General features: G+C 74.1%; 208 protein-coding genes, 2 pseudogenes and 2 riboswitches (1 of these 212 only partly in view). Of the genes and pseudogenes, 119 read left to right on the forward strand and 91 right to left on the reverse strand.

From position 1 onward, the window contains the following. The 6 genes from TNCT1_RS05355 to TNCT1_RS05380 all read left to right on the forward strand — a co-directional run. Window positions 1-590 carry the 3' portion of a glycosyltransferase family 2 protein gene (locus TNCT1_RS05355; protein ID WP_143628815.1) on the forward strand. The gene continues 259 nt to the left of window position 1, outside the view, so only the last 590 of its 849 coding nucleotides appear in the window; its start codon lies beyond the left edge, outside the window; it ends in the stop codon at window positions 588-590. Between the two features lie 26 nt (window positions 591-616). Next, window positions 617-2,086, forward strand: a complete 1,470-nt coding sequence (locus TNCT1_RS05360) for an MFS transporter (RefSeq protein ID WP_143628817.1) — start codon at window positions 617-619, stop codon at window positions 2,084-2,086. Between the two features lie 23 nt (window positions 2,087-2,109). Then, window positions 2,110-3,132: a TolB-like translocation protein gene (locus TNCT1_RS05365; RefSeq protein ID WP_143628819.1), complete on the forward strand. Its 1,023-nt coding sequence runs from the start codon at window positions 2,110-2,112 to the stop codon at window positions 3,130-3,132. A 134-nt stretch (window positions 3,133-3,266) separates the two neighbouring features. Then, complete coding sequence (locus TNCT1_RS05370; RefSeq protein ID WP_143628821.1) at window positions 3,267-3,776, forward strand: hypothetical protein; 510 nt, start codon at window positions 3,267-3,269, stop codon at window positions 3,774-3,776. A 106-nt stretch (window positions 3,777-3,882) separates the two neighbouring features. Next, window positions 3,883-5,418, forward strand: coding sequence for a flotillin family protein (locus TNCT1_RS05375; protein WP_143628823.1), 1,536 nt, complete (start codon window positions 3,883-3,885; stop codon window positions 5,416-5,418). Between the two features lie 248 nt (window positions 5,419-5,666). Further along, complete coding sequence (locus tag TNCT1_RS05380) at window positions 5,667-7,043, forward strand: MFS transporter (RefSeq protein WP_174266155.1); 1,377 nt, start codon at window positions 5,667-5,669, stop codon at window positions 7,041-7,043. 250 nt (window positions 7,044-7,293) lie between these two features. On the opposite strand, the gene TNCT1_RS05385 is transcribed toward TNCT1_RS05380, so the two are convergent. The 6 genes from TNCT1_RS05385 to TNCT1_RS05410 all read right to left on the reverse strand — a co-directional run bounded on the left by TNCT1_RS05385 (window position 7,294) and on the right by TNCT1_RS05410 (window position 14,002). Next, window positions 7,294-9,246: a helix-turn-helix domain-containing protein gene (locus TNCT1_RS05385; RefSeq protein ID WP_174266156.1), complete on the reverse strand. Its 1,953-nt coding sequence runs from the start codon at window positions 9,244-9,246 to the stop codon at window positions 7,294-7,296. A gap of 76 nt (window positions 9,247-9,322) precedes the next feature. Then, window positions 9,323-10,132, reverse strand: coding sequence for a 3-hydroxybutyrate dehydrogenase (locus tag TNCT1_RS05390; protein WP_143628827.1), 810 nt, complete (start codon window positions 10,130-10,132; stop codon window positions 9,323-9,325). A 54-nt stretch (window positions 10,133-10,186) separates the two neighbouring features. Then, a complete protein-coding gene (locus TNCT1_RS05395) occupies window positions 10,187-10,666 on the reverse strand; it encodes an NUDIX domain-containing protein (RefSeq protein ID WP_143628829.1) in 480 nt (159 codons plus the stop codon). Between the two features lie 66 nt (window positions 10,667-10,732). Next, the gene (lnt, locus tag TNCT1_RS05400) at window positions 10,733-12,346 is read right to left on the reverse strand and encodes an apolipoprotein N-acyltransferase (RefSeq protein ID WP_143628831.1); all 1,614 of its coding nucleotides are present in this window, start codon (window positions 12,344-12,346) and stop codon (window positions 10,733-10,735) included. A gap of 219 nt (window positions 12,347-12,565) precedes the next feature. Beyond that, entirely contained in the window at window positions 12,566-13,111 is a 546-nt protein-coding gene (locus TNCT1_RS05405) for a hypothetical protein (RefSeq protein ID WP_143628833.1), read from the reverse strand. A gap of 96 nt (window positions 13,112-13,207) precedes the next feature. Then, window positions 13,208-14,002, reverse strand: coding sequence for a glutamate racemase (locus TNCT1_RS05410; RefSeq protein WP_143628835.1), 795 nt, complete (start codon window positions 14,000-14,002; stop codon window positions 13,208-13,210). A gap of 57 nt (window positions 14,003-14,059) precedes the next feature. Between TNCT1_RS05410 and TNCT1_RS05415 the strand changes: the two genes are divergently transcribed. After that, on the forward strand, window positions 14,060-15,235 hold the full coding sequence (locus TNCT1_RS05415) for a glycosyltransferase (protein ID WP_143628837.1): 1,176 nt from the start codon (window positions 14,060-14,062) through the stop codon (window positions 15,233-15,235). A 6-nt stretch (window positions 15,236-15,241) separates the two neighbouring features. Here TNCT1_RS05415 and TNCT1_RS05420 read toward each other — a convergent pair whose 3' ends face one another. Continuing rightward, entirely contained in the window at window positions 15,242-16,624 is a 1,383-nt protein-coding gene (locus tag TNCT1_RS05420; protein WP_143629393.1) for a TerD family protein, read from the reverse strand. 306 nt (window positions 16,625-16,930) lie between these two features. Here TNCT1_RS05420 and TNCT1_RS05425 point away from each other — a divergent pair, with 306 nt between their 5' ends. The 4 genes from TNCT1_RS05425 (at window position 16,931) to TNCT1_RS05440 (ending at window position 21,549) form a co-directional block, all read left to right on the forward strand. After that, entirely contained in the window at window positions 16,931-17,368 is a 438-nt protein-coding gene (locus TNCT1_RS05425; RefSeq protein ID WP_174266157.1) for a DUF6643 family protein, read from the forward strand. Window positions 17,369-17,410: 42 nt separating this feature from the next. Continuing rightward, on the forward strand, window positions 17,411-18,235 hold the full coding sequence (locus TNCT1_RS05430) for an MOSC domain-containing protein (RefSeq protein WP_143628840.1): 825 nt from the start codon (window positions 17,411-17,413) through the stop codon (window positions 18,233-18,235). Window positions 18,236-18,390: 155 nt separating this feature from the next. Next, window positions 18,391-18,996 (forward strand): hypothetical protein, encoded by a 606-nt coding sequence (locus TNCT1_RS05435; RefSeq protein WP_143629396.1) that lies wholly within the window; start codon window positions 18,391-18,393, stop codon window positions 18,994-18,996. A 111-nt stretch (window positions 18,997-19,107) separates the two neighbouring features. Continuing rightward, on the forward strand, window positions 19,108-21,549 hold the full coding sequence (locus tag TNCT1_RS05440) for a right-handed parallel beta-helix repeat-containing protein (protein WP_174266158.1): 2,442 nt from the start codon (window positions 19,108-19,110) through the stop codon (window positions 21,547-21,549). 21 nt (window positions 21,550-21,570) lie between these two features. On the opposite strand, the gene TNCT1_RS05445 is transcribed toward TNCT1_RS05440, so the two are convergent. Continuing rightward, entirely contained in the window at window positions 21,571-23,892 is a 2,322-nt protein-coding gene (locus tag TNCT1_RS05445; RefSeq protein ID WP_174266159.1) for a hypothetical protein, read from the reverse strand. Window positions 23,893-24,198: 306 nt separating this feature from the next. On the opposite strand from TNCT1_RS05445, the gene TNCT1_RS05450 reads away from it, so the two are divergent. Beyond that, entirely contained in the window at window positions 24,199-25,029 is an 831-nt protein-coding gene (locus TNCT1_RS05450; RefSeq protein WP_143628844.1) for a DeoR/GlpR family DNA-binding transcription regulator, read from the forward strand. Between the two features lie 17 nt (window positions 25,030-25,046). On the opposite strand, the gene TNCT1_RS05455 is transcribed toward TNCT1_RS05450, so the two are convergent. Then, window positions 25,047-26,171 (reverse strand): PLP-dependent cysteine synthase family protein, encoded by a 1,125-nt coding sequence (locus tag TNCT1_RS05455; RefSeq protein WP_143628846.1) that lies wholly within the window; start codon window positions 26,169-26,171, stop codon window positions 25,047-25,049. A 375-nt stretch (window positions 26,172-26,546) separates the two neighbouring features. Here TNCT1_RS05455 and TNCT1_RS05460 point away from each other — a divergent pair, with 375 nt between their 5' ends. Together TNCT1_RS05460 and TNCT1_RS36130 are read left to right on the forward strand one after the other, a co-directional pair. After that, complete coding sequence (locus TNCT1_RS05460; protein WP_143628848.1) at window positions 26,547-26,870, forward strand: hypothetical protein; 324 nt, start codon at window positions 26,547-26,549, stop codon at window positions 26,868-26,870. A 205-nt stretch (window positions 26,871-27,075) separates the two neighbouring features. Further along, window positions 27,076-27,561 (forward strand): annotated as a pseudogene (locus tag TNCT1_RS36130) (ATP-binding protein); the annotation flags it as partial. A 360-nt stretch (window positions 27,562-27,921) separates the two neighbouring features. Here TNCT1_RS36130 and TNCT1_RS05470 read toward each other — a convergent pair. From TNCT1_RS05470 to TNCT1_RS05485, 4 genes are all read right to left on the reverse strand, one after another. Beyond that, window positions 27,922-28,203, reverse strand: coding sequence for an SHOCT domain-containing protein (locus TNCT1_RS05470; protein ID WP_143629400.1), 282 nt, complete (start codon window positions 28,201-28,203; stop codon window positions 27,922-27,924). Between the two features lie 282 nt (window positions 28,204-28,485). After that, window positions 28,486-29,226 carry an NUDIX hydrolase gene (locus tag TNCT1_RS05475; protein ID WP_235902359.1) on the reverse strand — a complete coding sequence of 247 codons (741 nt, stop codon included), beginning with the start codon at window positions 29,224-29,226 and terminating at the stop codon, window positions 28,486-28,488. Next, the gene (locus tag TNCT1_RS05480; protein WP_143628855.1) at window positions 29,223-30,458 is read right to left on the reverse strand and encodes an ROK family protein; all 1,236 of its coding nucleotides are present in this window, start codon (window positions 30,456-30,458) and stop codon (window positions 29,223-29,225) included. The genes TNCT1_RS05475 and TNCT1_RS05480 overlap by 4 nt, the downstream gene beginning before the upstream one ends. A gap of 48 nt (window positions 30,459-30,506) precedes the next feature. Beyond that, on the reverse strand, window positions 30,507-31,157 hold the full coding sequence (locus tag TNCT1_RS05485) for an alpha-ketoglutarate-dependent dioxygenase AlkB (RefSeq protein ID WP_143629404.1): 651 nt from the start codon (window positions 31,155-31,157) through the stop codon (window positions 30,507-30,509). Window positions 31,158-31,260: 103 nt separating this feature from the next. On the opposite strand from TNCT1_RS05485, the gene TNCT1_RS05490 reads away from it, so the two are divergent. Both TNCT1_RS05490 and TNCT1_RS05495 read left to right on the forward strand, forming a co-directional pair. Then, entirely contained in the window at window positions 31,261-32,397 is a 1,137-nt protein-coding gene (locus TNCT1_RS05490; RefSeq protein ID WP_143629406.1) for a methyltransferase, read from the forward strand. Window positions 32,398-32,531: 134 nt separating this feature from the next. Next, window positions 32,532-33,311, forward strand: a complete 780-nt coding sequence (locus TNCT1_RS05495) for a DeoR/GlpR family DNA-binding transcription regulator (RefSeq protein WP_143628857.1) — start codon at window positions 32,532-32,534, stop codon at window positions 33,309-33,311. Window positions 33,312-33,359: 48 nt separating this feature from the next. Here the strand turns inward: TNCT1_RS05495 and TNCT1_RS05500 are convergent, their stop codons facing one another. Next, a complete protein-coding gene (locus tag TNCT1_RS05500; protein ID WP_160160376.1) occupies window positions 33,360-33,755 on the reverse strand; it encodes a luciferase family protein in 396 nt (131 codons plus the stop codon). A 511-nt stretch (window positions 33,756-34,266) separates the two neighbouring features. Here TNCT1_RS05500 and TNCT1_RS05505 point away from each other — a divergent pair. Both TNCT1_RS05505 and TNCT1_RS05510 read left to right on the forward strand, forming a co-directional pair. Continuing rightward, window positions 34,267-35,433, forward strand: coding sequence for an MFS transporter (locus tag TNCT1_RS05505; RefSeq protein ID WP_143628859.1), 1,167 nt, complete (start codon window positions 34,267-34,269; stop codon window positions 35,431-35,433). A gap of 234 nt (window positions 35,434-35,667) precedes the next feature. Then, window positions 35,668-36,408 (forward strand): maleylpyruvate isomerase family mycothiol-dependent enzyme, encoded by a 741-nt coding sequence (locus TNCT1_RS05510; RefSeq protein WP_143628861.1) that lies wholly within the window; start codon window positions 35,668-35,670, stop codon window positions 36,406-36,408. Window positions 36,409-36,414: 6 nt separating this feature from the next. Here TNCT1_RS05510 and TNCT1_RS05515 read toward each other — a convergent pair whose 3' ends face one another. The 4 genes from TNCT1_RS05515 to TNCT1_RS05530 form a co-directional block, all read right to left on the reverse strand. Further along, the gene (locus TNCT1_RS05515; protein WP_143628863.1) at window positions 36,415-36,816 is read right to left on the reverse strand and encodes a MarR family winged helix-turn-helix transcriptional regulator; all 402 of its coding nucleotides are present in this window, start codon (window positions 36,814-36,816) and stop codon (window positions 36,415-36,417) included. A 65-nt stretch (window positions 36,817-36,881) separates the two neighbouring features. Then, window positions 36,882-37,547, reverse strand: coding sequence for a response regulator transcription factor (locus TNCT1_RS05520; RefSeq protein ID WP_143628865.1), 666 nt, complete (start codon window positions 37,545-37,547; stop codon window positions 36,882-36,884). Next, entirely contained in the window at window positions 37,544-38,764 is a 1,221-nt protein-coding gene (locus TNCT1_RS05525; protein ID WP_143628867.1) for a sensor histidine kinase, read from the reverse strand. Before TNCT1_RS05525 ends, TNCT1_RS05520 begins: the two co-directional genes overlap by 4 nt. Window positions 38,765-39,028: 264 nt before the next feature. Then, window positions 39,029-39,724: a TetR/AcrR family transcriptional regulator gene (locus tag TNCT1_RS05530; protein WP_143628869.1), complete on the reverse strand. Its 696-nt coding sequence runs from the start codon at window positions 39,722-39,724 to the stop codon at window positions 39,029-39,031. Window positions 39,725-39,870: 146 nt separating this feature from the next. On the opposite strand from TNCT1_RS05530, the gene TNCT1_RS05535 reads away from it, so the two are divergent. Next, a complete protein-coding gene (locus TNCT1_RS05535; protein WP_143628871.1) occupies window positions 39,871-40,329 on the forward strand; it encodes a nitroreductase/quinone reductase family protein in 459 nt (152 codons plus the stop codon). Here the strand turns inward: TNCT1_RS05535 and TNCT1_RS05540 are convergent. Further along, window positions 40,319-41,572, reverse strand: coding sequence for a geranylgeranyl reductase family protein (locus TNCT1_RS05540; RefSeq protein WP_143628872.1), 1,254 nt, complete (start codon window positions 41,570-41,572; stop codon window positions 40,319-40,321). The genes TNCT1_RS05535 and TNCT1_RS05540 overlap by 11 nt on opposite strands. A 131-nt stretch (window positions 41,573-41,703) precedes the next feature. Here TNCT1_RS05540 and TNCT1_RS05545 point away from each other — a divergent pair, with 131 nt between their 5' ends. Together TNCT1_RS05545 and TNCT1_RS05550 are read left to right on the forward strand one after the other, a co-directional pair. After that, the gene (locus TNCT1_RS05545; RefSeq protein ID WP_143628873.1) at window positions 41,704-43,059 is read left to right on the forward strand and encodes a dipeptidase; all 1,356 of its coding nucleotides are present in this window, start codon (window positions 41,704-41,706) and stop codon (window positions 43,057-43,059) included. Window positions 43,060-43,120: 61 nt separating this feature from the next. Beyond that, window positions 43,121-43,837, forward strand: a complete 717-nt coding sequence (locus tag TNCT1_RS05550) for an MBL fold metallo-hydrolase (RefSeq protein ID WP_143628874.1) — start codon at window positions 43,121-43,123, stop codon at window positions 43,835-43,837. A 29-nt stretch (window positions 43,838-43,866) separates the two neighbouring features. On the opposite strand, the gene TNCT1_RS05555 is transcribed toward TNCT1_RS05550, so the two are convergent. From TNCT1_RS05555 to TNCT1_RS05565, 3 genes are all read right to left on the reverse strand, one after another. Then, window positions 43,867-44,922 (reverse strand): NUDIX hydrolase, encoded by a 1,056-nt coding sequence (locus TNCT1_RS05555; protein ID WP_143628875.1) that lies wholly within the window; start codon window positions 44,920-44,922, stop codon window positions 43,867-43,869. 140 nt (window positions 44,923-45,062) lie between these two features. After that, entirely contained in the window at window positions 45,063-45,254 is a 192-nt protein-coding gene (locus TNCT1_RS05560; RefSeq protein WP_143628876.1) for a hypothetical protein, read from the reverse strand. Window positions 45,255-45,783: 529 nt separating this feature from the next. After that, window positions 45,784-46,740 carry an ROK family protein gene (locus tag TNCT1_RS05565; RefSeq protein ID WP_143628877.1) on the reverse strand — a complete coding sequence of 319 codons (957 nt, stop codon included), beginning with the start codon at window positions 46,738-46,740 and terminating at the stop codon, window positions 45,784-45,786. Between the two features lie 218 nt (window positions 46,741-46,958). Here TNCT1_RS05565 and TNCT1_RS05570 point away from each other — a divergent pair, with 218 nt between their 5' ends. After that, a complete protein-coding gene (locus tag TNCT1_RS05570; protein WP_143628881.1) occupies window positions 46,959-48,008 on the forward strand; it encodes a LacI family DNA-binding transcriptional regulator in 1,050 nt (349 codons plus the stop codon). A gap of 36 nt (window positions 48,009-48,044) precedes the next feature. Here the strand turns inward: TNCT1_RS05570 and TNCT1_RS05575 are convergent, their stop codons facing one another. From TNCT1_RS05575 to TNCT1_RS05595, 5 genes are all read right to left on the reverse strand, one after another. Beyond that, the gene (locus TNCT1_RS05575) at window positions 48,045-49,343 is read right to left on the reverse strand and encodes an aldolase/citrate lyase family protein (RefSeq protein WP_143628884.1); all 1,299 of its coding nucleotides are present in this window, start codon (window positions 49,341-49,343) and stop codon (window positions 48,045-48,047) included. Between the two features lie 180 nt (window positions 49,344-49,523). After that, window positions 49,524-50,486: an electron transfer flavoprotein subunit alpha/FixB family protein gene (locus TNCT1_RS05580; protein WP_143628887.1), complete on the reverse strand. Its 963-nt coding sequence runs from the start codon at window positions 50,484-50,486 to the stop codon at window positions 49,524-49,526. 53 nt (window positions 50,487-50,539) lie between these two features. After that, window positions 50,540-51,325 carry an electron transfer flavoprotein subunit beta/FixA family protein gene (locus TNCT1_RS05585; RefSeq protein WP_143628890.1) on the reverse strand — a complete coding sequence of 262 codons (786 nt, stop codon included), beginning with the start codon at window positions 51,323-51,325 and terminating at the stop codon, window positions 50,540-50,542. Between the two features lie 218 nt (window positions 51,326-51,543). Continuing rightward, window positions 51,544-52,053, reverse strand: a complete 510-nt coding sequence (locus TNCT1_RS05590) for a flavin reductase family protein (protein WP_143628892.1) — start codon at window positions 52,051-52,053, stop codon at window positions 51,544-51,546. Between the two features lie 208 nt (window positions 52,054-52,261). Then, a complete protein-coding gene (locus TNCT1_RS05595) occupies window positions 52,262-52,660 on the reverse strand; it encodes a thioredoxin family protein (RefSeq protein WP_143628894.1) in 399 nt (132 codons plus the stop codon). 279 nt (window positions 52,661-52,939) lie between these two features. Here TNCT1_RS05595 and TNCT1_RS05600 point away from each other — a divergent pair, with 279 nt between their 5' ends. Beyond that, window positions 52,940-53,668 (forward strand): lysophospholipid acyltransferase family protein, encoded by a 729-nt coding sequence (locus tag TNCT1_RS05600; protein WP_143628896.1) that lies wholly within the window; start codon window positions 52,940-52,942, stop codon window positions 53,666-53,668. Between the two features lie 67 nt (window positions 53,669-53,735). Here TNCT1_RS05600 and TNCT1_RS05605 read toward each other — a convergent pair whose 3' ends face one another. The 4 genes from TNCT1_RS05605 to TNCT1_RS05620 form a co-directional block, all read right to left on the reverse strand. Next, window positions 53,736-54,329: a transglutaminase domain-containing protein gene (locus TNCT1_RS05605; protein ID WP_143628898.1), complete on the reverse strand. Its 594-nt coding sequence runs from the start codon at window positions 54,327-54,329 to the stop codon at window positions 53,736-53,738. A 78-nt stretch (window positions 54,330-54,407) separates the two neighbouring features. Continuing rightward, the gene (locus TNCT1_RS05610) at window positions 54,408-55,478 is read right to left on the reverse strand and encodes a low specificity L-threonine aldolase (RefSeq protein ID WP_143628900.1); all 1,071 of its coding nucleotides are present in this window, start codon (window positions 55,476-55,478) and stop codon (window positions 54,408-54,410) included. Next, entirely contained in the window at window positions 55,475-56,224 is a 750-nt protein-coding gene (locus TNCT1_RS05615) for an SDR family oxidoreductase (protein ID WP_143629410.1), read from the reverse strand. Before TNCT1_RS05615 ends, TNCT1_RS05610 begins: the two co-directional genes overlap by 4 nt. Window positions 56,225-56,262: 38 nt before the next feature. Continuing rightward, a complete protein-coding gene (locus TNCT1_RS05620) occupies window positions 56,263-57,660 on the reverse strand; it encodes a DUF6421 family protein (RefSeq protein ID WP_143628902.1) in 1,398 nt (465 codons plus the stop codon). Between the two features lie 406 nt (window positions 57,661-58,066). On the opposite strand from TNCT1_RS05620, the gene TNCT1_RS05625 reads away from it, so the two are divergent. Then, on the forward strand, window positions 58,067-58,750 hold the full coding sequence (locus tag TNCT1_RS05625) for a glycerophosphodiester phosphodiesterase family protein (protein WP_143628904.1): 684 nt from the start codon (window positions 58,067-58,069) through the stop codon (window positions 58,748-58,750). Window positions 58,751-58,777: 27 nt separating this feature from the next. Here TNCT1_RS05625 and TNCT1_RS05630 read toward each other — a convergent pair whose 3' ends face one another. Further along, window positions 58,778-59,317, reverse strand: a complete 540-nt coding sequence (locus tag TNCT1_RS05630; protein ID WP_143628906.1) for a GNAT family N-acetyltransferase — start codon at window positions 59,315-59,317, stop codon at window positions 58,778-58,780. 69 nt (window positions 59,318-59,386) lie between these two features. Between TNCT1_RS05630 and TNCT1_RS05635 the strand changes: the two genes are divergently transcribed. Continuing rightward, on the forward strand, window positions 59,387-59,779 hold the full coding sequence (locus TNCT1_RS05635; RefSeq protein WP_143628908.1) for a VOC family protein: 393 nt from the start codon (window positions 59,387-59,389) through the stop codon (window positions 59,777-59,779). Between the two features lie 83 nt (window positions 59,780-59,862). Here TNCT1_RS05635 and TNCT1_RS05640 read toward each other — a convergent pair whose 3' ends face one another. From TNCT1_RS05640 to TNCT1_RS05650, 3 genes are all read right to left on the reverse strand, one after another. Beyond that, window positions 59,863-60,693 carry a bifunctional 2-polyprenyl-6-hydroxyphenol methylase/3-demethylubiquinol 3-O-methyltransferase UbiG gene (locus TNCT1_RS05640; protein ID WP_143628910.1) on the reverse strand — a complete coding sequence of 277 codons (831 nt, stop codon included), beginning with the start codon at window positions 60,691-60,693 and terminating at the stop codon, window positions 59,863-59,865. A gap of 113 nt (window positions 60,694-60,806) precedes the next feature. Further along, entirely contained in the window at window positions 60,807-61,481 is a 675-nt protein-coding gene (locus TNCT1_RS05645) for a MarR family winged helix-turn-helix transcriptional regulator (RefSeq protein ID WP_143628912.1), read from the reverse strand. Beyond that, window positions 61,478-63,142: an FUSC family protein gene (locus TNCT1_RS05650; protein WP_143628914.1), complete on the reverse strand. Its 1,665-nt coding sequence runs from the start codon at window positions 63,140-63,142 to the stop codon at window positions 61,478-61,480. Before TNCT1_RS05650 ends, TNCT1_RS05645 begins: the two co-directional genes overlap by 4 nt. A gap of 165 nt (window positions 63,143-63,307) precedes the next feature. Here TNCT1_RS05650 and TNCT1_RS05655 point away from each other — a divergent pair, with 165 nt between their 5' ends. The 8 genes from TNCT1_RS05655 to TNCT1_RS05690 all read left to right on the forward strand — a co-directional run bounded on the left by TNCT1_RS05655 (window position 63,308) and on the right by TNCT1_RS05690 (window position 71,058). Next, on the forward strand, window positions 63,308-63,859 hold the full coding sequence (locus tag TNCT1_RS05655) for a DUF5134 domain-containing protein (RefSeq protein ID WP_143628916.1): 552 nt from the start codon (window positions 63,308-63,310) through the stop codon (window positions 63,857-63,859). A gap of 267 nt (window positions 63,860-64,126) precedes the next feature. Continuing rightward, window positions 64,127-65,062, forward strand: a complete 936-nt coding sequence (locus TNCT1_RS05660; protein ID WP_143628919.1) for a M56 family metallopeptidase — start codon at window positions 64,127-64,129, stop codon at window positions 65,060-65,062. Window positions 65,063-65,118: 56 nt separating this feature from the next. Continuing rightward, window positions 65,119-65,814, forward strand: coding sequence for a phosphatase PAP2 family protein (locus TNCT1_RS05665; RefSeq protein ID WP_174266160.1), 696 nt, complete (start codon window positions 65,119-65,121; stop codon window positions 65,812-65,814). A 10-nt stretch (window positions 65,815-65,824) separates the two neighbouring features. Continuing rightward, the gene (locus TNCT1_RS05670) at window positions 65,825-66,514 is read left to right on the forward strand and encodes an HAD family hydrolase (protein ID WP_143628921.1); all 690 of its coding nucleotides are present in this window, start codon (window positions 65,825-65,827) and stop codon (window positions 66,512-66,514) included. Between the two features lie 284 nt (window positions 66,515-66,798). Continuing rightward, window positions 66,799-67,464: a TetR/AcrR family transcriptional regulator gene (locus tag TNCT1_RS05675; protein WP_143628924.1), complete on the forward strand. Its 666-nt coding sequence runs from the start codon at window positions 66,799-66,801 to the stop codon at window positions 67,462-67,464. 90 nt (window positions 67,465-67,554) lie between these two features. Further along, on the forward strand, window positions 67,555-68,901 hold the full coding sequence (locus TNCT1_RS05680) for an FAD-dependent oxidoreductase (RefSeq protein ID WP_143628926.1): 1,347 nt from the start codon (window positions 67,555-67,557) through the stop codon (window positions 68,899-68,901). Window positions 68,902-69,265: 364 nt separating this feature from the next. Then, complete coding sequence (locus TNCT1_RS05685; RefSeq protein ID WP_143628928.1) at window positions 69,266-70,222, forward strand: polysaccharide lyase family 1 protein; 957 nt, start codon at window positions 69,266-69,268, stop codon at window positions 70,220-70,222. A gap of 32 nt (window positions 70,223-70,254) precedes the next feature. Further along, on the forward strand, window positions 70,255-71,058 hold the full coding sequence (locus tag TNCT1_RS05690; protein WP_143628930.1) for a pectate lyase: 804 nt from the start codon (window positions 70,255-70,257) through the stop codon (window positions 71,056-71,058). Window positions 71,059-71,123: 65 nt separating this feature from the next. On the opposite strand, the gene TNCT1_RS05695 is transcribed toward TNCT1_RS05690, so the two are convergent. Beyond that, a complete protein-coding gene (locus TNCT1_RS05695) occupies window positions 71,124-71,882 on the reverse strand; it encodes a PaaX family transcriptional regulator C-terminal domain-containing protein (RefSeq protein ID WP_143628932.1) in 759 nt (252 codons plus the stop codon). Window positions 71,883-71,952: 70 nt separating this feature from the next. On the opposite strand from TNCT1_RS05695, the gene TNCT1_RS05700 reads away from it, so the two are divergent. Beyond that, entirely contained in the window at window positions 71,953-73,614 is a 1,662-nt protein-coding gene (locus tag TNCT1_RS05700) for a DNA alkylation response protein (RefSeq protein ID WP_143628935.1), read from the forward strand. Window positions 73,615-73,758: 144 nt separating this feature from the next. Continuing rightward, a complete protein-coding gene (locus TNCT1_RS05705; RefSeq protein WP_143628938.1) occupies window positions 73,759-75,735 on the forward strand; it encodes a HEAT repeat domain-containing protein in 1,977 nt (658 codons plus the stop codon). Window positions 75,736-76,333: 598 nt separating this feature from the next. Here the strand turns inward: TNCT1_RS05705 and TNCT1_RS05710 are convergent. Beyond that, window positions 76,334-76,921: a hypothetical protein gene (locus TNCT1_RS05710; RefSeq protein WP_174266162.1), complete on the reverse strand. Its 588-nt coding sequence runs from the start codon at window positions 76,919-76,921 to the stop codon at window positions 76,334-76,336. Window positions 76,922-77,194: 273 nt separating this feature from the next. Here TNCT1_RS05710 and TNCT1_RS05715 point away from each other — a divergent pair, with 273 nt between their 5' ends. The 4 genes from TNCT1_RS05715 (at window position 77,195) to TNCT1_RS05730 (ending at window position 81,123) form a co-directional block, all read left to right on the forward strand. Beyond that, window positions 77,195-78,280, forward strand: coding sequence for a sialidase family protein (locus TNCT1_RS05715; RefSeq protein ID WP_235902361.1), 1,086 nt, complete (start codon window positions 77,195-77,197; stop codon window positions 78,278-78,280). 128 nt (window positions 78,281-78,408) lie between these two features. Continuing rightward, complete coding sequence (locus tag TNCT1_RS05720; RefSeq protein ID WP_143628947.1) at window positions 78,409-79,086, forward strand: uracil-DNA glycosylase; 678 nt, start codon at window positions 78,409-78,411, stop codon at window positions 79,084-79,086. Then, window positions 79,083-80,048: an N-acetylglucosamine kinase gene (locus tag TNCT1_RS05725; protein ID WP_143628949.1), complete on the forward strand. Its 966-nt coding sequence runs from the start codon at window positions 79,083-79,085 to the stop codon at window positions 80,046-80,048. The genes TNCT1_RS05720 and TNCT1_RS05725 overlap by 4 nt, the downstream gene beginning before the upstream one ends. Before the next feature lie 151 nt (window positions 80,049-80,199). Further along, the gene (locus TNCT1_RS05730) at window positions 80,200-81,123 is read left to right on the forward strand and encodes a sirohydrochlorin chelatase (protein ID WP_143628951.1); all 924 of its coding nucleotides are present in this window, start codon (window positions 80,200-80,202) and stop codon (window positions 81,121-81,123) included. Between the two features lie 89 nt (window positions 81,124-81,212). On the opposite strand, the gene TNCT1_RS05735 is transcribed toward TNCT1_RS05730, so the two are convergent. Further along, the gene (locus tag TNCT1_RS05735) at window positions 81,213-82,244 is read right to left on the reverse strand and encodes a lactonase family protein (RefSeq protein ID WP_143628953.1); all 1,032 of its coding nucleotides are present in this window, start codon (window positions 82,242-82,244) and stop codon (window positions 81,213-81,215) included. A gap of 84 nt (window positions 82,245-82,328) precedes the next feature. Next, entirely contained in the window at window positions 82,329-83,819 is a 1,491-nt protein-coding gene (locus tag TNCT1_RS05740; RefSeq protein WP_143628955.1) for an FUSC family protein, read from the reverse strand. A gap of 268 nt (window positions 83,820-84,087) precedes the next feature. Between TNCT1_RS05740 and TNCT1_RS05745 the strand changes: the two genes are divergently transcribed. From TNCT1_RS05745 to TNCT1_RS05755, 3 genes are all read left to right on the forward strand, one after another. Further along, complete coding sequence (locus tag TNCT1_RS05745) at window positions 84,088-84,564, forward strand: Lrp/AsnC family transcriptional regulator (protein ID WP_143628957.1); 477 nt, start codon at window positions 84,088-84,090, stop codon at window positions 84,562-84,564. A 20-nt stretch (window positions 84,565-84,584) separates the two neighbouring features. After that, window positions 84,585-85,280 (forward strand): HAD family phosphatase, encoded by a 696-nt coding sequence (locus TNCT1_RS05750; RefSeq protein ID WP_143628959.1) that lies wholly within the window; start codon window positions 84,585-84,587, stop codon window positions 85,278-85,280. Between the two features lie 77 nt (window positions 85,281-85,357). Then, window positions 85,358-86,860 carry an MFS transporter gene (locus TNCT1_RS05755; protein ID WP_143628961.1) on the forward strand — a complete coding sequence of 501 codons (1,503 nt, stop codon included), beginning with the start codon at window positions 85,358-85,360 and terminating at the stop codon, window positions 86,858-86,860. 233 nt (window positions 86,861-87,093) lie between these two features. On the opposite strand, the gene TNCT1_RS05760 is transcribed toward TNCT1_RS05755, so the two are convergent. After that, on the reverse strand, window positions 87,094-87,882 hold the full coding sequence (locus TNCT1_RS05760; RefSeq protein ID WP_174266163.1) for a LysR substrate-binding domain-containing protein: 789 nt from the start codon (window positions 87,880-87,882) through the stop codon (window positions 87,094-87,096). Between the two features lie 58 nt (window positions 87,883-87,940). Between TNCT1_RS05760 and TNCT1_RS05765 the strand changes: the two genes are divergently transcribed. The 6 genes from TNCT1_RS05765 (at window position 87,941) to TNCT1_RS05790 (ending at window position 100,808) form a co-directional block, all read left to right on the forward strand. Further along, window positions 87,941-88,333 (forward strand): DUF5997 family protein, encoded by a 393-nt coding sequence (locus TNCT1_RS05765; protein WP_143628963.1) that lies wholly within the window; start codon window positions 87,941-87,943, stop codon window positions 88,331-88,333. Window positions 88,334-88,423: 90 nt separating this feature from the next. Beyond that, the gene (locus tag TNCT1_RS05770) at window positions 88,424-89,278 is read left to right on the forward strand and encodes a DUF4132 domain-containing protein (protein ID WP_143628965.1); all 855 of its coding nucleotides are present in this window, start codon (window positions 88,424-88,426) and stop codon (window positions 89,276-89,278) included. Beyond that, window positions 89,275-94,278 (forward strand): hypothetical protein, encoded by a 5,004-nt coding sequence (locus tag TNCT1_RS05775; protein WP_235902363.1) that lies wholly within the window; start codon window positions 89,275-89,277, stop codon window positions 94,276-94,278. Before TNCT1_RS05770 ends, TNCT1_RS05775 begins: the two co-directional genes overlap by 4 nt. 46 nt (window positions 94,279-94,324) lie before the next feature. Continuing rightward, window positions 94,325-95,494, forward strand: coding sequence for an AAA family ATPase (locus tag TNCT1_RS05780; RefSeq protein ID WP_143628967.1), 1,170 nt, complete (start codon window positions 94,325-94,327; stop codon window positions 95,492-95,494). A gap of 5 nt (window positions 95,495-95,499) precedes the next feature. Further along, window positions 95,500-99,063 (forward strand): DUF5682 family protein, encoded by a 3,564-nt coding sequence (locus TNCT1_RS05785; protein WP_174266164.1) that lies wholly within the window; start codon window positions 95,500-95,502, stop codon window positions 99,061-99,063. Then, window positions 99,060-100,808 (forward strand): hypothetical protein, encoded by a 1,749-nt coding sequence (locus tag TNCT1_RS05790; RefSeq protein ID WP_143628971.1) that lies wholly within the window; start codon window positions 99,060-99,062, stop codon window positions 100,806-100,808. The genes TNCT1_RS05785 and TNCT1_RS05790 overlap by 4 nt, the downstream gene beginning before the upstream one ends. A 91-nt stretch (window positions 100,809-100,899) precedes the next feature. Here TNCT1_RS05790 and TNCT1_RS05795 read toward each other — a convergent pair whose 3' ends face one another. Beyond that, window positions 100,900-101,322 (reverse strand): secondary thiamine-phosphate synthase enzyme YjbQ, encoded by a 423-nt coding sequence (locus TNCT1_RS05795; RefSeq protein ID WP_143628973.1) that lies wholly within the window; start codon window positions 101,320-101,322, stop codon window positions 100,900-100,902. Between the two features lie 120 nt (window positions 101,323-101,442). On the opposite strand from TNCT1_RS05795, the gene TNCT1_RS05800 reads away from it, so the two are divergent. Continuing rightward, on the forward strand, window positions 101,443-102,522 hold the full coding sequence (locus TNCT1_RS05800) for an NAD(P)-binding domain-containing protein (protein ID WP_143629418.1): 1,080 nt from the start codon (window positions 101,443-101,445) through the stop codon (window positions 102,520-102,522). Window positions 102,523-102,534: 12 nt separating this feature from the next. Here the strand turns inward: TNCT1_RS05800 and mltG are convergent, their stop codons facing one another. Together mltG and TNCT1_RS05810 are read right to left on the reverse strand one after the other, a co-directional pair. Continuing rightward, entirely contained in the window at window positions 102,535-103,425 is an 891-nt protein-coding gene (gene mltG, locus TNCT1_RS05805) for an endolytic transglycosylase MltG (RefSeq protein ID WP_143628975.1), read from the reverse strand. Between the two features lie 70 nt (window positions 103,426-103,495). Beyond that, entirely contained in the window at window positions 103,496-105,298 is a 1,803-nt protein-coding gene (locus TNCT1_RS05810) for an ABC transporter ATP-binding protein (protein WP_143628977.1), read from the reverse strand. Window positions 105,299-105,410: 112 nt separating this feature from the next. On the opposite strand from TNCT1_RS05810, the gene TNCT1_RS05815 reads away from it, so the two are divergent. Further along, entirely contained in the window at window positions 105,411-105,860 is a 450-nt protein-coding gene (locus tag TNCT1_RS05815) for a MarR family winged helix-turn-helix transcriptional regulator (RefSeq protein WP_143628979.1), read from the forward strand. A gap of 55 nt (window positions 105,861-105,915) precedes the next feature. Here the strand turns inward: TNCT1_RS05815 and TNCT1_RS05820 are convergent, their stop codons facing one another. Next, a complete protein-coding gene (locus TNCT1_RS05820; protein ID WP_308789269.1) occupies window positions 105,916-107,538 on the reverse strand; it encodes a peptide-N4-asparagine amidase in 1,623 nt (540 codons plus the stop codon). Window positions 107,539-107,596: 58 nt separating this feature from the next. After that, window positions 107,597-108,325: a L,D-transpeptidase family protein gene (locus TNCT1_RS05825; RefSeq protein WP_373920456.1), complete on the reverse strand. Its 729-nt coding sequence runs from the start codon at window positions 108,323-108,325 to the stop codon at window positions 107,597-107,599. Between the two features lie 235 nt (window positions 108,326-108,560). On the opposite strand from TNCT1_RS05825, the gene TNCT1_RS05830 reads away from it, so the two are divergent. The 4 genes from TNCT1_RS05830 to TNCT1_RS05845 all read left to right on the forward strand — a co-directional run bounded on the left by TNCT1_RS05830 (window position 108,561) and on the right by TNCT1_RS05845 (window position 113,565). Beyond that, complete coding sequence (locus TNCT1_RS05830; protein WP_143628985.1) at window positions 108,561-110,384, forward strand: ABC transporter ATP-binding protein; 1,824 nt, start codon at window positions 108,561-108,563, stop codon at window positions 110,382-110,384. Continuing rightward, on the forward strand, window positions 110,381-112,162 hold the full coding sequence (locus tag TNCT1_RS05835; protein WP_143628987.1) for an ABC transporter ATP-binding protein: 1,782 nt from the start codon (window positions 110,381-110,383) through the stop codon (window positions 112,160-112,162). The genes TNCT1_RS05830 and TNCT1_RS05835 overlap by 4 nt, the downstream gene beginning before the upstream one ends. A gap of 614 nt (window positions 112,163-112,776) precedes the next feature. Further along, window positions 112,777-113,247: a DUF5709 domain-containing protein gene (locus TNCT1_RS05840; RefSeq protein ID WP_143628989.1), complete on the forward strand. Its 471-nt coding sequence runs from the start codon at window positions 112,777-112,779 to the stop codon at window positions 113,245-113,247. Between the two features lie 42 nt (window positions 113,248-113,289). Beyond that, window positions 113,290-113,565, forward strand: a complete 276-nt coding sequence (locus tag TNCT1_RS05845; RefSeq protein ID WP_143628991.1) for a type B 50S ribosomal protein L31 — start codon at window positions 113,290-113,292, stop codon at window positions 113,563-113,565. Window positions 113,566-113,579: 14 nt separating this feature from the next. Here the strand turns inward: TNCT1_RS05845 and TNCT1_RS05850 are convergent, their stop codons facing one another. Beyond that, a complete protein-coding gene (locus TNCT1_RS05850) occupies window positions 113,580-114,374 on the reverse strand; it encodes a metal-dependent hydrolase (RefSeq protein WP_143628993.1) in 795 nt (264 codons plus the stop codon). A 145-nt stretch (window positions 114,375-114,519) separates the two neighbouring features. On the opposite strand from TNCT1_RS05850, the gene TNCT1_RS05855 reads away from it, so the two are divergent. Further along, complete coding sequence (locus TNCT1_RS05855) at window positions 114,520-117,033, forward strand: RNA helicase (RefSeq protein WP_174266166.1); 2,514 nt, start codon at window positions 114,520-114,522, stop codon at window positions 117,031-117,033. A gap of 19 nt (window positions 117,034-117,052) precedes the next feature. Continuing rightward, entirely contained in the window at window positions 117,053-117,922 is an 870-nt protein-coding gene (locus TNCT1_RS05860) for an acyl-CoA thioesterase II (RefSeq protein WP_143628995.1), read from the forward strand. Here TNCT1_RS05860 and TNCT1_RS05865 read toward each other — a convergent pair. Continuing rightward, window positions 117,859-118,971: a DUF6397 family protein gene (locus TNCT1_RS05865; RefSeq protein WP_216856587.1), complete on the reverse strand. Its 1,113-nt coding sequence runs from the start codon at window positions 118,969-118,971 to the stop codon at window positions 117,859-117,861. The two genes, TNCT1_RS05860 and TNCT1_RS05865, sit on opposite strands and share 64 nt — an antisense overlap. A 125-nt stretch (window positions 118,972-119,096) precedes the next feature. Beyond that, window positions 119,097-119,507: a roadblock/LC7 domain-containing protein gene (locus tag TNCT1_RS05870; protein ID WP_143628997.1), complete on the reverse strand. Its 411-nt coding sequence runs from the start codon at window positions 119,505-119,507 to the stop codon at window positions 119,097-119,099. A 92-nt stretch (window positions 119,508-119,599) separates the two neighbouring features. On the opposite strand from TNCT1_RS05870, the gene TNCT1_RS05875 reads away from it, so the two are divergent. Continuing rightward, complete coding sequence (locus TNCT1_RS05875) at window positions 119,600-120,028, forward strand: PPOX class F420-dependent oxidoreductase (protein WP_143628999.1); 429 nt, start codon at window positions 119,600-119,602, stop codon at window positions 120,026-120,028. A gap of 9 nt (window positions 120,029-120,037) precedes the next feature. On the opposite strand, the gene TNCT1_RS05880 is transcribed toward TNCT1_RS05875, so the two are convergent. From TNCT1_RS05880 to TNCT1_RS05900, 5 genes are read right to left on the reverse strand one after another with little or no spacing between them, the layout of a single operon-like run. After that, the gene (locus TNCT1_RS05880) at window positions 120,038-120,640 is read right to left on the reverse strand and encodes an ATP/GTP-binding protein (RefSeq protein WP_143629001.1); all 603 of its coding nucleotides are present in this window, start codon (window positions 120,638-120,640) and stop codon (window positions 120,038-120,040) included. Window positions 120,641-120,684: 44 nt separating this feature from the next. Beyond that, window positions 120,685-121,098 carry a DUF742 domain-containing protein gene (locus TNCT1_RS05885; RefSeq protein WP_143629003.1) on the reverse strand — a complete coding sequence of 138 codons (414 nt, stop codon included), beginning with the start codon at window positions 121,096-121,098 and terminating at the stop codon, window positions 120,685-120,687. 18 nt (window positions 121,099-121,116) lie between these two features. Then, complete coding sequence (locus tag TNCT1_RS05890; protein WP_143629005.1) at window positions 121,117-121,554, reverse strand: roadblock/LC7 domain-containing protein; 438 nt, start codon at window positions 121,552-121,554, stop codon at window positions 121,117-121,119. Further along, window positions 121,551-124,175, reverse strand: coding sequence for an ATP-binding protein (locus TNCT1_RS05895; protein WP_143629007.1), 2,625 nt, complete (start codon window positions 124,173-124,175; stop codon window positions 121,551-121,553). The genes TNCT1_RS05890 and TNCT1_RS05895 overlap by 4 nt, the downstream gene beginning before the upstream one ends. 48 nt (window positions 124,176-124,223) lie before the next feature. After that, window positions 124,224-124,997 (reverse strand): MHYT domain-containing protein, encoded by a 774-nt coding sequence (locus TNCT1_RS05900; RefSeq protein WP_143629009.1) that lies wholly within the window; start codon window positions 124,995-124,997, stop codon window positions 124,224-124,226. A gap of 152 nt (window positions 124,998-125,149) precedes the next feature. Here TNCT1_RS05900 and TNCT1_RS05905 point away from each other — a divergent pair, with 152 nt between their 5' ends. Beyond that, a complete protein-coding gene (locus TNCT1_RS05905; protein ID WP_143629011.1) occupies window positions 125,150-125,749 on the forward strand; it encodes a class I SAM-dependent methyltransferase in 600 nt (199 codons plus the stop codon). A gap of 39 nt (window positions 125,750-125,788) precedes the next feature. Here the strand turns inward: TNCT1_RS05905 and TNCT1_RS36135 are convergent. Beyond that, window positions 125,789-125,913: pseudogene (locus TNCT1_RS36135) on the reverse strand (alpha/beta hydrolase); the annotation flags it as partial. 123 nt (window positions 125,914-126,036) lie between these two features. Continuing rightward, window positions 126,037-126,906, reverse strand: coding sequence for an oxygenase MpaB family protein (locus TNCT1_RS05915; protein ID WP_174266182.1), 870 nt, complete (start codon window positions 126,904-126,906; stop codon window positions 126,037-126,039). 131 nt (window positions 126,907-127,037) lie between these two features. Here TNCT1_RS05915 and TNCT1_RS05920 point away from each other — a divergent pair, with 131 nt between their 5' ends. Then, on the forward strand, window positions 127,038-127,334 hold the full coding sequence (locus TNCT1_RS05920) for a hypothetical protein (protein WP_143629422.1): 297 nt from the start codon (window positions 127,038-127,040) through the stop codon (window positions 127,332-127,334). Between the two features lie 158 nt (window positions 127,335-127,492). Further along, a complete protein-coding gene (locus tag TNCT1_RS05925; protein WP_143629015.1) occupies window positions 127,493-128,335 on the forward strand; it encodes a hypothetical protein in 843 nt (280 codons plus the stop codon). A 53-nt stretch (window positions 128,336-128,388) separates the two neighbouring features. Here the strand turns inward: TNCT1_RS05925 and TNCT1_RS05930 are convergent, their stop codons facing one another. Beyond that, a complete protein-coding gene (locus tag TNCT1_RS05930) occupies window positions 128,389-128,571 on the reverse strand; it encodes a hypothetical protein (protein ID WP_143629017.1) in 183 nt (60 codons plus the stop codon). Between the two features lie 396 nt (window positions 128,572-128,967). Here TNCT1_RS05930 and TNCT1_RS05935 point away from each other — a divergent pair, with 396 nt between their 5' ends. Further along, window positions 128,968-131,730 (forward strand): DEAD/DEAH box helicase, encoded by a 2,763-nt coding sequence (locus tag TNCT1_RS05935; RefSeq protein WP_143629424.1) that lies wholly within the window; start codon window positions 128,968-128,970, stop codon window positions 131,728-131,730. Then, entirely contained in the window at window positions 131,727-133,040 is a 1,314-nt protein-coding gene (locus TNCT1_RS05940; RefSeq protein WP_143629018.1) for an SWF or SNF family helicase, read from the forward strand. Before TNCT1_RS05935 ends, TNCT1_RS05940 begins: the two co-directional genes overlap by 4 nt. Window positions 133,041-133,221: 181 nt before the next feature. Here TNCT1_RS05940 and xylA read toward each other — a convergent pair whose 3' ends face one another. Further along, window positions 133,222-134,388 (reverse strand): xylose isomerase, encoded by a 1,167-nt coding sequence (xylA, locus tag TNCT1_RS05945; RefSeq protein ID WP_143629020.1) that lies wholly within the window; start codon window positions 134,386-134,388, stop codon window positions 133,222-133,224. 185 nt (window positions 134,389-134,573) lie between these two features. Between xylA and xylB the strand changes: the two genes are divergently transcribed. The 8 genes from xylB (at window position 134,574) to TNCT1_RS05990 (ending at window position 146,556) form a co-directional block, all read left to right on the forward strand. Next, on the forward strand, window positions 134,574-136,019 hold the full coding sequence (xylB, locus tag TNCT1_RS05950; protein ID WP_143629022.1) for a xylulokinase: 1,446 nt from the start codon (window positions 134,574-134,576) through the stop codon (window positions 136,017-136,019). A 64-nt stretch (window positions 136,020-136,083) separates the two neighbouring features. Further along, window positions 136,084-137,307 (forward strand): ROK family transcriptional regulator, encoded by a 1,224-nt coding sequence (locus TNCT1_RS05955; protein WP_143629024.1) that lies wholly within the window; start codon window positions 136,084-136,086, stop codon window positions 137,305-137,307. Window positions 137,308-137,959: 652 nt separating this feature from the next. Further along, the gene (locus TNCT1_RS05960; RefSeq protein WP_143629026.1) at window positions 137,960-138,562 is read left to right on the forward strand and encodes an N-acetylmuramoyl-L-alanine amidase; all 603 of its coding nucleotides are present in this window, start codon (window positions 137,960-137,962) and stop codon (window positions 138,560-138,562) included. A 78-nt stretch (window positions 138,563-138,640) separates the two neighbouring features. Further along, window positions 138,641-139,954, forward strand: a complete 1,314-nt coding sequence (locus TNCT1_RS05965) for a GAF domain-containing protein (RefSeq protein ID WP_143629028.1) — start codon at window positions 138,641-138,643, stop codon at window positions 139,952-139,954. Window positions 139,955-140,010: 56 nt separating this feature from the next. Then, entirely contained in the window at window positions 140,011-141,534 is a 1,524-nt protein-coding gene (gene adh, locus TNCT1_RS05970) for an aldehyde dehydrogenase (RefSeq protein WP_143629030.1), read from the forward strand. A 581-nt stretch (window positions 141,535-142,115) separates the two neighbouring features. Continuing rightward, window positions 142,116-143,801 (forward strand): ribonuclease J, encoded by a 1,686-nt coding sequence (locus TNCT1_RS05975; protein WP_143629031.1) that lies wholly within the window; start codon window positions 142,116-142,118, stop codon window positions 143,799-143,801. A 437-nt stretch (window positions 143,802-144,238) separates the two neighbouring features. After that, a complete protein-coding gene (locus TNCT1_RS05980; protein WP_143629426.1) occupies window positions 144,239-145,474 on the forward strand; it encodes a PP2C family protein-serine/threonine phosphatase in 1,236 nt (411 codons plus the stop codon). A 521-nt stretch (window positions 145,475-145,995) separates the two neighbouring features. Continuing rightward, window positions 145,996-146,556, forward strand: a complete 561-nt coding sequence (locus TNCT1_RS05990) for a hypothetical protein (RefSeq protein WP_174266167.1) — start codon at window positions 145,996-145,998, stop codon at window positions 146,554-146,556. 385 nt (window positions 146,557-146,941) lie between these two features. On the opposite strand, the gene TNCT1_RS05995 is transcribed toward TNCT1_RS05990, so the two are convergent. Further along, window positions 146,942-147,280, reverse strand: coding sequence for a MerR family transcriptional regulator (locus TNCT1_RS05995; RefSeq protein ID WP_143629033.1), 339 nt, complete (start codon window positions 147,278-147,280; stop codon window positions 146,942-146,944). 1,156 nt (window positions 147,281-148,436) lie between these two features. Between TNCT1_RS05995 and TNCT1_RS36885 the strand changes: the two genes are divergently transcribed. Together TNCT1_RS36885 and TNCT1_RS06005 are read left to right on the forward strand one after the other, a co-directional pair. Further along, on the forward strand, window positions 148,437-148,568 hold the full coding sequence (locus TNCT1_RS36885; RefSeq protein ID WP_373920457.1) for a hypothetical protein: 132 nt from the start codon (window positions 148,437-148,439) through the stop codon (window positions 148,566-148,568). Window positions 148,569-148,614: 46 nt separating this feature from the next. Next, on the forward strand, window positions 148,615-148,974 hold the full coding sequence (locus TNCT1_RS06005; RefSeq protein WP_143629035.1) for a hypothetical protein: 360 nt from the start codon (window positions 148,615-148,617) through the stop codon (window positions 148,972-148,974). 102 nt (window positions 148,975-149,076) lie between these two features. Here the strand turns inward: TNCT1_RS06005 and TNCT1_RS06010 are convergent, their stop codons facing one another. Both TNCT1_RS06010 and TNCT1_RS35485 read right to left on the reverse strand, forming a co-directional pair. Next, window positions 149,077-149,391 (reverse strand): SCO5918 family protein, encoded by a 315-nt coding sequence (locus TNCT1_RS06010; RefSeq protein ID WP_143629037.1) that lies wholly within the window; start codon window positions 149,389-149,391, stop codon window positions 149,077-149,079. A 695-nt stretch (window positions 149,392-150,086) separates the two neighbouring features. Further along, a complete protein-coding gene (locus tag TNCT1_RS35485; protein WP_160160377.1) occupies window positions 150,087-150,227 on the reverse strand; it encodes a hypothetical protein in 141 nt (46 codons plus the stop codon). Window positions 150,228-150,463: 236 nt separating this feature from the next. Between TNCT1_RS35485 and TNCT1_RS06025 the strand changes: the two genes are divergently transcribed. Next, window positions 150,464-150,871: an FKBP-type peptidyl-prolyl cis-trans isomerase gene (locus TNCT1_RS06025; protein WP_143629043.1), complete on the forward strand. Its 408-nt coding sequence runs from the start codon at window positions 150,464-150,466 to the stop codon at window positions 150,869-150,871. 563 nt (window positions 150,872-151,434) lie between these two features. Here TNCT1_RS06025 and TNCT1_RS06030 read toward each other — a convergent pair. Beyond that, the gene (locus TNCT1_RS06030; RefSeq protein ID WP_143629046.1) at window positions 151,435-152,226 is read right to left on the reverse strand and encodes a hypothetical protein; all 792 of its coding nucleotides are present in this window, start codon (window positions 152,224-152,226) and stop codon (window positions 151,435-151,437) included. Between the two features lie 415 nt (window positions 152,227-152,641). On the opposite strand from TNCT1_RS06030, the gene TNCT1_RS06035 reads away from it, so the two are divergent. Both TNCT1_RS06035 and TNCT1_RS06040 read left to right on the forward strand, forming a co-directional pair. Continuing rightward, window positions 152,642-153,049: an STAS domain-containing protein gene (locus TNCT1_RS06035; protein ID WP_143629048.1), complete on the forward strand. Its 408-nt coding sequence runs from the start codon at window positions 152,642-152,644 to the stop codon at window positions 153,047-153,049. Window positions 153,050-153,506: 457 nt separating this feature from the next. Beyond that, window positions 153,507-154,787 carry a hypothetical protein gene (locus TNCT1_RS06040; RefSeq protein ID WP_235902365.1) on the forward strand — a complete coding sequence of 427 codons (1,281 nt, stop codon included), beginning with the start codon at window positions 153,507-153,509 and terminating at the stop codon, window positions 154,785-154,787. Here the strand turns inward: TNCT1_RS06040 and TNCT1_RS06045 are convergent. The 3 genes from TNCT1_RS06045 to TNCT1_RS06055 form a co-directional block, all read right to left on the reverse strand. Continuing rightward, window positions 154,771-156,549, reverse strand: a complete 1,779-nt coding sequence (locus TNCT1_RS06045; protein WP_143629049.1) for an asparagine synthase-related protein — start codon at window positions 156,547-156,549, stop codon at window positions 154,771-154,773. The two genes, TNCT1_RS06040 and TNCT1_RS06045, sit on opposite strands and share 17 nt — an antisense overlap. A gap of 1 nt (window position 156,550) precedes the next feature. Then, window positions 156,551-157,174, reverse strand: a complete 624-nt coding sequence (locus TNCT1_RS06050; protein WP_235902367.1) for a lasso peptide biosynthesis B2 protein — start codon at window positions 157,172-157,174, stop codon at window positions 156,551-156,553. Between the two features lie 357 nt (window positions 157,175-157,531). Continuing rightward, a complete protein-coding gene (locus tag TNCT1_RS06055; protein WP_143629051.1) occupies window positions 157,532-158,167 on the reverse strand; it encodes an RNA polymerase sigma factor in 636 nt (211 codons plus the stop codon). A 237-nt stretch (window positions 158,168-158,404) separates the two neighbouring features. On the opposite strand from TNCT1_RS06055, the gene TNCT1_RS06060 reads away from it, so the two are divergent. Continuing rightward, window positions 158,405-159,475 (forward strand): MerR family transcriptional regulator, encoded by a 1,071-nt coding sequence (locus tag TNCT1_RS06060; RefSeq protein WP_143629053.1) that lies wholly within the window; start codon window positions 158,405-158,407, stop codon window positions 159,473-159,475. 551 nt (window positions 159,476-160,026) lie between these two features. Here TNCT1_RS06060 and TNCT1_RS06065 read toward each other — a convergent pair. The 4 genes from TNCT1_RS06065 to TNCT1_RS06080 form a co-directional block, all read right to left on the reverse strand. Further along, window positions 160,027-161,037, reverse strand: a complete 1,011-nt coding sequence (locus tag TNCT1_RS06065; RefSeq protein ID WP_143629055.1) for a DUF5914 domain-containing protein — start codon at window positions 161,035-161,037, stop codon at window positions 160,027-160,029. A gap of 181 nt (window positions 161,038-161,218) precedes the next feature. Next, window positions 161,219-162,238 carry a phytoene/squalene synthase family protein gene (locus tag TNCT1_RS06070; RefSeq protein WP_143629057.1) on the reverse strand — a complete coding sequence of 340 codons (1,020 nt, stop codon included), beginning with the start codon at window positions 162,236-162,238 and terminating at the stop codon, window positions 161,219-161,221. Beyond that, on the reverse strand, window positions 162,235-163,776 hold the full coding sequence (gene crtI / locus TNCT1_RS06075) for a phytoene desaturase family protein (protein ID WP_143629059.1): 1,542 nt from the start codon (window positions 163,774-163,776) through the stop codon (window positions 162,235-162,237). Before crtI ends, TNCT1_RS06070 begins: the two co-directional genes overlap by 4 nt. Continuing rightward, complete coding sequence (locus TNCT1_RS06080; protein WP_143629062.1) at window positions 163,773-165,041, reverse strand: polyprenyl synthetase family protein; 1,269 nt, start codon at window positions 165,039-165,041, stop codon at window positions 163,773-163,775. Before TNCT1_RS06080 ends, crtI begins: the two co-directional genes overlap by 4 nt. A 278-nt stretch (window positions 165,042-165,319) precedes the next feature. On the opposite strand from TNCT1_RS06080, the gene TNCT1_RS06085 reads away from it, so the two are divergent. The 4 genes from TNCT1_RS06085 to TNCT1_RS06100 all read left to right on the forward strand — a co-directional run bounded on the left by TNCT1_RS06085 (window position 165,320) and on the right by TNCT1_RS06100 (window position 169,344). After that, window positions 165,320-166,552, forward strand: a complete 1,233-nt coding sequence (locus tag TNCT1_RS06085; RefSeq protein ID WP_235902369.1) for a lycopene cyclase family protein — start codon at window positions 165,320-165,322, stop codon at window positions 166,550-166,552. A 118-nt stretch (window positions 166,553-166,670) separates the two neighbouring features. After that, on the forward strand, window positions 166,671-167,402 hold the full coding sequence (locus TNCT1_RS06090) for a methyltransferase domain-containing protein (RefSeq protein WP_143629066.1): 732 nt from the start codon (window positions 166,671-166,673) through the stop codon (window positions 167,400-167,402). After that, window positions 167,399-168,967: an FAD-dependent oxidoreductase gene (locus TNCT1_RS06095; RefSeq protein ID WP_143629068.1), complete on the forward strand. Its 1,569-nt coding sequence runs from the start codon at window positions 167,399-167,401 to the stop codon at window positions 168,965-168,967. The genes TNCT1_RS06090 and TNCT1_RS06095 overlap by 4 nt, the downstream gene beginning before the upstream one ends. A gap of 197 nt (window positions 168,968-169,164) precedes the next feature. After that, window positions 169,165-169,344 (forward strand): DUF6480 family protein, encoded by a 180-nt coding sequence (locus TNCT1_RS06100; RefSeq protein WP_143629070.1) that lies wholly within the window; start codon window positions 169,165-169,167, stop codon window positions 169,342-169,344. A 151-nt stretch (window positions 169,345-169,495) separates the two neighbouring features. On the opposite strand, the gene TNCT1_RS06105 is transcribed toward TNCT1_RS06100, so the two are convergent. Next, window positions 169,496-170,071 (reverse strand): DUF4383 domain-containing protein, encoded by a 576-nt coding sequence (locus TNCT1_RS06105; RefSeq protein ID WP_143629072.1) that lies wholly within the window; start codon window positions 170,069-170,071, stop codon window positions 169,496-169,498. 242 nt (window positions 170,072-170,313) lie between these two features. On the opposite strand from TNCT1_RS06105, the gene TNCT1_RS06110 reads away from it, so the two are divergent. The 3 genes from TNCT1_RS06110 (at window position 170,314) to TNCT1_RS06120 (ending at window position 172,547) form a co-directional block, all read left to right on the forward strand. After that, window positions 170,314-170,745 (forward strand): SsgA family sporulation/cell division regulator, encoded by a 432-nt coding sequence (locus TNCT1_RS06110; RefSeq protein WP_143629074.1) that lies wholly within the window; start codon window positions 170,314-170,316, stop codon window positions 170,743-170,745. Between the two features lie 38 nt (window positions 170,746-170,783). Continuing rightward, window positions 170,784-171,287, forward strand: a complete 504-nt coding sequence (locus TNCT1_RS06115) for a TspO/MBR family protein (protein ID WP_143629076.1) — start codon at window positions 170,784-170,786, stop codon at window positions 171,285-171,287. Between the two features lie 78 nt (window positions 171,288-171,365). Beyond that, window positions 171,366-172,547, forward strand: a complete 1,182-nt coding sequence (locus tag TNCT1_RS06120) for a spore photoproduct lyase family protein (RefSeq protein ID WP_143629078.1) — start codon at window positions 171,366-171,368, stop codon at window positions 172,545-172,547. An 82-nt stretch (window positions 172,548-172,629) separates the two neighbouring features. Here TNCT1_RS06120 and TNCT1_RS06125 read toward each other — a convergent pair whose 3' ends face one another. Together TNCT1_RS06125 and TNCT1_RS06130 are read right to left on the reverse strand one after the other, a co-directional pair. Further along, window positions 172,630-173,394: a CbtA family protein gene (locus tag TNCT1_RS06125; RefSeq protein ID WP_143629080.1), complete on the reverse strand. Its 765-nt coding sequence runs from the start codon at window positions 173,392-173,394 to the stop codon at window positions 172,630-172,632. A gap of 24 nt (window positions 173,395-173,418) precedes the next feature. After that, window positions 173,419-173,640, reverse strand: a complete 222-nt coding sequence (locus tag TNCT1_RS06130) for a CbtB-domain containing protein (protein WP_143629082.1) — start codon at window positions 173,638-173,640, stop codon at window positions 173,419-173,421. Between the two features lie 35 nt (window positions 173,641-173,675). After that, window positions 173,676-173,818, reverse strand: a riboswitch (cobalamin riboswitch). Window positions 173,819-173,924: 106 nt separating this feature from the next. On the opposite strand from TNCT1_RS06130, the gene TNCT1_RS06135 reads away from it, so the two are divergent. The 3 genes from TNCT1_RS06135 (at window position 173,925) to TNCT1_RS06145 (ending at window position 176,285) form a co-directional block, all read left to right on the forward strand. Then, entirely contained in the window at window positions 173,925-174,527 is a 603-nt protein-coding gene (locus TNCT1_RS06135) for a histidine phosphatase family protein (protein ID WP_143629084.1), read from the forward strand. A 78-nt stretch (window positions 174,528-174,605) separates the two neighbouring features. Next, window positions 174,606-174,965: a DUF779 domain-containing protein gene (locus tag TNCT1_RS06140; protein WP_143629086.1), complete on the forward strand. Its 360-nt coding sequence runs from the start codon at window positions 174,606-174,608 to the stop codon at window positions 174,963-174,965. A gap of 114 nt (window positions 174,966-175,079) precedes the next feature. Beyond that, a complete protein-coding gene (locus tag TNCT1_RS06145) occupies window positions 175,080-176,285 on the forward strand; it encodes a phosphodiester glycosidase family protein (protein WP_235902371.1) in 1,206 nt (401 codons plus the stop codon). A 72-nt stretch (window positions 176,286-176,357) separates the two neighbouring features. On the opposite strand, the gene TNCT1_RS06150 is transcribed toward TNCT1_RS06145, so the two are convergent. The 5 genes from TNCT1_RS06150 to TNCT1_RS06170 form a co-directional block, all read right to left on the reverse strand. Next, window positions 176,358-176,552, reverse strand: a complete 195-nt coding sequence (locus TNCT1_RS06150; protein WP_143629088.1) for a hypothetical protein — start codon at window positions 176,550-176,552, stop codon at window positions 176,358-176,360. A gap of 221 nt (window positions 176,553-176,773) precedes the next feature. Continuing rightward, entirely contained in the window at window positions 176,774-177,856 is a 1,083-nt protein-coding gene (locus TNCT1_RS06155; RefSeq protein WP_143629090.1) for an acyl-CoA dehydrogenase family protein, read from the reverse strand. After that, a complete protein-coding gene (locus TNCT1_RS06160) occupies window positions 177,853-179,034 on the reverse strand; it encodes an acyl-CoA dehydrogenase family protein (protein WP_143629092.1) in 1,182 nt (393 codons plus the stop codon). The genes TNCT1_RS06155 and TNCT1_RS06160 overlap by 4 nt, the downstream gene beginning before the upstream one ends. Further along, entirely contained in the window at window positions 179,031-180,002 is a 972-nt protein-coding gene (locus TNCT1_RS06165; protein WP_143629094.1) for an NADPH:quinone oxidoreductase family protein, read from the reverse strand. Before TNCT1_RS06165 ends, TNCT1_RS06160 begins: the two co-directional genes overlap by 4 nt. 87 nt (window positions 180,003-180,089) lie before the next feature. Continuing rightward, complete coding sequence (locus tag TNCT1_RS06170; protein WP_143629096.1) at window positions 180,090-180,707, reverse strand: helix-turn-helix domain-containing protein; 618 nt, start codon at window positions 180,705-180,707, stop codon at window positions 180,090-180,092. 77 nt (window positions 180,708-180,784) lie between these two features. Here TNCT1_RS06170 and TNCT1_RS06175 point away from each other — a divergent pair, with 77 nt between their 5' ends. From TNCT1_RS06175 to TNCT1_RS06210, 8 genes are all read left to right on the forward strand, one after another. Continuing rightward, window positions 180,785-181,729 (forward strand): NAD(P)/FAD-dependent oxidoreductase, encoded by a 945-nt coding sequence (locus TNCT1_RS06175; RefSeq protein WP_143629098.1) that lies wholly within the window; start codon window positions 180,785-180,787, stop codon window positions 181,727-181,729. Window positions 181,730-181,758: 29 nt separating this feature from the next. Then, window positions 181,759-183,297: an ATP-dependent DNA ligase gene (locus TNCT1_RS06180; protein ID WP_143629101.1), complete on the forward strand. Its 1,539-nt coding sequence runs from the start codon at window positions 181,759-181,761 to the stop codon at window positions 183,295-183,297. Then, entirely contained in the window at window positions 183,294-183,767 is a 474-nt protein-coding gene (locus TNCT1_RS06185) for an NUDIX domain-containing protein (protein ID WP_143629103.1), read from the forward strand. The genes TNCT1_RS06180 and TNCT1_RS06185 overlap by 4 nt, the downstream gene beginning before the upstream one ends. Window positions 183,768-183,842: 75 nt before the next feature. After that, window positions 183,843-185,228: an NADP-dependent succinic semialdehyde dehydrogenase gene (locus TNCT1_RS06190; RefSeq protein ID WP_143629105.1), complete on the forward strand. Its 1,386-nt coding sequence runs from the start codon at window positions 183,843-183,845 to the stop codon at window positions 185,226-185,228. A gap of 25 nt (window positions 185,229-185,253) precedes the next feature. Then, on the forward strand, window positions 185,254-185,484 hold the full coding sequence (locus TNCT1_RS06195) for a DUF6213 family protein (RefSeq protein WP_043477773.1): 231 nt from the start codon (window positions 185,254-185,256) through the stop codon (window positions 185,482-185,484). Window positions 185,485-185,642: 158 nt separating this feature from the next. Further along, window positions 185,643-186,707, forward strand: coding sequence for a type III polyketide synthase (locus TNCT1_RS06200; RefSeq protein ID WP_143629107.1), 1,065 nt, complete (start codon window positions 185,643-185,645; stop codon window positions 186,705-186,707). Beyond that, complete coding sequence (locus TNCT1_RS06205; RefSeq protein ID WP_143629109.1) at window positions 186,704-187,927, forward strand: cytochrome P450; 1,224 nt, start codon at window positions 186,704-186,706, stop codon at window positions 187,925-187,927. The genes TNCT1_RS06200 and TNCT1_RS06205 overlap by 4 nt, the downstream gene beginning before the upstream one ends. A gap of 7 nt (window positions 187,928-187,934) precedes the next feature. Then, entirely contained in the window at window positions 187,935-188,525 is a 591-nt protein-coding gene (locus tag TNCT1_RS06210; protein WP_373920458.1) for a cupin domain-containing protein, read from the forward strand. 97 nt (window positions 188,526-188,622) lie between these two features. Here the strand turns inward: TNCT1_RS06210 and TNCT1_RS06215 are convergent, their stop codons facing one another. Then, window positions 188,623-189,849, reverse strand: a complete 1,227-nt coding sequence (locus TNCT1_RS06215; protein WP_143629111.1) for an acyl-CoA dehydrogenase family protein — start codon at window positions 189,847-189,849, stop codon at window positions 188,623-188,625. 183 nt (window positions 189,850-190,032) lie between these two features. On the opposite strand from TNCT1_RS06215, the gene TNCT1_RS06220 reads away from it, so the two are divergent. After that, complete coding sequence (locus tag TNCT1_RS06220) at window positions 190,033-190,677, forward strand: TetR family transcriptional regulator (protein ID WP_143629113.1); 645 nt, start codon at window positions 190,033-190,035, stop codon at window positions 190,675-190,677. 82 nt (window positions 190,678-190,759) lie between these two features. On the opposite strand, the gene def is transcribed toward TNCT1_RS06220, so the two are convergent. Next, window positions 190,760-191,320, reverse strand: coding sequence for a peptide deformylase (gene def, locus TNCT1_RS06225; protein WP_174266170.1), 561 nt, complete (start codon window positions 191,318-191,320; stop codon window positions 190,760-190,762). A gap of 150 nt (window positions 191,321-191,470) precedes the next feature. Between def and TNCT1_RS06230 the strand changes: the two genes are divergently transcribed. The 8 genes from TNCT1_RS06230 to rocD all read left to right on the forward strand — a co-directional run bounded on the left by TNCT1_RS06230 (window position 191,471) and on the right by rocD (window position 198,692). Continuing rightward, window positions 191,471-192,709: a MurT ligase domain-containing protein gene (locus tag TNCT1_RS06230; protein ID WP_143629115.1), complete on the forward strand. Its 1,239-nt coding sequence runs from the start codon at window positions 191,471-191,473 to the stop codon at window positions 192,707-192,709. A gap of 21 nt (window positions 192,710-192,730) precedes the next feature. Beyond that, complete coding sequence (locus TNCT1_RS06235; RefSeq protein ID WP_143629117.1) at window positions 192,731-193,459, forward strand: type 1 glutamine amidotransferase; 729 nt, start codon at window positions 192,731-192,733, stop codon at window positions 193,457-193,459. A 201-nt stretch (window positions 193,460-193,660) separates the two neighbouring features. After that, window positions 193,661-194,686 carry a 6-phosphofructokinase gene (locus TNCT1_RS06240; protein ID WP_143629119.1) on the forward strand — a complete coding sequence of 342 codons (1,026 nt, stop codon included), beginning with the start codon at window positions 193,661-193,663 and terminating at the stop codon, window positions 194,684-194,686. 104 nt (window positions 194,687-194,790) lie between these two features. Next, entirely contained in the window at window positions 194,791-195,741 is a 951-nt protein-coding gene (locus tag TNCT1_RS06245; RefSeq protein WP_143629121.1) for a cytochrome c oxidase assembly protein, read from the forward strand. Between the two features lie 71 nt (window positions 195,742-195,812). Then, complete coding sequence (locus TNCT1_RS06250) at window positions 195,813-195,980, forward strand: hypothetical protein (RefSeq protein WP_143629123.1); 168 nt, start codon at window positions 195,813-195,815, stop codon at window positions 195,978-195,980. Between the two features lie 35 nt (window positions 195,981-196,015). Further along, window positions 196,016-196,501, forward strand: coding sequence for an Lrp/AsnC family transcriptional regulator (locus tag TNCT1_RS06255; RefSeq protein WP_143629125.1), 486 nt, complete (start codon window positions 196,016-196,018; stop codon window positions 196,499-196,501). Window positions 196,502-196,665: 164 nt separating this feature from the next. After that, on the forward strand, window positions 196,666-197,475 hold the full coding sequence (ddaH, locus tag TNCT1_RS06260) for a dimethylargininase (RefSeq protein ID WP_143629127.1): 810 nt from the start codon (window positions 196,666-196,668) through the stop codon (window positions 197,473-197,475). Next, entirely contained in the window at window positions 197,475-198,692 is a 1,218-nt protein-coding gene (rocD, locus tag TNCT1_RS06265) for an ornithine--oxo-acid transaminase (RefSeq protein ID WP_143629129.1), read from the forward strand. Before ddaH ends, rocD begins: the two co-directional genes overlap by 1 nt. Before the next feature lie 41 nt (window positions 198,693-198,733). On the opposite strand, the gene TNCT1_RS06270 is transcribed toward rocD, so the two are convergent. The 3 genes from TNCT1_RS06270 to TNCT1_RS06280 form a co-directional block, all read right to left on the reverse strand. Further along, on the reverse strand, window positions 198,734-199,369 hold the full coding sequence (locus TNCT1_RS06270; RefSeq protein WP_143629131.1) for a DUF305 domain-containing protein: 636 nt from the start codon (window positions 199,367-199,369) through the stop codon (window positions 198,734-198,736). Between the two features lie 78 nt (window positions 199,370-199,447). Then, entirely contained in the window at window positions 199,448-199,846 is a 399-nt protein-coding gene (locus TNCT1_RS06275; RefSeq protein ID WP_174266171.1) for a DUF6153 family protein, read from the reverse strand. A gap of 77 nt (window positions 199,847-199,923) precedes the next feature. Beyond that, on the reverse strand, window positions 199,924-200,646 hold the full coding sequence (locus TNCT1_RS06280) for a histidine phosphatase family protein (protein WP_143629133.1): 723 nt from the start codon (window positions 200,644-200,646) through the stop codon (window positions 199,924-199,926). Between the two features lie 314 nt (window positions 200,647-200,960). Between TNCT1_RS06280 and TNCT1_RS06285 the strand changes: the two genes are divergently transcribed. From TNCT1_RS06285 to TNCT1_RS06300, 4 genes are all read left to right on the forward strand, one after another. Continuing rightward, window positions 200,961-201,614: a response regulator transcription factor gene (locus tag TNCT1_RS06285; protein WP_143629135.1), complete on the forward strand. Its 654-nt coding sequence runs from the start codon at window positions 200,961-200,963 to the stop codon at window positions 201,612-201,614. Then, a complete protein-coding gene (locus TNCT1_RS06290) occupies window positions 201,611-202,714 on the forward strand; it encodes a sensor histidine kinase (protein WP_143629137.1) in 1,104 nt (367 codons plus the stop codon). The genes TNCT1_RS06285 and TNCT1_RS06290 overlap by 4 nt, the downstream gene beginning before the upstream one ends. A 259-nt stretch (window positions 202,715-202,973) precedes the next feature. After that, window positions 202,974-203,693, forward strand: a complete 720-nt coding sequence (locus TNCT1_RS06295) for a 1-acyl-sn-glycerol-3-phosphate acyltransferase (protein WP_143629139.1) — start codon at window positions 202,974-202,976, stop codon at window positions 203,691-203,693. A gap of 58 nt (window positions 203,694-203,751) precedes the next feature. Further along, entirely contained in the window at window positions 203,752-204,777 is a 1,026-nt protein-coding gene (locus TNCT1_RS06300) for an NAD(P)-dependent oxidoreductase (RefSeq protein ID WP_235902374.1), read from the forward strand. A gap of 75 nt (window positions 204,778-204,852) precedes the next feature. On the opposite strand, the gene TNCT1_RS06305 is transcribed toward TNCT1_RS06300, so the two are convergent. From TNCT1_RS06305 to TNCT1_RS06340, 8 genes are all read right to left on the reverse strand, one after another. After that, entirely contained in the window at window positions 204,853-206,460 is a 1,608-nt protein-coding gene (locus TNCT1_RS06305) for an alpha/beta hydrolase (protein WP_143629141.1), read from the reverse strand. A gap of 121 nt (window positions 206,461-206,581) precedes the next feature. Further along, entirely contained in the window at window positions 206,582-207,340 is a 759-nt protein-coding gene (locus TNCT1_RS06310; RefSeq protein WP_143629449.1) for an urease accessory protein UreD, read from the reverse strand. Beyond that, window positions 207,337-208,014, reverse strand: coding sequence for an urease accessory protein UreG (ureG, locus tag TNCT1_RS06315; RefSeq protein ID WP_143629143.1), 678 nt, complete (start codon window positions 208,012-208,014; stop codon window positions 207,337-207,339). Before ureG ends, TNCT1_RS06310 begins: the two co-directional genes overlap by 4 nt. A gap of 209 nt (window positions 208,015-208,223) precedes the next feature. Continuing rightward, window positions 208,224-208,898, reverse strand: coding sequence for an urease accessory protein UreF (locus tag TNCT1_RS06320; RefSeq protein ID WP_143629145.1), 675 nt, complete (start codon window positions 208,896-208,898; stop codon window positions 208,224-208,226). After that, the gene (locus tag TNCT1_RS06325) at window positions 208,898-210,619 is read right to left on the reverse strand and encodes an urease subunit alpha (RefSeq protein ID WP_143629146.1); all 1,722 of its coding nucleotides are present in this window, start codon (window positions 210,617-210,619) and stop codon (window positions 208,898-208,900) included. Before TNCT1_RS06325 ends, TNCT1_RS06320 begins: the two co-directional genes overlap by 1 nt. Further along, entirely contained in the window at window positions 210,612-210,923 is a 312-nt protein-coding gene (locus tag TNCT1_RS06330; RefSeq protein WP_143629148.1) for an urease subunit beta, read from the reverse strand. The genes TNCT1_RS06325 and TNCT1_RS06330 overlap by 8 nt, the downstream gene beginning before the upstream one ends. Window positions 210,924-210,934: 11 nt before the next feature. Continuing rightward, complete coding sequence (locus tag TNCT1_RS06335) at window positions 210,935-211,237, reverse strand: urease subunit gamma (protein ID WP_143629150.1); 303 nt, start codon at window positions 211,235-211,237, stop codon at window positions 210,935-210,937. A gap of 256 nt (window positions 211,238-211,493) precedes the next feature. Beyond that, complete coding sequence (locus TNCT1_RS06340) at window positions 211,494-211,775, reverse strand: type II toxin-antitoxin system Phd/YefM family antitoxin (protein ID WP_143629152.1); 282 nt, start codon at window positions 211,773-211,775, stop codon at window positions 211,494-211,496. 87 nt (window positions 211,776-211,862) lie between these two features. On the opposite strand from TNCT1_RS06340, the gene TNCT1_RS06345 reads away from it, so the two are divergent. From TNCT1_RS06345 to TNCT1_RS06355, 3 genes are all read left to right on the forward strand, one after another. Beyond that, entirely contained in the window at window positions 211,863-212,501 is a 639-nt protein-coding gene (locus TNCT1_RS06345) for an ATP-dependent Clp protease proteolytic subunit (RefSeq protein WP_143629154.1), read from the forward strand. Window positions 212,502-212,508: 7 nt separating this feature from the next. Continuing rightward, window positions 212,509-212,817: a hypothetical protein gene (locus TNCT1_RS06350; protein WP_143629156.1), complete on the forward strand. Its 309-nt coding sequence runs from the start codon at window positions 212,509-212,511 to the stop codon at window positions 212,815-212,817. A gap of 434 nt (window positions 212,818-213,251) precedes the next feature. Next, window positions 213,252-213,382, forward strand: a riboswitch (cyclic di-AMP (ydaO/yuaA leader). A gap of 2 nt (window positions 213,383-213,384) precedes the next feature. Next, window positions 213,385-213,858, forward strand: coding sequence for a C40 family peptidase (locus tag TNCT1_RS06355; protein ID WP_143629158.1), 474 nt, complete (start codon window positions 213,385-213,387; stop codon window positions 213,856-213,858). Window positions 213,859-214,083: 225 nt separating this feature from the next. Here TNCT1_RS06355 and TNCT1_RS06360 read toward each other — a convergent pair whose 3' ends face one another. After that, window positions 214,084-214,542 carry an ATP-binding protein gene (locus TNCT1_RS06360; protein WP_143629160.1) on the reverse strand — a complete coding sequence of 153 codons (459 nt, stop codon included), beginning with the start codon at window positions 214,540-214,542 and terminating at the stop codon, window positions 214,084-214,086. Window positions 214,543-214,753: 211 nt separating this feature from the next. Here TNCT1_RS06360 and TNCT1_RS06365 point away from each other — a divergent pair, with 211 nt between their 5' ends. Continuing rightward, entirely contained in the window at window positions 214,754-215,614 is an 861-nt protein-coding gene (locus TNCT1_RS06365; RefSeq protein ID WP_143629162.1) for a helix-turn-helix transcriptional regulator, read from the forward strand. Between the two features lie 9 nt (window positions 215,615-215,623). Then, window positions 215,624-215,848 carry a DUF397 domain-containing protein gene (locus tag TNCT1_RS06370; RefSeq protein WP_143629164.1) on the forward strand — a complete coding sequence of 75 codons (225 nt, stop codon included), beginning with the start codon at window positions 215,624-215,626 and terminating at the stop codon, window positions 215,846-215,848. Window positions 215,849-215,944: 96 nt separating this feature from the next. On the opposite strand, the gene TNCT1_RS06375 is transcribed toward TNCT1_RS06370, so the two are convergent. Then, window positions 215,945-217,072 (reverse strand): 8-amino-7-oxononanoate synthase, encoded by a 1,128-nt coding sequence (locus tag TNCT1_RS06375; protein WP_143629166.1) that lies wholly within the window; start codon window positions 217,070-217,072, stop codon window positions 215,945-215,947. Between the two features lie 146 nt (window positions 217,073-217,218). Between TNCT1_RS06375 and bioB the strand changes: the two genes are divergently transcribed. The 7 genes from bioB to TNCT1_RS06410 all read left to right on the forward strand — a co-directional run bounded on the left by bioB (window position 217,219) and on the right by TNCT1_RS06410 (window position 224,054). After that, window positions 217,219-218,466, forward strand: a complete 1,248-nt coding sequence (bioB, locus tag TNCT1_RS06380; protein WP_143629168.1) for a biotin synthase BioB — start codon at window positions 217,219-217,221, stop codon at window positions 218,464-218,466. Then, window positions 218,459-219,748: an adenosylmethionine--8-amino-7-oxononanoate transaminase gene (locus TNCT1_RS06385; RefSeq protein ID WP_143629170.1), complete on the forward strand. Its 1,290-nt coding sequence runs from the start codon at window positions 218,459-218,461 to the stop codon at window positions 219,746-219,748. Before bioB ends, TNCT1_RS06385 begins: the two co-directional genes overlap by 8 nt. 1 nt (window position 219,749) lies before the next feature. Then, window positions 219,750-220,466 carry a dethiobiotin synthase gene (gene bioD, locus TNCT1_RS06390; RefSeq protein WP_143629172.1) on the forward strand — a complete coding sequence of 239 codons (717 nt, stop codon included), beginning with the start codon at window positions 219,750-219,752 and terminating at the stop codon, window positions 220,464-220,466. Between the two features lie 106 nt (window positions 220,467-220,572). Then, the gene (locus TNCT1_RS06395) at window positions 220,573-221,265 is read left to right on the forward strand and encodes a class I SAM-dependent methyltransferase (RefSeq protein WP_143629174.1); all 693 of its coding nucleotides are present in this window, start codon (window positions 220,573-220,575) and stop codon (window positions 221,263-221,265) included. 219 nt (window positions 221,266-221,484) lie between these two features. Continuing rightward, complete coding sequence (locus TNCT1_RS06400) at window positions 221,485-222,294, forward strand: ABC transporter ATP-binding protein (RefSeq protein WP_143629176.1); 810 nt, start codon at window positions 221,485-221,487, stop codon at window positions 222,292-222,294. Window positions 222,295-222,696: 402 nt separating this feature from the next. Then, complete coding sequence (locus tag TNCT1_RS06405) at window positions 222,697-223,584, forward strand: LLM class F420-dependent oxidoreductase (protein WP_143629178.1); 888 nt, start codon at window positions 222,697-222,699, stop codon at window positions 223,582-223,584. 44 nt (window positions 223,585-223,628) lie between these two features. After that, window positions 223,629-224,054: a GNAT family N-acetyltransferase gene (locus TNCT1_RS06410; protein ID WP_143629180.1), complete on the forward strand. Its 426-nt coding sequence runs from the start codon at window positions 223,629-223,631 to the stop codon at window positions 224,052-224,054. Window positions 224,055-224,168 lie beyond the last annotated feature (114 nt).

A 224,168-nucleotide genomic window follows, 5' to 3' on the forward strand; every position in this document is an offset into this window, starting at 1 on the left:
ACGTCGTGATCACGGGCGCCGACGTGCGGGCGCTGACCGGGCCGCTGGACGACGACGCCTCCGGCGTCCTCGCCACCGCCCCCGAACGGCAGCTCCCGCTGGCCGCCTGCGCCTGGCCGGTGCGGGCCTACTACGGCGTGTGGCAGCGGCTCCCGGCGGTGCGCGAGGGGCTGTTCGGCCGGGGCGTCATCGCGGTCTCCAAGGCCGGGCACGCCCGGATCGCCGCCCTGCCGCCGCTGATGGCGGACGACCTGGCCGCGTCGTTGGCGTTCGCCCCCGGTGAGCGGCTCGTGGTCGGTGCGGCCCGGGTCGTGGTCCATCCGCCGCGCACCTGGTCGGACCTGCTCAGGCGACGGATCCGGGCCGCGGTGTCCACCGCCCAGGTCGAGCGGCACCAGGACCCGGCGCAGGCGTCGGCGCGCACCGGCAAGGCGGATCTGCTGGCCGTGGTCCGTGCGGAGCCGAGGCTCCTCGCGGGTGCCGTGGTCTTCGTCGCCGCGGCGGTCGTCGCCCGGTGGCGGGCCCGAAAGGCCATCAGGGAACGGGACTTCGGCACCTGGCTGCGGGACGAGAGCAGCCGGCAGAACTGACCGCACCGCACCTGGAGTCCCCGACCATGTACCTCACCGACCGTTCCGCACCCGCCAGGGCGGACACCGTCCGGGACCGGAGAAGCGGTCCCGGACGCCGGGTCGCCCCGGTCGTGCTCGTGCTCGGCACGGTCAGCCTGATCACCGACGTCTCCTCGGAGATGGTCACCGCCGTCCTGCCGCTCTACCTGGTCAGCCGGCTCGGTTTCAGCCCTCTGGGCTTCGGCACCCTCGACGGCGTCTACAACGGGGTCAGCGCCCTGGTCCAGCTCACCGGGGGCCACCTCGCCGACCGGGTGCGCAACCACAAGCTGATGGCCGGGCTCGGCTACGGCCTGTCCGCGCTGTGCAAGCCGCTGCTGCTGCTCGCCGGCAGCATCGGCACGCTCGGCACGGTCCTCGCCCTGGAACGCACCGGCAAGGGCCTGCGCACCGCCCCGCGCGACGCGATGATCTCCCTGTCCACGCCGGCCCGGGACCAGGGCCGCGCCTTCGGTGTGCACCGGGCGATGGACACCACCGGCGCGATGCTCGGCCCGCTCGCGGCCTTCCTCATCCTGCGCGCGGCGGCCGACGGCTACGACGCCGTGTTCGGGGTGAGCGCCTGCGTCGCCGTGCTCGGCGTGCTCGTGCTGGTGCTGTTCGTACCCGGCAGGCGGCAGGCGGCACGGACGGACGGAACGGACGGCCTTGGCGGAACGGGTGAGCCCGGCGGGCCGGAGGGGGCAGGTGAGCCTGCGGGAATCGGCGGACTCGGCTGGCCTGGCGGAACGGGCAGGCCTGGCGGGCCGGACGGAACTGGCGGGCCCGGCGGGCAGGACGGAACCGGTGAGCCTGGCAGAACGGGCGGGCCCGGCGGAACCGGCGGGCCGGACGGGCCTGATGCGTCGGACGGCAGGCCGCCGGTGCGGGTGCGCGAGGCGCTGGCGCTGCTGCGCGTGCCGCGCCTGCGGGCGCTCGCCGGCTGCGCCGCGCTGCTCGGCCTCACCACCGTCAGCGACGCCTTCGTCTATCTGCTCCTGCAACGCCGCGCGGGCATCGGCGAGCAGTGGTTCACGCTGCTGCCGCTGGGCACCGCCGTGGTGTTCCTGTCGCTCGCCGTGCCCGTCGGCGCGCTCGCGGACCGGATCGGGCGGCGCACCGTGTTCCTCGCCGGGCACGTGGGCCTGCTCACCGCCTACGCCCTGCTGCTGTGGGCGCCGGCCACGCCGGTCCTGGCCCCGGCCGTGCTCGCCCTGCACGGCGCGTTCTACGCGGCCACCGACGGCGTGCTCCCGGCCGCCCTCGCCGGCCTCGTGCCCGAGGAACTGCGCGCCAGCGGCCTCGCCATCGTCGGCACCAGCCAGGCGCTGGCCCGTTTCTGCTGCTCGCTCGCCTTCGGTGCCGCCTGGACGGTGTGGGGCGACGGCCCTGCGCTGGCCGGGTCGGCGGTCGGCCTGCTGTGCTGCGCGGCCGTCGCGGGCCTGGTCCTGCGGCCGGCCGGCGGGACCCGATGACCACCTCAGCCCCAAGGACCCGCATGACAACGCTCCACCGCCGCCTGCTCATACTCGTCGCGGCGATCCTGCTGCTCGCGGGCGTGGGCGCCGGCGTCGTCCTGCACGCCGCCGACCGCGCCGACCGCGCCGACCGGCCGCGGGCGGGCGGCCCCGCCGTCGGCGAGGGCAGGCTGACGCTCGCCCAGAAGCACCGACTGGCGTTCGTCAACGCGGCCGCCGGCCCCCACCGCGCCTCGGTCGCCTCGGTGCCGTCGGCCGACCCCGGCGGCCGGCGGGTCGCCTCGGACCTGAAGTGCGCGCGCTTCTACGCGGCGGCAGGCACCGGCGTCTGCCTCCGGTCCGAGCCGGGCGTGCTGAAGCAGAGCAACCGCGCCCTGCTCCTGGACGCGAACCTGCGCACCCGGCGCGGTTTCCCGCTCGCCGGCACCCCCAGCCGGGCCCGGGTCTCGCCCAGCGGCCGCTTCGCCGCCTGGACCGTCTTCGTCTCCGGCGAGTCCTACTCCTCGGCCTTCTTCTCCACCCGGACCTCGATCCTGGACACCCGCACCATGCGTCTGATCCCCAGCCTGGAGAAGTTCTCCGTCGTCAAGGACGGCAAGCCGTACCACGCCTCGGACGTCAACTTCTGGGGCGTCACCTTCGCCGCCGACGACGACACCTTCTACGCCACCCTCAACACGGCCGACAAGACGTACCTGGTCCGGGGGTCGGTCTCCCGGCGTACGGTCACCACCCTGGTCGAGAACGTGGAGTGCCCCTCGCTCTCCCCCGACGGCACCCGGGTCGCGTTCAAGAAGCGGGTCCTGTCCGGCGCCACGCTCTGGCACGAGTACGTCCTCGACCTGCGCACCCTGCGCCAGACGCCGCTGGCCGAACGCCACAGCGTCGACGACCAGGCCACCTGGCTGGACGACCGCACCCTCGCCTACGCCCTGCCCGCCGACGGCGAGGTGGGCGGCACCGACCTGTGGACGGTGCCCGCCGACGGCACGGGCGCCCCCCGTCTGCTGATCCCGGGCGCTTCGTCGCCGGCGCCGCTGTAGCCGGACGCGTGCGCCGCACCACGGCATAAAAGACAGGTAAAGACTGCCGGAAGCAGGCAATGAAACCACGCGCTCCCGAGTGTCAGGATGCCGACGAGCCGGAGGTCGGCGGCGGGTGAGAGGGGGCGGCGCGCATGGCCTGGTTTCTCGGACTCGGCATCACGGGGGTCGTGCTGCTCGCCTTGTCGCTGATCTTCGACGGGCTGCTGGACGGCGCGCTCGACGGCGCGCTGGGCGGCGGCCTCGACGGGTGGCTGTCGCTGCCGGTCCTCGCCGGCTTCGTGTCGATGACCGGCTTCGGCGCCGTCATCGCCCAGGCGGCCACCGGGGTCGGCCCGGCGGGCGCCACCGCCGCCGGCGCGCTGGCGGGGGCGGCCACGGCCTGGCTGATCTGCCGCCTGAGCCGCGCGCTGATGCGTGACCGCACGGCCGTGGCACCCACCGGTGCCGACCTGATCGGCACCTCGGGCAACGTGGTGACGGCCATCCCGGCCGGCGGTTTCGGCGAGGTGCTGCTGCGACTGGGCGGCCAGCCGGTGAAGCTCGCCGCACGGAGCAGCGCGCCGGTGCCGCGGGGCGCCGAGGTCTGGGTCGAGGCGGCGCCGTCGGCGACCTCCGTCCTGGTGCGTGCGGTGGACCGCTGACCCGGCGTCACCCCGGCTCCGCCACTCGCCCGTCTTCGTCCACTCACCGCCCGCGCGGGCGGTGCCGCTCATCCCTCCGGGATGCCACGTGTCTGGGGGCACTGTCATGAGTCCTGTCGTCGTCGCCGTGATCGGGGTCGTCGCACTCCTCGTCCTGTCCGGCCTCGTCGTGATCAGCCGCTACAAGGTGGCGGGTCCGAGCGAGGCGTTCATCGTCACCGGCCGCAGAGGAAAGAAGTCCACCGATCCCGAGACCGGGAGGGTGTTCACCGACAACAGCGGCCAGAAGGTCGTCGTCGGTGGCGGCGTGTTCGTCGTGCCGTTCGTGCAGCAGAGGTTCACGCTCGACCTGTCCTCGCGGCACATCCCGGTCGCGGTGCGCGGCGCGGTGACCCTGCGGGGGGTGAAGGCCAACCTCGACGGCGTGGCGATCGTCAAGGTCGGCGGCACCGAGGACTCCATCCGCGCCGCGGCCCAGCGGTTCCTGATGCAGCAGGACGGCATCGTCGGCTTCACCCAGGAGGTGCTCTCGGGCGCGCTGCGGGCGATCGTCGGCAGGATGTCGGTGGAGGACGTCATCCGCGACCGCGCCGCCTTCGCCGGGCAGGTCGCGGAGGAGGCCGAGGCCAGTCTGTCCGGGCAGGGCCTGGTGCTGGACGCCTTCCAGATCCAGGACATCACCACCGAGGGCTCCTACCTGGAGGACCTCGGCCGTCCGGAGGCCGCTCGCGCCAGGCAGGAGGCCGACATCGCCGAGGCCGTCGCCCGGCGGGCGGCCGAGCAGGCCCGGCTGAAGGCCGAGGAGGAGATCGCCGTCGCCCAGCGGACCTTCGCGCTGAAGCAGGCGGAGATCAAGGCGGAGACCGACGAGGCCGCCGCTCGCGCGGCCGCCGCCGGTCCGCTCGCCGAGGCGGCCCGGCAGCAGGAGATCCTCACCCAGCAGGAGAAGGTCGCCGAGCGGCAGGCCGCGCTGACGGACCGGCAGCTCGACACCCAGGTGCGCAAGCCGGCCGACGCCCAGCGGTACGCCGCCGAGCAGGAGGCGGAGGCGCGGCGGGTGGCCCGGATCAAGCAGGCCGAGGCGGAGAAGGCGGCGGGCATCGCGGCGGCGCAGGCGGAGGCCGAGCGGGCGCGGCTGACCGGTGAGGGCGAGAAGCAGCGGCGCGGCGCGCTGGCCGAGGCGGGCGCCATCGAGGGCCTGAAGCAGGGTGAGGCCGAGCGGGCCAGGCGCGCGGCGGTCGCGGAGGCCGTCCGGCTGGAGGGCGAGGCCGAGGCTGCGGCCATCGCGGCCAGGGGCGGCGCGGAGGCCGAGGCGATGCGCAAGCGGGCGGAGGCGTACGGGCAGTACGGCGACGCCGCGATCCTGCAGATGGTGGTCGAGGTGCTGCCGCAGATCGTCGCCAAGGCGTCGGAGCCGCTGAGCGCGGTCGACAAGATGACGGTGATCTCCACCGACGGGGCCGGCCGGATCCCGCGCGCGGTGGCCGACAACGTGGCCCAGGGCATCGAACTGCTCGGCTCGACCACCGGCGTCGATCTGACCCGGTTGCTGAAGGGGGTCGCCGAGCGCACCACCACGGCGGCGGCCGGCCAGTCGCCGCACTCCGGCCGGCTCAACGGGAAGGTCGAGATCGCGGACTGAGCGGTGCACGAGTCACACGGACCCGCCGACCGGAGCGCCGGGAGGCGGGTCCCGCTGTGTGACCGGCCGTAAGGCGGGCTGCGTCCTGCCGGAGTAGCGGGGTGGCCGAGAGGCGCCGTCCTTCATGGTCGACGCACGCACTCCCACGCACAAAACTATGGTGCCCCGCCACATACGCCTACGACCGCTGCCTTCCTACGGTGTGGCGACACGCAAACGTCCCCCGTCACACGCAGGAAGTGGTGCCGATGTCGTCGCCAGCAAGCGCCCCACCCGCTCCTTCGAACCTCCCGCGCATCGTCGCCGCCAGCCTCATCGGCACCACCATCGAGTGGTACGACTTCTTCCTGTACGGTTCCGCCGCCGCACTGGTGTTCAACAAGCTGTTCTTCCCGGACTCCGACCCGCTCGTCGGAACGCTGCTGTCCTTCCTGACGTATGCCGTCGGCTTCGCGGCCCGCCCGCTGGGCGCCCTGGTGTTCGGGCACTACGGTGACCGGCTGGGGCGCAAGAAGCTGCTGGTGCTGAGTCTGCTGTTGATGGGCGGGGCGACCTTCGCCATCGGGCTGCTGCCCACGCACGCCACCGTCGGCTCCGCCGCGCCGGTGTTGCTGACCACGCTGCGCCTGGTGCAGGGATTCGCGCTGGGCGGTGAGTGGGGCGGCGCCGTGCTGCTGGTCTCCGAGCACGGCGACGCGCGGCGGCGCGGGTTCTGGGCGGCCTGGCCGCAGACCGGGGCGCCGGCCGGGCAGTTGCTGGCGACCGGTGTGCTGTCGCTGCTCACCGCCGTGCTCTCGGACGACGCCTTCGGCACCTGGGGATGGCGGATACCGTTCCTGCTCTCCGGTGTGCTGGTGATCGTCGGCCTGTGGATCCGTCTCTCCGTGGACGAGTCGCCCGTCTTCAAGGAGGCGCTGCAGCGGGCCGAGAGCCGGCGCGCGGAGAAGCCGGAGAAGCTGCCCCTCGTCTCCGTGCTGCGCCACCACTGGAAGGACGTGCTCGTCGCCATGGGCGCCCGTATGGCGGAGAACATCAGCTACTACGTCATCACCGCGTTCATCCTCGTCTACGCCACGACCTCGGCCGGCGTCTCGAAGCAGACGGCGCTGAACGCCGTGCTCGTCGCCTCCGCCGTGCACTTCGCGGTGATCCCGGCCTGGGGCGCGCTCTCCGACCGGGTCGGGCGGCGGCCCGTCTACCTGCTGGGCGCGGCCGGTGTCGGACTGTGGATGTTCCCGTTCTTCCGGCTCATCGACACCGGTTCCTTCGGGTACCTGCTGCTGGCCGTGACCGTCGGGCTGGTGCTGCACGGGGCCATGTACGCGCCCCAGGCGGCCTTCTTCGCCGAGATGTTCGCGACTCGGATGCGCTACTCCGGGGCCTCGATCGGCGCCCAGTTCGCCTCGGTGGCCGCCGGCGCGCCCGCGCCGCTGATCGCCACCGCGCTGCTGTCCGACTACGGCAGCTCCACCCCGATCGCCCTCTACGTGATCGCGGCCGCGGTGCTCACGCTGATCGCCGTGGGCGTGGCCAAGGAGACCCGGCACCGGGACCTCGCCGAGGTCGAGGCCGGGGACGACGACCACGCCGAGGCCAGCCCGGCGGCCAGGGCGGGCACCGTCTGACCGCCCCGCACGGCTCACCGCGCCGACCGGCTCCCTTCGCGGGGGGCCGGTCGGCGCCGTTTCGGGGGGCGGTCAGTACCACTCCGGGGAACGGTCAGTGCCGTTCCGGGGACCGGTCAGTGCCGTCCCGGGGGGCCGGTCGGCGACGTCCCGTGGGACCGGTCAGCACCACTCCGGGGACCGGCCAGTGCCCTCCCGGGGGCCGGTCAGCACCACGCCGGGGCCCGGCCAATGCCGTCCCGGGGACCGGTCAATGCCGTTCGGGGGTCGCCAGCCGGTGCAGCCGCAGGGCCAGTTGGATCTCCAGGGCGCGGGCCGGCGCCTGCCAGTCCTGGCCCAGCAGGCGGCCCACGCGCTCGAGCCGCTGGGCGACCGTGTTCACGTGCACGTGGAGGGCGTCCTTGGTGCGGGCGGGGCTCATCCCGCAGGCGAAGTAGGCGTCGAGGGTGTGCAGCAGTTCCGTGCCGCGGCGCTCGTCGTAGTCCACCACCGGGCCGATGGTGCGGCCGACGAAGCCGCCCACGTCCCGGTCGCCGGCGAGCAGCAGGCCCAGGAAGCCGAAGTCCTCGGCCGCCGCGCCGTCCCCGCCGCGGCCCAGCAGGAGCAGCGCGTCCAGGCAGCGGCGGCCCTCGGCGTAGGCGGCGGCCACGGTGTCGTGGTGGACGGTGAGGTCGGTGACGGGGGCGGAGGCGCCGACGGTGACCGGCTGGTGGACGGCCGTGCCGAGGTGGCGGGCGGTCCGGCGGGCCAGTTCCGTGGCGCTGTCGCCGGCGGTGAGCGGCAGCAGCAGGACCGTGCCGCCGTCGCGGGCGGCGGCCAGGCCGTGCCGGGTGGCGGCGAGGTGGGAGGCGGCGGACCACAGGCGGCGCCGGGCGGCGGCCTCCTCGTCGGCGTCGGCGGCCGGGCCGTCCAGCCGGGCGGCCAGGACGACATGGGTGGCGTCCAGGTCGGCGTGCAGGCGGGCGGCGCGTTCGCGCAGCAGGCGCGGATCGCGGTCGCGGGCGTCCAGGAGGTCGTCCAGCAGCTCGCCCCGCACCCGGTGTTCGGCCTCGGCGGCGGAACGGCGGGCCAGCAGGAGCAGCGAGGTGACCATCGCCGCGCGCTCCAGGGTGCGCTGGTCGACCGGGTCCAGGTCCGGGTGGCCGCGCAGCACGAGCGCGCCGAGGAGTTCGCCGCCGGCGGCGACCGCGGCGATCCAGTCGCCCTGGTGGCGCACCGCGTGTCCCTCGGTGCGGGAGGCCTTCAGCGCCGCGGCAGGCGCCGTGCCGGCCTCGGTGAACTCCACCGTGCCGTCCAGGACCTGGGAGACGGCCGCGGCCACGTCGTGCACCCCGCCGCCGCGCAGGACCAGTTCGGCGAGCCGGTCGTGCACCTCGGAGGCGCGCTCGATGACCGCGCTGCGGTCCCGGATGATCTCGTTGGCCCGCTCCAGGCCGGCGAGCGCCGAACGGGTCTCGGTGAGCAGGTTGGCGGTGTCGATGGCGGCGGCGGCGAGCGCGGCGAAGGAGCCGAGCAGGGCGATCTGCCCGCGTTCGAAGACGCGGGCGCGCCGGTCGGCGGCGAAGAGGACGCCGATGACGTTGGGGCCGAGCATCAGCGGTACGCCGAGGATGGCGACCAGGCCCTCGTCCTCGACGCCGGCGTCGATGGCGCGGGTGTGCTGGAAGCGCGCGTCCTTGAAGTAGTCGTCGGTGACGTAGGGCCGCGCCGTCTGGGCGACCAGGCCGCCGAGTCCCTCGCCCATGCCGAGGCGCAGTTGCTGGAAGCGGGCGGCCACGGAGCCCTCGGTCACGCGCATGTAGGTGTCGCCCCGTGCCGGGTCGTTGAGGCTGAGGTAGGCGACGTCCGTGCTCAGCAGGGACCGGGCGCGCTGCACGATGGCCTGCAGGACGGCGTCCAGGTCCCGGAGGCCGGCCAGGTCGTGGGCGGTCTCGAACAGCGCCGACAGCTCGGCCTCGCGCCGGCGGCGCCCCTCCAGTTCCGAGCGCACCCGCAGGGCGAGCAGCTTGGCCCGTTCCAGCGCGGCGACCCGGTGGGCCGGCTGCCCCTCGGCGCGGGCGAGCAGCACCGGCTGTTCGTAGGCCTCCACCGGGGCGTCGCGGGCCAGCAGCTCGAGGTACGGGGCCCCCGCGCCGTCGTCGGGCGCCCCCGTTGCGCCCTCGGTGGCGGGGGGTCCGGCCTGCTGCAGGTGATCACGAGACATGGTCACAGGATTCCGCATCGGCGGCCCGGCCCGTCAGGCCTGTGGAAAACTGCCGGGCCCGGCGGCGCCGTCCGGTTCAGTGGGCGGTCCACCCGCCGTCGAGGACGAGGGAGGTGCCGGTGACGAAGGAGGCCTGCGGGCCGCACAGGTACGCCACGGCGTCGGCCACCTCCTCGGGCTCGATGAGCCGCTGGACGGCGCTGTCCTTGAGCAGGATCTCGGACAGGACGCGTTCCTCGGGGATGCCGTGGGCCTGCGCCTGGTCGGCGATCTGCTTCTCCACCAGCGGGGTGCGCACGTAGGCGGGGTTCACGCAGTTGGAGGTGACCCCGTGCGGGGCGCCCTCCAGCGCGGCCGTCTTGGACAGGCCCTCCAGGCCGTGCTTGGCGGCCACGTAGGCGGACTTGAAGGCCGAGGCGCGCAGTCCGTGCACGGAGGACACGTTGACGATCCGCCCCCACCCCTGGGCGTACATGTGGGGCAGGGCGCCGCGGATGAGCCGGAAGGGCGCCTCCAGCATCACGGTCAGCACGGTGTGGAAGACCTCGGGCGGGAACTGCTCCAGGGGGCGGACGAGCTGCAGTCCGGCGTTGTTGACCAGGACGTCGGTGCCGGCCGCGACGCGCTCGGCGGCGTCGAGGTCGGTGAGGTCCAGGGGGTGGGGTACGACCGTGCCCGCGAGGTCGCCGGCCCGCCGGGCGAGCTCGGTCAGCTCGGCGAGGCCCGCCGCGTCCCGGTCGACGGCTCTCACCTCGGCGCCGGCGGCGGCGAGCCGCAGCGCGCAGGCGCGGCCGATGCCGCTGGCGGCGCCGGTGACGAGGGCGGTGCGGCCACCGAGGTCGAGGGACGGTTGCGGGGCGGCGAGCGGGGGGCTGGACGTGGTCATGAGCCGACGATAGGCGCGGCCCAACCCTCACCACATGTGGCCGCCACCCATACTTCAGCAAATAGTCGTAGGGTCAAACCATGTGGGTGCCTCGGACATGGCCTGCTTGATCCGCAAGCGCCCGAACTCGTGCAGGTCCGGCAGGGCGTCCACCGTGAACCAGCCCACCTCCAGCGACTCGTCGTCGTTCACCCGCGCCTCGCCGCCCACGGCCCGGCAGCGGAAGGTGATGTCCATGTACTGGCAGACGTCGCCGTTGGGGTAGGCGACCGGCTCCAGGGCCTGGACGAGGACGACCCGCTCGGGGACGCACCGCACCGCCGTCTCCTCGAACACCTCCCGCACCGCGCAGGCCGCGGGCTGCTCGCCCGGCTCCGGGATGCCGCCGATCACCGACCACCTGCGGGTGTCGGACCGCCGGCCCAGCAGGACCCTGCCGTCGTCGTCGAAGACGATCGCGGTGACCCCGGGCAGCCACAGCAGCTGCGTGCCGGCGCTGGCCCTGAGGGTGCGGATGAAGTCAGGAGTAGCCATGGACCGACCCTAACCGGCCGGTCCACGGCCGCCCCGCACGTCAGGGGGCGTACCGCCGTCGTACGGTCACGCGCCGCCGGCGCGCCGGGCGCGCAGGCCGGAGCCGATCGCCCAGCCGAGTCCGCCCGCGGCGACCAGCACCAGGGCGATCTCCGGCAGGATGCCGAGCCGGGTCGCGGGCGTCTCGGAGGTGCGCAGCGGCACCTTCTGCACGAGGTAGGCGGGCACGAACATACCGGTCCTCTGGGTGATCCGGCCGTCCGGCATGATGATCGCGCTGACGCCGCTGGTGACCGGCACGGTCACGGTCCGGCTGTGCTCGACGGCACGGACGCGGGACATGGCGAGCTGCTGGTAGGTCATCTCGCTGCGGTCGAAGGTGGCGTTGTTGCTGGGCACCGAGATCATCTGAGCACCGTGCGTGACGGTGTCCCGGACCGCCCAGTCGAAGGCGGCCTCGTAGCAGGTGGCGAGGCCGACCCTGGCGCCGCCGAAGTCGAAGACGCCCGGCTCGCTGCCGCGGCTGAAGTCCTGGCGGACCATGCCGGTCCAGTCCTTGTTGATGGCGCCGACCAGGCCGCGCAGGGGGAGGTACTCGCCGAACGGCTGCACCTGCCGCTTGTCGTAGGTCTGGGTCGGTCCCTTGGCCGGGTCCCAGAGGATCTGCTCGTTGAGCAGCCTGCCGTCCCTCTCCACGACCCCGCCGACCGAGATCGGCACCCCGACGGCCCTGGCCGCCTCGTTGATGACGGCCGCCGCGTCGGGGTTGGTGAAGGGGTCGATGTCGGAGGAGTTCTCCGGCCACAGCACGTAGTCCGGCTTCGCGGCCTTGCCCGCCCTGATGTCGGCGGCGAGCCTGAGGGTCTCCCGCGCGTGGTGGTCGAGCACGGCCCGGCGCTGGGCGCTGAACTCCAGACCGGCCCGGGGCACGTTGCCCTGGATGACCGCGACGGTCGCCGTGCCGGCCTGCGCCTTGTCGCTGACCAGCGGCCGGGCGGCGACCGCTCCCGCCACCGGGACGGCGACGCTCAGCAGGGCCGCGGCCGCGGCACCGCGCCGCAGGGTCCGGCCGCGGCGGCGCTCGGCGATCAGGCGCCCGGCCTCGTACAGGCCGAAGCCGCACAGGACGACGGCGAAACCGAGCACCGGTGTGCCGCCCACCGCGGCGAGCGGCAGGAAGACGCCGTCGGCCTGGCCGAAGGCGATCTTGCCCCACGGGAAACCGCGGAAGGGCACGCGCGCGCGTACCGCCTCACCGGCGATCCACAGGGCCGCCGCCCACACCGGCCAGGCCGGCAGCCGGGAGACCGCGGCCACGCCGACGCCGACCAAGGCCACGAAGACCGCCTCGATGGCGGCGAGGGCGAGCCAGGGTCCGGGGCCGACCTCCACGCCCGTCCACACCAGCAGCGGCAGCAGGAAGCCGAGCCCGAAGAGGTAGCCGAGGCCGAGGGCCGCCTTCCAGCCGCGGCCGCGCAGCACCCAGGCGAAGCCGGCGAAGGCGGGCAGCGCCAGCCACCACAGGGTGCGGGGCGGGAAGCTGACGTAGAGCAGCACACCGCACAGGGCGGAGGCGGCGGCCGGGACCAGACGCCGCAGGAGCCGGCGGCCGCGCGCCGTGGGCGCGGAGGGCGGCCTGAGCTGGTCGGTCTGGTCCACGGAAGTTGCGGTGACGGTCACCCGGGGAGTGTACGGCGGTCGCCCGCGATGCCGACAGCGCCGTCCAAGCCGTCCCGGCGGCCCCGGACGTCCCTGTCACCGTGCACGCTTTCACGCGCGGCACGTCCGCCGAGCGGCGTCGGCCGTCACGGTGCGCGCCCGGCCTCAGCGGTCCGGCCGGTCCGGCACACGGCCGGGGCCGCCGCGGGTCCGGGGAGCCGGTCGGGTGACCCGCGCGGGTCAGCTGGTTGGGCCCGGTGTGATCGCCCGCAGCCGGGCTCTGATCACGCGGACCGCGGACTCCGCGTTGTCCACGGTGACCGTGAAGGTGTGGCCGTCCCACAGCCTGAGCACGATGCCCTCGCCGCGGCGGACGACGACCGCGGTGCCCTTCTCGGGGCGCCAGCGGTAACCCCAGCCGCCCCAGTTGCAGGGGGTGACGAGTGCGGCGAAGTCGGCTCCGGCGACCTCGGAGAGCGGGATGCGGCGGCGCGGCACCCCGATATGGCCGCAGCGCACCTCGAGGCAGTCCTTGTCGAGTCTCAGGTCGACGTGCACGAAGGCCAGGGTCCCGAAGAGGACCAGCAGTCCGGCCGCGATGCAGCCGACGACGGACATGGCCAGCGCGGCGACGGAGGAGGTCCAGGCGGACTCCACGGCCAGCTCGATGCCGAGCGCCATGCAGGCGGCGCCCACCAGGGCCAGCAGCCACTGGACCCGGTTGGTGGCGCGTCCGGTCCAGACGTCGGGGTGCGAGGCGTCCTCGGAGTGGCGGTGCTCGCTCATGGTTATGAGATTACTCAGATTCCGGTGCGCGGGTACCCGCACGCGGAGGGTGACAACGCCGTGCGGCCCGGGATCCGGCCCGGGGCGCGCCCTGGATCAGAGCCGGTCGGCGAGCGGGCCGGCGGCCGGCAGCAGCCGCCCCTCGGGGTAGTGCAGCGCGGCCGCGGGCAGCGCGCCCTCGCGGCCGCTGAGCAGTACCGTCAGCGCGCCCTCGGCGGGGGCCTCGGGGGTGGGCGGTTCGCCGAGGCGGCGCAGGGCCTGGGCGGCCACGGCCCCTGCGGAGCCGTGCAGGACGAGCGGGGTGGCGCCCCCGTCGCTCACGGCGGCGCGGATGCGGTCCGCCACCAGTTCGTAGTGGGTGCAGCCCAGGACGACGGTCGTGACGTCGTCCGGGGTCAGCGCGGCCGCGGCGGCGACGGCCGCGTCGATGGCCGCCTCGTCCGCGTGCTCCACAGCCTCGGCGAGACCCCAGCAGGGCACCTCGGTGACCCGGACGCCGTCGGCGAACTCCTCGATGAGCCCGCGCTGGTAGGGGCTGCCGGTGGTGGCGGGCGTGGCCCAGATGGCGACCGGGCCGCCGCCGGCGGCGGCCGGCTTGATCGCCGGGACCGTGCCGATCACCGGGATGCCGGGCTCCAGCCGGGCCCGCAGGGCGGGCAGCGCGTGCACGGTGGCGGTGTTGCAGCCGATGATGAGGGCGTCCGGCCGGCGGGCCGCGGCGGCCTCGGCGACGGCCAGCGCACGCCTGGTGACGTCCTCGGTGGTGCGCGGCCCCCAGGGCATGCCGTCGGGGTCCAGGGAGAGGACGAGATCCGCGTCGGGCCGCAGGCGCCGTACCGCGGCGGTGGCCGCCAGCAGGCCGATTCCGGAGTCCATGAGCGCGATCTTCACCCGGCCACGATAGACGATGGGCCCCGTCCGGCCGGTCGGGTGGGGCAGACTGCGGCCGTGAGCGCCATCGTGTGGATCGCCGTCGCCTCCCTCGTCGCCTGGTGCTGGCTGCTGCTGTGCCAGGGCTTCTTCTGGCGCACGGACGTCCGGCTGCCACCGCGCCGCAGTCCCGGCGCCTGGCCCCCGGTGTGCGTCGTGGTCCCGGCCCGGGACGAGGCCGCCGTGCTGCCCGCGAGCCTGCCGTCGCTGCTCGCCCAGGACTATCCGGGGCGCGCCGAGATCGTGCTGGTGGACGACGGCAGCACGGACGGCACCGGGGAGCTGGCCCGCGAGCTGTCGCGCCGGCACGGCGGGCTGCCGCTGACCGTGGACTCCCCCGGCGAGCCGCCGGCGGGCTGGACGGGCAAGCTCTGGGCGGTGCGGCACGGCATCGGCCTGGCACGCGCGCGCGACCCCGAGTACCTGCTGCTGACGGACGCCGACATCGCGCACGCGCCGGACAGCCTGCGCGAGCTGGTGGCGGCGGCCCGCACCGGCGGCTTCGACGTGGTGTCGCAGATGGCGCGGCTGCGGGTGGAGAGCCTGTGGGAGCGGCTCGTGGTCCCGGCGTTCGTCTACTTCTTCGCGCAGCTCTACCCGTTCCGCCGGATCGGCCGGCGCGGATCGCGCACGGCCGCGGCGGCGGGCGGCTGCGTGCTGCTGCGGGCGGACACGGCCGTGCGGGCCGGGATCCCGGACGCCATCCGGCAAGCGGTCATCGACGACGTCGCCCTCGCGCGCGCGGTGCGGCGCGCCGGCGGTCACGTCTGGCTGGGGCTGGCCGAGCGGGTGGACAGCGTGCGCCCCTATCCCCGGCTGCACGACCTGTGGCGGATGGTCTCGCGCAGCGCCTACGCCCAGTTGCGGCACAGCCCACCGCTGCTGCTGGGCACGGTCGCCGGTCTCGCCCTGGTGTACCTGGTGCCGCCCGCGGCCGTGGTCACGGGGGCGGTCGCGGGCAGCACGGCCACCTGGGTGGCGGGCGCGCTGGCGTGGGCGGTGATGACGGGGACGTACCTGCCGATGCTCCGTTACTACCGGCAGCCGCCGTGGCTCGCGCCGCTGCTGCCGTTCACCGCGTTCCTCTATCTCCTGATGACGGTCGACTCGGCCGTGCAGCACTACCGGGGGCGGGGCGCGGCCTGGAAGGGCCGCACGTACGCGCGTCCCGACGTGCGGCCCGAGGAGGGCTGACCCCGTTCACTTGCGGCCGGGGGTCCAGTTCATGCCCCATCCGTAGGCGCGGTCTATGGTCCGCTGCGGGCTCACCCCCCGGTCGGGCACCAGGTACCGCGCCTCGCGCCGGACGACGAGGTCGCCGCCGGTGTTGGTGATCAGGGCGAGCGCGCAGACCGTGGACGGGACCGTGCACTCGTCCAGCGAGAAGTCGACGGGGGCGCCGTGCTGGGGCCGCAGAGTGACCGTGGCGTGCAGATCGGCGAAGGAGGCGGCGCCCTCGTAGATGGTCACGAAGACGAGGATGCGCCGGAACTCCCGCGTGTGGTCGAGGTTGACGGTGAGATTCTCGCCGCTCGCCACCGCACCGGTGCGGTCGTCGCCGTCCAGGTGGATGTACGGCGGGCGGTGCAGGGAGCCGAAGGCGTTGCCGAGGGCCTGTACGACGCCCTTGCGGCCGTCGGCGAGTTCGTACAGGGCGCACAGGTCGAGGTCGACGTCGCCCTGGCCGCCGCCCCATCGGCCGCGCCGGCCCGGGAACTGCTTGCGCACCTGCCAGTTCAGGTTGACCCGCATGGCCCCCGAGGTGCCGCCCTGCTTGGCCAGTGAGACGGAGGGCGCGGCCTTGGTGAGGGTGACCTTGGAGAGCCGGACCGGCTCGGCGGCCGCCGGGGGCGGCGGGAGCGGCGCGGTGGCCGGCGGCGGAGCGGTCACCGGCCGCGCGGCGGGCGCGGGCGGCATGGCGGGCGCGGGCGGCACGACCGGCTGGGAGGGCGGCGCCGGAGGCGGCGCGGCCGGCGAAGACGCGGGCGGCACGGGAACGGCCGGCGACGACGCGGGCGGGGAGAGCGGCGCGGGCGCGGGCGGCGCGGGCGGCGCGGCCTGGCTCGGCTGGTCGACGGTGATGCCGAAGTCCGTTGCCAGGCCCTCGAGTCCGCTGCTGTAGCCCTGGCCGACCGCGCGGAACTTCCAGCCGCCCTGGCGCCGGTAGAACTCGCCGAGCAGGAAGGCGGTCTCCAAGGTCGCGCCGGGGCTGTCGAAGCGGGCGACCACGGCTCCGCCGGCCTCCTCGGTCACCTCGACGTAGAGGCCGGGGACCTGTCCGAACGTCCCGCCGTCGGCCGAGGCCGCGAGGACGATCCGCTCGATCCCGCTCTCCACGCGCGTGAGGTCGACGAGGAGGGTGTCGGTGACCCGCTCGCCGGTGGTCCGCTTGCCCTCGTGACGGACCGCGCCGGAGGGGTGCGCGGGCTGGTTGTAGAAGACGAAGTCCCCGTCGGAGCGGACCTTCCCGGACGCGAGCAGCAGCGCCGAGGCGTCCGCGTCGGGCACCGAGGGTCCCGGGCGCCAGCCCAGTTCCACGCGCAGGGCCGTGGTCGGCACCGGCGCGTTCGATCCTTTCGGCATTGTCATGTCCGCCCCCAACGTGTCGGCGTGCGTCCCGGACGTGCCCGGGCGCCCCGGTTGATCGCTACCCGCCAACCTATTCCCGGGGGCGCCGCGGGCGCATGAGGGGCGCGGGAAGACCTGCGGAGATCGCCGGTCAACCGCCGGTAACCCGCCGGGAACTCGGCCTTTACACGATCCAAACCCCGATCGGCGTCCAATTTTGCCGACTTCGCTCGTATTGGGGATCCCACGTCACGGCCGACACGGAAAACAACCCTCTTATCGGTCTCCCCAACCAGCACATCGTGGGCTTAACTTATGGCCATGACCTCCCCCCGCTCCACTTATGGCGGCGGCTACTACTCCGCCTCCTTCCCGGACACCCCGATCTACGACTCGCTCGTGGCCGAGCGGGGCACCCCGCAGATCGCCCCGATCCGGGTCCCCGCCGCGTACGACACGGGCAGCAGCCTGCCTGCCCTGCCGTCGGCGCTGCCCGCGCTCCCGTCGGCCCCGTCCCCGCAGATGCCCGCCTACGGCTACCCGCAGGCGCCGCAGCCCGCCCCGCTGCAGCAGGCGCCCACGGCGTACATCCCGCAGCAGGCGAGCGCGCCGCGCGGCTACCCCGGCCCGCAGGCGCCGCAGCAGCAGCGCCCGATGGCCGGCGGCACCGGCTACGAGGCGATGCGCCCGGCCGCCCCGCGGCCCGCGCCGGCTCCGTACCAGGACCCGTACAACAACCAGCAGTACCGCGGCTACTGACCCGCTGCCCCGGCCACCGCTGCCACCTGGCACGATGGCCGCATGGGGAACGCACGACTGCGGTCGATCCACGTCCATCCGGTCAAGGCGTTCCGGGGCGTCTCGCCCCGGGAGGCCGTGGTGGAGCCCTGGGGGCCGGCCGGGGACCGGCGCTGGGCACTGATCGACGACGGGGGAAAGGTCGTCACCCAACGCGAGCAGCCGCGTCTCGCACTGGCCGCCGCCGAGCCCTTGCCCGGCGGCGGCGTTCGTCTGTCCGCGCCCGGACGTGAACCGCTGGAGGTCGCGGTCCCGGAGCCGGCCGACACGGTGCCGGCGAGCGTCTTCGGCACGAAGGTGCCCGCGGTGCCGGCGTCCGCCGCCGCCCACGCCTGGTGCTCCGGACTGGTGGGCGCCGCCGTGCGCTTGGTCCACATGGACGATCCCGCCGTCCGCCGCCCGCTGGACCCCGGGCACGCGCTGCCGGGCGAGACGGTGAGCTTCGCCGACGGCTTCCCGCTGCTCCTCACCACCGTCGCCTCCCTCGACGCCCTCAACGGGCTGATCGCGCGCGGCGACCACGCCGCCGAGGGCCCGCTGCCGATGAATCGCTTCCGGCCGAACATGGTCGTCGAGGGCACCGAGCCGTGGGCGGAGGACGACTGGTCCCGCGTCGCCGTCGGCGAGGTGGTCTTCCGGGTCGCCAAGGCCTGTGCGCGCTGTGTGGTGACCACGACCGACCAGGACGCCGCACGGCGCGGCCGTGAACCCCTGCACACCCTGGCCCGGCACCGCAGAACCGGCGGCAGGCTGCTGTTCGGCCAGAACCTGGTGCCGGTCGCGCCCGGCACCGTCCGGGTGGGCGACCCGGTTCGGGTGTTGTCCTGACCGCCCGGGAACCCCGGCGCGGGGCACGGTCGTTGGGACACCATGAGGATCGTGTGAACGGTCCGGTGCCGGGAGTGAGGTGACCTGCTCCCGGACCGGGCGAGGGGGAGGCGGCTTCGCGGGGGGCCGTCGAGGAGCGGAAGGGGGTGGGCGACGTGCGGGCCATCAGCGGCCTGTGGCGGTGGCGGCGCAATCCGCTGCGCCGCGCGACCGATCTGACCGAGGCCTGGGTGGCCCTGGTGGCACTGGTGCTGATCGCCGTGGCCGCGCCGGTGACCGGCGTCCTGGTGGGAGTGACGGCGCAGGACTCCCTGCAGCGCTCCGCGCGCGAGCAGCGGCACGAACGCCACCTTGTCACGGCGACCGTGGTCCGGGAACTCGACGGCGGCACGGTGGAGACCGATCCCGACACCAGCGCCGTGGGGGACGCCCACAGCCGCGTGCTCGCCGACTGGACGGCGCCGGACGGCGGTCACCGGCGCGGACCGGCCCTCGCCGGACTGAGATCCCCGCATCCGGGCGACCGCTTCGCGCTCTGGACGGACCGCCACGGCCGGGTGACGGCCCGTCCGCTGGACTCCCCCACGGCGACGACGCACGCCGTACTGGCCGGTGCGGGCGCCGGGTTGCTGACCGCGGGCCTGGTCGAGTGCGGCCGGCGCCTGGTCGTGTGGCGCATGGTCCGCCGCCGGTACGCGCGTTGGGACCGGGCCTGGGACCGGGCGGGTCCGGACTGGGGCAAGGCGGGCACCGGCAGCTGACGGCCTTGCGTCTCTGGTCGTTCCACCACCCGCGCGCACGCTACGGTGGAGCGGCCGACTCGCGTTCGGCATCGAAACCCGCGTACTACGAGGTGGGGGCACGGCAACGCCATGGCACAGGGCACGGTCCAGGTGACGCACACCGGTACTTCGCGGTGGCGTCGCCGCACGGGTGAGTACGCTTCGCTCGCCGCAGCCCTGGAGGCCGCCGCCGACGGCGACGTGCTCACCGTCGCGCCCGGCACCTACCGGGAGAACCTGGTCGTACGGCGGCCGGTGACCCTGCGGGGCCCCGAAGGCGCGCCGGGCTCGGTGCGGATCGCGCCGGCCGACGGCGTCCCGCTGACCGTCCGCGCCTCGGCGGTGGTGCAGGACCTGCTCGTGGAGGGCCAGGACGCCGCGGCGCCCGCCCTGCTGGTGGAGGAGGGCACGCCCGAGCTGCGGGACGTGCGGATCGTCACCCGGTCCGCGGCCGGCATCGAGGTGCGCGGCGGGGCGCGCCCGACCGTGCGCCGCTGCACCGTCGACAACCCGGCCGGCATCGGCATCGCCGTACTCGACGGCGCCGGCGGGGTGTTCGAGGAGTGCGAGGTGGTCGCCGCCGGTCAGGCCGGGGTGTCGGTCCACGGCGGCGCCCGTCCCCGGCTGGAGCGCTGCCGCGTGCACCACGCCGCCGGCAACGGGCTGACCGCGACCGGGGAGAACTCGGCGCTGGAGGCGGTCGGTTGCGAGGTGTACGAGGTCCGCGGCTCCGGGGTGCAGATCACCGGGCGGGCCACCGCCCACCTCACCGACTGCGACCTGCACCGCACCACGGCCGACGGTGTCACGCTGGACACGGACGCGGTGCTCACGCTCGCCGACTGCCGGATCCACGACGTCCCGGAGAACGCGATCGACCTGCGCTCCCGCTCGGTGCTCACGCTCACCCGGACGACGGTCCGCCAGTTCGGCCGCAACGGCCTGTCGGTGTGGGACCCGGGCACCCGCGTCGACGCCAACCAGTGCGAGATCTTCGACAGCACCGGTGACTACCCGGCGGTGTGGGTGAGCGACGGCGCGACCGCGGTGCTCGACGCCTGCCGGGTGCACGACGTGCCGGACGCGCTGTTCGTGCTGGACCGCGGCTCACGCGCGGACGTCGTGGACAGCGACCTGTTCCAGGTGCGCAACACGGCGGTGTCGGTGAGCGACGGCGCCACCGCGCAGCTCGACGACTGCCGGATCCGGGAGGCGGCCACCGGTGCCTGGTTCCGCGACCACGGCAGCGGCGGCACCCTGAGCAACTGCACCCTGGACGGCACCCAGACCGGCGTCATCGTCACCAAGGGCGCCGACCCCACCGTCGAGCGGTGCACGGTCGACTCCCCCGCCGAGGCGGGCTTCTACGTGTCCGCCGGCGGCCGGGGCAGCTTCGTGAACTGCCGGGTCACCGGCAGCGGCGGCTACGGCTTCCATGTGATCGACGGGTGCCGTACGACGCTACGCAAGTGCCGTACGGAGCGGTGCGCGCGCGGTGGTTACGAGTTCGCGGACGCCGGGCCGGACGCCGGCTCGGGGACGGGCCCGGTGGTGGAGGACTGCACCAGCGACGAGAGCGGCGGTCCGCGCCCGCCGGCGCCGCGCGAGACGGCGGAGCAGTCGGTTGCCCCCGCCTCCACCGGTCTGCTCGGTGCGATCCCGGGCCAGCGCGTCCTGGACACGGAACCGGCCGTCGCCGCGGCCGAGCCGGAGCAGCCGGCCCGGTCCTCGAAGGCCGTGCTCGGCGAACTGGACGCGCTGGTGGGCCTGGAGAGCGTCAAGCGGGAGGTCCGGGCGCTGACCGACATGATCGAGGTCGGGCGGCGCCGGCAGCAGGCGGGTCTGAAGGCGGCCTCGGTCAAGCGGCACCTGGTCTTCACCGGCTCCCCCGGCACCGGCAAGACGACGGTCGCCCGGCTGTACGGCGAGATCCTCGCCTCGCTCGGCGTGCTGGAGAAGGGCCACCTGGTCGAGGTTTCCAGGGTCGACCTGGTCGGCGAGCACATCGGTTCGACCGCGATCCGCACCCAGGAGGCCTTCCAGCGGGCGCGCGGCGGCGTGCTGTTCATCGACGAGGCGTACGCGCTGTCCCCGGAGGACGCCGGGCGCGACTTCGGCAAGGAGGCCATCGACACGCTGGTGAAGCTGATGGAGGACCACCGGGACGCGGTGGTGGTGATCGTCGCCGGCTACACGGCCGAGATGGAGCGCTTCCTGTCCGTCAACCCCGGCGTCGCCTCCCGCTTCTCACGCACCATCACCTTCGGCGACTACGGCCCCGACGAGCTGCTCAGGATCGTCGAGCAGCAGGCCGACGAGCACGAGTACCGGCTGGCGCCGGGTGCGTCGGAGGCGCTGCTGAAGTACTTCACGGCGATCCCCAAGGGCGCCGCGTTCGGCAACGGCCGTACCGCGCGCCAGACCTTCGAGGCGATGGTGGAACGGCACGCGAGCCGCGTCGCCCAGCTAGAGGAGCCCAGCACCGACGACCTGACCCTGCTGTACGGGGAGGACCTGCCGGAGCTGCCCTGACCGGACGCCCGGCGCGGGCCGTCACGGCTGCGGGCGCTGGGCGGGCAGGTCCGGGCGCAGCCGGGCCAGGAGGCGGGCCCGTTCGCGGGCGAAGGCCGGATCCGCCTGGTAGTCCGAGTGGCCGAGGATCGGGGCCGGGAGCGGGTGCTCGGGGGTGCGGCCGTAGGCGAGGGGGTCGCTCAGGGGTTCGTGGTCCACCTCGGGGCCGCATGCGCCGGGGAGCCGGACCGGGCCGCCGATGGGGTCGGTGGGGCGGTACAGGTTGCGCCAGCAGGCGACGTCCCGGTGCAGCGCGGCCAGTGACGCCGGCCCGAAGTGGGCCGGGAACCAGCGGCCGTAGAGACGCTCCAGCGGGGAGCCGTAGGTCAGCAGGGCCACCCGTTTGCGGGCCGGCGGACTGAGCTGCCAGGCGGCGGACGCGGCCAGGACGCTGCCCTGCGAGTGGCCGGACAGGACCAGTCGGCCGCCGGTGCGCGCGGTCCAGGTCGCCATCCGCCAGGTCAGGTCGGGCACGGCGCGCTCGGCGTAGCAGGGCGGGGCGAAGGGGTGCGCGGCGCGCGGCCAGAAGGTGCCGACGTCCCAGAGGATGCCGATGGTGCGCCGGGCGGAGGCGTCCCGGTAGGCGCGCCGGCCCCAGGTGACGAACAGCAGGAAGCCGAGCCCGATCAGCCAGGAGCCCAGCGCCTGTGAGGTCTCGGCGGCCGCCCGTACGACGTCGTAGGTGCGCCGGGCTGCCCCTTCGGGCGGCTCGCCGGTGGCCAGGGCGCCCGACAGCGCGGCGGCGCCCAGCAGCAGGGTGGCGGCGCAGAGCACGCCGACGACCAGCGGCGCCCGGTCGGTGAGGGCGGCCATGACGCGCGCGTGGGCGATGCGGCGGGTGCGGGCGGGGTCCTCGGGCTCGCCGGGATGCTCGTGCCGTACCCGCTCGCGTTCGGCGCGGGCGAGCCGCGCGGTACGCCGGGCCAGGTGGGCGGCGAGCAGGAGCAGTACCGCGAGCAGCGGCGGGATGACGGAGGCCTGCCAGGTCAGCAGCACCGGCGGCCCGTCGAGGAGGGAGCGGGTGCCGTCCAGCCAGTCGGCGACGCGCTGCGCGACGCCGCCGGACATCACACCGCCCAGCGCACAGGCGAGCAGGGCCACCGCGGGCCCGCCGAGGCCACGCCCGGCGGCGCGCGGGTCGGGGCGCCTGCGGTGGAGGTCGTGGGCGACGACGGCGAGGACGACGACGAGCAGTCCCTGGGTCAGCATGAGGGCGCCGAAGGCCGTGTCGCCGGGCAGCCGGCCGGTGGACCGCCAACCGGGGCGGGACCAGCCGGCGTGGACCAGGGTGAGCAGCAGCAGGGCGAGGGCGCCGAGCGGCAGCCGGCGTACGAGGTGGCGGTCGAGCGTGTGATCCGGGCACCGCTCGCTGCGGCCGCGGCGGCAGACGACGCCCACCACGGCGCCCGCGCAGCCGAGCAGGGCGGCGGCGAGCAGCCAGCCGAGCACGTTCAGCGCGGCCGGGCCGCCGGGACGGTGGTCGTAGCGGATCGTGGGCGTGGCCACGGCTGCGGCGACCGTGAGCAGGCCGGCGGCGGTGTGGGCGGCGCGGAGCCGGGCCACCAGCCGGCGCCCGTACCAGAAGCCGGGCCGGGCCAGGGCGCTCGCGTCGGTCTCCGGCTCGGGGTCGCGGGCGAGGGGCTGGTGGGACTCGTAGGCGTTCCAGGTGCGGTGCGAGAGGTACCAGAGCAGCGCGGTCAGCGCGGCCGGGACCAGTGCGGCGAGCGCCAGGCGGCACCCGGGCGCGGTCCACCAGGCGTCGCCGGCCACGGCCGGTGACAGGAAGCCCAGCCAGGTGTGGCGGCGGGCGCAGTCGGCGACGCCCGCGCACTGCCAGGCGACCAGGTCCAGCGCGACCTCCGAGGCCGCGGCGGTGAACAGCACGGTCAGGGTGAGCGCGGCCAGTCGCACGAGGAGGCCGTAGAGCCGGACGGTGCGTCTGCGGCCCTGGGCCGCGGGGCGCATCCAGTGGGCGAGGTTGACCACCATGAAGGGCAGCAGCAGGAGCCACAGGGCGCGGGTGCCGTCACCGGAGGTGAGGTTGCACCAGACGTAGGCCTCCTGCACCGGTTCGCCGCGCCGGCGGGCCGGGTCCGCCGGTTCCCCGGCGTCGGCGGCGCGCCGGAAGATCGCGGCGGTGTCGTCGCCGGTGATCCGGACGGTGCGCGGGTCGTCGAGCATCTTCTCGGGTGTGGTGCCGCCGACCCCGTGCACCAGGAGTTCCAGTTCGGCGCCGGCCGGTGCGGGCGGTAATGCGGAGCCGTCCGGTTCCGGACCGGCGATGCGTTCCTGCGCAGGTTCCACTGTTCGCACTTCCCCCGTGACGCGCCTGCTGGGCCACTGTCCACGCGGGCTTCAGGTTCTCCGTTCCGGGGTGTCCGTACACCTCTCGGCACGCAATCTCCCCGATCCGTGTGACATCCGCTCCGGCCCCCGGCGCCGGCGCCGACCTGAATGGCATGCGCGCGTCGGGAAAGGCGGTGGCGCGACCGCCGCCGTCCCGTGAAAAGATGGAACGCCCGTGCACCCGGGACCGCTGGAACCTCCAGGTCGGAGCCGGTGCGGCGGGCGGCTCGGACGACGGATCGCGGCGAAGGGACCGGAGCGTACGTGAGCGAGAATCAGAACCTCCTCGCGGAGCAGCGCCGCGCCCTGATCCTGGACGAGGTCCGGCGCCGGGGCGGTGTCCGGGTCAACGAACTGACCCGCAAGCTCGGCGTGTCCGACATGACCGTGCGGCGGGATCTGGACGCGCTGGCCCGTCAGGGTGTGCTGGAGAAGGTGCACGGCGGCGCGGTCCCGGTGGTCGAGGCGAGCACGCACGAGCCCGGTTTCGAGGCCAAGTCGGCTCTGGAGCTGACCGCCAAGGAGGACATCGCGCGCTCCGCCGCCCGGCTGGTCGCCCCGGGCACGGCGATCGCACTGTCCGGCGGCACGACGACCTACGCGCTCGCGCAGCACCTGCTGGAGGTGCCGGACCTGACCGTGGTGACGAACTCGGTGCGGGTCGCCGACGTCTTCCACTCCGCTCAGCGCACCTCGGGGCAGCGGCCTGGCGCCGCGACCGTGGTGCTGACCGGCGGGGTGCGCACCCCGTCCGACTCGCTGGTGGGCCCGGTGGCCGACCAGGCGATCGCGGCCCTCCACTTCGATCTGCTCTTCCTCGGGGTGCACGGGATATCGGTGGAGGCCGGTCTGTCCACGCCGAACCTCGCGGAGGCGGAGACGAACCGCCGGCTGGTGCAGTCGGCGCGCCGTGTCGTGGTGGTGGCCGACCACACCAAGTGGGGGACGGTGGGCCTGAGTTCGTTCGCCGGGCTGGCGCAGGTGGACACGCTGGTCACCGACGCGGGTCTGCCCGCGGAGGCGCGCGCGGAGATCGCCGAGCATCTGCACCGGCTGGTGGTGGCGGGCGAGACGGAGGACGACGAGGAGGTCTGACGGCGCGGGCCGGTCCCTCAGTCCGGCCAGATGCCCGTGGCCAGCAGCGACTCGATCGCCGAGGTGTAGGGGGCGATGTCCAGGCCCTGTTCCTCGAGCCAGGAGTCGGAGTAGTACTTGTCCAGGTAGCGGTCCCCCGGGTCGCACAGCAGGGTGACGACGCTGCCGGTGCGGCCCTCGGCCACCATCTCGGAGACGATCTTCAGTGCGCTCCACAGGCCGGTGCCGGTCGAGCCGCCCGCCTTGCGGCCTATGGCCCGCTCCAGCGCGCGCACGGCGGCCACGCTGGCCGCGTCCGGGACCTTCATCATCCGGTCGATCGCGCCGGGCACGAAGCTCGGCTCCATGCGCGGCCGGCCGATGCCCTCGATCCGGGAGCCGCAGTCGCAGGTGACGTCCGGATCGCCGGTGGTCCAGCCCTCGAAGAAACAGGAGTTGTCGGGGTCGGCGACACAGACGCGGGTGTCGTACTGCATGTAGTGGACGTAGCGCGCGAGGGTGGCCGAGGTGCCGCCGGTTCCGGCCGTGGCGACGATCCAGGCGGGTTCCGGGAACCGCTCCAACTCGAGCTGGCGGAAGATGGATTCGGCGATGTTGTTGTTGCCGCGCCAGTCGGTGGCCCGCTCGGCGTAGGTGAACTGGTCCATGTAGTGGCCGCCGGTCTCCGCCGCGAGGCGGGCGGACTCCTCGTACATCTTCCGGGAGTCGTCCACGAAGTGGCACTGCCCGCCGTGGAACTCGATCAGACGGCACTTCTCGGCGCTCGTGGTGCGCGGCATGACCGCGATGAAGGGCACGCCGATCAGCTTGGCGAAGTAGGCCTCGGAGACGGCCGTCGATCCGCTGGAGGCCTCGATCACCGGGCGGTCCGGCCGGATCCAGCCATTGCACAGGCCGTACAGGAACAGGGAGCGGGCGAGCCGGTGCTTGAGGCTGCCGGTGGGGTGCGTCGACTCGTCCTTCAGGTAGAGGTCGATGCCCCACCGCTCGGGCAGCGGGAAGCGCAGCAGGTGCGTGTCCGCCGAGCGGTTGGCGTCGGCCTGCACCTTGCGGACGGCGTCTTTCAGCCAGCCGCGGTAGGCGGCGTCACTGCGGTCGACGTCCAGGGTGGCGCCGGTCCGGGTCTGTGGGGTGGTGCTCACGGCGGGGCTCCTTACGCTGAGCGCCGACGGCGCCTCCGGCGGCCGGCATCTCGCATCATAGGCACCTTCCACACCTCTTCCCACCTGCATAAACGCATCTTTGGGCCCCTCAAAGGGACGCTGGGACACAGCCGCGCCGGGCACCTCGGGGCGCATTGGCGCGAGTGCTCCGGGCGCCCTTCGCGCGCGCCCCCTGCGCACTGGTGCCGCCGACCTCGCCGGGGCAGACTGCAGCGGACGGGACGACCGACCCGGGCGACGGCGCACACTGGATCACAGCACCGCGCCGGGCCGGTACGGCCGGGCACGGACCGGATCCGGACCCCGCGGGGTCCGGCATCGCGGCGGAGGACGCGCACGAGGGGGCGGCGGGAGATGGCGGAGCCGGAGTTCACGGCCAAGGGCGTGCGGATCGGCAAGAGGCTGCGTTCGCTCACCCGGGCCGGGCAGGTCCGGATCAGTGACGGCAGGGTGGAGCTGCTGACCAGTTACGGCAGCGAGATCGACAGCGCGCCGGTGCAGGCGGTACGGGCCTCCAAGCCGTGGTTCGCGCCGGACGACCGGGCGCACGCGGACCTCAACGGCAAGCGGTACTCGCTGACGCTGGGCGAGCACGACCCGGCTCCGGGGGAGCCGGGGCCGCCCGCGGCGCGGCGGTTCATCGAGGCGGTGCGCCGCGCGGCCGGGCGCGGCGGCTGACCGGCAGCGGACGGCGGCGAGTTGCGGGGACGCGGCCGCTGCGCCACGCTGGTCTCACGTCACTCTGGGTTTACCGGCGATAACGCTGCGAACCAGCCCGCCGGCCAGGACAGCAGGCGGACGTTTGGACGCAAGCACCCTGCTGGATCCGTTGTTCTCCGTGTTCCTCCGGTTCCTCCGGACCTCACATCGGGGAGTCGCAGCCGTGATCAGTCACTCAAGCAGGCACTGCACGGTGGAGCTCCAAGCCCTGCCGTCGCGGATCGGCCAGGTCCGCAGAATCGTATCTGCGCAGTTGCGCTACTGGCATATGGACCCGTTGATCGACCGGGCCGCGCTCGGCGTGACCGAGCTGCTCAGCAACGTCCACCGGCACGCCCGGCCCGACAAGTCGTGCACGGTCGAGCTGGAACTGCTGGCCGGCCGGCTCACCGTGTCGGTGCGCGACCACGATCCGCGCCTGCCCGTGGTCCCCGAGGACGCGTCCGCGCCGGCGCTGGTCCCGCTGGCCACCTGCGGGCGGGGCCTGGCGATGGTGGCCGCGATGAGCGAGAGCTGGGGCGCGCGCCCCGCAGGCGACGACGGCAAGGTCGTGTGGTTCACCCTGCCGGCGCCGTCCGCGGCGGTCCGGCAGCCGGCCCGCTCGCCGCGCCCCGCGGCCGAGCGGCAGCCCGTACCCCGGCTCGCCGAGGCACGGCCGGTCCCGGTGGCGAGCGCCCCGGCCACGCCGGTCACCACCTCGCCCAGGCCGGCCACGCCGGTCACCACCGCACCCAGGCCGGTCACGGCCTCCCCCGCGCCGGTCACGCCCACGCCGGTCGCGCCCACGCCGGTCGCCGCGACGCCCGCCCCCGCCGTGGCCCGTGCCTCGGCCGCGGCAACCGCTCCCGCCCGGTCGGCCGTTCCCGGCTGACCGGGCGGTGACACCACCCCGGCGTCGCGGCTGTCGCGGCCGGCGGGGCGCGGGCGGGAACGCCGTCGCGCGCCCTTCACCGCGCGGGCGCACGGGCGACGTCGCTGGTACCGCAGAGGCCGCCCGCGCGCCCGCGTGTCAGGCGGCGCCGTCCTTGCGGCCGAAGTGCTCCTCGAGGACGGACATCCGGCGCCAGTACTCCTCCTCGTCGATCTCGCCCGAGGCGAAGCGACGGCCCAGTACCGCGAGCGGCGCGTCGCCCGCCGGGCGACCGCCGGCGACCGGCCGCCAGGGCCCCCTCGCCCGCCAGGCGGTGCGGCGCAGCACGGTGACGGCGCCGATCACGACGGCCGCCCAGATCAGCGGGAAGAAGAGGATCCACGGGCCGGGCCCGCCGTCCCAGTTCGCCAGGGTCTGCATATCGTTCATCTCCGTCGTCTCGGGTCCTCGGGTACGCCACGAGACTCCCCCGGGACAGGGGCCCGGGTCGTCGTGCGGCCGGCGGCAGTGCGCGTACCTCCCCGGGAGTACGCGAGAGGAGCCCGGCTGCTCTCCGCGGACCGGCGGACCTCGGTCGCCGTGGCCCGGACCATGCGGACGCCTGGCCCCCGAAAGGGGCTGCGGCGCAACCGCTGCGCTGAGGGCGGAGGCAGAACCCCGCAGGCCGCTCAGGCGGCTCAGGCTCGTGCCTCAGGCTCAGGCTCAGGCTCGGGCGGCCGTGTCCGCGTAGCGGCGGACGACCGGCGCCAGGTAGTCGACGTGCGGCCCGTCCAGTTCCGCCGGACCGGCCGTCGGCCGGATCAGTGCGATCCGGTCGAACTCGGGCTCGCGGCCCTGGCCGGTCTCCGTGCTCACCAGACGCGCGTACCGGTCCAGCAGTTCCCCGGCGGGACACGCCGGGGCCAGGAACATGACGCCGACGCTGCCTCTCGCCCCCCGGGTGGTCAGCCACCGGGTCAGGGACCCGGCGGCGGCGGTGGAGCCGGTCTCCTCGGCCAGCTCGCGCGCCGCGTGCCGACGCAGGCCGTCGAGGTCCAGCCCGGCATCCCCCTCCGGTGGTTCGACGGTGCCGCCGGGAAGCTGCCAGCGCCCCGGTGCCACGGTCGAGGAGGCCATCCGCCCCACCAGCAGGCGCCCGTCCTCGGACGGCTGCAGCACGGAGACGAACAGGGAGGCGACCGCCGGCGCGTCCGGCACCTCGCGCAGCGCGCGGTAACGGTAGGTGGCCCGGGCCCACGACAGCACCAGACCGTCCCGCCCGTCCCGTTCCAGCCCCGTCAGCGCGGCCACCGGACCGTCGAAGAGCGCGGGGTTCGCCCGTACCGCCTCCTCCCACCGGCGGTCCATGGCCGACCTGTGCGCCGGGGACAGCCCGGGCGCCGCGGTCTCGACGAGCCGGATGCGCGGGGCGTCCAGCAGTTCCACCCGGCCGGTCCCCGTCACAGCACCGCCAGCGGATCGTCCAGCACCGGCTGCCAGGCCAGTTCCGCCGCGCCCACCAGGCTGTTGTGGTCCAGGGTGCAGGCCAGGACGGGCACGCCGCCGCTCTGCCCCCACAGGCTGCGGTCGGCGACGACCGCGCGCAGCCGTCCGGGGTCGGCGTCGAGCAGGGTGCGGTGCAGGCCGCCGAGGATGATGCGGTCGGGGTTGAGGATGTTGACCAGGCCGGCCAGGCCCAGCCCGAGGCGGTCGATCAGGGCCTCGGCCGCGGTGCGCACGGCCGGGTCGGTGTACTGGTCGCGCAGCATGTCGTTGGCCTGCTGCAGCAGGGAGACCTCGGGGCCCGGGTCGCGGCCCGCCTCGACGAGCAGGGCCAGCGGGTCCGTCTCGACGTCCAGGCAGCCGCGGCTGCCGCAGTGGCAGGGCCGGCCCTCCGGGTTGACGGTGAGGTGCCCGACCTCCAGGGCGAGCCCGGAACTCCCGGTGTGCAGGCGGCCGTCGAGGACCAGGGCGCCGCCCACGCCCCGGTGTCCGGTGGCCACGCACAGCAGGTCCCGGGCGCCCCGGCCGGCCCCGTGCCGGTGCTCGGCGAGCGCGGCGAGGTTGACGTCGTTGGCGGCGAAGGCGGGGCCGGTGATGCCGGCGGCGCGCACGCGTTCGGCGAAGATCCGGCGGACCGGTGCGCCCACCGGCCAGGCCAGGTGGAGGGGGTTGAGGGCCAGGCCGTCGGGCTCGGCGACGGCGGAGGGCACGGCGAGTCCGGCGCCCACACAGCGGCGGCCGGTGGTGCGCAGGAGTTCGGCGCCCGCGTCGACCACGGAGCCGAGCACCTTCGCCGGGTCGGCGTCGACGGTCTCGCAGCCGGGCGCCGTCGCCACGATCCGCCCGCCGAGACCCACCAGCGCGGCCCGGAAGCCGTCGGCGTGCACCTGGGCGGCGAGCACCACCGGACCGTCCTCGGCGACCTCGAGACGATGCGAGGGGCGCCCCTGGGAGCCGGCCGCCGCACCCGGGCGGGCGTTCACCCGGATCAGCCCGAGCGCCTCCAGCTCGGCCGCCACCGCACCGGCGGTCGCCCGGGTGACCCCGAGTTCGGCGGTGAGCACGGCCCGGGTCGGCGCGCGCCCGGTGTGCACGAGCTCCAGCGCGGGGCCGAGCGCGCCGCGCCCCCGGTCCAGCCGCGCTCTCGAGGTGGTCCCATCCCCCGTTCCGCGGGGGTCCGCCTTGCCGCTCATGAGGGCGAGTCTCCCATGATCCGCGGTCCTCGTGGCCCGGGCCGCGGTCTACAGCCCGCTGACCCGCAGGGTGATGTTCAGCCGCCCGGTCAGCCCGAGTTCCGGCGGGGCCGTGCCCGGGTGCACCCGCGGCACCCCGTGGAAGGCGAGGCGGGACGGCCCGCCGAACACGAACAGGTCGCCGCTGCGCAACTCGACGTCCGTGTACGGCCTGGTGCGGGTCTCGGTGTTGCCGAACCGGAAGACGCAGGTGTCGCCGAGGCTCAGCGACACCACCGGCGCGTCCGACCGCTCGTCGCTGTCGCGGTGCATGCCCATGCGGGCGTCGCCGTCGTAGAAGTTGACCAGCGCGATGTCGTACGGCTCCGCCGGGAGCGCCCGCGGGCCGAGCGCGTCGGCCACGGCGCTGCGGGCCAGTTCGTCCAGCCAGGCCGGGAACGGTTTCACGGGCGCGCCGTCGCCGTCGACGGCGGTGGGCGCGTAGCCGTACGGGTACCAGTGCCGGCCGAGGCACACCTGCCGGGCGCTCATCGTGCCGCCGCCGGGTGTGCGGACGGTGCGCAGGCCGGCCGGAGGCCTCGCCCACTCGCGGCAGGCGGCGAGCAGCGCGCGCCCGCGTCCGGCGGGCAGCCAGGCGGGGACGTGCACGGCGCCCGGCGCGACGCGGGCCGGCTCCCTGGCGAACAGCCCGGCATCCATGCCGTCCCCGCCGTCCATGCCATCGTTGCCTTCCATGCCCTCCATCCTGACCGAACGGTCGTGAGCTGCGGCTCGGCTAGCCTGGAGCGCGATGAACGACCGTATGACGACGCCATGGGGCGGGTTCGAGCTGTCCCGCTTCCCCGAGGATCCCCGCGACCGGCTGCGCGCCTGGGACGCCTCCGACGCCTACCTGCTGCGGCACCTGGCCGAGGAGGGGGTGCCGCTGACGGGCACGGTCGTGGTGGCCGGCGACCGCTGGGGCGCGCTGGTCACGGCGCTCGCCCGCTACCGGCCGACGCAGATCACCGACTCCTTCCTGACTCAGGAGGCGACCCGGGCGAACCTGGCCCGGGCGGGCGTCGAACCCGGTGCCGTGCGCCTGCTGACCACGCAGGACCCGCCGCCGGAGCGGGTGGACGTACTGCTGGTCCGGGTGCCGAAGAGCCTGGCCCTGCTGGAGGACCAGTTGCTGCGGCTCGCGCCCGCCGTGCACGCGGACACGGTCGTGGTCGGCACCGGCATGGTGAAGGAGATCCACACCTCCACGCTGAGCCTGTTCGAGCGGATCCTCGGGCCGACCCGTACCTCGCTGGCCCGGCAGAAGGCCCGGCTGATCTTCTGCTCACCGGACCCGGCCCTGGAGCGGCCCGCCAACCCGTGGCCGTACGGCTACGACCTCCCCGACGACGTCGGCCCGCTCTCCGGGCGCCCGGTCGTGAACCACGCGGGGGTCTTCTGCGCCGACCGGCTCGACATCGGCACCCGCTTCTTCCTGCGGCACCTGCCGGCCGGGCCGGGCGCCGGGCGGGTGGCCGACCTCGGCTGCGGAAACGGTGTGGTCGGCACGGCGATGGCGCTGGCCGATCCGGCGGCCGAAGTGCTGTTCGTGGACGAGTCGTTCCAGGCCGTGGCCTCCGCCGAGGCGACGTACAAGGCCAACGGGGTGCCCGGTCACGCGGAGTTCCGGGTCGGGGACGGGCTGGCCGGGGTGGCGCCCGGCAGTGTGGACCTGGTGCTGAACAACCCGCCGTTCCACTCCCACCAGGCGACCACCGACGCCACGGCCTGGCGGATGTTCACCGGGGCGAAGCGTGCGCTGCGCCCCGGCGGCGAGCTGTGGGTGGTCGGCAACCGCCACCTGGGCTACCACGTGACGCTGAAGCGGCTGTTCGGCAACAGCAGGCTGGTGGCGAGCGACCCGAAGTTCGTGGTGCTGAAGGCGGTCAAGCGGGGCTGACCTCCCGGTGCGCGGGGGTGGGAAGCGCGGTCCGGCCGCCGGCCGGGACCCCGGTGCTCGTGGCCGCTTCCCGGGCCGTCGCGTCGTGGCCCGTGGACTAGGGTCGCCGGGAACAGGGAGAACGGAGGCCGCGGATGTCCCGGGACGCCCGCTGGAAGGTGCTGCTGGAACTGCTCGTCGAGCGCGGCCGGCTGGAGGTCGAGGAGGCGGCGGCCGAGCTCGGGGTGTCGGCGGCCACGATCCGCCGGGACCTCGACGGGCTCGCCGAACAGCAGATGCTGGTGCGCACCCGGGGCGGTGCGGTGGTGCACGGGGTGTCTTACGAGCTGCCGTTGCGCTACAAGACGGCCCGCCACGCCTCCGAGAAGCAGCGGATCGCCAAGGCGGTGGCGGATCTCGTGGCACCGGGCGAGGCGGTGGGGCTGACCGGGGGCACGACCACCACCGAGGTGGCCCGCGCGCTCGCCGTACGCGGCGATCTGGGCGCCGGCTCACCCGCCCTGACCGTCGTGACCAACGCGCTGAACATCGCCAACGAGCTGGCGGTTCGGCCCCAGTTCAAGATCGTGGTGACCGGCGGGGTCGCGCGTCCGCAGTCCTACGAGCTCATCGGCCCGCTCGCGGACGGGGTGCTGAGCCAGGTCACGCTGGACGTGGCGGTGCTCGGGGTGGTCGCGTTCGACCTCACGCACGGCGCGGCCGCGCACGACGAGGCGGAGGCCGCGATCAACCGGCTGCTGTGCGAACGCGCCGAGCGGGTGGTCGTGGCCGCCGACTCCAGCAAGCTGGGCCGGCGGGCCTTCGCCCGGATCTGCGCGGCGGAGCTGGTGGACACGCTGGTCACGGACACGGCGGTGGCCCAGGACACCGTGCACCGCTTCGAGGAGGCGGGGATCCGGGTCCTGGCGGTGTGAGGCACCGGGCGAAGGCCCGCCCGTGGCGTGCCGCGCGCCGTCACGGACTCAGTAGCCGCTGCGGTCCGCCTTCACGAATCCGGCGCCGCGCTGGTCGTTGCAGCCGGACACCGCCCGTCCCTCCGGGTCCGGCCAGGACTGCTGGGCCTGCAGGGCCACGCTCACCAGGGTCAGCAGCAGGTCGACGTCGCTGGCCGCGTCGAGCCGGAGGGTGACCCACGGCGAGCCCGGCACGATCCGGACAGCGCCCGCGGCCTTCAGGTCCTTGGCGAACCGCCGGACGGCCCGGTCGGTCAGCCGTAGGTCGACGTCCCGGTCCGAGTGGAAGTGAACGATCTCACCCCCGGCCGAGTCGACCGCCTCTCCCGTGCCACAGCTCGGGACGGCTCGTCTCAGGTCCGGCCAGGTCGCCAATTGCGCGAGTGCGCGCGAGGCCAACGTCATGGGGCCATCATGACTTGCTCACCCGTCGGCAACCAGCCGGTGCGCAAGCATTAACCGACCTGTATCCGCTTGGATTTCCCTCCTTTCCCCGCATAGCCGCAACGAACGGACATATGACGATGTGCGGTTGGAGCGATCGCGGCCGGCCCTCCGGCGCCGCTCCCGGCGAACGGGCCGCGGCACGGCCGGGAAGGGACCCGACAGTGGACGGAGTGGACTAACTCGGCTGGCTGGATCGACAGTTGACGCTCAACCAAAGCCCCGCACGCCCGCTTCGCGTGACGACACGGGCACATGCGGCATCGGGAGTCGCCGACTTGACCGTGACGTCCGGCGGGTGAGGACACATCGACGGTGCGCGCGAGGCGGCGCCGGGACGGGCCGGGAAGCGGAGCCGCCGCCGTCGCGGCCCGACGCGTCCCGGGGCGACCGATGGCTCTTGCATCAATTCGGCGGACGCCCGTAGCCTCAGTTTGTGCCGCAAATAAACAAAACCCGAACGCACAGCGTCGTGCCGGGTCACGGGCTCACGCGTCTTCGCGCCGCGATCACGGCCTTCTTCGCCCTGGACGGATTCATCTTCGCCGGCTGGGTCGTCCGCATCCCCGACATCAAGGAACAGACGCACGCCTCCGCCGCCACCCTCGGGCTCGCACTCCTCGGCGTCTCCGCGGGGGCCGTTCTCACCATGACCATGACCGGCCGGCTGTGCCGGCGCTACGGCAGCCACCCGGTGACCGTCGTCTGCATGACCGTCCTGGCGCTGAGCGTCGCTCTGCCGCCGCTCACCCACTCGGCACCGGCGCTGGGCGCCGTGCTGCTGCTCTTCGGGGCGGCCTACGGCGGAGTCAACGTCGCGTTCAACAGCGCCGCCGTCGATCTGGTGGCGGCCCTGCGCCGGCCGATCATGCCCACCTTCCACGCGGCCTTCAGCCTGGGCGGCATGATCGGCGCCGGACTCGGCGGACTGGTGGCCGGCTCGCTCTCCCCCACCCGGCACCTGCTGGGCATCACCCTGCTCGGGCTGCTGGTCACGGCCGCCGCCGGGCCCACCCTGCTGCGGCACGAGGCACCGGCGCCGCCCGAGCGCCCTACGTCGGAGTCCGGCGGTGCCGCGCGGCGCCCGGAGGGCGGGAAACGCGCGCTGGTCGTCGTCTTCGGCCTCATCGCCCTGTGCACCGCCTACGGCGAGGGCGCCATGGCCGACTGGGGCGCCCTGCACCTCCAGGAGGACCTCGCGGCCTCCGCGGGCACGGCGGCCGCCGGCTACTCGCTCTTCGCGCTGTCCATGACGATCGGGCGGCTGACCGGGACGGCCCTGCTGCTGCGCCTCGGGCGGGCCAGGACCGTGGTCGCCGGCGGCGCCACCGCGGCCGCCGGGATGCTGCTCGGCTCGCTCGCGCCCTCGGTGTGGGCGGCGCTGCTCGGCTTCGCCGTCACCGGGCTCGGCCTCGCCAACCTCTTCCCGGTGGCGGTCGAACGGGCCGGCGCGCTGACCGGCCCGTCCGGAGTGGCCGTCGCCTCCACCCTGGGCTACGGCGGCATGCTCCTCGGACCGCCCACGATCGGCTTCATGGCCGACTGGCTCTCCCTGCCCGCCGCGCTCACCAGCGTGGCCGTCCTGGCCGCCGTGGCCGCGGTCATCGGGGCGACCACACGGCGGGCGCTGAGCGGCTGAGCACGGCGGCGGGCGGACGGCGAGCGCTGACCGGCCGAGCACGACGGCGGGCGGACGGCGGACACCGGCGTCCACCCGCCCTCGCCCGTTCGCCGTCCCGCTCTCCCCCGCCCTCAACTGTTCGCCGTCCCGCCTTCCCCTGCCCTTACCCGTCTGTCCGCCGCGCTCCCCCACCCCACACGACTGCGCGAAACCTGTCCTCGCGAACACGCTCCGTCCGGCAGACTCACCGCCATGGAGACTGCCGAGTTCCTTCGCGCACTGGACCGGGAAGGCCGGCTGCTGGCCGCCGCCGCCGAACTGGCGGGTACGGACGCCAAGGTGCCGGCGTGCCCGCAGTGGCAGGTGCGGGACCTGCTGCGGCACACGGGCGCCGTGCACCGCTGGGCGGCCGCGACGGTCGCCGACGCGCGCACCGCTCCGCTCCCCCTCGGCGACGGCCCGGAGCTGGACGGGGCCGAGCTGGTCGCCTGGTACCGGGACAGCCACCGCCGGCTGGTGGAGACGCTGGCCGGCGCCCCGGCCGGCCTGGAGTGCTGGACCTTCCATCCCGCGCCCAACCCGTCCCCGCTGGCCTTCTGGGCCCGGCGGCAGGCCCATGAGACGACCGTCCACCGGTACGACGCGGAGGCGGCCCGAGGCGGGCCGGCGTCCCCGGTGGCCGCGGGGTTCGCCGCGGACGGCGTCGACGAGCTGCTGCGCGGCTTCCACGCCCGGGCCAGGAGCCGGGTCCGCACGGAGCGGCCGCGCGTGCTGCGGGTACGCGCGACGGACGCGGGCGCGGACGCCGTGTGGACGGTACGCCTGTCCGACGAGCCGCCGGTCACGTCCAGGGACGCGGACGGTCAGGCGGACGCCGAACTGACCGGGACGGCCGAGCGGCTGTACCTGGGACTGTGGAACCGGGTGCCGTTGCCCGACGCGACGGGTGACCGCGCGCTCGCCGCGCTGTGGCGGGAGACGTCCGGGATCTGACCGCCGTCAGTCCGGCTCGGCGGCGAGCATCCGGCCGAGCACCGCGCGCTGCACCGGCCGCACCTCGCCGTGCAGCGCGCGCCCCTTCGCGGTGAGCGCCACCCGGACCCCGCGCCGGTCCTCCTCGCACATGGCCCGGCGCACCAGGCCGTCCTTCTCCAGACGCCCTATCAGGCGGGACAGCGCGCTCTGACTGAGATGCACCCGCTCGGAGACCTCCTGCACACGGTAGGCGCAGCCGCCGTCCGCCGCCGCGCCCTCGGCGAGCACGTCGAGCACCTCGAAGTCGCTGGCGCACAGGCCGTGTCCGTGCAGGGCGCGGTCCAGCTCGCACTGGGTGCGGGCGTGCAGGGACAGGATGTCCCGCCACTGCTCCACGAGCGCGTGCTCGGCCTTCCTCGCCGTCATGGGCGCACCGTAGCAGAGGGACGCGTTTGTTGCGCCGTAATCAAATGCGCTTGCATCCGATGCGCTCAGCCCAGCCAGCCCGGCCGGACCAGCCCCGACTCGTAGGCGAGCACGACGAGTTGGGCGCGGTCGCGGGCGCCCAGTTTCACCATGGTGCGGCTCACGTGCGTCTTGGCCGTGAGCGGGCTGACCACCAGCCTGCGGGCGATCTCGTCGTTGGACAGACCGATGCCGACGAGCGCCATCACCTCCCGTTCCCGTTCGGTGAGCCGGGCCAGGCCGCCGGCGGCCGCGGGCTCCTTGGAACGGGCCGCGAACTCGGCGATGAGACGCCGGGTGACGCCCGGGGAGAGCAGGGCGTCGCCCTCGACCACCGCCCGCACCGCGCGCAGCAGTTCGTCGGGCTCGGTGTCCTTCACCAGGAACCCGGATGCGCCGGAGCGGATGGCCTCGAAGACGTACTCGTCCAGTTCGAAGGTGGTGAGCATGACCACCTTCACCTCGGACAGCTCCGGGTCCCCGGTGATGCGCCGGGTCGCGGCGAGCCCGTCCAGCAGGGGCATGCGGATGTCCATCAGCACGACGTCGGGCCGCAGTTCGCGCACCCGGCGCAGGGCCTCCGCGCCGTCCGCCGCCTCACCGGCGACCCCGATGTCCGGCTGCGCGTCGAGCAGCGCCCTGAAACCGGCCCGCACGAGCGCCTGGTCGTCGGCGAGCAGTACCCGGATCACCGGTCCTCCCCGGCGCGCGAGGGCAGTACGGCGAGCACCCGGAAACCGCCGTCGGGTCGCGGGCCCGCCTCGATGGTGCCACCGAGCGCCGCCGCCCTCTCCCTCATGCCGGCCAGCCCGTTGCCGCTGCCGCCGGCGTCGGCCCCGGCCGGCGGCCCGTCGTCGTCGATCCGCAGCCGTAGTCCGCCGCCGCCGTGCTCGAACCGAACCCGGGCCCGCCGGGAGCCGGAGTGCCGTACGACGTTGGTCAGGGCCTCCTGCACGATGCGGAAGGCCGCGAGATCGGCGCCGGGCGGCAGCCGCGGCGGCTCGCCCTCGATCTCGACGGCCAGCCCGGCGGCCGCCGCCTGTTCGGCCAGTTCGGGAAGCCGGTCCAGGCCGGGGGCGGGGGCGCGCGGCGCGGCGCCGGGGGCCCGCAGGGTGTCGAGGACCTGGCGCACCTCGCCGAGCGCCTCCTTGCTGGCCGCCTTGATCGTGGTGAGCGCCGCGCGGGCCTGCTCGGGATCGCTGTCCAGCAGCGCGAGGCCCGCGCCGGCCTGGACGTTGATCACGGAGATGCTGTGCGCGAGCACGTCGTGCAGTTCACGGGCGATCCGCAGCCGTTCGGCGTCCGCGCGCCGCTGGGCGGCCTGGGCGCGGTCCGCGCGCTCCCGTGCCCACTGTTCGCGCCGCACCCGCGCCAGCTCGCACACCGCGGCGACGGCCAGCACCCAGGTGATCACCACGGTCTCCTGGCCCGGACCCGCCGAAGTGTCGCCCGCCGGCGGCAGCCACCGGTAGAGCCAGAGCGTGATCAGCGCGTGCCCGGCGCACAGCAGGCCGAGGGCCGTCCAGGCGGCCCGCCGGCGCCCGGCCACGACGGCGCTGAAACAGCCGACCACCACGGTCAGGAGGACCGGGCCGTAGGGGTAGCCGGCGCCGGTGTAGAGCAGGACCGCCGCCGCCGTGCCGAAGACGACGGCCACCGGCCGGCGCCGCCGCCACAGCAGCAGGACCGAGGCGACGAGCAGCAGCACGCGCGCGTACCCGTCCAGCGGGACGCGCTGCGGCTGCCCGTGCGCGCCGAAGGCCGTGCCGACCAGCACGAAGACGGTGATCAGGGCCGTCGAACGCCACGGCAGACGGGTGTCGCGCGGCTCGGCGTCGCCGGCGCCGCTCCACCGGGCGGGCCCGTACCGCCACCGGTGCGAGGGGCCGTGTCCGCGCTGCTCTTCCATGCCCGCCACGCTAGACGCCCACCATGCCCCGGGCCGTCAGCCGGACGTGGTGGTCGTGCGTACTTCCCGGGGAGTACGCACGACCACCGCCCCGGGGCCTGAGGCTGGGCCGGTCCGGCCGCCATCCGCGGGACTCGGGCTTCGGCGCGCAGCAGCACCCGGGGCCTTGAGCCGTACGGCCCGGAGCCCGACGAACGGGCGGCCGGGCTCGCGCCGGACGTCGGGCGCCGACCGGCCGGATACTTCGTCGGGCCTGGCCGAGTCTCAGGAACTTGCCGTCAGGCCCACGCTCGCGGCGAGTCGCGTCGCCGCGTGCCGGAAGAAGGCTTCCCGGTCCTCGACCATCCGGTTGAACTGGCCGAACACCTCGAAGCCGACCAGTCCGAACAGCTGGGCCCAGGCCGCCACCAGGGCCGGCGCCGTCTCCGCGGGCAGGTCGGGCGCGAGGTCGGCCGCCAGCCGCTCGGCCTCGGGGCGCAGTCCGGCAGGCAGGGGCAGTTCGGTGAGGCCGCCGGCGCCGTGCGCGTCGCGGACGATGCCGATGAGGAGCAGGCCGACGCGCGCGGCGGCCGGCACGGTGGTCTGCGGGGCGGAGTAGCCGGGCACCGGCGAGCCGTAGATCAGCGCGTACTCGTGCGGACGGGCCAGGGCCCAGCGGCGCACCGCCTCGCACACCGCCGTCCACCGCCGTACCGGGTCGGTGCCGGGCACCGTCGCGTGGGCGGCCTCGGCCGCCTCGCCCAGGGAGTCGTACGCGTCGATGATCAGCGCGGTCAGCAGGTCGTCCCGGCTGGGGAAGTACCGGTAGAGCGCGGAGGAGACCATGCCGAGTTCGCGGGCGACGGCCCGCAGCGAGAGCTTGGCCGCGCCCTCCTCCGCGAGCTGTCTGCGCGCGGCGTCCTTGATGGCCGCGGTCACTTCGGTCCTGGCTCGCGCGCGGGCGCCCTGTGCGGTGCTCATGGCAGCAGTGTGCCACGCAGGCGGAGCACCGCACACAAACGAGAGCGCCGAACAAAAAAGAGAGCACCGCTCTTGCTATGGAGCGCCCGCCTGCCCCACACTGGAGTCAACCGAGAGCACTGCTCTCCCGAATCGTGAGGGTCACCATGTCGTCGTCTTCTTCGCCGTACTACCTCAAGGGCAGCCCGCTGAACGTCCGGCTCAACGGGGTCATCGGCTGGCTGGCACGGCACGGGATCAGCCTGGCGGGAAGCGCCGAGATGTCCGTGCGCGGCCGCAAGAGCGGCCAGATGCAGCGCGTCCCGGTCAACCCGCACGCCTACGAGGGCGCGCAGTACCTCGTCTCGGCGCGCGGCCACTCCCAGTGGGTGCGCAACATGCGGGTCGCCGGCGGCGGTGAGCTGCGGGTGGGCCGCCGGGTGCGCCCGTTCACCGCGGTGGAGCTCCCGGACGCCGAGAAGCTCCCGATCCTGCGGACCTACCTGGAGAAGTGGGGCTGGGAGGTCAACCAGTACTTCCAGGGCGTGACCGCCAAGTCCTCCGACGAGGAGATCCTCGCGGCGGCCGGCGACCACCCCGTCTTCCGGATCACCGTCACGGAGTGACGGTGTCCTGCGCCGGCTCGGCCTCGGCCGGGGCCCGGCCCCGGTCGAACGCGGTCAGGGCACGCTGCGCCAGCGGGTGCGAGCGGACCAGCTCGCCCAGGGACGTCGAGCCCTGGGTGATGTCCTTGAACGCCTTCCACGCGGGACGGAAACCGGTGAGCACCGCGTGGAACACTCCGGGACGGCGCTCGAACGCGGCCAGCATCCGCTTGCCGACGCTCATCTCGACGCCGAGCCCCGCCTTGATCGCGAACGCGTAGTTCAGCGCCTGGCGACGGGCGTCCACCGCGTCGTGCGCCTCGGCGATCCGGACCGCCCACTCCCCGGCCAGCCGGCCCGAGCGCAGCGCGAAGGAGATGCCCTCCCGGGTCCACGGCTCCAGCATCCCCGCCGCGTCGCCGCAGACCAGCACCCGGCCGCGGGAGAGCGGCGAGTCGTCGGCCCGGCAGCGGGTGAGGTGCCCGGAGGAGATGCTCGGCTCGAAGCCGGCCAGCCCCAGCCGGGCGATGAAGTCCTCCAGGTACCGCTTGGTGGCGGCGCCCTCGCCGCGCGCCGAGATCACGCCGACCGTCAGGGTGTCGCCCTTGGGGAAGACCCAGCCGTAACTGCCCGGCATGGGGCCCCAGTCGATGAGCACCCGTCCCTTCCAGTCCTCGGCGACCGTCTCGGGGACCGGGATCTCCGCCTCAAGGCCGAGGTCGACCTGGTCCAGCTTCACGCCGACGTGGGCGCCTATGCGGCTGGCGCTGCCGTCGGCGCCGACGACCGCGCGGGCCAGCACCGTCTCCCCGCCCTGCAGCACCACGGCGACGGTGCGCCGGTCGGGCACCGCCGAGCCGTGCTGCTCGACCCGCTGCACGGCGACGCCGGTGCGCAGCTCGGCGCCCGCCTTCTGCGCGTGCTCGACGAGCTGCTGGTCGAACTCGGGCCGGTTGATCAGCCCGAACAGCATCTGCCGGGAGCGGCGGGTGCGGGTGAAACGGCCGTTGTGGGAGAAGGTCACCGCGTGCACCCGGTCCCGGAAGGGCAGCTCGAAGCCGGGCGGCAGCGAGTCGCGGGACGGTCCGATGATTCCGCCGCCGCACGTTTTGTAGCGTGGCAGCTCCGCTTTCTCCAGCAACAGCACGCGCCGTCCCGCGACCGCTGCCGCGTAGGCCGCCGAGGCCCCCGCGGGTCCCGCGCCCACCACGACGACGTCCCACACCCGCTGCACGTCGTCCGCCGAAGAGTTCTCGCCGCTCACGATGGTCGTCTGCTCCGATCAAGCCGCTGCCGCACTGTCCCCCGCATCCTACGGCGACGATCACGGCGGGCCACTGTGGGAGGATCGGTGTACTCACCCGGTACAACGTCGCACCCACGAGGAGCGTGCCCATGTCGTCGAATCCGGTCGCCGAGACCGTCGCCTCCCTGCTGCCCAGGGCGAGGACGGAGCTGGCCGAGCTGGTCGCCTTCAAGTCGGTGGCGGACTTCGCGCAGTTCCCGAGGAGCGAGAGCGAGGGCGCCGCGAACTGGATCGCCGAGGCCCTGCGCGCCGAGGGATTCGTGGACGTGGACCTGCTGGACACCCCGGACGGCACGCAGTCGGTGTACGGCTTCCTGCCGGGCCCGGAGGGCGCAAAAACGGTTCTGCTGTACGCCCACTACGACGTCCAGCCCCCGCTGGACGAGGCCGGCTGGGCCACCCCGCCGTTCGAGCTGACCGAGCGGGACGGCCGCTGGTACGGCCGTGGCAGCGCCGACTGCAAGGGCGGTGTGATCATGCACCTGCTCGCGCTGCGCGCGCTCAAGGCGGACGGCGGCGTCCCGGTGAACGTCAAGGTGATCGTCGAGGGCTCCGAGGAGCAGGGCACGGGCGGCCTGGAGCGCTACGCCGAGCAGCACCCCGAACTGCTGCGCGCGGACACGATCGTGATCGGCGACGCGGGCAACTTCCGGGTCGGCCTGCCCACGGTCACCACGACGCTGCGCGGCATGACCATGCTGCGGGTCCAGGTCGACACCCTCGCCGGCAACCTGCACTCGGGCCAGTTCGGCGGCGCCGCCCCGGACGCGCTCGGCGCGCTCGTCCGGGTCCTGGACTCGCTGCGCGCCGAGGACGGCTCGACCACGGTCGACGGGCTCGACGCCACCGCGCGGTGGGACGGCCTGGAGTACACCGAGGAGCAGTTCCGCACGGACGCCAAGGTGCTGGACGGCGTGGAGCTGATCGGCGGCGGCTCGGTCGCCGACCGCATCTGGGCCCGCCCGGCGGTCACGGTCCTCGGCATCGACTGCCCGCCGGTCGTGGGCGCCACCCCGTCGGTGCAGGCCGGCGCCCGGGCGCTGATCAGCCTGCGGGTGCCGCCGGGCGTGGACGCCGCCGAGGCCACCAAGCTGCTGCAGGCGCACATCGAGGCGCACACCCCGTGGGGCGCGCGGGTCACCACCGAGCAGATCGGTCAGGGCCAGGCCTTCCGCGCGGACACCTCCAGCCCGGCCTACCAGGCGATGGCCGACGCGATGGCGGTCGCCTACCCCGGCGAGACGATGAGCTACGCCGGCCAGGGCGGCTCCATCCCGCTGTGCAACACCCTCGCCGGCCTCTACCCGCAGGCGGAGATCCTGCTGATCGGCCTGAGCGAGCCCGAGGCGCAGATCCACGCGGTCAACGAGAGCGTCTCCCCCGAGGAGCTGGAGCGGCTGTCGGTCGCCGAGGCGCTGTTCCTGACCAACTACGCGGCGGGCTGACGCTTCTGCCCGTGGCAGAGCGCCCTCGCCGCCGGGCGGGGGCGCCGCCTACGGTCGGCGCATGGACGTCGTCGAACTGCTCCCCCGCCTGCACCTGCTGCGCTTCCCGGTCGGCCAGGCCTACCTCTGGCGCGACGGCGACGAGCTGACGCTGGTCGACGCCGGGGCGGTCGGCGCGGGCCGTGCGATCGCCGAGGCCGTCACGGCGCTGGGCCGCGTCCCGGGGGACGTGCGGCGGATCGTGCTGACGCACTTCCACGAGGACCACGCCGGCGGTGCGGGCGAGTTCGCCGCGCTGAGCGGCGCCGAGGTGTTCGCGCACGAACTGGACGCGCCGTTCGTGCGGGGTGAACGGCCGGGCCCGGCGCCGAGGTTCGAGGACTGGGAGGTGCCGGTCCACGCGGAGGCGTCACGGCACCTGCCGAAGGGCGAACCGCTGCGGCCCCGTCAGGTCACGGCGCTGTCCGACGGCGCGGTGCTCGGCTTCGGCGGCGGCGCGCGGGTGCTCCACGTCCCCGGTCACACGGACGGCAGCATCGCCCTGTTCGTCCCCGACGAGGGCGTGCTGTTCACCGGCGACACGGTGGCCGCCTCGCCGGTCGACGGCTCGGTCATGCCGGGCGTGTTCAACCTGGACCGGCCGCGACTGCTGGCATCCCTGCGCCGGCTGGCCGCGCTCGACGCGGAACTGGCCTGCTTCGGCCACGGCGAACCGGTGGTGGGCGGGGCGTCGGCCGCCCTGAGGAGAGCGGCCGACGGCGAGCGCCCCGCCGGCTGACGGCGAGGGCCGCGAGGACGCCGGCGACGTCAGGCCGCCCGGCCCGCGACCGGTATGCCGGCCTCCAGATACAGCGCGGTCCCCCGCTCCCGGGCCCGCAGCGCCCAGCGCAGCCGCTCGTAGCGCACCGGCGGCAGCATGCCGGCGGCCTCCCGCTCGGTCGCGAACCGCCAGCCGCGCAGCTCCGGGCCCGGCAGCAGCACCCGGGCCGCCTCGGCGGAGTCCAGCCTGCCGCCGTCGAAGAGCAGGCGCAGCCCCCCGTAGCCGGGCGGGGCGGGCCGCTCCCAGTCAACCACCAGCAGCCGGGGCACCTCCCGCAGCTCTATGCCGGTCTCCTCGGCCACCTCGCGCATCCCGGCCCGGGCGGGGGCCTCCCCGCGCTCGACGACTCCGCCGGGGAACTCCCAGCCCGGCTTGTAGGTGGGGTCGACGAGCAGCACCCGGTCCTGCTCGTCGAAGAGCAGCACACCGGCGGCGAGGGTCTCCCCCGTGGGCTCGGGGGTCTGCACGATGTCGACAGGGGGCACGGCGCCGCTGCCCACGGCGTCGGCGATGCGGACGGCGGTCTGGTACGGGGTGAGGTCGCTCGAGTCCACGAGGTGGGCGTCGGCGGTGAGCCAGGAGGCGAGGGCCGCGTGGTAGGGCTCGAGGTGTCCGTACGCCCACTGCCGTTGCCGTGTCGTCCCGCCGGGCAGGCCCGGCGGGAACTCGCGAGCGGCCACACGTTCCCGCAGGATCGTTTCCGCCGGGGCGAGCAGCAGATGCCGTACGGGGATGCGGCGTGCGGCGAGACCGCCGAAGATCTCGTCGCGGTACTCCTGGCGCAGCAGGGTCATGGGAACGACGAGCGTGCCGCCCAGCTCGGCGAGCATCGCGGCCGCCGTGTCGATCACGAGTCGGCGCCAGATCGGCAGGTCCTGGAAGTCACCGACCTCGGCGAGGCGCTTGGGCGGCAGCAGGTGCGGGAGCGCCGCTCCGATGACCTCGGGGTCGAAGAGCGTGCTGTTCGGGATCAGTTCGATCAGTTCCCGTGCGGTCGTGGTCTTCCCCGCACCGAACGCGCCGTTGATCCAGACGACGGTCACGGACTCCCCCTCTTCTGTTGGCCCCCTGTGGCTTGCCCGCTCCACCCTGCCACGGAAACCACGTCCAGTTGAGGGCGCGCACACGCCAGTGCCGGTGCCTCCCGCGAGGGTGACACCGGCACTTCCACCGGGGGCCGGGGCTACTTCCTGCCCCGGGCGTCCTCCGCCACGGCCAGGGTGGCCTGGTTGACGAGGTGGTCCACGTCGCCCAGCGTGTTCGTGAGCTCGAAACCACGGGCGGGCTCCCGGTCCGCGGCGTGGGACGGCGTGACGGCGGCCACCACGAATCCGGTGGCGAGGGAGGCGATGGCGAGCATGCTGCGCTTCTTCATAGCCTGATCAACTGCCGAACGGCCCAGGGGTCACGCGGAACCGCCCGGGGGTCACACAGAAGTGCCCGGACGGCCGATCCGCTGCCCGGCGCCCGCCGGGGACCGCGCGACCCGCATCGCCGAGGCCGGAACGCCGCGCTCGACGGCGGGATCAGAGATCCGCTTCGACGTCGCCGCCAGGGTCGCGGGCCGCCGGCCTAACCGGCGGCTTCCGTCCAGACCAGCGGCTTCCATCCGGACCGCCGGCCGGCGCCCAAACCGGCGACTTCCGCCCAGACCAGCGGCTGCCGCCCGGACCGCCGGCCCCAGTCCGAACCAGCGGCTGCCGGCCGGACCGCCAGCCCCAGTCCGAACCGGCGGCTTCCGTCCGGACCAGCGACTTCCGCCCGGACCGCCGACGAGACCGTCCTCGCCCCGCGGAGCCCGGCCGGAGACTCGGCGGGTGCGAGGCGCGCATCCTCCGCAGGGCCGGGTCGTGCCCGCGCTCCGGTCGACGACCCGCGACCGCCTGTCCCGGGCACCGGCGGTCTCAGACCCCCGCCGCCGCCGTGGGGTCCGGAAGGCGGGACAGCGCGGCCGCGGCGGCGCCGACCAGACCCGCGTCCGTGCCCATCCGGGCCGGGGCGACCGTCAGCCGCCGCACGAAGGAGAGGGTCGCGTAGTCGGTCAGCGCCTTGCGCAGGGGCGTGAGGAGGATGTCGCCGGCCTTGCCGACCCCGCCGCCGATCACGGCGATGTCGATCTCCACCAGGGTCGCGGTGGCCGCGATGCCGGCGGCCAGGGCCTGCGCCGCCCGCTCGAAGGAGGCTACCGCCACCGGATCGCCGGCCCGGGCGGCGGCGGCCACCGCGGCGGCGGAGGTGTCCCCGTCGGGGCCGGGCCGCCAGCCCCGCTCCAGGGCCCGGCGGGCGATGTTGGGGCCGCTGGCGATGCGCTCGACGCAGCCGCGGGCGCCGCACGGGCAGGGATCGCCGTCGAGGTCGACGCTGATGTGCCCGATGTGCCCGGCGTTGCCGGTCGGACCGGGATGCAGTCGCCCGCCCAGCACCAGACCGCCGCCGACGCCCGTGGAGACCACCATGCACAGCGCGTTGTCGTGGCCCCGGGCCGCCCCCTGCCAGTGCTCCGCCGCGGTGATCGCCACCCCGTCGCCGATCAGCTCGACGGGCAGCCCGCCGGTGGCCGCCCGCACCCGCGCGACCAGCGGGAAGTCACGCCAGCCCGGTACGTTCACCGGACTCACGGTGCCCGCCGAGGCGTCCACCGGGCCCGCGCTGCCGATGCCGACCGAGCCGGCCCGTCCCCACAGCGGGGAGCCGGCGAGATCGCCGAGCACCCCCTCGACGGCCCGCATGACCGTTTCTCCGTCCTGCTGGGCCGGAGTCGCGCGCTGGGCGCGCGCCTGGATCCGTCCCTGACCGTCCACCAGCGCGCCGGCGATCTTGGTGCCGCCGATGTCCAGGGCCGCCACGAGGTCGGTGTACATCAGAGTCAGATCTCCCCGTTGATGCTCGAAAACCAGACAGACGCGCGCCGGCCGGGCGGTGGGGGCGCGGGCCGGCAGACAGCGAAGGACAGTCTCTCGCGCATCTGACAACGTTGTCCAGGCTCTATGCTCGACGCCACATCCTCATACAGTCCATCGAACGCCGCAGCCGCCCCACCGGAATCCCCCGGACCCAGGACAGGACAGGACACCGCATCGTGCCCGAGACCACCCGCCGCGCAGACCGCATCCCCGGGAACCGCTACGGCAACCGCCCGACGATGAAGGACGTGGCGGCCCGGGCCGGGGTGGGCCTGAAGACGGTGTCCCGCGTGGTCAACGGGGAGCCCGGCGTCACCCCGGACACCGAGCGCCGGGTGCAGGAGGCGATCGAGGCGCTCGGCTTCCGCCGCAACGACAGCGCGCGCGTGCTGCGCAAGGGCCGCACCGCCAGCATCGGCCTGATCCTGGAGGACCTCGCCGACCCCTTCTACGGACCGCTGAGCCGCGCGGTCGAGGAAGTGGCCCGCGCCCACGGCGCCCTGCTGATCAACGGTTCGAGCGCCGAGGACCCGGAGCGCGAGCAGGAGCTGGCGCTGGCGTTGTGCGCGCGCCGGGTGGACGGCCTCGTGATCATCCCCGCCGGGGACGACCACCGCTATCTGGAACCGGAGCTGCGGGCGGGTGTGGCCACCGTGTTCGTGGACCGGCCGGCCGGCAAGATCGACGCCGATGTGGTCCTCTCCGACAACCACGGCGGCGCCCGGGACGGCGTGGCCCACCTGATCGCGCAGGGCCACCGCCGGATCGGCTTCATCGGCGACATGCCCCGCATCCACACGGCGGCGGAGCGGCTGCGCGGTTACCGGGCCGCCATGGAGGACGCCGGGATACCCGTCGAGGACGCGTGGATGTCCCTCGGCGCCACCGATCCGGAGCGGGTGCGCCGGGCGGCCGAGGAGATGCTCTCCGGACCCTCCCCCGTCACCGCGATATTCACGGGCAACAACCGGGTGACGGTCACCGTGATCCGAATCCTCGCCGGGCAGAGCCGCCCGGTCGCCCTCGTCGGCTTCGACGACATAGAGCTGGCCGACCTGCTCCAGCCGGGCGTGACGGTGGTCGCCCAGGACGCGGCCGCGCTCGGCCGGACCGCCGCCGAGCGCCTCTTCCGCCAGCTCGACGGCTCCCTCGTCGCGCCGGACCGCATCGAGCTGCCGACCCGGCTGATCACCCGCGGCTCCGGCGAGCTGCCGCCGGCCCGCTGAGCCGGGCCGGCGCGGCGCCGGGGGCGCGGGACCCCGCTACGAGGCGGAAGCCGTGAGGCCGCCGCGGCGGGGCGTGGCGAAGCCCTCCAGAGCGGCCCGGGTCAGTCCGCTGAGCCGGGACACCTCCGCGACGTCGAGGGCGCCGCAGTCCAGGCCGCGCAGCAGGTAGCCGCTGAGCGCCTTGGCGGTGGCGGGCTCGTCCATGACGTCGCCGCCGGCCCGGTCGGCGTAGCGGGCGAGGCGGGCCGCCGCCTGCTCGAAGCCCTCCCGGTAGAAGGCGAAGACGGCGGCGTAACGGGTCGGGATGTGGCCCGGGTGCATGTCCCAGCCCTGGTAGTAGGCGCGGGCCAGGGCGCGCCGGGTGAGACCGTAGTGCAGGCGCCAGGCGTCGTGGACCTTCTCGGTCGGGCCGACCGGGAGCACGTTGGTGGAGCCGTCCGAGACGCGCACCCCGGTGCCCGCGGCCGCGACCTGCATCACCGCCTTGGCGTGATCGGCGGCGGGGTGGTCGCTCGCCTGGTGGGCGGCGGAGACGCCGAGGCAGGCGCTGTAGTCGAAGGTGCCGTAGTGCAGTCCGGTGGCCCGGCCCCCGGCGGCCTGGATCATCCGGGCCACGGTGGCGGTGCCGTCGGCGGCGAGGATGGACTGGCTGGTCTCGATCTGGATCTCGAAATCGAGGCGGCCGGCCGCCAGTCCGTGGGCCTTCTCGAAGGCCTCCAGCAGACGCGCGAACGCGCCGACCTGCTCGGCGTACGTCACCTTGGGCAGGGTCAGCACGAGCCCGTCGGGGAGCCCGCCGTGCTCCATGAGACCGGTGAGGAAGACGTCGAGGGTGCGGATGCCCCGGTCGCGTACCGCGGCCTCCATGCACTTCATGCGGATGCCCATGTACGGGGCGGCCGTTCTGTCGCGGTAGGCCTGCGCGATCAGGCGGGCCGCGCGCGCTGCGGCCTCGTCCTCCTCGTCGTCCGGGCGGGGGCCGTAGCCGTCCTCGAAGTCGACGCGCAGGTCCTCCACCGGCTCGCGCTCCAGCTTGGCGCGGACGCGGGAGTACACCGGCTCGGCGAGTTCGTCGGACAGGCCCAGTACGGCGGCGAAGGAGGCGGCGTCGGGGGCGTGTTCGTCGAGCGCCGCGAGAGCCCGGTCGCCCCAGGAGCGGACGGTGCCGGCCTCGAAGACGTCACCGGGTACGTACACCGTGTGGACGGGCTGCCGGGTGCCGGGGTCACCCGGGTAGCGGCGCGCCAGTTCCGCGTCGACCGCCGCGAGGGAGGCGCTGACCTCATCGCTGACGGCGCCCGCGAGGCTCGTGGCCACCTTCTCCTGCTGACCCATCCCACACCCTCCAGTTTTCCGCTCTACGGAATCAACAATCCGTAGAACGAAGTTATCCGGGGTGCTTCCCACCGGTCAACACCCCCGGGAGGCCGGCCGGCGCCGGTCCGGGCGCTTCCAGCATGCATCGAGGCCCCCGTGACCGCGCCGGTCACAGGGGCCTCGAGGAGCGAGGGGAACTCAGCCCTTGCGGGTCTTGATCTCCTCGGTGAGCTGCGGGACGACGTCGAAGAGGTCGCCGACCACGCCGTAGTCGACCAGGTCGAAGATCGGGGCCTCGGCGTCCTTGTTGACGGCCACGATCGTCTTCGAGGTCTGCATGCCGGCGCGGTGCTGGATCGCGCCGGAGATGCCGTTGGCGATGTAGAGCTGCGGGGAGACCGACTTACCGGTCTGGCCGACCTGGTTGGTGTGCGGGTACCAGCCGGCGTCCACCGCGGCGCGCGAGGCGCCGACGGCCGCGCCGAGGGAGTCGGCGAGCGCCTCGATGATCGAGAAGTTGTCGGCGCCGTTGACGCCGCGGCCGCCGGAGACCACGATCGCGGCCTCGGTCAGCTCCGGGCGGCCCGTCGACTCGCGCGGCGTACGGCCGGTGACCTTGGTGCCGGTGGCCTTGTCCGAGAAGGACACGGACAGGGCCTCGACCGCGCCCGCGGCCGGGGCGGCCTCCACGGCGGCCGAGTTCGGCTTGACCGTGATGACCGGGGTGCCCTTGGAGACACGGGACTTGGTGGTGAAGGACGCGGCGAACACCGACTGGGTGGCCACCGGGCCCTCGTCGCCGGCCTCGAGGTCGACGGCGTCGGTGATGATGCCGGAGCCGATGCGCAGCGCCAGACGGGCGGCGATCTCCTTGCCCTCGGCGGAGGACGGGACCAGCACGGCGGCCGGGGAGACGGCCTCGACCGCGGCCTGCAGGGCGTCCACCTTCGGGACGACCAGGTAGTCGGCGTACTCGGACGCGTCGTGGGTGAGAACCTTCACCGCGCCGTGCTCGGCGAGGGCGGCGGCGGTGTCGGCGGCGCCGTTGCCCAGCGCGACGGCGACGGGCTCGCCGATGCGGCGGGCCAGGGTCAGCAGCTCCAGGGTGGGCTTGCGGACGGCACCGTCCACGTGGTCGACGTAGACGAGGACTTCAGCCATGGGATTGCACTCCTGCTTAACGAAGTTGAGGGGCGGTCAGCGGGGGCGAGCCCTTAGATGAACTTCTGGCTCGCGAGGTACTCGGCGAGCTGCTTGCCGCCCTCGCCCTCGTCCTTGACGATGGTGCCAGCCGTGCGGGCCGGACGCTCGTTCGCGGCCTCGACCTTGGTCCAGGCGCCCTCCAGGCCGACCTCCTCGGCCTCGATGTCCAGGTCGGACAGGTCCCAGGACTCCACCGGCTTCTTCTTGGCCGCCATGATGCCCTTGAAGGACGGGTAGCGCGCCTCGCCCGACTGGTCGGTGACGGACACGACGGCCGGCAGGGAGGCCTCGAGCTGCTCGCTGGCGGCGTCGCCGTCGCGGCGGCCCTTGACCGTGCCGTCCTCGACCGAGACCTCGGAGAGCAGGGTGACCTGCGGGACGCCGAGACGCTCGGCGACCAGCGCCGGGACGACGCCCATGGTGCCGTCGGTGGAGGCCATGCCGGAGATCACCAGGTCGTAACCGGCCTTCTCGATGGCCTTGGCCAGCACCAGCGAGGTGCCGATGGCGTCGGTGCCGTGCAGGTCGTCGTCCTCGACGTGTACGGCCTTGTCGGCGCCCATCGACAGGGCCTTGCGGAGCGCGTCCTTGGCGTCCTCGGGACCGATGGTCAGCACGGTGACCTCGGCGTCGTCCGCGTCCTCCGCGATCTGCAGCGCCTGCTCGACCGCGTACTCGTCCAGCTCGGAGAGCAGACCGTCCACGTCGTCGCGGTCGACGGTCAGGTCATCGGCGAAGTGCCGGTCGCCAGTGGCGTCGGGCACGTACTTAACAGTGACAACGATCCTCAAGCTCACGCCGGCTCTCCTACTGCATCGTCATTTCCGGGCTGCCTCTCGGAGGCAGCATAGGCGCCTCGAGCGGCCGATCCCGGCCAGGGCGTCCGCGCGCTCCGACCGAAATATTACTCGTCAGTACACCCAGTTCCTGCCCGCTAAGCAAGCGCTTTGAACTGTGACCTTCGCAACGCAGCGTAACCGGAATCCGACGGCCGTGCAGCCCGGCCCGGAGGGGCTCAGTCCCGCAGTCCGCTGAACCGTCCCTGGTGGTACAGCAGGGGCCGGCCGGCGCCCGTGGAGTCGCCGAGGACCACCTCGGCCAGCACGATCCGGTGGTCGCCGGCCGGGACCCGGCCCACCACGCGGCAGACCAGCCAGGCGAGCACGCCGTCCAGCACGGGTACGCCCCGGGGACCCTCGCGCCAGGCCGTGGGCGCGCCGAACCGGTCGGCCCCGCTGCGGGCGAAGGTGGCCGCCAGATCGCTCTGGTGCTCGCCGAGTATGTGGACGCCGACGTGCTCGGCCGCCGCCACGGCGGGCCAGCTCGACGCGCCGGTGCCGATACCGAAGGAGACGAGCGGCGGCTCGGCGGAGACGGAGGTGAGGGAGGTGGCGGTGAAGCCGGCCGGTCCGGCCGGACCGCGGGCGGTGATCACCGCCACACCGGCGGCGTGCCGGCGGAAGGTGGAGCGCAGCAGGTCGGGGGAGGCGAGCCGGTGGGCGTCGAGTTCGGGCGTGGCCGTCACGGAGTTGTCCCTCTGCGAGGGGCGTCGAGCGGGGCCGGGGCGGGTCAACAGGCCGGACAGCGCGCGCTCGCGGTGCGGGCCAGGTCGACGTGGACCCGCGCGAAGAGAAGGAGTTCGGTCGGCACGGATTCAGGCTGACGACAGATGGCACACACAGTCAAGTTCGTTCCGCGCTGCGGAAAGGGGCCCTCCGGGCCTGGGGGGAGCTTCACAGCGCCTTCCCGAGCGCCGCGATCACATCGGCCCTGCGAGGCTGTCCCGCGGCCTGCCGCACCACTCTTCCGCCGGCGTCGAGGACCAGGACGGTCGGCGTCCGCACGATGCCCAGTTCACGTACGAGGTCCAGGCGGGCCTCCGCGTCGATCTCGACGTGGGCGACGCCCGGCACCATGCCCGCGACCTCGCCGAGCACGCGCCGGGTGGCCCGGCAGGGGGCGCAGAAGGCGGTGGAGAACTGGACCAGCGTGGCCCGCGAGCCCAGTTCACCGCCCAGCTCCGCCGCACCGAGCCGCCTGTCCTCGTCCCGCCCGCGCACCCGTACGCTCCCGCTCCGCCGCCCGCGCGGCACTCCGTGGGCGCCCGCGGCGACGAGCGCCGCCGCGCGCACCTTCTCTCAGGCCAGTGTCAGCACAAGCGTCCACGGGACCGCGGAGATTCCCGTCCGCCGCGACGTCCGCCGTCACGGAGCCCGGCACCGGCCGCCGCGTGACGGCGGGGCCACGGCTCGGCCGAAGTGACGAGGATCTCGCCGCCACCGGGCACCAGGGCTGGCTACCCGTCCGTTCTTCGGGCACGATCTGCGAGACGCCGTAAAACCTACGGCTGCGTAACTTTCCCGCCGGGATCCTCCCTTTCCCGAGCAGAGCAGAAAGGGTCCGCCCCGCCCATGGCAGAGCTGGTCTACCGTCCCGTCATCGGTCTCGCCAAGACGTTGTTCAAGGCCTGGGACCTGAAGATCGACTGCAAGGGGTCGGAGAACATCCCGCGCTCGGGCGGTGCGGTGCTGGTGAGCAATCACATCAGCTACCTGGACTTCATCTTCAACGGCCTGGCCGCCCTGCCGCAGAACCGCCTGGTGCGCTTCATGGCGAAGGAGTCGGTGTTCCGGCACAAGGTGTCCGGCCCGCTGATGCGCGGGATGAAGCACATCCCGGTGGACCGCGACCAGGGTGAGGCGGCCTACGCGCACGCCCTGGACTCGCTGCGCTCGGGCGAGATCATCGGGGTGTTCCCGGAGGCCACGATCTCGCAGTCGTTCACGCTGAAGAGCTTCAAGTCGGGCGCCGCGCGGCTGGCGCAGGAGGCGGGCGTGCCGCTCGTCCCGATGGCCGTGTGGGGCACCCAGCGGCTGTGGACCAAGGGGCACCCGCGCAACTTCCGGCGCAGCCACACCCCGGTCACCATCCGGGTCGGCGAGCCGGTCGAGGCCCCGCGCGACCAGTACGCGGGCGCCATCACCCGCCGTCTGCGCGAGCGCGTCCAGGAGCTGCTGGACGCCGCCCAGCGCGCCTACCCCGCCCGCCCCAGGAACGCCGAGGACTCCTGGTGGCTGCCGGCCCACCTCGGCGGCTCGGCCCCGACGATGGAGCAGCTCCGGGCGGCCGAGGCTCACTGACCCGCGGCACGCCGGGCTCCCGCGCACGAAGCGGGAGTCCGCCGCCGGCCACGGCGTTCCAGAACGTCTAGAACGCGTCCGGCAACGTCCGCCACAGGTGCGGCCGGTCCGGGGCGGCCTTCATCGCGCCGACGACGGCGGGGTGCGGCGCGGCGTACAGGACCGGGTGGTCCGCCTCGCCGGAGGCGGGGTCCGGCACCCAGGCCAGCCGCTCGCCGTCCAGGGAGAACCTGGCGTCCACACCGGGCTTGTTGCCGCGCGGGTCCTGCCGGTGCCACGCACCGCGGAAACGCACGGCCACCAGCCCGTGCAGGACGTACCCGCTGCCGTCGTCGTGCGTCAGCCGCTGGTAGCACAGCGCCGTCGGGATGTCCTCGGCACGCAGCAGCGCCGCCAGGGCGTGCGCCTTGGCGTGGCAGATGCCCGTGCGCAGCGCCAGCACGTCGGAGGCCCGCCAGGTGACGCGCGGATCGCCGGCGTCGGCGGAGTGCGGGACGCGGTCACGGACGAACTCATAGGCGGCCCGCGCATAGCCATACGAGTCCGCGACATCCTCGGCGAGCCGGGCGGCCGTCGCCCGCACGACCGGATGGTGATGGTCGATGACCTCGTCAGCGTCCAGATAGGCGGACAGGTCGGCGGTGTCCTGGATCAGCTCCATGACCGCCGAGCATAAGTATGCGACCACCTGACAGTCAATGACTTTCCAGGTGATCGCATACCTATGCAAAGTCCGGGGTTACCGTGCCATCTCCTCCTTGAGCGCCGCCACGAAGAGGTCGACGTCCTCCTCCGTGGTGTCGAAGGAGCACATCCAGCGCACGTCGCCGGCGGCCTCGTCCCAGAAGTAGAACCGGAACCGCTTCTGCAGGCGCACGCTCACCTCGTGCGGAAGCCGGGCGAAGACGCCGTTGGCCTGCACCGGATAGAGGATCTCCACCCCGTGGACCGCGCGGACGCCCTCGGCGAGCCGCTGGGCCATCTCGTTGGCGTGGCGGGCGTTGCGCAGCCACAGGTCCTTGGCGAGCAGCGCCTCGAGCTGCACCGACACGAAGCGCATCTTGGAGGCGAGCTGCATGCTCATCTTCCGTATGTGCTTCATGTGCGAGACCGCGTCCTGGTTGATGACCACGACCGCCTCGCCGAACAGGGCGCCGTTCTTCGTGCCGCCGAGCGAGAGGATGTCCACGCCGGCCGCGTTGGTGAAGGTCCGCATCGGCACGTCGAGGGACGCCGCCGCGTTGGCTATCCGCGAGCCGTCCAGGTGCACCTTCATGCCGTGCGCGTGGGCGTGCTCGCAGATCGCGCGGATCTCGGCGGGCGTGTAGAGCGTGCCCAGCTCCGTGCTCTGGGTGATCGACACGACCTGCGGCATGGCCCGGTGCTCGTCGTCCCAGCCGAAGGCCTGCCGGTCGATCAGCTCGGGGGTCAGCTTGCCGTCGGGCGTGGGCACGGTGAGCAGCTTCAGGCCGCCCATCCGCTCGGGGGCGCCGCCCTCGTCGACGTTGATGTGCGCGCTCTCGGCGCAGATCACCGCGCCCCAGCGGTCGGTGACCGCCTGGAGCGCGACGACGTTAGCGCCGGTGCCGTTGAAGACCGGGAAGGCCTCCGCCGTGGGGCCGAAGTGGCCGCGGACGATCCGCTGGAGGTTCCCGGTGTAGTCGTCCTCGCCGTAGGCCACCTGGTGGCCGCCGTTGGCCAGGGCGATGGCGGCCAGCACCTCCGGGTGGACACCGGCGTAGTTGTCACTGGCGAAACCGCGGACCCCGGGGTCGTGATGACGACGCGCGTCGGTCCTGGGAGGGTTCACGGCTTCTCGGTCAGCCACAGACGGTTTCCGTTCACTTCGGCGGCGGTCTTGCTCCAGACGCCCTCGATGGCCTCGGCCAGGTCCTTGACGTCCGTGAAGCCCGCGAACTTCGCGTTGGGGCGTTCGGCGCGCATCGCGTCGTGCACCAGTGCCTTCACCACCAGGATGGCAGCCGCCGAGCGCGGCCCGGCCTCGCCCCCCGCCTTGCGGAAGCCGTCGGCCATGGCGAGCGTCCAGGCCTCCGCCGCGGCCTTGGCGGCGGAGTACGCGGCGTTGCCGGCGGTGGGCTTCGACGCGCCGGCGGCACTGATCAGCAGGTAGCGGCCGCGGTCGCTGCGCTGCAGGACGTCGTAGAAGGCCAGGGAGGTGTGCTGGACGGTGCGGACCAGCAGCTTCTCCAGCAGGTCCCAGTCGGCGAGGTCGGTCTCGGCGAAGGTGGCGCTGCCGCGCCAGCCGCCGACGAGGTGGACCAGACCGTCGACACGGCCGAACTCCTTCTCGGTGCGGTCCGCCCAGGAGCGGGTTGAGTTCAGGTCGAGCAGGTCGACCGTCTCGCCCGTGACCGTGGCGCCGCCGCCCGCGTAGCGGGCCGCGTCCACGGCCTCCGCGAGGCGCTCGGGATTGTTGTCGGCGCCGACGACGATCGCGCCCGCCTCGGCGAGCCGGACCATCGCGGCGTGCCCGGCGGGGCCGCCCGCGCCGGCCACCGCGATCACCGCACCACTGAGAGACCCGTTCCCCACCATGTTCTTCCCCTCTTGAGCAGTGTCGTTCAGGCGGTCGCTCACGCGGCGATCCGCTCGGCGCCGTCCGCGGTGATGCCCCGGGTGGATGCGATCACGTTCTTCAGCTTCTTGGACAGGGCCTCATAGAACATGCTCAGCGGAAACTCGTCGGGAAGCACGTCGTCCACGAGCTTGCGCGGCGGCAGGGTCAGGTCCAGGGCGTCGGGGCCCTTGGCCCACTTGGAGCCGGGGTGCGGGGCCAGGTAGGTGGCGACCAGCTCGTAGCCGGCGAACCAGTGCACCAGCTTGGGGCGGTCGATGCCGTCCTTGTACAGCTTCTCGATCTCGGCGCAGAGCTGGTTGGTCACCTGCGGGGCGCGCTCCCAGTCGATGGAGAGCTTGTTGTCGGTCCAGCGGACGACGTCGTGCTTGTGCAGATAGGCGAAGAGGAGCTGGCCGCCCAGGCCGTCGTAGTTCCGGTTGCGGTCGCCGGTGACCGGGAAGCGGAACATCCGGTCGAAGAGCACCGCGTACTGCACGTCACGGGCCTGCGGGACGCCGTCCGCCTCGAGCTTCACGGCCTCCTTGAAGGCGGTGAGGTCGCAGCGCAGCTCCTCCAGGCCGTACATCCAGAACGGCTGGCGCTGCTTGATCATGAACGGGTCGAACGGCAGGTCGCCGTGGCTGTGGGTGCGGTCGTGGACCATGTCCCAGAGCACGAAGGCCTCTTCGCAGCGCTTCTGGTCGTGCACCATCGCGGCGATGTCCTCGGGCAGCACCAGGCCCAGTATGTCCACGGCGGCGTCGGTGACCCGGCGGAAGCGGGCCGCCTCGCGGTCGCAGAAGATGCCGCCCCAGGAGAATCGTTCCGGCGCCTCGCGCACGGCGATGGTCTCCGGGAAGAGGACGGCGGAGTTGGTGTCGTAGCCGGCCGTGAAGTCCTCGAACTTGATGCCGCAGAAGAGCGGGTTGTCGTACCGGGTGCGCTCCAGCTCGGCCAGCCACTCGGGCCAGACCATACGCAGCACGACCGCCTCGAGGTTGCGGTCGGGGTTGCCGTTCTGGGTGTACATCGGGAAGACGACCAGGTGCTGCAGGCCGTCGGCCCGGCCGGCCGCGGGCTGGAACGCCAGCAGGGAGTCCAGGAAGTCCGGTACCGGGAAGCCCTCCTGCGCCCAGCGGCGCAGGTCGGCCGTGAGCGCCTCGTGGTAGGAGGCGTCGTGCGGGAGCAGCGGGGAGAGCCGCTCGACCGACTCGACGACACGGCGCACGGCGGCCTCGGCGTCGGCACGCTCCGGGGCGCCCTCGGCCTCGAAGTCGATCGATCCGTCCTTGGACTGCCATGGCCGGATCTGCTCCACGGCATCCTTGAGCACGGGCCAGGCCGGGTGCTCAACCACCCTGGTCAGCGAAGGAACCTGCTCCTCCGTAGCCGCCTGCACAAGAATTTCCGTCATATCCCATCCTCCACGGGAGAACCTCGCGTATGGACACCGTATGCATACCCCGTTTCTCCCAGCAAGAGCCACCTCGGGAAATTGTTCTGCGCGACCTCATGGTCACCGCTGTTTTTCCTGCCCCAAACCGTGACGGCGGTCACTTTCACCGACAACCGTCACGCCGCGGCGAGCCCGCGACACCGCTCGGTTCCGGACGGTCAACTCCCGGGGGACGCGCCCACGCCAGGGTGACGACAGGGACGGATACGAGCCAGTCGCCGCACGCCGCGCGCTCCGATCCCCCGCGCAGGTGCGGGTTCATCGCGGGACCCGGCCGTTAGGCTGCGACTCTGCCGTGTGGACAGCGAGGCCCCTTCGGGTCCACGGGCGCGCCGAGCCGCCGTCGACGGAAGCGAGTTGAACCTTGAACTTCCTTACCATCGGTCACCGCGGGGTCATGGGCGTGGAGCCCGAGAACACCCTCCGTTCCTTCGTCGCCGCGCAGCAGGCCGGCCTCGACCTGATCGAACTCGATCTGCACCTGAGCAAGGACGGCGCGCTGGTCGTCATGCACGACACGGAGGTGGACCGCACGACCGACGGCACGGGGCCCATCGCCGAGAAGACCCTCGCGGAGCTGCGCGCCCTGGACGCGGGCCGCGGGGAGCGCGTGCCGGTCTTCGAGGAGGTCCTGGACGCGGTGCGGTCGCCGCTGCAGGCGGAGATCAAGGACGTGGCGGCGGCCCGGGCGCTGGCGGAGGTGATGCGCCGGCGGGACCTGGTCTCGCGGGTGGAGGTGTCCTCGTTCCACGACGAGGCCGTCGCCGAGATCGCCCGGCTGGTGCCGGGCGTGCGGACCGCGCTCATCGCGAGCCGCTACGGCACCGACGTGGTGGAGCGCGCCACGGCGGTGGGGGCCGCGACCGTGTGCCTCAACATCCGGCGGCTGACCCTGGAGATCGTCGAGCAGGCGCGGGCGGCCGATCTGAGGATCATCGGCTGGGTGGTCAACACCCAGGACCACCTGCGACTCGTCCGGGCGCTCGGGCTGGACGGGGCGACCACGGACTATCCCGAGATCAAGCGCACCGGCCGCTTCACCGCGTGAACCGGCGCGCCCTCCCCCGCGCGGTTCTCACACCAGCGGCTTGACGAGCAGCTCGAACTGCAGGTCGTCGCGCTGCGGGATGCCGAAACGCTCGTCGCCGTACGGGAACGGGGTCATGCGTCCCGTACGGCGGTAGCCGCGGCGCTCGTACCAGGCGATGAGGTCCTCGCGGACCGAGATCACCGTCATGTGCATCTCGGTGACGCCCCAGGTGGCCCGCGCCCGGCGCTCCGCCTCGGCGATGACGGCCTTGCCGAGGCCCGCACCCTGGAGGGCGGGGCTGACCGCGAACATGCCGAAGTAGGCGGCGTCGCCGCGGTGCTCCAGCTGGCAGCAGGCGACGATCCGGCCGTCCTGTTCCACGGTCAGCAGCCGGCTGCCGGGGTCCTTGACGACCTCCAGCACGCCCTCGGGGTCGGTCCGCTGCCCCTGGAGGATGTCCGCCTCGGTGGTCCACCCGGCCCGGCTGGCGTCGCCCCGGTACGCCGACTCGATCAGCGCGACCAGCGCGTCGACGTCGGCGTCACCGGCGTCGCGGAACGTCAGTTCGGTGGCGGCGGTCTCCATGGGACGGTCTCCGATCTCGGGCGCTGCTGAAACAGGACGAGGGTAACCCTGCCACTAAGCTCCGGACGCATGGTGCATGTACTCAGCAGCCGGACACTCCTGCGCCCCTCCGACCCCGAGCGCTCCCGCGCCTTCTACGGGGAGCGGCTGGGCCTGGCCGTCTACCGCGAGTTCGGCACGGGCCCCGAACGCGGGACCGTGTACTTCCTCGGCGGCGGCTTCCTGGAGGTCTCCGGACGCTCCGAGACCCCGGCGCCGCCGGACGTGCGGCTGTGGCTGCAGGTCGCGGACCTGGCCGCGGCGCACGAGGAGCTGCTGGCCAAGGGCGTCGAGATCGTACGGCCCCCGGTGAAGGAGCCGTGGGGCCTGGTCGAGATGTGGATCGCCGACCCGGACGGCACGCCGATCGTGCTGGTGGAGATCCCCGCAGACCATCCACTGCGCCACCGGCCGGGCGTCTAGGCCCGGCCGCGGAAGAGACCTCCACCGGACACCGGACGCCGCGGGGCCTCCCTTCGGCGACCGGGCCTCCTGGACGCCGGCCCCTAGCCCTTCCGGCCCGCCGTGAGCAGGTGACCGCTGACCCCCAGCAGCGAGGGCACGGACTCGGTCCGCCGGAGCGCCTCCAGGACCAGCTCCCGGTCCCCGGGGTCGTCGAGCCGTTCGGAGATGCCGCCCATCAGCCAGGCGGCGCCCTCCACGCCGTACTGCCCCTGTGCGGTGAGGCCCGCGGCGGCGAACTCACCGGGCACGTCCGCGGGCTCGTGGAAGTAGGCCGTGGTGAAAAGGGACCTCTCCCCGTCCACGGGCCGCATTCGGCCGTCCCGGGCCGAGGCCTCGATCTGCGGCCGCAGGCCCGGGTCGAAGTACAGGCCGGTGGCGAGGTTGTCGTGCACTCCCGCGAACCGGTTGATGGTGGCGGCCACGATCAGTCCGCCGGGGCGCAGCACACGGTGGGCCTCGGTGAGGGCCCGGACCCGGTCCGCGCGTTCGGGCAGGTGGTAGAGGGGCCCGAGCAGCAGGACCACGTCCGCGGACGCGTCGGGCGCGTCCAGGGCACGAGCATCGCCGAGGCGGGCGGTCACCCCGGGCAGCCGGGCCGCCCGTGCTACGTGCAGGGCGACCGGATCGACCAGTTCGACCGCGTGACCGTCGGCGGCGAGCCACTGCGCGTGCACGCCGCTGCCGCCCCCGACGTCGAGGACACGCGCCGGAGCGGGCGGCAGCAGCCGGCGCAGCACGTCCTGGGTGCGCCAAAGCTCCAGGCGCCCGGCGCCCGAGCGCAGCCGCCCGTCCTCACCGTCCCGGCCGTAGTACTCCGCGATCTCCTCTGCGAGCGCCGGAGGCCCCGCCGCTGTCGTCTCGTCGGCGTCCATGCCCGCACCCTGGCCGACGGCCGCCGGGGGCGGCAAGCGAATTGCGCGGCGGCGGACCTGCCCCGGCACGCGCCCGGGCCGGCGACGGAGGCTGAGACCTGGATTCCGTGCGCTCAGGCGCGCAGCGCGCCCATCCGTCCTTCCAGGCGGCTGAGCAGGTCGCCCAGGAGCGCGGCCAGGTCGTCCTGGCCCCCGGGGTCGAGGACGGAGAGCACGGCGGTCTCGTAGGCGAGCTGCTCGGGGAGGATGCCGTCCACGAGGTCGCGGCCGGCGTCGGTCAGGCGGAGGTGGGCGACCCGGCGGTCACGGGTGTCGCCGCGCCGCTCGATCAGTCCGCGCTCGGTGAGCTGCTTGAGCCGCTTGGTGACGGCGGCTCCGGAGGAGAAGGTCTCCCGGGCCAGCTCGCCGGGGGTCAGCTCGTGGCCGGTGCGGCGCAGCGCGCCGAGCAGGTCGAACTCCGCGCGGCTGAGTCCCGCCCGGCGCAGCGGGGCGTCCTCGGCCTGCTGGAGCAGGGCGGCGCACCGGTTGATCCGGCCGATGACCTCCATGGGCCCGGTGTTCAGCTCGGGGTGCACCGCCCGCCACTGCCGGACCACGGAGGCGACGGTGTCGCCCTCGCCGCTAGCGGCGGGCCGGCTCGCAGGCGCGGTCCCGACCGCCTCGGCCGGCCCTTCCGGCCCGGCCCCGCGGCCGCTCGCCGGGCGGCCGTCCGCCGCCGCGGGCCCGGTGCCCGCCGGTGCGCCGGCCGGGGTGTGCGCGGCCGCCGGCCGTCCGTTCGTCGGGGTCATGGCCGTGCGTCCTCCGTCGTACTGCCCGTGTCCTGCGCCAGCGGGGCGAGCCCCTGGCGTCGTACCGTCGCCGCGAGCGTACGGTGTCCGGACTGCTCGGCGAGCACGACCCGCTCCTCGGGCAGGGCGCGCTGCCACCACTCGCCGGAGGCCGCGTCCGCCGTGGCGCGCAGATCGACCAGGGCGGCGGCCAGGGCGCGGCGCGCGGTCTCCAGGGCGCGCGGCGCCGGATGGGGCTCGGCGAGCAGCCGCGCGGCGTTCTCGCGGGCCCGCTCAGCGCCGGTCAGTGCCTGTGCGAGGCGGTCCCCCGCGCGCCGGTTGGTGACGGCGACGGCCGCGACGAAGCCGACCAGCGCGCCGACGACGGTGTCGGCGACGCGCTCGCCGATGAGCTGTCCGGCGTCCTGGGTACGGGCGAACTCGGTGATGAGCAGGGCCATCGGCGTGACGCAGACGGAGCCGAGCCAGTAGTTGCGGGTGATCAGCGCCTCGGCGCCGAAGTTGAAGGCGAGGCAGATCAGCACCAGGGCCGCCGGGTGCAGGTGCGCCACGGGCGCCACCGCGGCGAAGACGAGGACGCCGAGCAGGTTGCCGACGACGCGCTGGACGCTGCGGTTCCAGGTGAGGGTGACGTTGGCCTGGTAGAGGGAGGCCGCGGTGACAAGCGCCCAGTAGGGGCGGCCGACGCCGAGGGCCAGGGAGGCGTACCCGGCCAGGGCGCAGCCGATCGCGGTGCGGGCGGCGATGGGGGCCAGCGGGGCGAGCCGCCGGCGCAGCGGGCGGCGCGGGGCGGCGAGTTCGGCGTCGACGCCGAGCAGTTCGTCGGCCGACTCGCGCGGGAACTCCACGCGCGGGATCCGGCCGGTGCCCCGCAGTTCGCGGGCCCAGGCGCGCAGTCGCCCGGCGTCGGTGTCGGCGGGGGCGGCGAGCGCGACCTCCGCGCGGACCAGGAGCCGTTCGAGGGCGCGGCGGGTGCGGTCGGGCCGGGCGCCGCCGGCCAGCAGGGACTGCCACGCGGAGTGCACGGCCGCGGCGGTGGCGGCACGGGCCCGGACGTGGCCCTCGCCGGTGCCACCGGTCTCGGCGTAAGCGGCGGCCGCGGTGAGGGCCTGCGCGGTGGCCCGGCGCTCGGGGCCGTGCGGGCGCAGCAGCCCGGGCGCCATGCCGACCAGCCAGGCCCAGATGCCGGCGAGCAGGGCGAGGCCGACGTGGCCGGGCACCTGGCCGAGGCTCTGCGGCACGAAGAGGGAGGCGGAGCTGATGAAGGCGAGGATCACGTTCCCCGGCGGCCCGATGCGGGTGACGTCGCACACCGCCTTCTGCACGGCCGCCATGAGGGCGCCCACGGTGACCAGGATGACCGCGTTGCTGGTGAGCGAGGCCGCGACCAGGGCGAGGGCGAGACCGCCCACCATGCCGAGCACCACCCAGGCGAGGACACGGGCCCGGGCGGCGTAGGGCCGGTTGTGGCCGTAGAGCGCGCAGAGCGAGCCGGCCATCGAGTACACCGCCAGATCCAGACGGCCGAGGGCCAGCAGGATCAGGTTGGGCGGAGCGGCGGCGACCACCACGCTCAGCGCGGGCTTGAACCAGATGTCGGAGGGCCGCCCGAGGCGGAGCACACCGGCGAGGGGAAGACGGGATCGGGTCGCACTGCTCATGGCTACCAATTTAGCATGTGTTTTACTCGTAAAACATATGGGCCGCCGCTCGCTCACCTGCTGTGCTCCGGTGAACGCTCCCCGCGTACACCCTTGCGCTTGCGTGCGCGCCGCGTGCCGTGGGCATCGCATCCCTCGACCGACCGTCGAGCAGGGGGGTACCGCGTGCACGGACCGGGGTCGGCGGCCTGGCTGCTGGTCGCGCTGTGCGCGGCCACCGGCGCTTACTGCCTGCTGCGGATGCGCAGCGGGGTCGAGGAGCAGCGCCGCGCCGCCGGCGGGGAGGCGCTGATGGGATTCGGCATGGCCGCGATGGCCGTGCCCGCCACGGTGTTCACCCCGCCGAGATGGGCGTGGCCCCTGTACGCGGCCGTGTTTGCGGCCGCGGCGCTGCGCGCTCTATGGGCCGCCCGCGGCGGACCGCACCACCTGCACCATCTGGTGGGGACGGCGGCGATGATCTACATGGCCCTCGCCATGGCGGCCTCCCCCGCCTCGCACCACCACACGGCCGGCGGTTCCGGAGTGCCGCTGGTGACGGGTCTGCTCCTGCTCTACTTCACCGGCTACGTGCTGGTGACCGGCGCCCGTCTGGTGCCCTCGGCCGTCCCGGCCGGCGGCCCGGCGGCGGTGCGCTGGGGCGACCGCCCGGAACTGGCACGGGCGTGCCGGCTGTCGATGGGGATCGGCATGGTGGCCATGCTGCTGACGATGTGAGCCGCCGGGGGCGTTACGGGCCCGGCCGTCCGGCCCGGCGGGGGGGGACACGGGCCCGAGCCACCCCGCGCCGCCGGGGACCGTCACGGGCCTGAGCCACCCTGCGGGGCCGGGAACGTGACGAGCCCGGCCGGCCGGCCCGTAGGAGAGGCAGGGACGTCACGGACCCGAGCCACCCCGCACCGCTGAATGCACGAGCGTTGCCTGCGTCACTTCGGTCCCCGGGACCGTACCCGTGAGCGGCGGTGCGCTCATAGGGTGATGACCATGATGGTCCCCGTGGCCCTGCTGCTGCTCGGCGCCCTGACCGCCGTCGTCGCCCCCCGGCTGCTCGCCCGGGCCGACTGGCCGGACCGGGAGCCGGTAGTCGCCCTGTGGGTGTGGCAGTGCGTGGTGGCGGCCGTGCTGCTGTGCTGCGCGCTGTCGATGACGCTCAGCGCGGCCGCGGCCTGGCAGGCGGTGCGCGGCCATGTGTTCGGGACGGCCCCGCGCGCGGTGGTGGACGCGTACGCCCTCGGCGCGGCCGGTCCCTGGGCGGCGACGACCGCCGTGACCCTGGCCTGCGGCGGACTGTGGAGCCTCGCGATGCTGGTGCGTCAGGTCCTGCGGGCCCGCTCACGCCGCCGGGCGCGCCGGGCCGGACTGCTGGTGCGCGCGCCGCTGCTGCCCGGTGAGGAACCGGCGGGCGGCCGGCTGGTGGTGCTGGAGGGCGAGCGGCCCGACGCCTGGTGGCTGCCCGGCGCGGCACCGCGGCTCGTCGTCACCACGGCCGCTCTCACCCGGCTGAAGGGCCGTCAGCTGGACGCCCTGCTCGCCCATGAGCAGGGGCACGCCCAAGCCCGGCACGACTGGCTGCTGCACTGCTCGGCGGCGCTGGCGGACGGCTTCCCGCAGGTGCCTGTCTTCGCCGCGTTCCGCGACGAGATGCACCGGCTGGTCGAGCTGGCCGCCGACGACACCGCCTCCCGGCGCTTCGGCCGGCTGACGACCGCGCTCGCGCTGGTCGGACTCAACGAGGACCGGGGCGTGTTCGGACCCTGTCCCACTCCGCAGGCGCAGATGCCGCAGCGCGTGCACCGGCTGCTCACTCCCCCGGACCGCCTCCCGGCCATGCGCCGGCTGCGCCTGACCGCGGCGGCCGCCCTGGTGCCGGTGGTCCCCCTCCTGGTGACCTTCGTACCCGGCCTGCGGGCGCTGGGCTAGAGCCCGCCCCGGCGCGACGGTGGCCATCGGGCCGTCCCGTCCACGAAGATCGCAGCATGCACCCCGCGCCGACCCAGCCCCCGCCCCGTACCCGGCCCCACCGCGACGGCGTCCGTGTGGCCGCCGTACTCGCCGCCTGCTGCGCGCTGCTGACGGCGCTCGTCGTACTGCGGTGGCGTCCGCTGCTCGACCTCGACGGCGACATCTCGATCGCCACCCACCGCTGGGCGGTGAGCGACCACGGTGTCACGCACGCCTTCCGGATCCTCACGGACTGGGTCTGGGATCCGCTGACCATGCGTCTGGTGTGCCTGGCCGCGGCGGTGTGGCTCGTGTGGCGCCGCGCGGCCTGGTGGACGGCGCTGTGGCTGGCGGTCACCGTCGCGCTGGCCACGCTTCTGCAGCAGGGGCTGAAGACCGCCGTCGCCCGGCCCCGGCCGGTCTGGCCGGACCCCGTCGACCACGCGCGCTACGCGGCCTTCCCCTCCGGTCATGCCATGACGGCCACCGTCGTCTGCGGGCTCCTGCTATGGCTGCTGCACCGGCGCGGCGCCGGCCGTGCCCTGTGGCGTACGGCCGTGGCCGTGGCGGCGGTCTCGGTGGCCGGTGTGGGCCTGACCCGGGTGTGGCTCGGCGTGCACTGGCCCTCGGACGTGCTGGGCGGATGGCTGCTGGGGGCGCTGGTGGTGGCGGTGGCCGTGGCGGTGTACGAGTGGCCGCGGGGCGGCCGGCCGGGTCCGAGCCCCCGGTAGAGTCCGGCGCATGGCTGCCGTGCTCTTCGATTTCTCCGGGACCCTGTTCCGCGTCGAGTCCACCGAGTCCTGGCTGCGGGCCGTGCTGGAGGAAGCCGGCCTCGCCCTTCCCGGCCCGGAACTCGCGGACGCCGCGGCCGCGTTGGAGGCGGCGGGCGCGCTGCCCGGCGGAGCGGACCCGGTCGAGGTGCCGGAGGAACTGGCCGGGCTGTGGGCCGTCCGGGACAAGAGCGCCGAGCAGCATCGGGCCGCCTACACCGGGCTGTCCCGACGCGTGCCGCTGCCCGGCCCCGAACTGCACGACGCGCTGTATGAGCGGCATATGTCACCCGCCGCGTGGTCGCCGTACCAGGACGCCGCCGATGTGCTGCGCACACTGCGCGAGCGAGGGATCGGTGTGGGCGTGGTCAGCAACATCGGCTGGGACCTGCGCCCGGTCTTCCGCGAACACGGCCTCGACGCCTATGTCGACGCCTATGTGCTGTCCTACGAGCACGGCGTGCAGAAGCCGGACCCGCGGCTGTTCTCGGCCGCCTGCGCCGAACTGGGCGCCGACCCGCGCGAGGTGCTGATGGTCGGGGACAACAGGACCGCCGACGGCGGCGCGGCCGCGCTGGGCTGCCGGGTGCACTTCGTGGATCATCTGCCGGTGGCGCAGCGACCGGACGCACTGCTGCCGGTCCTCGGCCTGGTCGGCTGACCGGCGCGTCGCACCCCCGCCGCCGTCCGGGCGTCCCGCGTGGACCCGGCCCGCCGGTCGGGGCGGCAGGCGTCATCTGGCGAACCGGCCAGCCTGGCCAAACTGTTGGAACCAACCGAGCCGGCGGAACCGACAGAACCGGCCGAACATGTCAAAGCCGCCCGTCTGAGACGATCCCCCGCGTCGTCCCAGACGGACGGCAGCTCTGAACAGGCTCCGCACACGGCGGAACCCCTGCGTCCGAGTATAGTTGGCTGGCAGCCAGTCAACGCAGGAGTTACAGGATGTCCCCGCGCAGCGCCTCGGTCAATGAAGAGTTGCGGCGGCGTTCCCGGGAGCGGCTGCTGCAGGCCGCGGTCGAGCTGGTCGACGAGCGCGGGTTCGACGCCACCACGCTGTCCGACATCGCGGACCGGGCGGGTTCGGCGCGCGGACTGGTTTCCTACTACTTCCCCGGCAAGCGCCAGCTCGTGCAGTCGGCCGTGCACCGGCTGATGCACCGCACGCTGGAGGAGGCGCTGGAGCGGGAGCCGCACACCGAGGACGGCCGTGAGCGGCTCGCCCGGGCCATCGACGCGATCCTGGGCCTCGCCCACGACCGCCCGGTGCTCATGCGGCAGCACATGGCCGGGCTGCTCCAGGCCGAGGGTTTCGTGCAGTGCCCGGAGCAGCGGCGGCTGTCGGAGCTGCTGAGCGACACGGTCGCCCGGTACGGCTCGGCGGACGTGACGGCCGACTACCCGATGCTGCGGGCCACGCTGATGGGGGCGGTGTTCGCCGCGCTGGTCCCCGGGGTGCCGATGCCGGTCCCGGCCCTGCGGGCCGAGCTGTTCGAGCGGTACCGGCTCGACTGGGAGCTGGGCACGCCGCCGGGGAGCGGCACGGAGGCCGGAGCGGCCCGGTGCGAGGATCTCTCGCGGTTCTTCGCGACCGGTGAGCGGGCCGAGTAGTCACCCTCCCGGCCCCTGCCGCCGTGCACGGGGCGGTGCCATGCTGGAGGCGTCCGCACACTCTTCTCCTTCGGGGCAAGGAGTACCGCCGTGCTGCGTGTCGCCGTCGTCGGTTCCGGGCCTGGCGGGTGTTACACCGCCCAGAACCTGGTCCAGCTCGATCCCGAGGTCCGGGTGGACGTGCTGGACCGGTTGCCGTGCCCCTACGGCCTGGTGCGGTACGGCGTCGCCCCGGACCACGAGAAGATCAAGTCCCTGCAGAGCAGTCTGCGCGCGGTGCTGGAGCACGACCGGGTGCGGTTCCTCGGCGGAGTCCGGGTCGGCGGCCCGGGCGGGCTGCCGGTGGCGCGGCTGCGGGAGCTGTACGACGCGGTCGTGTACTGCGTGGGCGCCGCCGCCGACCGCCGGCTGGGCATCCCCGGCGAGGAGCTGCCCGGCAGCTGGTCGGCGACCGAGTTCGTGTCCTGGTACAGCGCCCACCCGGACGCGGCCGACACCGGATTCGTGCGCGGGGTGCGGTCGGCGGTGGTCATCGGGGTGGGCAACGTGGCCGTGGACGTCACCCGGATGCTGGTGCGGGGCCCGGGCGAGCTGCGCCCGACGGACATGCCGCAGGCGGCGCTGGACGCCCTGGCGGCGAGCGGGGTCGCCGAGGTCCACATGGTCGGCCGGCGCGGCCCCTCACAGGCCCGGTTCACCACCAAGGAGCTGCGAGAGCTGGGCGGCCTGCCCGGCACCGAGGTGTCGGTGGACGCGGAGGAGCTGGCGCTGGATCCCGGGTGCGCCGACCCGGCGGCGCTGCCTGCCGCGCAGCGCCGCAACGTGGAGGCGCTGCGCGGCTGGGCCGCGGACCCCTCCGGCCGGACCACCGCCCCGGTTCGCCGGATCCGGCTGCGGTTCTTCCTGCGGCCGGTGGAACTGCTCGCGCGGGACGGCCGGGTGGGCGCCGTGCGCTTCGAGCGGACCGCGCCGGACGGCTACGGCGGCGTGACCGGCACGGGCCGGTTCGAGACCGTGCAGGCCGAGTTGGTGCTGCGGTCGGTCGGCTACCGCGGGGTGCCGCTGGAGGGGCTGCCCTTCGACGCCGCGAGCGGCACCGTGCCGCACCGGCAGGGCCGTGTGCTGCGCGAGGGCGTCACGTCCCCGGGCGAGTACGTCGCCGGCTGGATCAAGCGCGGCCCGACGGGGGTCATCGGCACCAACCGGCCGTGCGCCAAGGAGACGGTCACCTCCCTGCTCACGGACGCGCCCGCACTCGTGCGCGACGAGCGGGGCGATCCGCTCCCGGAGCTGCGGGCGGCCGGGATCGAGCCGGTGCCGTGGAGGGGCTGGCTGGCCATCGAGCGCGCCGAGGCGGAGCTGGGCGCGCGGCTGGGCCGGGGCGTGGTGAAGCTGGCCGACTGGGACGCCCTGCTGACGGCGGCACGCACCGCGTAGCTCTGGGCGGGCGGCGTCCGGCCGGCGGTGGCCCCGGCCCGCGTGAGCGCAACGGTGGCATCGAGCCGGCCGCCCGGTCACGTGAGGGCACGGGAGCAGCCGGGCCCAGAACGCGGCTTCCACGGATGCCTTGCGCATGGGCACGCCTATCGTGGGAGCGCTCCCACGTCTCTTCAGGTGACCGAAAACCACTCTGCGGGAGGCGTTGACCAGAAAGCGCTTACCCCTTACGGTCCCGTTCATCAACGTGACCTACTGGCCCAGCAGTTGGGGCCAGAAGGCCGTGAAATCCCCATGCGCGTTCCACATGGCGTACGTCGTTCACGTACACAGACCGAACCCCCACTCGAAGGGACGCACCCGCATGCGAAAGCGACACCTCACCGGAGCGGCGGCGACAGCCGCGGCCCTCGCGGCCTCGGCCGTGCTCGCACTGCCCCAGCCGGCCGGCGCAGCCGACACCTCGCCGGTCGGATTCGGCGCCGGCACCACGGGCGGCGGCGCCGCCACGGCGGTGACCGTCTCCACCTCCGACGCCTTCAAGGCGGCCGTGACCGGCGGCACGGCGAAGGTCGTGAAGGTGAACGGCCTGATCTCACTGAGCGGTCAGATCGACATCGGCTCCAACACCACGGTCCTCGGCGTCGGTTCGTCCTCCGGTTTCACCGGCGGCGGACTGCGTCTGAAGAAGGTCACCAACGTGGTCGTGCGCAACCTCAACCTCAGCAAGGCCGTCAAGACCGACGCGATCACCGTGCAGGCCTCGACGAGGGTGTGGGTCGACCACAACACCCTGTCCTCGGACCGCGACCACGGCAAGGACTACTACGACGGCCTGGTCGACATCACCCACGGATCCGACTACGTGACCGTCTCCTGGAACACCTTCAAGGACCACTACAAGGGCTCGCTCGTCGGCCACAGCGACAGCAACGCCGGCGAGGACACCGGGCACCTGCGGGTGACGTACCACCACAACTGGTTCGACAACGTCAACTCCCGCATCCCCAGCCTGCGGTTCGGCACCGGGCACTTCTACGACAACTACGTCGTCGGCGCCGAGACGGCCGTGCACTCGCGGATGGGCGCCCAGATGCTGGTCGAGAACAACGTCTTCCGCAGCACCCAGGTCGCCGTCACCACCAGCCGCGACAGCGACGTGGACGGCTACGCCAACCTGCGCGGCAACGACCTCGGCGGAGCCACGACCGAGATCTCGCGGACCGGCACCTTCACCAGCCCCCCGTACGGATACACCGCCGAGCCCGCGTCCGGTGTCGTCGCCTCGGTGACGGCCGGCGCCGGCGCCGGAAAGATCTGACCACCCCGCACTCGGAGGAAGGCATTCGGGACATGACCCCAACGGCACGCACGCGCGCGGGATCGGGCCGCGCCCTACTGGGCGGGCTCGCCGCCCTGGCGGTCTCGGTTGGCATGATCATGACTAACGGGACCGCGGCGCACGCCGCGACCTGGCCCTCGGCCAACGGCAGCCAGGCGGTGACGTCCACCATCTCGGTCTCCGGCACCAAGGACTACGGGATGAAGCGCCTGTACGGCTCCGGTGACCTCGGCACCGGCAGCCAGGACGAGGACCAGGGGCCCATCCTTGAACTCGCGCCCGGGGCGGTGGTCAAGAACGTCATCATCGGCTCCCCGGCCGCGGACGGCATCCACTGCCTGGGCAGCTGCACCCTGCAGAACGTGTGGTGGGAGGACGTCGGCGAGGACGCGGCCACGTTCCTCGGCTCCTCGTCCTCCAACGTCTACACGGTCAGCGGCGGCGGGGCGAAAGAGGCCAGCGACAAGGTGTTCCAGTTCAACGGCGCCGGGACGCTGAACGTCTCGAACTTCGCCGTGCGGAACTTCGGCACCTTCGCCCGCTCGTGCGGCAACTGCAAGACGCAGTACAAGCGCACGATCAACCTCAACTCCATCGAGGCGACGTACAAGGGCAGCAAGCTCGTCGGCATCAACACCAACTACGGCGACAGCGCGACCCTGAAGAACATCACGATCGTCGGCGACAGCAGCAAGAAGATCATCCCGTGCCAGAAGTACATCGGCAACAACACCGGCAAGGAGCCGTCGACGAACGGCTCGGGCGCCGACGGCACCTACTGCAAGTACGCGTCCTCGGACATCACCTACAAGTGATCGCCCGCAGGGCACCGGTGCCGCCGTCCCGCCGGGGCGGCGGCACCACGCGCGCGGGGGCGCGGTTACCGGACGCGGCCCCGCGGGCCCAGCGAGGCGGACAGCTCCTCCTGGTAGTCCGCGTAGGCCGTGCGCAGGGCCTCCCCCGGCCAGCCGGCGGGCAGCAGCCCGGCCGGCAGCACGGGGTCGGTGAGCAGGTGGCGCACGGACGCCGCGAAGGCGGTCAGGCGCTCGGCGGGCCGGCGGGCCGCGGCCGTGTGGGCGAGCAGGGTGCGCGCGGTGGCCGCCCACTCGCCCAGGGGCCACAGACCGGCGGCGAGCTCGTGCGGGTCCCCGTCGGGGCGCGCGGCGCAGAACAGCGTCACGCGCGCGAGCTCGGCGGGCAGCGGGCGGCCGAGGTTGGCCGGGCGCAGCCACACTCCCTCACGCAGCTCGGCCAGGCGCAGGGCGGTGAGGCGGGTGCGCAGATCCGCTCGTTCGGCGGGGCCGCGGCCCGTCGCCGTGATCACCAGCATCTCCCAGTCGCCGTGCCACGCGCGCGTGCGGGGGCGCAGCGCCTCGTCCTGACGGCGCTGACGGGCCAGCAGCCGGTCGCTGAGCCGGTAGACGGCGTCCGTGCGCCGCAGGTCGCCCGCCGTCACCATCCGGCTGAGTGCGGCCCGCAGCGTGGAGCCGCCCACTCCGAACGGCTCCACCAGCCCGACCAGGTCCTTCACCGGCAGCTCGGGCGGGTGTGCGCCCAGGAGCAGGCTCAGCACGACCGACCGCGCGGACAGCGGCCGCAGCGCGGCTCCGCCCGGCTCGGCTGACACGTTCATGCGCATGGGCACACACTGTACGGAGAGTTCCTGTTGCATCATTGCTACAGCCGCACGAAGAGTGCAACATGGCTGCATGGTCTCGACATCCGCGCAGCCGCAGCCGCAGCACGCCACCCACGACGTCACCAACCAGGCCCCACCGCTCGCGCCGTACGACGCCTCGGAGGACCGGGCCCTGCTGGAGGGTCTGCGCCGGGAGGGCGCGGGCTGGGCCGAGGACGGGCTGCGGCGGCTCGGGCGGCAGGCCGGCAGCGCGGAGGCGCAGGAGTGGGGCGAGCTGGCCAATCTGCACGAGCCGGAGCTGCGGACCCACGACCGCTACGGGCACCGGGTCGACGAGGTCGTGTTCCACCCGAGCTGGCACCACCTGATGCGGACGGCGGTCGCCGAGGGCCTGGCCGGCGCCCCCTGGGCGGACGACCGCACCGGCGCCCACGTGGCCCGCACGGCGGGCGGCCTGGTGTGGGGGCACACGGAGGCCGGGCACGGCTGCCCGACCTCCATGACGTACGCCGCCGTGCCCGCCCTGCGCGCCCAGCCGGACCTCGCGAAGGTCTACGAGCCGCTGCTGACCAGCCGCGAGTACGACCCCGAACTGCGCGTCCCCACCGAGAAGCCCGGGCTGCTCGCCGGGATGGGCATGACCGAGAAGCAGGGCGGCTCCGATGTCCGCACCAACACCACCGTGGCCACGCCCACCGGCGAGGCGGGCGTCTACACGCTGCGCGGGCACAAGTGGTTCACCTCGGCGCCCATGTGCGACGTGTTCCTCGTGCTCGCGCAGGCCCCGGGCGGCCTGTCGTGCTTCCTCGTGCCGCGCGTACTGCCGGACGGCAGCCGGAACACCTTCCGTATCCAGCGGCTGAAGGACAAGCTCGGCAACCGGTCCAACGCCTCCTCCGAGCCGGAGTTCGACCGGACGGTGGCCTGGCTGGTCGGGCCGGAGGGCCGGGGCGTGAAGACGATCATCGAGATGGTCAACTGCACCCGGCTGGACTGTGTGATGTCCTCGGCGACCCTGATGCGCAAGACGCTGGTGGAGGCGGGCCATCACGCGCGTCACCGCAGCGCGTTCGGCGCCCGGCTGATCGACCAGCCGCTGATGCGCAACGTCCTGGCCGACCTCGCGCTGGAGTCGGAGGCGGCGACCACGCTCACGCTGCGGCTGGCCGGCGCCGCGGACCGGGCGGTGCGCGGGGACGCCGGGGAGCGGGCCTTCCGGCGGATCGCCACCGCCGTGGGCAAGTACTGGGTGACCAAGCGCGGCCCGGCGTTCACCGCGGAGGCCCTCGAGTGCCTGGGCGGCAACGGGTACGTCGAGGACTCCGGCATGCCCCGCCACTACCGGGAGGCCCCGCTGCTGTCCATCTGGGAGGGCTCCGGCAACGTCAACGCGCTCGACGTGCTGCGCGCCCTGGGGCGGGAACCGGACACCGCGGAGGCCCTGTTCGGCGAACTCGCCCTCGCGCGCGGGGCGGACGCCCGGCTCGACGCGGCCGTCGCCGGGCTGCGGGCGCAGTTGGCCGAGACCGGCCAGGCGGGCGCCCGCCGGCTGGTCGAGCGGATGGCGCTCGCGCTCCAGGCGTCCCTGCTGGTCCGGCACGCCCCGCACCCGGTGGCGGACGCCTTCTGCGCGACCCGGCTGGGCGGCGACTGGGGGCACTCCTTCGGCACCCTGCCCGCCGGTACCGGCCTGGACGCGATCCTGGAGCGGGCCCTGCCCGAGCCGAGCTGACCCCGTCCCGGGCGAGGGCCGGGCCTCCCGCGCGTTGGCCGGTGACAGCCGACGGATCGCACACAGTCAGCGCATGCTCGCACTACGTTGTCAGTGCTGTGGTGCACACTCGCGACCGGGTGCCACTCGTCTGGGGAGGGGATCGTGTTCTCGGGGATCGACGAGGTCGACTGGGCGTCGCTGCGGCACGCGTGCGGCAGCGCGCGGGACGTGCCCGGATGGCTGCGGGGCCTGGCGTCCGCGGACGCCGCCGAGCGGCAGACCGCGCTGGACGGCATGTTCGGCACGGTGCACCACGAGGGGAACGTGTACGACTCGACGCTCGCCTGCGTTCCCTTCCTGTTCTCGCTCGCGGCCCGCGAGGCGGTGCCGGAGCGGGGCTGCATCGTGGAACTGCTGGTCAGCATCGGGGCGGAGAGCGGGGACGCACGCGCGCGGGGCGCCGTACGGGCGGACGGCGAGGTGTTCGTCTCCCTGCTCGGGGATCCGGACCCGGGGGTGCGGCGGGCGGCGGCCGGCGCGGTCGTCCGGTTCGTCGACGACCCGGCGCGCGTGATCGGGCTGTTGCGGCGGCGGATCCCGGTCGAGCGGGACGGCCGGGTGCTCCTGGCCCTCACCGAGGCCGTCGGCGCGTTCGTGCGCCGGTACCCGGCGCGGGCGGCGGCGGTGGACCTGCTGGCCGCGCTCAGCGCCCCGCCGCACGACCCCGGGCTGCGTCTCGCCGCGCTCGGCCAGCTCGCGCTCGGCGCCCCGGGCCGGCTCCCCGCCGATCTGGTGCCGACGGCCGTCCGGCTGCTGCGGGAGCGGTCCGCCCGCCGCGCCCGCGTCCCGGACCGCTCGGCCAACGACACTCTGGTCGGGCGATTACGGCGGCTGCGCCCCTCGGACGAGGAGGGCGCCCGCCTGCTGCGCACGCTGCACACCGCGCTCGGCGACCGGACCGGTGAGCGAACCGCGCTGCTGGCCGGGCAGTTGGCCAGTCCGGACCCGGTGGACCGGGGCAACGCCGTGTGGATGGCGGCGGCGCTGTTCCGCGGCTGGCGGGCCCGCTTCACCGGCCCGGTGGCCCTGGTCGGCGCTCAACTGGGCGCGGAGGAGGAGTGGTTGCGGGACGCGGCGGTCTCCGTGCTGTCCGAGCTGTTCGGCCTGGCCGCTCCCGCGGCGGACGACCTGCACGCGCTCGTGGCCTCCCGGCCCGACCTGTGGACCCACCGCTGGGAACGCGGCACACCCACCGTGGGCGGCGCGCTCAAGGCCCTCACCCGCAGCGGCGACCCACGGGCCGTCCCCGTCCTCGCCCAGATCCTGGCCGGACCCGTCGTGCCCGGCGGCCTCGGGGACGAGATCGCGCACCTGGGCCCGGCCGCCGCTCCCCTCGCCCCCGCGCTGCGGCACCGGCTGGGGCGGATCCGCCTGGACTCGCCGGCCGCGGACACCCTGGCCACGCCGCTGCTGGCGGCGCTGAGGGCCATCGGGGACACGGACGCGGTGCCGGAGGTGCTGCGGCTGCTGTCCGGCGCCCCGGACGGCCTCGGCGCGCGGGACAGGGTCGCCGGCCAGGCCGTCGGGACACTGGACGCGCTCGGCGCCGCCGCCCGCGCGGCACCGGCCCTGCGCGCGCTGCTGCACACCCGGCACGCGGCCGCCGCGGCGGGTGCGCTGTGGTCGGCGGACGGTGACGCCCAGGCCGTGCTGCCCGTGCTGGTACGGGAGTTGAGGCAGGGCGAGCCGGGCGGCCGCCGCCTGGCCGCGCGGCAACTGGCCAGGATGGGCCCGGCGGCCCGCGCCGCCCTGCCGGAGCTCCGCCGGGCGGCGGCGTCCGGACAGGCCGGGCTGCGCACCGTCGCCGCGTCCGCGCTGTGGCACGTCGGCCGCGATCCGGACCCGGTACTGCCGGTGCTCCGGGCCGCCTGGTCGGAGAGCCCCGGCACCCGGGGCCCGGTCGCACGGTGCCTGGCCGCGATGGGCCCGGCGGCCGAACCGCTGCGGGACCTGGTGACCGCGGAACTGGTCGCCCCGAGAAGGCACACGGCCCGCGCGGGCGGCCACGGCGGCCGTGCGATCCCGGAGGACGAGGCGCTGCTCAGCGCCTGCGAGGAGGTACTGGCCGGACTCTCGTGAACCGACCCGGCGCACGGGGACGGGGCGCCGGGGGCGGCGCCCGGCGGGTGGGCGGGATGCGGGGCGGGGCGCCTGGCCGGGGCGTTCCGGTACGCGGTACCGGCGCGGGCGGCGCGGCTTGGCGCGGGCGGGGCGCGGCTTGGTCGGCGGCGCGGACGCGGCCCGGACGGCGGGAGCGGGTGTAGGCGAACTCGGCCCGGGCGGCAGGAGTTGGCGCGGCGCGGGCGGGAGCGACGGCGACGCGCGGCCCGGACGGCGGGAGTCGGCTCCGGGCGGGCGCGGCCCGGACGCCGGGAACTGACGCAGCCCGGACGGCGCGGGCAGGCGCCACCTTGACGGCGAGAGCTGGCGCGGCCCGGACGGCGCGGGCGGGCGGGCGCAGCCTGGACGGCGGGGTGGACGGCAGGCGGGCACGGCCCGGGGGGCGGGCCCAGGCGAAGCCGGTCCGGTCAGCGGGAGTTGGCGCGCGGCGGGCGCGGCCCGGACGGCGCGGGCGGGCGTCGCCTGGACGGCGGGGCGGACGCCGGCGGGCGCGGCCCGGGCGGCAGGAGCCGGCGCCGTGCAAGATGGCGCGGGCGGATGCGTCAGGTCGGGAGCCTCACCACGTCATCCGCCCCCACTGCGGGCCGAACCGGGCCCATTCCGCGTCCCAGTCGTCCATGCGGCGGCGTTCCAGCCGGCCGCGGAGGGCGAGTCCGCCGACGAACGGGATCGCGGCGGCGCTCAGCCCGACCAGGCCGCCCATGAGGACGGCGCGGAAGGTGGCCTCGGAGGCGGTGGCCGGACGGCTGACGAGATGGCCGCGCGGATCGGTCCACACGGTGACCGGGCTGCCCGCCCCGCTGCCCGGCGCGACCCGGGCCTGGCCGGTGTGCACGGAGCCGTCGGCGCCGGTCCAGTGCACCCGCGCCCACACCCGCTCGCCGTCGGCCGCCTCGGAGTCGGACCTTCCGGGAGCCCGGGCCACCACGCGGGCCACGGCGGGCCGCCAGTCCGCGCGCTCCCGGGCCAGTCCGTGCTCCACCGACCGGGCCGCGGCAAGGCCGGCCGACACCCCCGCCAGGACGGTCAGCAGCCAGGCGGCCAGCACCACCCAGGCCTCCAGCACGTCGGCCCGGCGCCGCAGCGGATTGCGCCGCCAGCGCCACAGCCACACCTTGGGACCACGGAACGCCTTCAAAGGCATCCTCCTCACGAGCGCGCCGACAGGCCGGACCTGACTCCCATACGGGCGCGGCCGCCCCGTTGCTCACGGCGGACCGTCTCCCCGACGGTCGCACGAGAGCCCCCCGCCGCGCAGGCGCATGCCGCAACGCATCGGCACCCGATCGCGTGACAGGCCGACCACACCGCTGTGACCTGCGGCGACCCGGTTTCCAAGGGTGACTGTCAGTGGTGGGGTGCAGACTGGCCGATATCTGACGACTACCTGGACGACGACGTCCCGGAGGTGACCGGCATGACCGAGGTCCTGCTCGCCGTGGGCACCCGCAAAGGCTTGTTCATCGGGCGGAGGCGAGGTGGCGGCTGGGAGTTCGACGACACTCCCTACTTCAACGCGCAGGCGGTCTACTCGGTCGCCATCGACACCCGGGGGGACCGCCCCCGGCTGCTCGCGGGCGGGGACAGCGCGCACTGGGGCCCGTCGGTGTTCCACTCCGACGACCTCGGCCGCACCTGGACCGAACCGGCCCGGCCCGCGGTCAAGTTCCCCAAGGACACCGGCGCCTCGCTGGAGCGCGTCTGGCAGCTCCACCCGGCCGCCGCCGAGCCCGGCGTGGTGTACGCGGGGACGGAACCGGCCGCGCTCTACCGCTCGGTGGACCGCGGCGAGAGCTTCGAGCTGGTGCGCCCGCTGTGGGAACACCCGACCCGTTCCCGGTGGGTTCCCGGCGGCGGCGGCGAGGGGCTGCACACGGTGCTCACCGACGCGCGCGACCCGCGGGCGGTGACCGTGGCCGTGTCCACCGCGGGGGTGTTCCGCACCCGGGACGGCGGGTCGAGCTGGGAGCCGTCCAACTCCGGGGTGTCGGCGGTGTTCCTGCCGGATCCCGACCCGGAGTTCGGCCAGTGCGTGCACAAGGTCGCGCGCGACGCGGCCGACCCGGACCGGCTGTACCTGCAGAACCACTGGGGTGTGTACCGCAGCGACGACGCGGGCGGGAAGTGGACCGACATCGGGGCGGGGCTGCCGTCGACGTTCGGCTTCACGGTGGCCGCCCATCCGCACCGGGGCGGGACGGCGTACGTCTTCCCGATCAACGCCGACGCCGACCGGGTGCCGGCCGAGCGCCGCTGCCGGGTCTTCCGGACGGACGACGCGGGCGAGAGCTGGGAGCCGCTGTCCGAGGGGCTGCCGTCCGGGGACCACTACGGCACCGTGCTGCGCGACGCGCTCTGCACGGACGACGCCGATCCGGCCGGGGTCTACTTCGGCAACCGCAACGGCGAGGTGTTCGCCTCGGCCGACGACGGCGACACCTGGCGTCAACTGGCCTCCCATCTGCCGGATGTGCTGTGCGTACGGGCGGCGGTGATCGGCTGACACGGGCCGCTTCGCGCGGGAGGTGAGGGCGGCGGTCCGCGGCCGCCGCCCTCACCGGCCCGGTCCGGCCCGCTCCATCCCGGCCGCGGCTTGATCGCCGACCGGTGCCCGGCAGTAGGGTGACGCCCGTGGCACCACGACCCTTGCATGAAATCGTCGAACCGGGCTGGGCCGAGGCCCTGGAGCCCGTCGCCGGACGCGTCGCCGCGATGGGGGACTTCCTGCGCGCGGAGATCGCCGCCGGACGCACCTACCTCCCCGCTGGGCCGAACGTCCTGCGCGCCTTCCAGCAACCCTTCGACGACGTACGGGTCCTGATCGTCGGTCAGGACCCCTACCCGACCCCGGGGCACGCCGTCGGGCTGTCGTTCTCGGTCGCGCCCGAGGTGCGTCCGCTGCCGCCGAGCCTGATCAACATCTTCCGTGAGCTGAACAGCGACCTGGGGCTGCCCCAGCCGTCCACCGGCGACCTCACCCCCTGGACGCAGCAGGGCGTGCTGCTGCTCAACAGGGCGCTCACCACGGCGCCGCGCAGCCCGGCCGCCCATCGCGGCAAGGGCTGGGAGGAGGTCACCGAGCAGGCGATCCGGGCGCTGGCCGGGCGCGGCAAGCCGCTGGTGTCGATCCTGTGGGGCCGGGACGCCCGCAACCTGCGTCCGCTGCTGGGCAGGCTGCCGGCCGTGGAGTCGGCGCACCCCTCGCCCATGTCGGCCGACCGCGGCTTCTTCGGCTCGCGTCCGTTCAGCCGGGCCAACGAGCTGCTGATCCAGCAGGGCGGTCAGCCGGTGGACTGGCGTCTGCCGTGACCGGCGCCGGTTACCTGGCCGTGGACTCCGGGGGTTCAGGACTTCGGGTCGCCGTCGGGGTACCGGGGCGGCCGCCGTCGGCCCGGGGCGAGTCGCGGGAGCCGGTGCGCACCGGTGCGCGGGGCATCGACCCGGCGCATCTCATGGCGCAGCTCGTCCCGCTGGCCCGGGAGCTGAGCACACGGGCCGGGCTCGGCGGGCTGGGCACGGTCGTCGTCGGCGCCGCCGGGTTCGCCACCCTGGGCGACGCCCTCCGTGCCGAGCTGCCGGATCTGCTCGCCCGTGAGCTGGGCGCGCGGTCCGTGGCGCTCGCGGCCGACGCCGTGACGGCCTACGTCGGCGCTCTGGGACCACGGCCGGGCGCGGTGGTCGCCGGGGGCACCGGACTGATCGCGATCGGCACCGACCTGCGCCGCTGGCACCGGGCCGACGGCTGGGGGCACCTGCTGGGCGACTGCGGCGGCGGGGCCTGGATCGGCCGGGCCGGCCTCGAGGCGGCGCTTCGCGCCCACGACGGCCGCGACGGCGGCTCCGCACCGCTGCGGGCCGCCGCGGAGGAGCAGTTCGGTCCGCTGCCCGGGCTGCCCGGCCTGCTCTACCCACGCTCCGACCGCCCGGCGCTGCTCGCCTCGTTCGCGCCACGGGTGGCCGCCTGCGCCGCGGACGACCCGGTGGCCGCCGGCATCCTACGCGCGGCGGCCCGGGCCATGACCGAGTCCGCCGCGGTCGTCTGCCCTGCCGCCGGTACGCCCGAAGTGGCACTCACCGGGGGCCTCTTCAACATGGGCGACCCGCTGCTCGTGCCGGTGCGCGAGGAGCTGGCGCACCGGCTGCCGCGGGCCCGGCTGGTCCCCGCCGGGGGTGACCCGCTGCACGGGTGCGTGCGGATCGCGGACGAGCTGGCGGCCGGCCGACTCACACTTCCGGATGAACCGACCATGCTTCATATCATCACCGGATAAGGGGCTTAGCCCGCTTCTGACGCCATCTGTCCGACAGATACCCGGAACACGCGCCAATCGGGCGCAACTCATCAGACAAAAGCGGACGGATACCGCTCACCTGCACCCTCCCCGAACAGGGGAGCCCAAAGAGCCAGTAACATGCGGCGCCATGAGCTCCCCCACTGGGCCCGCGTCCGGCCTGCCAGTACGAATGCCGCGACCCCGCCAGCCCGGAAGGCACCGCCGACCGGAACCGCTGGTGGCTCCCGAGGGCGCGCCCGCGCTCGTCCTCGCGGTGCCCGGCGCGCCCGGCGCCGCCTCGCGCGGCCTCGCCGAGGAGGTCGTGAGCATCGCCCGCTCCGAGCTGCCCGGCCTGGACGCCCGCATCGGCTACCTCGACGGGGACGACACCGACTACCCGACCCTCAGCTCCGTACTGACCGGCGCCGCCGAGGAGCGGACCGCCCGCTACGAGCAGGCCCGTGCCGCCGGCGCCGAGGTCAAGGAGCCCGACGGCCCGGTCGCCGTCGTGGTCCCGCTGCTGGCCGGTCCGGACAGCGCACTGCTGCGCCAGGTCCGCCAGGCCGTGATGGACAGCCGGGTCGCCGCCGAGCTGACCGACGTCCTCGGCCCGCACCCGCTGCTCGCCGAGGCGCTGCACGTGCGTCTGTCCGAGGCCGGCCTGGCCCGTGCCGACCGTGCCCGCCTGTTCACCGTGGCCACGGCGGCGGACGGCATCATCCTGGCCTCGGTGGGCGGCGAGGAGGCCGTGCAGGCGGCCGGTATCACCGGCATGCTGCTCGCTGCCCGGCTGGCGGTCCCGGTCATGGCCGCGGCGCTCGACGAGGAGGGTGCGATCACCTCGGTCGCCGAGCAGCTGAGGTCCTCCGGTTCGCAGCAGCTCGCGCTCGCGCCGTACCTGATCGGCCCGGAGATCGACTCGGCGCTGCTCGCCGCCGCAGCCGAGGAGGCCGGCTGCGCCACCGCCGAGGCGCTGGGCGCCTACCCGGCGATCGGCAAGCTCGCCCTCGCCAAGTACACGACCGCGCTGGGCATCGCCCCGCCGCAGCAGCAGGGCACGCCGGTCCGCTGACGCGTCGCGCACCCCGCAAGGCCGAAGGGCCCGCTCCGTCGACCGGAGCGGGCCCTTGCGCGTGCCGTGGGGAAGGCGCGGGCGTTCGTTCAGCCGAAGACGACGCAGGAGGCCGCAGCGACCTCGACGGAGCCGTCGTAGCGGGGCAGCCCGGTGCCTTCCCGCACGTCGAACCAGGTGACGTCGCCGGAGCGCTCGTTGGCGCAGTAGAGGAAGCCGTCGTGTTCGGCGAGGGCGCGGGGCCAGTGCCCGCCGCACGGCACGGTGCCGGCCGGCCGCAGCCCGTCCCCCTGCACGGCGAACACCGACAGGACGTCCTCGCCGCGGGTCGCGGTCCACACGAAGCGGCCGTCGGGCGAGACCACGACGCCCGAGGGGTAGGCGTCGCCGGCCGGGGCGCCCGGCAGGACCGGGACCTCGGCCAGGGGCTTCAGGGAGCCGCCGGCCGCGTCCCAGCGGCACACGGTGACCGTCGGGGTGAGCTCGTTGACCACGTAGGCGCGCTCGCCGTCCGGGTGGAAGGCCAGGTGGCGGGGGCCCGAGCCGGGGCGCAGCGCGATCTCCCGGTGCAGCACGGGCACGCCCCCTTCGAGGGTGCAGACCCGCACCGAGTCCGTGCCGAGGTCGACGCTGACGATCCACCGGCCGCTGGGATCCGGCTGCACCTGGTGCGCGTGCGGGGCGCGCTGGCGGCGGTCGTGCGGGCCGGATCCGGTGTGCTGCAGCAGCCCGGAGGGCTCGGAGGCCAGGGTGCCGTCGGGGCGCAAGGGTACGGCGGTGACGCTGCCGGATCCGTAGTTGGCGGTCAGCAGATGGCCGGCGTGCAGTGCGAGGTGGGTGGGCCCGGCGGCACCGACCGGCACCGGCGGGCCCGCGGGTTCGGGCTTGTCCCCGTCCACGCGGTACGCGGCGACGGCTCCCTCGGCGGTCTCGCTGACCGTGTACAGCATGGCGCCGTCCGGGGAGAGGGCCAGGTAGGCGGGGTCGGGCACGGTGCCGAGGCTCCCGGTGAGGGTCAGCGCGCCGGTGCCCGGGTGGACCGCCGCGGTGACCAGTCCGGGGCCGCCGGCGGCCGTGAACGACCCGATGAACGCCCTGTGCCGCCTGCCGACTGCTGCCACCGCTGTCCCCTCTCGGTACGCGCGAGTGGTGCCGACGGTAGCAGTCGATCAGCGTCGGTCTAGACCATCAGAGGGCGTTTCCCCTCAGGCGCCGACGAGCCGTGAGCCGGAGGGCGCCCGCAGCGGCTCGGCCAGCTCGGCGAGGGCCCGCTCCAGGCCGTGCAGATGGGCCAGGGCGGGCTCGGCCGGGGCCTCGGCGGGCCGGTGGACCTGCTCGGAGCCGCCTTCGGTGAGCGCCTCGACCGCGGTCTCCGCCCGCCGGCAGGCGGCGGCCAGGCGGGCGTCGTGGGAGGCCACGGGGTCCGCCGCGACCGCGACCAGACCGCGGATCTCGCGCGCGCAGTCGTCGAGCAGGGCCAGCACCCGGCGGGCGCGCCGCTTGCGGCCCAGCATCGGGTTCAGCGGGTGCACGAGCGGGGCGACCGAGAGCCGCACCCGGCCGAGCAACTGCTCCAGTTCGGCCACGCGGGGCGCCGGGTCGGCCGTCGGCGATCCGGCGAGCCGCGCGGCGGCCTCGGCGGTGCAGGCGTGCACACAGCGCAGCGCGCGCTGGATCCAGGCGTCGGTGGTGGCGTGCGTGGTGACGGGCAGCACGAAGAGCACTGCGAGCGCGGCGCCGAGGGCGCCGACCCCGGTCTCGGCCAGGCGCAGAGCGAGCAGGCCCGGGGTGAGGACGCCGAGGAGGCCGTAGAGCGACGCGGCGAGCACGGTCACCCAGAGCATCATCCAGGTGTAGGAGACGGCGGCCGTGTAGAAGATGCCGAAGACGGCGACGGCGACGAGGGCGGCCGTGGGCGCGGCAGCGCCGTGCACCGGCACGGCCGCGAGGAAGCCGAGGCCGATGCCGATGACGGTGCCGAGCACCCGCCGGAAGCCGCGGACCAGCGTCTCGCCGCGCGAGGCGGTGTTCACGAACACCCACCAGGTGGCGCCCACCGCCCAGTACCAGCGCTGTCCGGACATGAGCTGGCCGGCGACGAGCGCGAAGCCGGCGCCCGCGGTCGCCTGCACGGCCTGCCGCGTGGTCACCCGGGCGAAACCGGCGCCCGCGGGAGGCGCGGGCGACGCGGCCGGGGGCAGCCCGCGCTCGTAGCACCACAGGCCGAAGCGCACCGCCGCCGCGCTGAGCACGGACAGCAGGACGGCGGCGTACAGCGCGGGCAGCTGTCCGGGCGTGGTGTGCAGGAACTGGGCCATGAAGAAGGTCATGAAGGCGAAGACGCCGAGGCTGTGGCCGCGCGGACCCCAGCGACGGGCGTACACGCCGGCGCCGACCACGGCGAGGAACACCAGGTCCCGCGCCACGGGGAAGTCGTGCAGCACGGCCGCGGCGGCGAGCACGGGCAGGCCGGCCACGGGCAGCAGCGCGGTGGTGACCGCCTGCCCGCGCACGGTGGCGTCGGCGACGGTGAACAGGGCGAGCAGCGCGGCGAGACCGCCGGTGACCTGGCCGGCGAGGGGCTGCCCCACGAGCCCGCACACGGCGACCGCCAGCCCGATGCCGAGCACGGCCCGCGCAGCGAAACGCAGCCGCGTCCGCCCCGGGTCCGCGGCCACGAACACCCTTTTCAGCACTGATCCCTCCCCTTGGCACACCCGTACGACCGGAACACCCGGAACGCCGGGCGGCGCACCGGCACAGAAAAGGCGCCGCGGGGATCCGCAGCGCCATCGACGTCTCCATGAGAGCATCACAGGGGTCGCTGGCTCAAGTCTCGGCCGGATCACTGGTCCAATGGCCCAGCCCGGCACCGTGGCGAAGAGGTCCCCAGAATGCCAACGGTCCAGGTCGGACGGCACGCGCGGTCCGCTCACGAGTGAGCCATTGGTACAGTCGTACCTCATGAGCGTGGACGCACTCGACACCCGCATCCTGCGGCTGCTGCTGGAGCAGCCGCGCACCAGCGTGCGCGAGTACGCCCGCATCCTCGGCGTCGCCCGGGGCACCCTCCAGGCCCGGCTGGACCGCATGGAGCGCGACGGTGTGATCACCGGCACGGGCCCCTCGCTGTCCCCCGCCGCGCTCGGCCACCCGGTGCTGGCCTTCGTGCACGTCGAGGTCACCCAGGGCCATCTGGACGACGTGGGCGACGCGCTGGCCGCCGTGCCGGAGATCGTCGAGGCCTTCTCGATCACGGGCGGCGGCGACCTGCTCGCCCGGGTGGTGGGGCGGGACAACGCCCATTTGGAGGACGTGATCCAGAAGCTGATCAGCCTGCCGGGCGTGGTGCGCACCCGCACCGAGGTAGCCCTGCGTGAGCGCGTGCCGTACCGGTTGCTCCCCTTGGTGGAGTCGGTCGGGCGGGCGGACCGCGGCTGACGCTTGGCATGCTGGACGGCATGAGCGAGCCCGGTACCCCTGCGGTCGTCTTCGATCTCGACGGAACGCTGGTGGACAGCGAGCCGAACTACTACGAGGCGGCCCGGCGGACCCTCGCCGAGCACGGCGTGCCGGACTTCACCTGGACGGAGCACGAGGGCTACGTCGGTATCAGCACCTGGGAGTCCGCCGTCCTCTGGCGGGAGCGCTACGGCCTGCGAGCGTCGGTGCGGGAGCTGTTCGAGGCGACGAACCGGCGCTATCTGGAGCTGGCCCGCACCGGCACGCGCGCGTACCCGGAGATGCGCAAGTTCGTGGAGCTGCTGGCCGCCGAGGGCGTGCCCACGGCCGTGGCCTCCGGTTCCTCCCTGGAGGCCATCGAGGCGATCCTCGCCGGCACCGGCCTCGACGCCCAGCTGCGCACCGTCGTCTCGGCCGACGAGGTGCCCCGCGGCAAGCCCGCCCCCGACGTCTTCCTCGAGGCCGCCCGCCGGCTCGGCGTGGCTCCGGCCGGCTGCGTGGTCGTCGAGGACGCGGCACCGGGCGCGGCGGCGGCACACGCGGCCGGGATGCGCTGCATCGCCGTCCCGTACGTCGCCGCACAGGCCGACGCGCCGGAGTTCGCCACGGCCGCGCTGCTGGTGCGGGGCGGCCAGGCCGAGTTCACGGCCCAGTCGGCGTACGCGTGGCTCACGGAGACGGCCGGCCCGCGCTGAGCCGGGCCGGGTGTTCCCGGGGCGGGCGAAGCCGCTCCCGGCGTGCGCCGGACCGGACGGCTGCTTAGCGTGACCCCATGACCACAGTCCAGGCAGGGCCCGCCCCCGACGACCGGCGGTGGAAGGCGCTCGGGGTCTGTCTGACGGCGGGGTTCATCTCGCTGCTCGACACCTCGATCGTGAACGTGGCACTGCCCTCGATGGAGCACGGACTGGGCGCCTCGGAGGCCGCCCAGTCCTGGGTGGTCTCCGGGTACGCCCTGACCTTCGGGCTCGCACTGGTCCCGGCGGGCCGGCTGGGCGACATGCGCGGCCGGCGCCAGGCCTTCCTGCTCGGGCTGGCCCTGTTCACGGTGGCCTCGGCGGCCTGCGGACTCGCCCCGGGGCCGTCCTGGCTGGTGGTGTTCCGGCTGATCCAGGGCGCGGCGGCGGGCATGGTCGCGCCCCAGACATCGGGACTGATCCAGCAGATGTTCCAGGGCTCCGAACGGGCCAGGGCCTTCGGGCTGCTCGGCAGCGTCATCGGGGTCTCGACGGCGGTGGGGCCGCTGGCGGGCGGCGTGCTGATCGACGCCGTCGGCACCACGGAGGGATGGCGCTGGGTGTTCTTCGTGAACCTGCCGATCGGGGTGGCCGCCTTCGCCGCCGGCCTGCGGCTGCTCCCGCGCTATCCCGCGACCGCCGGCAAGCGGGAGACGTTCGACCTGTTCGGCGTGCTGCTCCTCGGCTGCGGGGTGCTCGCGCTGATGCTGCCGCTGGTGCAGGAGCAGCAGTGGACCGGGCGGCTGAAGTGGGCGCTGCTGCCGGTGGCGGCGCTGCTGCTTGGCGCGTTTTGGGCGTGGGAGAGACGGCAGGGGCGGCTCGGGCGGGCTCCGCTGGTCGACCTGGAGCTGTTCGCGCTGCGGTCGTTCACGCTCGGCGCCCTGATCAGCCTCACCTACTTCGCGGGCTTCACCACGGTCTTCTTCGTCTACACGCTGTTCCTGCAGAACACCGTCGGCTACAGCGCGCTCGCGGCGGGCCTGAGCGTGCTGCCGTTCGCGGCGGCCTCGGCGGTCGGCGCGGCCGCCGGGGGCCGGCTGGTGGTGCGCTTCGGCCGCAGGCTGGTCGTCATCGGGCTGGGCGGGGTGGCGCTGGGACTGCTCGGGGTGGTGGTGGCGGTGCAACTGGTGCCGGGGCGCAACGTGGGCTGGGCGACGGCGCTGCCGATGCTCATCGGCGGGATCGCCTCCGGTCTGACGGTCTCCCCCAACACGACCCTCACCCTCACCCGGGTCCCCGTGCACCGGGCCGGCGCGGCCGGCGGTGTCCTCCAGACGGGCCAGCGGGTCGGCTCGGCGGCCGGGATCGCGGTGGTGGGCGCGGTGTACTTCGCGCACCAGGCCGAACACGGGCAATCCGGCACCGCCATCCAGATGGGACTGCTCACCGCCGTCGGGATCATCATGATCGCGCTGACCCTCGCGGTCGCGGACATGCGCGAGCGCCAGGCGCACCCCGGCCCGACGTGGGCCGCGGACCGCGTCCGGCGGGGCTCCGCGGAGGGCGGCGCTGAGGAACCGGTCCGGCCCGGGTCCTGAGGCGGGAAGCGGAGAAGCGGGACGCGGAGGGGACCACGGCCGAGCGCCGTCCGGGCCGTGCCGTGACGCCCGGCCGCGGATCGACGGACCGGCCGGGGATCGACGGACCGGCCGGGGATCGACCCCGAACTGGACCGGCCAGGGAACGGGAGCGAGGCGCGCAGAAGTCGCCCCCGCTTGGCGACGGCGGTCTACGACTCACGGCGCGGCTTGCCCCGCTTGGCGACGGCGGCCTACGACTTGCGGCGCGGCTTGCCCCGCTTGGCCGGCTTGCCGCCTCCGGAGCCGGTCCGGCCCCGCGCGGTGCGGCTCGCGGGCTTCGAGCCGGCCGACTTCCCGGCCGCCGGCTTCTGGCGGCCGCCCCCCTGCTGGGGCCGCCCGCGCCTCTGCTCCGCCTCGGCCTTCTCCGCCGAACGGCCCCGCGTGCTGTTGACGGTGCGGCCGCGGACGATGCCGATGAAGTCCTCCACCAGGTCGGTGGTGGCCTCCTCGGGCCAGGACAGGGCGACGCTCGACTGCGGCGCGTCGGTGACGGGCCGGTAGGTGAGATCCCTGCGGTGGTAAAGCCGGGCCAGGGACTGCGGGACGATCAGCAGGCCGACCCCGGCCGCCACCAGCTCGACGGCGTCGGGCGTCGTCGCGGGGCGTTCGAAGGCGGGCTCGCCGGGCGGGGCGGCCCAGTCGAAGACGTCGTCCAGGGGGTGGAACACGACCTCGTCGGCGAGGTCGGCCAGGGCCACCTCGTCGGCCGCCGCGAACAGGTGGTCCCTGGGCACGACGACCACCGTGGCCTCCGTGTACAGGGGGATCGCGCTGAAGTACGTGCGGTCGACCGGCAGCCGGACGAAGGCCGCGTCCGCCTCTCCCGCCCGCAGCAGCCCGGGCGCCTCCGGGGCGGGGACCTGGAGCAGGGTGAGCGGGATGCCGGGCAGGCGCTCCCGCCAGATCCGCACCCACTTGGCCGGCGTCACTCCGGGGACGTACGCGAGCCGGAACGACGGTGATTCCTCCGAGCCTGTCACCAGGCCAGGCTACCGGCCGTGGTCGGCCGCCCCGCACCCGGCCGATACCCTTGACCTCATGAGTTCGCAGCAGAGCACCCAGACGATGAAGCCCGCGACCGCGGCGAAGAAGCTGGGTGTGTACCTCCCCGCCACCCCCGCCGAGTTCCAGCAGGGTGTGGTCACGCGCGCCGAGCTGAACGAGCTGCAGGCCGACCCGCCCGAGTGGCTGCGCGCGCTGCGAGCGGACGGTCCGCACCCGCGTCCGGTGGTCGCCGCGAAACTCGGCGTGTCCATCTCGGGTCTCGCGCGCGCCGGCGTCACCGAGGCGCTGACCACCGAGCAGATCGAGGCGCTCAAGCAGGAGCGGCCCGAGTGGCTGGAGAAGGAGCGCGCCACCCAGGCCGAGGTCCGCAAGGAGGGGGCTCGGCTCAAGAGCATCAAGAAGGAGAAGGACGCGCCGGACGCCTGAGCCGGCTGACGCCCCCGGCCCCGCGGGCGTTGTCAGTGGCCTCCCCTACAGTTCGCGTCAGTTGATCACTGCGCGTGCGGGGAGGCATGTATGGGGTGGGTGGCCGCCGGCGACTACGAGATCGCCCTCGACGGCGGGAAGGTGGTGTGCCGCAACGCGGCCGGGCGCCGGCTGAAGTCCGTGCCCGCGAAGCTCGCCGACGATCCCGCGGTCACGGGTCTCAGGCAGCTCGCCGAGTGGCTGGAGCGGCACGAGCGGCAGTGCCTGGCCGACGTGGAGCGGTGGATGGTCCGCTCGCTGCCGGTGCCGCTCGCCGCAGTCGCCCGGGTGTGGCCGGATCCCGCCTGGCAGACCGTCCTGCGCGACCTCGTCGTCACCGGTGACGACGGCCGGGTCGCCGGTTTCCTGCGCGACGCCGGTCCCGAGCGCGGTCTGGGCCTGGTGGACCTCGACGGCGACACGGTGCGCATCACCCCCGAGCTCGTCCGCATCCCGCACCCGGTCCTCCTCGAAGACCTGGAGGAATTGCGCGAGTTCGCCGTCGAGCTGGGCGTCGAGCAGCGCGCCCGGCAGCTCTTCCGCGAGGTCTGGCACCGTCCGGCCGGCACCGGCGACGGCGCCACGCAGGTGGAGGAGTACGCGGGCGGCTCCTACAAGGAACTGCGCTTCCTGCACGGCCGGGCCGCCCAGCTCGGCTACCGCGTGCGCGGCGGGAACGCGGTGTGCGCCGTCTTCGAGGACGGACAGATCGTCGAGGCCCGCGTGTGGGTCGGCGACTACGACGGCTACGAGGAGACCGAGACCGGCGCGCTGGTGTGGGCCGACGCCGCCGGGCGCCTGCTGGAACTCGGCCAGGTGGGTCCCGTCGCCTGGTCGGAGGGCATGCGGATGGCGGCCGCGCTGTACGCCGGGCGGGACGTCGAGGACGAGGAGCGCGCGGCATGACGGCCACCACCATCACCGGGTACGACGAGGCCACCGCGGCCGCGCTGCTGGACGCCGGCGCCGTTCTGCCGCCCGGCAGCACCGCCCGCGAGGACGCCGACGGCCTCACCGTGCGCACCTACGGCCACCCCGCCCTGGGCGAGCGCAGGGTCGTGCGCCTGGTGCCGGGCACCCTCGGCGAGGCCGAGGACCTGGCGCTGGAGTTCATCGGGCTGGCCCGCGAGCCGGAAGCGCCGGAAGTCGGTCAGGTGCGCAAGGAGACGCTGGGCTTCCCGGCGTGGGCGCTGGTGAACGACCCGGCGAACGGGCACCACGCGCTCGCCCTGGTCAAGGACGTCGAGCGGCTGGCCCGGCAGGCCAAGTCCCGCCCCGGCCACGCCAAGGACGGCTTCGAGGCGCTCGGCGAGCGGCTCGGGCGGGCCGTGCCGCACTTCCTGCCGACGTTCTACGAGCAGGCCGCGCGGGTCTTCCTGCAGCACGAGAACACCACCTACGCGGCCGCCTTCTTCGGCAAGGCCCGCGAGGCCGAGCGGGTGCACGCGCTCGCCGTCGACGAGGAGCGGCAGCGGGCGGTGTTCCTGGAGTTCGCCTTCGCGGGCGCGCTGACCGTGAAGGCGCTCAAGGAGCATGTGAAGGACCTGGCCCGGCGGCTCGACCCGGCCGCCGCGTGGGCGCAGTTCCGGCAGCTCACGGTGGAGCGCTGCGCCGCCGGGATGCCGCCGTACGCCTCGCTGCCGCAGGACGCGCGCGGGCTGGTCAGAGCGGCGGGGCTGGACCGGGACGCCGAGGAACGGTCCCTGGTGGCCGACCTGCTGGCCTCCCCCGCCGCGGTGCGCGCGCCCGCCTCCTTCTGGAGGTCCTACCGCGGGGTCCTGTCCGACCTCGCGGAGCGGCAGCCGGCCGTGCGGGCGCGGCTGCTGGAGATCATGCCCGCCGGACTGGGCCGGGAGGTCGAGGACGACGAGTTCTGGCTGACGCTGCTCGCCGAGTGCGGGGCCGAGCGGCTGCTGACCGACCCGGAGGCGGCGCGGGAGCACGCCGTCGAACCCGCCGACTGGCTGGGCCGCTGGGCTTACTTCCGCAAGCACGGCGGGTCCTTCTCGCGCCGCTCCCCGGCCACCCTGGCGCTCGTCGCGCGCATGGCCGGGCCGCTGCGGGCGGCCGGCCGGCCCGTGGACCTGTTCACCGGCCGCTGGCACGCCGGCGCCGATCTCGACCTGCTGGACCTGTGCGCGGCGGAAGGCGTACCGCTCGCCACGCCGGGACCGCAGGTGAGTGCGTACCTGCCGCTTCCCGGCTGGCTGAAGGACGACCGGGCCGGCCGCCGGGACCTGGTGGCCGTGGCCGCCGACCCGCGGTTCCGCCCGCTGCTGCACCGGGCCCTGGAGGCGGTCGGCCGGGACAACACCGGCGCCGCCCTGCTGAAGACGGTCGCCGCGCACCCGGTGCTGCGCGGCGTGCTGCGCGAGTGGCTCGACGAGGCCGCCGGGCGGTACACACGCGCGACGGGGCTGCCCGGCGCCCGTGCCGCGCTCGACCGGCTGCGGCCGTTCCGGCCGGTGGCCGCCGACGTCGCACCGGACGCCGTCGCCCTGGTCGCCGGGCACGCGGTGGCTCCGCTGCTCGGCCGCACCCTGCGCGCCGGCATCCTGGACGAGCTGGGCTGGCCGGCCCTCGACGAGGCGCTGGCCCTGCTCGGCGCCAACATCGGGGCCGGGAGGCGCGAGGACGCCACGCCGACCGTGCACGAGGCCTGGCCCGCCCTGGTCCTGGCGAACCGTCACAAGGCGGTGGTGGTCGGCCCCGACGAGGTCCTGCTGGAGCACGACCTGCGCCTGCCCGCGGGGCTGAACCGCTGGGAGCGCCCGTGGTGCCGGTACGTGGACAGGGAACTGCTGGTCATGTGGCGGCAGGACGGCAAGCAGCACGGCTACTGGTCGGCCCGCCCCACCGAGGTGTTCACCCTCGGCGGCGAGCAGCTGCCCTCCTACCGGTACGGCAACGACGCCGGCGACCCCTCGATCCCGCTGCCCGGCGGCGGCCGTGCCACCGGCGGACGTGCGCTGCACGCCGGGGACACCGTGCTGCCGCCGAGCCGCGCCGTGATCGGTGACGGCACCGTGCTGTGGCGCCGGGGCAGACAGGGGCGGGAGACGGTGTGGCTGGAGTACGACCCGGTCACCGGCACACATGGCCGCGCCTCCCTGCCCGCACTGCTGCGGTCGGGCATCCGGGACGGGGCGTCCCTGCTGACCGGCCTGTGCGAGGTGCTGCCGCTGCAACCCGGCCTCGAGGCGAGCCCGTTCGGCACCGACGGCACGGTGCTGGGCCGCTGGGTCCGCGTGGAGGGCGAGGGCGACCGGGCCCGCAAGGTCGCCGGCACGCCGGACGGGCGCACCGTCTCGGTACCGGCCGGACCCGACGGCCGTTCGGACCTCACGCCGGTCGGGGCGCTGCGGCTGCCCGGCGGCGCCGAGCCGGTCGTCGCGCAGAGGCGCGGCCAGGCCGTGCTGTTCGCCGCCGACGACACCTCGGCGGGCGGCGAACTGGGCTGGGTGACGCCGGGTGACGATCGCGGCAGCGAGTTCGCCGCCGGAACGCGGCTGGTGCCGCCGCTGGCCTTCTGGCACGCGCTGCGCCCGCGTGACGAGGCCGGCTCGGCCGTCCTGCGCTCGCTGAGCGACGAGCGGACGGCCGGGCTGCTGGGGGACACCGCCCGGGCGCTGGCGGAACGTCAGGAGGCCGTGGCACGCGCCGGTTCGGACGCGGCCGCCCGGGCAGCGGTGCCGGCCGCGGACGAGGTCGCTCTCGGGGCCGTCGCCCGGGCGCTGCCCGGCTGCGCCGACGGCCGGCTGCTCACGGGCGTCACCGGACTGGTCCGGGTGGCGCTGCGCCTGACCGAGTCGGCCGCCGCCTTCGCGACGCCCGTCGCGGAGCGGCCGCGCGAGCCGCGCACGGGGACCGCGGAGATGTTCGCCGACTACCGCCCCGAGCACGGTGAGGACCGCATGCTGTACGAAGCCGTGTCCGGCGTCGTCGGCCTGCGGGGCTGGTGGTCCGGAGGGCAGTGGAGCGTGCTGCGCCAGATCCGCTCGGTGAATCACGTGCTGTCCGGCAGGCCCGCCGAGGGCAAGACGCTGCCCGACCGCGCACGGGCCGCCGTCGGCGACGGCTGGGTCACCGACGAGCACACCGTCCCCGGGATCGGCATGGTGTGGCCGTCCGTTCTGGGCGCACTGCGCGCGCTCGCCCAGCGGGCCGCCTCGCCCGCCCTGCCCGAGGAGCGGCGCGAGCCGCTGCTCCTGCTGTTCGAGGCGCTGGCCGAGGGCCCGCTGGCCGGGGCGGGCGGCACCCTGCGCGAGATCGTGCTGAGCGAGTCGCACGACAAGCAGCAGCGGTCAGGACAGGTGCTGCGCCGTGACGGCCGCACGGTGGTCGTCCTCGGCTGCCAGAGCGTCGACACGCGGCTGGACCGGGTGCGCTGGCTGGCGCTGGACCACGACCCGTCCGGCGCGTTCGGGGCGGTCGCCCACTTCGTGCTGGACAGCGACGTCCGGCACGACGCGGGGATCTCCGCCGACGATCTCGCCGCGGTCACCCGGCTGATCCGGGACAAGGGCGCCGCCCCCTGGCAGGCCGGGGCGCCCGAGGCGCTGGTGGCGGCGACCGGCGGCGGGCTCGGCCCGCTGCAGTCGGCCGCGCTGCTGGCCGGGCTGCCGCAGGAGCCCGGCGCGGAGCGGCTGGCCGCGCTCGGCCTGAAACCCCGGCAGAACGAGTTCGCCCTGGCCCGGCTGGACGCCCTCGGCCGCGAGGAGCGCAACGCGCTCCTGGCCGCCCTGCTGCCCGCCGACCCCGCCGACCTGTGGACCTCGGGGCCGGACACCGGCGCGGCGGGCCGGGTCTGGGCCGAGCGGCTCGGCTCGCTCGTGCGCGTGCCCGAGGACCTGGCCGCGGACCTCGTGGGCGTCGGGTACGGCGAGGAGGTGCTGAACCCGTCCCGCACGCCGTGGCTGACCCGCACCACCGTGCTGCGGCCGGACAAGGAGGGCAACCTGGCCTGGGCGGATCCGGCCGCCGTGCCCGGCCGGCACGATCTGCCGGCCGCCCTGAACACCCTGACCGCCCTCGCCTACGTCCTGCCGTACGGACACCCGCTGCGCGCCGCCCTGCCCGCGGGGCTCGCCGCGCTGCGCCGCCGTCTGGCCGATCCGGAACTGCTGCTCGACCTCGACGTGGAGTGGACGGAGAAGGGCGGCTCCACCGCCGCCGAACTGCGCAGGCTCCACGGCCTGCCGGAGACCGGGGGCGGCGACGCGCACGGTCTCACCCGCGTCGGCGAGGCGATCGTGCTGCGCCCCTGGCACCGCGACACGGAGATGGTCCTGGTCCGCCCGGCCGCGCTCACCGGCCCGGACGACGCGGTGTTCGGGCTGCTGGAGGGGCTGGCCGGCGACGGCCGCGGCCACCGCCTGCGCGTCCTGCGCACCCTGCTCGGCGACGACCTGGCCCGGACGGTGGCCGCCGGCGCCGACGGCCCCCCGGGCCACGCGCAGGACCCGTCGGTCAGCGTGCCCGGACTCGTCGCCGAGGCCGGCGCCGCGCACGGCCTGAGCGAGGACGCGGCGGCGCTCTACCTGCAGTTGCTGGCGCTGCCCGATCCGACGGACCGCAACCGCGCGCGCTGGACCGGCTGGAAGCCCGCCCGGGCGAAGAAGGCCCGCGCCGAGCTGGCCGGGACCGGCCTCGTCGTGGAGGCCAAGCGGTCTCGCGCCGGACGGACGCTGTTCCTGCCCTGCGGCTGGCGGGAGCTGAAGTCGCCCGCGCTGCCGGTGGAGACCTGGAAGGAAGGCCTGTACCCGGTGTACGACCACCGGCGCGCCCTGCCGCCGCTGCCGGTGCCGGAGCTGTTCGCCCGCGCCTGGGACCGCGTCCGCTCCGGCGACGCCCCGGCGTACGAGGAGCTGACCACGCGCGCGGCCCGCAGGGGGCGGCGCCGATGACCCGCCGCACGACCATCACCCGTGACACCCTGAAGGGCACCCGCCGATGACCGCCGTCCTCGCCCCCGACGCGACCCGCCAGATCGTCCCGCCCGAGGACCGGTACGCCGCCGAACTCGCCTTCCTCGCCGCGTACGACACCGGACCGCGACCCCCCGCGTGGCGGCTCACGCCCCGGGCCGTCGTCACCTTCGTCATGGGCAGCGGCGGGCAGGCGCTGCGGCTGCCCGAGGACGCCGAGGCGCCGGACGGGGTCCCGGGGCGCCTGGTCGTGGAGGACAAGTTCGTCGGCGACCGGGCGCTGGTCGAGCGGTGCGTCGTCACGCTCGCCGGGGAGCGTGGCCTGCTGCTCGTCGGTGAGCCCGGCACCGCCAAGTCGATGCTGTCCGAGCTGCTGTCGGCGGCCGTCTGCGGGACCAGCGGCCTGGTGGTTCAGGGCACCGCGGGAACGACCGAGGACCAGCTCAAGTACGGCTGGAACTACGCCCTGCTGCTCGCGCAGGGCCCCAGCCGGCAGGCGCTGGTGCCGTCCCCGGTGCTCACCGCGATGTCCCGGGGCGCGATCGCCCGGGTCGAGGAGGTCACCCGCTGCCTGCCCGAGGTGCAGGACTCGCTGGTGTCGCTGCTGTCGGAGCGGCGCATCTCCGTGCCCGAACTGGCGGGCGGCGAGGACGGCCTGGCCCACGCGGCGCCCGGCTTCAACCTGATCGCCACCGCCAACCTGCGGGACCGGGGCGTCTCCGAGATGTCCGCCGCGCTCAAGCGCCGCTTCAACTTCGAGACGGTGGGCCCGATCGCGGACCTCGACGTGGAGACGGCGCTGGTGCGCGGCCAGGCGCGGGCCTCGGTGGAGCGGGCGGGGGCGCCCTTCCGGGTCGACGACGCCGTGCTGGAGGCGCTGGTCACCGCGTTCCGGGATCTGCGCGAGGGACGGTCGGCGGAGGGCTGGGAGGTAGAACGGCCGTCGACGGTGATGAGCACCGCGGAGGCCGTGGCCGTGGCCGGTGCGCTGGGCCTGGCCGCCGCCTACTTCCCCGGCGACCGTGACGTCCTGGACCTGCTGCCGGGCCATCTCCTCGGTGTCGTGCGCAAGGACGACCCGGCCGACGCGGCACGGCTGAGCGGCTACTGGGACGGCCCCGTGCGGCGCCGCGCCGAACAGGGCTCCGCCACCTGGCGCACCCTGTGGGACCTGCGCCCGGTCCTGGAGGGCTGAGGGCCGTGCCGCACGCTTCCCCCGAGGCGGCCGCGTCGGCCCTCACCGACGCGGCGGCGCCCTTTCTCATCGGCGTACGCCACCACGCGCCCTCCCTGGCCGCGGCCGTGCCCGCGCTGCTGGAGGCGGCGCGGCCGGACGTGCTGCTCGTCGAACTCCCGGCCGAGCTGCAGGACTGGCTGCCGTGGCTCGCCCACGAGGAGACCCGGGCCCCGGTCGCCCTCGCCGCCGCGCCCGGCGACGGGAGCGCCGGCCCGGCGTTCTACCCGTTCGCGGACTTCTCACCGGAGCTGGTGGCGGTGCGCTGGGCGGCCCGTCACGACGTGCCGGTCGTCGCCTGCGACCTGCCGCTCGCGGACCGGGCGTGGGGCGGGGACGGCGGCGGGCGCCCGCACGGCGGCGAGGTCCCGGAGGCGGAGGGTCCCGGTCTCGGCCGCCTCAGCGGCGCCCTGCGCTCCCGGCTCACCGGCCGTCCCGGTGACGACCTGTGGGACCGGCTGGTGGAGGCCGCCGCCCCGGGTTCACCGCCGGAGGCCCTGCGGCGGGCGGCGCTGCTGACCGGGTGGGCGCTGCGCGAGGAGGCCGCGGGCTCGGGCGGGGTGGCCGAGTTGGACCTGCGCCGGGAGCGGTGGATGCGCTCGTGTCTGGCCGCGGCCACGGCGAACGGCGAGCGGGCCGCCGTGGTCGTGGGCGCCTTCCACGCCCCGGCCCTGCTGGCACCGGACGACCTCGGCGAGACGGCCGGCCCGGCGCCCTCGCCCGCCGCGCCCTGGACGACCTCCCTCATCCCCTACACCTACGCCCTCCTCGACGAGCGCTCCGGCTACCCCGCCGGCATCCGCGACCCCGAGTGGCAGCACCGGGTGCTCGAGGCCGCGGGTGACCCCGAGGCGCTGGCGGAGGCGCTGACCGGTGCGGCCGTCCGCGTGTGCGCCGCACTGCGGGCGCTGGGCCATCCCTCCGGGCCCGCGGACGCGCGGGAGGTCGTACGGCTCGCCGGTGACCTGGCCCGGCTTCGCGGGCTGCCGGCGGCGGGCCGTGGCGAGCTGGTGGAGGCCGTGCAGACGGTGCTGGCGCAGGGCGAGCCCTACGGGCGGGGGCGGGCCGTCGCACGGGCGATGGAGCAGGTGCTGGTGGGCGACCGGGCCGGCCGGCCCGCGCCGGACGCGCCGCGCAGCGGGCTGGCCCCGGCGGTGGAGGCCGAGCTGTCGGCGCTGGGCCTGCCCGGCCCGGCGGACGCGGGTCCCGGCAGTGCGCGGGACCTGCGCCTGGACCCGCTGCGCTCGGACCTGGACCGGCGCCGCGAACTCCTGCTGCGCCGCCTGACGGTGTGCGCGGTGCCGTACGCGGAGTCCAGGGAGGTCGCCGGCGCGGGTGGAGCGGAGGCGCTGACCTCCCGCTGGGAAGTGCGCTGGACGCCCGCCACGGCGGCCATGCTGACGGCGGCCGGGGTTCGCGGGGTCACCGCGGCGCAGGCCGCGGAGGGCCTGCTGCGGGAGCGGCGGCGCACCGAGTCGGACGAGGGCGGACCGACCGCGGCGCAGACCCTGGCCGGTCTGGAGCAGGCGGCCCACTGCGGCCTGGAGCGGCTCACGGACGAGCGGCTCGACGAGAGCGCCGAGGTGCTGCCGAACTCCGGGACGCTGCCCGAACTGCTCGCCGGCCTCGCGCTGCTGGACCGCCTGGCCGCCGGTCACATCGCGGGACTGCCGGCCGACGCGGACCGCGCGGCGCGGGCGGCTGCCGTGGCCGGGCTGCTCACCGCCGCCGCGGTGCGCCAGGTGGACGGTCTCACCGGCTCCGAGGACCCCGCCGACGCCCATGCGCTGCTGGAACTCGCCCATCGCGCCGATGGGGCGGGCGGCATCCGGCTCACCGACGCGCTCGCCCGGCTGGCCGCCGGGGGCACCCCGCTGATGCGCGGCGCCGCCGGCGCCGTCCGGGTGCTGCTCGGACACGATGACCCGCGCGCCTTCGGCGACCGGGTGGCGTCCTGGGTGGACGGGGCGGGCGACGCCGCCTCGCGGTCCGCGCTGACCGCCCGGCTCACCGGGCTGCTGACGGCCGCCGGGCCGCTGCTGGAGTCGGCGGCGCCCGCGCTCGAACCGCTGCTGGACCGGGTGCGGGAGCTGTCCGACCAGGACTTCCTGGACCGGCTGCCCGCCCTGCGCGGCGGCTTCGACACGCTCAGTCCCGCCGCGCGCGACCGGCTGCTGTCCACCGTCGAGGAGCGCCTGGACGAGCGCTGGGTGGCCAGCACCGGAGACGTCGACCCGGTGGCACTGGCCGCCTGGACCCGCGCCGACCTCGTGGCCCGCGAAGCCCTCTCCGCCTGGGACCTCCTGCCGCCCCACCGGCCCGCGCACGCCCCGGCGACGACCGACGGCGAAAGCGACGGAGACGGAGACGGCGACGGGACCAGGGCCGGGGATTCCCCGGGTTCGGCGGGCGACACCGGCCGCCGGCTGGCGCCCGCCGACCGGTGGCGCCTGGTGCTGGGCCGCCGCACCGACCGGCTGCCGGCCTCGGCCGGCCGCCTGGCGACCGCGCTGGACGAGCTGTACGGCAGCGGGCGCGGGGAGGGCAGCCGAGGAGATCTCACCGGAGGGGGGAACGGCGGCGGCCGCGAGGCGCCGTACCCCGGGGTGCGGGAGTGGTCGGAGGAACTGGCCGCGCTCTTCGGCCCGGGCGTCCGCGAGGAGGTGCTGGCGGCCGCCGCGGCGTCGGGCCGCCCGGACGTGTTCGCGGAGCTCGACCCGGACACCGTACGGCCGTCGGTGGACCTGCTCCGCTCGGTGCTGCGGCACGCGGGCGGACTGCCCGAGGCCCGGCTGGCCGCGCTGCGTCCGCTGGTGAGACGGCTGGTCGACGAACTGACCCGGCAACTGGCGACCCGGCTCCGCCCTGCCCTGCACGGCACCGCGCTGCCCCGTCCCAGCCGCCGTCCGGGCGGCGGCCTCGACCTGCCCCGCACGCTGCGGGCCAACCTGGCGACCGCGCGCCGCCTGCCGGACGGCACGGTGCGGGTCATTCCCGAGCGGCCCGTGTTCCGCACCCGGGCCCGCAAGGCGGCGGACTGGCGGCTGATCCTGGTCACCGACGTGTCGGGGTCCATGGAGGCGTCCACGGTGTGGGCCGCGCTCACCGCGTCCGTCCTGGCCGGGGTGCCCACGCTGTCCACGCACTTCCTGGCCTTCTCCACGGAGGTGATCGACCTGACGGACCACGTCGCGGACCCGCTCTCCCTGCTGCTGGAGGTCAGCGTGGGCGGCGGCACGCACATCGCCGCCGGGCTGCGGCACGCCCGCGAGCTGGTCACCGTGCCCTCGCGCACGCTCGTCGTCCTGGTCAGCGACTTCGAGGAGGGCTACCCGCTCGGCGGGCTGCTCGCGGAGGTGCGGGCTCTGGTCGGCGCGGGCTGCCACGTGCTCGGCTGCGCGAGCCTGGACGACGCGGGCCGGCCTCGGTACGCCGCCTCCGTCGCCGGGCAGCTGGTCGCGGCGGGGATGCCGGTGGCCGCTCTCAGTCCGCTCGAACTCGCCCGCTGGGTAGGGGAGAAGATCGCATGAGCCCGGATCTGCCGCCGGTCGACCCGTCCGTGACCGCCGGACTCGTCGCGGCGCTCTCCCCCCGGCTGCGCAAGCGGCTCGACGCGGGTGTCGCCAAGCTCGCGGACCGTCCCGTCGTCCGGGACGGAGACACCGTGCGGATCGCCGTCGACGACAGCACCGAGGTCGAACTGCACGCGCCCGGCGGCACGGTGACCGGGGCGGACGCGATCCGCTGCGGCTGTCTGCTGGCCCCCGACTGCCTGCACCGTGCGGCCGCCGCATCGGCCGCGCCGATCGCCGAGCCGTCCGCGGCGGCCGGGCCGGCGGAGGCGGACACCACTGCGCCGGAAACGCCCGGCGCGGAGGAGCCCGGGGAGCCGGAGCTCGGGGAGCCGGAGACGGCCACGCCCGAGCAGTGTGCCGCCGCGCGGGTCCTGCACGCCGCCGCTGCCGCGGCGCTAGAGGCCGGTGCGGACGGCTCCGGCGCGGTGGTCCAGGCGGAGCTGCTGCGCGCGGCGCATACGGCACGGCTCGCCGGGCTCCCCCGGGCCGCCGCCACGGCCGTATCCGTGGTCACCGCGCTGCGCCGGGCGCGCTCCGCCGACCCGGCATACCTCCTGGCGGACCTCGTCGGCGCGCTCCGCGACGCGCTGTCCGCGGCACTGCGCCTGCCGCGGGCGCGGGGCCGGGAACTGGCGGAGTTGCGCGGCACGGTGAGGCAGCCGTACCGCCCGGACGGCTCGCTGCGGCTGTACGGGCTCTTCACCGAGCCGGTGCTCACGGCGACGGGCTACGCGGGCGCCGTGACCTGGACGGCCGACGCCGAGGGGCGGCTGTACCAGGTGCCGGACGTGGCGCCGGGCGGCGCCGGGCGCGCGGCGGGCACGGCCGACCGGACCCTCCGCGTCGGCGACACCGCCCTGACGCACCGTGAACTGTCCCGGGCCGGGCTCGCGGTGTCCGGCGCCACGGTGTCCCCGTCGGGGCGGCTCGGCGCGGGCGCGGGGGTACGGGCGGTCCGTGCCTCCGGAGCCGGCTGGCGCGCGGACCCGCTGGACCGGCTCTGGGCGGTCCCGGCCGGCGAACAGGCGGCCCGCGCCCTGGGCGGCGGCCACGGCCTGCTCTTCCTGGAGGTGACCCTCGTCGGCACGGTCCGGGAGGCGTCGGGCGACTGCCTGCTCGCACGGTGCGGGGGCGTCCTCGTGCGGCTGACCGCCGCGCACGACCATCCCGCGCTCCCCCACCGCGACAACCTGCGGCTGCTGGCCGCGGCCCGGGGCAGCCGGCTGCGGATCGTCGCCCGGCTGACCCCGGCTCCGCACCCGCGGGCCCTGCTGCTGGCGGCCGAGCACCCCACCCTTCCGGATTCCCGCGTCGACCTCGGCCTGGACCGGCTCCAGCACGCCGACCTGCCGTCCGGGTCCGCCTCGCCGGCGCCCCCGGCGGAGGTCCCCGCGCCCGACGAGGCACCGGTGCACCTGCTGGGCCGCCGGGTGCGGCAGGCGGCGTCGGGCGGCCGGCTCGTGCTGTCCTTCCCCGGGGAGACGGACGCCGACGTGCGGCGGCTGGACCGTGCCGGGCTGGGGACGGCGGGCGAACTCCTGCACGAACTGCACGCCGCCGCGGCGCAGCGCTCACGCGACGTCTTCGGCCGGCTGCTGCCCGCGGACCCGGACCGCTTCGCCAGGGCCTGGCTGGCGGCGGCCCGCTACACCGACGAGGTCGACCGCGCGCTGTGTGCCGCCGCCTGGGGTGGTGCCTGAGGTGCGGGCCGGGCCGGCCCGTCCGGGGCTGACAGGAGCCGGGAAACGGGGGCGGGGCGCGGGCGGGGCGAACGGCGCCGTGTCGCGCGCCTCAGCCGAGGAAGCTCAGCCGCACCTTGCGGTCGGGGTTGTCCTTGTTCGTGTCGACCAGGCAGACCGACTGCCAGGTACCCAGCTCCAGGCGTCCGCCGATGACGGGGAGGGTCGCGTACGGCGGCACGAGCGCGGGGAGGACGTGGTCGCGGCCGTGGCCGGGGCTGCCGTGCCGGTGCTGCCAGCGGTCGTCGGCGGGCAGCAGGGAGTGCAGGGCGGCGAGGAGGTCGTCATCGCTGCCGGCGCCCGTCTCGATGATCGCGACGCCGGCGGTGGCGTGCGGGACGAAGATGTTGAGCAGGCCGTCGCGGCCGGCCGCCGCCTCCCGCAGGAAGTCCTCGCATTCGCCGGTGAGATCGACGACCCGCTCCCGGGAACCGGTGGCGACGTTCAGCATTCGCGTCGTGAAGGCATCTGACATGCCCTCCATCCTGACCCATGTGCCGGGTTTCACACGCCAGGCTGCGAGGGTCCGGGGGGCGGCGGACGCGGGAAGATCCGCGAGCGCCCCGCTGTTGGCAGGGGCGTGAGCGAGACGCGCATGGTCGACGTGGTCGTCATAGGCGCTGGACAGGCGGGCCTGTCCAGCGCCTATCACCTGCGGCGCGCCGGTTTCGAGCCGGAGCGTGACTTCGTGGTCCTGGACCACTCCCCCGGGCCGGGCGGCGCCTGGCAGTTCCGCTGGCCGTCGCTGACCTACGGCAAGGTGCACGGGATGCACTCCCTGCCGGGCATGGAGCTGACGGACGCCGATCCGGCACGGCCGTCCGCCGAGGTGGTCGGCGCCTACTTCGACCGCTACGAGCACGCCTTCGACCTGCGCGTACGCCGCCCCGTGGACGTGACGGCCGTGCGCCCCGGAAGCGACGGACCCGACGGGCGCCTGCTCGTGGAGACCTCCGACGGCAACTGGGCCGCACGGGCGCTGATCAACGCGACCGGCACCTGGGACCGGCCGTTCTGGCCGCGTTACCCGGGTCAGGAGACCTTCCGGGGAAGGCAGTTGCACACCGCGCAGTACGCCGGGCCGGAGGAGTTCACCGGCCGCCGGGTCGTGGTGGTGGGCGGTGGCGCCTCGGGCACCCAGCACCTGCTGGAGCTGGCCCCGTACGCGGCCGCCACCACCTGGGTCACCCGCCGGCCCCCGGTCTTCCGCGAGGGCCCGTTCGACCAGGAGGCGGGCCGGGCGGCCGTGGCGCTGGTGGACGAGCGGGTACGGCAGGGCCTGGTGCCGAGGAGCGTCGTCTCCGTCACCGGGCTGCCCCTCAACGACGCCGTCCGGCGGGGTATCGCCGAGGGGGTCCTGGACCGCCGGCCGATGTTCGACCGGATCGTCCCGGACGGAGTGGAGTGGGACGACGGACAGCGGGTGGAGGCCGACGTCATCCTGTGGGCCACCGGCTTCCGGGCGGCCCTCGACCACCTGGCGCCACTGCGGCTGCGGGAGCCCGGCGGCGGGATCAGGGTCGAGGGAACCCGGGCGACGGCCGACCCTCGCGTCCATCTGGTCGGCTACGGTCCCTCGGCCAGCACGGTCGGCGCGAACCGGGCCGGGCGCGCGGCCGTCCGGGACGTCCGGCGGCTGCTGGCCGGGGAGCCGTCGCGACCGGCCGCCGCGTGACGCGTCCCCGGTTCAGCGCGGCGGCTGGGTGACCGCGGGCTCCAGTGGGCTGCCGCTGGGCTGCTGCGGCGCGGTGCTCTGCTGCAGCGCGCTGAACTCGGCCACGTTGCGCACGTGTTCGGCGTAGTCGGCGGTGAAGCGGGTGTCCCCGGGCTTGACCGTGACGTAGTACAGCCAGTTGCCGGAGGGCGCGTTGGTCACGGCGCGGATCGCCTCCGGGCCGGGGTTGCCGATCGGGGTGGGCGGCAGTCCCATGCGCTGGTAGGAGTTGTACGGGCTCGGCGAGTCGGCGTGCTCGCCGGCGTTGCCGCCGGTGCGGTTCAGCGCGTAGTTGAGCGTGGAGCCCACCTGCAGCGGCATGCCCTGCTGGAGCCGGTTGAGGATGACCCGCGCCACCTTCCCCATGTCGGCCGTGACTGCCGATTCGGCCTGGACGATGCTGGCGACGATGACCGTCTGGTAGACGTTCATGGCGTTGCGCTGCGCTCCGGCGCCGACCGGTGTCACGTCGAACCTCTTGTTCGCCGTGTCGACCATGCGCCGCAGCAGGGACTCCGGGGTGGTGTCCTTCGTGACCGGGTAGATCGCCGGGTAGAGGTAGCCCTCCGGGTTGCCCTCGGCCTCCTTGGGCAGCTTCAGGCCCGCTTTGGCGAGTGACTTGAGGGCGCTGCCCGGCGGCAGTTCGAGTGCTTTGTCGACGGCCTCGTACACCTGGCTCGCGCGCGCGCCCTCCGCGACGACCATCGTGCGGAGCCCGCCCTCCTGCTGGGTGGGACCGCCCGCCAGGCTCAGCAGCGGCACCGCCACGGCGGTGCCGGCCAGGGCGGCGCCGGTCACGACGAGGACGAGCTTGCCTCGGCGCGTCAGTCGCATCGCCTTCCGTGGTGGGATGTTCATCTGCATGCGGGAACGATAATACGCATATTGCCGCAAACCCGACATATCATCAGCTTGTCGGCGGTGGCCGCCCGCGTCAGCCCGCCGGTTCCAGTCGGGCGTCCCGGCGCACCAGCGCCGCGTACCGCCCGTCCAGCTCCAGCAGGTCCTCGTGCGTACCCCGTTCGGCGACCCGGCCGGCGTCCAGGACGACGATCTGGTCGGCGCCGCGGACGGTGGACAGGCGGTGCGCGATGGTGAGGGTCGTGCGGTCGGCCGACAGGGCGTCGATGGCCTGCTGCACGGCGGCTTCCGTACGGGTGTCCAGGGCGCTGGTCGCCTCGTCCAGGATGAGCACCGGCGGGTCGCGCAGGATCGTGCGGGCTATCGCCAGACGCTGCTTCTCGCCGCCGGAGAACCGGTGGCCGCGTTCGCCGACGACGGTCTCGTAGCCGTCGGGCAGCGCGGCTATGTGGTCGTGGATCTGGGCGGCCCGCGCCGCCGCGTACAGCTCCTCGTCGGTGGCGTCCGGCTTGGCGAAGCGGAGGTTGTCGGCGACCGAGGCGTGGAAGAGGTAGGTCTCCTGGGAGACGACGCCGACGGCGCGCGCGAGGGTGTCGAAGTCGAGGTCGCGCACGTCCACGCCGTCGAGGGTGACGCGGCCGCCGGTGACGTCGTAGAGCCGGGGCACCAGGCAGCCGAGGGTGGACTTGCCGGCGCCGGTCGGGCCGACGACGGCGAGGCTGCCGCCGGCGGGCACGGTGATGTCCAGGCCGTCGAGGACCGGGACGCCCTTGCCGTCGTAGCGGAACTCGACGCCCTCGAAGCGCACCTCACCCTTGACCTCGTCGAGGTGGACCGGCCGCTCGGGCTCGGTGATGTCGACGGGCAGGTCCAGGTACTCGAAGATCCGCTGGAAGAGGGCCAGAGACGTCTGCACCTGCACTCCGGTCGCCAGCAGGCTCACCGCCGGGCGGAACAGGCCCTGCTGGAGGGAGACGAAGGCGACGATGGTGCCGAGCGAGACCTGCGGGCCGCCGAACTGGAGGGCGAGCCCCGCGGTCCAGTAGATAACGGCGGGCATGGCGGCCATGACGATCGTGATCACGGCCATCCGCCAGCGGCCGGCCATGTTGGACCTGACCTCGAGGTCGACCAGTTGCTCGGACTCCGCGGCGAAGGACGCGGTGAGCGAGTCGGAGCGCCCCATGGTGCGGCCGAGCAGGATGCCGCTGACGGAGAGCGACTCGGTGACCGTGGCGGCCATCGCGGCCATCTGCTTCTGGCGCTGGGTGGTGATCTTCTTGCGTTCGTTGCCGACGCGGCGGCTGATCCACACGAACACCGGAAGCAGGAGCAGGGAGACGACGGTGAGCCGCCAGTCGAGGGCCACCATGGCGACGATCGTGGCGACGACGCTGGTGGCGTTGGAGACCAGGGAGGTGGCGGTGGAGGTGACGGTGGCCTGCATGCCGCCGATGTCGTTGGCGATGCGGGACTGCACCTCGCCGGTGCGGGTGCGGGTGAAGAAGGCGAGCGACATGCGCTGCAGGCGGCCGTAGACGGCGGTGCGCAGGTCGTGCATGACGCGCTGGCCGACGGTGGTGGAGATCAGGGTCTGCAGGACGCCGAAGACGCTGGAGAGGACCGCGCTCAGGATCATGCCGAGCGCGAGCAGGCTCAGCAGACCGGTGCGGCGCTCGGGCAGCGCGACGTCGAGGATCTCCTTGAGGAGGAACGGGGTGGCCACGGAGACGAGCGACGAGGCGCCGACCAGCAGGCCGACGACCGCGAGGCGCCCGCGGTAGGGACGGAAGAGCTTCAGGATGCGGCGCACCTGCCGGGGCTGCTCCCCGGCGTCGGCGGGCGGGGTCCATGAGGGTTCTCGTTCGGGATGCATGGGCTCCTACGGAGGTGGCGGGCGGCGGCCGGGACCGGACGCCGGCGACTGACGGATCGTAGCTCATTGTTACCTATACTCACAATGAACGGCATCCTGATATTGTTCCCGCATGACCTCCCCCGATCCCGACGGCCTGCTCGCCGAGCAGTTGCTGCGGCTCACCCGCCGGGTCCACCGCATCCAGAAACGCCATCTGGAGGGACGGGAACTGGGCGTCACCCCGGCCCAGTCCCGGCTGCTGCGCACCCTCGCGCACTACGGCTCGCCCCCGCGCATGGCCGACCTGGCCGAGCGCCTCGAAGTGGTGCCGCGCGCGGTGACGACGCTGGTCGACGGGCTCGAGGCGAGCGGCAAGGTGCGCCGGGTGCCGGACCCGTCGAACCGGCGGGTGACCCGTATCGAGCTGACGGACGAGGGCCGGGAGACCCTGCGCGAAGTGCGCGGAGCGCGCCGGTCGGCCGCCGAGGAGATACTCGCCCCGCTGACGGAGAAGGAGCGCGCGGTGCTCGGCGTGCTCCTGGACACCCTGGTCGACTCGGACGCAGCCAAGCCCTGCTGAACGCGTGCGGCCGCCCCCGCCCCGCCGGTCTCGAAAGCGGGGACGGCCGGGGGGCTCAGCAGCGGCTGCGGTCCTCGGTCAGCGTGCCCTGCTCCGTGGTCAGCGATCGGTCGTAGCACCCCGCCGAGCCGTACAGGCGGTAGCGCTCGCTCGACGTGCCGACCGCGTGCCGCTGATCGCGGGGCACGCCGAGCGTGTAGGCGGCGTCGCCGCTGTAGGTGTCGTCGAGCCGCGACCACCCGGTGCGCCGGCCGTCCTCGTGGCGCACGACCGTGGCCCGGTCGCCCAGGGTGAGCACGGTGCGCAGCCGGTCGTCCGTACCGACGGTGGTGGCGCCGTTCATCGTGTACGTCCGGTGGGTGCGCGTCGTCCGGTCGGGACCGGCTCCCTGGACCGCGACGGCCTCGTCGTCGGTCCAGGAGGCGTCGAGTCCGTCCGTGTTCTCGCCGTCGGTCCAGCGGTGCGCGGAGGTGTTGGCGAGGGTGCGGGTGACGGTGGTGGTCACCCGGCCGTGCGAGGTGTCCAGGTACCCGGAGACGGTGAGCCGGTGCCCGGCCTCGGTGTCGACGCGGTTCTCCGCGCCGGGCGTGTAGACCGAGGAGTCGGCGACGTCGGTCGCCGCGGTGCGGGTGAGCGCCCCGGTGACGTGGGCGCGGTGCGCGTCCTGCCAGACCAGCACGTTCACGGGGGCGCTCCACCCGGACTGCCCTGCCGGCACGCCCAGGACGGAGACCTCGACGCGGTGCGGCCGGCCGTCGTTGAGGATTCCGGCGAACGGCGTCAGGTCGTACTCGACGGGCCGGACGTCGAAGGCGCGCGGCGCCGGCACGACGTACCAGAGGAACGGGTTGGACCAGCCGCCCGTCCACACGTGGGGGTAGGGCGCGGCGATGCCGGCGAGCTGCCCGTCGACCTTGATCTGCACCTCGCGGTACGGACCGTGGTCGGACTTGCAGGAGTACGCGGCGGGGTCGGCCACGGTCAGGTACCAGAACTCCTCGCAGCCGCCGCCGGATCCGGTCGCGTACACCTCGGCGACGATGCGTTCGCTGTTACGCGGGGTGGTGAGGGTGGCGCCGTCGGGTGTGCCGGCGAGGGTGAGGACGCGGTCGGGCGCCGGCACGTCGGGGCGGCCACGGTAGAAGGTGAGCGTCACCTTGACGTCGATGACGCCGGTGTAGGTGTCGTCCACGACGTTACCGATGAGCATCTCGACGTCCCGCGGGCCACGGAAGACGTCGCTGTACCGGGTGACGTCCTTCTCCACGTGCCACGCGATGCCGTCGGGTGACGGCTCCGGCGTCGAGGTGCGCAGGATCTCGGCCCCGCCGACGTGCAGGTAGCCGAGGCGGTCGAACTGACGGCCCTTCACCTTGCCGTCGAGGCGCAGGACGACCTTGCTCCAGCGGTCGCCGCAGCCCCGCGGCGGTGTGTACGCGCCCCGGTAGGGGGTGAAGTCACGGAACTGGGTCTCGGCCAGGGTGACTTGGCAGGACTTGGTGTGCGGCCGGGTGACGGGCGGGGCCGCGGTCATCGGGTCGTGCCAGTCGGTGCCGAACTCGGCGGGTGCGCCCGCGGTCCGCGCCGCCGTCTCGGCGGCCATGGCGCCGGTGCCGAAGATCGTGCTCGCCAGGAGGGTCGCTCCGGCAAGCATGGACATGACTATCCGTCTTCTCATGGGCCCGGTTCTACGGGGATCGGGGGCCCGCACGCAATGAGGCGTGACGCGAACCGGGTCACGCCGCCAGGTGCGCCCGGTCCCCCATCACCACCACAGGGTGCTGGTCCGGGTCCAACGTGCGCAGCAGGAACTCCATGGCCTGCCGGGGCATGCTGACGCAGCCCGACGTGCCGCTGCCGTGATCCATGTGCAGCCAGATGGACCCGCCCCTGCCATCACCCTCGGGCCGCCTCGGGTCGTTCGGCGGGGCGCCCCGGACGCGGTTGTAGTCGATGGCGATGACGTAGTCGAAGTCGTGCCAGTACGGCCTGGCCCACCAGCGGGGGGCGGCGAAGGACCGGTCGCGCGTGTACGGCAGTTCGGTGCCCGGGTCGCCGAGTGCGCCGCCCGCGTCGGTGAGGGTGTAGACCCCGACGGGACTGCGCCGGTCACCGGAGCGGTGGTGCGTGGTCCACCCCTTCCTGCCGTTGTGCGCCCGCCATTCCCGTACGCGCCGCCATGCCTCGCCTCGCCGGGTGTAGAGCACGACCGTGGAGCCGGCCGAGTCGGCGCCGTCGCCGTAGACGGCCACCACCTGTCCGGAGCCGGCCGGGACACGCCGCCACAGCCCGGGGCCGATCCCGGGAACGCGGCGCGGATCGCCTCCGGCCGCGCCGGGCCGCCCGGCCCGGCCGTCCGGTTGGGGGGCGCCGCCACCAGGGGATCCGCACGCCGCCAGGGCCGCGAGCAGGATCCCGGCCGCCGTCACCACCCACGCCGCGCACCGCGCGCTGTCGCTCCGCACGCGGCCCATGCTGGCATCGGCCACCGGCTCGTCGGGCGCTCCCGTGCACATTCACCCTGCCGGGTCACGGCCCTCGCCCGCCACCGGCCTCAGACCCCCGGCCGGAACGCGGCGAATCGCGCCGGCTCCCCGGAAAATCCGGTTGAAATTCACCGCTTCGCGACGCGACCCTTTCACGGCTTGCTGCCGCCATCCCGCCCTCCCCGCCCTCCCTGACACGAGCCACTGGGACGTCATGCGAATCCAAGACCTTCCGTATCCCGATCCGGGCGTACCGGACACGCGTTCGGGTCCTCACTTCCTGTGGTGGCTCTGGCGCAACCAACTGGGCGGCCAGCTCAAGGCACTCGCCTGGGGCCTGCTGCACTTCGTCGCCGTCTCCGCGCTGCCCTTCTGCGTCGGTCTCGCCGTCCAGGCGGTCGTGGAACGCTCCGGCACCCGGCTGGCCCTGACGGGCGGTCTGATGGCGCTGTGCGGGACGGCGATCGCCGTCGGCGACACCTTCCTGCACCGGGCCGCCGTCACCAACTGGATCACCGCCGCCGCCCGGGTCCAGCAGCTCCTGGCCCGCAAGGCGGCCCGGCTGGGCTCCGCGCTGACCCGGCGGGTCGCGGCCGGCGAGGTGGTGGCCGTCTCCACCGGCGACGTGGAGAAGATCGGCTGGTTCGTCGAGGCGGTCTCCCGCTTCACCGCCGCCGCGCTCACCGTCGTCGTGGTCTGCGTCGGCCTGGTCGTCTACCAGCCCGCCCTCGGCTGGCTCGTCGCCGTGGGCCTGCCGGTCGTCGGGCTCGCCGTGCTGCCGCTGCTTCCCCGGGCCACCCGCCGCGCCGATGTGCAGCGCGAGAAGGCCGGCCGGGCCACCGAGCTGGCCTCGGACACGGTGGCCGGCCTGCGGGTGCTGCGCGGGATCGGCGGCGAGGAGCTGTTCCTCGACCGCTACCGCCGCGCCTCCCAGGAGGTACGGCACGCGGCCGTGCGCAGCGCCCGGATGTGGTCGCTGATCTCCGCCATCCAGGTGCTGCTGCCGGGACTGCTGCTGATCGCGGTGGTCTGGCACGGCACCCAGCTGGCCCGCCAGGGCCGGATCACGGTCGGCGAACTGGTCACCGTCTACAGCGCGGTGATGGTGCTCAACTACCCGTTGCGGCACTTCGAGGAGATCGCGATGGCCTACTCCTTCTCTCGCCCCTCGGCCAAACGGGCCGCCGGCGTGCTCGCGCTGCGGCGGTCCACGGACGCCGGCGGAGCCCGCGGGGCCGAGGTGCCGCACGGTGATCTGTACGATCCCGCCACCGGCCTGCTCGCGCCCGCCGGCCTGCTCACCGCGGTGGTGTGCGGCGACCCGGACGCGGCCGGACGGCTGGCGGAACGCCTGGGCGGGCACCCCGCCGAGGCGGGGGCTCCGGTACTGCTCGGCGGGGTGCCGCTCGACGAACTCCCTCTCGACAGCGCCCGCACCGCCGTCCTCGTCCAGGACAAGGACCCGGTGCTGCTGTCCGGAACGCTGCGCGAGCTGCTCGACGTCCCGGCCTCCGGCACCGTGCGGGCCGAGGACGCGCTGGCCGCCGCCCGCTGCGGGGACGTGCTGGACGCCCTGGTGCAGGGGTCGCTGGACGCCGCCGACCCGCTGGACGCCCGTATCACCGAGCGGGGCCGCTCCCTCTCGGGCGGCCAGCGGCAGCGGCTCGCACTGGCCCGGTCGCTCATCACCGACCCCGAGGTGCTGGTCCTGGACGAGCCGACCTCCGCCGTCGACTCGCACACCGAGGCGTGGATCGCGCAGGGCCTGCGACGGCTGCGCTCGGGGCGCACGACCGTGGTGTTCACCTCCTCGCCCCTGCTGCTCGACCACGCGGACCGGGTCGCCCTCGTCCACGACGGCGAAGTCCTGGCGGTCGGCGCGCACCGCGAACTGATCGACACCGAGCCGCGGTACCGGGCCGTGGTGACACGGGAGACCGACGACGAACGGGCCGCGGCGGACACGGCCCTGCCCGGGCAGGGCGCCGCCCTCCTGGGCGCCTTCGACACGCTGGAAGAGATCGAGGAGAGCGCATGATCGGCGTTGCGTCGCCGGCCTACGACCCGGCGGCCCCGACGACCGCCACCACCCTGCCCGTGGGAGCGGCCGCGACCGTGCGCGCCTACGTGGCCGAACTGTTCCGCCGGCACCGCCGGGCCTTCCTCCTCCTCATCGCCGTCAACACCGTGGCCGTGGTCGCCTCCATGGTGGGCCCGTACCTGCTCGGCGGCCTCGTCGAGCGGGTGTCGGACGGGGCGCGTGAGCTCCATCTGGGCCTGACCGCCGGGCTGTTCGTGCTCGCGCTGCTCGTGCAGACGGTGTTCGTGCGGCAGGTGCGGCTGCGGGGCGCGATGCTCGGCGAGCGGATGCTGGCCGACCTGCGCGAGGACTTCCTCGTCCGCTCCGTGGGGCTGCCGCCGGGCGTGCTGGAGCGGGCTGGCACCGGTGACCTGCTGTCCCGCATCACCACCGACATCGACCGCCTCGCCAACGCCATGCGGGAAGCGGTGCCGCAACTGGCCATCGGCGTGGTGTGGGCGCTGCTGCTGCTCGGCGGCCTGGTGGTGACCGCCCCGCCGCTCGCGGCGGCCGTGCTGCTCGCGGTGCCGGTGCTGGTCGTGGGATGCCGCTGGTACTTCAGACGGGCGCCCTCCGGCTACCGCTCGGAGGCGGCCGGGTACGCCGCCGTCGCCGCCGCGCTCGCCGAGACCGTGGACGCGGGGCGCACGGTCGAGGCGCACCGCCTGGGCGACCGCCGCATCGCCCTGTCCGAGCGGCGGATCAAGGAGTGGACCGCCTGGGAGCGCTACACCCTGTGGCTGCGGTCCGTGCTCTTCCCCGTCATCAACGCCGTCCATGTCATCGTGCTCGGCTCGGTGCTGATGGTGGGCGGCGTCTTCGTGCTGCGGGGCTGGATCGGAGTCGGCCAGCTGACCACGGGGGCACTCGTGGCGCAGATGCTCGTCGATCCGGTGAACCTGATCCTGCGCTGGTACGACGAGGTGCAGGTGGCCCAGGTGTCGCTGGCCCGGCTGGTCGGCGTCCGGGACATCGAGCCGGCCGCCGGAGACGCCTCGCTGGCCCCCGGCGGCCGGGACGTGCACGCCGAACGGGTGCGCTTCGGCTACCGCGAGGGCGTCGACGTGCTGCGCCAGGTGTCCCTGGAGGTCGCACCGGGCACCCGGCTGGCGCTGGTCGGCCCGTCCGGCGCGGGCAAGTCCACGCTGGGCAGGCTGCTCGCCGGGATCTACGCGCCCCGGGACGGCCGCGTCACCCTGGGCGGTGCCGAACTGTCCCGGATGCCGGCGGAACGGGTCCGCTCGCACGTCGCCCTCGTCAACCAGGAGCACCACGTCTTCGTGGGTTCCCTGCGGGACAACCTGCTGCTGGCCCGCGCCGGTGCCGCCGACGCCGAGCTGTGGGCGGCGCTGGGCGCGGTCGACGCGGACGGCTGGGCCCGGGCGCTGGAGGACGGCCTGGACACCGAGGTGGGTTCCGGAGGGCTGGCCCTGACCCCGGCGCAGGCCCAGCAGATCGCGCTGGCCCGGCTGGTGCTGGCCGACCCGCACACGCTGGTCCTTGACGAGGCCACCTCGCTGCTCGATCCGCGTGCGGCCCGGCACCTGGAGCGCTCGCTGGCCCGGGTGCTCGACGGCCGCACGGTGGTCGCGATCGCCCACCGGCTGCACACCGCCCACGACGCCGATGTGATCGCGGTCGTGGAGGAGGGCCGGATCAGCGAGCTGGGCAGTCACGCCGAGCTGGTCGCCGCGGACGGGGCCTACGCGGCGCTGTGGCGGTCGTGGCACGGGTGAGCACGCGGCGGTGAGGCCGGACCGCCGGCCCGTGGGGAGCCCGGGCCGGCGTCCGGTGACGGAATCGGGCGGGCGGTCCCGGGACGCTGCACGGGTGGGCGGGGCGGTGGCCGGGCAGCAGGGCCAGCCTGTGCCCGGGCAGCCGGGCAGCCTGGACCCGGGCACCCGGGCCGGACGGTGGCCAGGCGGTCGGGCCACGCGGGGGCCGGACGGCCGGACCCAGCTGGGGCCGGACAGCCGAAACGGGTGGTGCCCGAACAGCCGGACCAGGCTGCGGCCGAGCAGTCGGCCCAGGCCGGGGCCGGACTGCCGGACCAAGCTGCGGCCGAGCAGCCGGGCCGGATGCCGCCCCGGCACACGGGCGCGCCGGGGCGGGCGTGGGAGGGTGCGCCCGGGCAGCGGTCGCGGCCGCGCCGGCCGGGGTGTGCCGCCCCAGGCCACGGCACGTGCCGTTGCGCGGGAGCGAACAGGGGTGGAAGGCTGGGTAGCGGCACCGGTTCGGGGGACGGCCGGGAACCCGTCGGGTCCCGGGGTACGCAACCGGTGCCGGGCGTGCCGACGGCGCACTGCCCCTGCTGGGGGCACAAGGCCGTCCTCACCACATGGAGGTACCCGTGGACAGCGCCGACGGATGGGGGGATGACGTCTACCAGCCCGATCCCTCGGAGATCCGGGAGGACTCCGGCGTGCTCGACGTCGAGGACACCCTGGACTTCGACGGTGTCGACGATCCCCTCGACCGGGGCTGGTCCCCTCCCGAGCGGCCGTGGGCGGTGGAGCACACCGGAGTGACGGCGGGCGAACGCCGGACCGGGGAGACCCTGGACCAGCGGCTCGCCGAGGAAGTGCCCGAACCCGGCGCGCCCGACGGTGACGGCATCGGTGACTGCGACGGCACCGACGGGGAACTCCTCGACAACGAGGTCGGAGCCTCCCGCTCCGGCCGCCTGGTCGCCCCCGACGAGGGGGCGCACGAGGACGAGGAGAGCGCCCTGGTCGCCACCGACGTCGGCATCGACGGAGCCGCGGCCTCCGCCGAGGAGGCCGCGATGCACATCGTCGACGAGGACACCTCCACCGGCTGACCCGGACGCCCCCTGCCCGACCGCCCCGCGCGAGGAGCCGCCATGCAGCAGGACAAGCACCCCGACTACCACTCCGTGGTCTTCCGGGACCGCGCCGCCGGGTACGCCTTCCTCACCCGGTCCACCGCGAACAGCGAGCAGACCATCGAGTGGGACGACGGCGAGACCTACCCGGTGATCGACGTGGAGATCTCCTCCGAGAGCCACCCCTTCTACACGGGCAAGGCCCGCACCGTTGACACCGAGGGACGTATCGCCCGGTTCGAGCGCCGCTACGGCGGGGGCGAGACCGACGGGGGCGAGACCGGCGGGGCCTGAGCGGCAGCGCCGCGTCAGATCAGGTTGAGCGCCGCCGCGCAGCCCGCTCCGCCCAGCAGCATGAACGCGGGCATCAGCACCTTCAGCTCGACCCAGCTCCCGGCCCGGAAACGCAGCGCCTTCGGCGGGCCGAGCGGATACCAGCGCTTGCGGCCCACCGGGATCGGCCACAGGATCGGGCAGCCGGACACCGTCAGGGCGTCCCCGATGTCGTGCACCAGGGCGCCCAGCACGATCGGCAGGCCCAGCCACAGGTACTCCTGCCCGGGGTCGGCGAACAGCCAGTCGGAGCCGTTGCCCGGCTTGTCGAGTATCCCCGCGAGGATCCACGCGCTGGTCGCCGCGAGCAGCCAGACCAGGACGTCGCTGCTGGACCCGCGGGCCGCCCGCCACAGCAGGCCCTCGATCGCCAGCACCATGTGCACGAAGAGGATCCCGAGCACCGCCCAGCGGCCCCCGGTGATCGCCGCGGCGGAGCTGCCCGCGCCGATCAGGACCGCCCACAGCCAGGTGTGGGTGAGGGTGCGGTGGCCGCCCGAGCGGCGGGCGTCGCCCTTCTTCCTGGTCGCCTTGTAGACGGCGTAGGAGAGCTTGTCCACGATCTCGCAGATCCAGCGGGAGACCGGCCCGAAGGCGCGGGAGATGGTGGCCGCCTTGTGATCGAGGTCCGGGGCGAGCGCGGCACCGGCGCTGATCAGGGCGCCGACGAGGAGGACGGGCCAGGGCATCGGGTGTCCCGCCGCGGCGGCGGCCGCGCCGACGCCGAGCCAGGCGGCGGCCCCCGACAGAGAGTGTGCTGGTCCCATCATGGCCGCTGTCCGCCCCATTTCTCGTGTGCCGCTGTCCAGTTGACCTGGTGCGGTGACGCGTCGTCGGCGACACAGCGTAGCCGCAGTGATCTTCGTACCCGCAGCCGATTCCCCCCTGGGGCGCAAGGCCAGGCAAGATGGGGGCGTGACCCTCATCGATCAGCTCCCGCCGACCGCCGACCCCGACGCCCTGTACGAAGCCTTCGAGTCGTGGGCGCAGGAGCGCGGCCTCACCCTCTACCCCCACCAGGAGGAGGCGCTGATCGAGGTGGTCTCCGGGGCGAACGTGATCGTCTCGACGCCCACCGGCTCCGGCAAGAGCATGATCGCCGCGGGCGCCCACTTCGCCGCGCTGGCCCGGGACGAGGTCACCTTCTACACGGCGCCGATCAAGGCGCTGGTGTCCGAGAAGTTCTTCGAGCTGTGCAAGCTCTTCGGTACCGAGAACGTCGGCATGCTGACCGGCGACGCCTCCGTGAACGCCGACGCGCCGGTGATCTGCTGCACCGCAGAGGTGCTGGCCTCCATCGCGCTGCGCGACGGCAAGCACGCGGACGTCGGCCATGTCGTCATGGACGAGTTCCACTTCTACGCGGAGGGCGACCGCGGCTGGGCGTGGCAGATCCCCCTGCTGGAGCTCCCGCAGGCCCAGTTCATCCTGATGTCGGCCACCCTGGGCGACGTGTCCTTCTTCGAGAAGGACCTCACCCGCCGCACCGGCCGGCCGACCTCGGTGGTCCGCTCGGCCACCCGCCCGGTGCCCCTGTCCTACGAGTACCAGCTCACCCCGCTCACCGAGACGCTCACCGATCTGCTGGCGAGCAAGCAGGCCCCGGTGTACATCGTGCACTTCACCCAGGCGCAGGCCGTCGAGCGGGCGCAGGCGCTGATGAGCATCAACATGTGCACGCGTGAGGAGAAGGACCAGATCGCCGAGCTGATCGGCAACTTCCGCTTCACCACCAAGTTCGGCCGCAACCTCTCCCGTTACGTCCGGCACGGCATCGGCGTCCATCACGCCGGCATGCTGCCCAAGTACCGGCGCCTGGTGGAGAAGCTCGCGCAGGCCGGTCTGCTGAAGGTCATCTGCGGTACGGACACACTCGGCGTGGGCGTCAACGTGCCCATCCGCACCGTGCTCTTCACGGCCCTCACCAAGTACGACGGCACCCGGGTGCGCACCCTGCGCGCCCGCGAGTTCCACCAGATCGCGGGCCGTGCGGGCCGGGCCGGTTTCGACACCGCCGGACTCGTCGTGGCACAGGCGCCCGAGCACGTCATCGAGAACGAGAAGGCCCTCGCCAAGGCCGGCGACGACCCCAAGAAGCGCCGCAAGGTGGTGCGCAAGAAGGCGCCGGAGGGGTTTGTCGGCTGGACGGACAACACCTTCGAGAAGCTGATCGCCTCCGAGCCCGAGCCGCTGACCTCGCGGTTCCGGGTGACGCACACGATGCTGCTGTCGGTGATCGCCCGGCCCGGCAACGCCTTCGAGGCGATGCGCCACCTCCTCGAGGACAACCACGAGCCGCGCCGGCAGCAGCTCAGGCACATCCGGCGGGCCATCGCGATCTACCGTTCGCTGCTCGACGGCGGGATCGTGGAGAAGCTCGACGAACCGGACGCCGAGGGCCGCATCGTCCGGCTCACGGTCGACCTGCAGCAGGACTTCGCCCTCAACCAGCCGCTGTCGACGTTCGCGCTCGCCGCTTTCGAGCTCCTCGACCCCGAGTCGCCCTCCTACGCCCTCGACATGGTGTCCGTCGTGGAGTCCACGCTGGACGACCCCCGGCAGATCCTCGCCGCCCAGCAGAACAAGGCGCGCGGCGAGGCCGTCGCCGCGATGAAGGCCGACGGTGTCGAGTACGAGGAGCGCATGGAGCGCCTCCAGGACGTCACCTACCCGAAGCCGCTGGAAGAGCTGCTCTTCCACGCCTACAACACCTACCGCAAGAGCCACCCGTGGGTCGGTGACCACCCGCTGTCGCCGAAGTCGGTGATCCGGGACATGTACGAACGGGCGATGTCCTTCACGGAACTGGTGTCCTTCTACGAGCTGGCCCGCACCGAGGGCATCGTGCTGCGCTACCTCGCCAGTGCCTACAAGACCCTGGACCACACGATCCCGGACGACCTGAAGTCCGAGGACCTGCAGGACCTCATCGAGTGGCTCGGCGAGATGGTGCGCCAGGTGGACTCCAGCCTGCTGGACGAGTGGGAGCAGCTGGCCAACCCCGAGGAGATGACCGCCGAGGAGGCCCAGGAGAAGGCCGACGAGGTCAAGCCGGTCACCGCCAACGCGCGCGCCTTCCGGGTCCTGGTCCGCAACGCCATGTTCCGCCGGGTGGAGCTCGCCGCCCTCGACCAGGTCGGGGAACTCGGCGAGATGGACGCCGAGTCCGGCTGGGACGCGGATGCGTGGGGCGAGGCCATGGACAAGTACTGGGACGAGTACGAGGACCTCGGCACCGGTCCTGACGCCCGCGGCCCCAAGCTGCTGGTCATCAAGGAGGAGCCGGAGAACGGTCTGTGGCGGGTACGCCAGATCTTCGACGATCCGAACGGTGACCACGACTGGGGCATCAGCGCGGAGATCGACCTCGTCGCCTCGGACGCCGAGGGCCGCGCGGTCGTCCGCGTCAGCGATGTCGGCCAGCTCTGAGCACGGGAGAACTCCACCGATGACGACGAATCCCGCCGAGAGGCTGGTCGACCTGCTCGACCTGGAGCAGATAGAAGTCAACATCTTCCGCGGCCGGAGCCCGCAGGAGTCCCTGCAGCGGGTCTTCGGCGGCCAGGTGGCGGGCCAGGCGCTGGTCGCCGCCGGGCGCACCACGGACGGCGAGCGCCCGGTGCACTCACTGCACGCGTACTTCCTCCGCCCGGGCAGGCCGGGTGTGCCCATCGTGTACCAGGTGGAGCGGGTGCGCGACGGCCGGTCGTTCACCACCCGACGGGTCACGGCCGTGCAGCAGGGCCGCACGATCTTCAATCTCACCGCCTCCTTTCACAAGCCCGAGGAAGGCTCCTTCGAGCACCAGTTGCCGCCCGCCCGCGAGGTGCCGGACCCGGAGTCCCTGCCGACGGTGGCCGAGGAGATCCGCAAGCATCTGGGCGCGCTTCCGGAGCAGTTGGAGCGGATGGCGCGCCGCCAGCCGTTCGACATCCGGTACGTGGACCGCCTGCGCTGGAACGCCGAGGAGGTCCAGGGGGCCGAGCCGCGCAGCGCCGTGTGGATGCGTGCGGTCGGCCCGCTCGGGGACGACCCGCTGGTGCACACCTGCGCACTGACCTACGCCAGCGACATGACGCTGCTGGACGCGGTCCGCATCCCGGTCGAACCGCTGTGGGGGCCGCGGAACTTCGACATGGCCTCGCTGGATCACGCCATGTGGTTCCACCGGCCGTTCCGCGCGGACGAGTGGTTCCTGTACGACCAGGAGTCCCCGGTCGCGACGGGCGGGCGCGGGCTGGCCCGCGGCCGCATCTACGACGTGCGCGGCCGGCTGCTCGTCTCCGTCGTGCAGGAGGGTCTGTTCCGGGCTCTGTAGCCCGGCCGGGCCAGCGCCGGCCGGGAGTTCACGCGGAACAGCCAGGCCCGCAGGCCACGGGAGGCTGAGGGCGCCACCGGCCGGTCGTCCGCGGCCTGGCACGAGACCCGCGCGGCCGGCGGCGCGGTGACCACGGTGCGCGCCACCGCCCGGCGGTTGCGGGCAGGCCCGTCTCCAGGGGTCACGCCGGGCCTCGCGAGTGCACCTTGCCCGGCCTCGGCGCGCCGCACCGGAGCACCCTCTGCGGCCTGCGGGCTACGCGCCGGTGGCCGCGGGGCGGGGGAAGCGGTCCGCGCCTCCCGCATCGCCCGGGCCAGATCGCTGCGCAGCCAGCCGATCTCGTCGGGGTCCTGCGCGGTCATGAGGTGCTCGGCGAGGTGGGCGAAGGAGGAGCCCGGCGCGCCGTGGGCGGGTGGAGCGGGACGGAGCCGCCCCAGCAGAGCGCGTTCACCGGGGTCACGGACGACGTCCTCGATCTCGGCGGGCGCCAGGAACGCCGCCGCGGCCGCCGCCCGGGCCCAGGGGTCCGCGGCCTGCCGGAGCAGAAACCCGAAGTGCCGCCCCCGCCAGTTGCGGGCCCGCAGATCGACCCCGGCCGCGAGTTGCCCCTTGAGGGTCTCGGGTGTGCGCCCCTTGAGCAGGCACGTGTTTCCCGCGCCGGTCGCGAAATGCTCCAGTTCCTCGGCCAGATACAGCCAGACCACGGCCCGGTAGCGGTTCAGATAAAAGCGGACCGGCACCAGCAGGCCCAGACGGGCGAGCCGGGTGAACCTGCCCACCGGAATCCCCATGAGCGCCGCGCCCTCCGCCGTGCCCACCACGCGAACGCGTTCACGCAGGGTGCTGGGAAAGCCGTGCTGGGCGAGGAGGCGGACGATCTCGGCTCGCTCGACCACGCGGCCTCCGCCGCCGCCCTCGTCGGGCACCGTCCGGATCCGGCCGAGGTGGACGGCGAGGTCGAACTCCGCCCGCCGGATTCCCAGTTCGCGAGCGGCTCGGCTCGGCGAACAGGTGGCGGAAACGGCGGGGACAAGAGTGCTGTCCGGCATGGTGGTACTCCCCCGTGGAGCAGGTGGCTCACGCCCTGTGCGTTGCCCGTGCACACACCGTAGCCGGATCGGTGCGGGGTGCGGTGAGCCTGTGGAAAACTCCGCGGCTCAGCGGAGCACGCTGGTCAGAGGTCTGTCAGGGGGCGATCCGGCTGCCTGGGATCCACGCCGAGGTGCTCGCCGACGCGGTTGACGAGCAGGGTCATCTCGTAGGCGATCTGGCCGATGTCGGCTTCCGCGCCGCTGAGCACGCACAGGCAGCTTCCGGCGCCGGCCGCGGTCACGAACAGCACGGCGTCGTCGTACTCGATCATCGTCTGGCGGACCGTGCCCGCGCCGAAGTGGCGTCCGGAACCCTTCGCCAGGCTGTGCAGCCCGGAGGCGACCGCGGCCAGGTGTTCGGCGTCCTCCCGGCGGAGTCCGGTGCTCGCCCCGGTGACCAGCCCGTCGTTGGACAGGACCAGCGCGTGCCGCACATGGTCCACTCGCTCGGTCAGATCGTCCAGGAGCCAGCCGAGTCCCTGGTTCTGCGCCATGTTCCGTCTCCCCGTGTGGCGTCTCCTCCTGGCCGGAGGACCTGTCCGCCAGCCTTCCCCACGACCGGCGTCCGGGCAAGCAGGATGGGCGTATGGCACAGAAGATGACCGATGAGGAATGGCGGGCGTTCGTCTCGAACGGCACCCGAACCGGCAAGCTGTCCACCGTCAGTGCCGATGGGAGCCCGCACGTGGCCCCCATCTGGTTCCTGCTGGACGGGGACGAACTGGTCTTCAACACCGGCAAGAAGACCGTGAAAGGGCGCAATCTCGCCCGTGACGAGCGCATCGCCCTGTGCGTGGACGACGACCGGCCGCCGTTCCACTTCGTGGTGCTGACCGGCCGGGCCCGGCTGTCGGAGGAACTGGACGACGTGCGGCAGTGGGCCACCCGCATCGCCGCCCGGTACATGGGCGAGGAGCGCGCCGAGGAGTACGGCGCCCGCAACGGTGTCCCAGGCGAGTTGCTGGTCAGGGTCACCGTCGACAAAGTGGTGGCGGTGAAGGACCTGGCCGCCTGAACAGGCGGTTCAGCCGACGGAGTCGAGGAGCCGGGCGGTGTGCATCCGCCCGGCGTACTCGACGAGCCGGATGAGTACTTCCTTGCCGGAGTTCCGGTCGCGCGCGTCGCACAGGACGACGGGTGTCCCTTGGTCCAGGTCGAGCGCCCGGGAGACCTCACGGGCGCCGTAGCCGCGCGCTCCGGGGAAGCAGTTGACGGCCACCACGAACGGGATGCGCCGGTGCTCGAAGTAGTCGACCGCGGGGAAGCAGTCCTCCAGGCGCCGGGTGTCGGCGAGGACCACGGCGCCGAGCGCCCCCTGGGAGAGTTCGTCCCACAGGAACCAGAAGCGGTCCTGCCCGGGCGTCCCGAAGAGGTACAGGGACAAACCCGAGCGTATGGTGATGCGTCCGAAGTCCATGGCGACGGTCGTGGTGACCTTGTGGTCCACTCCGTCGGTGTCGTCCACCGACTGACCGGCTTCGCTGAGCAGTTCCTCGGTGCGCAGCGGACGGATCTCGCTGACGGCGCCGACGAGGGTCGTCTTGCCGACCCCGAAGCCGCCGGCGACCAGGATCTTCAGGGCCAGGGCGGAGCTGTCGGCCGCTGCGTCGGAGTGCTCGGAGACCATGATCACTTCTCTCGGCGTGAGTTGGGTTCCACAGGGTTCGTCGTCTACAGCGCCCGCAGGCCCTCGATGACTTCGCGCAGTACGCGCTCGTCCGGCAGGCGGGCCGGGGGCACCGGGCGGCTGACGGTGACACGGCCCAGTTCGAGCAGGTCGCCGAGGAGGACTCTGACCACGCCCACCGGCAGGTCCGCACCGGCCGCGAGTTCGGCGACGGACTGTGTCTCGAGGCGGCACAGGTCGATCAGGGCCCGGTGCTCGGGACCGAGCACCGTGTCGTCGTCGTCCGCCGGTGCGGCCGGGTCGAGGGTGACGAGGGCGATCAGGTCGAAGCGCACTCCGGTGGGTCCCGGCTGGGTCCGTCCGCCGGTCATGGCGTAGGGGCGGACGAGAGGTCCGGCCTCGCCGTCGTACCACTGGCTGCCCGGCTCGTGCGGGCCCCCGTTCGGGGTGTGGGTCATCGCTGCCGCCCTCCCGGATCATCCGGCGGCGGGCGGCCGGGCGGTGGTGCGCGGCGCGGTGTACAGATGCTCGCCGACGCGTCTGACCAGCCGTGCCATCTCGTAGGCGACCAGGCCGATGTCAGCGGTGGCGGCGGTGAGCACGGTGAGGCATGAGCCTTCTCCGGCCGCCGCCACGAAGAGGAAGGCGTCGTCCATCTCCACCATGGTCTGGCGTACGCCACCCGCCCCGAAGTGGCGTCCGGCGCCCTTGGCCAGGCTGTTGAAGCCGGAGGCCACGGCGGCCAGATGCTCCGCGTCGTCCCGCCGCAGGCCGGTGGAGGCGCCCACGGCGAGGCCGTCGTTGGACAGCACGACGGCGTGCCGCACCTCGCTCACCCGCATCACCAGGTCGTCCAGCAGCCAGTCGAGTTCGCCGGACCGCTGGGCGGCCGTCGTGTTCGGTTCGTGGATCATGCCGGGTCTCCTTCACTGCTCTCACTGCCCGTTCCGGTTCCGCGGACGGCGCCGCGGCCGGCTTGTCCGCCGCCGCCCCGGACCCAGCCGGAGCGGTAGGCCGCCATGCGGTCCCGTACGAGTTCGGGGGTGCGCGCGTCGTCACCGCGCGGGACGGGTTCCGGGGCCGGCTCCTCGGGACGCTGCCGGCGGAGCTGGGGGACGAGGTTCGCCTGGCGCACGCGGCGCGGCAGGTCGTCGGAGGGTCCGTCGTCCCGTGGCGGACGGTGCGGCCTCAAGGCGGTGACTTTGGGGGGCGGCGGTTCGTGTGCCGGCGTCGAGGTCCGGTGCGCGGAGGTCGGGGGCTGGGGTGCGGGGGGCGGGTTCTGGTGCGTGGGAGCCGGGGACCGGGGTGCGGAAGGCGGAGCCGGGGGTTGAGCGGCCGGGGACGGGTGCGCCGGGGCGGTGAGGGCGGCCCGGCCGGTCCGTGCGGTGACCTCGGAGGCGGCCGGGGAATTCTCCGGTACGCGCGCGTACTCTGTCCGCCGCTGGGCGGCCGGCGGCGACTCCTGCGCGGGGAGTTCCGGGGAGCCGGTGTGCAGCAGGACGGTGGGCAGCAGGACGACGGCGGTCGTGCCTCCGTAGGGAGACGTGCGCAGGCGCACCTTGACGCCGTGCCGGGAGGCGAGTCTGCTGACCACGAAGAGTCCGAGGCGGTCGCTGTCGAACAGGTCCAGGGCCTCGGACTGCTCGATCCGCCGGTTCGCCTCCGCGAGCAGCTCGGCCCCCATCCCGAGACCCCGGTCCTCGACCTCCAGGACGTAGCCGTTGCCGACGGGCTCCCCGGTGATCCGCACGCGCGTGTGGGGCGGCGAGAACTGGGCGGCGTTCTCGACCAGTTCGGCCAGCAGGTGGGTGAGGTCGGCGACCGCCGCTCCGACGACGGAGGCCGCCGGGAGTCCGCGCACCTCCACGCGCGCGTAGTCCTCGATCTCGGACACCGCGGCGCGTACGACGTCGGTGAGGAGCACCGGTGTGCGCCAGGCCCGGCCGGGCGCCGCTCCGGAGAGGATGATCAGGCTCTCTGCGTGACGCCGCATCCGGGTGGTGAGGTGGTCGAGCCGGAACAGGTCGCTCAGCTCGTCCGGGTCGTCGGAGCGCCGCTCCATGCTGTCCAGGAGGCTGAGCTGGCGGTGGACCAGCACCTGGCTGCGCCGGGCCAGGTTGACGAAGACCCCGGAGATGCCCCCGGCGAGTTCGGCGCGCTCAGCGGCCGCGCGCAGGGCGGCGCGGTGCACGATGGTGAGGGCCTCGGCGACCTGGCCGGTCTCGTCCTCCGCGGCCGGGCCGGCGGGCGCCTCGGCGTCGACATCGATCTCCTCACCGGTGCGCAGTCTCCGCATCGCCTCGGGGAGTTTGCGGCGGGCGATCTCCAGTGCGTCGTTGCGCAGGCTGACCAGCTCCACCACGAGGGCCCGGCCGATGCGGACGGAGATGACGAGTGAGGCGGCGACGGCGGCCAGCCCGAAGAGCACCGCGGCGCCCGCCGGACTCAGCAGTCCGCGCCGGTAGGGGTCCGACCGGCCGGCGACGGCACGGCCGGTGTCGGCCGCCAGGGTCCGCATGTCGTCCCGTACGCGCGCGTGGGCGCTGCTCCAGGTGGTGCCCGGTGCCGTGCCGACGGCCCTGGCGCCGGATCCGGCGGCGAGGATCCTGTCCTCGGTGGCGGTGAGAGCGGTATGCGCGCCGTCACCGGCCAGGCGCCGCCAGGCGGCGCGCTGGGGGCCGGGCAGGTCGGCGACCGCGGCCTCGGTGAGCGTGCGGCGGGTGGCGACGGAGGCGGCGAACAGTCGCTGCCGCTCGCCCTGGAGCCGGCCGTCCGGACGCGTGCCGCCGAGGACGGCGTCCTCCTGGGCCAGTGCCTCGGCGGCACGGGAGAACTCCAGCAGCACGCGCGCGTCGGAGCCGACGTCGGCCTGCTGGATGCCGGTGAGGGCGCCGTCCACCGTGAAGGCCGTGCCGATGGTCCTCGTGTACTGGTCGTACGCCTGGCTCCAGCCGGTGCTGCGGTCGAGCACGGCGGTCCGCAGCGCGCGCAGCCGCTCGGCGCCGGAGACGAACGCCTCGAGCCGCCCGCTGACCCGGGCGGGGAGTTCCTGGCCGTCGGCGACCGTGCTGTCGTCGCCGAGGCGCAGCCCGGTCAGCGCGCGGTCGGTGCGGGCGGCCTGGCTCCGCAGGTCTCCGGCGCGTGCCGGGCCGGGATCGGCGGCGTAGCGCACGGCCGCCGCCCGTTCGTTCTGCAGCGCCGCGACGGCCGCGGCCACCGGGGCGCGCAGTTCGGTGTCGACACGCTGGGACTGGCGCAGCCGGGCGATGTCCTGCGCGGTGCTGACGGTGGCGTAGGCCCACAGGGCGAGCAGGGAGACGACGGGCACCATCAGCAGGCAGATCACCTTGGCGCGCACCGTGCGGGGGCGGAGCCCCCGCCGTCCCGCGCGCGCGGGCGCGGCGTTCAGCGGAAGGCCGAGGGGCCGGTCCCTGCCCTCGTCTGCCGGTGGTCCGGCGTGCGCGCGGCGTCCGCGCGGCGGGGGCGGGGGCTGTCCGGTTGAGCCGGCCTGCGGGGTGTCACGGGGTGGGCGCATGGCCTCCTCGCTCGGTGGGTGGGACGGGGGTCCGGGGCCGGGCTCCGGCTAGCGGGCCGGGCTCTGCACGGGGCGCTGGGCGGAGGCGGAGGCCTCGCGCTCGCCGGCCGTGGGCGAGAGGGCGACGAAGGCCGAGGTGAGGAACAGATAGGACCCGAGGCCGACGGCGAGGGGGAAGATGAACTGCATCGCCGTGGCCCCGGGCAGGGGGTCGCCGGAGGGGGTGACGCGCACCCGCACCGCGAACATTCCGGTGTAGTGCATGCTGCTGACGGCCGCTCCCATGACGAGGGAGGCCAGGGCGACCGCGAGGGGCGACTTGATGTTGAGCCCCGCCCACAGGGCCACGGTCGCCGCGACGACGGCGATCAGCACTGAGACGCCGACGAGGACGGGCTGGTACGTCACGCCGCCGTGCAGGCGTACGGCCGCCATGCCCAGGTAGTGCATGCTGGCGACGCCCAGCCCGGTGGTGAGCCCGCCGAGCAGGAGCGCGCGGTTGCGGTCCCGGCTGTAGCCGACGGCGAAGACGCCGGCGCAGACGACCGCCATGGCGACGACCAGACTCAGGATGGTCAGGGGTATGTCGTAGCGGATGCCGGTGCCGCTGACGCGGAATCCCAGCATGGCCACGAAGTGCATGGTCCAGATGCCCGTGCCGATCGCGGAGGCCCCGGTGAGGAGCCAGTTGCGGCGCGACCGGCCGGTGGCGGCGAGCGCGCGGACGGTGCAGCGCAGTCCCAGTGCGGCGCCCGTGCAGGCCATCAGGTACGACAGCACGGGGGTCAGCCAGCCGAAGGCGGCGTGGTCCAGGTGTCCCATGGCCCCGGGACGCTAGCCGGGGCAGGGGCGCACGAAGGGGGCGCATTTCGAAAGGTGTTGGAATATGACGCAGAGAGGCGGCGGAACGATCGGGTCCCGCCCGAACGTGTGCGCCCGAGTGTCCCCCGTGTCGGTGAGGGATCATGCGGAACATGAGCGACGACCACACACACGTCCAGGAGTTCTTCACCGCCCGCGCAGCCGGATGGGACAGCAGGTTCCCCGATGACGGCCCCGCCTATGCGGCCGCCGTGGCGGAGCTGGGACTGCGTCCGGGCGACCGCGTGCTCGACGCCGGCTGCGGTACGGGCCGCGCGCTGCCGCCCCTGCGCGCCGCGGTGGGGCCGGCCGGGGTGGTGGCCGGTGTCGATCTGACCCCGGCGATGCTCCAGGCCGCACGCCGGGCCGGTCGAGATCAGGAGGGGGGACTGCTGCTCGCGGACGTCGCCGCGCTGCCGCTGCGCGGGGGTGTCCTGGACGCGGTCTTCGCCGCCGGCCTGATCGCGCACCTGCCCCGGCCCGTGGAGAATCTGCGGGAACTGGCCCGTGTGGTGCGTCCGGGCGGCACGCTGGCGCTCTTCCACCCCATCGGGCGGGCCGCCCTGGCGGCGCGTCAGGGCCGGCAGATCACCCCGGACGACCTGCGGGCCGAGGCCAACCTCGGCCCGCTGCTGGAACGCGCCGGGTGGCGCATGACCTCCTATGTCGACGAGGACGCCCGCTTCCTCGCGCTGGCGACGCGGGAGGAGTGATCGCCAGGGGACGCGGGCTGACTGACCGCAGGGGGCGCGTCAGTGCTGTCCGGCCACGGCCGCCACGAAGGCGCCGGGGTTGTCGAAGATGACGTCGTGCCCGGCGCCCGGCACCGTGACGACCGGACCCCCGCCGCTTCCAGGGCCTCGCGGTCCGGGAGTTCGCACCGCCGAACCGGGCGCCGTCGCGGCGCCGCGGCACGTCCTGACGCTCACCTAGGAGGACAGGCGGAAGCTGCGCCGCCACCGGCCGGGCCGAACTCGCCTGGCTGTGCGACACCCTGGCCTCACTCGGGGACGTCACCCGCTGAGGCGTCCAGGTGCCGGACCGGGCAGCCACCCATTCCCGGAACCGGGCGGGTGCCCAGGTCGGCCGGACGGTAGCCGTTCGGGTAGCTCTTGATCTCCCGGTTCTGCCGCGCGAAGTGCGGTGCCCGGCGGGGCGGAAGCAGCCGGACCAGCCGGCCGCGCGTGCGGACCGCGCGGCGCACGAGCGCGGAGGAGACAGGGCCCGGCGGCTGGTAGCGGAAGGCACGCAGCAGGGATTCGTCGAGGAGGGCGAGCGTGGCCGTGCGCAACAGGGGTGCCAGCGGGCGCGGATACCACGACGCCATGAGTTCCAGCGTGGCGTCGGAGACCCGCCGGGCCTGCTCGTCCCAGGCGAAGTGCGCCTGCTCGTAGCCGTCGAGCAGTGCCTCGAACTCCTCGTAGGTCTCCGGGACGCCGGGGATGCCCAGGTGCCGGCCGAGGGTGCGGTAGTACTCGGTGGCGGCGACGATCTCGTGCCGGGACAGACGGCGCCAGCCGTAGGCGTCGATCCAGCGCCGGGGCACCACCACGAAGGTGGACAGCACGTATCGCATGTCGTCGTCGCTGATGTCGTAGCTGCGGTGCATCTGGTTGATGCGGCGGATCGCGGTGCGGCCCTCGGGGGCTGCGAAGCCGTGCTCGACGACGGTGTCCAGGAGCAGCGCCGTGTCGTCGTAGCGCTTCTGCGCCCGCTCGGTCAGCTCACCCGTCCGTGCGAGCAGCCGCCCGATGGAGGGGACGGCGTAGGTGCGGTACAGAGCGAGTTCGAGGGCCCGGGTGTAGTCCCACGGGAATTCGAACGCCGCGCTGAGCCGGTAGATCTCGTGAGCGTCCGCCACCGGGTCCATCCGCCGGATCCGCCTGAGCCGGTCGAAGCGCACCGTCACTGCCCCCTTCTACCGCCGGAGCTTCAACTCTACGTTGAACAGAGCCGGATGGGTGGTCGATGACGACCCCGTTCAGAGGAAGGCGGGTCCACGTGTTCGACGCGATGCGCAAGTACGCCGCCAGGCTCCGCACCTCCCCGCGTGCGGAGGCGGCGGAAGGCCGGGAACGGCCCCCACACAATTTGTTCGAGGCCGCGGCGGCGTACGTGGCGGCCCGCACGGCGGACGACCAGGACGGCATCGACGAGGCGACGGCGTGGGTGTCGCCGGAGGCGCTGTCCTTCGGAGTGAGCGAGCTGGCGTGCCGGGCGGTCGTCGCGCTGGCCCGGGAACGCAACGAGTCGCCCCGGGCGGTCGCCCGTGACCTCCTGGGCCTGCCGGCCGCCTGAGCCCGGGGCCGGCCGCGGGTCAGGGCCTCGCGCCGGAGGGTCGTTTCGCCCCTGTCCAGGCGGAAACCTGCAGCTCCGCGTGGTGTGGGGAGTCGTGACAAGCACCTCCCCCGCGCACTAGGGTGCGCGCCGATGGACGAACCACTGGGAGGGCTGTGATGGCCGGGACGGACGAGCAGGCCGTCGCCGCCGCGGACGAGGCGCTGTATGTGCTCACGGCGGTGCTGCTGACGCCCGCACAGTTCCCGAGCGTGCTGGGCGACGACTATCCGGAGGCCTGCGCGGCACTGGGTCTGGCGCCGCGCGCCGACGGGTACGGCCTGGTGCTGGGGCAGGACGGTGACGGTGCCCGCTGGACGGTCGCCATCGACGACGTCTCGCTGGTCGCCGTGGCGATCGCGTCCTGGGACTGCGGCATGGAGTACGAACTGTCGCCGGACGAGAACACGGTGGTGGCCGCCCTGCCGGGCTGGCCACTGGCGCTCGCCGTCGCCGCACCGGGGGTGCCGGCACCCCATGACCCCACTCCGGACCCCGCGGACGGGCCCGCGCTGGCCCCTCCGGACACCAGTTCCTGGGGACCGGCCCAGCGACGCCTGGGCGCCGACGAGATCGCGCTTCAGTGGGCGGTCTGGCGGGAGCAGATCGGCGACGACTACGCGCCCTCCTCCGACAGGCAGTCCCAGGCGGCGGAGTCCCCGGTGGACGGGGGCGAGAGCGGCACCAAGCCCGGCCACCAGGGCATCCGGCGCGTACTGGCGGAGGCGCGCGCCTACATCGACTCGCCGCCGCCGCTCGGCCGGGTCCGCTCCTCGTTCGCCCCGGGCGACGCCCGCACGCTGCGGGCCGACGGCCCCGGCTGGTCGATCGTGGCCCGCACCGACGACATCGCGTTCGTCCTGCTGGACGAGGAGCCGGGCGAGGTGCTGCCGGTGGGCCGGGGCCCCGAACTGCCCGGCCTTCTGGAGGCGCTCGACAAGATGGCCGTTCGGCCTCTGTGAGCCGGTGGAGCCGTGCCGCCCCCGTGGTGGCACGGCCCCCGCCGGCCGGTCCCTCAGCGGCCGAGCTCCTTTCTCGAGACGCGGCGGAGCCTGCGCCGCTGCGAGGGGTCGAGGGCCAGGTAGGCGGCGACCGGGACCCCCACCACGATGAGGAACGACACCCACCAGGGCAGCCAGATCAGCAGGAGCAGACCGACCGCCACGCCCCCTGCGGCGATCTTCGCGTTCTTGGACATGAGCGTCGCCTCCTCCGCGGCAGCTCTTGCCGCTCTCTGCCTTGAGAACGGCCGCACGCTCCCCGCGGTTCCGGGACCTGACCCTGAGACATCCCCGAGACGCATCCCTTAGTGGCCCGCGTCACAGTCCGGGCGTTCGAGGCCGTCCTCCGGCTTGCTGTACCCTCAGCCGCTCCGAGCCAGTAGTCAAACTTGAGGAGTGCGGGCAGAGTCGTGCAGAGGATCACCACCGAACCGTCCGAGCCGTCCGAGCCGTCCGAACTCCCTGACCTGAGCGAGCCGTCCGCACTCCTGGAACCGTCAAAGCCACCTGAGCCGTCCGACCCGCCCGGGCCGTCGGCGCTGAACCGCTGCTGCGCGGTCTTCCTCCCGTCCGACCCGCCCCGCGCGGGCACGATGGCCTTCTGGCGGCCCGACGGCGAAGCACCGCCTGCCGCCGCCGAGGGCTCCGTCGCGGAGCTGGACCTGGTGCTGCCCGCGCCGGACGGCGCCGTGGAGCGGGTGCTGCTGCCCGCCCTGCTGCTGCCGGTCCACGCGGCCCTCCCGGTGCTCACCCGGCCGGAGCCGGGCGGCCGGCACCGGGCCACCGCGTTCTGGGGCACGGCCGGCCTGCTCGCCCTGCGGTTACTGGCGCGCGGTCTCCTGCTGCCCGGCCTCTCGCCGGCCGACCACGACATGTGGCGGGTCGGACCTCTGTCCGCGCGCGATGCCGAGCTGGTCCGTGAGCTCGCCGCCGCCATGCCCCCGGAGGCGCACGCCACGCCTCTCGCGGTGGACGGACGGCCCCGCCTGCCGGACCCGGAGCGGCTGGTGCGCTCCTTCCTGGACGCGGTCGCCGACGTCCTGCCCCGCTCCCCCGCCGCCCGGCTCGTGACGGGCGGCGCCGCGTTCGCCGCGCCCGAGCCCCAGCACCTGCCCGGCCTGCGCGCGTGGGCCGACGACATGGCCGCCGGCCACGACACGGGCGTACGGCTGTCGTTGCGGGTGGAGGCGCACGGGCTTGGCGACGGCGTCCGCGAGGTACACGACGCCGTGCGGTTCCGTGCCGTGCTCCAGGTGCACGGCACGAGCGGGACGGTGGACGTCGCGGACGCCGCCGGGCTCTGGTCCGGCCCGGCGGCCACGCGTGAGGCGTTCGGCCCGCGCGCGCGGGCCGACACGCTGCTGGCGCTGCGCCGCGCGGTCCGGGCATGGGCGCCGCTGACTCCCCTGCTCACCGCCGCCGTGCCCGACGTGGTGCACCTCGCCGACGAGGAGATCGCCGACCTCCTGGGCGAGGGCGCCCAGGCCCTGGCAGCCGCCGGCGTCGACGTGCACTGGCCGGAGGAGCTGTCCCGCGGGCTGACCGTGCACGCGTCCGTCGGCCCGCCGGACGGGCAGGCCCCGGCCCGGCCGTCGTTGCTCTCCGCGCATGACCGGCCGGTGCTCCGGTGGTCGTTCGCGCTGGGCGGGAGCGACCTGTCGCGGGCGGAACTGGACCTGCTGGCCGAGGCCAAGCGTCCCCTGGTCCGGTTGCGCGACCGGTGGGTGCTCGTCGATCCCCGCGAGGCGGCTCGCGCGCGCTGCCGCGAGGACCGTTCCATCACCCCGATGGAGGCCATGGCCGCCGCCCTGACGGGCTCCGCCGAGGTCGACGGCCACCGGGTCGACGTGCGGCCCACGGGGTGGCCGGCGCAGCTCCGGGAACGGCTCGCGGACCCGCAGACGGCCGAGCCCGTGGGAGCGCCCCCCGGTCTCGCCGCCGCCCTGCGGGACTACCAGTTGCGCGGCCTGGGCTGGCTGGCCAGGACGACGGCCCTCGGGCTGGGCTGCTGCCTGGCCGACGACATGGGCCTGGGGAAGACGGTCACCCTGATCGCGCTCCATCTGCATCGGCAGGCGGACCCAGAGTCGGCCGGTCCCACGCTGGTGGTCTGCCCGGCGTCCCTGCTCGGCAACTGGCAGCGCGAGATCGGCAGGTTCGCGCCCGGCGTGCCGGTGCGCCGGTTCCACGGCGCCGGGCGCGGCCTCGGCTCCCTCTCCGACGGCGAGTTCGTCCTCACCACCTACGGCACCATGCGGCTGGACGCCGAACGGCTCGCCGGAGTGCCCTGGGGGGTGGTCGTCGCCGACGAGGCACAGCACGTCAAGAACCCCTACGCGGCGACCGCGCGCGCACTGCGCTCCATCGGCGCACGCGCGCGCGTGGCGCTCACCGGCACACCGGTCGAGAACGACCTCACGGAACTGTGGGCGATCCTCGACTGGACCACGCCGGGGCTGCTCGGCCGTCTGGGCGACTTCCGCGTGCGGTACGCGCGGCCCGTCGAGGGCGGTGGGGACCCGGCCGCCGCCGAGCGTCTGACGCGGCTCGTGCGTCCGTTCCTGCTGCGGCGCCGGAAGTCGGACCCGGGCATCGCGCCGGAACTTCCGCCGAAGACCGAGACCGACCATCCGGTGGCCCTGACGCACGAGCAGACCGGCCTGTACGAGGCGTTCGTGCGCGAGACCCTCGGCCTGATCGCGGACGCCGGCGACATGGCCCGCCGGGGCCTCGTCGTGAAGCTGCTGACCGGGCTGAAGCAGATCTGCAACCATCCGGCGCAGTTCCTCAAGGAGGACGATCCGGAACTCGCGGGACGCTCCGGCAAGCTGGAACTGCTCGACGAGTTGCTCGACACCATCCTCACGGAGGGCTCGGGGGTGCTGGTCTTCACGCAGTACGTGCGCATGGCCCGGCTACTCGAACGGCATATGAAGGCCCGTGGGGTCCCTTCACAACTGCTGTACGGGGGCACCCCGGTCGCCGAGCGCGAGGCGCTGGTGCGCCGCTTCCAGGACGGCGCGGTACCGGTCTTCCTGCTGTCGCTCAAGGCCGCGGGAACGGGCCTGAACCTCACCCGGGCCGAGCACGTGGTGCACTACGACCGCTGGTGGAACCCCGCGGTCGAGGCGCAGGCCACCGACCGGGCGTACCGCATCGGGCAGACCCGGCCCGTGCAGGTGCACCGGCTGATCGCCGAGGGCACCGTAGAGGACCGCATCGCGGAGATGCTCGGGCGCAAGCGCGCGCTCGCGGACGCGGTGCTGGGCGCCGGCGGGGCCGCGCCGGTGGAACTGACGGAACTGACGGACGCGGAACTCACCGCACTGGTGGAACTGCGCGGGGAGGCGCTATGAGCCGTCACGGCCAGGAGCAGGACAGCGGCGTGGAGCGCACGTTCGCCGCGTTGCCGCCCGCGCGCGGGCGCGCGTTCGCGCGGACCTGGTGGGGCCGTGCATGGCTGGCGGCGCTGGAGGACGCGGCCCTGGACGCCACCGCGGTGAAGGCGGGGCGCCGGCTCGCGCGCGCGGGCGAGGTGGGCGCGGTGACCGTGCGGCCGGGACGGGTCACCGCCGTCGTCCGGGAGCCGAAGGGCACCGCGCACCGGGCCGACGTCCTGGTGCCCGAGCTGTCCGAGTCGGAGTGGGCCCGGTTCCTCGACCTGGCCATGGAGCAGGCCGGACATCTGGCGGCGCTCCTCGACGGGGACCTGCCGTCGCACCTGATCGAGGACGCCGCGGTCAGGGGGATCGAGCTGCTGCCAGGGCTCGGCGACCTGGAGCCCGAGTGTGACTGCGGCGCGTGGGACCACTGCGGTCACACCGCCGCCCTGTGCCATCAGGTGGCGCGGCTGCTGGACGAGGACCCGTTCGTGCTGCTGCTCGTGCGCGGCCGGGCCGAGAGCAGGTTCCTGCTCGAACTGCACCAGCGCAGCACCGAGCCGCCGGACGAGGCGGCGGAGCCGGGCGAGGCGGACACGAGTGAGGGCGTGGACGCGGCGGAGGCGTGGGCGGCCGCGGACATCCTCCCCGCGCTCCCCGAGCTGCCCGCCCTCCCGGAGGCGCCCGGCGGGCCGCCGCCCTACGAGGCGGGCACCGCACCGGTGCCGGCACTCGATCCCAAGGCCCTGCGGTACCTGGCCGGGAGGACGGCCCAGGAGGCCCACCGGCTGCTGGCGCAGGCCCACGGCAGCGGTGGTCTGGAGGCGCCGGACCACCGCCAGCAGGCGGCGGCCGTGGACGTCGTACGGCTCGCCGAGGCCGACGGCGCCGTTCCCGATGCCGTGGCCGAGCGGCTCGCCCAGGGATCGGGGCGGGGCCGCGAGGGGCTGGCGAGGGCCGTTCGCGCCTGGCGCCTGGGAGGCGCCGCGGCACTGGCCGTGCTGGACGAGGAGTGGCAGGTCCGGGACGCGGCGCTCGCACGCGCGCGTGCGGCGCTGGAGGCGGCCTGGGAGGCGGACGAGCGGCCGGCGTTCCGGGCGGTCGGCAACCGGTGGACGGTCCCGGACGAGGAGGTGCAGCTCCGCCTCGGGCGGGACGGCCGCTGGTGGCCGTACCGGAAGGAGGGCGGGCACTGGGTCCCGGCGGGCGCCCCGGACCGGAACCCGGCGACAGCGCTGGCCGCGGCGCGGCGCGGTCCGGAGGCCGGTACGCCCGCGGGCGACTGACGGCTGTCACTCCCACCGGCGGGACGCCGTCAGTGGCGGGGCCGGGGCCTGCCGGGCGGTGCCCGCGGGCACCGCCCGGCGGGCGGCAGCCACAGGCCGCCCGGCGGACAACGAACCCGGCCGGCGTCCGCCGCCGAATCGACCCCAGCCGCCACCCGGCGGGCTTGCGGGCCTGCCGGTCTCAGTCCCGGGCGCCCAGCAGGTGGTCCATGGCGAGCTGGTCGAGCCGCTCGAAGGCCATGCCGCGCTCGGCCGCCGCCGCCACGTCGAAGTCCTCGAAGGCCGCGCGGTCGGCGAGCAGTGCCTGCAGGCCGTCCGACGCGGTCGGCTGGGCGAGTTCGTCCAGCCGCGAGGCGCGCAGCGCCTCCTGGACCTCCGGGTCGGCGCGGAACGCCGCGGCGCGCTCCTTCAGGATGAGGTAGTTGCGCATGCAGCCGGCCGCCGACGCCCAGACGCCGTCGAGGTCCTCGGTCCGCGGCGGCTTGAAGTCGAAGTGGCGGGGCCCCTCGTAACCGGCGCTCTCCAGCAGGTCGACCAGCCAGAACGCGGCCCGCAGGTCGCCGGCGCCGAACCGCAGGTCCTGGTCGTACTTGATGCCGGACTGGCCGTTGAGGTCGATGTGGAAGAGCTTGCCCGCCCACAGGGCCTGCGCGATGCCGTGCGGGAAGTTCAGCCCGGCCATCTGCTCGTGGCCCACTTCGGGGTTGACGCCGAACAGCTCGGGGCGCTCCAGCCGCTCGATGAAGGCCAGCGCGTGGCCGACGGTGGGCAGCAGGATGTCGCCGCGCGGCTCGTTGGGCTTGGGCTCGATGGCGAACCGGAGGTCGTACCCCTGCGAGGTGACGTACTCGCCGAGGAGGTCGAAGGCCTCCTTCATACGGTCGAGCGCCGCGCGGACGTCCTTGGCGCCGCCGGACTCGGCGCCCTCGCGGCCGCCCCAGGCGACGTACGTCTTCGCGCCCAGCTCGGCGGCCAGGTCGATGTTGCGGATCGTCTTGCGCAGGGCGTAGCGGCGCACGTCGCGGTCGTTGGCGGTGAACGCGCCGTCCTTGAAGACGGGGTGTGTGAAGAGGTTGGTGGTGGCCATCGGCACGGTCATGCCGGTGGCGTCCAGGGCCTGCCGGAAGCGCTTGATGTGGGACTCGCGCTCGGTGTCCGAGGACCCGAAGGGGATCAGGTCGTCGTCGTGGAAGGTCACTCCGTGGGCGCCGAGCTCCGCCAGGCGCTGCACCGTCTCGACCGGGTCGAGGGCGCGGCGGGTGGCGTCGCCGAACGGGTCCCTGCCCTGCCAGCCGACGGTCCACAGGCCGAAGGTGAACCTGTCCTCGGGGGTGGGCTGGTAGTTCATGCCGCGGCTCCTTGCTTGGTACGACTATTTCGTCATGGCCGTTTACAAATTAGTATGCGCACGCACCTCTGGGAAGACACAAGGTGTGTCCTCGACGGCGGAGGATCCGTTCCACCGCCGCCGCGGACCTATGTCCCGCCGGATCACGGCACATCCCGCGGAGCCGCGGAAAGAGGGAGAGCCCGATGTCAGCAGCCGAGGGTCCGCTCGTCGTGGGCGTGGACACCTCCACCCAGTCCACGAAGGCACTGGTCGTCGACGCGGCCACCGGCGAGGTGGTGGCCAGCGGTCAGGCGCCGCACACCGTGTCCTCGGGGGCCGGCCGGGAGAGTGACCCGCGTCAGTGGTGGGACGCGCTGTGCGAGGCGCTGCGCCAGTGCGGCGAGCCCGCGCACGAGGCCGCCGCGGTGTCGATCGGCGGCCAGCAGCACGGCCTGGTCACACTGGACGGGCACGGTGAGCCGGTGCGTCCGGCACTGCTGTGGAACGACGTCCGCTCGGCCCCGCAGGCCCGTCGGCTCGTCGAGGAGCTGGGCGGCCCCAAGGCATGGGCGGAGCGGACCGGCAGCGTGCCCGGTGCGTCGTTCACGGTGACGAAGTGGGCCTGGCTGGCCGAGCACGAGCCGGAGGCCGTCCGCGCCACCAGGGCGGTCCGGCTCCCGCACGACTACCTCACCGAGCGGCTGACCGGGCAGGGCACGACCGACCGCGGCGACGCGTCCGGCACCGGCTGGTGGGCGGCGGGCACGGAGGCGTACGACGAGGAGACGCTGGCCCACGTGGGGCTCGACCCGGCGCTGCTGCCCCGGGTGGTGCGGCCCGGCGAGGTGGCCGGCACCGTGCGCGACAGTCACGACCTGCCGTTCTCCAAGGGCACGCTGGTGGCCCCGGGCACCGGTGACAACGCCGCTGCCGCACTGGGCCTCGGGCTCAGGCCGGGCACGCCGGTGCTGAGCCTCGGCACGTCGGGCACGGTGTACGCGGTCGCCCGGCGCCGCCCCGCCGATCCGACGGGCACGGTGGCCGGTTTCGCGGACGCGCACGGGGACTGGCTGCCCCTCGCGTGCACACTGAACTGCACCCTCGCCGTGGACCGTGTCGCGGCGCTGCTGGGCCTCGACCGGGAGGCCGTGGAGCCCGGCGCCTCCGTCACCCTGCTGCCGTACCTGGACGGCGAGCGCACCCCGAACCTGCCCCACGCCTCCGGTCTACTGCACGGGCTGCGTCACGACACGACGGCCGGCCAGTTGCTGCAGGCGGCCTACGACGGGGCGGTGCACGCATTGCTCGGCGCGCTCGAACTGGTCCTTGAGGAGGACGCGGACCGCAGCACGCCGCTGCTGCTGATCGGTGGCGGGGCCCGGGGCGCCGCCTGGCAGCAGACGGTACGGCGGCTGTCGGGTCGGCCGGTGCAGGTCCCCAGGGCCGGGGAGCTGGTGGCCCTGGGTGCCGCCGCACAGGCCGCGGGCCTGCTGACCGGGGAGGATCCGGGCGCGGTCGCCCGGCGCTGGAACACGGCCGCCGGCCCGGTGCTGGAGGCCGTGGAGCGGGACGAGGCGACGCTGGCCCGGATCAGCGGGGTACTCTCCGACGCGGCCCCGCTGCTCGAGCGGGGGACGGAATCGCGCTGAGGCCGGGACCCGCCCCGAGCGGGATCCCGGGGCCGGCCGCACACACCGAGGACTGACGAAGGGCATGACCGCACCGCTGCACGAGGACCGCGCGCGCGGTACCGGACGCTCCCTGCCCGACACTCAGCAGGGCATGCGCCGGCGCAACCTCGCCCGGGTGATGCACGCCGTCAGCGCGGCCGGTCCGCTGTCGCGGGCGGCGGTCGCCTCCCACATCGGGCTGACCCGGGCCGCGGTGTCGACCCTCGTGGACGAGCTGATCCGCTGGGGTCTGCTGGAGGAGCTGGGCCCGGAGCGGCCCGGCCGGGTGGGCCGTCCCGGATCGGCGCTCGCGGTGAGCGGACGCGGCCCGGCCGGCATCGGGGCGGAGATCGGCGTGGACCATCTCGCGGTGTGCGCGGTCGACCTGCGCGGCACGGTCCGCACACGCGCCGTGCGGTACGGCGCGAACCGGGGCCGGGCCCCGGAGCCGGTGCTGGAGGAGCTGACGGAGCTGGTCGGCCGGGTCGTGGCCCAGGCGGGGCGGGAAGGACTGTGGCCCGCCGGACTCGCGGTCGCCGTGCCCGGGCTCGTGGCGCGCGACGGCCGCACCGTCGTACGCGCCCCGAACCTCGACTGGCACGATGTGGATCTCGGTTCGCTGCTGCCCGGCGGGCCGCCGCTGACCGTGGACAACGAGGCCAACTTCGGCGCCCTGGCGGAGCTGTGGCTGGGAGCCGGCACACCGCGCGACTTCCTGCACGTGTCGGCCGAGATCGGCATCGGCGCCGCGGTGGTGGTGGACGGTCGGCCGCTGCGCGGAACCCGCGGTTTCGCCGGCGAGCTGGGCCATGTGCCGGTCCGCCCCGACGGCCCCGCCTGCCCGTGCGGCGGGCGCGGCTGCCTGGAGCAGTACGCCGGCGAGGAGGCGGTGCTGCGCGCGGCCGGCCTCGAGCCGTGCGAGGACCTGGCCGGTCTGCTCGCGGAGCGCGCCGGGGAGGGCGACGAGGCCGTGCGCCGAGCCCTGCGGGACGCCGGAACGGCACTCGGCATAGCCCTGACCGGGGCCGTCAATCTGCTCGACCCCGAGACGGTGGTCCTGGGCGGCGCGCTCGCGGGCCTGTCCCCCTGGCTGCTGCCCTCGCTGGAGGCGGAGTTGACGGACCGTACGGCGGGACCGGCCTGCCCGGTGTCCGTGTCAGGACTGGGCCCCGAGGGTCCGCTGCTCGGCGCGGCCCACTATGTCGTCCGCTCGGTGCTCGACGATCCGGCGACGGTCGCGGAACGGCCCGCGGCGGCGCGGAGCTGACGCACCGCGGCTCACGGCCGGGCACGGAAACCGGGGTGGAGACCGGGCTCGGGCGACGGCAGTGGACCTCCCACCGGGAAACGGGCCCGGCGCACCACGGAGAAGCGGGCCTGACGGACCGGGCCTGCAGACCGGCCTCACCCGATCGGGCGGCCGAGTTGTTCACAACGCGCGCCCTGTCCACCGATCCACGGCGCACTCTTCTGCCCAACTCCTCCGCGCCGTACCGTTGTTCACACGCGAAGCAACCGCCACCCCATCGCAGCCGTGTCTGCGCGGCGGTGCCTCTCGCGGCACGGAACACACGCATCGAGTGAGGCCGGTTGCCGCCCCTCGGGGGAAAGACGCGACACGCACGGGGAGGAGTGAGCGTGGAGTGCGAGACGAGCACGGTGGTGACAGTCGGCCGCCTCGGGGGTGGCACCGCCCCTTGGCCCCGGTTGGAGTCAGACGCGCGGCCGATCTCGGCCGGCTCGGCGCGTCCGCTGGAGGACGCGTTCCCGATACCGCAGCTTGACCTGGTGCGGTGACTGACGCACGACACGCACGCGCGATTCGCGCGAGACCTCATGAACGCCCCCCACTGACGTCGCGTCAGCCGCCCACGGCACGGCCCCGTCCCCCCCCACCCGCTCCCGAAAGGCAGCCGACGATGGACACGAACCGGCCCAGACTCCAGCTCAGCAGAAGACGGATCCTGATGGGCGCGGCACTCGCCGCGGTCCCGGGCGCGCTGCTCCCCGACGCCCGCGCGGGCGCTCAAGCGGCCGTCGACTACCCCGCGGCCGAGTGGCAGCCGGCGGTCTCCACCAACTACACGGCGTCGAACCGGCCCGCCGGCTACACCATCGACCGGGTCATCATCCATATCACCCAGGAGACGTACAACGACACGCTCGCCATCTTCCGCGACCCCGACAAGAAGGTGTCCGCCCACTACGTGGTCCGTTCGGCGGACGGTCACGTCGCCCAGTGCGTGCGCGAGGCCAACATCGCCTGGCACGCGGGCAACTGGGACTACAACACGCGCAGCATCGGCATCGAGCACGAGGGCTGGGTGGACCAGCCGGCGTACCTCACCGACGCCCTCTACGAGCAGTCCGCGAAACTGACGGCCGCCGTCTGCGCCCACTACGGCATCCCCAGGGACAGACAGCACATCATCGGCCACTACGAGGTACCCGGCAGCGACCACACCGATCCCGGGCCGCTGTGGGACTGGGTGCGCTACATCAGACTGGTCAATTTCGCCTAGGCGGCTGTCGAACCGGTTGTCCCCGCCAACCCGCCGCGTGACGATGGAGCCAGCCGTTTCACCGTCCGGGAGGGCCAAGTGACCGATCCCTGGGTGGCCCTGGAACCGGGGGCCGACCCCGCCGAGCGCGTCCTGGCGCTGCGCCGGGCGCACGAGACGTTCACGACGGCGGGCACGGTGCCCCGCCCGGTGCGCTCGGTGGTGGCCGAGTCGTGGCGGCGCAGCGCGCGGGCCGGTGTCGGGCCGGACGGCAGCGCCAACGTTGAGCTGACCGACGGCGACCTCGGCGCCCACCGGGCCGAGCACCCGCTCGCCAGGGTGATGCCCCTGTTCCGGGAGCTGATGGGCTCGTTCGCCGCCGACGGCGAGCACCTGCTGGCGGTGTGCGACGCGCACGGCAGGCTGCTGTGGGTGGAGGGGCATCCGGCGACCCGGCGCCGGGCCGACCGGATGAACTTCGTGCCGGGCGCGCTCTGGTCGGAGGCGGCGGTGGGCACCAACGCGCCGGGTACGGCGGTCGCGCTGGACCGGCCGGTGCAGGTGTTCGCGGCGGAGCACTTCATACGGCAGGTGCAGCCGTGGACCTGTGCGGCCGCGCCGGTCCACGACCCGCACACCGGGCGGGTGCTGGGCGCTGTCGACATCACCGGCGGCGACAGGCTGGCGCACCCGCACAGCCTGGGCTTCGTGCAGGCGGTGGCCCGGGCCGCCGAGTCGCAGCTCGCGCTGCTCGCCCCGCCCCGGCACGCCGAGGAGACGGCCCTGCTCAGCGCGCTGGGGCGGGACGAGGCCGAACTCCGGCTGCGCGGCAGGCGCGTCCGGCTCGGCCGCCGGCACAGCGAGATCCTCGTGCTGCTGGCCCGCCACCCCGAGGGGCTGACGGGTGACGAACTGCTCTGCGCGCTGTACGAGGACGAGGCGGTGACCCCGGTGACGCTGCGGGCCGAGCTGGCGCGGCTGCGGCGCCTGATCGGGCCGGGACTGCTCGCTTCCCGGCCGTACCGGCTGACGGTGGCGGTGGAGTGCGACGTCACCGTGGTGGAGCGGCGACTGGAGGCGGGCGCGCTGACCGGGGCGGTGGCGGCGTACACCGGTCCGCTGCTGCCGGGTTCCCGGGCCCCGGCGGTGGTACGGCTCCGGCGGCGGCTCGCCGACGGGATGCGGTCGGCGCTCGTCGCCCACCGCGACCCCGACCTGCTGGCCGGCTGGGCGCGCGCCCCGTGGGGCGAGGACGACCTGGAGGTGTGGCGGGCGCTGGCGGCGGTGCGGCCGTCGGCCTCGGTACGGGCGCGGCTGGCGGCGCTGGAGGGCGAGCTGGCCCTGCCGCCTCGCCGGGTGCTCGCGCCGCCTCCGGGCCGCGGCGCAACGTACTCGCAACGTCCGCGTGCCTAGCCTCGCGGCGAGAGCTGCCCAACGGCGGGCAGCGCTTCACCGGGAGGCAGACCAGCATGACCCGTTACGCGGCGCCCGGCACCGAGGGCGCGATCGTCTCCTACCAGGCGCGCTACGACCACTTCATCGGCGGCGAGTACGTTCCGCCGGTGCGCGGGCAGTACTTCGAGAATCCGTCACCGATCAACGGGCAGCCGTTCACCGAGATCGCGCGCGGCACCGCGGAGGACGTCGAGCGGGCGCTGGACGCGGCGCACGAGGCCGCGCCCGGCTGGGGCCGTACCTCGGTGACGGAGCGGTCCGACATCCTGCTGCGGATCGCCGACCGCATGCAGGCGAACCTCGAGGCCCTGGCGGTGGCCGAGAGCTGGGAGAACGGCAAGCCGGTGCGGGAGACGCTGGCGGCCGACATCCCGCTCGCCATCGACCACTTCCGCTACTTCGCGGGCGCCATCCGCGCGCAGGAGGGCTCGCTGAGCGAGATCGACGACGACACGGTGGCGTACCACTTCCACGAGCCGCTCGGTGTGGTCGCGCAGATCATCCCGTGGAACTTCCCGATCCTGATGGCCACCTGGAAGCTGGCGCCGGCGCTCGCCGCGGGCAACGCGGTCGTCCTCAAGCCGGCCGAGCAGACCCCGGCGTCCATCCACTACTGGGTGAGCCTGATCGCCGACCTGCTGCCGCCGGGCGTGCTCAACATCGTCAACGGCTTCGGCGTGGAGGCGGGCAAGCCGCTGGCCTCCAGCCCGCGTGTGGCGAAGGTGGCGTTCACCGGGGAGACCACGACCGGGCGGCTGATCATGCAGTACGCCTCGGAGAACATCAAGCCCGTCACGCTGGAACTGGGCGGCAAGTCGCCGAACATCTTCTTCGACGACGTCTGGGCGCACGACGACGACTTCCGGGACAAGGCGCTCGAAGGCTTCACGATGTTCGCGCTCAACCAGGGCGAGGTGTGCACCTGCCCCTCCCGGGCGCTCGTCCAGCGGGGCCACTACGCCGAGTTCCTGGAGGCGGCGGTGGCCCGTACCCGGCAGATCAAGACGGGGCACCCGCTCGACACCGACACGATGATCGGCGCGCAGGCCTCCAACGACCAGCTGGAGAAGATACTCTCCTACCTGGACATCGGCCGGCAGGAGGGCGCCAAGGTGCTCACCGGCGGCGAACGCATCGAGTACGACGGAGAGCTGAAGGGCGGCTACTACGTCCAGCCGACCATCTTCGAGGGCGACAACCGCATGCGGATCTTCCAGGAGGAGATCTTCGGGCCGGTCGTCTCGGTGGCCTCCTTCGACGGCTTCGACGACGCCATCAAGATCGCGAACGACACCCTGTACGGCCTCGGCGCGGGTGTGTGGTCCCGCGACGTCAACACCGCCTATCGCGCGGGCCGCGCGATCCAGGCGGGCCGCGTGTGGACGAACTGCTACCACGCCTACCCGGCACACGCCGCGTTCGGCGGCTACAAGCAGTCCGGCATCGGCCGCGAGACGCACCGGATGATGCTGGACCACTACCAGCAGACGAAGAACATTCTTTGTTCTTACAGCCCTCGGAAACTGGGCTTCTTCTAGAGGCTGAAGTCGGGTTGCCTGGAGGCACCGTCGCGCTCCAGGCAACCCGGAATATCGGCTACAGTCAGTGACGATCTGGAACCTTCGCGCTACTGTCTGGCGCCTAGGGGAGCTCGCCCGGACCAGTCGTGGACCAAAGGGCGCCGAACGACATCACCCCACGAGCCGTCCGCTCATGAGCGCCGCGAGTCCAGGACTTCCCGGGACCGGCTCCAGACAACGGCCGCGCCGCCCCCGCCCGACCTCGTCGTCGAGTTCATGGGGCTCCACACCGGGTTCCGGCATGGCTGGCGGGGCGGCGAGCGCTTCGGGGACACCGCCGACTGTCCGCCTGGCGAGAGAAGCTGCCTCTGAGCGCTCTCGGCCCACTTGTTCCTGAGCGCCGACGGCACCCGCGTCTCGACCATTTCGAGCGGACCGGTGCCGAGGCCACAGGAAGGTAGCAAACACCGAAAAACACGACAGGGTGCACGAGATTCTTCTCCGGCACCGGGCGAAGGGCGGGTGCCCCGCTCCCTCGGGAAAAGGAGATCGCACAGGCAATGGATCACCCTGTCCCGCTCTCCGGGTACCGTCAGGCTATGAGTCATCCGCACCCCGAACTGAAAGCCGCCCCTCCCCTTCCCGAAGGAGGGCTGCGGGTCACCGCCCTGGGCGGCCTCGGTGAGATCGGCCGCAACATGACCGTCTTCGAGCACGCCGGCAAGCTGCTCATCGTCGACTGCGGCGTGCTCTTCCCCGAGGAGACCCAGCCCGGCGTGGACGTGATCCTGCCGGACTTCACCTCGATCCGGGACCGGCTGGACGACATCGTGGCCGTGGTCCTCACCCACGGACACGAGGACCACATCGGTGGCGTGCCATACCTGCTGCGCGAGCGCTCCGACATTCCCGTCGTCGGCTCCAAGCTGACGCTGTCGTTTCTGGAGGCCAAGCTCAAGGAACACGGCATCCGGCCGCGCACGGTACGGGTGCGGGAGGGCGACCGGCGTGGCTTCGGGCCCTTCGACTGCGAGTTCGTGGCGGTCAACCACTCCATCCCCGACAGCCTCGCGGTGGCGATCCGTACCCGGGCCGGGATGGTTCTGCACACCGGCGACTTCAAGATGGACCAGTTCCCCCTCGACGACCGCATCACCGATCTGCGCGCCTTCGCCCGCCTCGGCGAGGAGGGCGTGGACCTGTTCCTCACCGACTCCACCAACGCCGAGGTACCCGGCTTCACCACCTCCGAGCGGGAGCTGAACCCGGCGATCGAGCAGGTGATGCGCACCGCGCCGCGCCGGGTCATCGTCTCCAGCTTCGCCAGCCATGTGCACCGCATCCAGCAGGTCCTGGACGCCGCCCACCAGCACGGCCGCAAGGTCGCCTTCGTCGGCCGGTCGATGGTCCGCAACATGGGCATCGCCCGTGACCTGGGCTATCTGAAGGTCCCGTCCGGTCTGGTGGTGAGCACGAAGGAGCTGGAGAAGCTTCCGGACCACAAGATCACCCTGGTGTGCACCGGATCCCAGGGCGAACCGATGGCCGCGCTGTCACGGATGGCCAACCGTGACCACCTGATCCGCATCGGCAAGGGCGACACCGTCCTGCTCGCCAGCTCCCTCATCCCCGGCAACGAGAACGCCATCTACCGGGTGATCAACGGACTCACCCGGTGGGGCGCCCACGTGGTCCACAAGGGCAACGCCAAGGTGCACGTCTCCGGGCACGCCAGCGCCGGCGAACTCGTCTACTGCTACAACATCGTCAAGCCCCGCAACGTCATGCCCGTGCACGGCGAATGGCGCCACCTGCGGGCCAACGCCGACCTCGCCATCCGTACCGGTGTCGACCCCGAACGGGTCGTCATCGCCGAGGACGGCGTCGTCGTCGACCTGGTCGACGGACGCGCGTCCATCACCGGCAAGGTCCCCGCCGGCAACGTCTACGTGGACGGCATGGAAGTCGGCGGCGCCACCGAAGCGTCCCTCAAGGACCGCCTCACCCTCGCCGCCGAAGGCGTGGTCACGGTGGTGGCGATCGTCGACGCGGACACCGGCGCCCTCGCCGAGGCCCCCGACTTCCTGGCCCGGGGCTTCGTCCACGACGACAGCACCTTCGAGTCGGTCGTCCCCGTCATCGAGAAGACCCTGGCCACCGCCGCCGAGGAAGGCGTCGGGGACGCGCACCAACTCGAACAGCTCCTCGCCCGCGCCGTGGCGAACTGGGCGTTCCGCACCCACCGCCGCAGGCCCCTCATCATCCCCGTCATCATCGACGCCTGAGCCGTACCCCGGCAGCACGACCTCCGTTCCGGCCGCGGCTCCGCCGGGACGGAGGTCGGGCATGGGAATCACAGCCACCCCAGCAGGCCGGGGTGGCAACGCACTCCACATGACGCCGCCGTCACCAGGGACAGGACCAGTGGGCTCGGCGAGGCGACCACGTTCGCCGACGGCGTCGCAGCACCACCTCATCGACCCAGTCCAGCAAGCGGCCGTTGAGAGGGAACACGCGCTTGGCCGAGTGGAATGCCTTTCACGGATGATGCGGTGCCATAGCATCTGCCCGGCACCGGGCTTGGCGCGGGCCTCTCGCGCGTCCGGACAGCACACTGAGCACCAGCGAGCGGCGAGGAGTCACCGTGACCGTATACGGGCATGACGAGGGCGGTGAGCCGACCACTCGTACTCCGGAGAACGGGGACGGCCGGGGCAGCGCGATGACCTTGGCGGAGACTCTGGCGGCGGCGGAGACCGCAGCGCCCGTGGAGTCACTCGACGTGATCGCGCGCATGCTCAAGGAGCAGCTCGGGGCCGCGTCGGTGTCGTTCCTCATCACCGACTTCACCGGCGGCTCGGTCGTACGGCTGGGGGCGGCGGGCAGCGTCGAGACCGATGAACCCGCCCGGCGCATCACGCTGCGGGACACCCTGTACGACGACGTGATCCGCACACAGCGGCCGAGCGTGGAGGACAAGGGCGACGGCGCGCTGGTTCAGATCGTGGCCCCCGTGACCAATCGCGGGGACGCCATCGGGCTCCTCGAACTGTTCCTGCCCGCGGCGCCGGACGCGGAGGTGATGCGGGCGATCGGCGAGACCGCGCACGCCCTGGCGTACATCGTCATCGCGAACCGGTCCTTCACCGACGTGTACCAGTGGGGCCGCCGTACCACCCCGCTGAGCCTGGCCGCGGAAATCCAGCACCGGTTGCTCCCGGCGTCACTGTCGTGTGAGGCGGCGCAGTTCGCGGTGGCCGGGGCGCTGGAGCCGGCCGACCACGTCGGGGGTGACACCTTCGACTACGTGATCGACCGGGACACGGTCCAGCTCTCTGTCACCGACGCCATGGGTCACGATGTCGACGCCGCGCTGCTGGCGACCCTCCTGGTGGGCGCCCTGCGCCGGGCCCGGCGAGCCGGTGCCGACCTCGCCGAGCAGGCCCGCCAGGCCGACCAGGCCATGCGGGAGCACGGCCGCCAGAGCTACGTCACCGGCCAACTACTGCGTATCAGCCTCATCGACGGCAGGACCGAGTTCGTCAACGCCGGGCACCCCTGGCCGCTGCGGATGCGGGACGGACAGGTGCGGGAGATCGCTCCGCAGATCGATATGCCGTTCGGCTTCCATGCCCCGCACAGATATCGGGTCCAGTCGCTGGACCTGCGTCCGGGCGACCGGCTGGTGATGCTGACCGACGGCATGCTGGAGCGCAACGCCCACCGTCTCGATCTGTCGGATCTGATCGTCCGCACCCGCGCGCTGCATCCCCGTGAGGCCGCTCGCACCCTCGTCGCGGCGGTCGTCGACGCCCACCACGGCCACCTGCAGGACGACGCGACCGTCATGTGCCTGGACTGGCACGGTGTCGACCAGTCCCAGCGGGACGCCGACACCGGAGCCGACCTCGCCGATGCCTCCGCCCGGCGAAGGGGGCGGACCGTTGCCGGGCGATGACTCGGGAACTTCTCCGACACCCCGCTTCAGCGGGCTCTTGGGGCAGGTGAGGCGGGGACCATTCCGGCATGGTGCCGGCCACGCAACCTCGGGTCGATCGGTTCGGCCAGGTCGGCCGCCCGCTCCACCAGAGAAGTAACCGAGTGGGCCCGCTCCCCCGCACGGTCGCCTGGTGATTCGTCGGGTGGCCCGTCTGCACGGCGCTCCCCGCGCTGACACGACGTGACCACACCCGACTTCAGCGGCGTCGCGGGGCCCAGCTCCTCGTCCTCTGCCGGGCTCCTAGGCGTCACTGGCAGCCGTGCGGTGATGCCAGAAAACCTCACCTGGACACATGGCGGGGGCGCTCCAGAACCCCGTAGGCACGTCGCCGGGACCGAGCCGGTTCGCCACCGCGGAAACTCCAGCCCCGTTGACCTACCGCCAATGGGGCCTGCGGAAGCCGAGTAGAACGGCTGGTCCTGGGAACGATCAGGGCTTACGAACGGGCATCTCCGCTCGCCTACGCGCAAGGATCGCCGATGCTTCCTGAGGTCCGCCCCCACCTGTCCACCGCGCTCGCAGACCAGTTGGAACACCAACTGGACCTCGCTCCGCATCTCGAGGAGGGCCAGCTCGACGTGGAGGGCATCGCCGGAGTCGCAGTGGTCGCAGCCGCCCACTCCGATGGCTACGCGGCCACCGGCCATCTCCTCGGGCTGCTGGCCGCGCTGCCTGCCCCCACCGCGGCAGGCGAGCGCTTCTGGTCGGATCTGTGGAGGTCTTCGGGCACCGCGTACCTGCTGCCCGTCAACATCAAGGATTCTGTGCTGCGTTCGCTGGCAGGAGAGGGAACCGCCCTGGCCCGGCAGGTCCTCTCGGCCGTCGATGAGATGACGTCGCCCCAGCGCTCCGCGGCCGGGGAGGTGATCGGTCAGGGCCTCGTCGAGTCCGACCATCTACCCGACCTCAAGACACAGGTCATCGGAGAACTGTGGCTCCGAGATCTCGAGCTCACCGCCTGGCGCGTCCTGCACGCAGACCGCAGGTCGGACGATCGGGCTGGGCGGAAAGCCTTCCTCGACGCCTGGACGAGCGTCTGAACGTCGGCTCCTCCTGACTGCGCGATAGCCGCGCCAGACATGCGGCTTCCGTACCCGACGACGCATGCCGCGACTGGACTCAGGTAGTTTCGGGCCGAAGTCACACCGGTCCCGGGCCGGCCCAGGATCAGGGGCCGCACGGGCGGCGGCCACCTGACGCGGCGTGCGCTCCCGCTCCCTGTGGCAGACAGAGGTGATCGCCCTGGTCCCTGCGGCACAGCACAGCAGAACACCCACACCAAAGGCGCGGGCAAGACGGAATTCCGGACCACGACAGCTGACACAGACGCTGCACGCCCACACACCGCGTCACCACAGGAAATGATCAGGCCACACACGAGACCGTGCGTACGATGCCCGCCCGGCGCTGACGGGCACGCTCATCTCATGCTGCTGCCGTTGGGTTCGCTGATTCGGCGGCGCGGCGATATTCGGCGTTGATGCGCTGGGCTTCCTCGAGCTGGTCTTCCAGGATGACGATCCGGCAAGCGGCCTCGATGGGGGTCCCGTGGTCGACGAGTTCCCGAGCGCGGGCGGCGATGCGCAGCTGGTAGCGGGAGTAGCGGCGGTGGCCGCCCGCGGAGCGCAGCGGGGTGATGAGGCGGGCTTCGCCGAGGGCTCGGAGGAAGGCAGGGGTAGTGCCGAGCAACTCGGCGGCTCGGCCCATGGTGTAGGCGGGGTAGTCGTCGTCATCGAGACGGCCGAACGTGTCGTCTGCTGTCATCGCACCTCTCTGTGGAACGCGCGGAGGGGCCCTGGCACCGTACTGGCACCAGGGCCCCGAAGGAACTACTACACCATCTACCGGCCCTGATACTGCACCGGCCCTGTGTTTCCGCGGACCCGACCGAGATGCTGTCGGGGGCGCGGGGATCGCGGCTGCCTGACCGGAGACCACCTCACTATCGATGTCCTGCGGTACCCGGGCCAAGACTTCCGCCCGGGCGATCCTGATGGCGTTCGGCTCCTCCGTTCTTCCCTCTTGATCAACTACTTACCAACCGGAACTGCGAACTGCTGGTGGCCTCGAACAGCGCCACTCTTCGACAGCCAGCCCCGTCGCCTGTCCTGCGTCTGCTCTGGCTTGGAACCCTGCTGCCGAACCTCCCGATGCGCGCGCCCGCAGCCGACGCCTTCACCGAGGTACTGCTCACTGCCCTCACTGCTGGGTACTGCGATCCTTCAATTACGGGTACCGCCACTGCGGTACTCCTTATGGCGGCCCCTGATCACTGCGGGCCACCCGGTCCGGTCGCCAGCCCCGTCGCCGCCCTGCGACCGCTCTGGCTTCGAAACTCCACCACCGCACCGTCCTGCGAACTACAACTGCGCTACTGCTGCCCGGCAGTTCATCTCTGCCGGGCCTCACTCGATCTCGGCTACGAGAGAAACCATAACCACACCACCACCTAATGTCTACTCTCGCTGGCATAGATTTTCGCGTGCTCGGAAGTGAGGTGAGCCGCCCCGACCGGGACATGGTTGGCTCAAGCAGCTCCGAGGCCCAGTCCGGCGCTCACAGTGACCCACGGTCGCGCAGCACATCGGGCTGAGCGTGACGTCGCCGACTACGCCGCGGCTACCGTCGACGGGCACCGGCCGACACTGCGGCTCGCGAAGCACACCACCGGCCGGCACGGGCGCCGCCAGCCGTGACGCCCCGCAGGTCGGCCGTTGACGGGCGCGTCACAAAGGTCTGCGCCGCCCTCGACGATCCCGGGATGATCGAGCAGCTCGTGGCGAACCGGCACGGCCCCCGAGACAGGGGCTCACGGCAGCAGGTTCCGTCATGCGTCGACTGCCGTTGCGCACTGGAACTGACTACACACCCCGACACCATCAAGGTCGCCGTTCACGACCCCAGCCGACATGTGCCGCGCATGCGCACCCCTGACCTGAACGGCGGCACCGGGTGCTTCGGCCGACCCATGGTCACCGGTCTCGCCCACGCCACGGCGGTCACCCGGCGGGCCTCCGGCGGCAAGCCCGTGAGCGCCTGCCTTGCCTGGTAGCGTCACCGCTCAAGCAGCCGGATGGCCGACGAATATAGTCGGACTCATGTCGAAGCCTGACGAGCTGCTGGTTGACGTCGCCGCCCTGGTGGAGTCCGGTCAGAGCAACCAGATGTCCCTTACCGTGGTCACCGGTGGCGCTGTCATCACTGGTCGGCTTGCTGCCGAAGCGGTGTGGAAGCAGAGGGTGTCGGATGTGCTGAGGGATTCCGCGCGCTTGGGCGAGTTCGCCACCGTCTTCGACGCCCCCGTGAAGAGGGACGGGCCGCCCACGCATCTGCACTTCCACGTCGCCCGCATCCTGCAGGGCCAGGTGGGGATCCCGGAGACGGGCGGGATGTACCGGGTCGCGATCGAGGACGTCAGCGCCTGGACCGTGGGCGACTTCAGCTACTCCCACCCCTGAGCGATGGCGACAGGAGCCGGCTGGACGCAGTGTGGGCCAGACCGGCGTACCGATCGGGCCCAGACTGCTGGTCAGGTGTCGGCTTGCGCCTGTTTCTCTCGGTCAGGCCGTGACGGGGGCGCCGAGCATGGCGGAGTCGTGCCGCAGCGAGTTGAGGATGCCCACGGGCGCGGGCACGGCCTGGGGGAGGGTGCGGCAGGTGAAGCCGAGCTGGGCCATGGCTCGGGAGACTTCGGCTGCGCTGAAGTCACGGCGGTCCTGGCCGGTGATGACCTGGCCGACCTGCTTGACGGGGTAGTGGCAGCGGCCGATGGCCACGGATTCGCCGATGACCGGTTCGGGCTTGACGCCCTTCATCGATTCCAGCACGCCGACCTTGGTGAGCTCGAAGGGGAAGCGGGCGATGACGCAGCGCATGTGACCTCACAAGGGAGAAGGGAGAACGGTCCGACCGCAGGCGAAACTCTCAGCGGAACAGGGCGAGGACACCCGGGGCGTTGTCCCGCTCGTCGACCGCCGACAGGGCGTCGGGCCGACGGATGGGCGTCGCTCGCCGCGGGGGTGATCGTCTCGGGAAGCGCGACCTCGCCCTGCACTGCGGCGGGCCGGCCGCTGTAACTGCCGGAACGGGCAGGGCCGCCGGAACGGCGCGGCGTCTGCGAGGCGAATGGGCCTTCCTCAATGTGGCACATATCAAGGAATTACCGCAGCGATGAGCGGTATGAGGAATCACGAGTACGGACCGGATGCAAAAGAAAGCAGATCTGGTCGGCAGAAATCTCTGGACGCGCAGGTGCTGGAATGGGTGACGCGATGGGGGCCTCGAGATCCGGGGGTTGGCTGCAGATCCCGCGGGTGAAACCGCTGCGGGAGTCCGCACCGCGCGGACGCCGTGTCGCCGCGATGATCACCCCGCCCGGAGCAGCCAGCTCGGCCATGCGCTTGTCGAGTGCCTTCTCCGGTTCTGCAGCAGCGTTCCTTCGCCCTCGCGGTGGGCGAGGTCGCGCCAGAAGTCAGGTGCCGTCTCGAGGTTCCGGTGCGCGGGAGCGACGCCTCGGAGTACCTGGACCTACTGTGCCTGGGGCCGGCGGGCCGTACGGCAACCACATCGGTCACGGCGCACAGCCAGTCTCGCCGGCCTCGGCAGGTCCTTCGCCCTGCGTGCCGAGCCCGATGAGTCCGTCACCCTGGCGGCCCTGCAGGCCGGAGCCGAGGAAGTCGCTGGTCACCTCGCGCGGGCGCTGATCGCGCACCACCCCTCCGCGGCCTGAAGCCGCCTCGACAGCGAGCTGTCACGGCCGCCGCCTGCTCAAGCTGCTGCTTACGCCTGAGAGCGCACCCTCGAACCGATAGGTCATCACGTGTGGCCGCTGCATCTGGTGTGCTCCGGGGATTGGCGTTCTCGGTAGCGTGACCATCTGCCGCAAGGAAGGGCCATGTGTCGGGCTGGTCCGTGCGACGGCTCCCGGCTGAGAGTGATGAGGCTGCAATGAGTGAACTGACGAAGCCCGAGGTCGACGTTCCGGAGGGTGACGCTCCTACCGAGCTGACCATCCGGGACCTGGTCGTCGGGGACGGTGCCGAGGTGAAGCCGGGCATGGTGGTCAGGGTCCATTATGTCGGAGTGACCTTCGAGTCCGGGAAGGAGTTCGATGCCTCCTGGGACCGGGGTCAGCCGTTCAAGTTCGCCCTAGGCAGTGGCAAGGTCATCAAGGGCTGGGACCGGGGAGTGAGGGGGATGAAGGTCGGCGGTCGGCGCGAGATCATCGTTCCCCCGCGTCTCGGCTACGGCAATCAGTCGCCTTCGCCGTTGATCCCGGCGGGCTCGACCCTGGTCTTCGTGGTGGACCTGCTGGACTCGTATTCCAGCACAACCGGGTGGAGCAAAGCCTGGTGAGCCTGGCCGCTCCTCCCCTGCGGCGTGCTGCGTCGTCCGCCGGGGTGGGCGCCGCCGTGCTCCTCGCTGCCGCTCCTGCTTCCGCCGCCGCAGCCTCCGAAGGGTTCCGCTGCGACTCATTGACCGCCGAAGGCCACAAGGCGACCGACTTCCTCAACGGCCTACCCGGCGCCGCCCGGACGTCTGAACCCGCCGGCCGTGCTCGGCAAACGGCGGAGGTCCCCAGCGGAATTCAGCTCGCACCGCCGATCACAGCGCCGGTCCGAGGAGGCCCCCCCAGCAGCGACACATTGCGCAAGCCGAGACGGACCAAGATCCGGACCATTTCCGGACCAGCACCCCGCCAGCGAGCCGCACCAACTGCTGTTTCCCCTCGTCAGCTTGGGTGCAACTGCTGTACCACCAGCAGACGAAGAACCTGCTCGTGTCGTACTCGCCGCAGAAGCTGGGCTTCTTCTAGGCCGCGGGGAGGGGGCGCCCGGCCGGGCAGATGTCCGGCAGGCGCCCCTGCTGCGCGCACGTCCGGGGCGGCGAGTCGGAGCACGCCCCCGTTCAGCGTCCCGTCACCGCACGGCGTCGCGCTGGACGTCCTTGCGGGAGGCGGCTAGATAGCCGACGAAGCCGAGGATCGCCACCGTCCAGGACAGCGTGACCGGCCCAAGACCCAGGCCGAGTCCGCCCCTGCCGTGGCCGACGGCCATCCAGTCTGCGACAGAGGCGCCGAGCGGGCGTGTGATGACGTACGCGGCCCAGAACGCGGCCACCGCGTTCAGGTTCCCCCACCGGTGGGCGACGGCCGGCACCGCGATCGCGGCGGCGTACAGGACGGCGGAGCCCAGGTAGCCCAGGCCGATCGTGGCGGTGAGGTCGCCCGCGGCGGTACCCAGTGCGAAGGTGGCGAGCACGGCGGCCCAGTAGAAGGCCTCCCGGCGCCGGGTGTGGATGCTGTGGATGGACAGGGTGCGTTCGCTGCGGTACCAGAGGGCGAAGACGGCGGCCAGGCCGGCCAGGAAGAACGGGGTGGAGAGCGTGTACGGCACGCCGAGGCCGACGTGCAGGACGTCGGCTGCCATGGTGCCGAACACGCTGACCATGACGATCGCCGTCCAGTAGATCCAGGCCACGTACCGGCGGACGGCGAACTGCACCGTCAGGGCGGCCACCAGGCCGATACCGCCGAGGCCGACAGCGGGGACCGGGCCGAGCGCCTGCGCCAGGAAGTCGGAGGCCGTCTCCCCCATGCCGGTCGTCAGCACCTTGATGATCCAGAAGTAGACGGTCACCTCCGGCACCTTGCTCGCCGCTTGTCGTACGTGGCGCAGCGGCCGCTTCCCGATGAGGTGATCTGTGGTCATGGCAGGCACGATGACACGCCCGGCCGCCGTTGCCCCAGACCCCTTTGCCAGAGCTTTGGCGCCTCTGGAGCACACGTTGCCCGAGCCCCGTCCGGGCCTGAACACAACCTGAACACAGTGACAGGCGAGCTGGTCAGCGGCGTGCGAACGGTGATATCCGCGGCCACCCGAGGCCGGCATGGTGGCCGGGGGCAGCAGAGGACCGGATTACAGTACGTTCCCTTACTCCCGATATATCCTGTCCTCACGACACTCCGCCCAGCCGCACGCGCCAGGCCCCTGGCCCCGGGCGTCGCGAGGCGGCCGCCACCTCCGTGACCCGGCAGGCCCACGACGGGATCACGCGGTTGCGGGCCGCCGGCCTCGCCGAGCGGCCGGCCGAGGGCCGGTGAGCGGCACGGACGAGGGATTGGCCATGCGCACGAACATCATCCGGCACGAGAAAATGATGGTGAGCTACGACGTGGTCGGCGGCTGGACCGTCGTCGAGGTCGACGGCGAGCCCGACGCCCACACCGCCCCCATGATCCGCGAAGCGGTGATCAGGCTCCTCGACGAAGGACATCGCCACTTCGTTCTGGACCTGGGCTTCGTCGGGTTCATGGACTCCATGGGGCTGGGCGTGATCGTGGCGATCACCAAGCGCATCCGGGAGCACGAGGGCTCGTTGCGCATCGCGTGCTCCTCCAGCCGGGTGCTCCGGCTGTTCGAGATCAGCGGCATGCGCGAGAGCTACGAGATCTACGCCTCGGCGGCGGACGCCACCCAGTCCGCCCCTTCGCCCGACAGCCTCGCGTACTGGCCGCACCCCTCCCCCGGCTGAGGAACGCGCCGCTCCGCCGAACCGGGTAGCGGGTCCGGCGGGCGGTCACGCACCGCTCACCGTGCCGGGCGCGGGAGAGCACGGCGGGGACCCGCGGGGGCCCGCCGACCGCGGGAGCGGAGCCGTGGGAGCGGAGCGTTGGGAGCGGAGCCGTGGGAGCGGAGCGTTGGGAGCGGAGCGTTGGGAGCGGAGCGTTGGGAGCGGAGCGTTGGCAGCGCCGGCAGGTCCCACGTCCGGGGGTGCCGGATGGCGGCCCGGCCGGTCACGACGGACCATGAGGGCGAACCCCCGGCACGGCGGCGGGCCGACCGCTGCCGCGCCGCACACCTGTGTCTCCGCACGGCACAGGTCAGTCTCCGCCTCGCGCACACGAGTGCCCGCCCCCGCACGGGCAGGTGCGCGACCCACGGTCCCAGGAGGTGATCGGGTGCGGACTCCCCCCAGGCCCCGCGCCGGTATGCGCCCGAAAGCGGTACGGCCCTCGGTGCAGACCTGGCGGTCACGGGTGTCGCTCGCGGTGATGCTGCTGACCCTGATCGCGACCACGGCACTGCTGGCCCGGTTCGGCACCGAGGACTTCGCCCACGCGCTGACCTTCCCCGGCCGGATCACCGGCGCCGTCCTGCTCCTGGTCGCGCTCACCAGCCTGCTGGGCGCCGCCGGGGTGCTGGACCACTGGGTGCGGCACTCCTTCGCCTACTCCGGCCTGGTCGCGCTGATCGGTTCCTTCGCGGCCCTGCTGACCAACGTCCTGATCCTGGTGGAGATGGTGAGGGACGGGGATTCGAAGTGGTTCCCGGCGCTGTTCGCCGCGCTCTCGGCGGGTTCCGCGTGGGCCGTCGCCACGGTGTGGCGGACGTCGGTCGTGATTCCCGCTCCCAAGCGGGTGGCCGCCGCGGTGATCGTCTCCTCCGTCATCGCGGTCGCCAACTTCGGCTACCAGAACCTCTATGTGCCGTACCAGCGGGAGACCAGGCCGCTCATCACGCTGTCCATGGGGAAGGCGGTGCTCAGCAAGGACCGCAAGGCCTTCTCCGTACCGGTCGACATCACTCTGCGGAACAGCGGTTCCGTGGGGTTCTACGTCCTCGGCACCGAGTTCCACGCCATGGGGTTACGGGTGCCGCTCAGCCCGCGGGACCGGCTCCGCCGGCAGTGGCGCGACGACGCCGCGCAGTGGAGCAGGTCCTCCGAGGTGAACCCGCTCTCCCGCCGGGAGGTCCACCAGCCGGGGGAGCTGGTGGAGGCGGAGCCGTGGATGCCGCAGGGCCAGTGGATCGAGTCGAGCGACACCTTCGCCACGCGGCTGGTGGTGCAGCTGCCCATGAACACGCCGTACGACCAGGTGGCGTTCTACGCCACCGCGAGCCTCGCGCGCAAGGACCGGCTCGTGCTGCAGCCGCCGCTGAACTTCGTGGCCAACTCCTGGGACGGGCACCAGGCCACCGGGCTGCTGAAGGAGGATCAGAAGAGGGGCGTCGACTCCCTCATCTACCGCGCCCGGGTGCACGAGAACAACGCGCTCGACGAGTACACGAGGGACCCGCGTTTCGTCACCGTCTACTGGAAGTTCGGCCCGCAGGGCGCGAACGTGATCACGTCCATAGCGCGCCAGGGGGAGCAGGACCGGATTTTGAGCGGGGCGGAGCAGCGCGAGCTGGTGAGCCGCTACGGCCTCGTCGACCTCATCGCGGGCCCGCAGGTGCGGACCCTGTGGGACGTCAAGAGCCAGCGTTGAGCCGCTCCAGCCAGGCCACCAGGGCGAGTGATCTGTTCACCCGGTCCCAGGAGTACGAGTCCCCCGTCCCGAGGCGGGCCTCCAGCACCGCCCGGCACAGCGTCTCCACGTCGAACATCTCCTCGACCAGCGGATGCCGGGCGGAACGGCACAGGGCGACGAGTTCGTCGCCGTGCGCCCTGAGGCCGCGGGCGTAGAGGTCGTCGAAGGGCACCTTGACCGCCCTGCCGGCGATCGGAGCGGGCAGCAGGTCCGTCATGGCCGCGCGCAGGACGGCCTTGGGGCGGCCCGGCTCGAACGTGACCGCGGCCGGGAGCCGTCCCATGGTGGCGATCACCTCCGGGTCGAGGAAGGGGTGCGAGAGGAGGAAACCGTCCCGCTGCGCCCGCTGCCAGGACAACGGGTCGGGAGCGGCGAGGTAGTTGGCGGCGTCGTACAGCGACCGTTCCGGTCTGCTCCCGAACGCGAAGCGGCTCTCCGCGACGCCGGCCTCCCGGTAGCCGTGAGCCCGCGCGAACCCGGGCCGCAGCCACGGGGGACGGCCGAAGGTGCCGAGTCCGCCGAGCACCGTGCCGCCGCGGACGAGGGCGGTGACCCGCTCGGTCACGAGCGGAAGGGCCGGCTGGACCACGTAGGCGTGGACGACGTCCCGCAGCCCTCGCTCGCTTCCCACGGCCCAGGCCCGTGCCTGCCGGGTCATCCGCCGGAGCCGGCCCGTGCGGGCGAGTCTGTGCAGGAGGAACGGGTTGGCGTCGGCGACCGGATCGGCGCCGCAGCCGGTCAGGAGGGTGTCACAGCCCAGTTCGGCGGCCGCGGCGTGGAGCCTGCTCCAGAACGGTGCGCGGAAGGCGTGCGGATGGGGCTCGTCCGCTTCCCCCGCGTGCCGCTCGAAGTCGTCGAAGTCGGCCACGTCGTCGGCGTCGACGATCAGGGTGCGGGCGGCGGGCGCGTGACGGCGGATCTCCTCCACCGCGACGTCCAGGAAGGGCCGCTCCGCGGCCAGCTCGCCGCGGGAGAAACGCCCGGCGAGCAGGACCAGTCGCTCCGGGCCGTCGCGTCCGCCGGCCAGTGCGCGTGCGGCGAGCAGCGCGACGCTGGTGGAGTCGGTGCCGCCCGAGACGTGGCAGGCCGTCGCGGCGCCCATTCGGCGCCGGACGGCGTTCTCCAGGACCGTGCGCAGTTCCCGCGCGGCCTCGGCGCGGGTCGGTCCGTCGGCCGGCTCCAGCGGCGGGCCGGTGACCCGGCGGACGGGCGGCGGCGTGCGTCCGCGCACCCGGCCGGTCGGGGAGAGCTCCACCACCTGGCCGCCGAGGACGCGGTGGACCGCGGTGAACGGGGTGAGTTCCGTGTGCGGTTGTGCCGTGTTCCCGGTGAGGTACCGGCAGAAGTAGCGGGGGTCCAACTCGGTGGCGCTGCCCAGGCCGCCGGCGGAGGTGCTCACGGCGTTCACCCGGTCGGCGGACCCGCGGAGGAACAGGGGGACGCGTGCCTGCTCGTCGCGCATCAGCAGTACGCGGTCGCGGTACACCAGTACGGCCGCGTAGTCGCCGGCCGGCAGCGGCGGGGCGGCCCCCGGCCGGGCGAAGGCGTCGAGGAGGCCCCGCGCGCCGGCCTCCCGGTGGCGGGCCGAGCCGGCCCAGCCCACGACGGCAGCGGTGCCGACCGGTGAGCGGACCGTCGTCACGAGGCCCTGGCGCACCATGCCGTCGGCGGTGCGCAGGACCGGCGCGCCACCGGCCCAATCGAGGCGCAGCGCCTCCATGTCACCGGCCCCAGGAGCCGACCGAGAGCACCGAGGTGAAGGCATGCCCCCGGGGATCGGCGTCGGGGATGCACAGGCCCGCGGACTCCGTCCAGGCGTGCATGGCGAACGGGTGCTCACGCACACCCACGTGCAGGACGGCCGCCAGACCGAGCCGCCGCAGCACGACGAAGGCCGTCACCGCCTCGGACTTGCAGTCGCCGTTGACGACCCAGCTGCCGCGACCGCGGGTCTGCACCACCCGCTTGAGCCGTGCGACCTCCTCGCGTGTGGGCACGTCCGCGCGGGCGTAACCCGGCGCGGCGAGGGCCAGCAGCCGCAGCACGCGTCCGAATCCGGCGGTCCGGATCAGCAGGTGCACCCCGCTCAGCCAGCGCGCGACGACCGCGTCGGACGGCGGCTTCCGGCGGCCCGACGCGCACCCGGCACGGGTCAGAACGCCGACCAGCTCGGCGCGTTCCTCAGGGCTGTCCCCGGCCAGCTTGCGCACGTCCGCCGCCGCCATGCCGATGAAGCGCGTCCGCTTCCAGTCCGCGATCAGCGCTCCGTCGGACGTACCGGTGACACGGCAGTGCGGTGACAGGAGCCTTGCCATGGCTGCCAGGGCGCGGGCGTCCTCTGTCACCGCACTTCCTCCAGGATCGAACCGCGAACGGTGTCAGGGCTGGTATCCGTGACCGTCGTACATTCCGCCGCTGAAACCCCGGATCAGACGGCCGTTGCCGAGCAGGACCAGCCGCTGCGGCCTGTGACGCCGCAGCAATCGGAGAAACATCGCCCACCTCCAGAACCAGGCAGGGACCGATCACATTTCAGGCTACTCCGCACGAAATGCCCCGCAACCGGATCACGCCCGGCGTGGGCGTCGTACCGGTGGGTGGCGCGTCGTCAACCCGGTTCGCCTGAGGGCTAGTCAGAGGATCGTGCGCGCAACGTCTGTGTCACTCTCACGGCCTGACAGACGGTCACGCGGATTCACGGGTCAAACTCGCATCGATTGTGCGCGCCCGGCGTCGGCGACGCCCTCGTCCTCCAGGCAGTGACGCAGGCGGTCCAGGCCCCGGCGGGTGTGGCTCTTGACCGTGCCGAGCGGCCAGCCGGTGACGTGGGCGATCTGCGTCTGCGTCAGGTCCTCGTAGTACGCCAGGTGCAGCACCTGGCGCTGCGGGGTGCTGAGCCGCCGCAGGGCACGGCCCACCACCATCCGGTCCAGCGCGGCCTCCGGCTCGCAGGTGTCGTCGCGGGTCCGGGCCGGGGGCTGTTCGGCGGCCGCAGCGACGATGCGCGCGCGACGGGCACGGGCGGCCAGCGCGTCGGCCACCTTGCGCCGGGTGATCCCCACGAGCCAGGCGGCCGGCGTCCCGCGTTCCGGCGCGTATCCGTGCCGACCGCGCCAGGCGTCCGCGAACACCTGCTGCGCCACGTCCTCGGCGTCCCTGGCGTCGCCGAGCGCCTGCTGGGCGAGCCCGTGCACCAGGCCGCCCCACCGGCGGTGGATCTCGGACCAGGCGGCGTCGCCCGCGGCCGGCGTGAGGCCGTCCCCGGCGGGCGCGGACGCCCCGGTGGAGCCGTCCCCGGCGGTGACGGCGGAGCCCGATACAACCGCGATACGGTCCATGACCACGTCTCTCCTCGTGAGCCCGGGGTGCGTCGCGGGTGTCCCGCGGCGCCCGTCCGGTGAGCGGCACGGTCCCGGTTCGCACCGTGCCCGTTCCATCCGCTGTCCGTGTCCCCAGCGTGTGCCGGTGACACCCGGTGGGACAAGTCGCATCGATATCGCATCGAGTAGTCTGGGGACCGGAGCGGGAAGCGAGAGGCACGGGTCCACGGGCCCACGGAGCGGCGGGCGGCGGTCATGAGTGATCTGGACGTGACGGAGGCGGCCGGGCTGACCACGGGCGCCGTGGCCCGCCGCCTGGGCGTCTCACCCACGACGCTGCGTTCCTGGGACCGCCGCTACGGGCTCGGCCCCACCTCGCGGTCGCAGGGCCGGCACCGGCGCTGGAGCCCGCGGGACGTGGCGATGGTGGAGGAGATGTGCCGGCTGGCGGCGGCGGGCGTCGCCCCGGCCGAAGCGGCCCGCGTGGCCCGCGCCACCCATGGCGACGGGGCTCGCCCGGCCCGGACCGCGCACGGCGCGGGGCCTGCCTCGGCACCGGTTCCGGCCGGTCCCCCCGCCGGGCCGCCAGCGGTCCGGGCGCCCGCGACGGCCGCCCGCCGTGGCGGTGCCGGCAGCGGGCTCCCGCTCGGTGACGTGCGCCAGGAGTGCCGGGGACTGGCCCGGGCAGCGGTGCGGCTGGACGCGCCGGAGCTGGAGAGCCGGCTGCTGGACGCGGTCAGGCAGCACGGGCTGGCGACGGCGTGGGAGGAGGTGATGGTGCCGACGCTGCGCGCGGTGGGCCGCAAGTGGGAGTCCTCCGGCGACCGTTACGTGGAGGTGGAGCACCTGCTGTCGTGGCAGATCTCCACGGCGCTGCGCCGGGCGCCGATGGTGCTGCCGCCTCCGGCGCAAGTGCCTGGCACCGAGCCGGTGGTGCTGGCCTGCGCGCCCGGTGAGCAGCACTCGCTTCCGCTGGAGGCGCTGGACGCGGCGCTGGCCGAACACGGTGTGCCGACGCGCATGCTGGGCGCCGCCGTGCCGGTGGAGGCGCTGCTCGCCTGTGTCCGGCGCACCGGCCCGGTCGCCGTCGTGCTGTGGGCGCAGACCCGGTCCACGGCCTCCGGCCCGCTGGCCCGGCACGTCGCGGGCCTGCAGTGGGGGCCGGCGGGCGCCCGCAGGCGGCCCCTCGTCCTGCCCGCGGGACCGGGCTGGGACCGCAGGGCGGCCGGGGACTTCCCGCGCTGCGCGGGCCTGCGGGACGCGGTACGCACTCTGAGCGGCCTCTACGGCGCGGAGGGCGCGGGACGCTCCTCCGCGCGGGGGTGAGCCTGGCGGTGCCCTCACAGGAGAGGGGCACGGACGCGCTCCCGCGTTCCGCCGGGCGGGGGGCGACACGGTTCACGGCGTGCGCACGGCCCCTGCGGCCCTGAATAGCGCCGTTCGGCCCGGGCCCGCGCCGTTCGGCCCACGGCACGCGGTCCCGGCTCAGGTGTCACACCACCGGGGCCGCCAGGCGCCACGCCCGTGCCGGGCCGGTCCGCCCAGGGCGACGCGCGGAACATCTGCCGTCCGCCCGAGCGGGCTCCGGGCCGCCGCGCCTCCCCGCTGGAGCGGGCTGCAGGCCGCCGCCCCTCCGCCAGAGCCGAATCCGGGTGCCCAACTGTCCGCCAGAACCGCACCGGGCCGCCAAGCGCTGCCAGACCGCACCGGGCCGCCAACCGTCCGTCCAAGCCGCACCGGGCCGCCAACCGTCCGTCCAAGCCGCACCGGGCCCCCGACCGTCCGCCCAAGCCGCACCGGGCCCCCAACCCTCCGCCCGACCCGACTCCGGGCCCCCAACCCTCCGCCCGAGCCGACTCCGGGCCGCGGGCGGGCGCTCATCCGGGGAAGCGCCCCGTGGAGCGCAGTTCCCAGCGCCGTTCGGCGTAGGCCAGGTCGTCGCGCCACAGGCGGCCCGCCGCGTAGCGCATGACGGGGCGGAGCAGGGGCGCGGTACGGCGGGCGACGGCGAAACCGGGGCGTTCGGAGGTGGCGACGACCGCCTCCACCACCGCGGTGCGCGGCCTGCCCAGGCTGTCCGGGCCCAGCGGGGTCGCATGGGTCTCCACCACGGAGCCCTCGCCCTCGCCGCCGGTGATCCGCATGACGACCGTGCGCGGGCCCGGTGCGGTGAACTCGGCGCGGACCGGGACGACGAGCCGGCCGGCGAGCTTGAAGGAGACGTCGACCGTGAACGCGTCCTCGCCGTCGTCCCGTCCCGGGGAGTCCACGACGGTGAGGTCCACGAAGGAGTACGGGTGGAACCAGGCTCCGTGCCAGGGGTCGAGGCGGTTGGCGACCACGTCGGCGGGCTCGCAGACGCCCTGACCGGTGTAGACGGCGGTCAGCGCGCCGGCCGCGGCGGGCCGTTCCGGCACCGGCGGCCGGGGGGTGGGCCGCTCGCCTCCGGCGTCGTCCAGCCGCACCCACAGCAGTACCCCGTCGTCGTACGCGGGCCAGGGCTCCCAGCCGCCGAACGGCTTGCCGTCCAGGGCGAGTCCGTGCCAGTGGCAGACGAGGGTGCCGCACCGCACCGGGCTGTCCCGCAGCGGCGCGCCCAGGTGCGGGCAGACGCCGGGGCCGGCGACGAGGCCGCCCCGGCCGTCACGCCAGAGCACCACCTCCTGGCCGGCGACGGTCCGGCCCAGCGGGCGGTCCCCGGGGAGGTCGCGGGCGGCGCCGACGACGTACCAGTTGCCGCTCGGCCGCTGCTGCGCCCGCTTGAGGGCGTCCGCGATGAGCGCGGGCCGCGCCTCGCGCCAGGTCGGGCGCTGGCGTTCCCAGGCGACCGGGTCACGGCGCAGACGCAGGGGCAGTCGGGCTCGCCGGGGCGGGCGGTCGGACGTCACGCGGGCTCCTCACAGGGGACGGACGGGTGGAGACCACGACGGGCGGCCGGGCGGGCGCCCGCCGCTCGGGGCGAGTCGTCGGCGGCGACCCGCGCGCGGCGACCGCACGGCACCACGCCGCGACGGACGACAGTGCCGCGCCGCAGCGGCGGTCGGGCTCGCCGGGGCGGGCGGGCGGGCGTCACGCGGCCTCCTCGCAGGGGTACGGGGTGGGGGCGGGCGCGGGGGCAGGTTCGCGGCGGGCGGCCAGGCGGGCCGCGGCGAGCCGGAGCAGGCCGTCGGCGGCGACCAGCGCGCGGCGTCTGCGGGGGACGACCGCGCGGCGGTTCAGTACCGCCCAGCCGTCGTCGGCGACGGCGTCCAGGATGCCGCCGTAGAGCACGAACGCCGTGCGGATGCAGGGCCGGGCGACGGGGTCGAGCATCGGCACGCCGGGCGCGGCACGGCGGTACGCGGCGCGGGTGAGGCCGGCGAAGGCGCGCAGGGCCTCGGTGACCCGGCGGTCGGAGCGCCCGTCCCGCCGGCAGCGGCGCAGCAGTTCGGTGTCGACGCCGTGCGCGGCGAGCAGGTCCTGCGGCAGGTAGACGCGGCCGCGGTCGAGGTCCTCGCCGACGTCCCGCAGGAAGTTGGTGAGCTGGAAGGCGACGCCCAGTTCGGCCGCGTACGGCGCGGCCTCCTCACGCGGCACCACGGTGCCGAGGACGGGCAGCATCTGCAGGCCGATCACCGCCGCCGAGCCGTGCATGTACCCGCGCAGCGCCGCGTAGTCGGCGTACTCGGTGACCGTCAGGTCGCTGCGCATGGAGGCCAGGAAGTCGGTGAAGTGGCGCGGGTCGATGGCGTAGCGGCTGCTGGTGTCGGCCAGGGCGGTGACCACCGGCGCGGCGTCCCGTGCGCCCGCCCGGCCGCCCGCCAGGCCACGGGTCAGGTCCTCGGTCAGGCGGTCCAGGGCGGCGGCCCGCCGTGCCGCCTCGTCGCCGGTGGGGGCGCCGGGGCCGTCCTCCAGCGAGTCGACGATGTCGTCCGCCCAGCGGGCGAAGCCGTACAGGGCGTGCACGGCGGGGCGCCGTTCGGGGGGCAGCAGCCGGGTGGCGAGGAAGTAGGTCCGGCCGTGCCGGGCGTTCAGTTCGCGGCAGCGGGTGTAGGCGGCGCGCAGTCCCGGGTCGGTGATGCCGGCGGCGTCCAGCTCGCGGGCGGTCATGGACGTACTCCTTCGGCGGTCTGCCGGGCGGCCCGGCGGGCGGTGGTGCGGGGGCGGGCGCCGCCGGTGACGCGGGCCGCGGCCAGCTTCCCGGACAGCAGGACGGGCGGTACGCCCACCCCGGGGGTGGTGCCGCAGCCGGCCAGGACGGCGTTGGCCGTGCCGCGCACCAGGTTGCGCGGGCGGAACGGGCCGGTCTGGGCGAAGGTGTGCGCGGCGGAGAAGGGCGTGCCCGCCGCGTGTCCCTGCGCGGTCCAGTCGGCGGGCGTCACCAGGCACTCCTCCTCGATGGCGGAGGCGATGCCCGTGAAGCCGCGGCGCTCCAGTTCGCGCAGCAGGCCGTCGCGGTAACGGGCGCCGAGCCCGGACCAGTCGGCGCTGCCCGGCCCGATGTCGGTGTTGGGGCACGGGGCGAGGACGTAGTGCAGGTGGCGGCCGGGCGGGGCGAGGCCGGGGTCGGTCGCGGTGGGCCGGGTGATCAGCAGGGAGGGGTCGCTCATCAGCTCGCCGGTCCGGGTGAGTTCGCGGAAGGTGCTCCGCCAGGCGCCGCCGAAGGACAGTGTGTGGTGGGCCAGTTCGGGCCAGGTGCGGTCGCAGCCGGCGTGCAGGACCACCGCCGACGGGGCGTGCCTGAGCCGCGCCGGGCGGCGCGGGGAGCGGCCCAGCAGGCGGTAGGCCACCGGCAGTTCGGGGGTGAGGACGACCGCGTCGCAGGGGATGCGCAGGTCGTCGGTCACCACGGCGGTGACGCGTTCACCGGAGCGTTCCAGGCGGGTCACCCGCTGCCCGTAGTGGAACGTCGCCCCGGCCTCGGCCGCGGCGTCTGCCATGGCCCGGGGCAGGGCGTGCATGCCGCCGCGCGGGAAGTACACCCCGGCGACGGTGTCCATGTAGGCGATCACCGCGTAGGCGGCCATCGCCCGTTCGGGCGGGACGCCGGCGTACAGGGCCTGGAAGGAGAAGACGCGGCGCAGCCGTTCGTCGCGCAGGTGGCGGGCGATCCGCGCCTCCCAGCGGCCGAAGCCGCCGAGCGCGGCGAGCCGGACCAGGTCGGGGCCGAGCAGTTGCAGCGGCGAGTCGAAGTCGGCGTCGAGGAAGCGGCCGCGCTCGGCCTGGTAGAGCTGCCCCAGCCAGTGCCGCAGTCTGCGGTAGCCGGCCACTTCGGCGCCGCCGGCGAACCGTTCGATCTCCGCCTCCATCGCCTCCGCGTCGGTGTGCACGTCGAGGGTGCTGCCGTCGGCGAAGCGCGCCCGGTAGGCGGGGTGCAGCTCGATCAGTTCGACGCGGTCGCGCAGCGAGGCGCCGACCGCCGCGAACGCCTCGTCGGCGATCTCCGGCATGGTGAGCACGGTGGGTCCGGTGTCGATCAGATAGCCGCCGAGCTCCATGCGGCCGGCGCGCCCGCCGGGCAGCGCGTCGCGTTCGACGACGGTGACGCGGCGGCCGGCGCCGAGCAGGTGCAGGGCGGCGGAGAGGCCGGCCAGTCCGGCGCCCACCACGACCACGTGGTCGGTGGGTCCCGCGATGGTCCGGGTCACCGGCCCGCCTCCGTTCCCGCGGCGGCGAGGGCCGCGGCGCGCGGAGCGGCCGGCTCGGGCACCTGGCCGGCCGTGCCGGTGATCTCCGCCAGCAGGCCGCGCAGCCGGCCGGCCGCACCGGGTTCCAGGGCGGCTTCGCCGAGGTGGCGCAGGCAGCGGCGGTTGAGCCGGGCGATCCGCGCCTCCACGTGGTCACGGGCCCCGGTGCGCACGACGGTCTCCCGCACCCCGGCCAGTTCGCCGTCGGTGAGGCCGGCGCGGCCCATGGCGTGGTCGAGGACGCCGAGCGCGTGGCGGTCGCCGGCGGCGGTGGCGAGGGCCCGGGCCACGGCCAGCGGATAGGTCGGGGTGCCCTCGCGCACGTCGCCTCCGGACGGCTTGCCGGTGGCCCGGGGGTCGGCGAACAGGTCGTCGAGGTCGTCCCTGAGCTGGAAGGCGAGGCCCGCGCAGCGTCCCGCGCGGCGCAGCGTCCCGGTGGTGGCGTCGTCGGCCCCGGCGAGCACCGCGCCCAGTTGCAGGGGCCGTTCCACCGTGTACAGGGCGCTCTTGAGGCAGGCGGCCCGGATCGACCGGGCCGGGGTGCCGGAGGACAGCGCCTGACCGCGCACGTCGAGGTACTGGCCCGCCACCATCTCGGTGCGCAACACCCGCCACACCTCGTGCAGCCGGTGCGCCGTGTCGCGCGGCAGCCCGGGGTCCAGCAGCAGTCCGGCCAGGACGTCGTCCGCCCAGGCCAGGGCCAGGTCGCCGGCGAGCACGGCGGTGGACGCGCCGAGCCGCTGAGCGGCGGGCCCCGGGGCGGTGCCGGCGTACTGCTCGGTCACGTCGGCGTGCAGCGCCGGCCCGCCGCGGCGGGTGGCGGCCTGGTCCATCAGGTCGTCGTGGACGAGGGCGCAGGTCTGGAGCAGTTCCAGCGCGGCCGCCGTCCGCAGTGCCACGCGTACCTGGGCCGGGTCCCCGCCGCCGCATGCCCGCAGCGACCACCACAGCAGCCGGGGCCGGATGCGGCGGCCGCCGCGCCGGGTGAAGCGGGCGGTCCGCTCGGCGACGTCCCGCGCGAACACCGGGTCCAGGCCGTGGCAGCCCGCGAGACGGTCGTCGAGCAGTTCGCGCAGTTCCCGGCCGACGGCGCCCGGCACGTCCTCGTCCACGGCGCGCGCGCCGCCTGAGGCGGCCGGCTCCGCGGGGTCGTGGGGGCCGGCCACGGCGGGCGGCCTGCGCGGCGGGTCTGCCGTGAGACGGCCGATCGCCTGGGTGGAACGCATCGCGGATCCTCTCGCCGGTCGGTGAGCCGTACCGCCTGTCGGCAGTCCGGACAAGTCGCGCCGCCGGTGCGGCGTACCGGCCGTGGCCGGTGCCGGCACCGGCCAGGGCTGGTACCTCGTCGTGACACATTCCGCGCGGACGGCCCCGCCGGATGCGCCATTCGGTGGACATGCCGGCGCCCTGGGTACCCACCGGCACGACACGCTCCCCGGTGCATCCGCCGGGACCGGCGCGCGGGAAGACTGGCCGGATCCGCCGGTCCGGAGAGGGAGCCGCCGTGGAGGGAGCCGCCGTGGAGGTGGAGTCGGACGTCGCCGTCGTGGGCGCCGGGGCCGCCGGCCTGTCGCTGGCGCTGCGGCTGGCCCGACCGCCCGCGGGCGGACGCCGGGTGACGGCCGTGCTGCTTGCGGCGCCGCCGGGGCCGTTCAGCGCGCCGCGGCGCACCTGGTGTTTCTGGGAGGCGGGCGCGGGACCGTACGACAGTGCGCTGACGGCCTCCTGGCGGCGGCTGCGGGTGCGTTCCGGCGACGGGCGGGCGGTGGACGCCGTGATCGAGCCGCTGCGCTACAAGATGCTGCGCTCCGACGCATTGGAGGATCTGGCCGGCCGGATCCTCGCGGGCAGCCCGTGGGTGACGACCGTTCAGGCCGTCGCCGAGCGGGTGGAGTCCGCCTCCGGCGGGGCGGTGGTGCACGCCCGCCGGGCCGACGGCGGCCGGGTGACGGTGCGCGCCCGCTGGGTGTTCGACTCACGGCCGCCCGAGCGGCTGCCCCCGGCGCGCACCACGCTGCTGCAGCACTTCCGCGGCTGGTTCGTGCGCACCCGCCGTCCGGTGTTCGATCCCGGCGTCGTGGAGCTGATGGACTTCCGCACCCCGCAGCCCGCGCACGGACTGTCCTTCGGCTACGTGCTGCCGACGGGGCCCTGCGAGGCGCTGGTGGAGTACACCGAGTTCTCCCGCGGCCCGCTCGGCCGGGACGCGTACGACCGCGCGCTGCGGCACTATCTCCGCGATGTCCTGGGCGCCGGCGACCACGAGGTGCTGGAGTGCGAGCAGGGCGTGATCCCGATGACGGACGCGGACTTCCCGCGGCGGACCGCCGCCTCGGTGTTCCGGATCGGGGCCGCGGCCGGGGCCACCCGCCCGGCGACCGGCTACACCTTCAGCGCCGTGCAGCGGCAGACCGGCGCGGTGGCCGCCGCCCTGCACGCGGGGCGCCGTCCGGTCCCGCCGCGCGTCCACTCCGCCCGCTCCCGGTACATGGACGCGGTGCTGCTGCACGCCCTCGACCACGGCCGGGTGGACGGCCCGGCCTTCTTCACCCGTCTGTTCAGCCACGTGCCCGCGCCGCGCCTGCTGCGGTTCCTGGACGGGCGCACCGGTCTGGCGGAGGACCTGTCCATCGGGCTGCACGTGCCCGTCCCGGCGATGCTCGGCTCGGCGCTGGCCCTGCCGTTCGTTCCGCGCCGCAGTGCACCCGCCACCGCTCCCCCACCCGCCACCACCTGACCCCCTCCCTCCGGCCCCCGCCACCACCTGACCTCTCCCCCGGCCCCTGCCCTGGCCCCCGCCCCCACCAGTCCCCCTGTCCCGACCTCCCCACCCGACTACCTCCTACGGAGATGGCATGCCCGTGCTGCGCGACGCCGAGCTGGCGACCGCGTTCGACCACGCCGCCCGGAGCTACGACACGCTCGTGGCGGCGAATCCCGGTTACCACGCCCACCTGCGCCGCTCCGCCCGGCGCCTCGGACTGCCCGGCGGTCCGGCCCCGAGAGTGCTCGACCTCGGCTGCGGCACCGGCGCCTCGACGGCGGCCCTGGCCGCGGCCCTGCCCGGCGCCGACATCACCGCCGTCGACGCGTCGGCGGGCATGCTGCGGCGCGCGGCCCTGCGTCCCTGGCCGACGCCGGTGCGCTTCGTGCAGTCGCCGGTGGAGCGGCTGACCGCCGCCGGGGTGCGCGGCCCGTTCGACGCGGTCTTCGCCGCGTACCTGCTGCGCAACACCGCCGACCCGGACGCGGTGCTCGCGCAGGCCCACCGGCTGCTGGCGCCGGGCGGGCGGCTGGCGGTGCACGAGTACGCGCTGAGCGGGCGCGCCGCCCACCGGACGGTGTGGAACGCGGTGTGCGGCGGGTTCGTCCTGCCGGTCGCCGCGCTGCTGGGCGACGGAGCGCTCTACCGGCACCTGCGGCACAGTGTCGTATCGTTCGACACCGCCGGGCAGCTCGCCCGGCGGGTGGAGCGGGCCGGCTTCGAACGGGTGCGGGTGCTGCCGCTGCCCGGCTGGCAGACCGGCATCACCCACACGGTCGTCGCCAGCCGCCCGTTCACCGCCGGTGGGGAGGCGGGCCGATGACCGGGCCGCGCCGTCCTGCCGTGTCCGCCGTCCGCGGCCCCCGCCCCGGCCGGGACCGGCTGGCCCGGCTGCTCCCCGCGCCGCCCGGCGCCGCCCGCGCGCAGGAGTCCGACGCGCCGCGCGTGGCGGTCGTGGGCGGCGGCATCGCCGGTCTTACGGCGGCCACCGCGCTGGCCGAGCGCGGGGTGCGGGTCACCGTCCACGAGCGCGACGCGCAGCTCGGCGGCAGGCTGGCCGGATGGTCCACGCGGCTGGCCGACGGCACGACGGTCACGATGAGCCGGGGCTTCCACGCGTTCTTCCGGCAGTACTACAACCTACGGGCCCTGTTGCGCCGCACCGACCCGGTCCTGGCGCGTCTGACCCGGCTGCCCGACTACCCGCTGCGGCACGGCAGCGGCCGGCAGGACAGCTTCCGTCACGTGCCGCGCACACCTCCGCTGAGCGCGCTCGGGTTCGTGGCGCTGAGCGAGTCGTTCTCGGTGCGCGACCTGGTCCGCATGCGCCCGCGCGCGGCCCTGCCGCTGCTCGACGTGCGGGTGCCCGGGGTGTACGAGCGGCTGGACCACGTCAGTGCTTACGACTTCCTGGAGGACATCCGCTTCCCGCCGGCGGCCCGGCACCTGGCCTTCGAGGTGTTCTCCCGCAGCTTCTTCGCCGATCCCCGGGAGCTGTCGGCGGCGGAGATGGCGCTGATGTTCCACATCTACTTCCTCGGCTCGGCCGAGGGCCTGCTGTTCGACGTGCCCGGGGAACCGTTCCCGCAGGCGCTGTGGGACCCGATCGCCGCGCGTCTGGAACGGCTCGGCGCGCGCGTGCGCACGGACACCGCGGTGGAGGGCGTCCGCGTCCTGCCGTCGGGCGGCTACGCCGTAACCACCGCGGGCGGCGAGGAGCCGTACGACGGCGTCGTGCTCGCCCTCGACCCGGCGGGGCTGCGGGCCCTGGTCGGCCGCTGCGGCGATCTCGGGGACGCCGAGTGGCGCGAGCGCCTGGCGCGGCTGCGCACCGCCCCGCCCTTCCTGGTGTCCCGCCTGTGGCTTGACCGGCCCGTGCGCGCGGACCGGCCGGGCTTCCTCGGCACCAGCGGCTACGGGGCCCTGGACAACGTCAGCGTGCTCAGCGGGTGGGAGGGCGAGGCGGCCCGGTGGGCGGCCCGCACCGGCGGCTCGGTCGTCGAGCTGCACGCCTACGCGGTGCCCGAGGAGGCCGGCCGGGAGGCCACGGAGAAGGAGCTGCTCGGTCAGCTGCACCGGCTCTACCCGGAGACGGCCCGGGCGCGGGTGGTCGACGCCCGTCACGAGTGGCGGGCCGACTGCCCCCTGTTCGCGGTGGGCGGCCACGCGGACCGGCCCACGGTCACCACCCCCTCCCCCGGCCTGGTCGTCGCCGGCGACACGGTCCGCACCGGCCTGCCGGTGGCCCTCATGGAACGGGCCGCCACCAGCGGCTTCCTGGCCGCCAACGAACTGCTGGGCCGCTGGGGCCTGCGCGGCCACGAGCTGTGGACCGTCCCCGCCCAAGGCCGCCTCGCCGTCCTGCGCCGGGCGGCGGCCCGGGCCTGAGGCGGCGGGCGGCGCCGCGAGCGCCGTCGGCGCCGCGCCCCGCCGGGTGTCACGGCGGGGCGCGGCCACCGCGTCCGCCTCCTTCGCATCCACTCGTCCGGCCGGCCCGGAAGAGGTCGAGGGGAACCGGTTCGCCGAGGTGCGCCGTACGGCCCCGGCGAACGGCTCCCACCGCCCGAAGCCTGGAGGTGGAAACGATGACCGACTCGCTGCGCCCTCCCGGAGAGACGCCGCCCGTCGAGGGATCGACGGCGGAGGCCCACTACGAGCGGCCGGACGGCGGCATCTGGGAGCATCCCGGGATCTGGATGTCCCTGATCGTGATCGGCTGCCTGCTCGTCGCCGCGTTCTTCGTGGTGCGGATGATCGATCTGTGAGCCGCCGGGGCCGGGCCCCGGCAGCGCGGGGCGGCACCGCCGGCCAGGCGGTGCCGCCCCGGTCGTGCCCGGACGCCGTCCCGGGCGCCGGAACGCTCCGCCGGGCGGTACACCCGTTCCGCCGGAACGCTTCGCCGGGCGGTACGCCCGTTCAGCCGCCCGTTCGCGGCCGGGTGGTCCGCAGTCCGGCCGAGGCGTCCCGCGCCGGGGCCAGGGCCGCGCGGGCCCGCTCCCGGCGCCGGGCGGCCAGGGACTCCCGCGCCGCCTGCCGCGGGTGGCGGCGGCGCCAGTACGGGTTGTCGTGCGAGAGCCCGCCCGTGACCCGGCCGTACATCCCGAAGGTGAGGATGAGCAGGCCCATCACGAAGGTGAAGATGACGTTGGACATGCCGAAGTCGAGGATGTTGGCGCTGCGGTCCAGGACGAAGACGTGGCCGAAGCCGCTGAGCAGGAACAGCGTGCCGACGGCCATGTTGAGCGTCGAGGCGAAGTTCCCGCCGACCACCGCGCCGCCGATCAGCAGCAGCCCGAAGAGCACGGAGATCAGGCTCAGCAGTCCGTTCGTCGACATGCCCGCGATGTGGGTGCCGTCCGTGCCGAAGGGGCTGAGTTCGTCGGCGAAACCCAGACAGCCGAACAGCAGCAGAACGCCGCCGCAGAGTCCGGCGCCGTACCGGTAGACCGTCGCCAGCCTGTGGTCCACCGGCCATTCGTCGCGAAGCCTCATGACACATCCCTTCCGATGCGTGCCAGGCCCCCCAGGGTCGGGCGGGCGCGGATCGCCTCCCCGCCCGCGTCACCCCCTCTACCGGCGGCGCCCGCGAAACGGTTGCACCCCGCCGCTCCGCGCATCCCCCGCGCAACGCGGCTCCCATCGGCCGGCCGCATCCACCGCCCGCCCCCGTCCGGAAGGGAGGAGTGCGGGGCTTCGCGCAGGGCGGGGCCCACGATCCACCTGCGGGAGGCGCCATGGACCCCACCGACCGGACCAGGCGTCTGCACACCGACCTGACCATCGAGCTGGTCATCAGCGACGTGGAAGCCCTCCGGCTCGAGGTCCGGTTCAGCTACGACTCGGCCGATCCGTTCGCCGTACGCCTGGACTTCCCCGGCAATGCCGAGGGCGCCGCGCCCTGGCTGTTCTCCCGGGACCTGCTGTACGCGGGCCTGGGCGTCCCGTCCGGTGAGGGCTCCGTGCGGGTCTGGCCGCCGTGCCGCTGCCACGGGTCCACCACGGTGCGCGTCCTGCTGCGCGGCATGGGCGGGGCCGCGGTGCTGTACATACCGGCGGGTCCGTTCGGGGACTGGCTGACCGAGACGTTCCGGGCGGTGCCCGCGGGTACGGAGAGCTCCCACCTCGACTGGGACCCCGTCCTGGCGGAACTGCTGCGCCGCGGGTGAGCGGTGAGGACGGGCGATGCCCGGGAAGACGTGAGGACATGAATCCGATCAGCGAACGCGGCGACCGCCGGCCCGGCCCCTGGCTGCGGTACGGCGCGGCCGCGGCGGCGGTGGCCGCCACCGCGGTGACGGGGGCCACGGCCACCGACCCGGACAGCGCCTGGTACGCCTCGCTGCGCAAACCGTCCTGGCAGCCGCCGCCCTGGGCCTTCGGCGTGGTGTGGACCCCGTTGTACGCGTCGATCGCCTACGCGGCGGGCCGCGCGCTCGGACGCGCCCGGTCTCCGCGCCAACGGGCCGGGATCGTCCGCGACCTGGCGGCGGACCTGGCGCTGAACGCGGCATGGACCCGGCTGTTCTTCGGCCGCCGCGACCCGCAGGCGGCGCTCGCCGAGATCGCGCTGCTGAACCTCGGCAACGCGCTGCTCATCCGGCGGATCGCCCGCACCGACCGGACCGCCGCCGGGGTCCTCGCGCCGTACGCCGCCTGGTGCGTCTTCGCCACCGCCCTGAACGCCTCCATCGTCCGGCTCAACCGCTGACGGCCTTAGCACCGGCGTGTCACGGCTGCGTACAGTGGGACGTATGCGACGCCAGTCCGGAAACCGAGCGAACCACACATGAGGGACTTCTCCGCCGCACCGGGCGACGGCGCGCTGTTCGGGCTCGACGCCCTGCCCGGAGCCACGGCTCCCGCGCAGGAGCCGGCCCCGGCCGCCGGGGCGTTCCGCGACTCCGACGCCGCCCGGCGCCTGCTTCCCGTGCGCACGGTCTACGCGGAGCCGGCCGCCGCCACCTCACCGCGCGGACGGCAGATCCTCGCCCGGTACCCCGGCGCGCGCCTCGTGGAGGTGGAGTCCCACTGGCGCATCCCCGAACTGCACGGCGACGAGGGGAACGTCGGGCGCTGGGTGCGGGTGAAGGGCGAGACGCTGGTGCTGGGCGAGCGCAAGACGCTCACCACCCGGCCCAACGGACGGTCCGCCGACTGGATCGCCCCCGGCCCGTCCAACGGCTGCGCGATGGCCTGCGTGTACTGCTACGTGCCCCGCCGCAAGGGGTACGCCAACCCGGTCACCGTCTTCACCAACATCGACCGGATCATCGCCCACCTGGGGCGTCACATCGCGCGCCAGGGCCCGAAACGGGAGCCCAACCAGTGCGACGACACGGCCTGGGTGTACGACGTCGGCGAGAACGGCGACTGCTCGGTGGACGCGCTGATCAGCGACAACACCGCCGACCTGGTGCGCGCCTTCCGCCGCTGGCCCACCGCGAAGGCGTCCTTCGCCACCAAGTTCGTGAACCCGGACCTGCTGGCGCTGGACCCGCGGGGCCGCACCCGCGTCCGCTTCTCGGTGATGCCCGCAGAGGACTCCCGACTGCTGGACGTCCGGACGTCCCCGGTGGCCGAGCGCATCGCCGCCGCCGCGGACTTCCTGGACGCCGGGTACGAGGTGCACTTCAACCTCTCCCCCGTGGTCCTGCGTCCCGGCTGGCAGCAGGCCTGGACCGAGCTGCTGCGGCAGCTCGACGACGTGCTGCCCGAACGGGTCAGACGGCAGGCGGCCGCCGAAGTGATCATGCTGACCCACAACCGGGAGCTGCACGAGGTGAACCTCGGCTGGCACCCGCGGGCCGAGGACGTGCTCTGGCAGCCCGGCATCCAGCAGGGCAAGCGCTCCGAGAACGGGGCGCTGAACGTGCGCTACGACCACGTGGTCAAGGCGAGGGCGGTGGAGGAGCTCCGCGGCCTGGTCGCGGAGCACGCTCCGTGGCTGCGGATCCGGTACGCCTTCTGACCGGGCCGGCGGCGCTTCCGGCCCGGCCGGACGCTCACGGCACCGGCCCGCGAACGGGCCGGGAGCCGGAGCCCCGGGTGCCTCAGCGGTGCGCGGCCGGGGTGCCCGCACCGGAGGCCGGCCGGCGGTTGGCCGTGCGCTCCGCGGTGAGCACCCGTTCCGCGAGGACGCCGAAGACGAGCCCGAACGCCGTCCACAGGGTCGCCTGGACGGCCAGCGCGGCCAGGCGGAACCGCCACAGCAAGGTCGGGGGGAAGTCCTTGGGGACCTCGTCGACGGCCGGCAGGAACGCGTAGGCGAGCCCGGCGGCCAGGACGAAGAACGCCCCCGCGGCCACCGTCGCGTTCCAGTTGCCGAGGCGGGGGGCGAGACGCCTGCCGAGGATCACCGTGACGACCGCCAGCAGCACGCTCAGGACCATCATCAGGAAGTACAGGGTCGTGCGCTTGCCGATCGTGTCGGGTTCGCCGACCGACGGCGGGTTGGCCGGGTACTTCAGGAACGGCACGACGTAGACGGCGACGAGGCCCGCCACCGCCAGGAGCAGCGCGCTCGCACGCGGCCCGAAGCGGCCGGCGCGGCCCAGCGCGAAGCAGTACGCGAGGGCGGCGATGCCGCCGAACGCGACGCCGTAGACGAGCACGCCGGTGGACAGGCCGGCGGTCGACTGCATCGTGCGGGAGACCGCCTCCACGCCGTGTTCGTGGGCGTGCGACTCCTCGTAGGCGATGGCCGAGTCGACGCTCGGTTCACCGAGGAAGTAGGCGACGACGAGGGCGAGCAGGCCCGCGGCGAGTCCCGCGAGCATGCCACGCACCAACAGGTTGCGGACGGTTGCCGAGTTCATGGGCGCGCTTGTTTCCCCGCCCGGTCAGTGGCAGGGGAAGCCGAGCAGGTGCCGGGCGTCGTGCAGCCACTCGTGCACGTTCTCGCCGGACGTCACGGAGGTCGCGCCCTGTTCGGCGCCGACGAAGTAGAGCAGGACCAGCATCAGGACACCGAAGAAGACGGCCCAGGGGGCGACGGCGCCGATCGGCAGCTTGGCGGGGAGGGCTTCGGGGGTGGTGCTGGGCTGAACGGCGGACTGCGCCATGGCAGGACCTCCTGGGGAACTCGCGTCCCGGCTCGGTGGTGCACGGGACGACGGGCGGGTCTGACTCGCCGGCCCGCACCGGGATCGGTGCGAACGGGCTCACAGTGGCGCGACCGTGCCGGATTCCCACCGGCTTCCGCATTCCGTCGTCTTCAATGCCGAGAAGGTACCGCGAAGCGCGGTCGCGGCCAAGGGCGCACGGGTGCGGGGCGGCACCGCCCCGCAGGCCCCGTACGCTGAGGGTGCCTTGCGCCCGAAGGGCCGTTGACCATGAAAGCGACCTCATGACGACCCGAGTGACGTTGATCTCACCGGCGATGAACCCGGCCGTGCGGGAGGCCCGCTTCGACGACGGGTGCTCGCTCGACGCGGCGGGCGCGGCGCGCGCCCGGTCGGCCGCGGACGAGGTGCGGCAGGCCGCCACGGCACTCGTCTCCCCGGCCGTCCGCTGCCGGCAGACGGCGGCCGCGCTGGGCCTGCACGTCCGCGACGAACCCGCCCTGGCCGGGCTGGACATGGGCCGCTGGCGGGGGCTGACGCTCGGCGAGGCCGCCGCCCGGGAGCCGGAGGCGCTGGCCCGGTGGCTGGCCGATCCGGCGGCGCGCCCGCACGGCGGGGAGTCGGTGCATCTGCTGTGCGCCCGGGTCGGTGGCTGGCTGGACGAGGCCGCCCGTACCTCCGGCCGCCTGGTCGCGGTGGTCGAGCCGGAGGTCGTGCGGGCCGCGACCGTACGGGTGCTCGGCGCGCCGGAGGACGCCTTCTGGCGGATCGACGTGGCGCCTCTGACCGCCACCGCCTTCACCGGCCGGGCCGGGCGCTGGAACCTGGCGCCCGGGACGGCGCTGGGCCGGACGGACGGCACGCCGACGCAGCGCCCCGGCCGCTGAACGACGCGCTCTGGACGCCGTGGTGACCAGCCGTGAGACTGGGCCGTCCGACGCCCCCGGTGCTCCAGGACGGTGACCATGCAAGAGGAAGTCCCCCGCGTCGAACTCACCCCACGCGCCGCCGAGCTGGTGCGCCGGCTGCGGGCCGAGCACGGGCCGTTGATGTTCCACCAGTCCGGCGGCTGCTGCGACGGCAGCGCGCCCATGTGCTATCCCGACGGCGAGTTCCGCACCGGCGGCTCGGACGTGCTGCTGGCGGAGCTGGCGGTGGACGGGGTCGAGGAGCCCGTGACGTTCTGGATGTCGAGGAGCCAGTACGAGGTCTGGAGCCACACCCGGCTGATCGTGGACGTGGTACCCGGACGAGGGAGCGGATTCTCGCTGGAGGCACCCGAGGGAGTGCGTTTTCTCACCCGTTCTCGCGTAGTCGACGCCTAGGAGACCCGTACGTCACCGTCGTCTGCTGCACTTCCCTTGAGTCCTGTGGCGGTTGACGAGACATCAGGGGGCGCGGTGACGAGAGGTCGGCGGCGAACGGCGGCGGGCAGACCGGTGCTCACGGTTCTCACAGCGCTCGGCGTGCTGGCGGGCGCGGCCCTGGCCGGGGCGGCGCCGGCCGCTGCCGTGCCGGCCGGCGGCCGCGGCGAGCGGATCGCTGCGGGGGTCGTGTACCGGGAGTTCGACATCACGGCGGCGGCCGGGCGCACCCGCGCCCATCTGCTCACCGTGGACCTGGGCGACCCGCACGTCCGGGTGGACCTGCTGCACCCCCGGGCGGTGGCGGCCCGGGCCACCGTGTCCCGGCTGGCCGACTCGGCCGGCGCGGTCGCGGGTGTCAACGGCGACTTCTTCGACATCACCGAGACCCAGCACCCGGGTGTCGAGGCCACCGGCGCGAGCGTGGGCCCGGCGGTCGCGGGCGGCCGGGTGCTGAAGGCGGCGGTGCCCACGGGCCAGCGGTTCGGGCCGCCGCTGCCGCCCGGCGCCACCACGCGGGACGTGCTCGGGGTGGGCGCCGACCGGCGGGCCCGTCTGGACCGCCTCTCCCTCACCGGGTCGGTGACCACACCGCACGGCAGGCTCCGGCTCGGCGGCCTCGACCAGTACGCGCTGCCGCAGAACTCCGTGGGGGCCTTCACCTCCCGGTGGGGCGCCGCCTCCCGGGAGCGGGCCGTCTGCGGCACGGACACCGACCGGGCCGCGCCCTGCAGCACCGAGACCTACGAGGTGGCGGTGCGCCGCGGCCGGGTGGTCGGCGCCGCAGGCACTCCGGGCCGGGGTCCGATCCCCGCGGGCACCACGGTCCTGGTGGGCCGCGAACGGGGGGCGCGGGAGCTGCGCGGGCTGACCGTGGGAGACGCGGTGACCGTCACCCACCGTCTGGTGGCGGCCAGGGCCAGGGTGCCCTACGCGTTCGCGGTCGGCGGCTACCCGGTGCTGCGGCACGGCAGGCCGCTCGCGGGGCTCGACGACAGGGCCTCCGCCGTGCGCACGGTCGCGGGTCTGCGGGGCGGCGGGCGGCAGTTGCTGCTGCTCGCGCTGGACGGGGCCGACGACTCCCGCACCGGCATGACGATCGCCGAGGAGGCGGCCGCCATGCGCGGCCTGGGCGCGTCGGACGCGTTCAACCTCGACGGCGGCGGGTCGAGCGAGATGGTCACCCGCGCCCGGGGCGCGCGCGGGGTGACGGTCCGCAACCATCCGAGCGGCGGCGCCGAACGTCCGGTGCCGAACGGCATCGGGGTCTTCTCCCGCTGACCCGCGGCCCGCCGACCGCGGCTCACGGGCTCACGGCTTACGGCCCGCAGCTCACGGCTCACGGCTCACGGCTCACGGCCGCAGGCCGCTCACCAGGTCGGCGGTCGCGGTGAGCCCGCTGTGGATGGTGGGCGCCATGCTGGTGCTGGCCAGGTAGAACCCGAGCAGCATGCAGACCAGGGCGTGCGACAGCTTCAGCGCGCCGTTGCGGATGAACACCACCGCCAGGATCAGGAGCAGCAGCACCACAGAGATGGAAATGGCCATCGTCAACCTCCTCCGCCACGCCCCTTGAGCGGCGTTCGGCCGTAAGTGTGGCGTAGCGGAGGGTTTGTCCGGGTGGCTGACGTGTCCTCCGATCGTGTGATGTCAGACGGACGGGTGTACGCCCGGGAGGGCCCTTCCGGGCCGGCGAGGCGGTCGGCGCCGGGATGGCCGGCCGCGGAGAGGGGCCGCGCCCGCGGGGCGTCCGCGGGCCGGGCCGGCCGTCAGGGCGCCTGGAGGTCGACCAGAGCGGCCAGCGCCTCCCGGTGGGCGCCCGCGGTGCCGTAGGCGATCGAGTCGGCCTTGGCCCGCTTGAGGTGCAGGTGCGCGGGATGCTCCCAGGTCATTCCGATCCCGCCGTGCAACTGCACCGCCTCCTCGGTGGCGCGTACGGCCACCGGGGCGGCGTACGCCTGTGCGACGGTCACCGTGACGTCGGTGTCCGCGCCGCTCGTGAGGGCGTCGGCGGCGGCGCGGGCGGCGGCGCGCAGGCTGACGATCTCGAGCCACGACTGGGCGAGCCGGTGCTTGAGCGCCTGGAAGCCGCCGACCGGCCGGTTGAACTGCTTGCGCTCCTTCAGGTACCGCACGGTCTCGGTCAACGCCCAGTCGGCGACCCCGAGTTGCTCGGAGGCGAGCAGGCCGGCGCCGGCCCGCAGGGCCCGCCGTACTGCGGGTTCCGCGTCGCCCAGGCGGCGGGCGGGCGCCGCGTCGAGGGTGACGGTGGCGAGCGGGCGGGTCAGGTCGAAGGAGACCTGCGGGGTGACGGTGGCCGCCTCGGCAGCCACGGCGTACAGCCCGCCGTCGTCGGCCGGGACGAGCAGCACGTCGGCGGCGGCGGCGTCCGCCACGCCGGTCAGCTCACCGTGCAGCGAGCCGTCCGCCAGCCGTGCGGTGCGGTGGCCGGCCCCCGGTGCCGTGTGCAGGCCCACCGCGAGGACGCCGATGGTCCGGCCGGAGGCGAGGCGGCCCAGCAGTTCCTCGTCGCCGCAGGCCAGCAGGGCCTCGGTGGCCACGACCGCGCTGGTCAGGTACGGCACCGGGGCGACGGCGCGCCCCAGCTCCTCCAGGACGACGGCGGCCTCGCGGTGGCCGGCGCCCTGGCCGCCCAGCTCCTCGGGCACCAGCAGCCCGGCCAGGCCCATGCCGTCGGCGAGCGACTTCCACAGCGCGAGGTCGTGCGGGGTGTCGGACTCGGTGCGGGCTATCACACCGGCCGCGTCGCAGTGGTCCGTGAGCAGGTCGCGGACGGCGGAGCGCAGCGCCTCCTCCTCCTCGGAGTAGAGGAGATCCGGCTGGGTGCTCATCGGGCCAGGTCCTTCCATGCGACGTCCTTGTCGGTGCGCGGCTCGGCTGGCAGGCCCAGCACGCGCTCGGCGACGATGTTCAGCAGGACCTCGCTGGTCCCGCCCTCGATGCTGTTGCCCTTGGAGCGCAGGTAGCGGTAGCCGGCGTCGCGGCCGGTGAAGTCCACCAGTTCCGGACGGCGCATGGTCCAGTCGTCGTACAGCAGCCCCTCCTCGCCGCGGAGTTCGACCTCCAGGCCGCTGATCTCCTGGTTGAGGCGGGCGAAGGCGAGCTTCATACCGGCGCCCTCCGGGCCGGGCTGGCCCGCGACGAGCTGCTGGCGCAGGCGTTCGCCGGTGAGCCGGGCGACCTCGGCCTCGACCCAGAGCTTCAGCAGCCGCTGGTGCAGGTCGTGGGTGCGCAGCTCGGGCCGCTCGCGCCAGGTCTTCGACACCGGGCCGATCATGCCGCCCTCGCGGGGCAGCCGCATGCCGCCGATGGCGACGCGCTCGTTGTTCAGCGTGGTCTGCGCGACCCGCCAGCCGTCGCCGGTCTCACCGAGGCGGCGGCTGTCGGGGATGCGGACGTCCGTCAGGAAGACCTCGTTGAACTCGGCCTCGCCGGTGATCTGGCGCAGCGGCCGCACCTCGACGCCCGGGTCGGTCATGTCGCAGAGGAAGTAGGTGATGCCCCGGTGCTTGGGCACGTCCGGGTCGGTGCGGGCGATGAGGATGGCCCAGCGGGCGAGGTGGGCGCTGGAGGTCCACACCTTCTGCCCGTTGACCACCCACTCGTCGCCCTCCCGTACGGCCCGGGTGCCGAGCGCGGCCAGGTCGGAGCCGGCGCCGGGCTCGCTGAAGAGCTGGCACCAGACCTCCTCGCCGGTCCACAGGGGCCGCAGGAAGCGCTGCTTCTGCTCCTGCGTGCCGTACTTCAGGATCGTCGGCGCGGCCATGCCGAGGCCGATGCCGATGCGCCGGGGGTCGTTGTCGGGGGCGCCGGCGGCCTCCAGTTCGGCGTCCACCACGGCCTGCAGGGAGCGCGGGGCGTCCAGTCCGCCGAGGCCCTGCGGGAAGTGCACCCAGGCCAGCCCCGCGTCGAACCGGGCCCGCAGGAACTCCAGGCGGCCGGTGCCGGCAGGCGGGTGCGCGGCCAGGAACTCCTGTGCGCGACGGCGCAGTTCCGCTGCGTCGGTCATGCGGCGGCTCCCTTGCCCAGGACCACGGCCACCCGGCCGGTGGTCACCCCGTCGGCGACCCGCTGCACGGCGTCGGCGGCGCCGTCCAGCGGCACCCGCTCGCTGACCAGCGGCTTGATCGCGCCCTGCGCGGCCAGTTCGGTGAGCCGCTCGTGGCAGTGCAGGACCAGCGCGGGGTTCTTGGTGTTGTACAGGCCCCAGTGCAGGCCGAGGATCGCGTAGTTCTTCACCAGGGCGTGGTTGAGGGCGGGGCTCGGGATGGTGCCGCTGGCGAAGCCGACGACCACGATCCGTCCCTCGAAGGCGACGAGCTTGGCGGACTGGGCGTAGGCGGCGCCGCCGACGGGGTCGTAGATCACGTCGGCGCCCCGGCCGCCGGTGGCCTCCTTCACGGCCGCGACCACGTCCTCGGCGCGCCGGTCGACGACCACGTCACAGCCCAGTTCCCGGGCGACGGCGGCCTTCTCCGCGCCGCCGACCACGCCGATCACGGTGGCTCCGGCGGCCTTGCCGAGCTGCACGGCCGCGCTGCCGACCCCACCGGCGGCGGCGTGCACCAGCAGGGTCTCCCCCGCCTCCAGGCGGGCCCGGCGGTGCAGGCCGAACCAGCCGGTCTGGTAGCCGATGTGCAGCGCGGCGGCCTCGGCGTCGTCCAGCGAGTCGGGCGCGGGCAGCAGCGCGCGGGCGTCGGCGAGGGCGTACTCGGCGAAACCTCCGTGCGGCAGCGCGGGGTTGGCGATCACCCGGCGGCCGTCCTCGGTCTCGGCGCAGATCTCCACACCGGGCGTGAACGGCAGCGGGGGCCGCACCTGGTACTGGCCCCGGCAGAGCAGGGCGTCCGGGAAGTTGATGTTGGCGGCACGCACGCGCAGCAGCACCTGGCCGTCACCGGGCGTGGGCGGCTCCACCTCCGCCAGGCGCATCACCTCGCGCGGCTCACCGTTCTCGTGCACTTGCCATGCCTGCATGCGGGGCCTCCACGGGACTGCTTCGTCTGACCGGGTTCCGACGGCATACTAAGCGGTCGCTTGCCGATCAGGGAACAGCGGGCCGCGTCACTTGCGGGCGGGCCTGGCCCGTACGTGCATCCGCTCGCCCTGCGGCCCGAACAGGCTCAGGAACTCCACCGGCCCCTCCCCCGTCGAGCCGAACCAGTGCGGGACCCTGGTGTCGAACTCCGCCGCCTCCCCGGCCGAGAGCACCACGTCGTGTTCGCCGAGCACCAGCCGCAGCCGCCCCGAGAGCACGTACAGCCACTCGTAGCCCTCGTGGGTGCGCTGGTCGGGCTCCTGCCGGCGCTGCGGTTCCAGGATCTTGAAGGCCTGCAGTCCGCCGGGCCGACGGGTCAGCGGCCAGAAGACCTGGCCGTTGCGCTCGACGGGCTTCGCCCGCACCACGGGGTCGCCGACCGGCGGGGCGCCGACCAGTTCGTCCAGCGCCACGCGGTGGGCCCGGGCGATGGGCAGCAGCAGCTCGAGACTGGGCCGGCGCAGGCCGGACTCCAACCGGGACAGGGTGCTGACGGAGATGCCGGTGGCTCCGGACAGCGCCGCCAGGGTCACCCCCCGGTCCTTGCGGATCCGCCGCAGCCTGGGTCCCACGCCCGCCAGCACGCCGTCGGTGTCCTCGGGGCCCGCGTCGCCGCCGGCGGCCTCGCCGTGTTCGCCGTTCATGTCCTCATTGCAGGATCGGCAAAGACGTTTGTCAATGCGGCACCCGCCGCGCGACCGTCGGCGGCGGAGGTGGTCACATGACCGAGAGGTACGAGGCCGTCGTGGTCGGCGGCGGCGCGGCCGGGCTGTCCGCGGCACTGGTGCTGGGCCGGGCCCGGCGGCGCACGCTGGTCGTCGACGCCGGCGAGCCGCGCAACGCGCCGTCCGCGCACATGCAGGGCTATCTGTCCCGGGACGGGATGTCCCCGGCGGAGTTCCTGGCGGCCGGCCGCGAGGAGATCGCCCGGTACGGCGTGGAGCTGGTCCGGGACCGGGTGGTGGACGCGACGCGGGACGGTGACTTCACCGTGCGGCTGGCAGGTGGCGGCGCCGTCCTGGCCCGGCACCTGGTCGTCGCGACCGGGCTGAAGGACGAGCTCCCGCCGGTCCCGGGCCTCGCCGAACGGTTCGGCCGGGACGTCGTCCACTGCCCGTACTGCCACGGCTGGGAGGTCCGCGACCGGGCGACCGGTGTGCTCGCCACCAGCGCGCTCAGCGTGCACCAGGCGCTGATGGTCACCCAGTGGTCCAAGGACGTGCGGCTCTTCCTGCACCAGGTGCCGGAGGCGGAGCTGACGGACGACGACCGGCGCCGGCTGGTCACGGCCGGGGTCGAGGTCGTGCCCGGTGAGGTGGCCGAGGTGCTGGCCGAGGACGACCGCCTGACCGGCGTCCGGCTCACCGGCGGGGCGCCCGGGCGGGGCGCGGTCCACGAGCGCGAGGTGCTCTACGTCGCCCCGCGCGCCGTCCCGCGGAACGGGCTGTTCGTGCGGCTGGGTGCCGCGCTGCGGGAGACGCCGTTCGGCAGCTATCCGGTGACCGACGAGCGGGGCTCGACGAGCGTGCCCGGGCTGTGGGCGGCGGGCAACGCGAGCGGCTTCGCCGAGCAGGTGGTGAACGCGGCCAGCCGTGGCTACCGGGCCGGGGCCGCGATCAACGGGGAACTGCTCTTCGCCGACCTGGACGCCGGCGCGCAGGTGTAGACCCCGCTTTCGCGGTGCACCATGACTGCATGCTGCTGTCCCGGCTGGCCGAGGTGTCCGGGGAGGTCGCCGCGACGGCGGCCAGGTCCCGCAAGACCGCCCTGCTCGCGGAGCTGTTCCGGGAGGCGGAGGCGGACGACGTGCCGATCGTCATCCCGTACCTGGCCGGGCGGATCCCGCAGGGCCGGCTCGGCGTCGGCTGGAAGGTGCTGAGCCGTCCGGTCCCGCCGGCCGCCGGACCGTCCCTCACGGTGCGCGAGGTCGACGCCCGGCTCGGCGAGCTGGGCAAGGTGTCCGGGCCCGGCTCCCAGACGGAACGGGCCCGGCTCGTCGGCGAGCTGATGGGCGCGGCCACCGAGGCCGAGCAGCGGTTCCTGCGCGGCCTGCTCACCGGCGAGGTGCGGCAGGGCGCGCTGGACGCGGTGGCGGTGGAGGGGCTCGCCCGGGCGACCGGCGCGGACCCGGCGGACGTCCGGCGGGCGGTGATGCTCGCCGGATCGCTGCAGACGGTCGCGCAGGCGCTGCTCGCCGAGGGGCCCGGTTCGCTGGAGCGGTTCCGGCTGACCGTCGGCCGGCCGGTGCACCCGATGCTCGCGCACAGCGCCTCCTCGGTCGCCGAGGCGGTGGAGAAGCTGGGCGCGTGCGCGGTGGAGGAGAAGCTGGACGGCATCCGCGTCCAGGTCCACCGCGACGGCGACGCCGTGCGGATCCACACCCGCACCCTGGACGACATCACCGACCGGCTGCCCGAGGTGACCGCCGCCGCGCTCGGCCTCGCGGGCGAGCGGTTCATCCTGGACGGCGAGGTGATCTCCTTCGGCGCGGACGGACGGCCCCGTTCCTTCCAGGAGACGGCCGGCCGGGTCGGCTCCCGCACGGACGTGGCGCGGGCGGCCGGCGAGGTCCCGGTCTCCCCGGTCTTCTTCGACGCCCTGTCCGTCGACGGACGCGACCTGCTGGATCTGCCGTTCGCGGAACGGCACGCCGAGCTGGCCCGGCTGGTCCCCGAGCCCATGCGGGTGCGCCGGACCGTGGTGTCCGGACCGGCGGAGGCCGACGCCGCGGAGCGGTTCCTCGCGGACACGCTCGCCCGCGGCCACGAGGGCGTGGTGGTCAAGGCGCTGGACGCCGCCTACAGCGCGGGCCGGCGCGGCGCGTCCTGGCTGAAGGTCAAGCCGGTGCACACCCTCGACCTGGTGGTGCTGGCCGCCGAGTGGGGCCACGGCCGCCGCACCGGCAGGCTCTCCAACCTCCACCTCGGCGCCCGGACGGCGGACGGCGGCTTCGCGATGCTCGGCAAGACCTTCAAGGGCATGACCGACGCGATGCTCGCCTGGCAGACGGAGCGGCTGCGGGAACTGGCCGTCGAGGACGGCGGCTGGGGGGTCAGGGTGCGCCCCGAACTCGTCGTGGAGATCGCCTACGACGGCCTGCAGCGCTCCTCCCGCTACCCGGCCGGCGTCACCCTGCGCTTCGCCCGCGTGATCCGCTACCGCGAGGACAAGCGGCCCGAGGAGGCCGACACCGTCGAGGCCCTGCTGGCGGCCCACCCGGAGGTCGCGCCATGACGGTCAGGGCGACCAGGCGCAGTGCCGGACTGCTGCTGTTCCGGCGCGCCGACGACGGGCTGCAGGTGCTGCTCGGCCACATGGGCGGGCCGTTCTTCGCGAAGAAGGACGCGGGGGCGTGGACCGTGCCCAAGGGCGAGTACGACGCCGCGGAGCCCGCCTGGGAGGCGGCGCGGCGGGAGTTCCGGGAGGAGCTGGGGCTGGCGCCGCCCGAGGGGGAGGCCGTGCCGCTGGGCGAGGTCGCGCAGCGGGGCGGCAAGGTCGTCACGGCCTGGGCGGTGGAGGCGGACCTGGACCCGGGGACGATCCGGCCGGGCACCTTCACGATGGAGTGGCCGCCGAGGTCCGGCCGCACCCAGGAGTTCCCGGAGCTGGACCGGGTCGCGTGGTTCGGTCTGGACCGGGCCCGCGAGGTGATCATCTCGGCGCAGACGGCGTTTCTCGACCGGCTGGCGGAGCACTCGGACTGAACAGCGGCGTACGCGTTGCGACGGGCGGTGTCGCGCGCGAAGGTCGAAGCAAGCCCGCTCCCAGGGAGGTCAGCCATGCCCATCGCGACGGTGAACCCGGCGAACGGCGAGACGCTCAAGACGTACGAGGCCATGGGCGAGGAGGAGCTGGAACGCCGGCTCCAGCTCGCCGAGGCCACGTTCCGCACGTACCGGACGAGCACGTTCGCCGAACGCGCGCGGATGATGAACAGGGCCGCCGACCTGCTGGACGAGGACCAGGATGAGATCGGCCGGGTCATGACCACGGAGATGGGCAAGCCGGTCAAGCAGGCCCGCGCGGAGGCCGCCAAGTGCGCCAAGGCGATGCGCTGGTACGCCGACCGCGCCGAGGGCCTGCTGGCCGACGAGGAGCCGTCGGAGCGGGACGTGCGGGACTCCGGTGCCTCCCGGGTCCGGGTCCGCTACCGGCCGCTCGGTCCCGTCCTCGCCGTGATGCCCTGGAACTTCCCCCTGTGGCAGGTGATCCGGTTCGCCGCGCCCGCGCTGATGGCCGGCAACGTGGGTCTGCTCAAGCACGCCTCGAACGTCCCGCAGACGGCGCTGTACCTGGAGGACCTGTTCCACCGGGCGGGCTTCACGGAGGGCTGCTTCCAGACCCTGCTGATCGGCTCGGCGGCGGTGGACGACGTACTGCGTGACGAGCGGGTCAAGGCCGCGACGCTGACCGGCAGCGAACCGGCCGGGCGGGCCGTGGCCTCCACCGCCGGCGAGATGATCAAGAAGACGGTGCTGGAGCTCGGCGGCAGCGACCCGTACGTCGTCATGCCCTCCGCCGACCTCGACCACGCGGCCCGGGTGGCGGTGACCGCACGGGTCCAGAACAACGGGCAGTCGTGCATCGCGGCCAAGCGGTTCATCGTCCACACCGACGTGTACGACGCCTTCGCGGAGAGGTTCGTCGCGGGCATGCGGGCGCTGCGGACGGGCGACCCGCTGGAGGAGGAGACGGAGGTCGGGCCGCTCGCCAGCGAGCAGGGGCGCAAGGACCTGGAGGAGCTGGTCGACGACGCCCGGCGGGGCGGGGCCCAGGTGCTCTGCGGCGGCGAGCGTCCGGACGGGCCGGGCTGGTACTACCCGCCGACCGTGCTGGCGGGCATCACCCGGGAGATGCGCATCCACCGCGAGGAGGCCTTCGGGCCGGTCGCCACGCTGTACCGGGCCGGCGACCTGGACGAGGCGGTGCTCATCGCCAACGACTCGCCGTTCGGCCTGAGTTCCAACGTGTGGACCCGCGACGACGACGAGGTGGAGCGGTTCGCCCGGGACCTGGAGGCGGGCGCCGTGTACGTGAACGGGATGACGGCCTCGCACCCGGCGTTCCCGTTCGGCGGGGTGAAGCGCTCTGGGTACGGACGTGAGCTGTCCGGGCACGGAATCCGGGAGTTCTGCAACATCACCACGGTTTGGCAGGGTGCGTGAGGACCGCGCGGCTACCATCCCGATTGTGAACCGCGAAGTGACCCTGCCTCTGATCGTCGACGACCGCGGTACCTTGCAGGTGGCAGCGGCCGACGTCAGCAAGTTGTTGCGGACCGTGGGCGGGCGGTGGCTGCATCTCGTCGAGGCCGGGGAGCAGCTCGACGAGGACACGGTGGCCGCCCTGACCATCGAACTGGCGAAGCTCGCGGACCGCATCGACGTGGCGTGCATCGCCCACAGCAGCGGGGCGCCGTAGCCCTCGCGAGGGGTTTCGCAGCGTGGCCGTCCCTGACCCCTTGTCACCGGTTCGGAGTAGTCCGGCGCGAGATCGTCGCCCCGTCGGGTGAACCTGGGTGGACCACCTTTCTGACCGGCGGGCGAAGGCCTGCCGGACGGCGAAAGCAGGGACGGCTCATGGCGACTTTGTGCAGACCCTCGGTGTCCGTACCAGAGCATGTGATCACGATGGAGGAGACGCTGGAGCTGGCGCGCCTGCACCACGCGGACCACCCCCAGCTCCCGCTGGCCCTCCGGCTGATCGAGAACACGGGCGTCCGCACCCGGCACATCGTGCAGCCCATCGAGGAAACCCTGAAGCACCCGGGGTTCGAGGACCGCAACAAGCTCTACGAGGCGGAGGCCAAGGCCCGCGTCCCCGCGGTGATCCAGCGGGCGCTCGACGACGCCGAGCTCCTGACGGACGACATCGATGTCATCATCTACGTGTCGTGCACGGGCTTCATGATGCCCTCGCTCACCGCGTGGCTGATCAACGAGATGGACTTCCCGAGCAACACCCGGCAGCTCCCCATCGCCCAGCTCGGCTGCGCGGCCGGCGGCGCGGCCGTCAACCGGGCCCACGACTTCTGTTCGGCCTACCCCGAGGCCAACGCCCTCATCGTGGCCTGCGAGTTCTGCTCGCTGTGCTACCAGCCCACCGACCTGGGCGTCGGCTCGCTGCTGTCCAACGGCCTGTTCGGCGACGGCATCGCCGCCGCCGTGGTGCGGGGCCGCGGCGGCACGGGCGTCCAGCTCGAGCGCAACGGCTCGTACCTGATCCCGAAGACCGAGGACTGGATCGCCTACGACGTCCGGGCGACCGGCTTCCACTTCCTGCTGGACAAGCGGGTGCCGACCACCATGGAGCCGCTCGCCCCGGCGCTCCAGGACCTCGCGGGCAACCACGGCTGGGACGCGTCCGACCTGGACTTCTACATCATCCACGCGGGCGGGCCCCGAATACTCGACGACCTCAGCAAGTTCCTGAAGGTCGACCCGCACGCGTTCCGGTTCAGCCGGTCGACGCTCACCGAGTACGGCAACATCGCCAGCGCCGTCGTCCTCGACGCGCTGCGCCGGCTCTTCGACGAGGGCGGTGCCGAGCACCGGGCGCGCGGGCTGCTGGCCGGGTTCGGGCCCGGCATCACCGCCGAGATGACCGTGGGCCGCTGGGTCCAGGACGGCGAGAAGACACGATGACGATCGAAGAGACCCTCACCGAGCCACTGCCCATGCCCCCGGTCCGGCACTGGCCGGCGGCCGACCTCGCCGGGACGGACTTCGACCCGGTGCTGGCCGACCTCATGGCCGAGGGCCCGGTCACCCGCATCCAGCTCGCCAACGGCGAGGGCTGGGCCTGGCTGGTCACCCGGTACGACGACGTGCGCATGGTGGCCAACGACCCGCGCTTCGGCCGTGAGGCCGTCATGGACAAGCAGGTCACCCGGCTCGCCCCGCACTTCATCCCGGACCGGGGCGCGGTCGGCTTCCTCGACCCGCCCGACCACACCCGGCTGCGCCGCGCGGTGGCCGCCGCGTTCACCGCCAAGGGCGTGGAGCGGGTCCGCCACAGGGCGCGCGCCGTGCTGGACGAGCTGGTGGACGAGCTGCTCCAGGACGGGCCGCCCGCCGACCTCACCAGCGCGGTGCTCAGCCCGTTCCCGATCGCGGTGATCTGCGAGCTGATGGGCGTGCCGGCCGCCGACCGGCACAGCATGCACGGCTGGACCCAGCTGATCCTGTCCTCCGCGCACGGCAAGGAGCTCAGCGAGAAGGCCAAGCGCGAGATGAGCGACTACTTCTCCGATCTCATCGCGCTGCGCGAGAACAGCACCGGCGAGGACGTGACCTCCCTGCTCGGCGCCGCCCTGGGCCGGCAGGAGGTCAGCCTGGAGGAGGCCGTGGGCCTCGCCGTCCTGCTCCAGATCGGCGGCGAGGCGGTCACCAACAACAGCGGGCAGATGTTCTACCTGCTGCTGACCCGCCCCGAACTGGCCGAGCGGCTGCGCTCGGACCCCGGGATCAGGCCGAGGGCGATCGACGAGCTGCTGCGCTTCATCCCGCACCGCAACGCCGTCGGGCTGTCCCGGATCGCCCTGGAGGACGTGGAGGTCCACGGCGTCCGCATCCGGGCCGGGGACGCGGTCTACGTGTCCTACCTGGCCGCCAACCGCGACCCGGAGGTCTTCCCCGACCCGGAGGCCATCGACGTCACCCGCAGTCCCAACCCGCACGTGGCGTTCGGCTTCGGCCCGCACTACTGCCCCGGCGGCATGCTGGCCAGGCTGGAGTCGGAGCTGCTGGTGGACGCCCTGCTGGACCGGGTGCCGGGTCTCCGGCTGGCCGTGGCCCCGGCCCAGGTGCCCTTCCGCAAGGGCGCGTTGATCCGCGGGCCCGCGGCCCTGCCGGTGAGGTGGTGAGCGGCCGATGACCACGACGGAGGGGCTGGCGGTACCCGAAGGGCCCGCGGCGCGGGACGGCGCGCCGGCCCAGGCGGATCCGCCGGCCGAGGGCCTGCTGGTGCCGCCGGGCCACGGCCGGGTCGTCGAGACACCGGCCCAGCGGGTGACGTTCAAGGTCACCGGCACCCACTCGCGGACGGCCTCCACCTTCGAGGTGGAGGTCCCGCCGGGGTTCGACGTCGGCGCCCACGTGCACACGCGCAGCGAGGAGCTGTTCTACGTCCTCGAGGGCGAACTGGACGTGCTGGCCTTCGAGCCGCGCATCCGCACCCCCGACAACTGGCAGCGCTGGGAGTCGAGTTCGGGCAGCCGCGTGGTCCGGGCGACGCCGGGCACGGTCATCGTCGTACCGCCCGGCTGCCCCCACGCGTTCGCCAATCCGACGGACACGCCGGCGAGGATGTTCTTCCAGGCGTCCCCGCCGCCGGACCACGAGCGCTACTTCGAGGAGCTGCTGGAGATCCTCGGCGACGGCGGACCGCCGGACCGCGAGGCCATCGAGCGGCTCCGCCGGCGCTACGACATCGAGCAGCTCACACCACTGCGGCACAGGTGACCGCAGGACACCGCCGGCGTACGGCGCGGGGCGCGGGTGCCGGTAAGGCCCCGCGCCCCGCACCGCTGCCGGGCCGGCGTCCGGGCCGGCCCCGGCGCTACCGGATCGGCATCCCGGAGAGGGTGCGGGCGATGACCAGGCGCTGGATCTCGCTCGTGCCCTCGAAGATGGTGTAGATCGCGCTGTCGCGGTGCATGCGCTCCACCGGGTACTCGCGGGTGTAGCCGTTGCCGCCCAGGATCTGGACGGCCTGCGCGCTCACCTTCTTCGCGGTCTCACTGGCGAACAGCTTGGACATGGAGCCCTCGGCCGCCGTGAACGGCTTGCCGTTGACGGCCATCCAGGACGCCCGCCACACCAGCAGCCGCGCGGCGTCGATCTGCGTCCGCATGTCCGCGAGCTGGAAGGCCACGCCCTGGTTGTCGATGATGGGCCGGCCGAACTGCTCGCGGGTCTTCGCGTAGTCGAGGGCGACCTCGTACGCGGCGCGGGCGGTGCCGACCGCCATCGCGCCCACGGCGGGCCGCGAGGCCTCGAAGGTGGCCATGGCCGCGTTCTTCACCCGCTCACCGCCCGTCTTCGCCCGCTCCCGGGCCCGGGCGAGCCGCTCGTCCAGCTTCTCCTTGCCGCCGAGCAGGCAGGAGCCGGGGACCCGGACGCCGTCGAGCACGACCTCGGCGGTGTGCGAGGCGCGGATGCCGTGCTTCTTGAACTTCTGGCCCTGGGTGAGCCCCGGGGTGCCGGGCGGGACGATGAAGGAGGCGTGGCCCTTGGAGCCGAGGTCCGGGTCGACGACGGCGACGACGACGTGGACGTTGGCGATGCCGCCGTTGGTCGCCCAGGTCTTGGTGCCGTTGATCACCCACTCGTCCTTGGCCTCGTCGTACACCGCGCGCGTGCGCATGGAGGCCACGTCGGAGCCGGCGTCCGGCTCGGAGGAGCAGAAGGCGGCGACCTTCACGTCGTTCTGGTCGCCGTACATCTGCGGGATCCAGGTGCCGATCTGCTCGTCGGTTCCGTTGGCGAGAACGCCCACGGCGGCCAGACCGGTGCCCACAATGGACAGGGCGATGCCCGCGTCGCCCCAGAACAGCTCCTCCATGGCCATCGGGATGCCGAGGCCGGTGGGGTCGAAATACTGCTGCGCGTAGAAGTCGAGGGAGTAGATGCCGACCTTCGCGGCCTCCTGGATGACCGGCCAGGGAGTCTCCTCACGCTCGTCCCATTCGGCGGCCGCGGGGCGGATGACGTCGGCCGCGAAGCCGTGCAGCCACTCCCTGACCTCCTTCTGTTCGTCGTTGAGCTCCATGGTGAACTCGGCCATGTCCCCTCCAGCGGCGGTACGTGCGGTCCTACCAGCGATGTTACTAGCGGTAACGCGAGTGTGTTACCGACCAGTAGGAAAAGTCAACTCCTCCGGGCGCCTCGGCATCCCGTTCGATGTCACGGGCCCGGGCAGTGTTAGTTTGCGCAGGCGTCACCGAATCAGCACGGGTGGGGAGAGCACATGGACACCACGCAGCGGACCGATCAGCAGCGGTCCGCCGACCGCCGACGGCGCGAGCTGCTGGAGGCCGCCGACCGGGTGGTGCTGCGCGACGGCCCGCAGGCGTCGATGAACGCGATCGCCGCGGAGGCCGGCATCACCAAGCCGATCCTCTACCGCCACTTCGGCGACAAGGGCGGCCTCTACGCCGCCCTGGCCAAGCGGCACACCGACGCGCTGCTGGACTCGCTGCGCGCCGCCCTCGACGCGCCCGCCGACCGGCGCGAGCGGGTGGAGTCCACCCTCGACACCTATCTCGCGGCGATCGAGGCCCGGCCCCAGGTGTACCGGTTCCTCATGCACCCGGCGGAGGGCAGCACCGGCGGCGACCACGGGTTCGACGTCGGCAAGCACAGCGCTCCGCTGCTTCGCCGGATGGGCGAGGAGCTGGCCCAGGTGATCGAGGACCGGCTGGACCTCGGCCCGGGCAGCCAGCAGCTCGCCCGGGTCTGGGGACACGGGATCGTCGGGATGATGCACGCGGCCGGCGACTGGTGGCTCGGCGAACGGCCCTGCTCCCGGGCGGAGTTGGTCCGCTCGCTCGCCGACCTGCTGTGGGGCCGCCTCGCCGCGGCCGGCGACCGGGTCGGCGGCCCGGGGTTCTGACCGGGCCCCAGGGCCTGCCCGACGATCCCCGCCGGGCCCGGCGACGCCTGGCACCGCACCGCACCGCACCTCGCCGCGGGCCCTAGCCCTCTGCGCGGCCGCCCGCCCGGCGCCAGGGAGCCCGTTCGATCCGCCGCCGCAGCCGGCGTCCGCGCAGGCCCGCCACGCGGTCGGCGTAGACCGTGCCCGCCAGGTGGTCGCACTCGTGCTGCAGGCACCTGGCGAAGAACCCGGTGCCGTGGACGGTGACCGGCTCCCCGGCCGCCGTGAAGCCCTCGACCACCGCGTGGTCGTGCCGCTCCGTCCCCGCCTCCAGGCCCGGCAGCGACAGGCAGCCCTCGGGGCCCCGGACCACCACGCCGTCCGCCTCCACCAGACGCGGGTTGACCACGTGGCCGAGGTGGCGGACGTCCTCGTCGTCGGGACAGTCGTATACGAACACCCGCAAAGGCACCCCGATCTGGTTCGCGGCCAGGCCCACCCCCTGGGCCGCGTACATGGTCGCGAACAAGTCCTCCACGAGTTCGGCGAGTTCGGGGCCGAAGTCGGTGACGTCCGCGCAGGGCCCGTACAGAACGGGGTCCCCGAGCAAGGAAAGGGGCCGGACGCGCCCGTGGGCGCCCGGGATCGGGCGGTGTCGCATGGCGGCAAGGGTACGGTTCGTTCGGCCCATGCCCGCCGCGAGGCGTGGGCCGCGATTCGGGTGTGCGAATGGATCTCGATAGGCTGAGGCCCACACCACGCTGCCGGATGGCCCCAGGCGCGGCGCGTACGCAAGGAGGATCGAGAACTGATGGCAGGCAACTCGGACCCGCTCTCGCCGCGGGCCAAGCTGGCCGTGACCGCGGGCAAGGCGGTCGCTGCGGCATCGCGCGCCGCCGGACGCGGCAGCGGGTCGGTGATCGGTGGCCGGGTCGCGCTGAAACTCGACCCCGACCTTCTCGGACGGCTCGCCCAGAACCTGGACGTCATCCTGGTCTCCGCCACCAACGGCAAGACCACGACCACCCGGCTGATCGCCGAGGCGCTGCGCGCCGCCGGGCCGGTGGTGTCGAACGCGCTCGGCGCCAACATGCCCGCCGGCATCACCTCGGCGCTGGCCGGCGGCTCGGACGCGAAGTTCGGCGTCATCGAGGTCGACGAGAAGTACCTGGCCGGAGTGGCCCGGGACACCGGACCCAAGTGCATCGCCCTGCTGAACCTGTCCCGGGACCAGCTCGACCGCGCCGCCGAGACCCGCATGCTGGCGGAGAACTGGCGTGAGGGCCTGGCCGGCTCCAAGGCGGTCGTCGTCGCCAACTGCGACGACCCGCTGGTGGTCTGGGCCGCGTCCTCCTCCCCCAATGTGATCTGGGTCGCGGCGGGCCAGATGTGGAAGGACGACGCCTGGTCCTGCCCGTCCTGCGGCGGCGTGATGCAGCGCCCGGGCGACGACTGGTTCTGCGGCGAGTGCGGCTTCCGGCGGCCCACCCCGAGCTGGGCGCTGTCCGGGGACCACGTCCTCGACCCGCACGGCTCCGCCTGGCCGATCCACCTGCAGCTTCCGGGCCGGGCCAACAAGGCGAACGCGGCCAGCTCCGCGGCCGTCGCCGCCGTCTTCGGCGTGCCGCCGCAGGTGGCCCTGGAGCGGATGTACCAGGTGCAGGCCGTGGCCGGCCGGTACGACGTCGTCCAGTTCATGAACCGCGACCTCAGGCTGCTGCTGGCCAAGAACCCGGCCGGCTGGCTGGAGACGTTCTCCCTGATCGACCCGCCGCCCACCCCGGTGATCCTGTCCGTGAACGCGCGCGGAGCCGACGGCACCGACACCTCCTGGCTGTGGGACGTGGACTACACGCGGCTGACCGGCCACCCGATCTTCGTGATCGGCGACCGCAAGCTGGACCTCGCGGTCCGCCTCGAGGTCGCGAACCAGCAGTTCCAGGTGTGCGAGAACCTCGACCAGGCCGTCCAGGCCGCCCCGCCGGGCCGTATCGAGGTCATCGCGAACTACACCGCGTTCCAGGACCTGCGCCGCCGCGTCGGCAACTGATCTTCGAAGGGCGAGCACCTCATGAGCGACAACCAACTGCGGCTGGTGTGGATCTACCCGGACCTGCTGAGCACCTACGGCGACCAGGGCAACGCGCTCGTCGTGGAGCGCCGGGCGCGCCAGCGCGGCCTGGACGTGGCCCGGCTGGACGTGCGCAGCGACCAGCCGATCCCGACGTCCGGCGACATCTACCTGATCGGCGGCGGCGAGGACCGGCCGCAGCGCCTCGCGGCCGAGCGGCTGCGCCGCGACGGCCATCTGCACCGGGCCGTGGAGAACGGCGCGATCGTGTTCTCGGTCTGCGCCGGCTACCAGATCCTCGGCCACGAGTTCATCAACGACCTCGGCCAGCGGGAGCCCGGCCTCGGCCTGCTCGACGTGACGTCGGTGCGCGGCGAGGGCGAGCGGTGCGTCGGCGACGTCCTCGGTGACATCGACCCGCAGCTCGGCCTGCCCCCGCTGACGGGTTTCGAGAACCACCAGGGCGTCACCCACCTCGGCCCCGCCGCCCGCCCCTTCGCCCGGACCCGGATCGGCAAGGGCAACGGCACCGGGGACGGCACCGAGGGCGCGTACAACGGCACCGTCTTCGGCACGTACATGCACGGCCCGGTGCTCGCCCGCAACCCGCAGATCGCCGACCTGCTGCTGAAGCTGGCGCTCGACGTCAACGCGCTGCCGCCGGTGGACGACCACTGGTACGAGGCGCTGCGGGGCGAGCGCATCGCGGCCGCTCAGACGCCCGCGTAAGGCCCGCGTCAGGGGTCTCTCAGCGCTTTCCGGCAAGCTCCTCGCGGGCCCGCCTGACGGCCCGTCCGCTCACATGTGCGGGCGCGTCCAGCAGGCGGACGCCCGCTACGGAGCCACCCCCTCACGCCGGTAGGGTGGCCGGGAACCCGCCGGACGACGTGGTCCGGTATCCCGGCCCACGTTGAGAAGGTATTTCGGGCTATGCGCATTGGTGTCCTCACGTCCGGCGGCGACTGCCCCGGCCTGAACGCCGTCATCCGGTCCGTCGTGCACCGTGCCGTGGCCGACCACGGCGACGAGGTCATCGGTTTCCGGGACGGCTGGAAGGGCCTCCTGGAATGCGACTACACGAAGCTCGACCTCGACGCCGTGGGCGGCATCCTGGCGCGCGGCGGCACCATCCTCGGCTCCTCCCGGGTCCGTCCGGAGCACCTGCGCGACGGTGTCGAGCGGGCCAGGGGCCATGTCGCGGAGCTCGGCCTGGACGCGATCATCCCGATCGGCGGTGAGGGCACGCTGAAGGCGGCCCGCCTGCTGTCGGACAACGGCCTGCCCATCGTGGGCGTGCCGAAGACCATCGACAACGACATCGCCGTCACGGACGTCACCTTCGGCTTCGACACGGCGGTCGGGGTCGCCACCGAGGCGCTGGACCGGCTGAAGACCACCGCCGAGTCCCACCAGCGGGTGCTGATCGTCGAGGTCATGGGCCGTCACACCGGCTGGATCGCGCTGCACTCGGGCATGGCGGCCGGCGCCCACGCCATCGTCGTCCCGGAACGGCCCTTCGACATCGACGAGCTGACCCGGAAGGTCGGCGCGCGGTTCGAGGCGGGCAAGCGGTTCGCCATCGTGGTCGCCGCGGAGGGCGCCAAGCCGCGCCCCGGCACCATGGAGTTCGACGAGGGCGGCAAGGACGTCTACGGCCACGAGCGCTTCGCGGGCATCGCGCGGCAGCTCTCGGTCGAGCTGGAGCACCGGCTCGGCAAGGAGGCCCGGCCGGTCATCCTCGGGCACGTGCAGCGCGGCGGCACGCCGACGGCGTACGACCGAGTGCTGGCCACCCGCTTCGGATGGCACGCGGTGGAGGCCGTGCACCGGGGCGAGTTCGGGCGGATGACCGCGCTGCGCGGCACCGACATCGTGATGGTGTCGCTGGCGGAGGCCGTGGAGACCCTGAAGACGGTGCCCGTCGAGCGGTACGACGAGGCGGAGTGCGTCTTGTAGTACGCCCCGGAACCACCCGCCCCCGGTCACGGCGCTGACCGGGGGCGGCTCTACTCTTGTGGGCGGACAGACGCGTACAACCCCCACGAATCAGGAGCCGGCGGATGGATCACAGCGGCCACGGCATGACGATGGACCTGCCGCCGTTCACGCTGGGGCGGGGGCTGCACTGGTCGGCGGACCCGTTCTTCCTCGTCGCCTGTCTGGCCGGCCTGGCCCTGTACGGATGGGGTGTCGTGCGGCTGCGGCGGCGCGGGGACTCCTGGCCGGCCGCCCGGACCGTGTCGTACGTCATCGGTGTCCTCACCATCGCCCTGATGATGTGCACCAGGCTCAACGACTACGGCATGGTCATGTTCAGCGTGCACATGGTGCAGCACATGGTGATCAGCATGCTCTCGCCGATCCTGGTCCTGCTGGGCGCCCCGGTGACCCTCGCGCTGCGCGCGCTGCCGGCCGCCGGCCGGGGCCGCAAGGGCCCGCGCGAGCTGCTGCTGATGCTGCTGCACAGCCGCTACATGCGGGTGATCACGCACCCGGCGTTCACCATCCCGCTGTTCATCGCGAGCCTGTACGCCCTGTACTTCACGCCGCTGTTCGACTTCCTCATGGGCTCACGGGCCGGGCACGTGGCGATGATGGTGCACTTCCTCGCCGTGGGCGTGGTGTTCTTCTGGCCGATCATCGGCGTGGACCCCGGACCGCACCGGCCGGGGTACCTGATGCGGATGCTGGAGCTGTTCGCGGGCATGCCGTTCCACGCCTTCTTCGGCATCGCGCTGATGATGGGGTCCACCCCGATGGTGGCGACGTTCCAGAACCCGCCCGCCTCGCTGGGCATCGACGCGCTCTCCGACCAGAGCGCGGCCGGCGGCATCGCCTGGGCGTTCAGCGAGATCCCTTCCGTGCTGGTGCTGATCGCCCTGCTGTTCCAGTGGTACCGCTCCGAGCAGCGGCAGGCCAGGCGCAAGGACCGGGCCGCCGACCGGGACGGCGACAAGGAGCTTGAGGCGTACAACGCCTATCTGGCCTCCCTCCGCGCGCGCGAGGGCTGAGCACGCGCTATGCCTTCCGGGCGGAAACCGGGGCACCATGGTGGTGGACGGACCATGAGGAGGGTGTCGCGATGCCCGGTTCCACGAACGGTTCCACCAGAGCGATGGGGGCGATGACCGTCGGCGGTCTCGTCGTCGTCACGGCTTACACGGTCGCGCTCGGCAGCAACGGCTGGCTGTGGTTCGGCTGGGTGGTCCTCGGACTGCTGACACTCGCGATGGTCGTCACCCAGTCGTAGGCCCGGCCGCGGACGCGGCTGATTACAGTGCCCGCATGAACAGCAGGGCCGCGTCGTTCGACGACCTCGACCGCAAGATCATCACCGCGCTGATGGCGAACGCCAGGACCAGCTTCGCCGAGATCGGCGCGGCGGTCGGGCTGTCGTCCACGGCGGTCAAGCGGCGCGTGGACCGGCTGCGCGAGACCGGGGTGATCACCGGGTTCACGGCGACCGTGCGACCCTCCGCGCTGGGCTGGCGCACGGAGGCGTACGTCGAGGTGTACTGCGAGGGCGCGGCCCCGCCGCGGCGGCTGGCGGAGGTGGTGCGCAACCACCCGGAGATCGCGGCGGCCATGACGGTGACCGGCGGGGCGGACGCGCTGCTGCACGTGCGGGCCCGGGACGTGGAGCACTTCGAGGAGGTGCTGGAGCGGATCCGCGCCGAGCCCTTCATCCGGAAGACGATCAGCGTGATGGTGCTCTCCCATCTGCTCCCCGAGAGCCCCGAGGCGGGCGCGACCCAGGCCGCGCCGGATTAGGCGCGCGGCAAACCCGATTCGGCGCAACGGTGCTGCGTCTGCGCGGCCGTGGACGCAGCGATGCTGCACCAGCGCGCAGCCTTTGTTTCTTGTCGTCCGTTCCCGCCGCTTTCTACCGTGGTGTCATCCTTCAGTGACACTCAGGAAAGCGGAGGGAACCCTCTGTGCCCGAGAGCCGTGTGCCGCGCCTTCGGCGCTTCCTCGTCTGCGAACCCAGACACTTCGCCGTGCAGTACGCGATCAATCCGTGGATGCATCCCGACCGGCCGGTCGACGTGGACCTGGCCAGGGAGCAGTGGCAGGCGCTGATCGGCGCCTACCGCACGCACGGGCACACCGTGGACGCGGTCGAACCGGTCCCGGGCCTGCCCGACATGGTCTTCTCCGCCAACGCGGCGATCGTGGTCGGCGGCCGGGTCTTCGGCTCCCTGTTCCACGCGCCGGAGCGGCGCCCCGAGTCGGTCCACTACGACACCTGGTTCAAGGCGGCCGGGTTCGACGTCCACCGCCCCGAGTCGGTCACCGAGGGCGAGGGCGACCTGGTGTGGACGGGTCGGTACGTGCTGGCCGGCACCGGCTTCCGCACCACCCGCGAGGCCCACCGCGAGGCCCAGGAGTTCCTCGGCCACCCCGTGATCGGCCTGACGCTGGTCGATCCGTACTTCTACCACCTGGACACGGCGCTGTTCGTCCTGGACGACGACAACATCGTCTACTACCCGGAGGCGTTCTCGCCGGGCAGCCGGGAGGTGCTGCGGCGCCTCTACCCGGACGCCGTGCTCGCCACCCGCGACGACGCGATGGCGTTCGGCCTGAACTCCGTGTCCGACGGCCGTCACGTCTTCATCGCCCCGAAGGCCGAGGCGCTGGCCGAGCGCCTGGCCGGCCACGGCTACGTCCCCGTCCCCGTCGACCTGTCGGAGTTCCACAAGGCCGGCGGTGGCATCAAGTGCTGCACCCAGGAGATCCGCTGATGACCGCACCCGCGCGCACCCGTACGTCCGAGGACCTGATCCGGGCCGAGGAGCCGGTCCTCGCGCACAACTACCACCCCCTGCCCGTGGTGGTCGCCAGGGCCGAGGGCGCCTGGGTGGAGGACGTCGAGGGGCGCCGCTACCTCGACATGCTGGCCGGCTACTCGGCCCTCAACTTCGGTCACCGGCACCCGGAGCTGATCGAGGCCGCGCACCGGCAGCTCGACCGGCTGACCCTGACCTCCCGCGCCTTCCACAACGACCGGCTGGCCGAGTTCGCGGAGCGGCTCGCCGCGCTGACCGGGCTCGACATGGTGCTGCCCATGAACACCGGCGCCGAGGCCGTGGAGAGCGGCATCAAGGTGGCCCGCAAGTGGGCGTACGACGTCAAGGGCGTCCCCGCCGACCGGGCGACGATCGTGGTGGCGGCCGAGAACTTCCACGGCCGTACGACGACCATCGTCAGCTTCTCCACGGACGAGACGGCCCGTGCGGGCTTCGGCCCCTTCACGCCTGGGTTCAAGGTCGTGCCGTACAACGACCTGGCCGCGCTGGAGGCGGCCGTCGACGAGACGACGGCCGCGGTGCTGATCGAGCCGATCCAGGGCGAGGCCGGGGTCGTCATCCCCGACGAGGGCTATCTGACCGGTGTCCGTGAGCTGACCCGCCGCAAGGGCTGCCTGTTCGTCGCGGACGAGATCCAGTCGGGTCTCGGCCGCACCGGCCGCACCCTCGCCGTCGAGCACGAGGACGTCGTCCCCGACGTGCTGCTGCTGGGCAAGGCGCTGGGCGGCGGCATCGTGCCGGTGTCGGCGGTGCTGGCCCGGCGCGAGGTGCTGGGGGTGCTGCACCCGGGTGAGCACGGCTCCACGTTCGGCGGCAATCCGCTGGCCGCGGCGGTCGGCACGGCGGTGGTCGGGCTGCTGGAGACGGGCGAGTACCAGCGCCGGGCGGCCGAGCTCGGCCTGGTCCTGCGCGACGGCCTGACCGAGCTGACCGGCCGGGGCGTGACCGGGTTCCGGGCACGCGGGCTGTGGGCGGGCGTCGACGTCGACCCGTCGATCGGCACCGGCCGTGAGATCAGCGAGCGGCTCATGCGGGAGGGCGTCCTGGTCAAGGACACCCACGGCTCCACCATCCGGCTGGCGCCCCCGCTGACCGTCACGGCCGAGGAGCTGCGTTCGGCGCTCGGCTCCCTGGAGAAGGTGCTCGGCTGAGGGACGGGGGGGCCGGACCTGCGCCGGCCCCCCGCTCGGCGTCAGCTTCCGCCGAGGAGCCGTTCCATCTCCTTGATCTCGGCGTTCTGCGACCGGACGATGTCACCGGCCATGGTCCTGGCCGGGCCGTAGGCGCCCTCGGCCTGCTCGGTGCCGGCCATCTCGACGGCGCCCCGGTGGTGCTCGGCCATCAGGGACAGGAACCTCCTGTCGAAGTCCGCGCCGCCGGCCTTCTTCAGGGCCGCCATGTCGTCGTCGCTCATCATCCCGTTCATCCCGGCCATGCCGGACATGCCGGCGTGCCCCGAGTGGTCCGTGCCGGCCTTCGGCACCTCCTCGCCCCACGCGGTCAGCCAGCCGGTCATGGTGCGGATCTCCGGGTCCTGCGCCTTCTCGATCCGGGCGGCGAGGTCCTTCACCCGGGGCGAGGAGGCCCGGCCGTCGGCGAGCTTCGCCATCTCCAGGGCCTGGCGGTGGTGCGGGATCATGCCCTGGGCGAAGGAGACGTCCTGGGCGTTGTGGGCGCCGGCGGTGGCGGACGCGGTCGTGCGCGCCGGGCCGCCGTGTTCCTTGCGGGCCGCGCCGTCGTCGCTGCCGCCGCAGGCGGCGAGGGTCAGCGAGGCGGTCACGGTGACCGCGAGGAGGGCGGCGCGGCGCGTCAGGGTACGGGTGGTCATGCTGGGAACTCCTGTTGTCGGAAGGGTCTTGCGGGCACGCGTGGTGGACGGCCGCCGGGGCAGCGGTCGTCGGTGCCTCTAGATCCGCAGGAGTTGCAGTTCGGCCAGGGTGGGCGGGGCTCGGGCGCCGTCCGGCGCGGCGACGGCGCGGGAGCGGGGGGCTTCGGCCCGCACCTGGGTGGTCACCGGGTCGGGGACCAGGGCGGGCGGCCGGGGGCCGTCCTTGACGGCGGCGGACGCACAGGACGGGTCGGCGTGGTGCAGGTGGCCGCCGTCGCGGTGACCGTCCGGACAGGCGTCCCCCGCCATGACCGCGACGGCCGTCCGGTGCCCGGTGTGGGCCCGCGCCGGGTGCCCGGCGCCGCCGCCGGGCCCCAGGGCGTGCATGCCCAGCAGACCGGCCAGCACCGCGAGCACGAGCAGCGCACGACGCCGCCGTCGAGGCGGTCGCGCGGTGCGCTGCTGGTTGCCGGTCATCGCGGACATCGTACGGGGGCGATCACCGCGCCCGCACCGGGACTCGCGGACGGCTGCGTGTAGGGGCGGAGGCGTCGCTAGGGGCCGGTGAAGGTGAAGGCGAGACCCGCCCCGTCGGCCCTGGGGTACCGCAGCGGATGCGCCCAGGCTCCGGCGGACGGGACGAGGGTGTGGGCGCCGTCCCGGCCCGCCTGCCGGTGCGGGCCCTGGTGGATCACGGTGAACCGCCGGGGCGGCCCCGAGGCGGCGGGGTTCATGCCGACGTCCCAGTGACCGTGCTGCCAGGTGAGGGACACCGGCGTCAGGGGCGGCACGTCGAAGCGCCAGAACGCCCGCGCCGGAGCGGCCAGGGCGTGCACGAGCGCGGCCCGGACGACGGCCGGTTCGGTGACGGCCAGCACGTGGCCCGGCTCGTCGGCCACGGCGTCGAGCCAGTCCGCGGTGCGCCGGCAGAACCGGCGCACCGACTCGCCGCCGTGCGGTGCGGCGTCCGGATCGGTCAGCCAGGCCGAGAAGGCGTGCGGCTCCGCCGCGGCGACCTCGTCGGCCGTGCGGCCGCACCAGACGCCGAGGTCGAGGTCGCGCAGCGCCGGCTCGCACGCCGCCGCCAGGCCCAGGGCTTCGGCGGTCCGCCGGCAGCGCAGGGAGGGTGCGCGCACGGCCCGCGTGTGGGCGGGCAGGTCCGCCCGGGCCGCCCGCGCCGCGGCCAGGTCGCGTTCGCCCGGTGACGCGTCGCCGAACCGGGTGCCGGGGACGGGGTCCCCGCCGCTGGTGCTCAGGAACGTGAGGCGGATCGTCATGCGACTGACCTCCTTCGTGAACCGGCCGGCTCCCTGTGGGAGGAGTCCGTCCGCGGGTCGTCGGTGGAGCCCGGTGGGCGTTGGTCCGTCCCGGCGGGTGGCACCGCGGGTGACACGGCCGACGGCACGTGCCGGCTCATGCGTACAGGTTCCACGGCCGTCACCGGCCGGGACCATCCGGCGGGTGTCCGAAGCCGCCCCGCCGACCGGCTGGGACGGTCCCGCCGCCCGGATGGTTCCGCCGCCGGCGGCTCATGACGCGCCACTCGGCGCGGTACGGATGAGACTGGAATCGGGCAGCGAGCGGAGCACACGTGATCCGGGTACTGGTGGTCGACGACGAGGCGCTCATCCGCACGGGCTTCCAGCACATCCTCGACGCGGCGGACGACATCGAGGTCGTTGCGGCGGTGGCCGGCGGTCAGGCCCTCACCGCCGTGCGGGAGACGGCCCCCGACGTGGTGCTGCTGGACATCCGCATGCCCGACGTGGACGGCCTGACGGTCCTCGCGGAGGTCCGCCGGCTGCCGAGCCCGCCGGTCGTCGCCATACTCACCACGTTCGACATGGACGAGTACGTGGAGACGGCCCTGCGCTCGGGCGCCGCCGGCTTCCTGCTCAAGGACACCGATCCGGAGGAGCTGCCGTTCCTGGTGCGGGCCCTGGCCGACGGCGGGACCGTTCTGTCGTCCAAGGTGACCCGGACGGTCGTGGACGGCTTCCTGGGCGCCGGTTCCCAGGAGGCCGCCGCCCGCACCCTGGACCGGCTGACCGAGCGGGAGCGCCATGTGCTGCTCCTGGTCGCGGAGGGGCTGTCCAACGGCGACATCGCCGCCCGGATGCACCTGAGCACCGGGACGGTCAAGGACCACGTGAGCGCCATCCTGACCAAGCTGGAGGTGGGCGGCCGGGTGCAGGCCGCCCTGCTCGCCCAACGGGCCGGGCTCCTGACGAAGGAGGAGGGATGACCCCCCGCCGCCTGCCGCCCCCGCTGCCGGACGCCGCGCTCGTCGTCTGCTCGCTCTTCGACGTCTGGGTGCACTTCGACGCCGACGAGCCGCTGCGCATGGGCTTCGCACTGGTGGCCGCCTCCGCGCTGCTGCTGCGCCGGCGCCTGCCGCTGCTGACGTTCCTGCTGACCCTGCCCTCGGTGCTGCTCTCCGACGCCGTCTTCGCCGCGCTGGCCGCGCTGTACAGCCTCGCCTCGCTCACCCGGCGCCGTGTGATGCTGGCGCTGTGCGCGCTGGCGTTCACGTTGAGCGACGTCACCCGGTGGCCGTCGCCCGATGTCAACCTGCTGGGCACCTCGACCCTGATCACCCTGACGTACACCGCGGCGATGGCCGCCGCCCCCGTGTTCCTCGGCCAGCTCGTCCAGACCCGGCGCGACCTGTCGCTGCGGCTCACCGAGATCTCCGAGGCGCGCGACCACGAACAGCTGCTGACCGCCCAGGCGGCGCTGTCCAAGGAACGCGCGCAGCTCGCCCGCGAGATGCACGACGTGGTCTCCCACCAGGTCAGCCTGATCGCGGTGCGGGCGGGCGCGCTGCAGGTCGGCAGCCGGGACCCGGAGGCCAAGGAGGCGGCGGCCACGATCCGGCGGCTGAGCGTCCAGACCCTGGACGAGCTGCGGCACATGGTCAACGTCCTGCGGGCCTCCGGCGGCCGCCCGACCGAGCTGACCCCGCAGCCGTCCCTGGCCGACCTGGAGCAGCTCGTCACGGGCAGCGGCATCGAGACCAAGCTGCGCATGGAACTGCCCGAGGATCTGCCGCCGACCGTGCAGCGCGCCGTCTACCGCACCGTCCAGGAGGCGCTGACCAACATACGCAAGCACGCCCCCGGCGCCGCCGCGGCCGTCTGCCTCGGCCACCGGGACGGCACCGTCCGCGTCACGGTCACCAACTCGGCGCCGACCCGCCCCGGGCTCCCGCTGCCCAGCTCGCACTATGGCCTCGTCAGCCTGGGGCAGCGCGCCTCGCTCCTCGGCGGCACCATCACCTCGGGCCCGACGACGGACGGCGGCTACGAGCTGTGCCTCGAGCTGCCCGCGACCGGCGCGCCCTGAGCCCCGGGCGGCAGGGCCGGCGCGCCCGCCGCGCCGCCCGCGTCCCCCGGCGGCCCGAGCCGGACGTGCCCGAGCCGGACGTGCCCGAGCCGGCCATGGGCAGCACCTGTTCGGGGCAGCCGTAGGGAGCCGGATCCGACACGGTCCGCACCGGTGCCCGACGGCCGCGCCCGCACCTACACTGACGTCCCACGACAGCCCGAACGGCCTGGAAGAACGCGGTGGTTGAGCCAATCCGCCAGGAGTGAGGAGCGACCCCTTGTTCTACTACCTGCTCAAGTACGTCCTGCTGGGCCCCCTGCTCAGACTGGTCTTCCGGCCCCGGATCGAGGGTCTCGACCACGTTCCGGCGTCGGGCCCGGCGATCGTCGCCGGGAACCACCTGTCCTTCTCGGACCACTTCCTGATGCCGGCGATCCTGCGGCGGCGGATCACCTTCCTCGCCAAGGCCGAGTACTTCACCGGGCCGGGCGTCAAGGGGCGGCTGACCGCGTTCTTCTTCCGCAGCGCCGGACAGATCCCGGTGGACCGCTCGGGCAAGGAGGCGGGGCAGGCCGCGATCCGCGAGGGTCTCGGGGTGCTCGGCAGGGGCGAACTGCTCGGCATCTACCCGGAGGGCACCCGGTCGCACGACGGCCGGCTGTACAAGGGAAAGGTGGGGGTCGCGGTCATGGCGCTGCGGGCCGGGGTGCCCGTGGTGCCCTGCGCGATGATCGGCACCTTCGAGGCGCAGCCGCCGGGCAAGGTCGTCCCCCGGATCCGCCCGGTCGTGATCCGCTTCGGCGAGCCGCTCGACTTCTCCCGCTACGCCGGCATGGAGAACGAGAAGACCGTCCTGCGGGCCGTCACCGACGAGATCATGTACGCGATCCTCTCGCTCTCCGAGCAGGAGTACGTCGACCGGTACGCGGCCGACGTCAAGGCCGAGCAGGCTGAGGCGAAGAAGGAGCGCAGGTTCCCCCGGGCGCCGCTCGTATGACCTCTGCCCTCGGCAGAACCGCTCGGACCCGGGCCCGTGGCGTGCCTAGGCTCGCCGCATGAAGAGGGCAGTGGTGATCGGGGCGAGCGGGCAGATCGGCCGTCCGGTGGTGGCGGCGCTGGCACGGGACGGCTGGGAGGTGACGGCCGCCTCCCGGGGCGGTGGCCGGGACGCGTCGTGGGACGGCGGTGTGCGGGTGGTGCGGCTGGACCGGTCCGACGACGGCGCGGTGGCCGCCGCGGTGGGCGACGGCTGCGATCTCGTGGTGGACGTGGTGGCCTACGACGCCTCGCACGCACGGCAGTTGACGTCGCTCGCGGACCGGATCGGCTCGGCGGTGGTCGTCTCAAGCGTGGAGGTGTACGAGGACGGCGCCGGGCGCGGCTTCGACACCATGGGCGAGCCGGACGGCTTCCCGGCGTACCCGGTGCCGGTGCCCGAGTCCCAGTCCGCGGTGGCGCCGGGCACGGCGACCTACGCCGCCCGCAAGGCGGCCCTGGAGCACGAACTGGGGCTCGCGGGCGAGAAGTTGCCGACGACCGTGCTGCGGGCGGGCGCGGTGCACGGCCCGTACAGCCGGCTCCCCCGCGAGCTGTACTTCGTGAAGCGGAACCTGGACGGCAGGCGCGAGCGGGTGCTCGCGTACCGCGGGGAGAGCCGCTTCCATCCGGCGAGCGCCCGGAACATCGCCGAACTGGTGCGGCTGGCCGCGGCCCGGCCGGGGTCCCGGGTGCTCAACGCCGCCGACGGCGACGCCCCGACGGCCGATGAGATCGGGGCGGCGATCGACGCCGTCATGGGCGTGCGGACCCGGACGACGCCGGTGGACGGCCCGCCGCCCGGCGGGACCGTGGGCCAGACCCCGTGGTCGGTGCCGCGTCCGGTGGTCCTCGACATGTCCGCGGCCGAGCGGGAGCTGGGCCATCGCCCGGCGCCGTACGCGGCAGGCCTCCCGGAGACGGTGGAGTGGCTGACCCGCGCGCTGCGCGAGCGGGACTGGCGGGAGCGCTTCCCGGTGCTGGCGCGGGCGTATCCCGCCCTCTTCGACTACGCGGCCGAGGACGCCTGGCGGGCGCGGGCATGACGAAGGGGCGGCCGGGAAGTCCGGCCGCCCCCTGTGGTCCGTACGCCGTGCGTACGCCGTCCGTGCCGCTGCCGGTTACGGCTTGGGCGTGGCGTGCGGCGCGCAGGTCACGTCGGCGGAGTCCAGCTTGCCGCCGAGGAGATAGGCGTCGACCCGGTCGTTGACGCAGGGGTTGACCAGGCCGGTCACGCCGTGGGAGCCCGCGTCCCGCTCGGTGACGAGCCGGGAGCCCTTGAAGCGCTTGTGCAGTTCGACGGCGCCCGGGTACGGCGTCGCGGCGTCACGCGTGGACTGGACGATCAGCACCTGCGGCAGACCCTTGTGGGTGCCCACCTCGACGGGCGTGTGCTGCTTGGCCGGCCAGGTGGCGCAGGGCAGGTTCATCCAGGCGTTGGCCCAGGTCATGAACGGGTGGTCCCGGTGCAGCCGGGTGTTGTCCCGGTCCCACTTGCTCCAGCTCGTGGGCCACTTGGCGTCGGCGCACTCGACGGCGGTGTAGACCGCGTTGCTGTTCTCCGAGGCGGCGTTGCCGGCCTTGTCCGACATGTCGGGGGCGGCGGCGTCCACGAGGGCCTGGGTGTCGCCGGCGACGTACTTGCTGAACACCGAGGCGACCGGCACCCACGAGGAGTCGTAGTACGGGGCGCTCTGGAAGAAGGAGATCAGCTCGGCCGGGCCGACGACCCCGCCGAGGGGGCTCTTCTTGGCGGTGGCGCGCAGTTCGAGCCACTTGGCCTGGACCGCGTCGCGGGTGGTGCCCAGGTGGAAGGCGGCGTCGTTGGCGGCGACCCAGTCCTCCCAGTCCTTCCAGCGGCCCTCGAAGGCGACGTCCTGGTCCAGGTTGGCCTGGTACCAGATGCTCTGCTTCGACGGGTTCACCACGCTGTCCACGACCATGCGGCGCAGGTGGCCCGGGAACAGGGTGCCGTAGACGGCGCCGAGGTAGGTGCCGTAGGAGACGCCGAGGTAGTTGAGCTTGCGCTCACCGAGCGCGGCGCGGATGACGTCCAGGTCGCGCGCGGTGTTCGGCGTGGTCATGTGCGGCAGCATCGTGCCGCTGTGCTCGCCGCAGCCCTCCGCGTACTCGCGGGCCAGCTTGCGCTGGGCGGTCTTGTCGGCTTCGCTGTCCGGCACCGGGTCGGCCTTGGGCGCCTTGACGTACTCCTGCGGGTCGACGCAGGAGATGGGCGCCGAGTGGCCGACGCCGCGCGGGTCGAAGCCGACGAAGTCGTAGGCCTTGGCGACGTTGGCCCAGACGGCGCTCTTGGTGACGACCCGGCGCGGGAAGCGCAGACCGGAGCCACCGGGACCGCCCGGGTTGTAGACGAGGGCGCCCTGGCGCTCCTGCGGCGTGCCCGTGTTGCCGATGCGGTCGACGGCGAGCTGGATCTGCTTGCCGTAGGGCTTGCTGTAGTCGAGCGGCACGGAGACCCAGCCGCACTGGATGGGCTTCTCCAGCCCCCAGTCGGCGGGGCAGTCACGCCAGTCGACGCCGGCCTTGGCGGCGCGGGCGGCGGCGATCTCGGCGCCGACGGCCTCCCGGTCCCGTCCCTGGCGGCTGTCGGCGCTGGCCGCGGGTGCCGACACCGCGCCGGCTATCAGGGTCGCCGTGACGAGCGCTCCGGCCGAACCGAGCGCCAGTAGGCGGCTCTTCGGTCTGTTGTCCCTCAAGTGGGCTCCCATTGCACATCGCTGCGAGTGGTCAGACGGGGATCCTCCCGGCTGTGAGCCACCTGAGAACAGGGGGTGCGGACCTTCTTTACCAATCCGATAAACGGATCGCCGCGTCTCCTGAGCGGAACAGTCAGGTCAGCAGGGCGAGCGCCTCGTCGAGCAGCCGCCGCAGTCTCAGCGCGTCGGGGGCGACGGCGCTGACGAGCACCGCGGGCCCGGCGAGCGGCATCAGCGCGGCGCCCTCCCCCAGCACCCGCGCGGCGGCCGGCCGCTCCGCGAACTCGGGACGGACCACGACCAGTTGTCCCACGGAGCGGTGACCACCGAGCACGGCGGGGCCGTCCCAGCCGCCCGGCGCTCCGGGCCCGCAGCTCAGCTCCTGGTCCAGCAGGGTCCGGCCGGCGACCCGCACGGTGAGCCGGCTGGTGAGCCGTCCGGGCTCCTCCCCGGCCCGCCCGAGCACCTGCTCCTCGCGCAGCACGAGCCGTGCGCCGGCGCCGAGTTCGGCCCGGGTGGTGACGCGCAGATCACTTCCTCCGGCCGAGATGAGCTGCTCCGGCAGCCAGTTGAGCTCCGCGCCGTCGGCCACGTCGAGCCGGACGTCGTACCGCGCCTCGCCCTTGTGCTGTCCCGGCAGCGCGATGGTGGCGGCGGCCGAACCGACGTGCAGCCGGGCGCCCGCGGCCGCCCGGGCCCGCACCCGCAGGCGGTCGCCGCCGAGCGGGCCGCTCATCGCGCCGACGACCATCACCCGGGCCTCGTCACCGCTCGCCCGGACGCGGCGCAGCGCGAGCGGGCCCTCGCCCTCCAGCACGGGCAGGGCGGTGCCGCCCCGCCCGTCACCGCGGGCGACGATCCGCGCGTCCGCCCGGACCCCGGTCGCCGTCACGCCGTCCACGCGGCGAGCCGCCCCCGCACCCACGCGGCCACCTCCGCCACGCCCGCGTCGCCGCGCAACGACTGCAGGACCACCGGGAGTTCGCCCCGTTGCGCCTTGGCGTCGGCGGCCATCCGGGCGAGGTCGGAGCCGACGTACGGCGCGAGGTCGGTCTTGTTGACGACGAGCAGGTCGGCGGTGGTGACGCCGGGGCCGCCCTTGCGCGGGATGTCGTCGCCGCCGGCGACGTCGATCACGAAGACCTGCGCGTCCACGAGCCCCTTGGAGAAGGTCGCGGTGAGGTTGTCCCCGCCGGACTCCACGAGGACGAGGTCCAGCGGCCCGACCGTGTCCTCCAGGTCCTCCACCGCCTCGAGGTTGGCGGAGATGTCGTCGCGGATCGCGGTGTGCGGGCAGGCGCCGGTCTCCACGGCCGCGATCCGCTCGGGCGGCAGCACGGCCTCCCTGAGCAGGAACTCGGCGTCCTCACGGGTGTAGATGTCGTTGGTGACGACGGCCAGGGAGAGTTCGTCGCGCAGGGCGCGGCACAGCGCGGCGACGGTGGCGGTCTTCCCGGATCCCACGGGCCCGCCGAGTCCGATGCGCAGGGCGCGCCGGGTCCCGTCGGGACGGCGGGCGTCGGCGCTCACGGCGGGGGCGCCGGAGTGGGCGTGGTCGAGGTGCATGTACGGCTCCTGTCTCGGCTGCCTTGCCGGTGGGCGGCGCCCCTGGCGGACGGCAGGTGTGTGTGGGGAGGGCGGGTGTGACCCGGAGGAACGACGGCGGGGGTGACCCGGAGGAACGAGGGCGGGGGTGACCCGGAGGAACGAGGGCGGGGGTGACCCGGAGGGAACGACGGCGGGGGTGACCTGGAGGGAACGAGGGGCGGGGCGCGTCAGGACGCGAACAGCCGCACGGGCCAGGCCGCGTGCCACTCGGCGCCGGTCTCCAGCAGCGGCCCGGACCCGGCCGGCAGGGCGTCGGTCCCCTCGTCGGACACCTGCCGCGCGGCCGTCACCGCCCGGTCCACGACGCGGTCCAGCTCCGGCGCAAGCCGCGCCAGCACACCGGTCGCGTCGAACGGGTCGAGGCCGAGCAGCCGTACGGTCGCCGTCGCCGGTCCGCTCACGCTCTCGTACGCCGCGCAGTACGCCGCGTCCCCGGGGGCGAGACCGGCCGCGCGGGCGGCCAGGCCGAGCACCACCGGCTGATGCGCGCCCTTGGGGAACTCCGCGGCCAGCGCGTCGAGTTCGTCCGACGGCCAGCAGGCCCGGGCGGCCCGCATCAACTGCCGTCCGAGCCGCCGCGCGGCCGCTCGCAGCGCGGGTGAGGGCGTGCGGGCGTCCGCGGCCGCGTCCAGCTCCCGCGGTTCGGCGCCCAGGACGGCGGCCGCCGCGAGGGCGCCCGCGAGGAGCCCGGCGGTGTGCAGCCGGCCCCGGCAGAAGTCCTCCAGGCTCGCGGCCGAGGTGATCCGGCCGGCCTTGACGGCGGCCTCCGCCCCGCCGGAGTGCGCGTGCCCTCCGGCGGGGAACCGGCCGTCGGCCAGGACGAGCAGTGCTGCCCTGGACATCAGAAGAGGAAGTAACGCTGGGCCATGGGCAGTTCGGCGGCGGGCGTCGCCTCGACCAGCTCCCCGTCGATGTGCACGGCGAAGCTGTCGGGGTCGATCCGCACGCTCGGCCGCGCGTCGTTCTCGCGCATGTCGGCCTTGGTGACCGACCGCGTCGAGTCGATGGCGGCGAACCGCTTGCCGAGCCCGAGCCGCTCCGGCAGCCCGTCCTCGACGGCGAGCGGCGCCACGAAGTTGACCGAGTTGCCGGCCGGCGCCCGGCCGATCGCCCCGTACATCGGGCGGGGCAGGATGGGCTGCGGGGTGGGGATGGAGGCGTTGGCGTCGCCCATCTGCGCGTACGCGATCTGGCCGCCCTTGATGACGAGGAGCGGTTTGACGCCGAAGAACGCCGGCTCCCAGAGCACCAGGTCGGCGAGCTTGCCGGTCTCCACCGACCCGATCTCCCGGGCCAGGCCCTGGGCGAGCGCCGGGTTGATCGTGTACTTGGCGACGTAGCGCCGCACCCGGTGGTTGTCCGCCCGGCCGTCGCCGGGCAGCGCGCCGCGCCGCCGCTTCATGACGTGGGCGGTCTGCCAGGTGCGCAGCACGACCTCGCCGACCCGGCCCATGGCCTGCGAGTCCGAGGAGATGATGGAGATCGCGCCCAGGTCGTGCAGCACGTCCTCGGCGCCGATGGTGGACGGCCGGATGCGGGACTCGGCGAAGGCCAGGTCCTCCGGGACCGCCGGGTTCAGGTGGTGGCAGACCATCAGCATGTCGAGGTGTTCCTCGGCGGTGTTGACGGTGAAGGGCCGGGTCGGGTTGGTCGAACTCGGCAGCACGTGCGGCTCGGAGACGACCGTCATGATGTCCGGCGCGTGCCCGCCGCCCGCGCCCTCGGTGTGGTACGCGTGGATGCCCCGCCCGGCAATCGCGGCGAGCGTGTCGCCGACGAATCCGGCCTCGTTCAGGGTGTCGGTGTGGATCGCGACCTGGACGCCGGTCCGGTCCGCCACGGTCAGCGCGGCGTCGATGACGGCCGGGGTGCAGCCCCAGTCCTCGTGCAGCTTGAGCCCGAGGGCGCCGCCGCGGATCTGGGAGAGCATCGCCTCGTGCGAGACGGTGTTGCCCTTGCCCAGCAGGCCGATGTTCAGGGGGTACTGCTCCATCGCGGCCAGCATCCCGGCCAGGTGCCAGGGGCCGGGCGTCACGGTGGTCGCCTTGGAGCCCTCGGCGGGGCCGGTGCCGCCGCCGACCAGGGTGGTGATGCCGGAGGCCAGCGCCTCGTCGGCGACCTGCGGGCAGATGAAGTGCACATGGGCGTCGATCGCGCCGGCGGTGAGGATCCGCCCGTTCCCGGCGATGATCTCGGTCTCGGGGCCGATCACCAGGTCGGGGTGGACACCGTCCATGGTGTCCGGGTTGCCGGCCTTGCCGATGCCGGTGATCCGGCCGTCGCGGATGCCGATGTCGGCCTTGACGACGCCCCAGTGGTCGACGACGACCACACCGGTGATGACCGTGTCGGGGGCGCCCTCGGCGCGGGTGGCCCGGGACTGGCCCATGGACTCGCGGATGACCTTGCCACCGCCGAAGACCGCCTCGTCCCCGGCGAGTCCGGGCCCTCCGCAGCGGTCCTCCTCGATCTCGATCAGCAGATCGGTGTCGGCGAGGCGGATGCGGTCGCCGGTGGTGGGGCCGAACAGGTCGGCGTACGCGGCGCGGGAGATCTCAGGCATCCAGGGCACCTCCGGTCGCGCCGCGCAGCCCGGGCACGATCCGGGCGCCGGCCAGGGGCACGAGCGCGACGTCCACGGGGATGCCGGGCTCGAAGCGGACGGCGGTCCCGGCGGCGACGTCGAGCCGCTTGCCGTGCGCGGCGGCGCGGTCGAACTCCAGGCCGGGGTTGGCCTCGGCGAAGTGGTAGTGGGAGCCGACCTGGACCGGCCGGTCGGCGGTGTTGAGGACGGTGAGACGGGTGACCTCGCGGCCTTCGTTGAAGACGACGGGGCCGTCCGCGAACAGGACCTCTCCGGGAATCATCGCGGGCCCCCTCAGACGATCGGCTCGTGCACGGTGACGAGCTTGGTGCCGTCCGGGAAGGTGGCCTCGACCTGGACGTCGTGGATCATCTCCGGGATGCCGTCCATGACGTCGTCCCTGGTGAGGAGCTTGCGGCCGGACGACATCAGCTCGGCGACGGTACGGCCGTCCCGGGCGCCCTCGAGGATGTGCGACGTGATGAGGGCGACCGCCTCGGGGTGGTTGAGCCTCAGTCCGCGGGCCCTGCGCCTCTCGGCCACGTCGGCGGCCACATGGATCAGCAGCCGCTCTTGCTCGTGCGGGGTCAGTTGCACGTCCCACCTCACAGTCCTTGCTCCGGACCGTGCGGGGTCCGGTTGCCGCAGCCACCGCGACGGGGACAGATGTAACACACAGACAAATTGCCCCGATGGTGATCAACCTGTGCAGAGAATCCCCTGGTGGCGTGGATCGGCAGGCTAGTTCGCCGGAGTTTCAACGACGTTAACCAGCCCTTGATCCACCCATGACCACTCGATGGACTGCCGCATACGCACGCGCCTGCGGTCCCCGGCCCGCGGAACCCGGCCGCTACGAGCCGCCGGGCCCCCGGTGTTCGGCGGCGATGCCGAACCGGTGCCGCTCCCGCGCGCCCGCGTGCCCGGACTCGCGCACCTCGGACACCGAGCTGACGATCTCCTCCCCGGCCGGCTCGTCGAGGGCGTCCAGACGGTCCAGGTCGGCGGCCGAGACCAGCGCGACGAGCGGCTTGCCGTGCCGCGTCACGACGACGCGCTCGCCGCCGTACACCACCCGGTTGATCAGGTCGGCGAGCTCAGCCCTGGCTTGCGTCACCGGAATCTCGTAGGCCATGCCCCCATCTTAACGTCACGTACGTCCTGTACATTTTTTACAGACGCGGGGCCGACGGAGGTCCCGTCGTGAGGAGGGGGTTCGCCCATGGCACGACCGTCCGCCCGCCACGTCCTGCCCGAGTTCACCGAACGCACGGACACGGGGGCGCACCGCACGCTCGATCCGTACTCGAAGCTGTTCGAGAGCCGGATCGTCTTCCTCGGCACGCCGCTCGACGACACCGCGGCCACCGATGTGATCACGCAGTTCATGCACCTCGAACACGCCGCGCCCGACCGGGACATCACGCTGTACCTCAACTGCCCGGGCGGCTCGTTCAGCGCCATGACGGCCGTCTACGACACGATGCGCTACGTGCGCTGCGACGTGGAGACCTACTGCCTCGGCCAGGCCGCCTCCGCCGCCGCGGTCCTGCTCGCGGCCGGAGCCCCGGGCAAGCGGTTCATGCTGCCGGGCGCACGCGTGTTGCTGGAGCAGCCCGCGCTGGCCGAGCCGGCCCACGGGCAGCCGAGCGACCTGCTCATCCAGGCCGGGGAGCTGACCCGGATGCGCGCGCTGACGGAGGAGCTGCTGACCCGGCACACCGGGCGCACGGCGGAGCAGGTCGGCCTGGACCTGGAGCGCGACCTGATCCTCGACGCGCCGGGCGCACTGGAGTACGGCCTGGTGGACGGCGTCGTGCCGAGCCGCGTCGCCGGCCCGCGCGCCGAGCGGGCGGAGTGAGCCGCCGATGCCGCCCGCGGAGCTTCCCCCGCTGCCCGCGCTGACCAGGGCCGAGGGCGAGCTGATCGACCGTTACCTGGAGGCGGCCGACCTGCTCGGCCGGATCAACCCGGCCCGCCCGGGCGACACCTACGGCGGGCTGCGCGCGGCGCAGGCCCTGGTGCGCAAGGCGGCCGAGCTGCGCGACGCGCTCGCCCTGATGCACCGGCGGGGCGAGACGGAGCTGCACGGGGACACGCTGGCACGGGCCCTGCGGGTGCTCGACGGCGAGCGCCGTACCGCGCGCGTCCTGCTCCCGCCCGACCGCGTGGGCTGACCCGGACACCGGTCGCGTGCCGGGTGGGCCCCGCCGTCGACGGCCCGCCCGGCACGGAGTCGAAACGACCCGAACGACGGACCCCCGACCGGCTTATCTCCGGGCCTTTTTTCTGACCCTCCGACTTGCGCATTTTGCTCCCCGCCGAGCCGGTCACGGATGCGTAGCCCCAGGTCCGGGGCTGTGCAACGAAGTTGACGGTGCCTCGAACAGAGCAGTGTCCACCCGAACGGGTGAGTGGTGAGTAACGCCACAAATCCCCGGTTCCGTTGGGATTTTCGGACACCTGTGAGTGAAGATCCCTGTCTGACGACAAGACCCCGCCACCGCGGCGGGGCGATCCGGGCGGACGCCGAGTCCTGCCGCCGCCCGGGTGACCGGTCGACAGGAGTGGATCGGCAGGAGTGGAGGACCCAGGCAAGACGGGTCGCCGGGACGGACGTTCGTCGCAGACGGACGGTCGTGCCGAGCAGCCCTTGGGGTGAAGCCGCGGCAACGCGGCCGGGCCACTTCGCCAGCCCGAATCCGACAGGTCATCCTTCACAGGCGGCTGACGAAGGGTTGCGCATGACTGCGCTGAATCGTGTCCCGTCGATGATGGCCCGGGCCGGCACGGCCTCGGCTCTTACGCTTGCCGCGGTGGGCGGCTCCGTCGCCGTGCCGGGTCTGGCCGGTGAGGCCTCGGCCGCCACTTTGGCCACGAAGGCTCTGCACATCGCCGCTTCCAAGAAGGGCTCGCCTTACCAGTACGGGGCAACCGGTCCGCGCAGGTTCGACTGCTCGGGTCTGACGCTCTACTCGTTCAAGAAGGTGGGCAAGAAGCTGCCGCGCACGGCGGCCCAGCAGTACAACAAGACCCGCCATATCTCCGCCAGTCACCGCCGGGCAGGTGACCTGGTCTTCTTCCACTCAGGTTCCAGCGTCTACCACGTCGGCATCTACGCCGGGAAGGGCAAGATCTGGCACGCCCCGAAGACCGGGGCCGTGGTGCGTCTCGAGAAGATCTGGACCCGGAGCGTCTGGTACGGCCGGGTGAGCTGACCCCGTCCACCCCCGGAGCGGCTCCAGCAGCAGGGCCGCTCCCCTTGACCACCGGCGCCGTCCCGGCGCCCGCCTGAAGCACGCGGGCGGGCCCGGGGCGGCGCGGTCGCGTCCGGGGCCGTGACGGGCCGCCCGGACGGCCGCCGGGCCGCGCGCCGCCCCTAGGTCGTGTCCGCAAAGTCCCGTCGTCCGCCCGCGGGGCAGGCGGGGCTTTGCGGACACGACCTAGGGTTCCTGCTGCACGGCCGTTGTCAGCCGCTCCCCCCGCAGCGTCCACGGCAGCTCGATCGACACCGTCTTGCCGCCCTCGCGGGTGGGGCGGACCCGGAGTCTGCCGCCGCACTCGGCGGTGAGCCAGCGGATGATGACCATGCCGCGCCCGTTGTCCTGCTGGACGGCGGCGGGCAGTCTCTTCGGGAAGCGTGGGTGGCTGTCCGTGACGCCGATGCGCAGGTGCTCGTCACGGTCCAGCGCGATGTCGACCGTGAAGGTGGGTGACTGGCCGAAGGTGTGCTGCACGGCGTTGGTGGCGAGTTCGGAGACGATGAGCCGGACCGTGTCGGCCACGTCGGTGTCCGACGGCAGGCCCCACTCCGCGAGGGTGCCCACGACGTAGGAGCGGGCCGCGGAGACCGAGGCGGGATCGCTCGGCAGAGTGACGGATGCTTCCAGATGGTCTGCCATGGCGAGGTCGTCCCTTTCCCAGGGGCCCGCGGTCCCGCGAGAGGCGGATGGTTCGAGTACGGTCCCGGACTGGTGCTTCTTCGCCAGACTGCCATCACCGGACCGGCCGGGGGAGCGATCGACCAAGATATGCATATATCTGTCGCCCGAAGCGGTGAACTCTGCGACGCGAGACCGTATCGGGGCGGCCCGGAAGGAGTAAGGAGTCCCCATGCAGAACGGGCCGGCGGTGCGGCGCCGCAAGCTGGGCGCCGAACTGCGCGCGCTGCGCACCGGGGCCGGGCTCACCAGCGGCGAGGCGGCCCGCCTGGTGGGCTGGCACCAGTCGAAGGTGAGCCGTATCGAGACGGGCGCCAGCGGGGTGCGGCCGGCCGACGTACGGCTGCTGCTCGACGCCTACGGGGTGGACGACCGGCAGTTGCGGGAGCTGCTGCTGGCGCTGACGGGCTCCGAGGACGCGGGCGGCCGCAACCGCTGGTGGCACGCCTACCGGGGCGTACTGCCGCCCACCTACCGCGACTTCATCAGCCTGGAGTCGCAGGCGAGCGGGATGCGCACCCTGGAGACCACGGTGGTTCCCGGCCTGCTGCAGACGCCCGAATACGCTCGCGCGGTGACCCGGGCGGCCGTCGGGGGCGTGGACGAGGAGCGGCTGGACGCCCTGGTGGAGGTGCGGCTGGCGCGGCAGGACGTGCTGCGTTCCGAGCCGCCGCTGGAGCTGACCGCGGTGCTGGACGAGGCGGTGCTCCGGCGCGAGGTCGGCGGTCCCGGGGTGATGGCGCGGCAGCTCGACCGGCTGGTGGAGGCGGCGCGGCTGCCCCAAGTACGGCTCCAGGTACTGCCGTTCTCGGCGGGTGCGCATGTCGGCCTCACCGGGCCTTTCGTTATCTTCTCATTTCCGAGCACTTCTGATCTGGACGTGGTTGTTCTCGACCAGTTGACGAGTAGCCTTTACCTGGAACGGAAAGAAGACCTCATGGCCTACACCGAGGCCTTCGACTCCCTTCGGTTCCACGCCCTTTCACCCGAGGACTCGTTGGACTACATCGCCGGGATAGGTGACGGCGCGTAAGGAGGCACCATGACAGCACTGCCTCGGAACGTCCCAGCCAGTACCGACCTGCACGACGTGCGGTGGCTGCGCAGCAGCTACAGCACCGGAGCGAACAACTGCGTCGAGGCGGCACGTCCGCGCTCCGGCCCGTGGGCCGGACTGCTCGCCGTACGCGACTCCAAGGCCCCAGCGGGACCCGCGTTGCTCTTCTCCCCCGGGAGCTGGGCGGGCTTCGTGGCCGCGCTCCGGTGACATCCGCCCGGACCTGCTCGGTCATCGACCGGCGGGCCGGCTCCTACTGATCAGATCCGATCACTTTCGTTCGCTGTGCGGCCGTGTCACGCCGACTCATGGTCGCGCCTCGCGAATCACACGTACAGCGCGTTCGATCTCGGCCCCGGAGAGGTCCGCGCGGGCGGTCAGCCGCAGCCGCGAGATGCCGTCGGGCACGGAAGGAGGGCGGAAGCAGCCCACGGCCAGGCCTGCGGTACGGCAGTCGGCCGCCCAGCGCACGGCCCGCTCCGGGGACGGAGCCCGCACGGAGACCACCGCGGCGTCCGGACGCACCGCCTCCAGACCCGCGGCGGTCAGCCGTGCGTGCAGTTCGGCGGCGACCGCGCGGGCCCGTTCCGCCCGCGCCGGCTCGCGCCGCAGCAGCCGCAGCGCCGCCAGCGCGGCGCCCGCGGCGGCGGGGGCGAGGCCCGTGTCGAAGATGAACGTGCGGGCCGCGTTGACCAGATGGGCGACGACCCGGGCGGGTCCGAGCACCACACCGCCCTGGCTGCCCAGCGACTTCGACAGCGTGGCCGTGGCGACCACGTCGTCCGCGCCCGCGAGCCCGGCCGCGTGCGCGGCGCCCCGGCCGCCCTCGCCCAGCACCCCGAGCCCGTGCGCGTCGTCCACCACCAGCCCGGCGCCATGCGCACGGCACGCCTCGGCCAGGGCCACCAGCGGTGCCGCGTCGCCGTCCACGGAGAACACCGTGTCGGAGACGGCGATCGCCGGTCCCGGGTGGGTGCCGAGCGCCTTGGCCACGGCCTCCGGGTCGGCGTGCCCGACCACCTGGGTGGCGCCCCGGGCGAGCCGGCAGCCGTCGATGAGCGAGGCGTGGTTGCCCGCGTCGGACACGATCAGCGAGCCGTGCGGCCCGAGCGCGGTGACGGCGGCCAGGTTGGCGGCGTAACCGGAGGAGAAGACCAGGGCCGCCTCGAAGCCGCAGAAGTCGGCCAGTTCGCGCTCCAGCTCGGCGTGCAGCTCGGTGGTGCCGCTGACCAGCCGGGAACCGGTGGCCCCGCCGCCCCAGGCACGGACGGCCCCGACGGCCCCCTCGACGACCTCCGGATGGCGGGCGAGACCCAGGTAGTCGTTGCCCGCCAGGTCCAGCAGGGGCGAGTCGGCCGGGCGCGGGCGCAGGGTCCGCACGAGTCCGGCGCGGCGGCGCGCCTCGGCCTGCTCGTCGATCCAGCCGAACGCCATGGGTCCTCCGGGCTTTTGTAGGTAGCGGACAGACACTAGCCGCACGGCCTGCCACCCAGGGTGTGGCAATACCCACACGGTGAACCGTCTCCGTTGTGCAAACTCTCCTTGGCCCGGGACGGTCCCGTAGGCCAGGATCGTGCCTCATGGACCTGCTGAACACGCTGGTGGACAAGGGGCTTCGGCGCGAGTCGCCGACCCGCGACGAGGCACTCGCCGTGCTCGCCACCTCCGACGACGACCTGCTCGATGTGGTGGCCGCGGCCGGCAAGGTGCGCCGGCACTGGTTCGGCCGGCGCGTGAAACTCAACTACCTGGTCAACCTCAAGTCCGGCCTGTGCCCCGAGGACTGCTCCTACTGCTCCCAGCGGCTCGGCTCCACCGCCGGGATCCTCAAGTACACCTGGCTCAAGCCCGACGAGGCCTCCGAGGCCGCCGCCGCGGGCCTGGCCGGAGGCGCCAAGCGGGTCTGCCTGGTGGCGTCCGGGCGCGGCCCCACGGACCGGGACGTGGACCGGGTCTCCGAGACCATCCGGACCATCAAGGACCGGCACGAGGACGTCGAGGTGTGCGCCTGCCTGGGCCTGCTCTCCGACGGCCAGGCCGAGCGGCTGCGCGAGGCGGGCGCGGACGCCTACAACCACAACCTGAACACCTCCGAGGCCACGTACGGGGACATCACCACCACCCACACGTACGCCGACCGGGTGGACACGGTGAACAAGGCGCACGCGGCCGGCCTGTCCGCCTGCTCGGGGCTGATCGCCGGAATGGGCGAGAGCGACGGCGACCTGGTGGACGTCGTCTTCTCGCTGCGGGAACTCGACCCTGACTCCGTTCCGGTGAACTTCCTGATCCCGTTCGAGGGAACCCCGCTCGCCAAGGAGTGGAACCTCACCCCGCAGCGGTGCCTGCGCATCCTCGCGATGGTCCGCTTCGTCTGCCCGGACGCCGAGGTGCGCATCGCGGGCGGCCGCGAGGTCCACCTGCGCACCATGCAGCCCCTCGCCCTGCACCTGGCCAACTCCATCTTCCTGGGCGACTACCTGACCAGCGAGGGCCAGGCGGGCAGGGCCGACCTGGAGATGATCGCGGACGCCGGCTTCGAGGTGGAGGGCGCCGACCAGGTGACCCTGCCCGAGCACCGGGTGTCCGCCGCGGGCGGCTGCGGCTCGCACGAGGGCGCCGGGTGCGGCTCACAGGCCGAGGCGGGCTGCGGCTCGCACGAGGGCGCGAGCTGCGGCTCGCACGCGGCGGGCGGCTGCGGCTCGCACGAGGGCGGGAGTGTCTGCGGCACGGCGTCCGCGCCGGAGCCCGCGGCGAACGAGGCGCGCACCGACCTCGTCGCCGTGCGCCGCCGGGGCGCCGGGACGGACCTCGCGCCCAATGCCTGACCTGCCCGGCCTGAGCGTGCCCGAGCTGCTGGAACTGGACCGGCGGCACGTGTGGCATCCGTACGGTCCGATGCCCGGGCGCGGCGAACCGCTCGTCGTGGAGTCGGCGAGCGGGGTCCGGCTGCGCCCGGCGGACGGCTCGGGCGAGCTGGTCGACGGCATGTCCTCCTGGTGGTCGGCGATCCACGGCTACAACCACCCCGTCCTCAACGAGGCGGCGCGGGAGCAGCTCGGGCGGATGAGCCACGTCATGTTCGGCGGGCTCACGCACGAGCCCGCCGTCCGGCTGGCGAAGCTCCTTGTCGACATGTCGCCCGAGGGACTCGAGCACGTGTTCCTCGCCGACTCCGGCTCGGTGTCGGTCGAGGTCGCGGTGAAGATGTGCCTGCAGTACTGGCGCTCGCTCGGCCGGCCCGCCAAGCAGCGCCTGCTGACCTGGCGCGGCGGCTACCACGGCGACACCTGGCAGCCGATGTCGGTGTGCGACCCCGACGGCGGGATGCACGGCCTGTGGGCCGGTGTGCTGCCGCGTCAGGTGTTCGCGGACGCGCCGCCGGCCGAGTACGAGGAGCCCTACGCGCTGCACCTGCGCGAGCTGATCGCGCGGCACGCCGACGAGCTGGCCGCCGTGATCGTGGAGCCGGTGGTGCAGGGCGCCGGCGGGATGCGGTTCCACTCCCCCGCGTACCTGCGGGTGCTGCGCGAGGCGTGCGACGAGCACGACGTGCTGCTGGTGTTCGACGAGATCGCCACCGGGTTCGGGCGCACGGGCGAGCTGTTCGCGGCGGAGCACGCGGGCGTCACCCCGGACGTGATGTGCGTGGGCAAGGCGCTGACCGGCGGCTACCTCACCATGGCCGCCACGCTGTGCACCGCGCGGGTGGCGGACGGCATCTCGCGGGGCGAGGTCCCGGTGCTGGCCCACGGCCCGACGTTCATGGGCAACCCGCTGGCGGCCGCCGTGGCCTGCGCCTCGATCGGCCTCCTGCTCGGGCAGGACTGGCGGTCGGAGGTCCGGCGGATCGAGGCGGGCCTGCGGGCGGGCCTGGAGCCCGCCGCCGCGCTGCCGGGCGTGAAGGACGTCCGCGTCCTGGGCGCCGTCGGCGTGGTGCAGCTCGACCACGAGGTCGACATGGCCGCGGCCACCGGGGCCGCCGTGCGGGAGGGCGTGTGGCTGCGCCCGTTCCGCGACCTGGTCTACACGATGCCGCCGTACGTCACCTCGGACGAGGACGTGGCGCGGATCGCGCGCGCGGTGTGCGCCGCGGCACGGGAGGGATGACATGCCGGTACTGGTGATCACGGGGACGGGCACGGAGGTCGGCAAGACCGTCACGACCGCCGCCGTCGCCGCCACGGCACTCGCCGCCGGGCGTTCGGTGGCCGTGCTGAAGGCCGCGCAGACGGGCGTACGGCCGGACGAGCGCGGCGACGCGGACGAGGTGGCCCGGCTGGCCGGACCCGTCACCGCGACCGAACTGGCCCGCTTCCCGGAGCCGTTGGCCCCGGGTACGGCGGCCCGGCGGGCCGGGATGGCGCCGGTGCACCCGCACGAGGTGGCCGAGGCCGCGGCCAAGCTCGCCACCGAGCACGACCTGGTGCTGGTCGAGGGGGCGGGCGGGCTGCTCGTCCGGTTCGACGCGGCGGGCGGCACCCTCGCCGACGCGGCCCGGCTGCTGAACGCGCCGGTGCTGGTCGTCGCCACAGCCGGCCTCGGCACGCTCAACTCCACCGAGCTGACGGCCCGTGAACTGCGGACCCGCGGGCTCGAACCGGCCGGGATCGTCATCGGGAGCTGGCCGGACGATCCCGATCTGGCCTGCCGCTGCAACGTGGTGGACCTGCCGGAGGTCGCCGGCGCCCCGCTGCTCGGCGCGCTGCCCGCCGGGGCGGGGGCGCTGCCGCCCGCCGCCTTCCGCGCCGCCGCGCCGGGCTGGCTGGCGGCGCGGCTGGACGGCACGTGGGAGGCGGAGGCGTTCCGCATCCGGCAGGCTCCCTGAGCGGCTTGCCGGTCCGTCGCACCCGCCGCGCATGACCATGGGCGCGGCGGGATGTGACGGGGTCCGGCGGGGGACAATCACCGTAGGCCCTGCCCGGGAGGTTGCCATGCGGTTGTCTTCGGCCGGTTCCGGCACGGTGGCGCGGAGCCCCGTCCACCACCCGCTCTTCGCCCGTTACTACGCCCGGCTCAGCGTCGGCGCCGACTCCAGGCTCGGTCTGGCCTCGGTGCGCGGACGGCTGCTCGCCGGGCTGTCCGGGCGGGTGATCGAGATCGGCGCCGGGAACGGGCTGAACTTCGGGCACTATCCGGGGGCCGTCGCGGAGGTCGTCGCGATCGAACCGGAGCCCCTGCTGCGGAAGCTGGCCCTGGAGTCGGCCCTGCGCGTCCCGGTGCCGGTCGACGTGGTGCCCGGGGTGGCGGAGGCGCTGCCGGTGAAGAGCGAGGCCTTCGACGCGGCCGTGCTGTCGCTGGTGCTGTGCAGCGTGCGGGACGTGGCGCGGGCGCTGGCCGAGGTGCGGCGGGTGCTCAGGCCGGGTGGCGAGGTGCGCTTCTTCGAGCACGGCCGGGGCGGGGGCCGGATGATGGTGCTGACCCAGCGCACCCTGGACGCGACGCTCTGGCCGGTGCTGAACGGCGGCTGCCACCTGGCCCGCGACCCGCTGGCCGCGCTGCGTGCCGCCGGGTTCGAACTCGGGCCCCAGCGGCGGGTGATGGTGCCGGAGCGAGGTCCGGCGCTGCCCACGTCCTACTGCGCGCTGGGCACGGCCTGGCGTCCCGCCGAACCGGCCGGACGCTGACCGCCGGCCGGCGCCCGTCCGCGCCGAACCGCCGGCGCACGCGCCCGCGCCCGCGCCCGCGCCCGCGCCGAAGACTCCACCGGCCGGTCCGCCGCGCCGTCCCGGAGACGGTGCCCCTTACATCGTGTGCGGGTCGTCGGCCCTGGGAGGGATACCGGCTGTGGGGCCGGTCACACTAGGCTCGGCCGGAACGAGGGAGTCGACGACGGGGAGGCGGTCTTGTCCACACCTGCTGCGGAGCACGCGCCGGGCCGCACGCCGGACGGCGGGATCGCGGCCCGCGCGCGCGGGCTGACCAAGGCGTACGGCGCGGGCGAGACCGCGGTGCTCGCCCTCGACTCGGTGGACGTGGACATCGCCCGCGGCCGCTTCACCGCCGTCATGGGGCCCTCGGGCTCGGGGAAGTCCACGCTGATGCACTGCCTGGCGGGCCTGGACGACGTGTCCGCCGGTCAGGTCTGGCTCGGCGACACGGAGATCACCGGCATGAGGGACCGGGAACTTACCCGGCTGCGGCGCGACCGGGTCGGCTTCATGTTCCAGTCGTTCAATCTGATCCCGACGCTGACCGCGGCCGAGAACATCACGCTGCCCACGGACATCGCGGGCCGCAGGCCCGACGGCGCCTGGCTGGACCAGGTGATCGACACCCTCGGGCTGCGCGGGCGCCTGTCGCACCGGCCGGCGCAGCTCTCGGGCGGTCAGCAGCAGCGGGTGGCGTGCGCGCGGGCGCTGGCCTCCCGGCCCGAACTGATATTCGCCGACGAGCCGACGGGCAACCTGGACTCGCGGGCCGGGCTCGAGGTGCTGGGCTTCCTGCGCCGCGCGGTGGACGACCTCGGGCAGACGGTCGTCATGGTCACCCACGACCCGGGCGCGGCCGCCCACTCCAACCTGGTGCTCTTCCTCGCCGACGGCCGGATCGTGGACGAGATGGAGCGGCCGACCGCGGACGCCGTGCTGGAGCGCATGAAGGCGTTCGACGCGGTGCGCGGGCGGCTGGGCGACGACGTCGTCCCGGAGGTCTGACCGGGCCGGGTGCTCAGGGCGGCCCTGCGCGGCTTCCTCGCGCGCAGCGGCTGGCCGGCGCTGTCGGATGCGGGGTGTCGGCATGCAGCGGCGCCGGCCCTGCAGGGCATGACCGCGCTCGCGATCCCGTGGGCACCGTGGTCGCGGTCGTGGCCGGCCCAGTCGTGGTCGGCGCGGCGGTGGTCGGCGTCGTGGCGGCCCGGCTTCCGGCGCCGCGGGCGTCCCGGAGGAACGTGCTCGCGGCTATCGCCCACGAGTGACGCCGTCGCGCCTCGCGGGGCGTCTCGCGGGGCACCGCGCGGGCTCCGGCTGGGGGCGTCGCGGGTCTCGCCCCGCCGGCGTGCCCGGGCCGTGATGGAATCGAGACGCCCGGCTCAAGTCGGCTACCGCGGAGGAGAGTTCATGCCACGTCCGTTCCGGTTCGGGGTCAATCTGCTGACGCCGTCGCCCGCCGCCGAGTGGCGGGCGACCTGCCGCCGCGCCGAGGAGCTGGGGTACGACGTGATCCTGGTCCCCGACCACCTCGGCATGGTCGCGCCGTTCCCGGCGCTGGTGGCGGCCGCCGAGGCGACCGAGCGCCCGCGCCTGGGCACGTTCGTGCTCAACGCAGGCTTCTGGAATCCCTCGCTGCTGGCCCGCGAGGTCGCGACCACCGACGCGCTCACCAGCGGCCGGCTCGAACTCGGCCTCGGCACCGGCTACGTCGAGGCCGAGCACGAGACGGCCGGTCTGCCGTACGGGTCCCCGCGCGAGCGGGTGGACCACCTGCGGCACACGGTCCGGGAGCTGGACCGGCTGCTCGGCTCCGGGGAACACCTGCCGCGGCCCGCGCAGCGCCGGGTCCCGCTGCTGATCGGCGCGAACGGGGACCGGATGCTGCGGCTGACCGCCGAGCACGCGGACATCGCGGCGTTCACCGGAGCCCGGCCGGGACGCACCGCCGGCACGCTGGAACCGCTGACGGCGCGCGAACTGGACGAGCGGGTCGCCCGGTACCGGGCGCACGCGGCGGACCGGGCGGCGCAGGCCGAGCTGAACCTGCTCATCCAGATCGTGGCCGTCACCGACGACCCGGAGCCGGTGCTGAGGCCCCTGCTGGAACGGCAGCCGCAGCTCACCCTGGAGGAGGCGCTGGCCCTGCCCATCGTGCTGGTCGGCCCGCTCGATCACCTGGTGGCACGGGTGCGGGAGCAGCGGGAGCGCTTCGGGTTCTCGTACCTGACGGTCCTCGAGCCGTCGATGGAGGCGTTCGCGCCCGTGCTGGCCCGGCTGCGCGAGGAGTCCGCATGATGGAATCCGCGGGCGCGGGCGCCGTCGTGTGATGGGGTTCCGGCATGACCGGACTCAGCCTGCGCCCCGCCCTGCCCGCCGACCTGGACGCCGTCCTCGCGTTCTGGCGGACGGCCGCCGAGGGCACCAGCATCAGTGACGACCGCGCCGGGGTGGAGCGACTGGTCGCCCGCGACCCCGGGGCGCTGATCCTCGCCGAAGTGGAGGGCGAGCTGGCCGGCACGGTGATCGCGGGGTTCGACGGCTGGCGCTGCCATCTGTACCGGCTCGCGGTGGATCCCGGGCGGCGGCGGCAGGGCATCGGCTCGGCGCTGCTGGCCGCCGCCGAGGAGCGGTTCGCGGTGCTCGGCGGGCGGCGCGCGGACGCGATGGTGCTCGTCCGCAACGAGACCGCGCACCACGCGTGGCGGGCCGCCGGGTACGGGCCCGAGGAGCGGTGGCGCCGCTGGGTGAAGCCGCTCGCGGGTTGATCCCCGGCCGCCCGCGCACCGGCGTCCGGCCGGTCACGGACCCTCGTACGGCCGGTCATGGACCCGCGTAGGGCCGGTCGCGGGTCCGCGTCCGGCCGGTCACGGACCGCGTTC

The organism is Streptomyces sp. 1-11 (assembly GCF_007176755.1).
In the GTDB taxonomy this organism is placed as follows: Bacteria; Actinomycetota; Actinomycetes; order Streptomycetales; family Streptomycetaceae; genus Streptomyces.

Coding starts and splice junctions, on each gene's coding strand:
- TNCT1_RS05360 (WP_143628817.1), top strand. CDS start 617: ATGTACCTCACCGACCGTTCCGCACCCGCCAGGGCGGACACCGTCCGG.
- TNCT1_RS05365 (WP_143628819.1), top strand. CDS start 2,110: ATGACAACGCTCCACCGCCGCCTGCTCATACTCGTCGCGGCGATCCTG.
- TNCT1_RS05370 (WP_143628821.1), top strand. CDS start 3,267: ATGGCCTGGTTTCTCGGACTCGGCATCACGGGGGTCGTGCTGCTCGCC.
- TNCT1_RS05375 (WP_143628823.1), top strand. CDS start 3,883: ATGAGTCCTGTCGTCGTCGCCGTGATCGGGGTCGTCGCACTCCTCGTC.
- TNCT1_RS05380 (WP_174266155.1), top strand. CDS start 5,667: ATGTCGTCGCCAGCAAGCGCCCCACCCGCTCCTTCGAACCTCCCGCGC.
- TNCT1_RS05385 (WP_174266156.1), bottom strand. CDS start 9,246: ATGTCTCGTGATCACCTGCAGCAGGCCGGACCCCCCGCCACCGAGGGC.
- TNCT1_RS05390 (WP_143628827.1), bottom strand. CDS start 10,132: ATGACCACGTCCAGCCCCCCGCTCGCCGCCCCGCAACCGTCCCTCGAC.
- TNCT1_RS05395 (WP_143628829.1), bottom strand. CDS start 10,666: ATGGCTACTCCTGACTTCATCCGCACCCTCAGGGCCAGCGCCGGCACG.
- TNCT1_RS05405 (WP_143628833.1), bottom strand. CDS start 13,111: ATGAGCGAGCACCGCCACTCCGAGGACGCCTCGCACCCCGACGTCTGG.
- TNCT1_RS05420 (WP_143629393.1), bottom strand. CDS start 16,624: ATGCCGAAAGGATCGAACGCGCCGGTGCCGACCACGGCCCTGCGCGTG.
- TNCT1_RS05425 (WP_174266157.1), top strand. CDS start 16,931: ATGACCTCCCCCCGCTCCACTTATGGCGGCGGCTACTACTCCGCCTCC.
- TNCT1_RS05430 (WP_143628840.1), top strand. CDS start 17,411: ATGGGGAACGCACGACTGCGGTCGATCCACGTCCATCCGGTCAAGGCG.
- TNCT1_RS05440 (WP_174266158.1), top strand. CDS start 19,108: ATGGCACAGGGCACGGTCCAGGTGACGCACACCGGTACTTCGCGGTGG.
- TNCT1_RS05460 (WP_143628848.1), top strand. CDS start 26,547: ATGGCGGAGCCGGAGTTCACGGCCAAGGGCGTGCGGATCGGCAAGAGG.
- TNCT1_RS05470 (WP_143629400.1), bottom strand. CDS start 28,203: ATGCAGACCCTGGCGAACTGGGACGGCGGGCCCGGCCCGTGGATCCTC.
- TNCT1_RS05480 (WP_143628855.1), bottom strand. CDS start 30,458: ATGAGCGGCAAGGCGGACCCCCGCGGAACGGGGGATGGGACCACCTCG.
- TNCT1_RS05485 (WP_143629404.1), bottom strand. CDS start 31,157: ATGGATGCCGGGCTGTTCGCCAGGGAGCCGGCCCGCGTCGCGCCGGGC.
- TNCT1_RS05490 (WP_143629406.1), top strand. CDS start 31,261: ATGACGACGCCATGGGGCGGGTTCGAGCTGTCCCGCTTCCCCGAGGAT.
- TNCT1_RS05495 (WP_143628857.1), top strand. CDS start 32,532: ATGTCCCGGGACGCCCGCTGGAAGGTGCTGCTGGAACTGCTCGTCGAG.
- TNCT1_RS05500 (WP_160160376.1), bottom strand. CDS start 33,755: ATGACGTTGGCCTCGCGCGCACTCGCGCAATTGGCGACCTGGCCGGAC.
- TNCT1_RS05510 (WP_143628861.1), top strand. CDS start 35,668: ATGGAGACTGCCGAGTTCCTTCGCGCACTGGACCGGGAAGGCCGGCTG.
- TNCT1_RS05515 (WP_143628863.1), bottom strand. CDS start 36,816: ATGACGGCGAGGAAGGCCGAGCACGCGCTCGTGGAGCAGTGGCGGGAC.
- TNCT1_RS05525 (WP_143628867.1), bottom strand. CDS start 38,764: ATGGAAGAGCAGCGCGGACACGGCCCCTCGCACCGGTGGCGGTACGGG.
- TNCT1_RS05530 (WP_143628869.1), bottom strand. CDS start 39,724: ATGAGCACCGCACAGGGCGCCCGCGCGCGAGCCAGGACCGAAGTGACC.
- TNCT1_RS05535 (WP_143628871.1), top strand. CDS start 39,871: ATGTCGTCGTCTTCTTCGCCGTACTACCTCAAGGGCAGCCCGCTGAAC.
- TNCT1_RS05545 (WP_143628873.1), top strand. CDS start 41,704: ATGTCGTCGAATCCGGTCGCCGAGACCGTCGCCTCCCTGCTGCCCAGG.
- TNCT1_RS05550 (WP_143628874.1), top strand. CDS start 43,121: ATGGACGTCGTCGAACTGCTCCCCCGCCTGCACCTGCTGCGCTTCCCG.
- TNCT1_RS05560 (WP_143628876.1), bottom strand. CDS start 45,254: ATGAAGAAGCGCAGCATGCTCGCCATCGCCTCCCTCGCCACCGGATTC.
- TNCT1_RS05565 (WP_143628877.1), bottom strand. CDS start 46,740: ATGTACACCGACCTCGTGGCGGCCCTGGACATCGGCGGCACCAAGATC.
- TNCT1_RS05575 (WP_143628884.1), bottom strand. CDS start 49,343: ATGGGTCAGCAGGAGAAGGTGGCCACGAGCCTCGCGGGCGCCGTCAGC.
- TNCT1_RS05580 (WP_143628887.1), bottom strand. CDS start 50,486: ATGGCTGAAGTCCTCGTCTACGTCGACCACGTGGACGGTGCCGTCCGC.
- TNCT1_RS05600 (WP_143628896.1), top strand. CDS start 52,940: ATGGCAGAGCTGGTCTACCGTCCCGTCATCGGTCTCGCCAAGACGTTG.
- TNCT1_RS05605 (WP_143628898.1), bottom strand. CDS start 54,329: ATGGAGCTGATCCAGGACACCGCCGACCTGTCCGCCTATCTGGACGCT.
- TNCT1_RS05615 (WP_143629410.1), bottom strand. CDS start 56,224: ATGGTGGGGAACGGGTCTCTCAGTGGTGCGGTGATCGCGGTGGCCGGC.
- TNCT1_RS05620 (WP_143628902.1), bottom strand. CDS start 57,660: ATGACGGAAATTCTTGTGCAGGCGGCTACGGAGGAGCAGGTTCCTTCG.
- TNCT1_RS05630 (WP_143628906.1), bottom strand. CDS start 59,317: ATGGAGACCGCCGCCACCGAACTGACGTTCCGCGACGCCGGTGACGCC.
- TNCT1_RS05635 (WP_143628908.1), top strand. CDS start 59,387: ATGGTGCATGTACTCAGCAGCCGGACACTCCTGCGCCCCTCCGACCCC.
- TNCT1_RS05640 (WP_143628910.1), bottom strand. CDS start 60,693: ATGGACGCCGACGAGACGACAGCGGCGGGGCCTCCGGCGCTCGCAGAG.
- TNCT1_RS05645 (WP_143628912.1), bottom strand. CDS start 61,481: ATGACCCCGACGAACGGACGGCCGGCGGCCGCGCACACCCCGGCCGGC.
- TNCT1_RS05650 (WP_143628914.1), bottom strand. CDS start 63,142: ATGAGCAGTGCGACCCGATCCCGTCTTCCCCTCGCCGGTGTGCTCCGC.
- TNCT1_RS05660 (WP_143628919.1), top strand. CDS start 64,127: ATGATGGTCCCCGTGGCCCTGCTGCTGCTCGGCGCCCTGACCGCCGTC.
- TNCT1_RS05665 (WP_174266160.1), top strand. CDS start 65,119: ATGCACCCCGCGCCGACCCAGCCCCCGCCCCGTACCCGGCCCCACCGC.
- TNCT1_RS05670 (WP_143628921.1), top strand. CDS start 65,825: ATGGCTGCCGTGCTCTTCGATTTCTCCGGGACCCTGTTCCGCGTCGAG.
- TNCT1_RS05675 (WP_143628924.1), top strand. CDS start 66,799: ATGTCCCCGCGCAGCGCCTCGGTCAATGAAGAGTTGCGGCGGCGTTCC.
- TNCT1_RS05685 (WP_143628928.1), top strand. CDS start 69,266: ATGCGAAAGCGACACCTCACCGGAGCGGCGGCGACAGCCGCGGCCCTC.
- TNCT1_RS05690 (WP_143628930.1), top strand. CDS start 70,255: ATGACCCCAACGGCACGCACGCGCGCGGGATCGGGCCGCGCCCTACTG.
- TNCT1_RS05695 (WP_143628932.1), bottom strand. CDS start 71,882: ATGCGCATGAACGTGTCAGCCGAGCCGGGCGGAGCCGCGCTGCGGCCG.
- TNCT1_RS05700 (WP_143628935.1), top strand. CDS start 71,953: ATGGTCTCGACATCCGCGCAGCCGCAGCCGCAGCACGCCACCCACGAC.
- TNCT1_RS05710 (WP_174266162.1), bottom strand. CDS start 76,921: ATGCCTTTGAAGGCGTTCCGTGGTCCCAAGGTGTGGCTGTGGCGCTGG.
- TNCT1_RS05715 (WP_235902361.1), top strand. CDS start 77,195: ATGACCGAGGTCCTGCTCGCCGTGGGCACCCGCAAAGGCTTGTTCATC.
- TNCT1_RS05730 (WP_143628951.1), top strand. CDS start 80,200: ATGAGCTCCCCCACTGGGCCCGCGTCCGGCCTGCCAGTACGAATGCCG.
- TNCT1_RS05745 (WP_143628957.1), top strand. CDS start 84,088: ATGAGCGTGGACGCACTCGACACCCGCATCCTGCGGCTGCTGCTGGAG.
- TNCT1_RS05750 (WP_143628959.1), top strand. CDS start 84,585: ATGAGCGAGCCCGGTACCCCTGCGGTCGTCTTCGATCTCGACGGAACG.
- TNCT1_RS05755 (WP_143628961.1), top strand. CDS start 85,358: ATGACCACAGTCCAGGCAGGGCCCGCCCCCGACGACCGGCGGTGGAAG.
- TNCT1_RS05765 (WP_143628963.1), top strand. CDS start 87,941: ATGAGTTCGCAGCAGAGCACCCAGACGATGAAGCCCGCGACCGCGGCG.
- TNCT1_RS05770 (WP_143628965.1), top strand. CDS start 88,424: ATGGGGTGGGTGGCCGCCGGCGACTACGAGATCGCCCTCGACGGCGGG.
- TNCT1_RS05775 (WP_235902363.1), top strand. CDS start 89,275: ATGACGGCCACCACCATCACCGGGTACGACGAGGCCACCGCGGCCGCG.
- TNCT1_RS05780 (WP_143628967.1), top strand. CDS start 94,325: ATGACCGCCGTCCTCGCCCCCGACGCGACCCGCCAGATCGTCCCGCCC.
- TNCT1_RS05790 (WP_143628971.1), top strand. CDS start 99,060: ATGAGCCCGGATCTGCCGCCGGTCGACCCGTCCGTGACCGCCGGACTC.
- TNCT1_RS05795 (WP_143628973.1), bottom strand. CDS start 101,322: ATGTCAGATGCCTTCACGACGCGAATGCTGAACGTCGCCACCGGTTCC.
- TNCT1_RS05800 (WP_143629418.1), top strand. CDS start 101,443: ATGGTCGACGTGGTCGTCATAGGCGCTGGACAGGCGGGCCTGTCCAGC.
- mltG (WP_143628975.1), bottom strand. CDS start 103,425: ATGCAGATGAACATCCCACCACGGAAGGCGATGCGACTGACGCGCCGA.
- TNCT1_RS05810 (WP_143628977.1), bottom strand. CDS start 105,298: ATGCATCCCGAACGAGAACCCTCATGGACCCCGCCCGCCGACGCCGGG.
- TNCT1_RS05815 (WP_143628979.1), top strand. CDS start 105,411: ATGACCTCCCCCGATCCCGACGGCCTGCTCGCCGAGCAGTTGCTGCGG.
- TNCT1_RS05820 (WP_308789269.1), bottom strand. CDS start 107,538: ATGAGAAGACGGATAGTCATGTCCATGCTTGCCGGAGCGACCCTCCTG.
- TNCT1_RS05830 (WP_143628985.1), top strand. CDS start 108,561: ATGCGAATCCAAGACCTTCCGTATCCCGATCCGGGCGTACCGGACACG.
- TNCT1_RS05835 (WP_143628987.1), top strand. CDS start 110,381: ATGATCGGCGTTGCGTCGCCGGCCTACGACCCGGCGGCCCCGACGACC.
- TNCT1_RS05845 (WP_143628991.1), top strand. CDS start 113,290: ATGCAGCAGGACAAGCACCCCGACTACCACTCCGTGGTCTTCCGGGAC.
- TNCT1_RS05850 (WP_143628993.1), bottom strand. CDS start 114,374: ATGATGGGACCAGCACACTCTCTGTCGGGGGCCGCCGCCTGGCTCGGC.
- TNCT1_RS05860 (WP_143628995.1), top strand. CDS start 117,053: ATGACGACGAATCCCGCCGAGAGGCTGGTCGACCTGCTCGACCTGGAG.
- TNCT1_RS05865 (WP_216856587.1), bottom strand. CDS start 118,971: ATGCCGGACAGCACTCTTGTCCCCGCCGTTTCCGCCACCTGTTCGCCG.
- TNCT1_RS05870 (WP_143628997.1), bottom strand. CDS start 119,507: ATGGCGCAGAACCAGGGACTCGGCTGGCTCCTGGACGATCTGACCGAG.
- TNCT1_RS05875 (WP_143628999.1), top strand. CDS start 119,600: ATGGCACAGAAGATGACCGATGAGGAATGGCGGGCGTTCGTCTCGAAC.
- TNCT1_RS05880 (WP_143629001.1), bottom strand. CDS start 120,640: ATGGTCTCCGAGCACTCCGACGCAGCGGCCGACAGCTCCGCCCTGGCC.
- TNCT1_RS05885 (WP_143629003.1), bottom strand. CDS start 121,098: ATGACCCACACCCCGAACGGGGGCCCGCACGAGCCGGGCAGCCAGTGG.
- TNCT1_RS05890 (WP_143629005.1), bottom strand. CDS start 121,554: ATGATCCACGAACCGAACACGACGGCCGCCCAGCGGTCCGGCGAACTC.
- TNCT1_RS05895 (WP_143629007.1), bottom strand. CDS start 124,175: ATGCGCCCACCCCGTGACACCCCGCAGGCCGGCTCAACCGGACAGCCC.
- TNCT1_RS05900 (WP_143629009.1), bottom strand. CDS start 124,997: ATGGGACACCTGGACCACGCCGCCTTCGGCTGGCTGACCCCCGTGCTG.
- TNCT1_RS05905 (WP_143629011.1), top strand. CDS start 125,150: ATGAGCGACGACCACACACACGTCCAGGAGTTCTTCACCGCCCGCGCA.
- TNCT1_RS05915 (WP_174266182.1), bottom strand. CDS start 126,906: ATGGACCCGGTGGCGGACGCTCACGAGATCTACCGGCTCAGCGCGGCG.
- TNCT1_RS05925 (WP_143629015.1), top strand. CDS start 127,493: ATGGCCGGGACGGACGAGCAGGCCGTCGCCGCCGCGGACGAGGCGCTG.
- TNCT1_RS05930 (WP_143629017.1), bottom strand. CDS start 128,571: ATGTCCAAGAACGCGAAGATCGCCGCAGGGGGCGTGGCGGTCGGTCTG.
- TNCT1_RS05935 (WP_143629424.1), top strand. CDS start 128,968: ATGGCCTTCTGGCGGCCCGACGGCGAAGCACCGCCTGCCGCCGCCGAG.
- TNCT1_RS05940 (WP_143629018.1), top strand. CDS start 131,727: ATGAGCCGTCACGGCCAGGAGCAGGACAGCGGCGTGGAGCGCACGTTC.
- xylA (WP_143629020.1), bottom strand. CDS start 134,388: ATGAACTACCAGCCCACCCCCGAGGACAGGTTCACCTTCGGCCTGTGG.
- xylB (WP_143629022.1), top strand. CDS start 134,574: ATGTCAGCAGCCGAGGGTCCGCTCGTCGTGGGCGTGGACACCTCCACC.
- TNCT1_RS05955 (WP_143629024.1), top strand. CDS start 136,084: ATGACCGCACCGCTGCACGAGGACCGCGCGCGCGGTACCGGACGCTCC.
- TNCT1_RS05960 (WP_143629026.1), top strand. CDS start 137,960: ATGGACACGAACCGGCCCAGACTCCAGCTCAGCAGAAGACGGATCCTG.
- adh (WP_143629030.1), top strand. CDS start 140,011: ATGACCCGTTACGCGGCGCCCGGCACCGAGGGCGCGATCGTCTCCTAC.
- TNCT1_RS05975 (WP_143629031.1), top strand. CDS start 142,116: ATGAGTCATCCGCACCCCGAACTGAAAGCCGCCCCTCCCCTTCCCGAA.
- TNCT1_RS05980 (WP_143629426.1), top strand. CDS start 144,239: ATGACCTTGGCGGAGACTCTGGCGGCGGCGGAGACCGCAGCGCCCGTG.
- TNCT1_RS05990 (WP_174266167.1), top strand. CDS start 145,996: ATGCTTCCTGAGGTCCGCCCCCACCTGTCCACCGCGCTCGCAGACCAG.
- TNCT1_RS05995 (WP_143629033.1), bottom strand. CDS start 147,280: ATGACAGCAGACGACACGTTCGGCCGTCTCGATGACGACGACTACCCC.
- TNCT1_RS36885 (WP_373920457.1), top strand. CDS start 148,437: ATGCGCACCCCTGACCTGAACGGCGGCACCGGGTGCTTCGGCCGACCC.
- TNCT1_RS06005 (WP_143629035.1), top strand. CDS start 148,615: ATGTCGAAGCCTGACGAGCTGCTGGTTGACGTCGCCGCCCTGGTGGAG.
- TNCT1_RS06010 (WP_143629037.1), bottom strand. CDS start 149,391: ATGCGCTGCGTCATCGCCCGCTTCCCCTTCGAGCTCACCAAGGTCGGC.
- TNCT1_RS06025 (WP_143629043.1), top strand. CDS start 150,464: ATGAGTGAACTGACGAAGCCCGAGGTCGACGTTCCGGAGGGTGACGCT.
- TNCT1_RS06030 (WP_143629046.1), bottom strand. CDS start 152,226: ATGACCACAGATCACCTCATCGGGAAGCGGCCGCTGCGCCACGTACGA.
- TNCT1_RS06035 (WP_143629048.1), top strand. CDS start 152,642: ATGCGCACGAACATCATCCGGCACGAGAAAATGATGGTGAGCTACGAC.
- TNCT1_RS06040 (WP_235902365.1), top strand. CDS start 153,507: ATGCGCCCGAAAGCGGTACGGCCCTCGGTGCAGACCTGGCGGTCACGG.
- TNCT1_RS06045 (WP_143629049.1), bottom strand. CDS start 156,549: ATGGAGGCGCTGCGCCTCGATTGGGCCGGTGGCGCGCCGGTCCTGCGC.
- TNCT1_RS06055 (WP_143629051.1), bottom strand. CDS start 158,167: ATGGACCGTATCGCGGTTGTATCGGGCTCCGCCGTCACCGCCGGGGAC.
- TNCT1_RS06060 (WP_143629053.1), top strand. CDS start 158,405: ATGAGTGATCTGGACGTGACGGAGGCGGCCGGGCTGACCACGGGCGCC.
- TNCT1_RS06070 (WP_143629057.1), bottom strand. CDS start 162,238: ATGACCGCCCGCGAGCTGGACGCCGCCGGCATCACCGACCCGGGACTG.
- TNCT1_RS06080 (WP_143629062.1), bottom strand. CDS start 165,041: ATGCGTTCCACCCAGGCGATCGGCCGTCTCACGGCAGACCCGCCGCGC.
- TNCT1_RS06090 (WP_143629066.1), top strand. CDS start 166,671: ATGCCCGTGCTGCGCGACGCCGAGCTGGCGACCGCGTTCGACCACGCC.
- TNCT1_RS06095 (WP_143629068.1), top strand. CDS start 167,399: ATGACCGGGCCGCGCCGTCCTGCCGTGTCCGCCGTCCGCGGCCCCCGC.
- TNCT1_RS06100 (WP_143629070.1), top strand. CDS start 169,165: ATGACCGACTCGCTGCGCCCTCCCGGAGAGACGCCGCCCGTCGAGGGA.
- TNCT1_RS06105 (WP_143629072.1), bottom strand. CDS start 170,071: ATGAGGCTTCGCGACGAATGGCCGGTGGACCACAGGCTGGCGACGGTC.
- TNCT1_RS06110 (WP_143629074.1), top strand. CDS start 170,314: ATGGACCCCACCGACCGGACCAGGCGTCTGCACACCGACCTGACCATC.
- TNCT1_RS06115 (WP_143629076.1), top strand. CDS start 170,784: ATGAATCCGATCAGCGAACGCGGCGACCGCCGGCCCGGCCCCTGGCTG.
- TNCT1_RS06120 (WP_143629078.1), top strand. CDS start 171,366: ATGAGGGACTTCTCCGCCGCACCGGGCGACGGCGCGCTGTTCGGGCTC.
- TNCT1_RS06125 (WP_143629080.1), bottom strand. CDS start 173,394: ATGAACTCGGCAACCGTCCGCAACCTGTTGGTGCGTGGCATGCTCGCG.
- TNCT1_RS06130 (WP_143629082.1), bottom strand. CDS start 173,640: ATGGCGCAGTCCGCCGTTCAGCCCAGCACCACCCCCGAAGCCCTCCCC.
- TNCT1_RS06135 (WP_143629084.1), top strand. CDS start 173,925: ATGACGACCCGAGTGACGTTGATCTCACCGGCGATGAACCCGGCCGTG.
- TNCT1_RS06140 (WP_143629086.1), top strand. CDS start 174,606: ATGCAAGAGGAAGTCCCCCGCGTCGAACTCACCCCACGCGCCGCCGAG.
- TNCT1_RS06150 (WP_143629088.1), bottom strand. CDS start 176,552: ATGGCCATTTCCATCTCTGTGGTGCTGCTGCTCCTGATCCTGGCGGTG.
- TNCT1_RS06155 (WP_143629090.1), bottom strand. CDS start 177,856: ATGAGCACCCAGCCGGATCTCCTCTACTCCGAGGAGGAGGAGGCGCTG.
- TNCT1_RS06160 (WP_143629092.1), bottom strand. CDS start 179,034: ATGACCGACGCAGCGGAACTGCGCCGTCGCGCACAGGAGTTCCTGGCC.
- TNCT1_RS06165 (WP_143629094.1), bottom strand. CDS start 180,002: ATGCAGGCATGGCAAGTGCACGAGAACGGTGAGCCGCGCGAGGTGATG.
- TNCT1_RS06170 (WP_143629096.1), bottom strand. CDS start 180,707: ATGAACGGCGAACACGGCGAGGCCGCCGGCGGCGACGCGGGCCCCGAG.
- TNCT1_RS06175 (WP_143629098.1), top strand. CDS start 180,785: ATGACCGAGAGGTACGAGGCCGTCGTGGTCGGCGGCGGCGCGGCCGGG.
- TNCT1_RS06180 (WP_143629101.1), top strand. CDS start 181,759: ATGCTGCTGTCCCGGCTGGCCGAGGTGTCCGGGGAGGTCGCCGCGACG.
- TNCT1_RS06185 (WP_143629103.1), top strand. CDS start 183,294: ATGACGGTCAGGGCGACCAGGCGCAGTGCCGGACTGCTGCTGTTCCGG.
- TNCT1_RS06190 (WP_143629105.1), top strand. CDS start 183,843: ATGCCCATCGCGACGGTGAACCCGGCGAACGGCGAGACGCTCAAGACG.
- TNCT1_RS06200 (WP_143629107.1), top strand. CDS start 185,643: ATGGCGACTTTGTGCAGACCCTCGGTGTCCGTACCAGAGCATGTGATC.
- TNCT1_RS06205 (WP_143629109.1), top strand. CDS start 186,704: ATGACGATCGAAGAGACCCTCACCGAGCCACTGCCCATGCCCCCGGTC.
- TNCT1_RS06210 (WP_373920458.1), top strand. CDS start 187,935: ATGACCACGACGGAGGGGCTGGCGGTACCCGAAGGGCCCGCGGCGCGG.
- TNCT1_RS06215 (WP_143629111.1), bottom strand. CDS start 189,849: ATGGCCGAGTTCACCATGGAGCTCAACGACGAACAGAAGGAGGTCAGG.
- TNCT1_RS06220 (WP_143629113.1), top strand. CDS start 190,033: ATGGACACCACGCAGCGGACCGATCAGCAGCGGTCCGCCGACCGCCGA.
- def (WP_174266170.1), bottom strand. CDS start 191,320: ATGCGACACCGCCCGATCCCGGGCGCCCACGGGCGCGTCCGGCCCCTT.
- TNCT1_RS06230 (WP_143629115.1), top strand. CDS start 191,471: ATGGCAGGCAACTCGGACCCGCTCTCGCCGCGGGCCAAGCTGGCCGTG.
- TNCT1_RS06235 (WP_143629117.1), top strand. CDS start 192,731: ATGAGCGACAACCAACTGCGGCTGGTGTGGATCTACCCGGACCTGCTG.
- TNCT1_RS06240 (WP_143629119.1), top strand. CDS start 193,661: ATGCGCATTGGTGTCCTCACGTCCGGCGGCGACTGCCCCGGCCTGAAC.
- TNCT1_RS06245 (WP_143629121.1), top strand. CDS start 194,791: ATGGATCACAGCGGCCACGGCATGACGATGGACCTGCCGCCGTTCACG.
- TNCT1_RS06250 (WP_143629123.1), top strand. CDS start 195,813: ATGCCCGGTTCCACGAACGGTTCCACCAGAGCGATGGGGGCGATGACC.
- TNCT1_RS06255 (WP_143629125.1), top strand. CDS start 196,016: ATGAACAGCAGGGCCGCGTCGTTCGACGACCTCGACCGCAAGATCATC.
- rocD (WP_143629129.1), top strand. CDS start 197,475: ATGACCGCACCCGCGCGCACCCGTACGTCCGAGGACCTGATCCGGGCC.
- TNCT1_RS06270 (WP_143629131.1), bottom strand. CDS start 199,369: ATGACCACCCGTACCCTGACGCGCCGCGCCGCCCTCCTCGCGGTCACC.
- TNCT1_RS06275 (WP_174266171.1), bottom strand. CDS start 199,846: ATGACCGGCAACCAGCAGCGCACCGCGCGACCGCCTCGACGGCGGCGT.
- TNCT1_RS06280 (WP_143629133.1), bottom strand. CDS start 200,646: ATGACGATCCGCCTCACGTTCCTGAGCACCAGCGGCGGGGACCCCGTC.
- TNCT1_RS06290 (WP_143629137.1), top strand. CDS start 201,611: ATGACCCCCCGCCGCCTGCCGCCCCCGCTGCCGGACGCCGCGCTCGTC.
- TNCT1_RS06300 (WP_235902374.1), top strand. CDS start 203,752: ATGAAGAGGGCAGTGGTGATCGGGGCGAGCGGGCAGATCGGCCGTCCG.
- TNCT1_RS06305 (WP_143629141.1), bottom strand. CDS start 206,460: ATGGGAGCCCACTTGAGGGACAACAGACCGAAGAGCCGCCTACTGGCG.
- ureG (WP_143629143.1), bottom strand. CDS start 208,014: ATGCACCTCGACCACGCCCACTCCGGCGCCCCCGCCGTGAGCGCCGAC.
- TNCT1_RS06320 (WP_143629145.1), bottom strand. CDS start 208,898: ATGTCCAGGGCAGCACTGCTCGTCCTGGCCGACGGCCGGTTCCCCGCC.
- TNCT1_RS06325 (WP_143629146.1), bottom strand. CDS start 210,619: ATGCCTGAGATCTCCCGCGCCGCGTACGCCGACCTGTTCGGCCCCACC.
- TNCT1_RS06330 (WP_143629148.1), bottom strand. CDS start 210,923: ATGATTCCCGGAGAGGTCCTGTTCGCGGACGGCCCCGTCGTCTTCAAC.
- TNCT1_RS06340 (WP_143629152.1), bottom strand. CDS start 211,775: ATGGCCTACGAGATTCCGGTGACGCAAGCCAGGGCTGAGCTCGCCGAC.
- TNCT1_RS06345 (WP_143629154.1), top strand. CDS start 211,863: ATGGCACGACCGTCCGCCCGCCACGTCCTGCCCGAGTTCACCGAACGC.
- TNCT1_RS06350 (WP_143629156.1), top strand. CDS start 212,509: ATGCCGCCCGCGGAGCTTCCCCCGCTGCCCGCGCTGACCAGGGCCGAG.
- TNCT1_RS06355 (WP_143629158.1), top strand. CDS start 213,385: ATGACTGCGCTGAATCGTGTCCCGTCGATGATGGCCCGGGCCGGCACG.
- TNCT1_RS06360 (WP_143629160.1), bottom strand. CDS start 214,542: ATGGCAGACCATCTGGAAGCATCCGTCACTCTGCCGAGCGATCCCGCC.
- TNCT1_RS06365 (WP_143629162.1), top strand. CDS start 214,754: ATGCAGAACGGGCCGGCGGTGCGGCGCCGCAAGCTGGGCGCCGAACTG.
- TNCT1_RS06370 (WP_143629164.1), top strand. CDS start 215,624: ATGACAGCACTGCCTCGGAACGTCCCAGCCAGTACCGACCTGCACGAC.
- TNCT1_RS06375 (WP_143629166.1), bottom strand. CDS start 217,072: ATGGCGTTCGGCTGGATCGACGAGCAGGCCGAGGCGCGCCGCCGCGCC.
- bioB (WP_143629168.1), top strand. CDS start 217,219: ATGGACCTGCTGAACACGCTGGTGGACAAGGGGCTTCGGCGCGAGTCG.
- TNCT1_RS06385 (WP_143629170.1), top strand. CDS start 218,459: ATGCCTGACCTGCCCGGCCTGAGCGTGCCCGAGCTGCTGGAACTGGAC.
- bioD (WP_143629172.1), top strand. CDS start 219,750: ATGCCGGTACTGGTGATCACGGGGACGGGCACGGAGGTCGGCAAGACC.
- TNCT1_RS06395 (WP_143629174.1), top strand. CDS start 220,573: ATGCGGTTGTCTTCGGCCGGTTCCGGCACGGTGGCGCGGAGCCCCGTC.
- TNCT1_RS06405 (WP_143629178.1), top strand. CDS start 222,697: ATGCCACGTCCGTTCCGGTTCGGGGTCAATCTGCTGACGCCGTCGCCC.
- TNCT1_RS06410 (WP_143629180.1), top strand. CDS start 223,629: ATGACCGGACTCAGCCTGCGCCCCGCCCTGCCCGCCGACCTGGACGCC.